Raw genomic sequence first — 230,686 nt, forward strand, 5'->3', positions numbered from 1 at the left:
CAAAAAACAATTCCTTTATCAGTTTTACTAAATAAAATTAGTAACAAACATAAAATATTTTTTACCTATAATGTAAATTTACTTTCGGGTAAATATATTCAGGAAGAGGGTTTTAAAGACCTTTCTTTAGAAGAGTCTATTTCTTTATTAGAAAAATTAACCCCGTTTGTAATTGATGATTTAGGTAATAATTACTACGTTATTTACAACAAAAAAGATGTCAAAAAGTTAAAAGCTAACAAAAAAAAGACGGATGTTATAAATCCTAAATCTTCTATTAATAACGATTTTAAAGAGCAGAAAATTAGAGTAAAAGGTATTGTTTTAAGTTCAGATAATACACCTCTTACAGGAGCAACTTTGTTAGAGCAAAGCTCTTTAGTTGGTGTTACTACTAATCAAGATGGAATTTTTGAATTCGAAACCCTTAAAAACAATTTGGTTACCGTTAGTTTTTTAGGGCACGAATCTAAAAAGTTAAAACTAATTGCAAATAAATTTCATACCATAACATTGTTAGCGGGGCAAGAGTTAGAAGAAGTTCAGATCGTTGGTTCCAGAAACAAAAATAGAGTGGCTAATGATTCGCCAGTTGCCATAGATTTTATAGATATCGAAAAAACAGCTTCTAAAAATAGTCAAGTAGAAATAAATCAATTTTTGCAATATGTAATTCCGTCATTTAACGCAACAAAACAATCTGGTGCAGATGGCGCAGATCATATAGATCCTGCCACTATTAGAGGTTTAGGACCAGACCAAACCTTAGTTTTAATCAATGGTAAAAGAAGGCATCAAGCATCATTAGTAAATTTATATGGTACAAGAGGTAGAGGAAATTCGGGTACAGATTTAAATACAATTCCTATTTCTGCGATTAAAAGAATAGAACTTTTAAGAGATGGAGCCTCAGCACAATATGGTTCTGATGCAATTGCAGGTGTTTTAAATATTGTTTTAAAAGATTCTGATAACGAATTAAATGTCGGTTCTACAGTTGGTTTTTACAACGCAGATACAGAAAATATATTGCCAAATAAAACAGACGGATTTATCTACAAATTAGCTTTAAATTACGGAACAAAAATAAATAAAGGTGGTTTTGTAAATATTACTGCAGAGGCACTTTCTTCGGATAAAACGTTTAGAAAAGGAACAGAAATTCGAGAGAATTATGGGCAAGCAGGTATAAGTAATGTGAGTCTATTTTTGAATTCGGAAATACCAATTCACAAAAACGCAAAGTTTTATGCAAATGGAGGTTTTAACTACAAAAACACTGAGGCTTTTGCATTTACACGTAAAGCAGAAAGCGAACGAAATGTATTAGAAATTTACCCAGATGGTTTTAATCCATTAATTACTTCACAAATTTTAGACAATTCTTTTTCCTTCGGATTGATTACCAGTTTTAATGATTGGAATATAGATGCTAACAATACTTTTGGTAGAAATAACTTTCATTATAACATTAAAAACACCTTAAATGCAACTTTAGTAGAAAACTCGCCAACAGATTTTGATGCAGGTGGTCATCAACTGATACAAAATACAACAAGTATCGATTTTTCTAAATATTTTTTAAAGGATAAATATGGTTTTAATATTGCTTTAGGATTAGAACATCGGCTTGATAAATATAAAATTTTTGCAGGTGAAGAGGCTTCTTATAAATCTTATGATGTTAATGGAAATAGTATAGATTCTGATACTCAGTTTTCAGAATATCAAATGCTTAATGGTGTAATTAGACCTGGAGGATCGCAAGGTTTTCCTGGTTATGCTATAGAAAATGAGGTAGATAGAGATCGTTCTAATTTTGGAGTTTATGCAGATACAGAAGTAGATTTTTCTAAAAAATTTATGATTGCTGCAGCTTTACGTTACGAGTATTATAGCGATTTTGGTAGTACACTAAATTACAAACTTGCATCAAGAGTTAAAATTACCAATAAATTAAGTGCAAGAACTTCTTTTAGTACAGGTTTTAGAGCGCCATCTTTAGCTCAAATTTATTACAATTTAACCTTTACTAATTTTATTGGTAATGTAGCAACAGAATCTTTATTGGTTGCAAATAATAGTGCCATTGCTAGAAGGTTTAATATTGATAAGCTAAAAGAAGAAAAAGCTAAGAATTTTAGTTTAGGATTTACCTCTAAATTAGGATCAAATTTTAATATGGCTATAGATGCTTACTATGTGGCAATTAAAGATAGAATTATATTAAGTGGTAATTTTGATGCGAGTAGTTTAGGTGTAGATATAGACAATGTTCAGTTTTTTGCTAATGGTGTAAATACTAGAACTACGGGTGTAGATTTAGTTTTAAATTGGCAAAAGAAATTAACAAAAGGAACACTTTCTTTTGATTTTGCTGGTAATATTAATCATATGGTCATAGAAGAGATTAATAACAGAATGTTGGCAGAAGAAATTTTTTTTGGGAAAAGAGAACAGCAATTTTTATTAGCATCAGCACCTAAAAATAAATTCAATTTTGGTGTTAATTATCAACTAAAAAAAATAACTGCAGCTTTAAAAATTACAAGATTTAGTGAGGTTAAGCTCATTGATTGGCAAATAGCAAAAGATTTAGCAAATTATAATAATTCAGTTTCGCAAAGATTAGCTGCTGCTACAGATACTTATAAAGCTAAAGTTATTACAGATTTGCATTTAGGTTATCAACTAAATAAAACATTAAACCTACAAGTGGGTGCTAATAATTTATTTAATGTTTACCCAACAGAACAAGATACTTTTACAGATAGTGGTGGTAAATGGGATGCTACACAAATGGGGTCTAATGGTGCTTTTTACTATCTAAAATTCAACATAAATCTATAAACGTTAAATACTTAACAGAGTTTTATTGTTTTCTTTGAAAAAAAAGTAATTTTTTTAGAGTATATTTTTTTCTTTACTGTCTTCTTATAAAAAACAGCTCGTACTTATATAAACTATGTAGGAGTGTATAAATTTATTTAACAACCAAATAATTTTTTTTATGAAACAAAAGTATTTTTTAAAATTAATCACGATTACTTTTATGTTTATGCTTCCTATTGGATTAATGGCACAAACTGTAAAAGGGAAAGTAACTGATAAATCAGGAGGTGTTTTACCTTATATGAATGTATTAGTAAAGGGAACAACAAATGGAACTGTAACAGACGATAATGGAGAGTTTAGTATTAGCGTTAAAAGTTTACCAATAACATTAGTGGTATCTTCTATGGGTTTTGCAACAAAAGAAGTAAAAGTTGCAACTACAGCGTATTTAACAATTGTTGTTGCAGATGACAATGCTTTAGAAGAAGTTGTTGTAATTGGTTCTAGAAATCCAAATAGAACAGCTATAGACTCACCTGTGCCTATAGATATTGTAAATGTAAAAGAATTAGCATTGAGTTCTCCTCAAGTAAATTTAAATCAACTTTTAAATTTTGTTGCACCATCATTTACATCAAATACACAAACAATTTCTGATGGAACAGATCACATAGATCCGGCATCTTTAAGAGGTTTAGGACCAGATCAAGTTTTGGTTTTAATCAACGGAAAAAGAAGACATACTTCTTCTTTAGTAAATGTAAATGGTACTTTTGGTAGAGGTAGTGTAGGTACAGATTTAAATGCTATACCTTCTGCATCAATTAAAAGAATAGAAGTTTTAAGAGATGGTGCTGCTGCACAATATGGTTCTGATGCTATTGCTGGGGTTATTAATATTGTTTTAAATGAAAGTGTAAATGAGCTTTCTTTAAATGTAACATCTGGAGCTAACTTTAGTAAAAATGCAAACGGACAAACTGGTGGTGTAGATGGTGAAACCATTAATATTAGCGCAAATTATGGTTTACCTATTGGCGAAAATGGAGGGTTTATAAATTTTACTGGAGATTTTGATTTTAGAGAAGATTACAGCAGAATGAAAGAGTGGGAAGGAAATGTTTTTAACCTTTACAATACTGTAGAAAGATTTGCTAGTAATGATGGTTATGATTTAACAAAATTATTAGATGATGATGTAAGCGATGTAATTCAGTATGCAAATGCAGCTGGTATTAATTTAAATGGAGCGTCTACAAAGCCAGAATTACAGACAATTTTATCTGCTGATAATACTACAGCAGAATTGGCTGCAAGAGGTTTAGAAAGAAAAGATTTTAATATGAGAGTTGGGCAATCTAAAGTTCGTGGAGGTAGATTTTTTGCCAACTTTAAATTGCCTTTAGATGATAATGGAACAGAAATCTATTCTTTTGCTGGTTTAGGTTCTAGAAATGGTAATTCAGCTGGTTTTTATAGGCTACCAAACCAAAGTAGAACTTATACACCTGCTTACATTAATGGTTTTTTACCAGAAATTAATTCTACAATTACAGACAAGTCTGTAGCTGTTGGTATTAAGGGTAAAATAGGTGAATGGAATGTAGATTTTTCTAATACTTATGGTAAAAACTCATTCGATTATATGATTGGTAATACTTTTAATGCATCTATGGGAAATTCTTCTCCAACTACTTTTGATGCAGGTGGATTTGCTTTTTCGCAAAACACGGTAAATTTAGATTTAAGTAAATTTTACGAAGATACCTTTCAAGGTTTAGGTGTTGCTTTTGGTGCAGAATATAGATTAGAAAACTACGAGATTATTGCAGGTGAAACAGCTTCTTACTCACAATATACAGCAGCTGGTGAACCGATTACACTTTCTACTCAAGTACCTTTAACAGACTTTTTTGGTGCAGGTAGACCTGGTGGTTCTCAAGTATTTCCTGGTTTTAGTCCAAGTAACGAGTTAAGTAGAGGTAGAAATAGTGTTGCAGGTTATGTAGATTTAGATGCTACTTTATCTGAGCAATTTTCTTTAACTGCAGCTACTCGTTTCGAAAACTATTCAGATTTTGGATCTACAGTTAATTTTAAATTAGCATCAATTTATAAAGTTTCTGATAATTTTAGAATTAGAGCCTCTTTTAATACCGGTTTTAGAGCGCCATCTTTACATCAATTAAATTATAATGCAACTTCTACTATTTTCGATCAAAATGGAGATCCGCAAGAAGTTGGTACTTTTGCAAATGATAGTAGAGCAGCAAAATTATTAGGTATTCCTCAGTTAAAAGAAGAAACTTCTAGTAGTTTTAGTGCAGGTTTTACAGCTAAATTACCAGAATCTAATATTACGTTTACTCTAGATGGTTATGTTGTTAATATAGATGATAGAGTAGTTTATACAGGTCAGTTTCAAGGTCCAGGAACAGGTACAGAATTAGATAATCTTTTAGCGCAAGCAAATGCTTCTGCAGCATCTTTCTTTGCAAATGCAATAGATACGCAGTCTAAAGGTTTAGATTTTGTAATTACGCATAAAGCAGATCTTGGTTCAAATTCTAGATTAACATCAGATTTATCTGCTACCTTATCTAAAACAGAACAAGTTGGAGATATAAAATCATCTGAAGTTTTAAAGAATGCCGGTTTAGAAAGTACTTATTTTCCTGAAGATAGTAGAGTTTATTTAGAAGAAGCTGTACCGAGAACTAAGTTTAATTTAACAAATAGTTTTACTTCTGGTAAGTTTAATATCTTTTTAAGAAATGTATATTTTGGTGAAGTAACAGAAGCAACTACAGTAGTTGCAAATCAGCAAGTATTCAGCTCTAAAGTAGTTACTGATTTATCTTTTGGTTATAAAGCTGCAGATAATTTAACGTTAACTATTGGTGCAAATAACTTATTAGATATTTATCCAGATATGGCAGATGCTGCTTATGGGAACAGAAGTTCTGGACGTTTTGATTGGTCTAGAAGAGCACAGCAATTTGGTATTAGTGGTAGATTCTTATTCGCAAGATTAAGTTTTAACTTAAAATAATTACAAATACTTTTCATAAAAAAGGCGGCTATTTATATGGTCGTCTTTTTTTATTGTTGATATTTTAATAATTTAAAATCGGTACTGAATTCGGCATAAGTAAAATAGTTAATCCAATCTCCAAGATTAATGTATTTACTATTTTCATTTAGTTGAATTTCTAAAGGTAAATGTCTGTGGCCAAACACAAAATAATCGTAATGATTGCTTTCTAATTTGCGTTTGCAATATTGTACCAACCATTCTTTATCTTCACCTAAAAATTTAGAGTCTTCATCGCCAGAAATCATTTTGTTTTTAACAGACATAAATTGACCTAATTTTACACCCAAATCTGGATGAAACCATTTAAACATCCATTTAAATAAAGGAAACGTAAACACTTTTTTCATACGCTTAAAACCTTTATCATCTGGCCCTAAACCATCTCCATGACCAATAAAAACCTTTTTATTGTTAATTAAAAAAACTTGTGGTTTATGATAAACAGGTATGTTTAGTTCTTTTTCAAAATAGTCATTCATCCAAAGATCGTGATTACCTACAAAAAAATAAATTGGTATTCCAGAATCTCTAATTTCTGCTAATTTTCCTAAAACTCTAACAAATCCTTTAGGAACTACAGTTTCGTATTCGAACCAAAAATCGAACAAATCACCAACTAAAAAAATGGCTTCTGCATCATCTTTTATCAAGTTTAACCAAGCTACAAATTTCTTTTCGCGAGGAAAACTTTTTTCAGGAGTAGGTGCACCTAAATGTTGGTCAGAAGCAAAATAGACTTTCTTATTTTTGGTAGTGTTAATTTCAATCATCTTTGCAAAGAAAAGCTATTCCTCTTTACTTTCCAACTCCAAAACTTTTTGCAGCATTTTATCGTCTTTATGAATAATTCTATAAAAACCAACATCACCAAAAAGTACATTTGCAATAGAAGCGTTTAAATATTTTTTTAAGCTTTTTTTGGTTTTAAAAGACGGATTTGCTCTGTCTTTTATTTTTGATAAATAAGCATCAAAAACAGTATCATCTATATCAAATTTATCAACAAAAGTATCTATTGTCCATTTTGATAATAAAGTTCTGTTATTATCAACATAATCGAAAGCAAAATTATTTACAGTGTTATAATAGAAATTAGACATGTAAGAAGTAGTGTCTATGGCTACAAAAACATCAGGAATTATACCTCCACCACCATAAACTATTTTACCTTTTGGTGTTTTAAATTGCAAAGAATCAATTACTTTAATACTGTCTTTACTTAATAATTCTCCGTTTGCAATTCTATTCTGATAATCTTTTCTGTAATTTTTATCTCCATTTTTAGCGTAGGGTTTTTGTATAGAACGCCCTGTTGGTGTGTAATATCTTGCAGTTGTTAAACGCACAGCAGAACCATCTCCTAAATCCATTTCTATTTGTACTAAACCTTTACCAAAAGATCTACGACCTATAATTGTTCCTTTATCATTGTCTTGCAAAGCACCAGCCACAATTTCTGATGCAGAAGCTGAATTTTCATCAATTAAAACATACAAACCACCTTCTTCAAAAGAACCAATAGAGGTTGCAAAAAACTCTTCAATTTGTTCTTTGTTATTTTTTGTGAAGACCATTAATTTATCATCTTCTAAAAACTCATCTATAATTCTGTTGGCAATGTCTATAAAACCACCACCATTTCCACGTAAATCTAAAACAAGATCTGTCATTCCATCATCAATTAAACTATTAAGTGATGATTTAAATTCTCTGTATGTATTTCTAGCAAAACGATCTAGTTTTATATAGCCAATAGAATCGTTAAGCATATAAGCTAAATCTACGCTTTTAATGTTTACTTTTCCGCGAGTAATATCTACTGTAAATAACGAATCGTTACTTTTTCTATAAATCTGAAGAGCTACTTTGGTTTCTGGTTTTCCTTTTAAGTATTTTGGTACAATACCAGTTTTAAACTTTTTGCCATATAAAGTATCGTTATTTGCCATTAAAATTCTGTCTCCAGCTTTTATACCCGCTTTTATGCTTGGGCCTCCTTTAATTGGTTGTACTACAGTTATTGAGTCTTTTATCATTCTAAATTGAACTCCAATACCAACAAAATTACCTTGCATATTTTCTATGTTCGCTTGCTGATTCTCTTTTGGTATGTATATAGAATGCGGATCTAATTTACCCAACATTTGTGTAATTGCACCATCTAAAAGATCGTCTGTATTTACATCATCTACATAATCTTGTTCAATAAAATTAATAAGCTTTTTAATTTTCTGTTCTTGCGATTGGTTTTTAGAAAGCGACAATAAATTGCTAGAATTTCCTCCGAAAAACACGCCAATTAAAATGCCTAAAACCACAGCAATTGCAAAATATATAGGTAAATTATTTTTATTCATAAGGTAAGTACTTAATTTCTACACCAGCTTTTTCTAAAAATTTTAATCCTGCTGGGTCTTTGTATGCATTTGCATAAACAACACGTTTAATTCCTGCTTGATGTATTAATTTGCTGCAATCTGTACAAGGAGATAAAGTAATATATAAAGTAGCATCTTTTGCAGATTGTGTAGAGGATGCCACTTTTAAAATAGCATTTGCTTCTGCGTGTAAAACTTCCCATTTCGTTTTTCCTTCTTCATCTTCGCAGCAATTATCGAAACCAGTTGGGGTTCCGTTAAAACCGTCAGAAATAATCATTCTTTCTTTTACAATTAAAGCACCAACTTGTTTTCTTTTACAATGAGAGAGTTTTCCCCATTCACGAGCCATCTTTAAATAGGCCATATCGTACTTTAGTTGCTTCTTTTCATTCATAAAAAACGAAATTAAAAAGATTTAAAGGATTAAGGCGTTAATAATTAGACAATTTTTTTACCAAAACACTCTGTCAGCCATCATTTGTATTGCAAAACCAATTACAATTGATGAACAGACCAAAACCCAATCTCTTTTTTCTACTTTAAAAGCATTTTGAAATATTGTTCCTAAAATTAAAATACCTAAAACTATTATTATTTGTGCAACTTCAATTCCGAGTGCAAATTCTACTAAAGGCATAAGTTTATTTTCTTCTTGACCAATCATCATTCTAAAATAATTAGAAAAGCCTAAACCGTGAATTAATCCGAAAAATAGGGCAAAAATTAAATTTATATTATTTTTTTTAGAGGATGAATTCTTGGAAGTTATAATATTTACAAAACCAGTAATAAAAATGGTTAACGGAATTAAAAATTCTATTAATTCTATGCTGATGTTTAAAATTTTATAGGCAGATAAGGCTAATGTAACTGAATGACCAAGGGTAAATAAGGTAACTAACCCAATTACTTTTTTTATTTCATAATAAGTAAAAACAACAGCTAAAACAATTAAAAAGATAATATGATCGTAAGCAGAGAAGTCTAAAACGTGATTTAAACCCATTTTAAAGTAAAGAATAAAATCTTCCATTTTTAAAATTTGAATTAATGAAAACCAAAGATATTAAAAACTGTAAGCGATTTAAATCAAAAATTAAGATAAATCTTATAGATATTGTTAAAATTTGATGAAAACAAAAAAACCGTAACAAATAAATGTTACGGTTCTTGTACTGAAGATGGGACTTGAACCCATACGAGCATTACTGCTCACTGGATTTTAAGTCCAGCGTGTCTACCAATTCCACCACTTCAGCATGAAATTTTATAAAAGGTTTAGAGCGAAAGACGGGATTTGAACCCGCGACCCTCACCTTGGCAAGGTGATGCTCTACCCCTGAGCTACTTTCGCAGTCTTGTTTTTTAAAGAACATAAACTCTAAATTATTAGAGCGGTGCAAATATAATAAGTTTTATAGATCTAGCAAATACTTTTTCAGTTTTTTTATAATTTATTTTTAAAATATGGCTTTTCTCATTTTCAGTTCGTTTTTAACAAGGCTTATGTTGAATTTAATGTTAGTTTTACATCAATTAAAATTATATATCTAAATTTGTTATTTGACTTTTTAAAAAAATATTATGAAATTATATCCTTTAAAATTTGCGCCAATCTACAAGTACAGAATTTGGGGTGGAGAAAAATTAAAAACGGAATTAAATAAAAATTATTCTGAAGAGAATATTGGAGAATCTTGGGAAATTTCTGATGTTTCTGGTGACGAAACTGTAGTTGCAGGAGGAGATTTAGAAGGTAAATCTTTAAGAGATTTAACCAATGAGTTTAAAGGTGATTTTGTTGGGAATGCAGTTTATGAAAAATTCGGAGAAGAATTCCCATTATTAATAAAGTTTATTGATGCTAAAACACCTTTATCAATTCAAGTGCATCCTAATAACGAAGTTGCTAAAGAGCGTCATAATTCTTTTGGGAAAAATGAAATGTGGTATGTAATGCAAGCTGATAAAGATGCTGAGTTAATTGTTGGTTTTGATGAAAAAATAGATGCAGAAGGTTACAAAACACATTTGGCAAATAACACGATTTTAGAAGTAATGCATCACGAAATTGTTAATAAAGGTGATACTTTTTATATACCAACTGGTCGTGTGCACGCAATTGGGGCAGGAGTTTTGTTAGCTGAAATTCAGCAGACATCTAATATTACCTATCGTATTTATGATTATGATAGAGTAGATGCTAAAACTGGAGAAAAAAGAGAATTACATAGTGATATGGCTATGGATGTTTTAGATTATGAGGTACACAGTAATTATAAAACTGAATATGATTTAGAAAAGAATGTTTCTAATAAATTAGTTTATTCACCTTACTTTAGAACAAACATTTTAGATATTAATACTACAATTGATAAGGATTACTCAGAAATAGATTCTTTTGTAATTTATATGTGTGTAGAAGGTTCTGTTGATTTAATTTCTAAAGGAAAAACTTATACTATTAATACTGGAGAAACATTATTATTGCCAGCTGCTATAAAAACGATTCAGTTAAAAGCAGCAAATGCAAAGGTTTTAGAAGTATATTATTAAAAATATAATTATTTTTTCGCGCTTTTTATTGAGTTTGATAAACGCGTTAAGGATTGAAGCATTTGTTTAAGCTCTTTTTGTTTTGCTGAATTTTTATTCAGCAAAACAAAAAAGCGAGTGCTGAAAGCCTGACTTTATTGCAGCTTGCTTGCTGCAAAAAGTAACGCCCAAATTGTTTTTTTAAGCAACGTTAATTACTTCTTGTATTTCTGGAGCGTACTTTTTAATAGTAGCTTCTACACCATTTTTTAAGGTCATTTGATTTACAGAGCAACCTGTACAAGCGCCTTCTAATTGTACTTTTACAATGGCATCTTCTATAGAAAGTAATTTAATATTACCACCATCGCTTATTAAAAACGGACGAATTTCGTCTAACGCTTTTTCTACATTATTTTGTGTTTCTTGTGCTGTCATCATCTTATTTTTTAACTGAACTACAACCACTCATTGTTGTAATTCTTACTACTTCTGTTGGTGGTAAATTTGCATTTCTTTTTAATAATTGAGATACCATTTCTTTAGTAATATTGCTAAATGATTTTTCTAAAACAGTATCTTTTTGTAAAGCTACTGGATGCCCAACATCTCCAGCTTCACGAATACTTTGTACTAACGGAATTTCGCCTAAAAAAGTTGTGTTTATATCTTCTGCAAGATTTTTTGCACCATCTTTACCAAAGATATAATATTTATTGTTAGGTAATTCTTCTGGTGTAAAATAAGCCATATTTTCAATGATTCCTAACACAGGTACTTTAATGCTGTCTTGTTGAAACATAGCAACTCCTTTTTTAGCATCTGCCAAAGCAATATTTTGTGGTGTAGAAACTACAACTGCCCCGTTTATTGGTAAGGCTTGTACTATTGATAAATGTACATCTCCTGTACCTGGAGGTAAATCGATTAAAAGAAAATCTAACTCGCCCCAAGCTGCATCAAAAATTAATTGTTTTAATGCTTTAGATGCCATTGGTCCTCGCCAAATTACAGCCTGATCTGGATTTGTAAAGAAACCTAAAGACAATAATTTTACTCCGTAATTTTCGATTGGTTTCATTTTAGAACGCCCATCTACATTTACAGAAAGAGGTTTTTCTTTTTCCACATCAAACATAATGTGTTGTGATGGACCGTAAACATCTGCATCTAAAACACCTACACTAAAGCCCATTTTAGCTAAAGAAACTGCTAAGTTAGAAGTTACTGTAGATTTACCAACACCTCCTTTACCAGAAGCAATTGCTATAATGTTTTTAATATTTGGTATTTCTTTACCACGAATTAAATTCGGGTCTTCTTTTGGTGTAGCTTTTTCTACCTTTAAATTGATTTTTACCTCAATTTTTTCATCAACATTAGTTTTAATGGCTTTGGTAATTTCGGTTTCAATTTTCTTTTTTGCTTGTAAAGTTGGGTTACTGATGGTAACATCAACATTTACTTCATCACCAAAAATAACAACATTTTTTACGTTGTTGTTTTCTATTAAACTTTTACCCTCTCCAGGAGCTGTAATTGTTTCTAATGCGTTGTATATATCTTGTTTTTTAAAACTCATTTCTTCGCTTTTGGCTTGTAGCAATTTGCTATAAGCAACATCTTTAGTTTTTACTTAATCTACCATACAAAGATACGCCTTACAAATCACAAAATAAAGCAAATAAATTGTGATTGTTTATGGATTGATAATTACTGATTATAGATCTCTTCTTGATATAATTTCTCTTATTTAATCGAAAAAAACTACTCGAACTTACAATTGTTTTTTTGTAATTTTTTATAAAATTAGGAAATAATTACAGTTTAGTTTTTGAAACAAGTTTAGAATGATGGATTAAAGTTCATCCATAGGATTCCAAGAAACTTTTTCTAAATCTTGAATTTGATTATCAATAACAACAATGCCTTCGTTTTCTAATAATTGTTGCATTAAATTTGTGCCATCAAAATGATGTTTGCCAGTTAATAATCCTTTTTTATTTACAACTCTGTGTGCAGGAACATCTTCTAAATTATGGGCTTTATTCATAGCCCAACCTACCATTCTTGCAGATTTTGCTGCCCCTAAATAAGTAGCAATTGCTCCATAACTGGTTACTTTACCAAAAGGAATTTGACGAACAACTGTGTATACTTTTTCAAAAAAATTATCTGATTTCTTTGTCATTACAATTCGTTTTTTTGTTGAAGTTTATGAATAATATCTTTAGAAATAGAATCAATTAATTGTTTAGAGCTTTCAATTTCTTGGTTGATTAAGTTATCGTCATTTACCAAATCTAAAGTAGTTGTAAATGATTTTTGATACCAATCTTTCCAAGCATTAATAATTTTTATTTGTGTTGTTAAAGAGTCACCTTTATTAATGGCTAATTTACTTTGTTTTAATTCTTCGTTTAAACGACTTACAGCTGCTTTTTCAAGGTTAGATAAAATGGATTTTGCAGTATTTTCATCAGCATTTAATAAAGTGTATGCAGCAATTAAAGCAGTTGTACCTACATTTTTTAGGGTTGTTTTAGATACTTTGTCTATTCTGTCATTATCTGTATGATAAAACTGATCTGTAAAATGCCAAAACAAAACACTTGGTATATTTTCTCTTAAAAAAGGAACGTGATCACTACCACCTTCAAACGGATTTGTGCTAACAACCCAATTGGCTCTTTTGCCTTGCGCTTTGAATTTATCAATTAAAAAATCGTTTAAATAATGAGGTTTCATTTGATCTAATTTCATTTTAGAACCACCCCATTCTGTGTGTTTGTCATTTCCACGTGTCCAAATTGCACTGGGATCTGGCATTTTTTCAATCAAGAAAGTACCTCCAGTTTTTTTAGTGTCTTCACCAACCATATCTAAAGAAATTCCCCATTTAATATCTTTGGCTCTAATAGAATCTTCTTGTACGTATCTTCTAGTAGACACAATTTCATCTCCCCATAAAAATGTTAATGATCTTTTAGGTTGGTATTGTTTTTGTTGGATAAATTTTGCAGTTAACGATGCCATTTCTAGAGCAACACCAACTCCTGTAGCATTATCATTTGCGCCAGGTTCTTGTACGTGAGCACTAAAAACTAAACGTTCTTTTGGTTTTTCATTTCCTTTAATATCTGCAACAATTGTTAATTCTTCAGAAGGATAAATTTTGGTTTCAACCTTAACGTTTAAGCTAACTTTTCCTTTTTCTAAGGCCTTTTTTAAACGTTCTTTTGCTGCAAAAGACATTGCAATTGCCCAAGGTTTGTTAACAGAATCGTGAGGAATTGAACGAAACTGAATAGAGGTTACATTTTTTTCTGGTTGTAAATAATCAGGATTATTATAAGTCATAATTCCTGCAGCTTTTCCGTTTACAATTGCAGCTTTATAAATTCGATAAGGACTCGTTTCTGCAAAAACAATTTTCCCTTTTACATCGATATTAGCTATGTTTTTAAAGTCTTTTATATGGATTACTTCAGCAGAAAATCCTTCTTTTGGTGTGCTGTAAGAATTTAAAGCAATCATATTTCTGTTTGTAGCATGAGATAAAAGAGGCTCTTCTTTACTGCCTTCAAATTCAACAATTGCATTAACAGATTCCCAAGTAGGTTTTTTAAGCGGTCGTTTTTCAATTCTATAGGTTAAAACATCATTTTCTGTGGCATTTTCTTCTAAAATATAGCCCGCTTTTACAAGTGCTTCTTCAACTTTATAAATACTTTCATTGAAGCCAGAATTACCAACAACTCTCCAATATTTTTCAACAAAAGAAGTGATTTCATAAGCTAAATCTCCAGTAAATTCTTCGTTGATTACATCAGTATAATTTGATGTGTTTAATGGTTTTGGATCATTACTTGTACAGCTGATAAATACTATTGCAATGCATAAAAAGTAACTTAATTTTTTGAACATAACTTGGTTTTAGAAGTTATAAATGTAGTTTTTTTAATTCAAAATTTCGGCAACTCTTTTCTGTAATTCAGGAATCACATTTTTTTCAAACCACGGATTTTTTGTAAACCAAAAACGGTTTCTAGGACTTGGATGAGGCATTGTAAAATAATTGGGTAAATATGCTGGATAGTTGTCTACGGTTTCTGTAAGCGTTCTTTTTGCTTTGTCTTTTAGGTAATAATTTTGCGCATACATTCCTATTAAAATAATCAATTCTATATTGGGCATTTTATCAAATAATTCCTGATGCCATTTAGGAGCGCATTCTTTTTTGGGTGGTTTATCGCCACTTTTTCCTTTTCCTGGATAACAAAAACCCATTGGCACAATTGCAAACTTATTTACATTGTAAAAATCGTCATCAGAAACATTGAGCCATTTTCTGAGTTGTTTTCCACTTGCGTCATCCCAAGGAATACCAGATTTGTGCACTTTTGTTCCTGGAGCTTGACCAATAATTACAATTTTTGAGTTTTGATGTCCAGTAACTACAGGATTTGCACCCAAATCTAAATGAGGTTCACAAATAGTACATTTTTTTATTTCTGATAAAAGGTTTTGCATTAATTACTTTAATTCTAAAGCATCACCATTAAAAGATAAACCACTAAAACCAGTTTTCATAAAGTTTCTAATATTTTGGTGTGATGTTCCATTTTCATCCTCTAGAACATTTTGATAATGTTCTCCAAAACAAGCTAAAGCATCTTCTTTTGTTAATTGCTGATGTGTTGCAAAAGTAAATAATTTACAAGAACCAGAATTTTCTCCAGCTTTATTTTTGATTGTTCCGTTTATAAAAGCTGTTGGTGTAAAATTATAATTGTCTTCTATTACTTGTATGGTATCTGCAAATAAAATTGAGTTTGGATTTTCTTTTAATTTCTTTTTGAATTCTTGGATTGTCATTTATAATTATTTTGATAAGTAAGTTTTAAATTGTTTTACCATAAATTATGCACTTCAGATTTAATAAACGTATCGTATATTGCTTTTGTTTGTTCTATTTCTTGTTTAGAAATTGGATTTGCTTTTAATGTATTTAAGTTAGATAATAATTGTTCTGTATTTGAAGCTCCAGGAATTACACAGCTAATTTCATTAAAAGATAAAATCCATTGTAAAGCTTTATGAACAAGGTTTTTATCTCTATTAAAAACTTTTTTTAATTCTTCTGTAGCTTGTAAACCTAGATGATAATCTATTCCAGAAAAAGTTTCTCCTTTGTCAAAAGCTTCACCATTTCTGTTAAAAAATCGATGATCATTTTTTTCGAAAGTTGTTGTTTTATTAAATTTTCCGGTTAACAAACCACTTGCTAAAGGAACTCTAGCAATAATACCAACATTCTTCTTTTTTGCTTCTTTAAAAAATAATTCATTTGGTTTTTGACGAAACATATTATAAATAATTTGAACTGTACTTACACCTTCAAATTCTATTGCCATTAAAGCTTCTTCTACTTTTTCTACACTAACACCATAGTTTCTAATTTTACCTTCTTTGGTTAAATCGTTGAACAAACCAAAAATTTCTGGACGACTATAAACTTCAGTTGGTGGACAATGTAATTGTATTAAATCTATTCTTTCTAAACCTAAATTAGACAAACTATCTTCAACAAATTTTCTTAGAGAAGTTGTAGTATAAGATGCATTGATATGAGGATTTAGTTGTCGTCCACATTTAGTTGCTACAAAAACTTCTTCAGATCTAGTGCGAATAACTTTACCAACAGCTTTTTCGCTTAAACCTTCGCTATAAACATCTGCTGTATCAATAAAATTAATTCCATTATCTATGGCAGAATTTATTATTTTTTCTGCATTATTAAAACTAAACTCACTTCCCCATTTACCTCCAACTTGCCAAGTACCTAAACTAATTTCTGAGATATTTAAACCTGTTTTACCTAATTTTCTGTAGTTCATTATATTAAAGTAAGTATTGTTTCAATTCAAAAATACTACAATTTCATTTAAAATATATCTGCTTTTTTTTACTTAAGTTGTAGTTTAAATTTTTTGTATTTAATTGTATTAAAATGATTTAAATTATTCATAATAATTCAAGTTTATTTTTTTTTAAAATAATCACATTTCAATGTTATAAGTATATATACTTTTACGTTATATAAATACAGAATGACCAAAATAGATTTTAAGCTTAATGTATTTTCATTATCAGAACGATTGTATCCTATGGTTGCACGTTTGCTTGGCGATTCTAATACTGAAGATGCTATTCAAGAAATAATGATAAAATTATGGCAAAAACGTAAAAAGCTTGAAAATCATCCGAATATAAATGGTTTTGTAATCTTAACTGCTCGTAATTATTGTATTGATTTACTTAGAAAAAAAGCATTGGTTTTAGAAGATTCATCATCAGAATTAAAGGTTTTAAAATCTACAATTAATGCAGAAGATATCGAATGGAAAGAGTTAAATAACATCATTTTTAAAATTTTAGAGCAGTTGCCTCAACAACAAAAAGAGGTTTTTTTAATGAGAGATGTAGATGGTTATGAATTTACTGAAATAGCAGCAGCTTTATCAATTAAAATAGAACATGTAAGAGTTTTACTCTCTAGAGCAAGAAAACAAATTGGTGTAGCATTAGAAAAAAAATACGATTATGAACGAGGAACATATTAATAATTTGATAAAAAAATACAAGGCAGGTGAAAGTTCTTTACAAGAAGAAAAACTTTTGTTTGATACTTTGGATGAGTCAAATCCAGAACTGAAATCAGTGGCTGCTTTTGTTCAAAAAAACAGCATTACTGCTCCAGATCATCTAAATGATAAATTATGGAATTCCTTTGAAAAAAGAAATTCAAAATCTAAAAGACTAAAAATTGGAATATTTTCTGCTGCAGCATCTATTGTATTATTGGTTACGCTTTACATCAATATGAATCATCAAAATAAACTGTCTAACAGCGAAAAACAAGCTTTATTAAATGAAGCGAAAAATATGTTTGCTGATGTAAATTCAGCAGAAAATCAACATCGAATTATAGTAGAAAGTGATTTGGTAGTTGTTTATTCTAAAACTAAATAAAATTTAAATTAAATAAGATTATTAACAATTAAATATAAAAAAATGAAAAAATTATTATTTGCTGCTTTTTTACTAATGTGCTCTATTTCTGTAGTTAATGCGCAAGATAAAGAAGAAAAAGACTCGAAAGGAAATATTTATGTAAAAGTAAAAGATGGCAAAAAACCAGTAATTTTTATTGATGGTAAAAAGTTCGATTTTCCAATGGAACTGATAGATCAAACTAAAATAGCATCTATTAATGTGATAAAAGGTAAAGAAGCAATCAAAAAATATAGTGCGCCAAATGGTGTTATTTTAATAACAACGAAAGCTTCAAAAATTTTAGATTTTTCTGGTGTAAAAATTAGAAAAAATGGAGATTTAAAAGAAGATAAACCAGCACCAATGATTATTATAGATGGTAAAGTTGTTGACCTAAAATCTTTAGAGACCTTAAAGCCTGAGAAAATTGAAAAAATGGAAATTTTTAAAGATAAAAAAGCAATGGAAAAATACAAGGCACCTAATGGCGTAATTGTAATTACTACTAAGAAAATGTAAATAGAATTAATGTAAGATATTTATAACTTATTTTTGCTATAAACCAGCTAAGTAAAATTCATTTTTGGATTTTACTTAGCTGTTTTTTTTGTAAACACCTGTTAATTAGTTGTTTATTTTTTTTAAAAAACTGTCCTATTTTAAATTCTAAGTTTTTGCAACTTTTGTTTAAGAATAATTTTAGAAAAGAGACTTCATGTCTTAAAAATTAAAACTGAAGAAAATAGTTTAGCAAAAAATACACGAATTATGGAGTTTTTAGAAAATCACTTTAAAGAAATAGCAACCTTTGTCATTGCTATAATATGTGTTCTTGGACTCATTTTTCTAGATAAGAAACAAAAGAAAAAAATAAAATACTTGAAAGAAATAATCTTATTATGCTTAGGTTTTTTATTAGCTAGTATTTAGAGTTATTTCCTCCCCTCAACAACAACTACAATCTCACCTTTTGGTGGTTTTTTGGTAAAATGAGCTAAAACTTCTGTTGCAGTTCCTCTTACAGTTTCTTCAAACATTTTTGTGAGTTCTCTAGAAACAGAAACTTTTCTATCGGCACCAAAATATTCAATAAAATTCCCTAAGGTTTTTAAAAGTTTATGAGGTGATTCGTAAAAAATCATAGTTCTTGTTTCTTCTGCTAATAGTAAAAAACGAGTTTGTCTTCCTTTCTTTACAGGTAAAAAACCTTCAAAAACAAATTTATCATTAGGTAAACCAGAATTTACCAATGCAGGTACAAAAGCAGTTGCACCAGGTAAACATTCTACATCAATATTATTTTCTACACAAGCTCTGGTTAATAAAAAACCAGGATCTGAAATTGCAGGAGTTCCAGCATCAGAAATAAGAGCGCAAGTTTCTCCACTTTTTATTCTATTTAAAATTCCTTCAATAGATTTATGCTCATTATGCATATGATGACTGTGCATTTGGGTGGCGATTTCAAAATGTTTTAACAATTTTCCACTTGTTCTAGTGTCTTCAGCTAAAATAAAATCAGCTTCTTTTAAAACACGAATGGCTCTAAAAGTCATGTCCTCTAAATTACCTATTGGTGTTGGTACTAAAAATAGTTTGCTCATCTTTTTGCTTTCAATTTTAAATAATCTAAATGTTCTCGATACAATTTCGATAAAAAATCGAAATCAATCGAACTGCCATTACGATTTCAATTGTGTGTATAATTACATTACGAAATGTCACTTCGAGTGAAATTCTTTTTTCAAGAATTTTGTATCGAGAAGTTTTTGCAATTCTCTAATATTTTAAATTTCTTCATAACTTTCTACAGTAATATCTGCAACAACATCACCTGTATGTTTTGTAGAAAGAGGTTCAAAAAGTAAAATATGTACTTCTTCTTTGGCAACAGGTTTGTGTTCTACACCTTTGGGTACAATGTAAAATTCTCCTTCATTTATCGTGATAACTTCATCTCGTAAATGCATTTCTAAAATACCTTTTTTCACCATAAAGAGTTCATCTTCATTGTCGTGTTTATGAAAAACAAATTCGCCTTTTATTTTTGCCAATAATATTTGTTGTCCATTTAATTCGCCTATTTTCTTTGGTGACCATTGGTCTTCAAATAGTTTGAATTTCTCTTGAATATTAACTACGCTCATAGCTTCAAATTTACAAAGAATATCTAGGAATAAATCAACTTATAAAACTATTCGTATTTCTTTTAATTTGATTAATTTTGCACACTATAAAAGTAAGAAAATGTACAGAAGTCATTCTTGTGGTGAGTTAAGAGCATCACACATAAATACAGAAGTTACGCTTGCAGGTTGGGTGCAAAAATCTAGAGACAAAGGTTTTATGGTTTGGGTAGATTTGCGAGATAGATATGGAATTACTCAGTTAATTTTTGATGAAGAGCGTACTTCTAAAGAGATTATAGAAAAAGCAAAATCTTTAGGTAGAGAATTTGTGATTCAAGTAAAAGGGACTGTTATTGAGCGTGAATCAAAAAACAAAAATATTGCAACTGGTGAGGTTGAGGTTTTAGTTTCTGAATTAGAAATTTTAAACGTTGCAAAATTACCTCCTTTTACCATAGAAGATAAAACTGATGGAGGTGAAGATATCAGAATGAAATATAGATATTTAGATATCCGTAGAAATCCTGTAAAAGACAGTTTGATTTTTCGTCATAAAGTAGCTATGGAAGTTCGTAAATATTTGTCTGATCAAGAATTTATAGAAGTAGAAACTCCGTATTTAATTAAATCTACTCCAGAAGGAGCAAGAGATTTTGTTGTACCTTCTAGAATGAACGAAGGTCAGTTTTATGCTTTACCACAATCGCCTCAAACTTTCAAACAACTATTAATGGTTGGAGGAATGGATAAATATTTTCAAATTGTAAAGTGTTTTAGAGACGAAGATTTACGTGCAGACAGACAGCCAGAATTTACGCAAATAGACTGCGAAATGGCGTTTGTAGAGCAAGAAGATATTCTAAATATTTTTGAAGGATTAACCAGACATTTATTAAAAGAAGTAAATGGAGTAGAGGTAGATAAGTTTCCAAGAATGTTATTTGATGATGCTATGCGTTTGTATGGAAATGACAAACCAGACATCAGGTTTGGAATGGAATTTGGCGAGTTAAATGCAGTTACACAACATAAAGATTTTGGCGTTTTTAATAATGCAGAATTAGTAATTGGTATTGCTGTGCCTGGTGGAAATGCGTACACAAGAAAAGAGATTGATAACATCATTAAATGGGTAAAAAGACCACAAGTTGGTGCTCTTGGAATGATTTATTGTAGAGTTAATGAAGATGGTACTTTTAAAAGTTCTGTTGATAAATTTTACGACCAAGAAGATTTAGCAAAATGGGCTGAGGTTACTGGGGCAAAACCAGGTGATTTAGTTTGTGTTTTATCTGGAGATACCAATAAAGTAAGAGCGCAAATGTCTGCTTTACGTATGGAATTAGCAGAACGTTTAGGATTGAGAGATCCAAAAGTATTTGCGCCACTTTGGGTAATTGATTTCCCATTATTAGAGTTAGATGAAGAAACTGGTCATTATCACGCAATGCACCATCCATTTACCTCTCCAAAACCAGGTCAATTAGAATTGTTAGATGCTAAACCAGGAGAAGTAAAAGCAAATGCATACGATTTAGTTTTAAACGGAAACGAAATTGGTGGAGGTTCTATCAGAATTCACGATAAAGAAATTCAGGCAACTATGTTAAAGCATTTAGGTTTTTCTGAAGAAGAAGCCAAAGCACAATTTGGTTTTTTAATGGATGCTTTTGAGTATGGAGCACCACCTCATGGAGGTTTAGCTTTTGGTTTAGATAGATTGGTTGCTATTTTAGGAGGCCAAGAAACCATTCGTGATTTTATTGCATTTCCAAAAAATAATTCAGGTAGAGATGTTATGATTGATGCACCTGCTTTTATTGATGATGAGCAATTAAAAGAGTTAAGTTTAAAGCTAGATATTCAAGAATAAGAAGTTACTATATAATATTTTTCAGACCCCACAGGTTTTTAAAACCTGTGGGGTCTTTTCGTTTAACTATTTTTATTACTTTTAAAATATGAAAAACCTAACCACACTTCTATTACTATTTATATCAATAACAACATTTTCACAAACAATTACTGGTGATGAATTGTTAGAAAAAGCAATACAATTTCACGATCCAAATGGAAATTGGGAAACCTTTAAAGGAGAATTATTTGTAATTATGGAAACGCCTAAAGGTCTTCCTAGAGAAAGTAAAATTACTATAGATTTACCAAAAGAATATTTTTCTGTTACAGCAAAAAGAGATACTGTAATAAATACATTTACGGTTATAAAAGGCGATTGTAGTATTGCTGAGGTTAAAGATAATCAGACTTTAGAAGACCTTAAAAAAGATGCTAAAGCGAAATGCGAACGAGCTAAATTGTATAAAAATTATTATACGTACCTGTATGGTTTACCAATGAAGTTGAAAGATAAAGGAACTATTATTCACCAAAAAGTAGAAAAAAAATCATTTAAAGGAAAAGAATATTTGGTACTAAAAGCTACTTATAGCAAAGAAGTAGGTAAAGATACTTGGTACTTTTATTTTAATCCTGAGACTTTTACAATGGAAATATATCAGTTTTTTAAAGACACAAAAGATAGTGGCGAATATATTTTACTTTCTGGTTTAGAAACAATTAATCAAGTAAAAATGCCTAAAATTAGAGCTTGGTATTATAACAAAGACAATAAGTATTTAGGCACTGATATTTTATCAACTAAAAAATAAATTAAGTTTTAATAATTTAATTTAAACTTGATATAAGTTATCATTTTGCCAACTTCTAAATATTGATTTTCGTAAAAAGTTTGTGTTTCTGTTACTTCTTTTGGTGCGCCTTCGTTGTTATATACATTATGGTTTGCATATAATATTTCATGACCTTCGCCATGTAATAAACCTAAAGTATAACCGTGCATAAACTCAGAATCTGTTTTTAAATTCATAATACCATCTTCGTTTAAAATAGTATGATATTTCTTTAAAAACTTGGTATTCGTCATTCTATGTTTGGTACGTTGAAATTTTATTTGCGGATCTGGAAAAGTAATCCAAATTTCAGAAATTTCATTTTCAGCAAAAATAAAATCGACCAACTCAATTTGTGTTCTAACAAAAGCTACATTGTCTAAATTTTCTTCTATAGCTGTTTTGGCGCCTCTCCAAAAACGAGCACCCTTAATGTCTATACCAATGTAATTTTTATTCGGATTTTTACGAGCTAAAGCAATAGTGTATTCGCCTTTACCACAACCCATTTCAACAACAATAGGATTGTTGTTTTTAAAAAAAGAATGCCATTTACCTTTATGAGAGAAATTAGTTAAAACCTCGTCTCTAGTTGGCTGAATGACATTTTTGAACGTTTCATTTTCTTTGAAACGTTTTAATTTATTTTTGCTTCCCAAGTTGTAGAATTATGCTCTGTCTTCTGTTCCTTCTTTTAAGAACTTTTTAGATTCATTTAACCAATACCATAATAAAACGATTAGTATTAGGCTAAAAAACCAGTTTACACCATTTGATAACCACCAACCTAAATCAGCAGTAGCTACTTGCAAACGAAGCCAGTTAAAAGGTAAGAATAAAAAATCGGTAAATAAACTACCAATCAATCTAAATATATTGCTTGCTATCATAACTTAATTATCTTTACGCTGCAAAAATAACAAAAGAAACAATGCTAGCCAATTTTTTAAACAAATCTAAACCCATCAATTTTATTGTTTTTTTGATATTCTTTTTTATTGCGTTTATTTTTACGGTTTATAACGCTTTTTTTACTGATAAATTCTTGATAGATAGCCTGTTAAAAAGTGGTGCGATACTGCTTTTGTTTTTATTTATTTTCTTTCTTTTTAATTTTATCAGCACAAAAAATAAATTAACATTCGATAATTCTTACGATTATTTTTTTTACACGATTCTTGTAGTGCTGATTTTACCCAAATTAATTGAATATAATGTTTTAATATTGTCTGTTATTTATCTAGTTTTTTTAAGGAAAATATACAGTTTACATTCTTCTAAAAAAATGTTAGCAAAGCTTTTTGATAGCGGTTTTTGGTTAGGAATATTCTTTATTTTAGAACCAACTTCGGGTTTGCTTTTTCTTTTGATTTATATAGCAGTTTATGTGCACAATAAAATTACCATTCATACAATTTTTGCGCCAATTATTGGTTTTTTAACTCCATTAGTAGTTTATTTTACTTATTATTTTTGGTATGATAGATTAGAGGAATTTACAAGCATTTTTAATTTTGATATTAATTTCGACTTGCAATTCTATGCCCAAACTAAATATCTAATTATTTTAATTAGTGTGTTTGTTTTAACTGTTTTTTCTATGTTTTTTAAGTCGATAAAGGCATTTTCTGTAAATAATACCTTTAAAAAAAGTTGGACATTATTGATCTACAACTTTATTGTATTGCTCTTTTTTGTGTCGTTTTTACCCAACAAAAACGGATCAGAAATTATTTATATTTTCTTTCCTATAGCAATAATCTTAGCAAACGGAATTGAGTTAATCAAGAAAAATGTATTAAAAAATATGGTGCTTTACCTTTTTTTAATTAGTGTTGTAATTCACTTTTTATTATAATTTTTGGCCATAAGCTAAATCTCCAGCATCACCTAAACCAGGTACAATATAGCCTTTGTTGTTTAGCTCATTATCTATTGCAGCAATCCATAAATGTGTGTTTTCTGGAAAATTTTCTGCAATAAAATCTACACCTTCTTTAGCACCAATTACAGCTACAATATGAATTTCTTTAGGTGTTCCGTGTTTTTTAATAGCCTCGTAAACAGCAACTAAAGATTGCCCAGTTGCCAACATTGGATCTGCTAAAATTAAAGTTTTGTTTTCAATTTCTGGCGCTGCAAAATACTCTACAACAATTTCAAAATCAGTATCATTTTTTGGGTGATGTCTGTATGCAGAAATAAAAGCATTTTCGGCATCATCAAAATAATTTAGTAAACCTTGGTGTAGAGGTAAACCCGCTCTTAAAATAGAACAAAGCACAATTTTATTATCACAAAGCTGAATATCCTTATTCCCTAAAGGCGTTTCTATAACTGTATTTGTGTAAGAAAGTGATTTACTTAACTCGTAACTCAAAACTTCTCCTATTCTTTCTATATTTCTTCGAAAACGTAGTGAATCTTTTTGAACGTCAATATTTCTAATTTCTGATATAAATTTATTTAGAATAGAATCTTTTTTTTCAATTTGATGTGTCTTCATAAGAATAGTTGTGTCTAACAAATATAAAGCAAAAATTAGCTTTGTATAAAAAATCAATTATTAATCATTAAAAACAATAAAAATGGGAATATTTTCATTCATTAAAAATGCAGGAGCCAAAGTATTTGGTATAGGAAAAACAACAGAAGAAGAAAACGCAGAAAAGTCTGAGCAACTAAGAGCAGCAATTGTTTCGCATCAGTTAGAAGTTAAAGATTTAGGGATAGAAGTAGAAGATGATGCTGTAAAACTTTGGGGAGAAGCAGTGGATTTAACTATAAAAGAAAAAGTAGTTTTGGTTGTAGGTAATACTAACGGAATAGCTTCTGTAGAAGACAATTTAACTGTAGCTGAGGTAGAAGTTATTAATGAAGCAGAAATTGCACAATTTTATACAGTTATTAGTGGAGATACTTTAGGTAAAATTGCAAAAGATTTTTATGGTAATGCAATGAAATATCCTGTAATATTCGAAGCTAATAAGCCAATGTTAAGTCACCCAGATAAAATTTATCCTGGTCAGGTTTTAAGAATACCACCTTTGGTAGACTAATTAAATAGATAATTTATAATTAAAAGAGTTTCATTTGTTGAAACTCTTTTTTTGTGCTGTAATTCTAAAATTTATCATCAATTTTGTACTATAATTTTTATGTACTTATTTCTTTATTATGGATAAAAGGATTTTAGCACTTATAGCGGTTTCTATAGCTACTTTAATTTATGGTGTAAATTATACAATAGCTAAAGAAGTTATGCCAATTTATATAAAACCTTTTGCATTTATTTTATTAAGAGTTGCTGGTGGTACACTACTTTTTTGGTTTGCAGGTTTGTTTGTTAAATCACAAAAAATAGAAAAAGGAGATTATAAAAAGATATTTTTAGCGGCCTTTTTTGGTACGGCTTTAAATATGTTAGCATTTTTTAAAGGCTTAAGTTTAACAGCACCAATTAGTGCTTCTGTAATAATGGTAACCTCGCCAATTATGGTGCTTATTTTTTCGAGTATTTTAATACGACAAGCAATTAGTATTCGCAGAATTTTAGGAATTTTTATTGGTTTAGCAGGGGCAATTTTATTAATTGCTTATGGTAATTCTAATAATGCAGATGCTGCAAATAGCAATTTTGGTAACTTTTTAGTTTTTATAAATGCCGCTTCTTACGGCTTGTATTTGGTGTTGGCAAAAGATTTAATTTTAAAATATCATCCTATTGTGTTTGTAAAATGGTTGTATTTTTTCGGGTTGTTTTTTGTAATACCTTTTTCTTATAACGAATTAACAGAAGTAGTTTGGCAAGAAATACCTACAAATATTTATTGGAATATTGGTTTTGTAATTGTTTTTACGTCTTGTATTACCTATCTTTTTAACTTGTATGGTTTATCAAAATTAAAACCAACTACAGTTAGTGTTTTTATTTATTTACAGCCAGTTATTGCCACAATTTATGCCTTAATTGTGGGTAGCGATTCTTTAAATTTTGTTAAAGTAATAGCTACAATTATTATCTTTTTGGGTGTATATTTAGTTACAAAACAGGTTGATAAATCAACCAAATAAAAACTTATATTTGCAGTTCATTTAAAATGAAGTTTGTATGATTCAATCTATGACAGGTTATGGTAAATCTGTGTTGCAATTGCCAACCAAAAAAGTAACCATAGAAATAAAATCTTTAAACAGTAAAAACCTAGATTTAAACGTAAGAATACCTTCTTATTATAAAGAGAAAGAACTTGCTGTAAGAAAAAAATTAGCAAAATCGCTAGTAAGAGGTAAAGTAGATTTTTCAATTTTTGTAGAAATGACTGCGGATGAAACTTCTACATCTATAAACAAAGGAGTTGTAAAAGAATACATTCAGCAATTAAGAAACACACTATTTGTAGGTTCTGAAGATGATGTAGAATTGTTAAAAATGGCAGTTACAATGCCAGATGCTTTAAAAACAGAGCGTGAAGAATTAGATGAAAACGAGTGGAATCTTATCAATAAAAATATAGACGAAGCTATTAAAGAAATTGTTCAATACAGAACGGATGAAGCTGCTTCTTTAGAAATAGATTTTAAAGAAAGAATTGCTAACATTAAAAAATATTTAGAAGAAGTTAAAGCTTTAGATTCTGATAGAATAGAAAACGTAAAAACGCGTTTACAAAAAGCAATTAACGATTTAAAAGTAGATACTGATGAAAATCGTTTTGAGCAAGAACTAATTTATTATCTAGAAAAATTAGATATTAATGAAGAAAAAGTGCGTTTGGCAAATCATTTAGATTATTTTTTAGAAACTTTAGCAACACCAGATTCTAATGGAAAAAAATTAGGATTTATTGTGCAAGAAATGGGAAGAGAAATTAATACCACAGGTTCTAAAGCTAATTTTGCACCAATGCAAAAAGCGGTAATTCAAATGAAAAACGAATTAGAGCAGATTAAAGAACAAATTTTAAACGTGCTTTAAGCAAAACTTAAAGCAAGCTGAATTTGCTTCAGCTTCTTAATATTAATAAAAAAGATTCTGAAATAAATTCAGAATGACAAAAATTAAAAATTTATGTCAGATTTTAAAGGAAAATTATTCGTGTTTTCAGCACCATCTGGTTCAGGTAAAACCACTATTGTTCGTCATTTACTAAAACAAGAAAAATTTAATTTAGAGTTTTCTATTTCAGCTACTTCTAGAGCGCCAAGAGGAGAAGAAAAAGACGGTGTAGATTATTATTTTATCGACTTGAAAGAGTTTAAAAGTCATATTAAAAATGATGATTTTTTAGAGTGGGAAGAGGTTTATAGAGATAACTTTTATGGTACTTTAAAAACAGAAGTAGAACGTATTTGGGCATTAAAAAAACACGTTATTTTTGATATTGATGTTGTTGGCGGCTTAAGAATTAAAAAGAAATTTCCAGAAGAAACTTTATCTGTTTTTGTAAAACCACCAAGTGTAGATGAACTTAAAATCCGTTTAAAAAAACGATCTACAGAAAGCGAAGACAAGATTAATATGCGCATTGCAAAGGCTTCAGTAGAATTAGCAACAGCGCCTCAGTTTGATAAAATTATTAAAAATTACGAACTAGATGTTGCTTTAAAAGAAGCAGAAGAATTAGTTGGCGAGTTTTTAAATTTGAAAAAATAAAAAAAGGCTGGAAATTAGAAGTGTGAAGTTGTAAGTTACAAACAAGCTTTTTAAAACTTCAAAAACAGAACTTCATACTTCTAACACCTAACTTCAAACTTTTATAAAATGAAAATCGGTTTATATTTTGGTACTTTTAACCCAATTCACGTTGGTCATTTAATCATTGCGAATTATATGGTAGAATATTCAGATTTAGACGAAATTTGGATGGTAGTTACGCCTCATAATCCGTTTAAAAAGAAGAGTACTTTATTAGAAAATCATCATAGATACGAGTTGGTTTATAGAGCAACAGAAAATTACCCGAAATTAAAGCCTTCAGATATTGAGTTTAAATTGCCACAACCAAATTATACAGTGCATACTTTAGCACATATTTCTGATGTTTATCCTGATAAAGAGTTTTGCTTAATTATGGGCGAAGACAATTTGAATAGTTTTCATAAATGGAAAAATTATGAAGCTATTTTAGAGCATCATGAAATTTATGTATATCCAAGAATTGCTGATGGTACTGTAGATCATCAGTTTAAAAATAATGCTAAAATTCATAAAGTTGATGCGCCAATTATCCAAATTTCATCAACAAGTATTAGAAACGGAATTAAAGACAAAAAGAATATAAAACCAATGTTAACCAATGAAGTTTGGCAATATATAGATGAAATGAATTTTTATAAAAAATAGTTTCGTTATTTTTACGTTTAATTCATAGAACTCAAATATATTTTAGTGGATAATAAAGCCAAAAATAAAGGGAAATTAAAACAAAAACTAACTGATAAGTACAGATTAGTGGTTTTAAATGAAGATACTTTTGAAGAACGTTTTTCTTTAAAATTATCGCGTTTAAATGTGTTTGTTTTAGGTGGCGTTTTGTCTTTTTTATTGATTTTGGTAACTACTTTTTTTATCACTTTTACGCCAATTAAAGAATATATACCAGGTTATTCTTCTACAGAATTAAAAATAAAAGCTGCAAAACTAGCCATACAAACAGATTCTTTAAAAAAGAAATTAGATATAATAACAGATTATACAAAAGGTTTACAACCTATTCTTAATGGAGAAATCGAGCCAGAGTTTGGTGATAGTATTGACATTACTACGGATAAAATTATAATTAACGATAGTTTATTATATGCAACCAAAGAAGATTCTATTTTTAGAGAAAAAATAGAAAGTCAAGATCGTTTTCCTATTCAAACCAATGCAGAAACTAATGTAAAAATTGTGTTTTTTTCGCCTTTAAGCGGCACAATTTCGCAAGAGTTCGATCCCAGAACTAAGCATTTTGCTGTAGATATTGTTGCAAAAAACAATACACCTGTTAAAGCCATTGCAGATGGTACTGTAATTTTTTCTGGTTGGAATACAGAAACAGGTTATGTTATTATTTTAAAACACGCACAAGATTATATTTCTGTATACAAACACAATGGTAATTTACTAAAACAACAAGGAGATTTTGTAAAATCTGGTGAGGTTATTGCAAGTGTAGGTTCTACAGGAGAGTTAACAACTGGACCACATTTACATTTTGAGCTTTGGAGTGGTGGTTATGCAGTAAATCCTACAAATTTGATCGATTTTAAATAATGAGTATAAAATCTGTATTTGCAATTCCGTTTGCTAGAGTTGCTACAAAAAGAGTATTTAAATGGGCAAACAAACCTTATAAAACCCAAGATAAAGTTTTTAAAAAATTGATATCAAAAGCCAAAAACACAGCATTTGGTAAAGATCACGATTTTGAAAATATTAAGTCTTACGATGATTTTAAAAAGCGCGTAAAAGTTACAGATTACGAGGGTTTAAGAACTTATGTAGATCGAATTGTAGCAGGAGAATCTGATGTGCTTTGGCCAGAAAAACCACTTTATTTTGCAAAAACATCGGGTACAACTTCTGGTGCAAAATACATACCAATTACAAAAGATTCTATGCCAACGCATATTAAAGCTGCAAGAAATGCCTTGTTGTTTTATATCGCAGAAAAAAATGATGCTAGTTTTGTAGATGGTAAAATGATTTTTTTACAAGGAAGCCCTGTTTTAACTGATAAAAATGGAGTAAAACTAGGCAGGCTTAGTGGAATTGTAGCTCATTATGTGCCTAAATATTTACTTAAAAATAGATTACCAAGTTGGGAAACCAACTGTATTGAAGATTGGGATACCAAAGTAAATGCAATTGTAGATGAAACCATAAATGAAGATATGTCTGTAATTAGCGGTATACCTTCTTGGGTGCAAATGTATTTCGAAAAACTGATTGAAAAAACAGGTAAAAAGGTTTCTGAAATCTTCCCGAATTTTAATTTCTTTATTTATGGAGGTGTAAATTTTGAACCTTATAAAAACAAGTTCGAAAGTTTAATTGGTAAAAAGATAGATTATATAGAATTGTATCCTGCATCAGAAGGTTTTATTGCATATCAAGATTCGCAAACCGAAAAAGGAATGTTGCTACAATTAAATTCAGGTATGTTTTATGAATTTATACCTGCAACTGAATTTTTTGATGAAAATCCTACAAGAATATCTATCAAAGATGTAAAAATGGGGGTTAATTATGTGATCATTTTAAACACAACTGCCGGTTTATGGGGTTATAATATTGGTGATACTGTAGAATTTACATCACTAAAACCATTTAGAATTAAAGTAACTGGTCGTATAAAACATTTTATATCCGCCTTTGGCGAACATGTTATTGGTAAAGAAGTAGAAAAAGCGTTAAATGATTCTATTTTAGGAACAGATATAAATATTAGTGAGTTTACTGTAGCACCACAAGTAAATCCAGAAAGTGGTTTGCCTTATCACGAATGGTTTATTGAGTTTGAAAATGAGCCAGAAAACTTAGAAAATTTTGCTTTAAAAGTTGATGCTGCTATGCAAGAGCAAAATATTTATTATTTCGATTTAATTGAAGGTAAAGTTTTGCGTCCTTTAATCATCAGAAAAGTAAAAAAAGGAGGTTTTCACGAATATATGAAATCTATTGGTAAATTTGGTGGGCAGAATAAGATTCCGCAATTATCTGATAACAGAAAAATTGCTGATGTTTTACAAGATTTTTTAAAGAATTAATACAATGGGAGGAGATTATTTATTTATAGGATTAGCACTATTTCTAGTTATTACATACTTTTACAATAAATTTAGAAACAGACGTTAATGAGTACAATTAGAATTACAAAACAGTTTAATTTTGAAACAGGGCACGCATTATATGGTTATGATGGAAAGTGTAAAAATGTTCACGGGCATTCTTATAAACTATCTGTAACTGTTTCTGGTAAACCGATTAAAGATAGTACCAATGTAAAATTTGGTATGGTTATCGATTTTGGTGATTTAAAAAAGATTGTAAATGAAGAGGTTGTAGATTTGTTTGATCATGCAACTGTTTTTAATAAAAACACTCCGCACGTAGAATTAGCTAAAGAGTTAAGTGATAGGGGGCATCATGTTATTTTGGTTGATTATCAACCTACAAGTGAAATGATGGTAATTGATTTTGCACAGAAAATTAAGAAAAGATTGCCTGATAATATAAAATTACATTCTATAAAACTGCAAGAAACAGATACGAGCTTTGCAGAATGGTTTTCTAGCGAAAACTAGTTTTAGCATATTAGTAACATTTAAAGGCAATAAAGTAAAGATTTAGAAGTTATATTTGACAAAATTTTATTCTTATGAAAAATCTAAAGTTTATTTTATTATTATTTTTATCAGTAAGTGTTTTAAGTTGTAGTGATGATGAAGATGCACCTCAATTTTTATTATCTAATGCAAACATTGCCGGTACTTACGAAATAGGAAGTTTAACTGGAGAACAAAAGGAAACAGCAACATCATCTCAAGGAGCAGAAGTAGATTTAGCAACTTCATCTATTGTTGGTGCTAATTTTCAAGTTGATCTTATTTTAACAGCAGATGGTACTTTTGATGCAGAAGGATTGTATAGAGAAATTGTAACTTCTACACCTAATGGTGGAGCTACAACCCAAACAGAAGAACTTTTAAGTGTAGATACAGAAGGTACTTATCAAATTAATACGCTTAATAATACTATTAGTTTTAATCCAACTACTGGAGACTTTTTAGCCGGAACTTTTAATATTGAAGCATTTACGCAAACTTTTGTTAGTATTATGCAAGAAAGTGAAACAGCAGAAGGTTCTAATACTATTTACAAAACCTTAAACATAGGTTTTACGAGAGAGTAAAAAAGTTTATTTAAACGATTGAATTTTACGAAATAGTTAAAAAGTAGTTGTACTTATTTTTATAGGATTTGTAATATCATTATAATTTAATTGATACTGCTCTATTGTGTATTCTGAAATTATAAAAGCATTATCATTTCTAATAATAATATCAATAGCATTTTCGGTTTCAATTTCATCTAGAAATTTTGAATCATTTGGGTCAGAAACATCGAAAATTTTGACAGTATCATCACAAACCAAAAGATAATTATTACCATATAGACTTAATCCTTTAGGTTGTGTTAAACCTCTTGTGTTTAAAAGTATAGGGTTTTCGATGTCTTCTATATTGTACGTTTTTAGTTCATTTACAGATCCACCACAAGTTGCATTACTATGTAAAGTTACATAGGCGTTTGTATCATTTGCTACAACAGGATCACAGGCTCTAAAATGATTAGATTGCGATAGTTTTTCTGGCAATTCTGCATTAGTAACATCATAAATATACATTGCATCTTGAGAGCCAATAAAAAGATAATCTTTAAAGCTAAAAAGTGTTTCTATATTAAAACCAACATCAATTGTATTTACTTTTATTGGGTTGTTAATGTCACTGATGTTAAAAACCGATAAATTAAAAAAATCTACCGTATATAAATAATCTCCTTTTAAAGTAAACGTTGCTAAAGATCCACCTTGCCCATCAATAGATAAATCTGAACTTGTGTTACTAGCATCTTGACTGCAAGAGAAAATTAATAAAACAGCTGTAATTAATGAGAATATATTCTTTTTCATAATTTTATTTTTCTACCCATTTAATAACAACTTTGTTTTCTTCAAAAAAATATTCACCATCAGGAGATCTTAATTCTGGAAAAACATTTTTCAGTCTTTTCTTAATTTCAATATCAAAATTAGTATAGTCTAAGTTTAAAACAACTAAATCTGTAGCTTGATTTATATAGAGAGTATTGTTTCTAATTGCAATATCTGTAGCTCCAGGAGCTTTTAAAAATTTCTTTTTAACAGGATTAGAGTTGTCTGTATTATCGAATATATGGAACCCAGATCGTTTATCATTAATAAAAATATAATCTCCTATTATGTATATTTTAGATGATTCTATCATTACTTTTCCCTCTTGAATTTCAATTGAATTTTCAAATTCGGCTGTGGTTAAAGTAATAGGATTATATCTAGACCAAACAGGATCTGTTGTAGTGTTATCTCCCCAATTTCCAAAATTGCAACTGGTTAAGGAGAAACATAAAATGATGAGAACGAGTTTTTTCATAAAGCAATATTATTTTACGTTAAAATAATATAATTACTTTTAAATGAGATAAAGTTATGTCATTTAAATGTTAAGTTTTAGCTATTTGAATAAAAAACTATTTTCCGTTAAAAGTATTCATTGTATTTGCTAAGCCTGCAGTACCAAAAGAAGTAATTACTTTGGCTGATGTTGGTAAACGTTCTATTAATTGGCTAGTTTCTTCTTTATCCCACTCACCAAGTACAAAATCTACTTGTCTGCCTTTAGAATAATTTGCGCCTACACCAAAACGAAATCTTGGGTATTTGTTAGTTCCCAATTTTTCTTGGATGTCTTTAAGGCCATTGTGGCCACCATCACTACCTTTACCTTTAATTCTGATAGTTCCAAAGTCGATATTTAAATCATCAGTAACTACTAAGACATTATCGATTTCAATTTTTTCTTTTTGCATCCAATATTTAAGTGCTTTACCACTTAAATTCATATAGGTACTAGGTTTTAATAAGATAAAAGTTCTACCTTTAAAACGAAATGTAGCAACATCGCCTAATTTTTCGGTTTCGAAAGTAACGTTGTGTTCTTCAGCAACTTCATCAACAATTTTAAAACCAATATTATGACGAGTGTTTGTGTATTTATCACCAATATTTCCTAAACCTACAATTAAAAACTTTTTCATTAATTCTTCTTTAGTTTCTTTTTTAAGGTTTAACAATTTAAAAAAGAAATTTTTAAAATTCATTTTGCAAAAATAGTATAACTTCTTGATATAAGTTTAAGACAAGAAAAAAGCGTTACATTTCTGTAACGCTTTAATTATATTCTATTTACAGAAATTTATTCTGCAGCTGCTTCAGTTTCATCTTCGTCTGCACTAACTGTTGCGTTACGAGAAGTTCTTACTTGCACAACAACTGTATTGTCTGGGTGCATGAAAGTATAATCATCATTAGCTAAAGCTGTAACAAATAATTTATTTCCAATTTTTAATTTAGAAATATCTGCTGTTACAAAGTCTGGTAAGTTTGCAGGTAAAGCTTTTACTTTTAATTTACGGTTTGTAAAACGCAAAGCACCACCATTTAATACACCAGGAGAAGTACCTGTTAATTGTACAGGAATGTTCATTGTAATTTCTTTATCATCAAATAATTGATAAAAATCTATATGTAAGATTTTATCAGTTACAGGGTGAAATTGAATGTCTTGTAAAATTGCGCTAATTTTTTGTCCATCAACATTAATACTTGCAGTGTATACATTTGGAGTATAAACCAAGTTTTTAAACGCTTTTTCTTCTGCTGAAAAGTGTATTGGTGTTTCTCCTCCGTATATAACGCAAGGAACCATACCAGCATTACGTAAGGCTTTAGTAGCTACTTTGCCCACGCTTTCTCTTTTTGATCCTTTAATTGTAATTGATTTCATTACTTTTTTATTAAAAATTTACATTAAAAATTGTCCACTAATTGAGGTGTTATCTTGCACTTTGTGCATAACATTCGCAAATAATGGGGCGCAAGATACTACTTTTATTTTAGATGTAGCTTTTTTTAATGGTATTGTGTCAGAAACAATTAACTCTGTTAAAGCAGAATTTTCAATTTTTTCATATGCTCCTCCAGATAATATTGGGTGAGTACAAATAGCACGTACACTTAAAGCTCCTCTTTCTTTCATTAAATTGGCAGCGTGTGCAAGTGTTCCTCCAGTATCAATCATATCATCAACTAATATTACATTTTTACCTTCTACATCACCAATTAACTCCATATGGCCAATTACGTTTGCTTTTTTACGTTGTTTGTAACAAATTACAACATCAGATAATAAATGTTTAGAATAGGCATAAGCTCTTTTAGAACCTCCCATATCTGGAGATGCAATAACTAGGTTTTCTAATTGTAAGCTTTCTATATAAGGTAGAAAAATTGAAGATGCGAATAAGTGATCTACAGGTTTTTCGAAGAAACCTTGAATTTGATCTGCATGTAAATCCATTGTCATAATTCTTGTTGCTCCTGCAGATTCTAAGAGTTTAGCAACTAATTTAGCACCAATAGCAACTCTAGGTTTGTCTTTTCTGTCTTGTCTTGCCCATCCAAAATAAGGCATTACAGCAGTAATGTGTCTTGCAGAAGCTCTTTTAGCAGCGTCTAACATTAATAACATTTCCATTAAATTGTCTGAGTTAGGAAAAGTAGATCCTATAATAAAGACACGTCTTCCACGAACAGATTCTTCAAAAGCAGGCTGAAATTCTCCATCACTAAAGTGAGTAATGATTACATTTCCTAAATCTGTGTTATATTCCTTTGCTATTTTTTCTGCTAAAACTGTACTTTGTCTGCATCCAAAAAGCTTTGGTGCAAGTTGACTATTTACCATGAAATAAGATTTTTTTGTTGTGTTGTTGTAAGTATACAAAAGTAGATATTATTTGTTGAGTTTGAAATTAAATTTTCTACTTTAAAACTAAAATTTTTATTAGATTTGCAAATTCATTTCAAGCTTTGCTCAAGTGGCGGAATTGGTAGACGCGCTGGATTCAAAATCCAGTTCTTTCGAGAGTGTGGGTTCGATTCCCACCTTGAGTACAAAAATAAAGCCGAAGTTTTATACTTCGGCTTTTGTATTTTAGTAGAATTTTGTTAATTCTAATAGTTTTATCTCTTAAATTTACATAAAACTTTTCTGAAATTTATAAAATTTAATGAGTAAGTAATTTACGTTTAAAACAAGTTTTATCTTTGTTTTTAAATAAGGTTTAAAATACCCATAAATTAAATTTAAAATAATTCGATTAAGATTATATTGCTGTCTATAAATAAGAAAGAGCAAATTCTAAATAGAATTTACTCTTTCTAAAACAATAAACCAATTTTAATTTCCTTTTTTGTAATCTTCTAAAAACTTTGCTAATCCACTGTCAGTTAATGGATGTTTTAATAAACCTGTAATTGAAGACAATGGTCCTGTCATAACATCAGAACCTAATTTAGCACAATTGATAACGTGCATTGTGTTTCTAACAGAAGCTGCTAAAATTTGTGTATTAAAGTTATAATTATCATAAATTAATCTTATTTCTGAGATTAAGTTTAAACCATTTGTAGAAATATCATCTAATCTTCCTAAAAACGGAGATACATATGTTGCACCAGCTTTTGCAGCTAATAATGCTTGACCAGCCGAAAAAACTAAAGTTACATTTGTTTTTATCCCTTTATCTGAAAAATATTTACATGCTTTTACGCCATCTGCAATCATTGGTAATTTAACAACAATTTGTGGATGTAATGCTGCTAATTCTTCTCCTTGTTTAACCATTCCTTCATAATCTGTAGCAATTACTTCTGCAGAAACATCTCCTGTTACTATATCACAAATCTTTTTGTAGTGATTTAAAATATTTTTTGCCCCTGTAATGCCTTCTTTTGCCATTAAAGAAGGGTTTGTGGTTACACCATCTAAAACACCCAAAGCTTCTGCCTCTGCAATATCATTTAAATTTGCTGTGTCAATAAAAAATTTCATATTTCTTGTTTATACTGTTTTTAAATATTCTAATACTTGTAGACTTACTTTTTCGCCTGTAAATCCAAATTTATCATCTAACACTGTTGCTGGAGCAGAATAACCAAAATGCTCTAATCCATACACTTTTCCAGCATCTCCTACTAAACCTTCTAAGTTTACTGGTAATCCTGCAGTTAAACCAAATAATGGTTTGTTTTTTGGGATGATGCTATTTTGATACTCTCTAGATTGTAACCTAAAGACTCCTTCAGATATAACAGATGCAATATTTACTTTTAAATTATGCTCTGCTTCTAAAATTTCTGCTGCTGCTACTAAAGTGGCTACTTCAGATCCGTTTGCAATTAAAACTACATCAGGATTTTCTACTTCTTTTACCAAGTAACCTCCTTTTTCAGCGGCTAATGCTTCTTGATATCTAGATGCTTCTTTTGTTGGTAAATCTTTAATTCCTTGTCTTGATAAAATTAAACCTGTGGGTGTGTTTTTATTTTCTAATGCCATTTTCCAAGCCACACTTGTTTCTGCAGAATCTGCAGGACGTAAGGCTAAGAAACTGGGATTTCCCCTGTGGTTTTTCAATTTTTCTAACAAACGAATTTGTGCTTCTTGTTCTACAGGTTGATGTGTTGGTCCATCTTCACCCACTCTAAAAGCATCATGTGTCCAAACATATTTTACTCCTAACTCTTGAATTCCACTCAAACGAATGGCTGGTTTCATATAATCTGAAAAAACAAAAAATGTAGCCACAACAGGTATAACTCCACCATGTAATGCAATACCATTTGCAATACAAGCCATTGTTAATTCTGCAACTCCTGCTTGTAAAAATGAACCACTAAAATCACCTTTTTTTAGTGCTTGGGTTTTCTTCAAAAATCCATCTGTTTTATCACTGTTAGATAAATCTGCAGAAGAAACAATCATGTTTTCTACATGCTCAGCTAAATATGCTAAAACTCCAGATGAAGCAGCTCTTGACGCTAATCCTGCTTTATGTGCTATTCCTTCAAAATCTAAGGTTGGTAACTCTCCTGATAAAAAGAAATCTAATTTTTCAGCTTTTTTAGGATTCGCTTCTCTCCAAATAGAAATCTCAACCTTTTTATCTCTTGCTTCTAGTGTTTTTCTTTCTAATAAATTCTGATAAAATTCACTTACATCTTCATAAATATCAAAAGGACTTTCTGGGTTTGCTCCTAAATTTATTAAAGTTTTGGTATAATCTGCTCCCGTATGACCAATGGGTTGACCATGTAATTCACACTCACCTTCAAAAGTTTTTCCTTCGGATGTTACACAACCTTTACCCATAATGGTTTTACCAATAATTAAGGTTGGTTTTTCGGTTTGGCTATTGGCTTCTGTTAATGCTTTTCTTATTTCATCGTGATTATGAGCATCAATAGTAATTACTTTCCAACCCCAAGATTCATACTTCATTGCTGTATCTTCTGTAGTAACTTCATCTGTTGGGGTAGATAATTGAATATCATTAGAATCGTAGAACATGATAAAATTATTCAATCCTAAATGACCAGCAATTCTTCCTGCTCCTTGAGAAATTTCTTCTTGAACTCCTCCATCAGAAATAAAACCATACACTTTATGGTTCATCCAATCTCCAAAACGAGCTGCTAAAAATTTTGCTGCAATTGCTGCTCCAACTCCCATAGTATGCCCTTGACCTAATGGCCCAGATGTGTTTTCTATTCCTCTTTGTACATCTACTTCTGGATGACCAGGAGTAATAGAACCCCATTGCCTGAAATTAGCGACATCTTCTTTCTTATAGTTTCCTAAAAGATAGTATTGTGCATACATTAAGGTTGATAAATGACCAGCATCCATAAAGAAACGATCTCTAAAAGGCCAAGTCATATCTGTTGGATCGTAATTAAAGAATTCTGAATATAAGATGTGCATAAAATCTGCACCTCCCATAGGTCCTCCAGGATGACCAGAGTTTGCTTTTTCTACCATTGCAACAGCTAAAGCTCTTATATTATCTGCTGATTGTTGGTCTACTTTTTTATTCATTTTTCAATTTGTTTTAAACAAGCTTATAAATAAATGGTTGTTTAATTTTTTGTTTTTCTAAGGATTTATTTTTTCAATTACCTTAAATAGTTTTTTCATCTTAAAGTTTAAAAAAAACCAAAGTAATTTACTTTGGTTTTTTTAACTGAATTAAATACAGATACTTATTAGGGGAATTAAATGATATTTATAAAAAAATTAACTTATAATTTAATTAATTTTTTTACACTTCTCTTATTTCCTGAAATCATATCTAATATATAAGTACCAGACTGTAAATTACTACCATAAGTATTTTTACCCATATTAAATTTACCTTCCTCAACTTTTGCTCCTAAAATATTAAAGATTTTGTAAGAAGTCGATGTTTCTTGACTATCAATTGTAAATTGATTATTTGTTGGATTAGGATATACTTTTACGCTTTCTAATGCACTAAATTTACTAGTGCTTAGTGTTTTAGCTCCTTCTAATTCACCTACAGTGTACTGAGTACCATTGATACCAAAAACTAATTTGTCAATTCTTAAACCATCTTCTCTAGATCCAATATGATAAGTAACTGTTCGTTCTTCTGGAGTAATTGAATATGACCAACCCGAAGTATTATGTAATGTAGAAACATTTACCCATTTCCATTGTTCTATAATTTCTGGCGTTATTTTATCTCCTGTTACAATATCTGAATTTGCAGTAAAACCTGCTTCATTTAACTGATTTATATTTACCCAATCTCCTGCCGTATTTGCATCTACTACGCCTGTTTCCCTAGCCATAAAAAAACTGTCATCATTGTTTCCTAATTGGCCAATATATAATTTAATATATAAATCATAATTACCACCTTCTGGAAAAGTGATATCGTAAGAAATAACTTTATCGTCACTTCCTGGAAAATTACCATCTATTAAATTTGTTTTAGGAAAAACATAAGTAATAGTTCCTTCGGTTGCGGTATCATAATCAGCCCCTAAAGTACCAGATTCTGCTTCTATAAGAAAAGGTTCTGTACTTTGAGCAAATATTGTAGACACACTTATTAATGCTAAGTAAAGAAATAATGTAATTTTTTTCATAATGTTTTAATTTTAGTTTATAGATAAGTTTATAATAAATGTTAATAAAACAGGTTCTTTTATTTCTGCAGTAACAAAAGAAATGTAAAATTAACACTTGTTTAATTTGTTGTAAAGTAAATTTAAAAGAATGCTAAGTATGGGTTAATATTTAGCTCTAATAAGGGTGTAAAATGATTTAAAATGCAATAACTAGGTAAAATTTATGCTTTGTAGAGTAAACTTTCTCCTATTTTAAAACCTTATTTAACATTACGTTTAATTTTTGATTGCATGATCTATCTTTATATTTTGTCCAGACCATATTTTTTTTTGAGTCCAAGCTTGGTAAGGTGTATTCCAAAACTCATTATTAGAAGGTAAGCCAAGAATTAAAAATACCTCAGAGCATAAATACAAACTTCCTGTAGAAATATAACCTTCTCCAATATTTGGTTGATGGCCATACAAACCTATTTGTAACCATCCATTTTTATCAAAAGTACCTTTTGCATTAATTTGATTATAAACCATAGTATATAATGCCGAACGAACTTGAGCTGGAGCAACTTCTTTAGGTAATTCTTGCCAAAGAGCAATTTGTGATAATGATTGAAAAGCTCCAAAACGATAAGCTAAAGATCTACCAATTGGAGGATAAGTTCCTTCTGGTGAAATTAAACGCTCTTGAATAGCAGCATAACGTTTTGCTCTTTTTAAAGCAGTAGCAAAATCTCTATCTACTTTTTTACCTTTTTCTTTTAAAACTTTTAAAATATCTAAAATCATTGGTTGTATAACAAAACTGTTATAATAATCCCAATGAAAATTTGGACCATCACCATACATACCATCACCTAAATACCATTCTTTATGTTTATTTAAAGGATAATCTAATCGCATCATATCTGCACCTGCATCAAATTTTAACAATGCAGCTTCTATCATTCCAGAAAAAAGCAGCCAATTACTATAATATGGTTTTATTTTTCTGGTAGATTTTAATGCTTTAATTACATTTTCTTTTGTGGTTTTATCTAATGGGTCCCATAGTTGTTTTGGTGCTCTTATAAATGCTTGTGCAAAAAAAGCTGCATCAACTAACGGTTGTCTATCATTGGTGAAATTCATAAAATCTGCAGCCTTTGGATCTGTGGCATTCTGAATGCATTTATGAACTAATTTAATATACTTTGCTCTTAATATACCTTCTGGTGTATTGTCTGAGCCTAACTCTAACCAAGGTGCCATTCCAGAAAGTAATCTTCCAAAACCTTCTAAATAGGTTACGTGCGTTCTATCATCCCAAGCACCAGGAGATTTCTCTACAGGCATTATTTTTTTTAGTTTATTTTTACTTAATGCTTCTAAAACTGGGTCTCCAATTTTAATTAATGATGCTACAAAAAATTCTCTAACTTCTTTTGTTGAATTATTTTGTAATTGGTTTTCTTGAGAAAAAGCCTTAATTGAAATTAAGAATATTCCTATAACTAAAATGCTTTTTAATTGATTACTCATTGTATTTAATTGTTTTTGATTCTCCATTATTAAATTTTACAATAACTTCTTTTAAATTATGAATTGGTTTAATACTTTTAACTGGACATAATTCTTTTTTATTCCATTTTTCTCCAGATTTTTTCCATAGCATTAACGTTGCATAAATTGTAGAATTGGCTTTTTTAGGATTAAAACTACTCGTAACATTAATAACCTTGCTGTTTATACTTTCTGGATGCAATCCTTTTGCACTTACAACTTCAGTTTTATCCCATCCTAATAGGGGTATCATTGCTAATTGATATTTTCCATTATCCATAATAGTTACTTTGTTGCCTTTTATTTTTTTGGTTGATATTTTAATTTCTTTATCGAATTTTGGCAAAGCATAATGTCCTAATCGCATAGCAATAGCTTTATCACTATTATTTTTATCAACTCTTAATATTCCGTTTTTTAAAGGTATTTCTGCAAGATTAAATTTTATATTTTCATCTGTTTCTAAGACAACATCTCTATAATATATTTCATCTTCAAACTTTTTAAAAGTATATAATCTAAAAGCTTCCCAAGCTTCTTTTTTATTTTTAATAACATAATTCATGGCAACCTCTCCGTTTTCTCCATCTGCTTGCCAAGGAAATGCGCTACTGTAAGATAAACGATTGTAATTTTCTGTAGATCTAAACTTTTGCCAATCGTCTTTAACTTTTTCATGACACCAAGAACGTACTTCAGATGCACCAATATTTGGGTAATTAGTTATTAAAAGCTCTGAGTCTTTCATAAAATTATTAAAAACTTTTCCATCTTTTAATTCAGATTCCCAAGCTCCTTCGTTTTCTATGGAAGTCCAAAATGGACTATCATCTGACACTAGAAGCCCCATAAATGCTTTCCCCATCCAATACACACTACCTCTGCAACTATAATTCTGCACTGCAGGTTCAAAAGCTCCATAAAAACCTAGTGTTGGCACATTATCTTCCATAAATTCGGGATGTTGTAAAAACTGTTTTAAAACTCCAGAAGAAATTCTTCGCATCCAACCATAATTTACATTTGCATCATTTTCAAAACCCATTAAAGGCAATGGTACAATAGCACCAATTCTATAGCTAATGCTTCGTCCCCACATAATCATTTGCCCGTTTTTACTAAACATTTTTGGGTATGTGGTTTTTAAATCGTTAAAATTAGATTTAAATTTGAGTGCAATTTCTGGATAGTATTTATTACCAAAATATTGAGACCAAAGAGAACCATACATTTGAAAAGCCCACATGCTGTAGTAATCGTAAGCAGGACTATCGTTATACCAACCATCTCCTCTATAATCCTTTAAAGACTTTTCTAAATAATTTACCAGTAATTTTTCATTAACAGCATAACCTTGTTCTTTAAAAAAACTTAACACAAAAATGTTGAAAAATTTCCAATTAGAGTCTACTGTTGGTCCATCTCCATAACTTAACATTGTTTTAGCTAATGCATTTTTTGTTGCTTGTGGCAATGGTTCCCATAAAGTATCTGGGCTTACTAATAGTGATAAAGCTAAGGCTCCAAATTCTACTAAATTTTGACTTGGCCCACCATTTTTTGCTCTAGGAACAATAAAAGATTTACTTGTAGCATCTACTAATTTACTTATTTGATATCTATAATATTCTGCAACTTTTATTTTGTTAATTGTAAGATTTGGATTGTCTTTTAAAAGTGGAGCTGCAACAAATAAGGTTCTACACAAACCCTCTAATTTTTCTGTAGGTACTTGTTTTTCATTATGAGGATAACTTTTTCCTGATTGCTTAGGAAATTTCATTGCATCATCCATAGTATTTATGTAACTAAAAGCTCCTTTAAGAAGATATGTGGCAGCATCTTTCCAATGCTGTTTTGTCATTCCTGTATGCGGACTCAGTTTGTAATCTGGGTTTACAATATGAAAAATATTATCTTTTTTAGTTTGTTTTTGGGCAAATACAGACAAACTAAAAGCTAAAAATATTATTATTAGAAATTTTAATTTTATCATGAGTTAAAGAAATTTATACTAGTTCATTATAAGTTTTAATAAAAACTAGCATATTAGAGTCATTTTACCACCTATTAATCGCTGATTAATACCTTATATACTTTTTAATATAAGTGTTATTTTTACACTTATAAAATGTAAAAATACAAAACTATGCCAATAATCAATACTTTATAGAAAGTTTGACTATAATTTTTTTGAAATAAAAATCTTACAGAAAACCCACTTACTAAAAAGTTAAAAAATAACTAAACTATATAATTAATTAAAACTACTAAATAAACTATGAACAAAAAATTACTAATTGTAAGTTTCGTACTTATATTGTTTTCATCGAAAATCTATTCTCAAGAGCCTAATTTGGCTAAAAAAGCAGATTTACCAACAACACTTTTATCTAATAAAATTATAAATACTACAAGTACAGTCGATACAGTCTATATACCCATAGATATGTATGAAAATATGTCTATAGAAATTAAAGCCAAAGTGGTTTCTTCTGAAGGTAGAGGACTAGATGTAGATTTAAGAAAAAAAGATTTAACTGGGTTTAGAACATCGCTTAACACAGAAAAACTACAATGGTCTGCCCCTCTATCTAGCAGTTATTTGATGAATTTTTCATCTACAGAAGAACAAACAATTCGTTATGCAGTAGAAGGTAATATGGTTCATATATACCAAAACGGAAGTTATATAGATTCTAAAAATCTCACAACTTTTAATAATATTGTTGATGGAGTAGAAGAAACAGATCCAGATTTTTCTGAAGGAATTACAGGATCAAATATAGCAGAAAACATTTTTGGAAATCTAACAACTGAAACGCCATTAGATGCTGGTTGGAAAAATAACGGTGCAGGCACAGTACCATGGAACACACCAAATACAAATTCTGGTGTAAGATTTACCAATACTTTAAATAATAGATTTACCTATAATGGACAAACATATTCAGAAAACAATCATTTTATGTTAATGCGTTGGGAAAGTGGTGTTACCAACGGTTCTTCTTATTATTATCCATTAACTTTAGAAGCGAATAAAACCTATAATTTAAGTTCATTATATACCTATTGGGGAAATGGTTCTTCTGGTACATTTAAAATTGGTGTAAGTAAAGAAACCACAGGTATCAATATTATTAACCAATCTGAAATTACTATTTCTAACGGAAATGCTAAAGAATTATATGATAATAATTTAACTTTTTCTACTACAGATGCTGGAACTTATTATCTATTAGTTGAAAATGATGGTGCTGGAATCTGGTTTCTAGGAGATATTAAACTTTATGAATTTGAAGCTGAATCTAGAATTATTGTAGGTAAAAATTACTTAGATGGTTCTGCTAATATGCAAATAACTTCTGTAACTTTCGATGATACTGGTTCTTTTGCACCTGTTTCTTCAGGAAACTTTCCTAAAAACCCTGTAAACATTAATAATGAAAATTACTCTATTGGCAGATTTATTAACGCTGAAGTTACTGTTTCTGGTAAATCTGAAATACATATTACAGAAATAGATCCTTTAAGAAATAGTGCTATTAATTTAACTTCTGATGACTCCTGGTTGTATCTAGAAAGAATAAAACCATCTAAATTTTTAGATGACTCAAACCCTTGGTTAGATGCAGTAAAGATTAATGGACAAAAATTTGATATTAATAAAGATAGAATAGGTATTTATGCTTCTGGATGTGTTATTATTCCTAACGGTAAATTAGCAACGCAAGAAGCTTTAACTATATATACAGAAGAGAATTTTGGTGGAAATTTTAAGAAACTTGAAGTTGAAACGTATCATAATAACTTAGATACATATGATAATAATGTAAAATCTTTTAAGCTTAAAAAAGGTTTTGCTGTAACTTTTGCTAATAATAAAGATGGAACTGGATTTAGTAAAATGTTTATTGCAAGTGATGAAGATTTAGAAATACCTGTATTACCAGAAGGTTTTATTGCTACAGCAACAGATAAAAGTAGTTTTATATCTTTTATTAGGGTTTTTAAATGGCATTGGAACTCAAAGAAAGGATTAGCTAATAAATTAGGAGGTGATGCTAATTATCAAGCAAGTCCATCAATATACTACAATTGGTCTGCAGGAGGAGATACAGAAAATGTAGATGTTACTTATGTTCCTATGAGACATAACCTCGGCTGGGATTCTTTTACAAAAATTAACTCTAGTACCAATGTAACGCATGTATTGGGTTATAATGAACCTGCAAGACCAGACCAAGCAGATATGAGTGTGGAATCTGCAATTAATCAATGGCCAGAGTTTTTTAAATCTGGTTTAAGAATAGGTTCTCCTGCACCTGCAGCAATTGGTAGCTCTTGGTTATCAGAGTTTATGAAAATTTGTGATGAGCTAAATTATCGTGTAGATTTTGTTGCTTTTCATGCTTATCAAGATCAGCCTACAAGTTGGTGGAGTTGGAATATTTCTACTGCTGCGATAGGAGGAAGACCTGTATGGATTACAGAATGGAATAATGGTGCAAACTGGACCAATGGTGCAGATGCTGCTAAATGGCCAGATATAAGCGGCCTAAGATTTTATCCGAATGGAGATCCTATTTTAGATGAAAATGGTGTACAAAAAACAGGTTCATTGCCACTTACAGCAGCCAATGCAGAAAGAAATAAGATTAAGTTAGAACAAATATTAAGTTATTTTGAAACTAATGATTTAGTAGAACATCATTTTTTATATCAATGGGTTAATGATGCTAGATCATTAGAATTAGGTGGGCAAATTACACCTGCAGGAGAAATGTTTGGTGAATTTAATTCTAGTAAAGGATTTAAAAAATCTAAAGAATATAATCACACTTGGAAAATTGCACCAGCATGGTTAGAACAAAGTTTATCGAACGATTTTAGTAAAAGTGTAATTTCTTGGTATGATCATAATGGAGAAACTGGTAAAAATTATACTTTAGAAAGAAAAATAAACGATGAAACTAATTTTACACCAATTGCAACATTGGTTTTAGGTGAAGATTATGAAGCAGGAAAAACAATAAGTTTTGAAGATGAATTTACCTATGACATTGCAAAATATAGAGTTAGAGCAGTAAGTTATAAAGATAGTCAATCTATATATTCAAGAGAAATAACTATTACTAGAGATCAACCTGCAGCAGCACCTAATTTAACTGCTAAAGCACTTTCTGGAACTGTAATAGAACTTGATTGGAATAACGCTGCAAATGCAAGTTTGTATAATATTAAAAGGTCTAACACAGTAGATGGAGAGTTTGAATTGATAGCAGAGAACATTAGTGAAATTACCTTTAGAGATACAAATTTAGATGCTAATACAACATATTTTTATAAAGTTGTAGGTGTTAATAGTTTTGGAGAAGGAAATTCGTCTAATACAGTGTCTGTTACAACTCTTGGTATTAGTGCTCCTGAGCAAATAGATAATATTTATATTTCTTCTGGTGATGGCTCAAACATAATTACTTGGAATTTTGTATTTGATACATATTATACAATTTATAGAGCTACAAGTCCTAACGATACTTTTTCAGAAATTGAAAGTAACTTTGAGGGTGTAAAGTATGTAGATAATTCTAATATAGTAAATGGAACTACTTACTATTATAAAGTTGTACCAAAAAATACTGAAGGTACAGGTCCTGAATCTGACGTGTTAGTTGCTACACCAAAAAAAGGACAGCATGCCAAATTTACCTTTAATGAAAATGTAGGAGTTGTAGCTTATGATGAGTGGGGAGGATATCATGGAGAATTAAAAAATAATGCAAATTGGTCTATAGGATCAGAAGGAAGTGCAGTTTCATTATCTGCTACAGACGAGTCATATATACAAGTTGGAAACAATATCATGTCTAACCTAAATGATTTTTCTATTTCAACATGGTTCAAAACGCCTGCAGTTAATAACGATTTTTTACGTTTATTTGATTTTGGTGGTGGAACAGGCAATTTTATGTTATTAATACCAAAAGCTAATGACACCCAATCTAGATTTATAATAGACCCTATAAACGGAACACGTTATAATGTATATATGACATGTGATTTCCCTGTAGATGAATGGGTGCACGTTGCTTTAACTTTAGAAGGTAGTACTTTAAAATATTATATTAATGGAGAATTAGTTTTTACAGATACTAATTGTACACTTACACCTGCAGATGTTGGTGATACTAATCAAAATTACTTAGGTAAATCTCAATATTCTAATGATTTATATACAGATTATAGTTATGATAGTTTTGAAATTTATAATTACGCATTAGTAGATAGTGATGTAATAAAACTTTCTAAAAGAGAAACGTTGCTTATAGAAAATATTAAAGATTTTAATAATTTAAATGTTAGAGTATATCCTAACCCAATAGAAAGAGGACAAAGAATTAACATTGATCTTAGTTCTAAATATAATGTTGATATGAAAGGTACAATAAACGTTTATAATCTATTAGGAGCTCTAGTAAGTAGTAATAAGATTCAAAAAAATGTTATGACTATTAAAGCACCATCTAAAAGTAATATTTATATTGTTGAAATAAGAACAGCAACTATAACAAAGCAATTAAAGATTATTGTTAAATAATAATTAATACAACTTTATAAAAAAAAGGGGAATGACAGAAATTATCATTCCCTTTTTAATTACCCTTAAAATTATAGAGAGTTTAAAATCATTTTAACTTATAAGAGAAATAATAATATAGTTTTTAGCAGGCATAAATTCGTTTTTAGTTATGTTAACATCTAATAAAAGTATGTATTAAACCTAGACAAACTAAATAAAACTTAATTATGTAACCTAATTAACTAGTAGAAGAAAGCTAATAAAAAAAGGGAATGACAACTAAACTAGTTATCATTCCCTTTACTATTTTATTATTTACTTATAACTAATGCCTAACTAAAAGTTTTTTTATAGATATTTTATCATCTTGATTAAGCTTTAGAATATACATACCAGAAGGTAATTTAGAAACATTTAACTGTTTGCTATTCGTAATATTTTTATTTAATAATAACCTTCCATTTACGTCGTATACAAATGCTTTTAATGTTGAATTAGTATTGTTAAAATTAAATTTTAAAACATCATTTGCAGGTATTGGTCCGTATGTTAAGCCATCAATACAATTATTACCACAATCTTCTAAAGAAAGCGTTTTATTATAAAGAGCAGCAATATCGGAAGCAGATAATGCGTAATTATAAATTCTAAAATCATCTACTTTTCCATTTAATAAAGGATCACTAGTAAATTGACTTTTCCCAATATAATTAAACATTGGTTTAAAATCTATTGGTCTTGCTATAATAGAACTAGATTCATCAGCTAAGGCTCCATTTACGTATAAACGTGCAGAATCATTTCCTAAAGTTACTGCAACATGAGACCAAGCTCCTTCAGTTAGTTTTGCACTAGAATTTAAAGTTTCTAATCCGTTACCATTATTAATTCCAAAACGAACTGTACCAGCACCAGAATAAGGAGAAATAAACATAAATTGATCTTGGCTATTTCCAAAATCGAAAACACGTTGCCAAATTTTACCTCCATTCCAATATACCCAACTTGCTACTGTAATTTCTTCTTGATTTGCTATATCTGCAGGCAATTGTAAAAAATTATCTGCACCATTTAATTCTGCAGCATCAGTACCTATTTCACCAGAACCATAAGTAATAGTTCCTGCTGCTGCTGTATGATTTAAGTTTGAAGTTTTATCTAAAAGATTTTGTTCAAATTCATAATGAGCTACTAATGTATTGGCTCCAGTAGTAGTTGCAGAAACCTCATTAGAATAAGAAGAGTAATTTAAAGAATTATCTACTGCTTTAATTTTATAAAAATATTCTCCATTACTAGTTCTTGTATTATCTACAAAATTAGTTGTAGTAACATTTCGTGCAATTGTACTATAACTCCCACCAGCAGATGATGCTCTAAAAATAGTATAACCAGCTACATCATTCTCTGTATTTGCTGTCCAACTTAACTGAATTGCTTCTTCTTTACCTGTTGCAACTAAATTAGTTGGTGCTGCTGGTGCGTTAAATTCTACAGGAGCATCAATTGGTAAAAAACGCCATAATTGGCTATCTTTACTTTGTGCATCCCTTTTTTCCCATTGTCTAATATTGGCATTTTCATTTATAGAAGCAACATCTAGATACTTTCCACTTTGACGGTTACCAATATAAAACCATCCATCTTCATCATACTCAATAAACCAATGCCTATTTAAACTGGTACTATTTTCATAAGTTATAATATTACCGTTATTGTTTAGGTTAGAAGCATCTACAGCTATTTTTTTGTTAGTCGCAGATCCTAAACCTATTTTATAATAGGTAAAATCTCCACCTACATCTTCTGGTACAAGGCTCATTTCCCATTGTTGGTAAGTTTGTTGTGTATCTGAACCTATTTCTAAATTAGCACCGTCGTTAGCAGAACCATTTGCTACTTGCACAACTTTACCACTTGCACGATTTACCAATTTATACATTCCACTAATTGCTGGTTGAATATCTTCACCAGATTGAATGTTAATTACACGTTCTGCATTTGGTTGATTTTGATGATAACCAGTTCCTCCTGGAATATTCATTACAAACTCTCTATGAGGACCATATCCATCGTAAAAAACAGCTTTATCTTTTGATACAAATCTGTAAGATGTTGCTTTTGCTTGTCTTTCGGATGCTCCAATAAAACCTTCTACTTTTCCATCTAAATTTCTATACACAGCTGCAGCAGTCCAATTTGATCTATGTTCGGCATAACCCAATCTAACACCATCTGACGCTTTAACAAATTGACCTCCAGCAAACTCAGGTGTTCCCCACCAAATACCCATTTCCATTCCGTATTCTAAACCAACCATTGCTTCAATAACATTATGCAACTCATCATTACTTGCGTATTTTCCATCACTTTTTACGGTCTCAAAAAAAGAAGCATAATTATTAAAAGAACCCGCTAATTGATGTGTATTTCCTTCATCTAAAGTTTCCTTTAAATAAGTGTACCAAAGCAAAGCTTGGTCTGTATTTAATGTACTAGAAGAAATTCTAATTCCGTCTAATTCATTTAATTTTCGTAGTTCTGTGTTAAGAGCTGCACTAAAAGGCTTATCTCCATTTCCATAATTATTTCCAAGATCACACTCATTACAAGGAGAAATAGAAATTACTTCATGGCCAGCAGCTTCGTAATATTTAATTGTTGCTGCTATATTAGCTGCCCACGTAACTGGATTATAATTACCTGGAGTTCCAAAGCTAGGGTCTACAGAAAAACGAATACTATTCATCGTTAATTTCATAGGTCTATTTAAAAGGGCTATATAACCTAGTCTTTTATCAATAGCTTCTTTAATACGAGGATGAAGTTCTCCATTTACTAAAGGCTCTTCTGTAAAGTAAGAAACCCTTACTACATCTACATTTTCTGGATCCATAAAAGCCATACCTCTTTTAAAGTTTGCTAAATCAGGCCATGCTGTATCTATACCCCAAACTAAATTTTTAGATTCACCTGTAGAGTTTGTATCAAAAAGCAATGTTCTATCTGCTTCTGGCTGCACTATAAAATTTGTGCTTGTACTTGTTTGAGCATTTATTTTAGAAAATGCTAATGCCAATAGGAGAAAGCTTCCTTTTAGCAGCTTATTTGTATTCATATGTTTATTTTTGTTTGTGCTTATAACATTTGTGGGTTGAGATGGTATAACTTTTAGTTTATACTAATTAATGTTTTACTATAATTTTTCTAATGGATATTTGTTGGTTGTTATTTAATTTTAAAATATAAACACCAGAAGGTATATTTGAAACATTCAATTCTGCATTTTTAATATTGATGAATTTTTTACTCAATAGTAGCCTTCCATTAATATTAAATAGCTCAATATTAGCTGAAGTTTTATTATTTTCATTGTTATAATATTTAATATTTAATAGATTATTTACTGGCATTGGCCAAATAGAAAATCTTTCTGTACAATCTCCATTACAGTCTTCTATAGAGATTTTTTTATTTTTGGTAGCATTTCTAGAAGCTACATTATTTAATTGTTCAAGCACTTCAAAAGTGGCATCATTTCTGTACACATTACTATCAGTATAATTAGAAATTCTTAAATTATAATTTTGATGTCTAATGAAATAGTTAGGCCAATCCTTTGATTCAAAAGATACTAAATCACTGTCAGCTAAGCCTTCTCTTGGGTAAAAAGTGGCCGTGTTTTTAAATGCTTCATAATCTTGATCATCACCAGATCTTAATTTCAAAATAAAATTTTGGTGAGAAAGATAATATCCAGGGGCATCTACCGATTCAAATGAAACTCCATTTTCATCTGCCAAACCTTTAACAATATTAAACTGTGCATTTAATTTATTACTTACAAAAGGACTATCTGCATTATATTCAATTTTAGAGCCTCCATTAATACTTGTATGTGTAATATAATAATCAGGAAAATTAAAAGATCTAAAAGCTTTAATTCCTTCAGATACAATTACAGGATTAGAAATATTAGCTATTTCTTCTGGAGCTAAACTATAATTATAAATCTTAAAATCATCAATACGACCATTTAATAATGGATCGTTATAATGGCTTTTACCTATGTAATTTAATGTTGGTTTAAAATCTAGAGGACTTGCAGTTACTGTGGTAGATTCATCTACTAATACACCATTTATATACAAGCTACCTCCAGTAGCTCCTAATGTAACTGCTACATGCGACCATTCTCCAATAGCTAAAGGAGCAGAAGCATTTAAATTCTGCTGTCCATTACCATTATTAATACCAAAACGTAAATTTCCTGTACTTCCGGCCATTGGTGTCATATATATAAATTGACTTTGATTATTACCAAAATCAAAAATACGTTGCCAAGCATTTCCGCCATTCCAATAAATCCAAGTAGAAATTGTAATCTCTTGTAAATTTGCTACATCTGCTGGTAATTGTAAAAAAGTATCTGAACCATTTAATACTATAGAATTTAAATCTGCTTTACCTGTATCAAATGAAATATTTCCAGTGGATGCACTATGGTTTAAGTTTACTGAAGAGTCTAAAGTATTTTGTTCGAATTGAAGGTGTGTAACAAGCCCATTAGCCCCAGTTGCAGTTGCAGAAACTTCGCTTGTATACGAAGAACTATTTAAAGAATTATCTACCGCTTTTATTTTATAAAAATAAGTTGCATCATTTGTTGTATTATCTACAAAAGATGTTGTTGTTATGTACCTAGCAATAGTACTATACTCTCCAGTAGTAGATTCTGCTCTAAAAATAGTATAACCAGCAACGTCAGAGTCTGGACTTGCTGTCCAGTCTAGTTGAATAGATTCTGAATTTGCAGTAGCCACAAGATTAGTTGGAGCGCTTGGTGCATTAAATTCTACAGGAGCATTAGTTGGAAGAAAACGCCATTGTTGATTTGTATTGCCTGTTTTTTCCCATTGACGAATATTTGCACTTTCTGATGTTGAAGCAGCATCTAAATATTTTCCACTCTGACGACTTCCAATATAAAACCATCCATCTTCTGCATATTCGAGATACCATTGTCTGTTAAAACCATCACTATTGGCATAAGAAATTACGTTTCCATCATTCTCAAGAGTAGAACCATCTACCGCTATTTTTTTATCAGTATTGCTACCTAAGCCTATTTTGTAAAAAGTAAAATCTCCTCCAATTGTAGATGGAACACGCGTCATTTCCCATTGTTGATATGTTTGCCCTGCATCTGTACCTAATTCTAGGTTAGCACCATCATTAGCAGATCCATTAGCAACTTGAATAACTTTTCCACTTTCGCGATTTACTAATTTATACATACCACTAATTGCAGGTTGTATATCATCTCCCCATTGAATATTAATTACTCTTTCTGCATTTGGTTGATTCTCTAAATATCCTGTACCTCCAGTTATTTCCATTACATATTCACGTTGAGGTCCATATCCATCATAATAAACAGGTCGATCTTTTGATCTAAACTTATACGTTGTTGTTGTAGCTTGTCTTTCTGAAGCCCCAATAAAAGCTTGTACCTTACCTTCTAAGTTTTTATATACAGCCGCAGATGTCCAATTAGAACGATGTTCTGAATAGCCTAACTTTACACCTTCTGATGCTCTTACAAATTCTCCTCCAGCATATTCTGGTGTTCCCCACCAAATACCCATTTGCATACCATGCTCTAAACCAACTATCGATTCTATTACATTATGTACTTCATCATTACTTGCATAGTTTCCATCTGCTCTAACTGTTTGAAAAAATGTTGCATAGTTATTAAAAGACCCAGCTAATTGATGTGTATTACCTTCATCAAGAGTTGCTTTTAAGTAATTGTACCAAGGTAAAGCCTGATCTGTATTTAGTGTACTTGAAGAAATTCTAATTCCATCAAGTTCAGGTAATGTGCGTAACTCTTGGTTTAAAGCAGCATTAAATGGCATATCTCCATTTCCGTAGTCAGTACCAAGATCACATTCGTTACAAGGAGAAATAGAAATTACTTCATGGCCTGCTGCCTCATAATAGTTTATGGTAGCAGCAATGTTTGCAGCCCATGTTACAGGATTATAATTACCATCTGTGCCATAACTAGGATCAACAGAATTTCTTACACTATTCATTGTAAGTTGCATTGGTCTTCCAAATAAATCTATATATCCTAAACGTTTATCTATTAAAACTTTAATGTCTGGATGAAGTTCTCCATTAACCAAAGGTTGATGTGTAAAATAAGATACACGAACAACATCAACATTGTCTGCTCCCATAAAAGCAATTCCTCTTTTCATATTCTCCAAACTAGCCCAAGCCGTATCTAAACCCCAAACTAGTGTTTTGGTTTCTCCAGTTGCATTTACATCGTAAACAACGGTTCTATTAGTATTGGGTTGTATTACTAGATTATCACTGGTACTAGATTGGGCATTGATATTTGTAAATACAATAAGAATTAAAAAATTTAGAAATAAGATAGATTTTTTCATAATTTAAATATTTGATTTAGTTTTTAGCAGCTATTTTTAAAATAGACTCAACAAATCAACATAAAAAATTTAGTGCCTCTAAGGGAAAAATTGGCTAAAACTAGGTCAAATAATAACTATTTTAATATATTCTTATTTTTTTCTGTTAAAAACCATTGCATTGATATTTTTTTGTGGTATAAAATTGGTTTTTGATAAAAAAAATCAAGCAATACTGATTTTATTAACCAAAAACTAATTCTTACTCTTAAACTATAAAAATGATTGTTCGCAACGTGTTTTTAATTCGTTAATAAAAACTTAGTTTACTGGTTTAATTCCGGTAATAGTTGGTTTTACAGTAATTATACTACCATCTGAATTAAATTCTAATTTATCAATACAAACTTCTCTATTAAAACCTGCTGCAGAACCCATTGTAATACCATTTGGACGATTAAAACGATGATAAACAATATGCCAAACATCTGTATCTGGTGTCTGTATTACACTGTTATGGCCCGTACCGTAAATACCCATTTCTGGTTTCTTTTCTATTACAATGTTGTTTTCAGGAATGTTTAATTTACCTGTTGGTGAGTTTGAAGTAGCATATCTTACTCTATAATTAGGGCTTCTAGTATCGTCTTCAGACCATAAGAAATAGTACTTTCCTTTTCTATAAAAAATTTCTGCTCCTTCTCTAAAAGTTCTATCTGGGGTCATAATTTTTATGGTGTTCTTTTTTATTGAAACCATATCTTTATTTAGCTCTGCACAAGCCATATAACCATTACCCCAGTACAAATAACTTTTTCCAGAAACAGGATCTGTAAATACATCTGGGTCTATTTCTTGTCCTCCTTTAATTCCTTTAGGTCTTTCTGCAATTAATGGTTTCCCTGAATCTACAAAAGGTCCTGTTGGATTGTCTGAAACTGCAACACCTATTTTTTGTGCTGCTGTAAAGTAGTAGAAGTACTTGTACTCTCCATTAATTTTCTTTTCTATTGCAGTTGGTGCCCAAGCATTTCTATTAGCCCAACTAACGTCTTTTTTTAAATCTACAATTACGCCTTCATCTGTCCAGTTTACTAAATCTGGCGAAGAAAATGTTTTAAAATATGTACCAGACCAACCTGTAAAACCATCGCTTGTTGGGTACAAATAGTATTTGTTTGTTTTATGAGAATAAATAATTTCTGGATCTGCGTAAAAACCATTTAAAACAGGATTATTGTCTTGCTGAGCAGATACTTTATAGCTTTTAGTTTTTTCTCCCATACTAAAACTATAGGTTACAGGACCGTTAAAAAAATCTTGCGCACCTTCTGGAGAAGCAGTTATTCCTGGTGTTAATTGAAATTCTGGATTTAAACTTTTTAAATCTGTGTCTAAATTAACAGGAAGATAAATTGTATTATTTTTATCGTCTACAACTACATTATTCTTTTTAATATCTTTTGAATTGTAAGACACAAAAGCACTTTTACCTATATTTCCCCATTTATTAAGAAGTGATAATTCTTCTTCTTTTGTAATTGGAATTACAGTACCATGTCTTGGGTGAAAATTCATTGATATTTTATCATCAACAACAGCAAAACTTTTTAAATCTTTACTTTTTGTAAATTGATATTTTCCTGAAGAATACATATCATACATCAAAATATACTCATCAGAATCTATTAATTTAAAAATACTAGAACCTTCTACTGGTTTTTTGGTAACATTCATAAAACCTTCTAACTCTTCATAACCAGAGGTTAAATTATCAGAAACAGCCTGCATAATTCCTTTTTTAGAGGCATCTTCATTCTTAAAAAATAAATGATATTTACCATCTTTATAAATAATATCTCCATCTATACATGCAGCATTACTTGGACTAAAATACAACTGTTTTGGTGTAGTTGCTAATGCTGTAAAATCTTCATTTGCATAAGCATAATAGATAATATCTGGCCCTTTATCTCCTAACATAGACCAATAAATCATATATTGTTTTGTCTCCTTATCATAAATTGTTTGTGGCGCCCAAACACGTTTTACGTCTCCAAACTCTTCTGGGTATGTTTCTGGAATATTAATAATTGAAGAAGTCCAATTAATTAAATCTGTAGATTTCATTAAAATCATAGCATAATTATTCCAGCCTTGTTCTGTTACATACAAGTCTGTAATTACCATATAAAATGTTTTACCATCTTCACCTCTTAAAATATGAGGATCTCTAACTCCACCAGAAGAGCTAATTTTTTTAGAATCTATAATTGGTTCATTGTTATTTAATGCATAATAGTTATAGCCATCTTTACTTAATGCATATCTTACTGCTTCTTCACCAGGGCCATTCCCTGTAAAATAAGTAAATAAATAACCACTATACTCTTTATTATTAGATGTAGTACTGCAAGCTGCAATAAATAGTATAGCACAACAAACACTTAGTAGTCTAATTTTTTTTATCAGATTTAGTTTCATTTTATTATTTTTTTTTAATTTAATTTTATAGTTATTTTTTTTCCTCTATAATTAACAGTTTTATCAAATATTTCAGGTTTATTATTACCTGTACCTTTTTTATCTGTTACTAAAACTATATTGAATTTCATTTTTTTAAGCATTCCAGAAAAACTACCTTCTCTGCTATGAATAGTTAATTTTTGTTTTTTGTCATTCCAATCTAATTTAATAGTTGCAAAAGACCCTTTTTCATAATTATAATTATCATGCTCATCATCATATAAAGTAAAAGTTGCATCCGCCCCAGGATAAACTCTAAGTGTTATTGGTCCTTTTTTCTCGTCTGCATATTGTACTTTTGGTCCTAAAGGAATTATTGATCCTGCTTTTACGTAAAGTGGTAAAATATCTATTGGTACTTCTCTATTAATCGTTTCTCCTCCTTTTTTTACTTCTCCTGTCCAGAAATCAATCCAGTTTGAACCTTTAGGAAGATAAACTTGAGTTGTTTTAACTTGGCTAAAGTCTTCTCCTTCTCCAAAATATTTATTTCCTTCTTTCTTGTATTTAACATACATTGGTTCTGTTACAGGGCAAACTAAAATATTTTTACCAAACATAAATTGATTGTCTATGTCTAAAACATTTTTATCCTCTGGAAAATCCATTACCAAAGCACGCATAATACTAGAACTGTTTTTTGTAACATCCCATGAATTAGAATATATATAAGGTAAAAACTTATATCTTAATTCTATCATTTTTTTAAGAGCATCATATGTCCAGTCTCCTTCTTTACCATAATTCCATAATTCTCTTGGTGTATCTGTTCCATGAGAACGCATCATAGGAGAAAATGCACCAAATTGCATCCAGCGTACATAAAGTTCGTGATATGCTTTGTTTTTATATCCTCCAGGAAAATTCCATATAAAAAAACCTCCAATATCACTATTCCAATAAGGTATTCCTGCTAAAGAAAAGTTTAATCCGGCAGAAATTTGATTTCTTAAAACATCCCAATCTGCAACAACATCTCCAGACCAAGTATTGGCACCATAACGTTGCTGACCTGTAAACGCAGAACGTGTTAAAATAAATACTCTTTTATCTGATGTTGTTTCTCTTTGATGATCATAAACACCACCAACCGTCATTAAAGGAAAAGCATTTCTAACTTTTCTAAAAGAGCCCAAATGTGTTTTTTCATTAAAATCTGAATCTTTCATTTCTAAGTGATCAGGATCTGTAGAATCCATCCACCAGCCATCCATTCCTAAAGAAAAAATGCCTTCATTTAAGTACTTCCAATAAATATCTCTAGCTTCTTGGTTATATGCGTCGTAAACTCTCACACCTGATGGTAAATTAGGATCTGGTGGCCAACCTTCGTTACCAGATTGTGGCCAAGTTTTAAAGCTTAAAAGCATGTCCTTTTCTTTTAAAACTTTAAATGGTTTTGTTTCTGGACCAAAAGATGCCCAGATAGAAATAATCATATGTGCATTTAAATTGTGCACATCATCTACCATTTTTTGCGGATTTGGAAATGTAGGATTTAAAAACTCCATTGCATTCCATTGGTAATTTGTTCCCCAGTATTGCCAATCTTGAATAATACCATCTAAAGGAATTTCTAATTCGCGATATTTTTTAACAACATTTACGGTTTCATCTTGACTTTTATAACGCTCTTTACTTTGCCAATAACCAAATGTCCAGTAAGGAAACATTGGTGCTTGCCCTGTTAATTTTCGTAATTGACCAATTACTCCATCAGAATTTTTACCATACATAAAGTAATAGTCTATACAATCTCCAACCTCAGATTCAAATGAAGTTTCTGTTGGGTTATCTGTATAATAAGTTGGTGCATAGTTATCCCAAAAAATACCATACCCTTTTACAGATTGTAAAACAGGTGATGTATCTTCTAAATTATCTTGTCTTAAAAGTAGTTTTTGATTACGCTGAGACATTTTTCCGTGCTGAAACTGCCCCAAACCATATACTGTTTCTTCTTTATCTAACAAAAAAGCCTGACGAACAATAAAAGAGTTTCTATCTACATCTTTTATGGGTGTAAATTGAGAACCATAATCTTTTTCTGTAAGTAAGCTATTACCTTCTGTATCAAAAAAAGAAATCTTACCTGTTTTAGTGTTAATATTTAAAATAATAGATGGAGTAGAAGCTGTAATAAGATTGTTTTTTTCAGTTATTATAAGATCTACATTTTCTGGAGTTTTAATAACAGTTAAACTTTCTTTTTCAAATTTACTATTCTCAGGATATTTAAGAATTCTTGCCGTTTTTGATGTAAAAAACTGTACTTCTAAAACCTGATTATTTATTACAGTTTTTAGCCCTTTTTGTGTCTTAGTATATTGCTGAGCATAAGTTACTTGTAACCCTAAGAACAATGCTAAAACAAAACACAATACATTACTAATTATTCTCTTCATTATATTTAATTATTATCTTTAATTTAAGAAACGATACATTTCACTGGCAGCTAATAAAAAAGCCCCCACACCAAAATCTGCTGTAGAATTTACATTAACTACCTGTCCTGGTATTGCTTTTTCTCCAATTGGTTGTACATAACCAACAGCTCCATTTGCTTGTAAAGCAGTATTTATTAAGTAATTCCAAGATTTATTTATTACTGGTGTATACACTTCTTTATCTAAAATATTGTTATTTATTCCCCATAAAAAAGCATAAGTAAAGAAAGCTGTTCCGCTAGTTTCTGGGCCTGGAGCATGTGCAGGATCTAAAATACTTCTGGTCCAATAACCTTCTTTTTGCTGAGATGCTGCTAATGCTTCTGCCATTGCTTTAAATCTCTTAATATATTCTTGTTTATGTTTTGCAGTATCTGGCATGTCCTGAATTATTTTTGCGTAACCTGCAAAAACCCATCCGTCTCCTCTTGCCCAAAAATCTTTTTTACCGTTTGCACTTTTATGTTTTGGATATACATATTTAGCATCTCTATAATAAAGTTGTGCTTCATCATCATACATAATACCATCTGCATACGTTAAATATTCTTCTAATTTCTCTAAATATTTATCGTTACCAGTTGCTTTATAAAGCTTTGTCATCACTGGCATTACCATATACAAACCATCTGCCCACCACCAATAATCATTTGCGCTGGTGCTCATTTGGTATTCCATTACTTCTCTAGCACGAGCCATTTTATAAGCATCTTTTTTTCCTGTAAAATTGTATAAATCTATATACGTTTGAAAACAAATTTGCCAATCTCCAAACAACACATATTTATCATTTTCACCATAATTATATCTCCATTCAGATTTGTCTTGAGATTTTGCTCCCATCCACTGGTTTTTTTCTGCCCAAGCTAAAGAATAATCTAAAAATTGTTTGTTTTTAGTAATCTTATAAGCTTCCATATTACCAGTATGGTATGCTGATACATGCCAAAAAGCATTACCAGGATTTAGGTTGTTTTTCTGCCAATGTGTATTTACTTTATTAATTATTGAAATAACATCTTCTTTTGATTCTTTAATTGAAGATTCTTGATTCGTTGTCTCTTTATTATCTTTTGTTGTTCCACATCCTGTAAAAAGAATAGAGATTAAAATAAAAGATAAGAACCATACTGTTTTTTGATACATAACTATACTAATTTAGTATTTCTGAAAGATTGTTTATTTGTAGCACTTCTACTTTTGATGGCTTTTTATTTGCAACCCCTTCACCATCTACCTGAGTTACATTTTGATAAAATATGTTTAATTTCTGTTGCTTATTCCACAGTGAAATATCATAATTTGGTTCCCATTCACCAACAGCGTTTTCACTTAAATCTATAACTTTCCAAGGTGAATTATTGTCTAAATTAGAGTAGGCTAAAGAAACTTTGTTTCCTCTTTCTAAATCTCTAAAAAGTATATTTATCTTATTTTTTTCACCTGAATTATCAATTAAAATATCTGGTCTAGAAATTGGGATTCTTTTAGTACCACCGCCACCTAATTGAAAAGGTGTTTTTCTAAAACCTGTGTTCTTTTTCTTCCAAATACCATTTTCTAAAAAAACAACTTGATATTGTGTTATTTTATTTTCGTTAAAATAAGTAGCTATGTATGGATTTCCTATATTATCTGTAGCCGTAGCTGTCTGATTAATTAGATTGCTATCTTGTGGAATTCTCCAAGCATATTCTGCAGAAGCCAAAGTTATTGGCAAATTGTATTTCTCTTTTGTAGATTTTTGCCAAGTTTTACCATCGTCTAAAGAACGTGCATAACATAAATCATGATTGGTTTCTACGTTCCAAGTTTCTCTCCAAACCCAAGACATATGAATTATCCCTGTATTATCTACACATATTTGCCAATATGCGCTTCTTATATTTTCTCCATCTATTAAATTCTGATGTAATTGCGTCCATTTTTTATCTTTAACATCATAAGAATTAATAACCAAATTACCTCTTCCAGACTCTCCTGATCTATAAAAAAACAATAAATTTCCGTTAGGTAAATTATAAAACTCTGGATACGTAACTTTATCCTCTTGTTTGCCTGTCATAGCAATTTCTTCTCCTAAATTTAAACTTAGTGGTTCTTTAGAAATTGCATATCTAAGTTTTGTGTTATGATGATCCCAACTAATATGTAAAAACCCATTACCATCTACGGCAATACTTATTGCATTATGTGCATCTTTTACATTTCCTTTATAGCTAGTTTTTACGGTTTGCCATGTGTTGCTATTAATTTTTCTTTTTCCTAAAACTAAATAACCATCACCGTCATAATAACCAACAAATTGATGCCTTTTATAAGTAGTTAAAGCATTTTTTCTAAACTTAACAGTATTTACAGAATTGTTAGACCAACCTTTACCTACCTTTAAATATGTTATACTTTTAGAACAAGACAAACACAAAACATTACATACTAAAATTAGTATGTATTTGTTTAAGTTGAATTTTATTGTCTTGCAATTTATCATTTTAATCTAAATTTTTTTATTATTTCATTATCTGAAGAAATATTATTACCTTTTTTTTCAATTATAAATTATAAGTAATAAAAACAAACAAACATACTTTTTTAAAGTAATTGCTCATTTTATATGTACTTATAGTTTTCTTCATTTTTATTTTTAATTCTGATAAATAAAATTTGAATTATTATTTAGTTTTTTTTTAAACTATTTTTTTAAAACACACGTCACTAACGACCTTTTAGCTAGTGTAAAAGTTTCATTACTATTTATAGTTGAAACCTTTTTTAAATTCTCAGTTACATCTTCTGTTGTTTGGTATAATTCTATAGAACTAAAACCTTCTGGAATTCCAGAAATCTTAATATTTTCTGATTTATTAAGTTGATTTACAAACACTATTACAATTTCATCATTAGACATGTAAGACGATTGTAAAACACCATCTATGTTGTCTTCTTTAAAATTAGTTAGAGTACTAGCTATACGTTTCATTTCTGGTTTTACGAATCTTGAATAATGCCCTAAAGTCCAAAGCATTTTAGATTCGTAATAATTACCATTAAACTTATTGTTATCTATATAAATTAAACCATCTTTATAATTGTACGGACTAATAGCCAACCACCAGTGCCACGCAGAAGCGTTTGCAAAAACTAAATCTGAATGTATAACTCTTGCCATATATAAAGCAGCATCAATGCCTAAATCGCGTTTATTTCCTTTGATTCTTTCGTTATTTTCTAGAATACAATATTCAGTCATCCAATATTCTAAATCAGAATTTACAGCTTGTATCTTTTTATTTAATTGCTTTCTAGTATTTATAGAATTTTTTAAATTCCAAGTAGAAAAATAACTATGTCCTGCAATTTTCTTCGGAATAGAATTTAAATCCCCAACAAAACCATCAGAATTTTTATCAAAAAAATAAGCTATTTGATTTCCTCTATTTGCTTTGTCTGCGTTACTGTACAAAGCATCAATTTTACCAGCTTCAGAAATTTCTATTTTAGATGAAATATTGTTTTTTTTAAATGATTTATCTATTGCATTTACAGCATCAAAAATTTCTTTATTATTCCACGGAGAACCTTCTTGATTACAACATTTCCAATCCCATTGTGGTTCATTAAACGGACTAATATAATTAAAGTTTACACCAGTTTTATTAGCAATTCCTTTAACTACAGAAGATAAGAAATTGGCATATTTTACATAATTATTTTCTGCTAAATTGGATGAAATACCATCAGCAGACCAAGCTTTATTATTTTTAGTGAAATAAACAGGAGGACTATTTACAAAACCAATAAAGGTTTTAACTCCGTAATTTTTAGCTTCTTTTAAAAACCATAATTGTCCAGATTGTTTATTCCAGTCGTAAGTTCCTTTTGCTGTTAAAAATGATTCTGCTCTTCTCCATTCATCTTTAATTTGGCTATTATTACCTTGTTCTATACTTCCAGCTCCAATATTAAATCTCCAAGCTGTTAAACCAATTCCTTCTGGGCTACCATCTGTTTTATTGGTTGTACTAAATAAAAGTTTTGCTATTTTATTTTTTGTTTCTTCAGGCCAATTTTTGCCTACAAATTGTGTAGACCAAGCGTCAGAAGCTCCGAAATTTCTTATTGTTTGAAATGTTTTACTTGTATTTAATTTTACTACTAAAACATCATCATTTATATTCGAAATATTTTTGCAACTAAATAGAAAAATTACTGTTAGCAAAAAGACAAATAGAATTTTAAATGATTTTTTATGAATTACTAAAATTTTCAATCTTTTAGTTTTGGGTATTAGAATTAATATCTACAAAACTAGTAACCCCACCTTGTGGTTCTACAGTTAATAGGTTACCATTTACATCAAAATTTAAACTGTCTATTGCTATTTCTCTTAAAAGAGTGTTATTATTATCTTTAATACGATGATATAAAATATAATCTTGATTGTTTTCGCTAAATACGGTATGATGTCCTGGTCCTAAAGTGGTGCCATCTTTTGATGTTGATAAAACTGGGCTTGTAGCTCCTTCTGTCCATGGACCATAAGGTGTTTTTCCTACAGAATACCTTACCATATATGTACTATCTATACACTTGCCTTCAGAATACATTAAATAATACTTATTATTTTTTTTCATCATAAATGGTGCTTCAAAAAAATGAGGAGGTGTTATGTCTTTGATTTCATTTTCATCAAAAGAAATCATATCATCATTTAAAGGAACTATAAAGCAGTGCCCGTTTTTCCAATTTAATCCAGAACCCCAATATAAATAAGCTTTACCATCATCATCTATAAAAGCTTCAGCGTCTATCATATGGTATTTAGGAAACATATTACCTTTTATTAAAGGAGAATTATCTGCTTTTGCATTTTTCCATGGCCCTAAAGGAGTAGAACTAACACCTGCCCAGATTTCGCTTCCTACTGATACGTACATATAAAATTTACCATCTTTGCCTTTAATAACGCAAGGTGCCCAAACTCTACTATTTGTAGATATTGGAGTTGAACAAGCTTCTCTTGTTGGCCAGTTAATTTTTTTGCGTTGCCAATTTATAAAATCTGATGATTGAAAAACGGCTAATTCATCTCCTCCCCAAGGGTCTATTGTAGCATATACATAATAATTACCTTTATGTTTTACAATAGTAGGATCTGCAAAATGACCTTTAATTACTGGGTTTGTAAGTTTTGCTGTATTATTTTGATTTTTACTTTTCTTTATTTGATTACAACTCAACAAAATGAAGAGAATTAAAAAAGAAAGAAAAAAAATAATTTTGTTATAAATATTTTTCATTCTTATTATTAATTAAAAAATTGGTTCAATTAAAAATGAATACTTATAGGTTTTATCTAATAACTTATATTCTTTGTGAGTTTCTGCTCCCCAACTAGTATCGCCACCAACACCCATTTGTTTAAAGTCGATATTTAAAGATGTTAAATCTCTAACTTTTACATCTATAGTATGCCTGTTTATTACTGTATCTCCTTTACTTTGCCTTCCATCTGTGCGTTCTAAAGATTCAAAATCTTCCATAATAGAGTGGTGTGCGCTAAAGTTTATTGTAGGTAAGCCATATATTTTAAAGCCTTTGCCACTTTTGTCTGTAAGGCTAAACCATCTTACATCTGTCTTGTTTCCGTTTTCTTGCGGACGAATATATGCCCAGTTAAAATCATCTACTAAGCCTTTATAAAGACCAATTTTTGCTCCAGTTTTTCTGTCCCAATAATTTTCAAAAGGACCTCTTCCATAAAAAGAAAGCTGATCAAAATCTTTAAGTAATTGAATATTTAATCCTAATCTTGGTAGATCTGGTAAATCTTTTTGTGTTTTTCTAAAAGTGTTATCTACCAAAATAGCTCCATTTTCTTTAATGGTGTATTTAATTTGAAAAGAGGCAATTTTTTGGTCTTGTTGATTTAATAAATTATACATTACATTAACTACAGCATTTTTGTTTTGCATTGTAGCTTTAATACTTGCTAGTTTTCTGTTTTTAGTTGTGTAACGCCAAATACGACTCTTTTTATGCAAGTTGTTTCCAAAATCATTATCTATTGGTGCTCTCCAAAAATTTGGTGTAAATCCGTTTTTATCTTTTATAATATTCTTACCATTATTAAAACTTAGACTGGTAAGTATTCCTGTAGTTTTATTAAATGTTGCGTTTACATTTTCATTTTTAATTTCAATTGCAGAATTACTGTTTTCTATATGAATATTACTAGTATTTTTTGATGAAAAAATTTGTTTTGGGGTATGTAATATAAACTGTTGCCATGCAACCTCATGATCTTTATCTAATATACCTTTGTCTTTTTTTGCTATTGCAGAAATAGTTAAAATTAACTCTTTTGTAGCATCGAAATTTTTAGGTGTTTCTATTTTTAAAATCCCTTTTTGATGAGGTGCAACATTAATGTTTAAATTGTTTTCTAATATCGTTTTTCCATTTAACTCAAATTTATATTGAAATCTATATTCGTTTAAATTGGAGAAATCGAAATTGTTTTCAACTATATAATTATTATTACTACTCTTTTTAAATTTTATATTTTGATATACTTTTTTTACTTCCCATAAATGAGGTTTTGGAGTTCTATCAGGATTTACTAATCCATTTAAACAAAAATTACCATCAGAAGGCACATCTTTAGGACCAAAATCACCACCATAAGCCCAATACTCTGTTCCGTCTTCTGCTTTTTTTATTAAACCTTGGTCTACCCAATCCCAAATAAAACCACCTTGTAATACTGGGTATTTTTCAATAACATCCCAATAGTCTTGTAAATTTCCTACGCTATTACCCATAGCATGTGCGTATTCGCACATAATATAAGGTCTGTCTGTATTATTTTTGGCATATTTTATTAAACTATTTATACCAGGATACATAGGGCAAACCACATCTGTATTTCGATTTTGACCAGCTTGTTCAAACTGAACTAATCTTGTGTTATCTCTTTGCTTAATCCAATCATAACCATCGTAAAATACTTTTCCATTTCCACATTCATTTCCTAAAGACCAAAGAATTATTGATGGGTTGTTTTTATCGCGTTCTACCATATTTTTAAATCGATCTAAATGTGCAGCTTCCCATTCTGGTAAATAAGCTGGATGTATCGATTTATCGAAAGAACTTTGATTGGTTGCTCCCATTCCATGAGTTTCTATATTAGCTTCATCTACAACATATAAGCCGTATTTGTTGCACAACTTATAGAATACTTCTGGTTGTGGATAATGTGAGGTTCTAACAGCATTGATGTTAAAACTTTTCATTAATTTAATATCTTTTAGTATGGTTTTTTCATCTACAAAATGTCCTGTTTTTTCATGATGTTCATGCAGATTTACACCTTTTACTAAAATAGCCTTTCCGTTTACTAACAATTGACCATTTTGTTGTTCTACTTTTCTAAAACCAACTTGAGTTCCTATACATTCTAAAGTAGTTTCTGCTTTATCTTTTAAAGTAACTACTAGTTGATATAAATAAGGGTTTTCTGCATTCCAAGTATTTACATCTTTTAGGGTCTGTTCAAAATAAATATTAGAATTATTTATCTGTTTTTGTTCATTTAATACTTCATTTCCATCAGTATCAAAAAGTTGAAACTGAACAAAACCATTAGTTTTAGCTTGTTTTGATAAGATAATATCTAAAGAATATTGTCCGTCTTTATAACCATTAGTTAAATCTGCTTTAGACCAAAAATCTTTAATATGTGTTTTATTTCTTGTTAATAAATATACATCTCTAGTTATACCACTTAATCTCCAGAAATCTTGATCTTCGATGTAACTTGCATCTGACCAACGATAAATTTCTACAGATAATTGATTTTCTCCTTTAACTATATATTTTGAAATATTAAACTCTGCAGGAGTTTTACTGTCTTCACTATAACCTACTTTTTTACCATTTACCCAAACATACATTGCAGAATTTACTGCTCCAAAATGTAAAAAAACTTCTCTCTCTAGATCTTCTTTAGTTATGGTAAATGTTTTACGGTAAGAACCAACTGGATTATACTCTTCTTGAATTTTTGGAGGAGTTTTTTCATGTGGATATTTTACGTTTGTGTAAATGGGTATATCAAAACCTTGTGTTTCCCAGTTTCCAGGAACAGTGATGTCTTTCCAATCAGAAATATCATAATCTTGTTTAAAAAAATAAAAAGGTCTTTCTGATGGATTTTGTGCTAAATTAAATTTCCAAGTTCCATTTAAAGAAGTATAAAAAGGTGAGTTAACTGCCTTATCTTCTTTTGCCTGTTTTTCTGTTTGATACGGAATAAAAGAAGCTCTAGCATTTTCTTTATTTATTTTAAATACCTCTGGATTTTCCCAATCTTGTGGAGATTTTTCATCAAAAGCAACGCCTTCGTAAGTGTGTTTAGAAGAACAAGCTATCGTTAAGAATAACGTTAGAATTAAATATTGTACTTTCATTTGTTAGTATTTATTGAGGGTATGATTTCTTTTAAGGTTGATTTTAGGCCTTTAGAAGGCCTAACATTACTATTGAAATGGGTAGAGCAAAAAAGAGAATGGAACTCATTTTTTGCTCTAATACCCATCTTCAAATAATAAACATTACTTTTTAATTAAGGTAGAGTTTGGTCCTAAATAAGATTTTTTCAATCCACCAAAATCAATTATTATTTTCTGAATAATCATACCTGGATCAATCGAAATTATTTTAAGAGTATGTTTTCCTGGTTTATCAATATGAAACTTTGATTTATTGATTGCACTATTTCGAATAATATTACCAGCCCATTCTTTTGAATACTCTTTAACATCATTAGATTGTGTAATTAATTCTGAATCATCAATTTGAATAGCATAACGAGTACTGTGTAATTTATCTTTTGCAAAAAGAGGCAACATATATGTATTTATGTTTACATCACCAGATTCAGAAGCATAAAAATCGTAAGAAATAAATGATCCTTCTCCAGAATCATATGTAGCACTACCTAACTGTACAGATGCATTACTATACCCTAAACCTTCAATTACTTGAAATTGGATATTACCATTTTCTTGCTTTCTATGGAATTTAGAAGGATTAATACTTATTACACCGTTGTTTTCTACATAAACATCTTCTGTGATTTCTTTTTCAGGATTTATAGCTACAACCTTAATACGTTTGGTAACATTTCCGCCTGAAATTACAATTTCACCTTTTGCATATTCTTTTGAAGGAAATTGATTCCAATCAATTGAAACTTGAACTCTTTCTTGTGTCTCTGTTTTTCCTTTAGTAATATTTAACTGGATCCATTTTTCAGAAGTCTTAGCTTTCCATTTAATACACTTTGTTCCTTTATTATAAACTTCAAAAAAATGAGATTGATTAAAATATTTATTAAACTGAGGCAATTCATAATTTTGTGTTATTTCAGAAGTCTGTCCTTCAACAAAAATATTCATTTTAGCCTTTTTTGGTAACTCTATTTCTTTTGTTGGTGGTAATTGTTGTGTTGGTAAAAAACCTGGAGCAGTCATCATACCTTGCCATTTTCCATCTAGTAAATTGTTATATTTAGAAGTAATAGCTGCAATACTATCTTGATACGATACAACATCTTTTACCAAGGTATTTGTAGAAGCTCTATTTTGTTTAGCGTACCATCTGTTTTTTTGTGCAATCAACATTTTGTGATTGTAAAGAGAAGCTCCTTTTACTTGATAATAAACCAATTCATAAAAAGAGGCTTTATATGCTTCTGGTAATTCATTTAAAATAGCTTCTGCTTTATTTGAAATATCGGCATAATCGTTTAGCCTGTTTTCTGCCTCGTTATAATTAATAAAAGATAAATCTGTATCTTTTATTTTAGCATGTGAAAAAATACTACTCCATTTCCAGTCCCAAGTCATGTATTCTGGTTTACGTGTAAATCCGTGATAGTAGTATCGATCAAGAATATAATCAATATCTTTTTTATACTTTTCTCCAAAAATAGATGATAATTGATTTCCTTGATATTCGTTGATGTTTTCATAATTAAATGCATCAAAATCCCAAGCCATATCAAGAAAAAGTTGCATTCCCATTTCACCTGGCTTAATATCTCCAACATTTACAAGCCAATACTTTTTAGCTCCTAAATCGTAAGCTTTTTTCATTTCAGCATACATTAATGCTGGTGCCGTAGTATTTAACCAAAGGTAATCGTTTGGCCAACCTAGGTATGAAATGTGATAATATACACCAGATCCACCAGATCTTTGTTGCTCTTTAGTATTACTAAGTTTTTTAATATACCCATAATTATCATCTGGCCATACAATGGTGATGTCTTCTGCTAATTTCATACCACTTTCATAAATATCTAAAACCTCTTTATAAGGCACAAATATTTGAGGAATTTCATTTTTAGGTTTATTAATATGTTTGTTAAGTATATTTCTTTCTTCATCAATAACCTGTTCTAAAACATTTGCTTTTGTATATCCCTCTGGTACATCACTCATTCCAGTATCATGTATACCACGCATACCAACTGTGTAGATGTTCTCATAAGGAGAAGCTTCTTTTACTCTGTTATCTAATGCTTCAAGTACTCCTTTTTTGTTTTGAACATAATCCCAATTTCCATTAACTAGTTGTTGCCATTCTGTAGTATTATTATACAACAATGGTTCTGCATGACTACTAGTCATCATAATTGCAAACTTGTCTGCAACTATTTTATTTTCTGGATATTTAAAAAAGGCTCCAGTAACCTCATGCATAGCAGGAGCCAGCATGTTAGCTTTTAATCTAAGAAGTAATTCACATACTTTTTCGTATGTATTTGGTCCAATATCATTAATTTTCGGATCCATTAATTTAGAAGCCCAAGGTTTTAACCCCCAATCTTCATCATTTAAAAATACACCTCTGTATTTAACAGAAGGTGCTTTAGATGTATAATCTATAGCGCTTATAATAAGCTTTTCTTTCTTTTTTGTAGGAACATCTGCCCACCAATACCAAGGTGAAACACCAATAGTTTTCGATAATTCAAAAACACCATATGCCGTACCTCTTCTATCACTACCAATTATTACTAAAGCTTCATTTACATTAGGAAATGGATTTTTAATTGTCTTGTATGTAAACCTTTCCCAATTTCCTTTTAAGTCTTTGACATCAATTTTGCCATTACTTATTAATTCATCAATTAACTTATTATTGCCAAGAGTACCAATTATAATTACATTATTAGCCTTAGGTAAACTAGTTGAAACAATAGGCTTTATATTAGTTACACGCTCTATATCTTCAGATAAAAGTTTTGAAGCTATTTTTACAACTTCAAAATCTGACTTATCGTAATAAATAGTAGACGTATTTTTATTATCTACAATAGAGAATGAAGAAGTATTGTTATTCTTATCTTCTAATTTTAACTGTGCTTGTAAAGTATTTAAACCTAATACAATTAAAAGAAATGCAATGATTTTTTGCTTATATACTCTCATTAATAATTAGTTTTTGAATTAGTTAAAATTAAACCTGTTATGCTTAAAGACATAACAGGTTTAAAAAATATTAGTTATAACCTGGGTTTTGAGTTAATTCTCCAGTTCTATTTCTTTCAATTTCACTAAAAGGGATTGGCCATAAATTATATGTCGGTAAAATATCGTCATAATAAGGGTTAAAACGACTAACACGGTCAAAAATTAAGCCTAACCTTCCAAGCGTTAACCTTCTCTTTTCTTCAATCCCTAGCTCTCTCATACGTTCATCTAAAATATAATCGATATCTACATCAGCTGCTAAAACATCGGAAGCGTTAGCTCTTCTTCTAACAACATTTATATCTGCTGCAGCTAAATCTGGTTTACTATCCGCTAAGTATGCTTCTGCTCTTAATAAATAAGTTTCTGCCAATCTTAACTGATACCAATCTGTATAGGTTCCTCCACCAGAATTTGTAAGCGCAAATGGTACAGATGAATTTGTATTATACAAACCATCTGGATGATTAAATGGAGTGGTACATTTTGATTGATACGCATAAAAAGCTCTACTAGGAACAGTTACACCAGCAGGAGGATTTTCTGTTGAATAAACAGTTCCAAAATTTGACGATGATGGATTAGTAGCAGTATATTCTCTTACAAAGTTATGATTAGCATTTCTAATATCATTATCAAAATCACTTTCCCATATTGTATTTGAAAAATGTGTTGTAGATATAGCCCAACCAATACCTCTTCCTCCTGTATAATCTCCTACAGGCCAAGAAAAAGGACGACTTCCGGTAGCTAATTTAAAATCTCTAATTAATGGAGGGAAATGTCTTTCTATTCTATAAGAACCTCCAATAGAAGTAGACTGTATTCCTCCTCCTAAAACATCAAGTTCAAATTGAACAACCCATAATGCTTCTGTATTTCCACCTGCTCTATTTTGATTTCCTCTTCTAAATAAATCCCAATATACATCTCCTGGAGTTTCATTAGCTCTAGAGCCAAACCTGTTTCGCATTAATGCTGTAGCCGGATCATCTATTACTTTGCTTGCAGCAGTTATTGCTTCTTGAGTTCTACCTAAAGCTAAATATACTTCTGCTAAATGATGATAAGCAACTAAATCATTTATTCGTCCATCTTGTGTATTAGCTATTCGAGATAAATTTTGACTCGCATATTCTAGATCTTCTACTGCCTGTAACAAAGTTTCTTCTTTGGTAGCACGAACAAAATCTGTTTTAGGAGAAATAATTTCTTCTGTTACCAAAGGAACACCTCCGAAAAGATATGCTAGGTTACGATAAGTAAAACCTCTAAAGAATCTTGCTTGCGCAGTTATTTCAGTAATCTGATCAGCAGTCATATCTGATCTTTCTGTTCGATCTATAATTGTATTTGCCTCTGCTATTATTTTATAATTATTATTCCAATGTTCTCTAGGAATACTAGATTCTGTTCTAAAAGCTTGCTCGAAATTACTGTGACGATTTCCACTATTTTGCCCATCAAAGACTAAATCTGTACTATACATAAAATCGAATGGTTTATTTTCACCATTAGTATAAAACTCATGTCTAAAAAGACCATAAAGATTACTTACTGATGCATCAAAATCTTCATAAGTTGTAAATGCATTAGCTGAGCTTAAAAAATCTTCTGGTTTTTCGTTTAAATAATCACTACTACAGGAATAAAATAAACATACTATTGCTGTAAAAAAAATTGTTTTTTTCATATTCTTAATTTTAAAAAGATAAATTAACACCAATTGAAACACCTTTCATAACAGGTCTTCCTCCAGCGACTAAGCCAGAACCATATATACCTCTATCAACATCTTGAATTTCAGGATCCCAACCTTTCCAATCTGTCCAAGTGGCTAAATTTTTACCACTCAAGAAAAGACTTAAACTAGACATCCCCAACTTATCTAAAACTGCTTGATTAAAGTTATATCTTAAACTAACGTCTTGTAATCGTACAAAACTACGATCTTGATAAATTCCAGCACCTACACTAGGGTTACTTACTCCATTAGCTGTTAATGGTTGATCTCCTGTAGGATTATTAGGTTGCCAGAAATTAATACCTTCTAAATAATTAAATCTAATAGTATTGTCACTATGACTGATTCCTACATTTGTATTACTTAAATAACTGTCTTTACCTCCCTGAATAGAGTTTAAGAAAAAACTAAAAGAAAATTGTTTATACTTAAATGTATTTAACATACTTATTCTATATGCAGGATCTCTTCTTCCAATTATCTTTCGATCATCTTCATTAATGATACCATCATCATTTTGATCTACAATTCTTAATTGACCTGGACTAAAACCAGCTGGTATGTCATCACCTATTTGATAAATGCCATCTTGTTCATAGGTATATATGACATCTCTAGCTGTTCCTTGTCCAATAAATAAATTACTAGCTATAAGGTCATCTTCTACTCCATCTTGATTTACATCTTCACCAGTTAACTCAAGAATCTTATTTTTATTTGTAGAGAAATTTACAGTTGTACCCCAACTAAAATCTTGTTTTTTTATAATATCTCCTGTTAGAGATATTTCAAGACCTTTATTTTGCATTTTACCAATATTTGTTTGAATCGAAGAGAATCCAGTTATTTGTGGTAAAGCTACAGAAAACAATAAATCATTTGTAGTATTTTGATAAGCATCTATACTACCTGTTAACCTACTATTAAATAATGAAAAATCTAATCCTAAGTTCATACCTGCCGTTCTCTCCCATCTTAAGTTTGGGTTTGCTAATGAACTCAATTGTTGTCCAAAAACAGTAGCTCCTCCATCACCAAACACATATGCTGCTCCTGTACTTAACCTCGCAAGTGAACTATATCTACCTGTAAGGTTACCACTAACACCATAACCTCCTCTTAGTTTTAGATTATTTATCCAGTCTGTATTTTCCATAAAGGATTCATTAGAAATAATCCAACCAAATGCTCCTGAAGGAAAGTATCCATATTTTTCATTTTCTGCAAAACCAGAAAATCCATCTTCTCTTATAGTACCCGTTAATAAATATTTATCATTAAATTTATAATTCAATCGAAACATTTGGTAATTGAACTTTTCTGTAAATGCATACGAACTTACAAACTGATTTTCACCAAGTTGTATTCTATCATAACCTAATTTCAATCTAGAAAACACTGTTGCACTTGCATTAGTTCCTTCTTCTTTTTTCTCGCGAACTCCATACAAATATGTAGCAGAAATATCGTGCTTTCCAAATTTTTTCTTGTACGTTATAATATTATCTAAAGTAAAATCTAATTTAAATCTTGTATTCTTATAAGCTGCTCCATTTTCTGATGCCTCATATTCGCTAGCACCATATCTTAATTCTGTTTTGTAATTATTACCAAAATTTATGCGGTACGACAAACCTGGGATAAAAGGAACATCAATTTGAGAATATAAATTAGCAGAAATATAGTTGTCTCTTTCTTCGTTTAATACATCATAAGTTAAAAATGGATTTCTATCTAGTGTATTAAATGGGCTAGGGTTAAGATCCCCATTTTCTAAATACGGTGTATGAAGAGGAGAAGATCTAACGATAGAACTCAAACTCGGCTCTGCTCCATCTTTATTTGTAAAAGAACCAAACACTTGTGTTCCTACAGTCCACCAATCTGCAGCTTCTGTTTCTAGATTCACCCTTATACTTTTACGTTCAAAATTGTCATTTATAATATATCCATTTTGTTCTGTTAAACCAAGTGAAATTAAATATGTTGTTTTTTCTGAACCACCAGAAACATTAAATAGTGTTTCCTGTATATATCCTCTTTGAGTTGCCTGATCCCACCAATCAAAGTCATTAGGCAAAAGTTCTCCAGTTATTGGATCTAAAACAGAACTATCTACATATTCTAAAACATCATAATCAGGATTTGGAACAGTATATTCCGGAGCTATATATGCATCTCGATAATTTAACATTTTAATATGTTCCAAGTACCCTTCTCTTCCCATAGGTCTTAAACCTACAGACGGAGCTTGTGTAGAAAACTTAGAAGAAAATGAAATAACTGGATTTCTATTTTTTCTCCCTTTTTTGGTAGTAATTAAAATAACCCCATTTGCAGCTTGTGCACCATATACAGCTGTAGAACTAGCATCTTTTAAAACATCAATACTTTCAATATCATCAGGGTTTAAAGATGATAAAGAATTTGTATATTGAATACCATCTAAAATAATTAAAACGCTTTGATTTCCATTTAAAGTACTAGCCCCTCTTATTTGTATTGATGGTGTTGACCCTGCAGATGTTACTTGTCCAATATTTAAACCTGGCACTGTACCTTGTAAACTTTGTCCAATGTTAGCATTTGGAGCATCTCTAAAATCCTCTATATTAGCTCTAGTGACAGCTCCTGTAACATCTATTTTCTTTTGAGTACCATAACCAACTACCACTATTTCATCTAATGAAGTTGCGTCACTTTCTAACTTAACATTAATTGTTGTTTGGTCACTTACAGCCACCTCTTTAGTTGCATAACCAATATAAGAGAATACAAGTATATCAGATTTTGCTACTTTTAATTTGTAAAGCCCATCAAAATCTGTTATTGTACCTGATTGGGTTCCTTTAATAAGGACATTTACCCCAGGTATAGGTTCGTTAGTGTCATCGGTTACTTTTCCTGTAATGGTTACACTTTGCCCAAAGACAGTAAAAATGCCAAGACTAAAAAAGATTAAAAAAAACATTTTTTCTTTTTTAAAACCTGAAAAGCATTTCATTAGTTTTTTCATAAGTTTAAATTATTTTAGTTTGAATATAGTTAAGCAAAATATAATGTTAATAGTCTTTTTATCTTTATAATTACTAAACTTTTTTAACAATTACATATTGCAAGTGTAAAACTAACACTTATAGATGGTTTGTGAAGGTGTAAAAAACAACTAATAATGGGGTACAAAATGACTTCACTTTATACAAATCTTAGCTAAAAGCTTAATTATCCTATAAAAAACGGTACTTTTTAATAAGTAGTTAATTTAAATTATTTTATTTTTTTGCTAAAATTATTCTTAATTTTTAATTAAATATATAATTTTTATAGCGAATATTTTACAGAATTAAATAATAAATGTAAATTACACACTTATTAAAATATAGTTATTCTTATTTATAATACTAAATTTTATGTTTAGTGAACAGTTTTCAATCATATGGGTAAAAAATATACATATACCGTTCTTTTTATTTTGTTTTTTATAAGCATAATACCTGCACAAGAATCTAAATATATTAAAGACATACTTACTTTTCATTTATTGGATGTAGAGTCTGGCTTATCTCATAATTTTGTAAATGATATTGAACAAGACTCTCTTGGTTTTATTTGGATTGCCACTTTAGAGGGTTTAAATAGGTATGATGGTACAAATTTTATTAAGTTTAAAAAAGAGAATACTAAAAATGGTATAATTAATAATCATATAAATACTTTAAGAGTAGATGAAAATGGTAAACTAATAATAGCAACCGATAAAGGTGTAAATATTTATAATCCTAAAAAAGAAACATTTGAGATTTTTAAACATAATAATAAACCACTTAAAACTCATGTTAGTTCTTTAGAAATATCACCAAATAATCAGCTTATTGTTGGATCAGCTAGAAAAAAATGGGGATTATCTTTTAAAGATAAAAATGGAAATTTAAAATTTATTAATCATCAATCTCATAATTTATCTTCTTTATCATCTAATTATGTTTCTAGTTTATGTGTTCAAGGAGATTCTATTTTATGGATTGGTACCAATAATTTTGGATTAAATAAGTACAATTATAAAAATAAAAAAATAACAAGAGTTTCTTTAGGTAATAATCTTAATGATAGTTCTTTAACTATAGAGACTTTTTATCTAGATTCTAAAGGTAATTTATGGATGGGGACATCTAACGGACTTTTTGTAATAACTAAAAACGGTGATACTTTAAAACTAAAAAAATCCTTAATACCAAATAGAGGTTTAAGCGATAATGATATTCTTGCTTTAGAAGAAGATAACCAAAATAAAATGTGGATCGGAACAAGAAACGGAGGACTAAATATACTAGATATATCTTCTTTTTTATTAAATAAAAAACTTAACATAAAATGGTACTTACCTAAAAGCGATGGCTCTAGTGTTTTTAATAGAACTGTATCATCTATAAAAAAAGATAGCGATGGAAATATGTGGTTAGGTACCAGTACAGGAGTAAATTTTGTAAATCCTAGGGGAGAACCTATTAAACTATTTAAAAAAAACATAGACAATCCTCATGGTATTAACCACAATAGGATTGGTGCTTTTGCTCAAAAAAGTGATGGTAAAATATGGGTTGGTACAGATGGTGCAGGTCTAAATTTGTTTGATCCTAATACTGGAAAATTTTTAAGCTATAGACATAATTATAAAAATTCTAAAAGTTTAAGTAACGATTACATAATATCGTTATATGAAGATACTAAAAAAAGAGTTTGGGTTGGTACTTATGGTGGTGGTATAAACAAAATGGATTCAAAAACTGGATTAAATAAGCATTATTTACAGCATTCTATAGAAAATGGAAGTGATGTTAGAAAAATTTTCGAGGATAAAAAAGGTCTAATTTGGGTGGGTACAAATCGTGGTGGATTATATAAATATAGTGAAACAGATGATAAATTTGAATATGTAAAGAGCTTAGGTAAAATAGATATTAGAGATATTATTAATGACAATTCTGATAACTTATGGCTAGCTACATATGGTGATGGTATTTTAAAATACAACCCTGTAAATGACACTTATATTCAGTATAATATGAACAATACAAAAGGAATGACAAGTAATGTTGTTTTTTGCCTTTTACATCTTAATAATGGAGAAATTCTATCAGGATTAAGGTATGGTGGTCTTATTAAAATTAACCCTAAAACTAAAACTGCTATAAGTTTTACAGAAAAAGACGGTCTTAGCAATAATACCGTAAGTAGTATTGTTATGGAAGATGAAACAAATGTTTGGCTTGGTACTTTTAATGGAATTAGTCATTTTAATACAGCAACAAATAAGGTTGAAAATTTAAACACTTTTAATAACATTCAAAGAAGTGAATTTAATATTGGTGCAGTTTTAAAAGACAAAAATGGATATATTTATTTTGGTGGGAATAAAGGTTTTAATATGTTTAACCCAAAAAATTTAAAAAACAATTTTACTAAATCTTACAAAATTGTTTTTGAAAATATACAAGTATTAAATAAAAAAATTAACGTAACCCCTTCTGATAAAAATGCTATTTTAAAAGAAGCAATCTCTTACCAAGACAAAATTACCTTAAAGCATAATCAAAATTTTTTATCAATAGATTTTGCTGTTTTAAAATATCCCGTAGCAAAAAATATACAATATTCTTATATTTTAGAAGGGTATCATAAAAATTGGATAGATAATAAAAGCAGTGGTAAAGCAAATTTAAGCAATATACCTGCTGGTAAATACTACTTAAAAGTTAAAGCAAAACTAGATTCTGGTAAAGAGGTATTTGGTAAGTTGTCTGTAAATATTATTCCTCCTTTTTGGAATACTCCAGTATTTTATACCATATGCATTCTATTATTAATGACTGCCATATATTTTGCTTTAAAATATTATTCTGATCATATTAAACTAAAAAACTCTTTATTATTTGAAAAAAAACAACGTCAGCTAGAACAAGATTTTAATAAAGAAAGAATTCGATTTTTTATCAACTTTTCTCATGAACTAAGAACACCTCTAACTTTAATTTTAGGCCCAATTGATGATTTATTAAATGAGCTTACAAATAAAAGACATTTAGAAAAACTAGATTTAATGAAAAAAAACGGAACTTATCTATCTCAATCTATTAATAAACTTTTAGAATTTAGAAAATCTGAAGTTGGGCTTAGCGATTTAATAATAGGAGAATACAACATATCTGATGTATTAAAAAGAATAGTAGATAATTATTTGTTAATGACCCAAAAACAGGGTATTAATTTAACCTATTCTAGTTCTGACAAAAATTTAATGGTTTGGTTCGATATAGAAAAAATTCAAATAATTATAAATAATTTATTATCAAATGCTATAAAAGCTTGTAAAGAAAAAGATAATATAAATATACATTTAAGTACTGATGAACAGTATTTTAAAATAACAATAAAAGATTCTGGATCTGGAATTCATCCAGAAGATTTTGATCATATATTTGAATGGTACTATCAATCTAAATCTCTACCTAGAAAAAAGGGTTCTGGTATTGGGCTTGCTTTATCTAATAACTTAGCAGTATTACACAAAGGGAAAATTAATGTTGAAAGTAAACTAAATGAAGGAGCTACTTTTACAGTTTATATACCTAGAGATAAATCATTATTTGAAGCAACTACAGTAAAAAAGGTCCAAAAAAACTTAAATCCAGGTTTAGAAACAGCTACCCCAGATGCTTTGAGGTCACCATCACTTTTAATACCAGAAGATAAAAAGAAATTAAATGTTCATTTAGGTGAAGAAATGTTATTAATATTAATTATTGATGACAATCCAGATATTTTAAAATATCTAGAAGGTATATTAGATAAAAATTACGATTTAATTTATGCTGAAAATGGAGAAAAAGGAATTGAAAAAGCTATAAAATATGTCCCAGATTTAATTATTTCTGATATTATGATGCCCGTTAAAAGTGGTATCGACTTATGTAATAATTTAAAAAACAATACAACTACAGCTCACATTCCTATTATATTATTATCTGCCAAAAATAATATAGAAAGTATTAAGGAAGGGTATGAAACTGGAGCAGATGAATATGTTGTAAAACCATTTAACAGCCAACTTCTTTTAACTCGTATAGATAATCTTATCAGTAATAGAAAATCATTGAGTAAATATTTTACAGAACAAAACGAACCTCTTGCCTCTTTTCCTTTAGAACACACTAAATTAATAGAAAAAGAAAAAGAATTCTTAAGAAGATTAGAAACTATAATTCTAAAAAAATTAAAAGAAGGAAAAGCTAACGTAAAAGAAATTACAAATGAAATAGGTATGAGCAGAACACCACTTTTTAGAAAAATAAAAGCAATTACTGGTGGTAATATTAATGATTATATTACTACAGTAAAATTAAAAAAAGCGGCTACCCTTATTAAAAATGAAGAATATTCAATTTCTCAAGCAGCCTTTGAAGTTGGTTACAATAGCCCTAAATATTTTAGAAAATTATTTAAAGAACAATTTGGTATAGTGCCTTCTAAATATAAAAATAATATAGACTAAATAATTTTATTTTAATTTTTGCTCTGTAATAGATGTTTAATTCCTATTTCTAATCCAGATAACTCTGCGAGTCCTTTTAATCTACCTATTAAAGGATAACCAGGATTAGATTTTCTATTAAAATCATCTAACATTTTGTGTCCATGATCTGGTCTAATAGCAATATTATAATCTAATCTACCAGTTTTTTTTCTTCTTAATTGTTCTTCAATAATAACTTGCATTACAGCAGCTAAATTTACATTCTCATCTAAATGTTCTGCTTCGTAAAAATCACCATTATCTAATATTTTGGTACTTCTTAAATGTAAAAAATGAACTCTATCTGCATAATCTTTAAATATTTCTGGAAGATTATTATCTGTTCTAGCACCTAAAGAACCAGTACAAAATGTAATTCCATTATTTAAAGATGGACATGTTCTTGTTAACCACTCAAAATCATCTGGAGTGCTAACAATTCTAGGTAAACCCAATAATGGGTAAGGAGGATCATCTGGGTGAACTGCCAAATTAACACCAAATTCTTCTGCTACAGGTATAACTTTACTTAAGAAATATGAAAAATTATCTCTTAGTTTTTCTTTATCAATTCCATCGTATTCTGCTAGTAATTTTAAGAAAATTTTAATAGGTTCTTTTTCATCTTCACCAACAGCACCATCAATAAAAGATTGTGTAACTACAATAATATTGTAAGCTATTGCTTTAATTTCATCTTTACTTAATTCACTATATAGAGCTTTTGCAGCCGCAATTTGCTTTTCTGTATAATCTTTTAAAGCATTTGGCCTTTCTAAAATATAAATATCAAAAGCAGCAAATAAATCTGCTTCAAAATACATGGCTTCTGTACCATTTTTAAGAGTATATTTTAAATTAGTTCTAGCCCAATCTAAAACTGGCATAAAATTGTAACAGATAGTAGAAATACCACATTTACCTAAATTCTTTACACTTTCTTTATAATTTTCAATAATTTTATATCTGCTCGGTTTTCCTTTTTTAATATCTTCATGTAATGGTAAGCTTTCAACCACATCCCAAGTAAGACCATGAGATTCTATTTTATTTTTAGTTTTTAGGATTTCTTCTACAGACCAAACTTCACCATTTGGAATATGATGAAGTGCTGTAACAATACCTTTTGCGCCAGTTTGTGCTATTTGCGCTAAACTAATGGGGTCTTTTTCACCAAACCACCTTAATGTCTTTTTTAATTCCATATTATTTTAAATTATACTCCACTAAAAGAACTAAAACCACCATCTATAGGAATAATTGTACCTGTTATAAAGCTTGCAGAATCTGAACATAAAAAATGAACCATTCCATTTAATTCGTTAATATCACCAAAACGTTTCATTGGTGTTCTAGCTAAAACTTTTTTACTTCTTTCTGTGTAAGAACCATCATCATTAATTAAAACTTTTCTGTTTTGGTCTCCAATAAAAAATCCTGGTGAAATCGCATTTACACGCACTTTTTCTCCAAATTTAGTACCTAATTCCATCGCTAACCATTTTGTAAAAATGTCTATTCCACTTTTTGCAACAGAATATCCAGGAACACGAGTTATAGCAGATAATGTAGCCATTGAAGATACATTAATAATACTTCCTTTTCCATTATTAGCCATTGCTTCTCCAAAAACCAAACAAGGATAAACAGTACCATTTAAATTAAGGTTTGTAACTTTTTCAAAATCTTCAATTTTCATATCGAAAACTGTTTGCTCTTCTGTTAATGTAGCACCAGGTAAATTACCTCCTGCTGCATTAATTAAGATATCTATACTACCCCAAGCATCCAAAATTTTAGATCTTGTTACTTTCATTTCTTCTACATCTAAAACATTAGAAACAAAACCAATAGCTTCGCCACCAAGTTCTTCTAATTCTTTTACTCTGTTATTTACATTTTCTTCACGAATATCTAAAACAACAACTTTACAACCTGCTTTTACTAAATGTCTAGAAATACTTCCTCCTAAAACACCTCCACCACCAGTAACGATAGCAACTTTACCTTTTATGTCAAAAAAATTATCACTCATTTTATTTATTATTATAGTTTAGTTTTTAAAAATTCTTTTTGTTGATGTTTGTTCTTTATTAAAAATTTTAATAAAATAAACTCCTTTTGAAAGTTTACTAATATTTAAAGAACTATTATTTGAAATTACTTTTTTATTAATTAAAAGTCTACCTGTATTATCATATAAATGTAAAGTATTCTTTTCTGAATAATTTTTATCAATCTCAATATTAATTATATTTAATGCAGGATTTGGATAAATATTAAAGCTTAATTTATTATTGATATTTGTAACTTTTGCTGTTTCTAATTCTCCTAAAAAAGTTAAATCAAATTTATCTAACACTATAAAATACCCATTTGATGCTGGATTTTTACCAACTACTTCAAATTTTAAATTTAAATCTTCAGTACCAACTTCAATATTCCCAAAATCGTTCTTATAATAACCCAAGTCGCTATTATATAAATCTTCTGGCGGACAAGTTGCTTTACCATTAATGTATAGTTGAACAAAACCACGATTAGAAGCTCCTTTAAGAATTGCAGATAAATTATAAATACCTGCCCCTGGAGATGGTATTGTATATTCTATATAATCTCCAACAGAATTTGATTCTAAAGCTACAGAAGAACCATTACTGGCAATTTGTTCATTAAAAATATATGGTTGTTTTCCTGTTGTAAAAGAATTTTTAATAGTTAAATTTTCTGCTTCAAAAGACATTTTATTATTATTACTAGTAGCTGCAGAAATATAGATTGCGTACGAGCTTTTAGGAATCATTCTTGGTAGGTTTAGAGATACAGTGTTATTATTTAATTCATAATCTTGGGCAACAACAACTTCAGGATTTGTGAGTATCATTTCATTTGTTATTTTTTCTACTCTAATGTTTACTTTTTCTTCATATTTTAAATACTCAGGAATATTATTTAAAGTTAAAGTTACATCATGTTCGGTAAAGTAATTTCGTGTTCCAATTAAAATAACAGATCTTTTCATATTACTGTCTAGACTAGCAATTGCATCAGAATTTGCGCCTTCTATATTTACATCAACTTTTCTACCTGTCATGTCTTTATAGGTATTATAATTCCACCACAGACCTCTTGGTAAATTTGCGTTATCTCTATCTGCCATATCTGCAAGAGTTGCTATAAAATCAGGATCATCTCCTACACGTGTCCAACAAGCATGTAAACCAAATTCGAAACCATACTGCACAGCTCTTTCCATAGATGCTAGGTAATATACATTAACACCAGGAATAGAGGTGTTGTCATTAGAATAGGATTCTCCTTGGTATTCTGTAACTGTCATTGGCATTGGTGTAATTTCATTAGCCAACATCCATTCTTTTAATTCTTTACAGTGTGCTTCTATATTTAAAGGGTCATTAGATAATTCATGCCAAGCTAAAATTTCTGGTAAACAATTATTGGTTTTACAGTATAACAAAAACTGTTTCATAAAATCGAAATTATAAGAATGATCTTCTGGAGCTTGAAGTTTAGCTAAAGGGTTTATAGCTTTTATAGCTTTATAAGCTACTTCATGAGCTTTAAAGTATCTATTTCTATTAGAATTGCTGTTTCCCCATTGTAAGCGAGGCTCATTCCAAGTAATCCAAGAATAAATATCTAAATTTTTAGTCTGTGCATCATTGTAAACATTTTTACAAATTTCTTCCCATTTATTAAAATCTCCTCCATCTCCTGGAAAATAAGAATCATTTGCTCTATAATAATATAAGCCAATCATTAATTTAGCTTCTGTTTCTTTTGCTCTTTTATAAGTTGGTTCTTCAAAAAAACTAGGTAAATTAGGATGATAATCTGCACCTCTTATAGATCTAACTTTAATACCATCAATTAAATATTGGGCAGGGTTATTGGCACTAATTCCATGTAAAAGACCACTTGCAACTTGTTTAGATGTTCCTTTATCTATAGTATAATCTATGGATATTTTTGATGAAGTTTGAGCATAGGTTGTTGAAAATATAAAATAGGAAACTACTGTAATTAAAAATTTACCTCTCATAAAAAATAGTGTTCAAGTTGAAGAATGTTTAGTTTATTAATTAATAACAATTCTTAAAAAGAATTTATAAAGTAAAGATTTATAAAAAAATGAAACGAGGTAAAATTTAGCAAAATAGAGGGTAGTTATTGGTTTATTTTATTAAAATTACTCTAGTTTTTAATATTGAATTATTTTAAGGTAATATCTTAATTAATTGTAAATAATTATTGTTTTTAGCAAATACTATTCCTTTTCTATCTCCAGTAAGAGAAATTAAAGCTGTATTTTTTGTATCTCCATTTATGTATAATCCGCTTAAACTAGCAGAAATTTCTTCAAAATTACCTTTTCCATTTCCTTTTAAGAAGACACCTATACTTCCATCATTTCTTGGAGTTTCAACTTCTGATGCATACAAATTTCCTGCCAGTAGCATATCTAAATTTCCATCGTTATCAAAATCATTAATAGTAATTGCATTTACAGAAGATTGTTGTGCAATATTACCAAGTGGCCTAACAGTAAAAGTACCATCTCCATTGTTTTCAAAATAACTAGTTGCAAAGCTTGTAGCCTTATAATGTATGGCATCTTTTAAATTTGTATTCCCATAAACATCTATTAAGGTTGCTTCTCCAAAAGAATCATAATCTTTAAACTTCTCCTTTATAAATGGCATTTGATTTGATGAGCATTGTCGTCCACGAAGTGGATATAAATTACCTAAATCGTAATATCCTAACACAATATCTAATTGTCCATTGTTGTCAAAATCTTTTTGATAGACTTCAAAAGGTTCTTTTTCTGTGGCTTTATACTTATAATTTAGCCCTAAATTTCCTGCCACAAAGTCTTCATCTCCATCACCATCAAAATCTGCAGATTCAATACTAAACCACCAACCAACTTGTTTAGAAAACCCTGATTTTTCTGATACATTTTCAAAAAAACCTTTATTATTTTTTAGTAAAACTGGCGACATCCATTCACCAACAATCATTAAATCTAACCACGAGTTGTTATCTACATCTACCCAAACAGCATCTGTTACCATTCCTATATTTAATAACGGAGTGGCTATCTCATTGGTTACATTTGTAAACTTTATTTTTCCTAGTTCACTATCATTTCTTAATATAAAACTAGTTGTTGGTGCAGGGTAATGACCTGGTTTTTGTCTTCCTCCAACAAAAAGATCTACATCTCCATCTTTATCAAAATCGGCAGCTTTTACTTTTGATCCACTTGTACCTAAAGAAGAAATTGCTTTAGTGATTTCAAAATTACCATTTCCTTTATTTTCATATAATCTATCATTTAAAAATTTAGAACCTTCATCATATTCGTTTCCACCACTTACCACATATAAATCTACATCGCCATCTGAATCTGCATCAAAAAATAGGGCACCTACATCTTCATAATTTTTATCTTTTTTAAATGCTGAAATTTCTTTTTCTTTAAATGTTCCATTATTTAATTGAATAAGTAGTTTTCCACTACTGTCTTTTGCTCCACCAATAAAAATATCATCTAAACCATCTCCATTAACATCACTTGTTGCTAAAGCTGGACCAAATTGAGACATTTTATGAGGTAAAAGAGATTCTCTTTTAAAATCATCAAAATAATTCTCTTTATGTTGATGTATTAGTTTACTACTTTTAGTAATATCTTTAAATAGTTTTTTGCTATTTTTTGATGCAACATCAATTGATTTACTATCATTATAATCTAAAATAAGAGTTTGGTTTGTTTTACTATTTTTATAAGATTTTGTTTTACCATCTCCCCAAATTACAGTGATTTTCTCTATACTTTCTTCACCTCCAACTCCAAAATGTAAATTGGCGCTAGCTGCTGATTGAAATCCTCTTGAAAAGTAATTTTCTTGTATTTGAATTTCATTATTATTTTCTAAAATAACACGAGCTCCAATTCCATTTAGATTCTTTTTTGACCCTTTTAACTTTATTTGAATGTAATTATTAGTGTTTAATTGTCTGGAATTATTTTCATAAATAAGTGCAAAATCATCGGTATTATTAACAATAATATCTACATCTCCATCATTATCTAAATCTGCATATGCAGCACCATTAGAGCTGGTTGGGTAATTTGCAACCCAATCGTTATTTTTCTTTACAAATCCTTTTCCTTTTTTATTTTGAAAAAAGTAATTCGGTTTATTTCGAATAGGCATTTCATTAATCAATTCCATTGTTAAATCTCTTGCTAATTCTTGATTTTTTCTAGTTTTCTGTCCGTGAGTACTAAAAAAAGCATCAAACTTGGCTTTTTTATGTTTTATGAAATCGTTATTTCTAAAATCTCTCTTAATTCCGTTTGAAATAAATATGTCTTTCCAACCATCATTATCCATATCAAACATTAAAGGTCCCCAGCTCCAGTCTGTGCTAGAAACTCCATTCATTTGGGCGACATCAGAAAATAATGGAATTTGATTTTCTATATTAGGAATTCCATTGTTTAACTGTAAAGCATTGTACATATATTGATGATGTAACCCTTTATCTATTAAACCATAAAAACGATCTGGGTTCATACCACTCATAGAAGTTTTTATGTCGTAATTATGTTCAGACATCATATCTACAGATATAAAATCTAACCAACCATCATTATTAAAATCTGAAATATCATTTCCCATAGAAAAATAAGAAATATGATTCGTAGCTTCTTTAATAACCTCTTTAAAAGTTCCGTCTTTCTGATTTAAATATAAATGATCTTTTTCAGAAAAATCATTTCCAACCAATACATCAGGCCAAGTATCATTATTTAAATCACCTATTGCAACTCCCAATCCGAAGCTAATTGCATTATTTATAATATTACTTTCTTCTGAAACATCTTTATAATGCCCTTTATCATTTTGGTAAAGTCTAGAACTTTGTAACGGTGATTGTGTAGCCATTAACCTAGAAATTGCTTCACTTTCATAAGGTCTGGCACCGTGATTTATAAGAAACATATCTAAATCTCCATCTTTATCGTAATCGAAAAAAGTTGCTTGTGTAGAATAGTTAGGTAAGTCTAATCCATATTTTTTTGCATCTTCTTTAAATATAGGATTTCCATTTTTATCATTTCCTAAATTTACATACAACTCATTTCTTCTGTCATCTGAATTTCTATAATTACCAGATTTACAAACATAAATATCTTGTTTCCCATCAGAATTTATATCTACAATAGTTACACCAGTAGGAAAGCCTTTTTTTCCGTTTACTTTAGATACATCTGTAACGTCTTCAAATTTTAATTTCCCTTTATTTAAATACAGTTTATTAGATTCTAGGTTAGAAACAAAATATACGTCTTGTAAATTATCTCCATTAAAATCTGCAACTGCAACACCACCTCCGTTGTAAAAATACTCATATAAAATTCCATTTAAAATTCTATTTTCTACAAGTGAATTTTTAAAATTAATACCTGTGTCACCAGCATTTTTTATGGTAAATAAAGGTTTTTCTTTTTTAGTATTAGTACAAGCAATTATTAAAATTGTTGAAAAAATAAATATCCCTTTTTTCATAATTAAATCTTTAAAATAAAAATTAAGAGCAAAGAAAAGTATTTAATTCTTCTTTGCTCTTTCACTCACATTTAAATAAAACAAATTAACTTTACAAATTATAAGTTTTTATAAGACTACCTACCAGCCATTTATTTGCTTAGCTGCTGGATTTTTTTCTATTTCATTTTGTGGTATTGGCAAAACATACAATTTAGAAGGGAAACTACGTGTTTCAAATTCGTAACGTGTATATGTTATTGTACCATCATTTTCTTTTACCATTTTTACACCTATTAAAGGTCCATTCAATAAACTTTCTGCAATTTTCCATCTTCTAATATCAAAAAATCTATGTTCTTCGAAAGCTAATTCGATACGTCTTTCATTTCTAATTTTCTCACGCATTTCGTCTTTACTTAAACCTGCTGGTAAATCAGGGTTAGTAATACCTGCTCTTTGTCGTATTTCTTTAATTGCTGCATAAACAGAACCATCTGGTCCGCTAGCTTCATTTTTAGCTTCTGCATAATTTAATAACACTTCTGCATATCTCATAAAAATCCAATCTTGATCGCTACTTTTTGTATAGATTGGAAATTGTTCTTCATGAAATTTTCTAAGATTATAACCTGTTTTTGTAAACTCTGGTTGTGTACCTGTATCAAATCCTCCTTCATACATTTCCATTACATGGCCTCGAAATGTAGATCCATTATAAACTACAGTTGCTTCGAATCTAGGATCTAAATTCTCATATGGATTTTCTGCATCAAATAGAGGAGAAGTAGATTGTGGTTCGCCATCTGCCATATCGTAAGCATCTATAAAGTTTTGGGTAGGCACATTTCCTCCCCAACCTGCATCACTAGCTCCTCTAAAAGAACGTGGTGAATTAATTACATCAAAACCATTATTTGTACCAAAATGTATTTTATCTGGTGCTAAAAACTTTTTTGCAAAAATTATCTCATTATTATTTTTAGTTAAAAAGATGTCTTTATAGTTTGGAAATAAAGAATAGCCTGTAACCTTAGTAGCTGCTGTAGCAGCCTCTGCCCATCGTTCTGCATATAATAATACTCTGCTTTTAAGAGCATAAGCAGCTCCAATTGTAGCTCTACCTTCTTCAATTTCTCCTTTTGCAGGCAGCATAGAAGCTGCCATATCTAAATCGTCTATAATAAAATCAATAGTATCATCATAAGTAGCTCTTGGTATTTGAAAATTATCATCTACTGCCAAGGTTCTATCAATAATAGGCACCCCTGTTGGCTCACTGCCACTAGATTTTAATCCGTACAACCTTAATAATTCATGATAAATAAAAGCTCTCAAAAAATGTGTTTCACCCATAAGACGTTTACGTAACACATCATCTTCTAATCTATCTAAATTTTCTAGAGCAGCATTTGTTTTACGAATTAATCTATAATAATCTCCCCATGTTTCTCCCCAAGGAACATTACTTGGTAAAAACTCTCCGTTTTGTAATTGATTTGCATGTACCCAAGGTATAGCAACATCTCCGTCATCTGAAGCACCATCTAATAAATAAAGACCTTTAGCCCAACCACCATAATTGCGATCGAATCCTGAAGGCATACCTCCGTAAACTGCATTTACAAATTGGGTTGCTCCCTGTGGGTCTGTCCAAACAGTTTCTTCTGTGAGGTTGTCTTTTGGTATTTGATCTAAAATATCACTATCACAACTAATTAATGCTGAGATACATAAAGCATAACCAAAGTATAATATGTTTTTAATTTTTTTGTTCATCTTTAATGTTTTTTATAATTTAAAATTTACACCAACATTCCATGTTCTAAACTGTGGATAATCCCAACCTCTTCCACTAGCATTTTCTGGATCGAAGTTTTTTATTTTAGACCATGTAGCCACATTGTTAGCATTTAAATAAATTCTCATACCAGTAATAAATTTAGTGTGTAACTTATCTATTGGTACATTATATGCTAATTCTAAAGTTTTAAGACGTAGGTAAGAAGCGTCTCTTAACCAAAAAGAAGAGGTTTGATGATTTTTATCTGCATCAATTAATACACGTGGTTCGCTTGCATCTGTATTTGTTGGTGTCCAACGATCTAGTGTAGATTTTAATCCTCCAGAACCCACAAAAAATGGCCAAGCTCCTTCACCACTATAATACTGGTTTACATTAGTTGCTCCTTGAAATAAAAATGAAAATTCAAAATCTTTATATTTTACATTTCCATTATACCCAAAAATAATTTCAGGCACATTACTAGGCCCAATAGCTGTTCTGTCGAAGTCGTTTATTTCTCCATCTGGCACACCATCAGGACCACTTATATCTGCATATCTAATGTCTCCAGGTGCTGGGTTTCCTATTTGGGTAGGTGCATTATCTACTTCTTCTTGTGTTTGAAAAATACCTAAAGCACGTAAACCAAATTGAGTACCAATAGGTTGTCCTGTTCTTCTAATGTTAGGATTGTCTGATTCAGCCTCATCAATAAAAACAACTTTATTTTTTGCATACGTAAAATTAGCGTTCATTGAATAAGTTAAATCATCATTCACACGGTTTCTATGTCCTAAAGCAATTTCAATACCGCTGTTATCAACTTTTGCTAAATTTTCTATTGGTAAAGTAGCACCTAAAAGACTTGGTACAGAAAGAATTCTATTTCCTAAAATATCACTTCTTTTATCTGAGAAATAGTCTATAGATGCAGTTAATTTGCCGCTCCATAGAGTTGCATCTACTCCTAAATTTAATTTTTTTACAGTTTCCCAAGTTACATCAGGGTTAGATAAACGTCCTTCTACGATTGCTTGTTGTACGTTTCCATCTCCAAAAACAGCATTACCACTAACGTTATAAGCTTGTAAGTAAAGAAATGAGTTACCTCCTAAACGATCATTTCCTAAGATACCATAAGATGCTCTAAATTTTAAAAAATCGATTGTTTCTGAATTTTCTAAAAAAGATTCTTTAGACATAATATAACCTAATGAAGCCGATGGGAAGTATCCCCATCTTTTACCAGGAGCAAACTGTTCTGATGCATCTGCACGAATACTACCTTCTAAAATATATTTATCATCATAGGTCCAATTAAGCCTACCTACAACACCTTGTCTACCGCTAGTACCAGAATACCCTCTGTTAGTTCTTTCTTCTGCACCACCAAAGTCTAATTCATCAATACCTAAAGTATAACCGATTCTGTTTGCCTCCATTGTATTGGAAGCTTCTTTAGTTTGTGTGTATAATACTAACGCAGTTAAACTACTTTTTTCAAAAGATTTAGTGTAGTTTAAATGAGATTCTAATGTTACAGATTGATAATCTATGTGCCTTTGAAATAAATTTGAAGCTTCTTGTATTCCTTCTTCAAAAACACCTTCGCTTATTCTATTGTAAAAAGGCGTTTTTGTAAATCTCCAAGATTTATAATCTGTAAACCTTTTATCATAAGAAGCAATTCCTTTAATAGACAAACCTTCTATTGGTAATTGTTGTTCTAATTCTATTCTACCTTGAAAAACTTGAATTCTATTTTTTCTATATCCATTGTCTGGTAATGCTAAAAATGATGGACCATTTGAATACGTACCATTAGACCATTGTATAGGAGCTCTATTTGGTGGAATACCAGTCATCCATCTAAAAACCTCTCCAGAAGCTACATTATTTACATCCTCATCTCTACCAGAAACATCAAACGATAATTTAGTGGTGGTGGTAACTTCTGCATCGATATTTGATCTAAAATTATATCGTTTAAATACATTTGATGGAATAATACCTTCTTGTTTTAAGTAACCTAGTGATGTTGCATACTGAAGTTTATCTGTACCACCATTGGCTGTAATGTTATATTTTTGTACAATGGCTGTTTTTTCTAGAACAGAAAACCAATCAGAGTCTGGGTGAGTATCTGGACTACTACCGTCTTTATATTTTTGAATATCATCATCAGAAAATAAAGGTGCGTCTCCTTGATTTGCTAAAGCTTCATTATATAGAGTCGCATATTCATAAGAATTTAAAAACTCCGGAATTCTAGTTCTTTCTTGTACACCTATATTAGAAGTAAAACCTATTTGCATTTTGCCAGATTTACCTCTTTTAGTAGTTACCAAAATAATACCATTTCCTGCACGTACCCCAAAAACAGCAGAACTTGCAGCATCTTTAAGTACAGAAAAAGTTGCTATTTCTTCTGGGCTTATTTGAGCAAAATCTGACGCAGAACGCACAATACCATCTATTACATATAATGGATCTATGTTTCCTGTTGTACCTATACCTCTTATAAAAATGTTAGAACCATCATTTCCTGGCTCACCAGAACGTTGTGTAGCAATAATACCTGTAGTGTTACCAACTAATGAGTTACTTAAGTTTGGTGATGGATTTCTTTCAATTTCTTTTTGATCTACTTGAGATACAGAGCCAGATATGTTACTCTTTTTTTGTGTTCCATAGCCAATAACAACAATTTCATCTAAAGATGAAGCACCTTCAATTAATTTAACTGAAATTGAAGTTTTATCTCCTACTGTTATTTTTTGTGTAGTAAAACCTATATATGAAACAACAAGTATTGCTTCTTTACTTGCTACATTAATAGAAAATTTTCCATTAAAATCTGTCTCAGTTCCATTTGTGGTTCCTTGTTCTAAAATACTTGCTCCTGGTAAAGGACCTAGATTGTCAGACACTGTTCCTGTAATTGTAATGGTTTGATTCTTTTTAACTGTTATTGGTAATTTTAATGCTGGTTTTTCTTTTATAATTATGGTGTTTTGTTTAGAAAACTCAAAATTTAAACCTTTTGTAGATAAGCTTTTTTCTAGTAATTTAGATACTAGAATTTCTCCTTTTTCTAAATGTACTTTTGGTGCATTTAGAAATAAATTTCTAGGATAAATAAAACGATAATTTGTTTGATTTTTAATAATTTTAAAAACTTGATCTACTGTTACAGTTTGCTCTTGTTTAATTAAAACTTTTTCCTGAGAAAATGAATTTTCGGTATTTAAACTGAAAACACTTGTACATAATAAAAAAATGAACGTTTTCATAATTAATAATAATAGCCGTCTTCTTATAATGAATCCGACAGTTGTTAATTTAAATTTCATAAATTTGCATGGTGTTAGTTAAACATTTTGATTAATTAATACTTAGTCTAGGGGTCGAAGTTTAATACACGCCAATGTTTTGCTTCGCCCTTTTTTTTCAAAAAAAAATTATTTTATAATTACTTCTTTATTTTTTATGATATAGTTATTGATTACTTTAAAGTTTTTAATAATATTTAATACTTCTTCTATACTTTGGTTTTTGTCTAATACACCATTAAATTCTATATTCTGGCTATTTTTATTATCAAAAGTTACTCTCATATCATACCATCTTGCTAATACTTTCATAATATCTTTTAACGGTTTGTTTTCAAAACTAAAAACGCCCTCTTTCCAAGAGATTTCATTGTATACATCAACTTTTTTTAATGTTAACGTGTTGGTTTTATAATCTAAATATGATTGTTGATTTGGTATTAAATGCTGTTTTTTACCTTCATAATTTAAAGTTACTTTACCTTCTACTAAGGTTGTTGCTGTATTAAAATCATCTTTATAAGATTTAATATTAAATTCTGTTCCTAAAACTTCAATTTCCTGATTTTTATTTACAACCAGAAATCTAGCTCCATTATGATTAATGCTTGGAGAAACATTAAAGTAGGCTTCACCATATACAAGTTCTACTTTTCTTGTTTGATTTTTTACAAAAGTTACTGGATATTTTAGTTTAGAATCAGAATTTAACCAAACTTTTGTGCCATCTGATAACTTAATAAAAAACTGTCCTCCTCTAGGAATTGTTAAATAATTGTATGCTATTTCTGGTTTTGTTATTTGAGCTGAATTATAAACCAACTCTTCTCCATCACTACTAATATTATTTTTTTGGTATGATTTTCCTTTTTCTAAAGAAACGTTAGTTCCGTCTGCTAAAGTTAATATTGCTTTATCCTTACCAATTTCAATTTTATTTTCTACAATAGTTGTGTTAATATCTTTATTTTCAGAAAAAAAACTAGCTCTAAAAAAATAAACAGTGGTTAGTAAAATTACTATTGATGCTGCAACGGTATATTTCCAATACAATTTTTTAACAGGAATAGTAATTTTATTTTTAACTTTTTCTAAATCGGCCTGTTTATTAATTTGCTTTTTTAATTTTGTTCTTTCTTTAATTAGAGATGGGTCTGTAAGTTGATTTAAGATATATAACTTATCCTTTTTACTAAATAAATCTGAATTTTCAAACTCACTATTAGATTCTTCTTTTAATAAAGATGAGGCGAGTCGTCTAGATATGATTACTATTTTATTAAATAAGAACATTAATTGTGTATTTTTTTAACCTAAAAATATGCTTAATTAACTTTTAGACGACAAAAAAGATAAAGAGGGTTAAATTTTTTTTATATTTATTATTCAATAAATATAAAAGCGATTAAAAAATAGTATTCTTTTAAAATAGGTTTTAGTCTTTTGTAAGCAATTTTCTTTTGTGCTTTAATAGTATTTATAGATAAACTTAGTTCGTTTGCTATTTCAGCATTAGAAAGTTCTTTAATACTCATTCTAATAATTTGTGCACATTTACCAGGTAATGTATTTATTGCGTTTTCTATTATAATAGAAGATTCTGAAACTACTACTTCTCTTAAAAAAAAAGTTTCTGTTTCTATGTGTTCTAATTCTTTTGTTGATAAATGAGAAGTATTTTTATAGCGTTTACTTTTAAGATAATCTAGAGATTTATTTCTAACAGAAGTATATAAATACGATTTAATATTGTTTTTATCTTTAAAGAGAATTTTATGCTCCCATATTTTTACAAAAATATCTTGTACAATATCTTTAGACACCTCTATATCCTCAATATATTTATTAGAAAATAAACATAATGAAGTATATAATTTGTCAAAAAGACTCTTATATTCTTTTAGTGTTAAGTAAGATGAGTTTTTTTTTTGCACTTATTAATAAATAATTTCTAATTAATTATCATTGATTTCTCTTATAAAAAAGAGAAAATCTGATTATATTTTAAGATAAAAGTTTTTTTCTTGTTTAGCATCATATTTTTGCTGATCGAATTGATATAAAAACGAACCTTTTGTAGAAGAAGACATGTCTTTTTCTTTTAATTTTACTAATATATCCATAGAATTTATTTTATTAATAAAATTTCTCTTATCCAATTTTTTATCTAAAATAGCTTCATACAATTTTTGTAATTGACGCATTGTAAATTTTTCGGGTAATAGTTCAAAACCTATAGGATTAATTGAGGTTCTTCTCCTTAATCGTCTTACAGCTTTCTTTAAGATAATGTTATGATCAAAAATTAAATCGGGTACTTTAGAAAGGCTAAACCACTTGGCATTATAATTTTGAATTAACTCTTTATTATGTTTTTCTATGTTTACAATTGCATAATATGATGTAGAAATGGTTCTATCTACAGGGTCTCTGTCAACCTCACTAAAAGAATAGAGTTGTTCCATATAAATATTATGCATACCTGTTAATTTAAATAAAACTCTTGAGGCAGCATCATCTAGCGTTTCTTCTTTTTTTAAAAAACCACCCATTAAAGACCATTTCCCTTTTTCAGGTTCAAAATCTCTTCGAATTAGAAGAACTTTTAAATCTTCATCATCAAAACCAAAGATGATACAGTCTACTGCTAAAAAAACTTTATATTCAGAATAATAACCTTTATGCATAGTTAAATTTTTAAGCTAAATTATATTTTTTTTTCGAAAAACACCAAAGATAATTGATGTATAAGTGTAAAAATAACATTTATATTCTTATTTCCTTGTAAATATAAAATTTTTGTGCTTATTTTACAAATGTAAAATTTACACTTACTAAATAATGTTGTATTATTTAGAACCACAAATTAGTATTCAATGAAAAGTTATGTAATAGGTTTAGACTATGGTTCAGATTCTGTAAGAGCTATTTTAATAGATGCCCTAAATGGAAATGAGATTGCATCTGAGGTATTTTGGTACCCAAGATGGAAAAAACAACAATACTGTAATTCTAGAATTAATCAGTTTAGACAACATCCACTAGATCATATAGAAGGTTTAGAACAAACAATTAAATCTGTAATTTATCAAGGTAAAATAAATCCAGAACTAATTGTAAGCATCTGTATAGATACAACAGGTTCTTCTCCTTTACCTGTAAATATAAATGGAATTCCTTTAGCTTTATTAGATGAATTTAAAGAAAATCCAAATGCTTTAATGGTACTTTGGAAAGATCATACAGCTGTTAAAGAGGCTAACGAAATAAATGATCTAGCTAAAACTTGGGGAGGTAAAGATTTTACAAAATTTGAAGGTGGTATTTATTCTTCTGAATGGTTTTGGGCTAAAATTTTACATATTATAAGAGAAGATAAAGATGTAAAAGATGCTGCTTACACATGGATGGAACATTGTGATTATATGACATATATGTTGGCAGACAATAAAGATTTAAATACTTTTAAAAGAAGTAGGTGTGCTGCAGGGCATAAAGCAATGTGGCATAAAAGCTGGAATGGTTTACCCGATGAACAATTTTTAAATCAATTAGATCCATATTTAGCAGGTTTAAAAGATAATCTTTACGAAGCAACTTATACTTCAGATGAAATTGCGGGTCATTTAAATGAAGAATGGGCTGATAAATTGGGCTTAACTACTAAAACAGTTATAGCAGTTGGTACTTTTGATGCACATTCTGGTGCAGTAGGTGCTAAAGTAGATCAACATACATTGGTAAGAGTTATGGGTACTTCTACTTGTGATGTTATGATTGCAAATGATGAATTAATAGGAGATAAATGCGTTCGTGGAATTTGCGGACAAGTAGATGGTTCTGTGATTCCTGGTTTTATAGGTTTAGAAGCAGGTCAATCTGCATTTGGAGATGTTTTGGCATGGTTTAAAAATTTATTATCATGGCCAATTGATAATTTAGTATTAACTTCAAAAATACTAACCAAAGAACAAAAAGAAAAACTTCAAGAAGAAATAGATGCTAATTTTATTAAAACATTAGCAGAACAAGCAGAAAAAATTCCTTTAGAAGAAGCGGTACCAATTGCGTTAGATTGGGTTAATGGTAGAAGAACACCAGACGCAAACCAAGAATTAAAAGCTGCTTTTACAAGTATTTCTTTAGGTACAAAAGCACCTCATATTTTTAAAGCATTGGTAAATGCAATTTGTTTTGGTTCTAAGATGATTGTAGATCGTTTTGAAAGCGAAGGTGTAGAAATAAAATCGGTTATTGGTATTGGTGGTGTTGCACGTAAATCTCCATTTATTATGCAAACTTTAGCCAATGTCTTAAATATGCCAATTAAAGTAGCAGAATCTGACCAAGCACCAGCTTTAGGAGCTGCAATTTATGCTGCAGTTGCTGCAGGCGTTTACAGTAATGTAATTGAAGCTAGTAAAGTAATGGGAAGTGATTATGAAGCAGAATATTTCCCAGAAGAAAATCACATAAAAACATACGCAAACTTAATGGAATCTTATAAAACATTAGGCGAATTTGTAGAAGAGACTATAAAAACTAAATAAAATGAGTTCTAAATATAAATCTCTAAAAGAAGAGTGTTACGAGGCCAATATGCAACTAAATGCATTAGATCTTGTGGTCTATACTTTTGGTAACGTTAGTGCTGTAGATAGAGAAAACGGAGTGTTTGCCATAAAACCAAGTGGTGTTGCTTACGAAAACCTTAGACCAGAAGATATTGTTATTTTAGATTATGATAATAATATAGTTGAAGGTAAAATGAGACCGTCATCTGACACAAAAACACATTCTTACTTATATAAAAACTGGGACGACATTGGCGGAATTGCGCATACACATGCTAAATTTTCTTGTGCTTGGGCACAAGCGCAACAAGATGTACCTATTTTTGGAACAACTCACGCAGATCATTTAACAGCAGATATTCCTTGTGCACCACCAATGAGTGATGAACTTATAAAAGGAAACTACGAGCACAATACCGGAATTCAAATTTTAGATTGTTTTAAAGATAAAAACCTATCTCATAATGAAGTAGAAATGATTTTAATAGGAAATCATGGGCCGTTTGCTTGGGGTAAAAATGCAGCAAAAGCTGTTTATAATAGTAAAGTATTAGAAGTGGTTGCTGAAATGGCATATTTAACACTTCAAATTAACCCTAATGCACAGAGGTTAAAAAATTCATTAATTAAAAAACATTACGAACGTAAGCATGGTAAAAATGCTTATTACGGACAATAACCAACTATAATATGATTGATATATCTAACAAAGAAATTTGGTTTGTAACAGGTAGCCAGCACCTTTATGGTGAAGAAACTTTAAATCAAGTAGCAAAAAATTCGCAAGAAATAGCAAAAGGTCTAGACGATTCTAAAAATATTCCTGTAAAAATTATCTTTAAACCAACTGTAAAAACCCCCTCAGAAATTACAGCAATTTGTGAAGCTGCAAATGCTTCTAAAGCTTGTATTGGTATAATTACTTGGATGCATACTTTTTCTCCTGCAAAAATGTGGATTGCTGGTTTAAATCTTTTAAATAAACCTTTGTGTCATTTACACACCCAGTTTAATGCAGAAATTCCTTGGAAAGATATTAATATGGACTTCATGAATTTAAATCAATCTGCTCATGGAGATAGAGAATTTGGTTACATCATGTCTCGTATGCGTATTAAACGTAAAGTTGTTGTTGGTCATTGGCAAGAAGAAAAAGTACAAAATAAAATAGGTATTTGGTCTAGAGTTGCTTTAGGTTGTGATGAAATGAAGAACTTAAAAGTTGCTCGTTTTGGAGACAATATGCGTGAAGTTGCAGTAACAGATGGAGATAAAGTAGAAGCGCAAATACGTTTTGGAATGTCTGTAAATGGTTATGATTCTTCAGATATTACTAAAAAAATAGAAGATGTAACCTCAGAGCAAGTAGATGATTTAGTAAAAGTTTACGAAAAAGAATATAACTTATCTGATAATTTAAAATTAGGTGGTAAAATGAGAGACTCTCTTATTGAATCTGCCAAAATAGAAATTGGATTACGTACATTTTTAGATGAAGGTGGTTTTAGAGCTTTTACAGATACTTTCGAAAACTTAGGAAGTTTAAAACAATTACCAGGTTTAGCGGTACAACGTTTAATGGCAGATGGTTATGGTTTTGGAGGAGAAGGAGATTGGAAAACAGCTGCTATGCTTAGAGTTATGAAGGTAATGGCTTATGGTTTAGAAGGTGGAACTTCTTTTATGGAAGATTATACGTATCACTTTACGCCTCAAAAATCTTATGTCTTAGGATCACATATGCTAGAAATTTGTCCTACTATTGCAGATGCAAAACCTTCTTGTGAAGTTCATCCTTTAGGAATTGGCGGAAAAGAAGACCCTGTACGTTTGGTATTTAATTCTCCTGAAGGTGATGCAATAAATGCATCTTTAGTAGATATGGGTAATCGTTTTAGGTTAATTGTTAATGAAGTAGAAGCTGTAAAACCAATGGAAGATTTACCAAATTTACCTGTAGCACGCGTACTTTGGGATGCAAAACCAAATTTAGATATTGCTGCAACTACTTGGATTCTGGCTGGTGGAGCACATCATACTGTATATTCTCAAGCAATTACAACAGAATATATGGAAGATTTTGCAGATATCTTTGGCATTGAATTACTTGTTATAGATAATGATACTAAAGTTAGAAGCTTTAAAAACACAATGAATGCAAACGAAGCTTATTACAATACGTTTCAACATGGATTATAATATTAACTAAAAACTTTTTAAAGATGAAAATTTTAAAACCTCTTTCTTATCTTTTTATATTTATTCTTGTTTTAGGGCTTTTTACAGATTGTAAAGGCAATAAAAAAGAAGCTATAAAAAAACAAGATGAAACTTTGGGTAAATTAGCAATTAACATTTCTGATTTTGGTAAAACAAAAGAAGGAAAACCAGTTGAAAAATTTACGCTAAAAAACACCAATGGTGTAGAAGTAGATATTATTACTTACGGAGGAAGAATTACATCTTTAAAAGTACCAAATAGTAAAGGTGTTTTAGAAAATGTAGTTTTAGGATTTGATAATATTGAAGATTATGAAAATGATAATCCTTTCTTTGGAGCTTTAATTGGCCGTTACGGAAACAGAATTGCAAAAGGTAAATTTAATTTAGAAGGAAAAGAATATACTTTAGCAAAAAACAATGACGAGAATCATTTACATGGTGGAGTTATTGGTTTTGATAGAGTTATTTGGACGGCTACACCAATAGAAGGAACTGAAGATTCGTCTTTAAAGTTAACCTACTTAAGTAAAGATGGTGAAGAAGGATATCCTGGAAACTTAAAGGTAACCGTTGTTTATACACTAACAAAAGACAATGCAATTGAAGTTTCTTACGAAGCGACTTCAGACAAAACAACCGTTGTTAATTTAACTCAACATGCTTATTTTAATTTATCCGCAGATTTTTCTAAAGAAATTTTAGATCATGAAATTGTTTTAAATGCAGACGCTTTTATACCTGTAGATGCGACTTTAATTCCTACAGGAGAAATTAGAAAAGTTACAGGAACACCTTTCGATTTTACATCAGCCAAAAAAATAGCTAAAGAAATAAATTCTAACAATAAACAATTAAAATTAGGTTTGGGTTACGATCATTGTTGGGTTTTAAATGGTGCAAAAGGAGATATGCGTTTTGCTGCTTCTGCTTATAATGAAGAAAGCGGACGTTTCATGGAAATTTTCACAGAAGAGCCAGGTATACAATTGTACACAGGTAACTTTTTAGACGGAACTTTACCAATGCTAAATGGCGGAACTTATGCTCATAGAACAGGGTTTTGTTTAGAAACACAACATTTTCCAGATTCCCCAAACCAAAAAGACTTTCCTTCTACAGTTTTAAAGCCAGGACAAGTATATACAACCAAAACAACTTTTAAATTTTCAACTAAATAACAATCAACTAACTAAAAATATTAATTATGGGAATATTATCATTTGTTGCATTTACTTTACTTGTAGCAGTTATAGCTTGGTGGTCTACACGAAAAACTAATGAAAAATCATCTGATGGTTATTTTTTAGGTGGAAGAAGTTTAACGGGCCCAGTGATTGCGGGATCTTTACTATTAACTAATTTATCTACGGAACAAATTGTTGGAATGAATGGAGTTTCTTTTAGGGATGGTTTACCAATTATGGCATACGAAGTTGTAGCAGCTATTGCAATGGTTTTTACAGCTTTTATTTTATTGCCAAAATATCTTAAAAGTGGTATTGCAACGATTCCTCAATTTTTAGAAAAAAGATATGGTAAAAGTACAAAAACAATAGTTTCTTTATTATTTTTATTAGGCTATGCAATTTCTATGTTGCCTACTGTACTATATTCTGGTGCATTAGCAATTAACACAATGTTTGATATTCCTCAGTCATTAGGAATGGAGCCAGAACCAGCTCTTTGGGTAACAGTTTGGGCTATTGGTATTATTGGTAGTATTTATGCCATTTTTGGAGGATTAAAAGCAGTAGCAGTTTCAGACTCTATTAATGCCGTAGGATTAATTATCGGAGGGTCTTTAATACCTATTTTTGGTTTGATGAAGATTGGTGATGGTAACATAATAACAGGATTACAAAAGCTTACAACAGCATTACCAGAAAAGTTCGATATTATAGGTGGACCTGATTCTGATGTACCTTTTTGGACCCTTTTTACAGGAATGATAATCGTTAATTTCTATTATTGGGGAACAAATCAAGCAATTATACAAAGAGCTCTTGGTGCTAAAAACTTAAAAGAAGGTCAAAAAGGACTTTTATTAGCTGCTTTTATAAAAATATTAGGTCCGTTTATTGTTGTTTTACCAGGTATTATTGCTTTTTATATTTTTAATGGAGATATTGCAAATGCAGATGAAGCTTATCCAATGGTTGTAAAAGCTGTTTTACCAGTTGCTTTTATTGGATTTTTTGCTGCTGTTCTTTTCGGAGCAATTTTAAGCTCTTTTAATAGTGCTTTAAATAGTTCTGTAACTTTATTTGGTTTAGATTTTTATAAAGAATATTTTAACCATAATGCTTCTGAAAAACAAATAGTAAGAGCCGGAAAAACATTTGGAATTGTTTTAGCACTATTTTCTATGGCAATTGCACCTTTATTATATGGTGTAGAAGGTGGGATTTTTACATATTTACAAGAACTAAATGGAACACACAGTGTACCAATTTTAGCTATAATACTTGTTGGTATATTTTCTAAGAAAGTTTCAGGAAAAGCGGCAAATATTGCTATTTTATTTAGTGTGGTTACATACTTAACTACGCTTTATGTAATTAAGCCAGATATTAGTTTTTTACATCTAATGGGAATACTTTTTGTGTTAACTGTTATTATAATGTTTGTGGTTAGTAAATTTGTTCCAAGAGAAACCGAATATGTTCAGGAGTATACAAAGCAAGTAGATATTACCTCTTGGAAATACTTAAAACCTGTTGGTTATACAATAGTTGCTATTGTTGTAGGGGTTTATATTTATCTATCTTAAAACAATAAGAAACCAAAAAGTTATCCTGATTTTTACAGATTAACTACTTATAATTTAAACCAGTGAATTTATTTTCACTGGTTTTTTTTGTTGGATAACATTTTAGGTAACAATTAAGTTGAATTCAATTATATTATTTAAATGAATATAAAATGTGCTTTAACTACACAAACTTTTTATTATGAATATTCTTTTTTTACAGCTTTAAAGCATACATTAAAATTGATGTAGGTAAACTTTGTAAACTTTATCTAGAAGTTAAAAGCTCTTTAAATTCCTTAATTTATTGAATTTCATTAGCTAACTATTCAAAAATGAGACTTATAATGTTAGTATTTAAAAGACTGTTGAATATTTACAATCAGTAACTTTTAAAACAAAAAAATAGCCTATTAAGAATTTACTTAATAGGCTATTTATATATTTAGAAATCTACTATACTATGCTTTAGAAAGATTTAAATTTTCGTCTAGTGGAATCATTTTTGGCATTAATAAATGAACCAAACCAAGAATAATTAAATAACAAGAACCTGCTAGTAAAAACGCCCAGAAATAACCTGTATTACCTGCAGAATCTAAAACAGATCCTAATGCCATATCTGCAACAATACCAGAAACTGCTCCAATCATACCACCAATACCAACAACAGATGCTGTAGCTTTTCTTGGAAATACATCAGAAACCAATGTAAAGATGTTTGCAGACCAAGCTTGATGACCAGCTGCTCCTAAACCAATTAAGAAAACAGCAATCCATTTGTTATCTGTAATGGCAACAAAACTTACTGGTAGAATTATTAATGCACAAATTAATAACGTAACTTTTCTAGCTTTGTTAACGGTCCAACCTCTGTGCATTAACGCTCCAGAAAGATAACCTCCAAAAATACTACCTCCATCTGCTAAAAGATAAATTACAAAGAATGGTAAAGCTATATTTTTAATATTTACATCAAAAGTATCTGCTAAAAACTTTGCTCCCCAGAATAAATAGAACCACCACACTGCATCTGTAACTTTTGCTAAACCAAAAGCCCAAGTTTGACGCTTTTTTAAAACACTTTTCCAAGGTAATTTATCTTCATTTTCTACTACAGAATCACTTTGAATATAGGCTAATTCTTCTTTTGTTACTTTTGGATGTACTTGTGGTTTTTTATACATCTTTAACCATAAAAAGATCCAAATTGTGCTTAAAACACCTGTAATTAAAAATGGAATTTGCCAATTTTTACCATTTTCATGCACAATCCAACCAATTACAAATGGTGCTGAGATTGCACCAATACTTGTAGCTGCATTAAATAAGCCAGTAGCAAAAGCTCTATCTTTTTTTGGAAACCATTCTGCAGTTGTTTTTATAGCTGCCGGAAAATTTCCTGCTTCACCAAACCCCAAACCAAATCTTGCAGCAGCAAAACCAATAATACTAAATCCTGGTCTTACTAATGCGTGTAACATTCCAAAAAAACTCCATATTGCAATAGATAATGTGTATCCTTTTTTTGTTCCTAAACGATCTATTAATCCTCCCATAGAAAGCATACCTAGTGCATAAGCTACTTTAAAAGAAATCATAATATTTGCATAATCACTATTTGTCCATCCAAACATTTTTTCTAGAGTAGGTGCTATTACTCCAATAATACTTCTGTCAAAATAATTAATTGTTGTAGCAAACATTAGTAATGCTAAAATTCGATAACGATAGTTTGCTATCTTTTTTGTTTTATCCATAATTAAATTATATAAGTGTCAAATATACACTTATAAATAATACATCTAAAATTTTATACATAAAACCTTATAATTTTTATTATTTTGTTAAGTAGAATAAAGTATTAATAGTACGAATAGCCTAGGTATATATAAATTTGATATTGAATTTAGGGTTTTTATAAGAATAGGAGTTTAATTAACTCTTTAAATGTATAAACCTCAACTTCTAAAGTTGAGGTTTATACTTGCTGTAAAATAATTATTATATATGTTGAAATCTGATGCTTACTTTTAAATTGTTAATCTACATTTAAAAAAGTTTCTTGACTAAATGTAAATACTTCAGAAGGTGTTCTTGCTTCTTTAAAATGATGGAAAGATCTTAATAATATCTTAAAAAAAATATTTTTATTTATAAGTTTTTTCAACCTTGCTTTTCTTTAAAATTATAATTCAAATAAATTTGGTAAAAACATAGAGATTTCTGGAATAAAACTAATTAGCATAAGCACAGCTATCATAATTGCTAAAAAAGGCAATAAAGATTTTATAACCTTTGTTACAGAAACATTGGCAACACCACTACCTACAAAGAGTAAAGTTCCTACTGGTGGTGTACAAATTCCGATACATAAATTTAGAACTATTACAATTCCAAAATGTACTGGATGCATACCCAAAGTAGTTACAACTGGTAAAAAAATTGGAGTAAATATTAATACAGCAGGTGTCATATCCATAAAAGTACCAATTATTAGTAAAATAATATTAATTGCTAAAAAGATGGCAAATTTATTGTTTAAAGATTCTAATAAAAATGTACTTATCATTTCTGGTATTCCCTCGAAAGAGAACAACCAAGACATCGCCATAGATGTGCATATTAAAAACATTACAACAGAAGTTGTTTTTCCACTTGTTAATAATATACTTGGAAAGTCTTTAACTTTCATATCACCATATATTAAAGACAAAATTGCAGCATATAAAACTGCAATTACAGAGGCTTCTGTTGCTGTAAAAATACCTGCTACAATACCACCAACTACAACAACTAATAGTAATAAGCTAAAAAATGCTTTTCTAAAATAGGTCCATACTTCTTTTAAAGTAGATCGTTTTCCTTTTGAATATCCTTTGCTAATTGCAATAAATGCAATGTAACCCATAATAGCAAAACCAAGTAAAATTCCGGGTAAATAACCAGCAATAAATAAAGCAGCAACAGAAGCAGTACCACCACTAGCTAATGCATAAACAATTAAAATATTACTTGGCGGAATTAATAAACCTGTAGTAGAAGAAGTAATATTTACAGAGGCACTTAGCGCTCTTGGGTAACCTTCTTTTTCCATTCTGTCTGTCATAATAGAGCCAATTGCAGAAGCTGCAGCAACAGCAGAACCAGAAATGGCACCAAATAACATAGAAGCCAATACGTTTACATAAGCTAATCCTCCAGGTAAACTTGCAACTAAAGATTTTGCAAAATTAATTAGTCTGTTTGCAATTCCTCCTTGCTTCATAATTTCACCAGCTAAGACAAAAAACGGAATTGCTAATAGAGCAAAACTATCTATACCAGTTGTCATACGTTGTGCAATGGTGGTTAAACCAGGCATTTTATCAATATTCAATAATAAACTTAAGGTTGTTGATATACCTATGCTATATGCAACAGGCACTTTCATTAACAATAGAGTAAAGAAACTTGCAAATAAAACGATAATACTTATAACCTCTATACTCATAATTAAACGATGTTTTTATTAGAATAAAAATTTGAAATGTGATAAATTGAAAAGTACATAATTAAGATGCCACTTAAAGGCAAAATAGCATATACATAACCTAAAGGAATACGTAAAGTACCAGATAATTGATTTAAATGTAATGTTGTGTAAACCAAATTAAATCCTCCAATTACCATTATTATTAAAGCAAAAAGAAATATAAATATCTCAATAATTATAGAAGCTTTTCTTTTATTTTTAATTGATAATTTTTGATATAAAAAATCCATTGATAAATGTTCTTTTTTTGCATTAAGATAGGCAGCACCAATAATGGTCATCCATATTAATGAGAAACGTGCAAACTCTTCTGTCCAAGTAAAAGAAGTACCTAAAAGGTATCTTGAAATAACTTGAAATAAAACATCTAGAACTAATAAAGCAAAAATGATAATGATAAACCATTCAAGTGTTTTATTAATCTTGTTAAAAATATATTCAGCTTTACTCATACCAACTATTTTTTTATTTGGTTTACTATATCAGCCATTTCAGGAAATTTTTTCACAAACTCTATAACAACATTTTTAGACTCTTCAGCAAATAATGATTTTTCAGGTATAATTACTTCAACACCCCAATCTTTAACAATTTTCATAGATGCTTCTACAGATTCTCTCCAAAAAACCTTTTGTGCTTGTGCAGATTCATCAGCTGCAGCTTGTACCCAAACTTTTTCTTGTTCAGATAATTTATTCCAAAACTTTGTACCAATTAACAATACATCTGGTACAGAAGAATGTTGATCAAGCGTATAATATTTACTAATTTCGTAATGATTTGAAGAGACAAATGAAGGAGGATTGTTTTCTGCTCCATCTACAACTCCTTGTTGAATTGCAGCATATAATTCGCCATACGCCAAAGGTGTTGCAGCTCCTCCCATAGAATTTACCATATTAATTGCCATTTGATTGTTTTGAACTCTAATTTTAAGACCTTTTAAATCTTCTGGAGTTCTTATGGCTTTTTTACTAGTATAAAAACTTCTACTTCCAGCATCATAATAACAAAGACCTCTTAACCAAAATTTAGATCCTTTTTCTAAAATAGTTTTTCCTACTTTTCCTTCTAAAACACTAAATTGATGTTCTTTGTTTCTAAACAAATACGGAATGCCTAAAACATTGTACTCAGGTACAAAATTAGATAATGTAGCAGCACTTACTTTAGTTGCAGCAACACTACCAATTTGCAATAATTCTAAAGTTTCTCTTTCAGATCCTAATTGACCATCAGGAAAAACTTTTACTTTTAATGTGCCATTAGATTTTAATTCTAATGCTTTTTTAAACTCTATAATTCCTTTATGAACAGGATGAGTTTGTGGTAAAGTATGGCCTAAATATAAAACTTTAGTCTCGCTAGCTTTTTTGCAAGAACTAATACTTATACATAGAATTACCAATAAAATTATTTTAAACCGCATTATAAGTGTTGTTATTAGGTTTATATTTTAAAATATTCTTTTGCGTTATTATAGCTAATATCTGCAACCATTTTACCTATCCATTCCATTTCTTCTTTTGGTAATTCTCCTCTTTTAATTTCATCTCCTAAAAGATTACAAAGAATTCGTCTAAAATATTCGTGTCTTGGAAAAGATAAAAAGCTTCTAGAGTCTGTTAACATCCCTATAAAGCAACTAATTAATCCCATATTAGAAAGTGCATTTAATTGTTTTGTCATACCATCTTTTTGGTCTAAAAACCACCAACCAGAACCAAACTGAACTTTACCACGTACGCTACCATCATTAAAGTTACCAATCATTGTAGCCATAACTTCATTATCAGCAGGATTTAAGTTGTAAATAATAGTTTTTGCTAATTTATCTTTACTATCTAATGCATTTAAAAATGCTGATAATTTTTGAGCTTGTGAATAATCTCCAATTGAATCCCAACCTGTATCTGGCCCTAAAACTTTTAACATTCTTTTGTTATTATTTCTTAAAGCACCTAAATGATATTGTTGTACCCAGCCATATTTATGGTAAGTTTCTGCTAAGAATAATAAGATGGCACTTTTAAATTTTAATGTTTCAGAAGTAGATAATTTCTTGTTTTCTCTTTTCTTTTTAAAGATTTCTTTTACTTCATTTTCTGTAAAATTTTCAAAATAAATTTGAGCTAAGCCATGATCGCAAACATTACATCCATTTTTATTAAAAAACTCTATTCTACTGGTTAAAGCATCACATAAATCATTATAATTATTAATCGGTTTATTAGTGGCTTGTGCTAGAGAGTCTATATAATCATTATAATTATTATCACAAATTAAGATTGCTTTATCTGGTCTAAAAGAGGTGCCAACTTTAATTTCGAAATTGCTTTTTGCTATTTGTTGATGATAAATTAAAGTATCTACAGGATCTTCTGTTGTGCATACATATGCTGTGTTTACTTTGCGTAGTAAGTTTTTAGTACTGTATGCTTTGGTATTTATCTTTGCTGTTATTTCTTCATAAATTTTTTCTGCAGACTTTTCATTTAATAAATCATAGACATCAAAATAACGAGCTAATTCTAAATGTGTCCAATGATATAGAGGGTTACGCATGGTGTGGGGTACTGTTTTAGCCCAGTTTAAAAATTTGCTTTTGTCAGAACCTTTACCTGTAATAAACTCTTCTTGTATTCCTAAAGTTCGCATTGCACGCCATTTGTAATGATCTCCATCAATCCAAACATTGGTAATGTTCTTAAATATATGATCTTCTGCAATTAATTGAGGAGATAAATGATTATGGTAATCAATAATAGGTTGTTTTTTTGAGTAATTATGATACAACTCTTCAGCATATTTATTTTCCAACAGAAAATTATCGTGTATAAAACTCATGCTTATATATTATTTAAAAATTATTTTTTTTATCTGCGTTTTACATCTTAATCAATCTCATAATTTAGCATAAACCAAACCATTTTTTAATTGAAAAGTAATAATGTAATCGATTGTACAAATATAGAGTATTGATATTAATTAACAATAATTTGTACATGTTTTAATTAAAAATGTCTTGTGTATTTTTAAAAAAAAGAATTAGTTATTTTATTTTTATTTATTCTAAATAAATACTTAGTTTTGCTGCGTGAGTATTTTTACAGACATACAATTCAATGTTCAATTACAGCAGATAACTTTTTGTAACTATCAATTAGTGATAGATGATAAAAGTATGCAACTCACTTTTCCTCAGTTATTACAATTGCGTAATAAAATAAACGAAATTACTTTACCAGAAAATCTAGAGCATATTATTCAAAATGAAAATTTTGTTTTATTGTTTATTGCAGATAGAAAGCATTTGGTTTTTTTAGAAATTCCTAAGTTATTAGATCTACAACAAGAAATTTCAATTTGTTTTAATAGTTATTAATTTCAGTTTCCTTTTTATTTAGATTACTTTTAAATTCGACTACTGAGTTTAAAAATCTTTGTTTTTATTGTACCTTTGATTATCAATACAGAATTTATGAAAACAGCAATAAGAAGACAAATGACTATTAATCCAGAAGTTATGGATGCTTTAAATGGTCAAATCGCATTAGAAATGCACGCTTCAGCTTCATATTTAGCAATGGCTTCTTGGTGTGATCAAAGAGAGTTACTAAATAGTAAAGCCTTTTTTTACAAGCAAGCTGAAGAGGAAAGAGCACATGGAATGAAAATTTTCAATTTTATTAACGAAACTGGTGGTGCAGCAATTTCGCCTGCGATACCAGAAGTAAATAACGATTTTGAAAGTTTAAGAGAAATTTACGAAAAATCTTTAGATCAAGAAATAGCAGTAACACAATCTATTTATAAATGTTTTAAAGCCGCTAGAAATGTAGATGATTTTGCATCTGAGGTTTTTTTACAATGGTTTGTTAATGAGCAAATTGAAGAAGAAGATACAGTAAGAAGTATTATAGATATATTCGATTTAATGGAAGGTATGCCGTTAAAAATGATTGACGAAAGATTACCAACAGAATAATAACACTTCTAATGTAAAACCAAAAGCCGAAACATATTATTTGTTTCGGCTTTATTATTTTAGAATAGTTTTAAGAATAAAAATTATGAATCGATTTTTGTATCTTTGTTTTATTACGAAATCGATTGAAATGTTTAAAGACTTATTATCCTTTTTAAAATTCTTAATAAAACGCAATCCAGAATGATAGGATTAATGTATCAGTTTTGCAATATAAAAATGTAACAATTATTCAGTAATTTAAGTATTGTTACATTGTTTTATTAACTCATTAATACATTAACAATATGCCTTTTTATCACAAATTAGGAAAAATTCCACCCAAAAGACATACACAGTTTCGTAAAAAAGACGGTAGTTTATATTACGAGCAATTGTTTGGTACTATTGGTTTCGACGGAATGTCTACCAATTCATATCACGAATACAGACCAACAATGGTCAAAGAAATTAGAAAACAATATTCAGTTAAACCAAAAATTGCCAAAGCCAATAATATTCAATCGTATCGCTTTCGCGGATTTCAAGTTCCGCCAGAAAACGACTATTTAGAAAGCAGAAAAGTAATTTTAACCAATTCGGATTGTAATATTATTTTATCAGCACCAAAACAATCTACCACAGATTATTTCTATAAAAATACAGATGCAGACGAGGTAATTTTCATCCATAAAGGATCAGGAAAATTAAGAACACATTTAGGTAATCTCGATTTTAAATACGGAGATTATTTAGTAATTCCACGTGGAATTATCTACAAATTAGATTTCGATGATGAAAACAATAGACTTTTTATCGTAGAATCTTATTCGCCTGTGTACACACCAAAACGTTATAGAAACTGGTTTGGTCAATTATTAGAACATTCGCCATTTTGTGAGCGAGATTTAAGGAGACCTTACGAATTAGAAACCAATAATGAGTTAGGTGATTTCTTAATCAAAGTAAAAAAACAAGGCGAAATTTTTGAAATGATTTACGCTTCACATCCTTTTGATGTTGTTGGTTACGACGGTTATAATTTTCCGTATGCATTTTCAATTCACGATTTCGAACCAATTACTGGGCGCATTCATCAACCACCACCAGTGCATCAAACTTTTGAAACCAATGCCTTTGTAATTTGCAGTTTTGTACCACGTTTGTACGATTATCATCCTAACTCAATTCCAGCGCCATACAATCATAGTAACATAGATTCAGACGAAGTTTTATATTATGTAGATGGCGATTTTATGAGTAGAAATGATATCGATCAAGGTCATATTTCTCTGCATCCAGCAGGAATTCCTCATGGTCCACATCCAGGAACTACAGAAAAAAGTATCGGAAAAACAAAAACGGAAGAATTAGCAGTTATGGTAGATACTTTTAAACCTTTAATGGTTACAGAAGAAGCCATGAAAATTGCCGATGAAGAGTATTATAAATCTTGGTTAAATCCATCTTAATCTTCCAAAAAGGAAGAAGACTCTTGTGTTAAATACGTTCATTAAAACAATAATTATTAGAAGCTATTTCCAGCTTTTCTCACTCGCTTTTTTTGTCGAGAAAGACAAAAAAGAGCTCAAACAATTGCTTCAATCTGGGCTAAACTTGTTTGCAAACGGATTGCTTTCAATAAAGTAATAGCAAATTTATAAACAATAAAGACCTCACAGGTTTCAAAAACCTGTGAGGTCTAAAAAAGATAAAATCATCAAAAGATGGCAAAAGAAATAAAATCAGTAACCTACGGTTTAGAAAAAATATTTGAAGGAGCACAAGATTTCCTTCCTCTTTTAGGAACAGATTATGTAGAGTTTTACGTAGGTAATGCAAAACAAGCTGCCCATTTCTACAAAACTGCTTTTGGTTTCCAATCGCATGCTTATCGAGGTTTAGAAACAGGATCAACAGATTCTGTGAGTTATGTACTTACTCAAGATAAAATTAAGTTGATGCTAACAACGCCATTAAATAGCAAATCACCAATAAACGATCATATTGTAAAACATGGCGATGGAGTAAAAATTGTAGCGCTTTGGGTAGAAGATGCAAGAAAAGCTTATGAAGAAACTACATCTAGAGGTGCAAAATCTTATATGGAACCAACTGTAGAAACGGATGAAAATGGAGAAGTTGTAAGAGCAGGAATCTACACCTATGGAGAAACCGTACATATGTTTGTAGAACGTAAAAATTATAACGGCGCATTTTTACCAGGTTTTCAAAAATGGGAATCAGATTACAATCCGCCAATTGCAGGTTTAAAATATATAGATCACATGGTCGGTAATGTTGGTTGGAATCAAATGGATGTTTGGGTAAAATGGTACGAAGATGTTATGGGTTTCGAAAACTTTTTATCATTTGATGACAAACAAATTCATACAGAATACTCTGCATTAATGAGTAAAGTAATGTCTAATGGAAATGGACGTATTAAATTCCCGATAAACGAGCCAGCAGAAGGTAAAAAAAGATCTCAAATAGAAGAATATTTAGACTTTTACGAAGGTGCAGGAGTCCAACATATTGCTGTAGCTACAGATGATATTGTTGCAACAGTAACTCAATTACGTTTAAACGGAGTAGAATTTTTATCAACACCACCAGAAGAATATTACAGAGCAGTTCCTGGACGATTAGAAGAATTTAGCCACGAATTAAGAGAAGATATCGAAAGTTTAAAAGCTTTAGGAATTATGATAGATGCCGATGAAGAAGGCTATTTATTACAAATTTTTACAAAACCAGTAGAAGATAGGCCAACTTTGTTTTTCGAAATTATACAAAGAATGGGCGCAAAAGGTTTTGGAGCAGGTAATTTTAAAGCACTTTTTGAATCTATAGAAAGAGAACAAGCCAAAAGAGGAACACTTTAAAAATAGAATCTAGACAAAAAGAACCAAGAATCAAGATAATAACGCTTAATTCTTGGTTTTATTATTACCAAATTTCAAAAGTATTTTGTTATAATAAAAAATACTTCATCTGGAAAGATAAAACAACTTTCAATTTTTATATTAAATTGCAATCTCAAAGTCCCAAAAATCAAAATCATCTTGTTTCTTGGTTCTAATAAATCTTGAATTTTTAAAAAATGAACAGAGACGAAATTTTAAAAGCAATAGAAGAAAAATACAATAAATTAGGTGTTCCTGTAGATGCAATGTTAGAGGGGTTGTTGCATAGTACGCCAATTACTTATTGGGATTATATTCAAACAGATGCTTTGTTGGGTTTGCAAACTCCAAGAACAAATCAACCAGATGAAATGGTGTTTATTATGTACCATCAAGTAAATGAGTTGTTGTTTAAAATGATTTTGTGGGAAATAGAACAAGTTGCAAAACCAATTGAAATATCCACAGAAAAATTCTCAATGCATTTAAACAGAGTTAGTCGTTATTTTGATATGCTTTGCAACTCTTTTAATGTGATGACAGATGGAATGGAAAGAGAACAGTATCTTAAATTTAGAAATACGCTAACACCTGCAAGTGGTTTTCAATCAGCACAATATCGTAAAATTGAATTTGCATCCACAGAATTGATCAACCTAATTGATGCAAATTACAGAGAAACCATCAATAGGCATTCTTCGTTTAGAAATGCATATAATCATTTGTATTGGCAAGCAGCAGGTAAAAATTATACTACAGGTCAAAAATCTACTTTATTAAATCTTTTCGAGAAAAAATACAAAGGAGAATTCATTGATTTTATGGAAGATTATAATGATATAAATCTTTCGTTAAAGTTTAAACAATTGCCAATAGAAGATCAGCAAAATGAAGCTTTAATAAAAGCAATGCGTCATTACGATTATACTGTAAATGTAAAATGGGTAATGGCTCATTACAACGCAGCAAGTAAATATATTGGTGGTAGCGATTCTGAGCTAAAAGCTACAGGAGGAAGTAATTGGCGTAAATATATGCACCCTAAATATCAACGAAGAATCTTTTATCCGTATTTATGGAGTAAAGAAGAGTTAGAAAATTGGGGAACTTTTTAAAAAGAGATTTATTTTAATTTTGTTGGTAATCAGTAATCTAAAGAAATCGTTAAAAACGCATTTACAAATTGTTAGTAATTTGCTTTTTTTAATTTTGGAACGGTAATTGTCATTACTTTTTTATATGTTTGATTTATATGAAAAAGTATATTCTTTTATTATTCGTTTTATTTTTTACCTCAATAGCTTTTTGTCAACAAAAACCGGTCGCTTTTAAAAGTGGAGAATGGTTGCGTTATAAAATGAGTTATAGTGGGTTTCTAAGAGCAGGGTCGGCAATTTTAGAAGTTAAAGAAACAGATTATAATGGTAAAAAAGTATTTCATACTAAAGGTACAGGTTGGACTTCTGGAATGATTAAATGGTTTTTTGAAGTAGATGATAAGTACGAATCTTATTTTGATAAAGATTCTGTAAAACCTTATTTATTTAAAAGAAAAATAAACGAAGGAGGTTATAAAAAACATAGAATAACAGCATTTAACTACGATTATAATACAGCATACATTCAAGATTTTACTTTGCAAACAGATACGTCTGTTGTTTTTTCTAAAGTACAAGATATGTTGTCTTCGTTTTATTTTTTGAGAAACCAAGATGTGTCAAAATTAAAAAAAGGAGATGAAATTAAGTTGGATATGTTTATGGATTCGCAAATCTATCCTTTTAAACTTCGATTTTTAGGTAAAGAAACTTTAAGAACAAAATTCGGAAAGGTAAAAACATTAATTTTTAGACCATTAGTACAATCTGGTAGGGTTTTTAAAGCGCAAGAAAGTGTAACTATTTGGATTACTGATGATTTTAATAAAATACCTATTAAAATGAAAGCAGATTTGGCTGTAGGATCTTTAAGGGCAGAATTAGAACAATATAAAGGTTTGGCAAATACTTTTGGAAAATCGGAATAGAAAAGTTACCTTATTTTAATTAGCAAACCATTCTTTTTCCATTTTCTTTTTTCTCTTTTTGTCATTTCTAATTCAATAATTGAATCGTCAAAACCACCAGAATAAAAAGTGTTTGGTTCAAGTTTTGTACTATTACCATCTAAAATTTGAAAGTGAGGATTTATGTAAGAATACAAATGTGTTTTATTTTGTAAATTTTCGTTTTCCCTTTGGTTAAAATCATAATTCAATATTTTTTTATCTAAATAGTAAATTGATAATCTAACTTGACTATTTTCTTCAGAATCGTAAGAACCAGCAAGTGCAATAGGAGCAGAAGGGTAAACAATGTCGCCAACTTTAACCATAATGCTATTTTCTTTTAAGACACTGTAATTAGCTATAGTGCCATCTTTATGCTCAATTTTAATAGAATTAGAATTAGATCTGTAGCCATATTTTTTTGTTTTGTCTGATTTTGCTTCATCAGAAACACTAATTACAATTCCTTTTCTTATTGCAAGAATAGTATCATTAGGTTTCATTAAAAATTGCCAGGATTTCCAGTTTTTGGGTGCTGCATTACCGAATTTTTTTCCTAAAAAATTTAGATTACGAACTTTAACTTTTTTGTTTTTTTTAAAAGGTAAAATATATTTGAAAGTTTCGTCTGGTTTTGCTTTTACATTACCATAAAACATTCTAGATCTATAAGAAAAACTAATACCTCCACTACTATTTAATGGTTTAAGCGTGTATATTTGACCACCATAACCTTCTACAGTTCTCTTAATTACATTTGCAGAAGCATTCTCTAAACGTGTAAAAGTTAATATTACTAAAACACTGCCAGGAATATCAGAAGAATAATTAAATGTTATGGATTTATCATCGTTTCTTTTGTAGTTAATACTTCTCTTATAATTTTGAGAAAAAATTAAATTAACACATAAAAAACAAAGAATACTAAAGCTTATTTTTCTTGATATCATTTTTAACAATTTTTTTACTAAAATAATAAAAATCGTTTTCGGAAGTTATCATTTTAGATTGAAAAGAAATCATTTTTATTTGTACTTTTGATTCCTATCTAAAACAGCACATTTTTCTTGAAAAAAGTATTTATCCTTTTCGCCCTTATTATAGCATTTTTATCTTGTAAAAAAGAGGAAGTAAAACCAGTTCTAATTGTAAAAGAAGAACCAAAACCAGATATTAAATTTGGTTATAATGTAGATGATTATAAGGTGATTCATGATACGATTAAAAGTGGAGAAAGTTTTGGGATAATTTTAGACAGGCACCATGTAATGTATCCTAAAATTAATCAAATTGCTGCTGTTGTTAAAGATACTTTCGATGTAAGAAGAGTAAGAGCGGGTAAACCATATACAATTTTAGCAAGTAAGGATTCTACAGAAAAAGCACAAGTTTTTATTTATAAGCACGATAAAATAAATGCTACAATTCTAGATTTTAAAGATTCTTTAATTACTGCAAAACAATATCAAAAGCCAATTAAAATAGTAGAAAAAGTAGCTAATGGTGTAATCAATGCTAATTTTACTTATTCTATGGATAGTTTAGGGTTAAAACCTAATTTAACTTATAAAGTTGCAGATATTTACGCTTGGACCTTAGATTTCTTACGTCTTCAAAAAGGGGATAAATTCAAAATAGTTTACGAAGAAAAATTTATTGATGATACTACTTTTGCGGGTTATGGTAAAGTAAAATCAGCAGTTTTTAATCATAATGGAAGAGATTTATATGCTTTTCGTTTTTTGGCAGATTCTACTTTAAATATTCATGAATACTATGATGAAAATGCTAAGATGTTAAGGAGTCAGTTTTTAAAATCTCCAATCAAATTTCAGTACAGAATATCATCAAGATATAATTTAAGACGAAGAATTGCATATTATGGCAACAAGATTAAACCTCATAAAGGTACAGATTTTGCTGCAAAAATAGGTACGCCAATTATTGCTACAGCCAGTGGTACAGTTGTAGAATCTACAAGAAGAGGTGGTAATGGAAAGTTTGTAAAAATAAAACATAACAGTACATATTCTACTCAATATTTACATATGAGCAGGCAAGCTGTAAAAAAAGGACAATATGTAAAACAAGGAGATGTAATTGGTTATGTGGGTATGACAGGAAATACTGGTGGCCCTCACGTTTGCTACCGTTTTTGGAAATTTGGTAAACAAGTTGATCCTTTAAGAGAAAAATTACCAGCAGCAGAACCTATGAAAAAAGAGGTAAAACCTGCCTTTTTTGATTACATAAAAACATTAAAATATCAATTAGATTATCAAAGGGTTCCTGCAGAAGAACCAGAAGTAGTTAAAGAAATAATAGCACAAAATTAAAAAAATGGCTTTACCAAACAATAATCCAACAAAAACAGCTGCGTGGCAAAAACTTACAAATCATTTTAATGATATTAATAACATCACCATAAAAGATTTGTATAAAGATGAAAATAGAGTTTCAGATTTTACTTTAGAATTTAATGATTTATGTGTAGATTTTTCTAAGAATCGAATTACTAAAGAAACTATTGATTTATTAGTAGAATTGGCAAAAGAAGTTGGTTTAAAAGAAGCAATTGAATGTCAGTTTAATGGTGAGGTAATTAATGTTACAGAAGGTAGAGCTGTTATGCACACTGCATTAAGAAGTACTTCTGATGAACCAGTTTTGGTTGATGGTAAAAATATTAAACCTCAAATACAAACCGCTTTAAGAAAAATTAAAAGTTTTTCTAACAAAGTAATTTCTGGAAAATGGAAAGGTTATACAGGTAAATCAATTACAGATGTTGTAAATATTGGTATTGGAGGTTCTGATTTAGGTCCAGATATGATTGTAGAGTCTTTAAAATTCTATAAAAATCAATTAAATACACATTTTGTATCGAATGTAGATGGAGATCACGTATCAGAAATTATAAAAAACTTAAATCCAGAAACTACGCTGTTTGTTATTGTATCTAAAACATTTACAACACAAGAAACAATATCAAACGCAGAAACCATTAAAAACTGGTTTTTAAAATCTGCTACTATTTTTGATATTCCTAAACATTTCGTAGCAGTTTCTACAAATTTAGAAGCTGTAGATAGTTTTGGAATCGATAAAAATAATGTTTTCCCAATGTGGAACTGGGTTGGTGGTCGTTTTTCTTTATGGTCTGCAGTAGGTTTATCAATTAGTTTATCAGTCGGTTTTGATAATTATAGAGCTTTATTAGATGGTGCAGAAGAAATGGATATTCATTTTAGAAATGAAGAATTTGAGAATAATATTCCTGTAATTTTAGCATTAATCAGCATTTGGTATAACAACTTTTACTTAGCAGAAACTGAAGCTGTTTTACCTTATTCACAATATTTAAAGAAACTTCCAGATTATTTACAACAAGCAATTATGGAAAGTAATGGTAAAGGTGTAGATAGAAATGGAGATAAAATAGATTACCAAACAGGTACAATTGTTTGGGGTAGTACAGGTACAAATATGCAACACGCATTTATGCAATTGGTACATCAAGGAACAAAGTTAATTCCTGCAGATTTTATCGGTTATAAAGAATCATTATATGGTTTAAAAGATCATCATAAAAAATTAATGGCAAATTATTATGGACAAATGGAAGCTTTGGCTTTTGGTAAAACAAAAGAAGAAGTTCATTTAGAATTGCAATTTTCTGGTGATGAAGATAAAATTAATACATTACTACCTTTTAAAGTTTTTGAAGGTAACAGACCAAGTAACGCAATACTTTTTGATAAACTTACACCAAAATCTTTAGGAAAGTTAGTTGCGCTTTATGAACACAAAATTTACACCCAAGGAATTTTATGGAATATCTATAGTTATGACCAGTTTGGAGTTGAATTGGGTAAGGAATTAGCTAAAAAACTTTTATCTAAACAATAATTGGGGTTATTTTTAAGATTTTAGTATTTTTTTAACATAAAAAAATAACAATCCTTAATAATTATAAAAACGATTAAGATGCTAAATATTAGTGTCTTAATCGTTTTTTTGTGATGAAATAATACCTTAAATTTGTGTTAAATGTTAATATTAATTTAACATTAGACTGCAAAGAAAAACACAATTTTGCAAAACATTTAATAAACAAATTAAACAATGAGAAATTTTAAAAACTTATTATTTGTAGCTTTACTTTTGGTGTCGGCTACAGTTTTAGGACAAACTAAAATTACAGGGGTAATTGTGGATGAAACAAATCAACCTTTACCTGGAGCAAGTGTCTTAGAGAAAGGCACAACTAATGGAGTATCTACAGATTTTGATGGTAATTTTACATTAAATACTAAATCTGATGCTGGTACTCTAGTAATCTCTTTTATAGGTTACAAAACTAAAGAAGTTCCTTTTACTTCAGCTAAAACTCAGTTAGGTAATATTAAATTAGCAGAAGATGCTGTTTTAGATGAAATTGTTTTAACAGCTACATCTTTTGCAATAGACAGAAAAACACCAGTTGCTGTTTCTACTATTAAAGCAGCTGATATTGAAAGAAAGTTAGGGTCTCAAGAATTTCCAGAGGTTTTAAAATCTACTCCAGGGGTTTATGCTACTAAATCTGGTGGTGGTTTTGGAGATGGTCGTATTAACTTACGTGGTTTTAATTCTGTAAACGTTGCTGTAATGATTAACGGAGTTCCTGTAAATGATATGGAAAACGGAGCTGTTTATTGGTCTAACTGGGCTGGGTTATCAGATGTAACTTCTGCAATGCAAGTTCAAAGGGGTTTAGGAGCATCTAAAGTTGCTGTGCCATCTATTGGAGGTACAATTAATATTTTATCTAAAACTTCTGATGTAGAAAAAGGTGGTAGTATTATTGCTTCTACAGGTAATGATGGTTATCAAAAATCTGGATTTACTTTATCTACAGGTTTAATGGATAATGGATTAGCTGCAACTGTATCTTTTGCAAAAATTGAAGGAGAAGGTTATATTGATGGTACTGAATTTAAAGGATACAATTACTTTGTAAATTTATCTAAAGAATTAAATGAAAATCATAAATTATCATTAACTTCTGCACCACAAAGACATGGTCAAAGACAAAACAGAAGTACTATAGAAACTTATAGAAATGCTGAGTCTGGTAATAAATTTAATCCAGATTGGGGTTACAAAAATGGTCAAGTAACTCATATAGAAGATAACTTCTACCACAAATCTCAAACTTCTTTAAACCACTATTGGACGATTAGTGATAAAACTTCTTTATCAACAGCAGCTTACGTTTCTTTCGGTTCAGGAGGAGGTGGTGGTACTGCTGGAGATAACACTAGTTTATTTAATGTAAGACTAGGAGGAGATGATCAACCAGTAGATTTAGATAATATTGTAGAAATAAACCAAGCTAACGGAGCTAATGGTTCTGAAGCTATTTTAAGAGCTTCTTATAACGATCACGAATGGTATGGTGTTTTATCTACATTTAAAACAGAACTTTCAGATAGATTTAACTTAGTAGCAGGTTTAGATTGGAGAACTTATACAGGTAAACATTATAGAAAAGTAACTGATTTATTAGGAGGACAATACTTTTTAGATGATTCAAATATTAATAATTCTAATGCTGCATTACAAGTAGGTGATAAATTTTCTTACAATAATGATGGTAATGTTGGTTGGTTAGGTTTCTTTGGTCAATTAGAATATGATGCAGATAGCTTTAATGCTTTTGTTTCTACATCTTTCCAAAATACTTCTTACCAAAGAGTAGATTATTTTCAATATACTCCAGACAGTGATTTAAGAACTTCAGATAAGTATAATTTTCAAGGCTACAGTATTAAAGGTGGGGCTAATTACAACTTAGATGACCAGAATAATGTTTTTGTAAACGTAGGTTATTTTGAAAGACCTGCAGATTTTGATGCAGTTTTCACAAATTTTAATAATGTAGATATTAACGAAAATGCAGAAAATCAAAAGATTTTTAGTGTAGAATTAGGCTATGGTTTAAGAAGTGAAAAATTTGCTGCAAACGTAAACTTATATAGAACGAAATGGAGTGATAGAACTTTTACAGAAACTGTACCTAGTTTTGTTGCTGGTCAAGATGATTTTACAGCAAATATTTTAGGGGTAGATGCAATACACCAAGGTGTTGAGTTTGATTTTAATTATAGACCTTCTGATAAATTAAGTATTACAGGTATGTTATCTTTAGGAGATTGGAAATGGGATAATGACATCTTAGATACTGCGATATTTGATGGAGACCAAAATCAAGTTGCAACTGTAGATTTATTAATTAAAGACTTAAAAGTTGCAGATGCTGCACAAACTACAGCAGCATTAGGATTATTATATAAATTTTGGGATAAAACAAGTATAACTGTAGATTATAACTATTTTGCTAATCTTTATGCAGATTTTAATGTTTTAGGAAGTGCAAACTTTACTGAAACAGGAGATGTTAAAGAAGAAAGTGAAAGAATCGATAATACTTGGAAAGCACCAAATTATAGTACTTTTGATGCAAGTTTACGTCATGGTTTTAAACTAGGTAACTTCGATACTACAGTAACTGTTCGTGTTAATAATATTTTTGACACAGAATATATTGCTGATGCTACAGATGGAGATGATCCATTAGTGTACTTTGGTTTTGGAAGAACTTATAATTTAGGTCTTAAAATTAATTTTTAAAAATTAAAAAAATGAAAAAAATATTTTATTCTATAGCAATACTTTCATTGTTATTTACAGGGTGTGAAAACCCAATGGAAGACATTTATGAAGAAATAGATGCCAACCCAACAGCAATTGTAGGAGACGTAACTTATACGGTTACTGATGAAGATTATGAAGCTTTCGAATTAACTTATGGAAGCTTTAACTCAGAAGATGAAGCAAAAGAATTATTACCAGATTTTTTAGCAGAAAAATACCCAGTTTGGGGAAAAGGTTCCTCTGCATTAGTTGAGTATAAATTATACATAGGTAATGCTGAAGGTATTAGCGATTATACATATTCTGATGAATACTCTTTAGAACTTACAGATTATCCATCATTTACAACAGACAATGCAGTAGCTTTTTATGAAAGCGAAAATGCTGGAGATTTTATACCTACTACTTTAGAAGATAACTTTACAACTGCTGAAGAAGGAGATGTTGTATTAGCTAAATATAGCCAATATGTTGGTGAAACTGTAATTGGAATTACAGAATTCTATACTGCAGATTTTGCAGGTGAAAAATCTTTGTTAGATTATGAAGCTGTTAGTGTTAGTGGAGATCAAACATGGGTGGCTACTCAATATGGGATAGAAGTAACAGGTTATGATAGTGGAGAACGATATGAAAATGAAGATTGGTTAATTTCAACAGGTATTGATTTATCTAGTTTCCCAAATTCAACTTTGCAAGTTAATCAAACTTTTAATTATGGAGATCCTTCAGGGTTTAGTGTTTTAATCTCAACGGATTATACAGACAATATTTCAACGGCAACTTGGGATGTTATTGATTTAGTTAACGTGCCAGACGGAAGTACTTGGGATGATATAGTATCTGAAGAGTATAGTTTAGCTGCATATAATGGAGAAACTATCAATATTGCATTTAAATATACATCTACAGGTTCTGAAACTGAAACAGGTACTTATCAATTAAATTATGTTTCTTTAAAAGCTTCAGGTGTAGAAGGAAAAATAGAAAGTGTATCAGAATTCTATACCTTTGATGGTTCTTCTTGGGAATTATCTGAAGGTGTTTACTATTTAAGCGATGCTGATTTTGATTCTATGGGAGAAGGTGACGATCAACCAGGTGAATACAATAACTTTGGTAGTTCTATTTCTCCAGATGATTATTTACCAACTTTCTTAGGTATCAAATACCCTTATGCTAAAGAAGGTGATGTTTTAGATGTAATTTATAAGTATTACTCAAGTTCATCAGGTGCTCAATTAAGAGGTAATCTTTATACCTATACTTCTGGTGTTTGGACAGGTTATGAATCTACAATAGTAACTACTTTACAATTAGGTCATGATGGTACAACTTGGGTGCCAGATAATACTATTAAATATGAGTTAACAGGTGCAGATTATACGCTAATTGCAGACACTTATAGAGATGTTGCAGGTTATTCTAGTGCTGTCGGTAACTTAGAAAACTATGGTAATATCAGTACATTTAATTGGGATGATGATCAAATTGATGCAGCTATTAACACGGTTATAGAAGCACGTTACCCAGGTTTAGCAGAAGATCAAAAATTTGCGATAACTATTTATGTATATGATGGTTCTTCTCATAACATTACAATCAATTATATTTTAAAAGATGGTGTTTACGTAAGAAACGACTAATTCTTTAATTATAAATATTTTAAAACCACCTCATCAGAGGTGGTTTTTTTATACATAAAATTGTAACTTTACGGCATCAAACGATACTTATTATGATGAAAAATGTTCACTCTTATTGGGCTTATTTAGTGTTACTTATTTTAATTTTTGCGGTTGTAAACGCAATAATTGGTTTAGTACAAAAAAAACAATTTACAGATAAAGATTTACGAATTGGGTTATTTGGCTTAATTGTTTCTCATATTCAATTACTAATAGGTTTAGGTTGGTATTTTATGTCTCCTTGGTATATCGCTTTAAAAGATAATGCAAGTGAGGTTATGGCAGACAAAGCAGTAAGATTACTAGCTGTAGAACACCCTATAATGATGATTATTGCAATTGTTTTAATTACTATTGGTTGGTCTAAACACAAGAAAAAAACAGAAGATTCTGCAAAATTTAAAACATTTGCCATTTTTTATGGTTTGGCATTATTACTAATCCTTTCAAGAATTCCTTGGAGTAACTGGATATAATTAATGAAAATTTTAAGTTATTTTCTATCATCAATATTTGCTGCAGTATTCTTTTTACTATTGCTTATTTTTCATCCTATACAATGGTTAGGTTTAAAATTAGGTGGATCTAATGGCCATCAAAGTGTAGTAGATATTATGAACTGGTTTTTAGTAAAAAGTTTACTAATATTAGGAGTGCCAGTAAAAATTAAGAATGATTATGATATACCTGTTGGTAAAACCATCATTTTTGTATCTAATCATCAAAGTATGTTTGATATTTCGCCAATAATTTGGTATTTTAGAAAACATATTCCAAAATTTGTATCAAAAAAGGAACTAAGCAAAGGCATACCAAGTATTTCATTTAATTTAAGAAATGGTGGTGCAGCGTTAATTGATAGAAAAGATCCGAAACAAGCGATTACAGAATTGATTAATTTTTCAAAAAAAATCAATAAAAATAAATGGTCTGCAACAATTTTTCCAGAAGGTACAAGAAGTAAAACAGGCAAGCCTAAAAAGTTTGCACCAAATGGCTTAAATATACTTACAAAGTATAACAAAGAAGGCTATGTTGTACCATTAACAATTAATAATTCTTGGAAAGTTTTTAAGTACGGAAAATTTCCATTAGGTATAGGAAGCCCGATTATAATTACAGTGCACGAGCCTATAAAAATAGATGCAATGCCATTTAAAGAATTATTAGAAAAAACTGAAGCTGTTATTACAGCTCATATAAAATAAAATTATGTCTATAAAAAACGTAAGAAAAGAAGTGATGCTAACTTTAGAACAAAAGATGCAGAGCTTTATGGAAACCTATTTAATACCTGCCGAAAAAATTTGGCAGCCTACAGATTTTTTACCTAATTCTCAGAGCGATTCTTTTATAACAGAAGTAGAAGAAATTAGAGAAATATCTAAAGAATTACATGACGATTTTTGGGTAGTTTTAGTAGGTGATACTATTACAGAAGAAGCGTTGCCAACCTACGAATCTTGGTTATTAGATTTAGATGGCGTTTGTCAAGACCCAGATAATAGCTGGGCAAAATGGGTTAGAACTTGGACCGCAGAAGAAAACAGACATGGAGATGTTTTAAATAAATATCTGTATTTATCAGGACGTGTAAATATGCGCGAAGTAGAAATTTCTACACAGCATTTAATTGCAGATGGTTTTGATATTGGTACATCTACAGATCCATATAAAAACTTTGTGTACACTACATTTCAAGAATTAGCAACCTATGTTTCTCACAACAATGTAGCTAAAATTGCACGTAAAAAAGGACACAAAGCATTGGCTAAAATGTCCAAAATTATTGCTGGAGACGAAATGCGTCATCACCAAGCCTATGCACATTTTGTAAAAGAAATTTTTCAAATAGATGCCAGTGAAATGATGTTGGCTTTTCAGCACATGATGAAACATAAAATTGTGATGCCAGCAATGCATTTAAGAGAATCTTTTGGCGAAAAAGGAAGTTTATTCGACGATTTCTCTACAGTTGCACAAAGAATTGGTGTTTACACAGGTTTCGATTATGTAGATATTTTAAAGAAATTGAACACAATGTGGGAGATTGATAAAATAACAAACCTAACACCAGAAGCAGAAAAAGCACGCGACTATTTAATGAAGCTTCCAGACAGAATGTACAGAATTACAGAAAGAATAAAAGTGCCAGACACAGATTTTCAGTTTAAATGGATGTTACAACCTAGTTAGTTTTAGAAGCTATTTCCTGCTTTCCACTATATCTTTTTTGTGAAAAACAAAAAAGGATGTCGTTCTAATCAGGGCTAAGCTTGTTTGCTAATTTTAATTAGTTTCAGAAAACAATATTTATTTTTTTAGTTTGTATTAGAATTAAAAAACAAAAATTTAAAGACCCTTCAGGTTTTCAAAACCTGAAGGGTCTATTTTTTATAAAATATTTAAGTTATTCTATTACTTAGAGAAGAATATTAAAATCATCTTTATCATTCAAAAAGCCCAATTGTTTTCTAACTTTTTGTTGACTGTTTTTTATTAAAGTAGCTTCAATAATTCCGATTTCATTTTTAGGTAAATTCGAAATTTCATCACCTAAATAATCAACTATAACAGAACCTCCAGAATAGGCATAATTATTGGCATCTGTACCTGTTCTATTTACGCCAATAGTATAACTCATATTTTCTATTGCACGTGCTTTTAAAAGCGTATCCCAAGCTTTTATTCTTTTAATTGGCCAATTTGCCATATAAATTAAAAGATCGTAATTTTCTGTGTTTCTTGTCCAAACAGGAAAACGCAAATCGTAACAAATTAAAGGGCAAATCTTCCATCCTTTATAGTCTACAATTAACTTTTTATTTCCAGAAGTGTATTCTTTATCTTCACCAGCCAAAGAAAAAGAATGTCTCTTATCATACGTTTCTATTTTACCAGAATCATGTACAAAAACTAAACGATTGTAATAATTTAAATCATCTTCAATTACCAGACTTCCAGTAATTGCTATATCATTTTCTTTTGCCATTTTTATTATCCAAGAAACAGCAATTCCATTCATTTTTTCAGCTACATTTTTGGGTTTCATTGTAAAACCTGTGCTAAACATTTCTGGCAAAACCACTAAATCTGTATTTTTAGATAAACTTTTAATTTTTTCTTCAAAAAAGGCAAGATTTTTAGCAGGTTTTTCCCAAACCAAATCCGCTTGAATACCTACAACTCGTAATTCGTTTTTCATCAAAATAAAATTAAAGATTAAAGAGGTATAAATGTAAGTTTTTGTAATTTAGAAAACCAAAAATTAACGATGCAATCTTTTATTTCAGAAACTTTAGATGATATTTTACAAACCACAAAATCATTTGAAAATGTGATTTTTATACTGCCTTCGCAAAGAGCAAAGGTTTTTGTAAAGCAAGAGTTTAAAGATAAAATTAGTATTGGGTTTTTACCAGAAATGCTAAATATAGAGCAATTTATTCAGCGAATTTCTGGAGTACAAAAAGCAGAAAGCATTCAGCTTTTGTTTCATTTTTACGGAATTTATAAAAGCATAGAAAAAAATCCAGATTCTTTTGATGTTTTTTCTTCTTGGGCAATAACAGTGTTACAAGATTTTAATGAAATTGATCAACATTTGGTAAATACCAAAGACATTTTTATTTATTTAAGAGATATAGAGCGATTAAGAAAATGGTCTGTAAAAGGTACTTTTAAAGAAACTGAATTAATTAAAGATCATAATTCGTTTTTAGAAAAACTAAATAATTATTACGATGCTTTTTATCAATTTTTATTGAATAAAAACATTGGTTATCAGGGTTTAATGTATAAAGAAGCTTCTAAAAAAGTAGATATTTTTTTAGATGAAAATACTAATAAAAAGTTCTTTTTTATTGGTTTTAATGCGTTAAACAACGCAGAAGAATTATTGTTTCAAAAAACTTTAGAAAGAGGTAATGCCGAAATTTATTGGGATGTTGATGAGGCATTTTACAACTCAAATCATCAAGCAGGTAAATTTATAAGAAGGTATAAAAGCGAATGGAAATATTACGAAAAACATCAATTGAAATCATTATCAAATACGTTTACCCAACCCAAAAAGATTGAAGTAATTGGTGCTGCAAAAAATACAACTCAAATAAAATATATTGGCGAAGTTTTAGAGAAATCTACTAATTTTAAAAATACAGCTTTAGTTTTAGCAGACGAAACTTTGTTGCCAATTACTTTAAATTCTTTGCCTAATAACATCAATGCAATTAATATAACAATGGGTTATCCTTTAAAAGATGTGCCTACTACAAGTTTGTTATTTGCAGTTTTTCAATTGTATATTTCTCAAGAAAAATTACAGAAAAACATTGTTAATGAGTTTTATTATAAAGATGTTATTCGCTTTTTAAAGCATCAAAATATTTATGGTTTATTAGATAATATTGATGTTTTTACAACTCAGATTGCTAAAGAAAATCAGATGTTTATATCAGAAGGTCTTATTCAAGAATTTATAAAAGAAGAAAAAGAGGAAATTAAAACAGTAATCTTAAATTTCTTTAAACCTTTTAGTTCTGTAGCTGTTTTTATCGATTATATTTTAGACTTAATTAATCTTTTAAAAGAAGAAGTAAACACATTAGAAAAAGAATATTTATTCCGTTTTTATACCGCTTTTACACAATTAAAAACATTGCAGAATGAGTTTGAATATTTTACAGATTTAAAAACTTTAGCACAGTTTTTTAGACAATTAATTGGTTCTGAAAGTTTGTCTTTTCAAGGTGAACCTTTAAAAGGCTTACAATTAATGGGTATGTTAGAAACGCGTGTTTTAGATTTTGAAAACATTATTTTAGCTTCTGCAAACGAAGGTGTTTTGCCTGCCAGTAGCCAACTAAATTCTTTTATTCCTTTTGATGTAAAAGTTGAATTCGGTTTGCCAACTTACAGAGAAAAAGATGCTATTTTTTCTTATCACTTTTTTAGATTATTACAAAGAGCAAAAAACGTTTATATTTTATATAATACAGAACACGATGTTTTTGGAAGTGGAGAAAAAAGCCGATTTGTAACGCAATTAGAAATGATGAGAACAGATATTGTGCAGAAATTAGTATCGCCAAAAATCGTTTCTCAAAAAGTAGAATTAAAAGAAATTGAAAAAAATGATTTGGTTTTTGATCGATTAAAAGAGTTAGCAAAACAAGGTTTTTCTCCATCATCATTAACTAATTATTTGCACAATCCTGTTTCTTTTTATAAACAGAAAATTTTAAGAATAAAAGAATTCGATGATGTAGAAGAAACAGTTGCTTACAATACTTTGGGTACTGTTGTTCACGAAACTTTAGATGAGTTGTATAAACCATTTATGGGTAAATTTTTAAAGTTTGATGATGTTGTAACAATGGAAAAATCTGCCAAAGATTTGGTGGTAAAACATTTTAAAATCTATTTTAAAAATGGAGATATTTCTACTGGTAAAAACCGTTTAATTTTTGAAGTTGCCAATCGTTTTGTGGTTAATTTTTTAGCATCAGAAAAAAGAATTTTAAAGGATGAAAATAATCAACTGAAAATTATTGCTACAGAAGAAAATTTATCTGCAGAAATAGAAATTAACGGAATTGATTTCTCCATAAAATTGCACGGAAATGTAGATAGAGTAGATGAATTAAATGGAGAAATTAGAATTATTGACTACAAATCTGGAATGGTGAAATCTTCTGAATTAAAAGTTTTAGATTTTGAAGAATTAAGAGCTAAAGAACAATACAAAGCCATTCAGGTTTTATTGTATGGTTATTTATTTACGAAAAGTAAAAAGTTCGATTTTTCTAAGAATTTAAAAGCTGGAATTTATTCTTTTAAGAACCTAAACTCAGGTTTTTTAACTATCAATTTTTCATCAAACTATAGAAATCCTGATACCAATATTACCGAAGAAAAATTAGATGAATTTATAGAGCAATTAAAAAGCTACATTTTAGAGATTTACAATCCAGAAGTCGATTTTATAGAACCTGCTGATTTGAAATATTAGGTTTTATGTAATTTCAACAGAAATAAATTGAGTTGAAAAATCTTTAAAATTATTTTTTATCTTTATAAAATGGAGCACAAACACGACCAAATTAAAATTGAATATTCAATAACAGACAAAGAACCTAACAGTGTTAGAATAATGTGTGTTTTCCTTATTTTAATTTTTGCTTTAGTTCCTTTAGCAGAAATAGTTGTAGGTTTAGAATATCACTCAATAGAGAGTTATCCATCTTATTTTTGTGCAATGGATTTTTCTTCTGAACCTTTATCTTTTAAAGAAATAAGATAAACTACTTTCCTTTTAAAATCAACAAAGGTAAACTTGTATGAAACTCTTGTTTAAGTACAGTGTTCTTTTCCCAAAGTTTCTTAAAAAAACCACGTTTACGTCTAAAAACACATAACATATCTGGGTTGTGTGTCTGAAAATGTTCTAAAACACCTTGAAACGTAGTCGCATTTTCGGTTACAGTTAAAGTACCTTGTAGTTTTTCTAAATCTTTATTTATTATTAAGTCTTCTTCAGAATAACTAGGTGTTTTTACTAAAAGTAAATTTACAGTTGTTTCAAATTTATCAACAATAAATTCTAAAGGTTTTAAAGCGGTTTTACTTTTTACATTTCCAGATTTAAAAGCCATTAAAATACTTTTAACCGGTTTGTATTTGTAGTTTTCTGGTACTGTTAAAATAGTAATGTCTGTTTGTTTTACTAAGCTACCAGCAGTTTTTCCTAAAAAAACTTCTTCTTTAATAGAGTTACTTTTAGCACCAACAATAATTAAATCTATACCTAATTCTTCGTCAATTGCCAAAACACTATCAACAACAGTACCTTTAGCAGAAATTAAATTTACATCTACTTCTTTTTTATCTACAGATTTAACAATAGTTCGTAAATATAAATTTGTTTCACGTTCAATTATCCTATTAACATTTATCATTGTTCCTGCTTTAGATTGAGCGCTGTAAGCTCTAAAAACAAAAACTTTAGCATTAATTTCATCAGCAAAATCAATAGCATATTGTAATGTTTTTTGTGCACTTTCTGTAGATCCAATAGGTACTAAAATATGTTTCATAATAGGTTTAATTTAGGTTGCAAAGTTACTATTTTTTAATAAAGTAAAAATTGTTCTGCTTCTTAAGATACTTACCTTTGTAAAAAAAGAAGATTCATTGAAAAATGACATTAGTTTTAAGCATATTAATAAATTAGCAATACCTGCTTTAATTGCTGGTATTGCAGAACCTTTGTTATCTATAACAGACACAGCAATTATTGGTAATATAAACGAAAATGCAACAGAAAGTTTGGCTGCAGTTGGTATTGTTGGTGCATTTATTTCTATGTTAATTTGGGTTTTTGGGCAAATAAGAAGTGCAATTTCTTCTATTGTTTCTCAATATGTGGGTGCAAATAAAATAGACGAAATTAAATCTTTACCAGCACAAGCTATTGCAATTGTTGTTGGTGGTAGTTTTTTAGTTTTGGCAATTTCTTATCCGTTTGCAAAACAGATTTTTCAATTTTATAATGCATCTGGTAGTGTTTTAGAATACTGTATTACCTATTTTAAAATTAGGATTTTTGGTTTTCCGTTTTCACTTTTTGTTTTTGCTATTTTTGGAGTTTTCAGAGGTTTGCAAAATACTTATTATCCAATGATAATTGCTATAATTGGAGCTTTATTAAACATTGTTTTAGATTATATTTTTGTTTACGGAGTTGATGGTTATATACCAGCAATGCATATAGAAGGTGCTGCTTATGCAAGTGTAATTGCGCAATTTACAATGGCAATAATTGCTTTATTTCTATTGATAAAAAAAACAGATATCTCACTAAAAATAAGTTTTCCATTTCATCCAGAAATACCAAAATTATTGGGTATGATTGGCAATCTATTTATTAGAACTATTGCTTTAAATACAGCTTTATATTTTGCTACTTCTTATGCTACAGATTACGGAGCAGCTTATATTGCTGCCTATACAATTTGTTTAAATATTTGGTTGTTAGGTGCATTTATGGTTGATGGTTACTCTAGTGCAGGTAATATTTTGGCTGGTAAATTATTAGGTGCAAAAGACTATAAAAAGCTAATAATTTTAAGTAATAAATTAACCAAATATGGTTTATTTACAGGTGTTGTAATTGCAGCTGTTGGCTTTCTTTTTTACAATGCAATTGGCACAGTTTTTACAAAAGAAACTTTGGTTTTAGAAAAATTTTATCAAGTATTTTGGATTGTTATCATCACGCAACCTATAAATGCGATTACTTTTATTTTTGATGGTATGTTTAAAGGTATGGGTTTTATGAAATATTTGCGTAATGTTTTAATTCTATCTACAGGATTAGTTTTTATACCAACTTTATTGTTTTTTGATTGGCTAGATTACAAATTAACTGCCATTTGGATTGCTTTTACACTTTGGATTTTAGCCAGAGGAATTCCATTAATTATGAAGTTTAGAAATCAGTTTTTGCCACTTACTAATTCTTAGTATCTCTTTTGTAGACGCTTTATTATTTACTTATCTTGTAAATCTTAAATCACCTAAAAAATGAAATTAAAAAATATATTTTTTATTAGCTGTTTTGGAATACTTATTGTTGCTTGTACAAAAGAAAAATCTTTACAAGAATATATGACAGATTCTTGGCAAACTACGTATTTAAAAATAGAAATGCCAACGTATGAAAAATCTGATTCTTTAGAGGTTTATGAAGATAAATTTGATAATAATCCTGAGTTAATTGCACAATCTAAATACAATGCAGATGGTACTTTTAATGCTTGGTTTATCAATAATAAAAATGAAAGAATTTCTGATTCTGATGGAAAATGGAGTGTAGAAAATGATTCTCTTTTTGTAGAATTCTTTTATGATGGTAGAAATATGAAAGTAAGTTATCATATTACAAAAACTAACGAAGGTTTTATTGGTAAAAGTATTTTTGATTGGGATAATGATGGCAATTTTGACGACTTTTTAACTATGAAAACAAAACGTATAAAAACAGATTAAAATTTGTTCAACTTTAAAAAAATATCCTTAAGAATACGCATCTTTTTATCTATGATTGTGTTGGTGATTTTAGCATCAATATTAATCTTAGTAGTTACTGTTTATCAATATGATGAGCAAACTAAAGATTATAATATTCAGCGTTTTGAGCGTAAAGAAGCTACCACTCGATTAACGATAGAGTTAGAGCTTAATATTAAAACAACCTATCCTGTAAAATCAGAAAATTTATCAAAAATCTTTCAAGAACGTATTTACGAAATATCATCAATCAATAAATTAAATATTTCAATTTTCGATTTGCATGGTAATTTACTAGTATCATCAAAAACAAATGCTTTCGAATCTACAGAAATAGAACCTTTACCTTATGATATTTTAAATGATTTGGCTCAAAATTCGAATCATAGAATTTTAATTCCGGTTGTAAAAAATGGTATGGGTTACCAAACTTCATATACGTATATAAACGATCCTAAATTTAAACGAATTGGTATTTTAGAATTGCAGTTTACACAAGACAATTCAGAAGTAGAACACGAGTTAAAAGAATTTATTTCTAGATTAGGTTTAGTGTATTTATTAATGCTGTTTATTGCAATTGCAATGGCATATTTTTTATCGAGTTATATTACAAGATCTATAAAAACAATTTCTGATAAAATGCAGCAAACAAGAATTAACGAGCGTAATGAAAAAATTATGCTAAATTCTGCAAGTTCTGAAATCGAAATTCTGGTTGAAGCCTACAATAGTATGATAGATCAGCTAGAAGAAAGTGCTGTGAAATTGGCGAAAAGCGAACGTGAACAAGCTTGGCGAGAAATGGCAAAACAAGTGGCGCATGAAATTAAAAACCCTTTAACACCAATGCGTTTAACAGTACAAAGTTTTGAACGTAAATTTAATCCTGAAGATGAAAAAATTAAAGAAAAATTGGCAGAATACAGTCAAACTTTAATTCAGCAAATAGATGTTATGAGTTCTATTGCTTCTGCTTTTTCTGATTTTGCAAAAATGCCAACCCAGAAAAGAGAAAAAATAGATGTAATTAGTGTAGTAAAATTAGCGTTAGATATTTTTAATGAAGATTTTATTTCTTACAATACAGAGTCTGCAGAACTATTTGCAACTTTAGATAAAACACAATTGATTAGAATTGTAACCAATCTGGTAAAAAATGCATTACAAGCAACAGAAAAAGAAGAAAATCCTGTAATTGATGTAAAAGTTGTATCAGAAAAAAATAATATAAAAATTACAGTTTCTGATAATGGAAAAGGAATACCTACAGAAGTAAAAGATTTAATTTTTGAACCAAAATTTACCACAAAATCTAGTGGAATGGGCTTAGGTTTACCAATGATAAAAAACATTATAGAAGCTTATGATGGTATGATAACTTTTAACTCAAAAGAAGGTGTAGGTACTGTTTTTACTGTAATTTTACCAAAAGAATAGAACACTATTATTCTTGTTTTATGCTGATATTTTATCAGTAAAAAACAAGAAATTAAAATCATAAAAAATGAAGTTTAATAACATATTAGTAGAAAAAAGTGCTGCTTTAGCACAAATTACCATTAACAGACCTAAAAAATTAAATGCATTAAATAAAGAAACCATTGCAGAATTAAGTGATGCTTTTAAAATTTTAGAAGAAGACGATGCTGTTAAAGTAATTATTTTAACAGGTTCTGGAGAAAAAGCTTTTGTTGCAGGTGCAGATATTTCTGAATTTGCTGATTTTTCTATTGAAGAAGGGCAAACTTTGGCTAAAAAAGGTCATGAAATACTTTTTGACTTAGTAGAAAATTTATCTACTCCTGTAATTGCAGCCGTAAATGGTTTTGCTTTAGGTGGTGGTTTAGAATTGGCAATGTCTTGCCATTTTAGAATTGCATCTACTAACGCAAAAATGGGATTACCAGAAGTTTCTTTAGGTGTAATACCTGGTTATGGAGGTACACAACGTTTGCCTCAATTGGTAGGTAAAGGTAAAGCTATGGAAATGATTATGACTGCTGGAATGATTTCTGCCGATGAAGCTAAAAGCGTTGGTTTAGTAAATCACGTAACAGAACAGGAAGAGTTATTGCCTTTAGCAGAGAAATTAGCAAGTAAAATTATGCGTAATTCATCTGTAGCTATTGCTACTGCAATAAAAGCTGTAAATGCTGGTTTTAAAGATGGTGTAGATGGTTTTGGTATAGAAATTACTGGTTTTGGAGACTGTTTTGGTACAGATGATTTTGCAGAAGGTACAACTGCATTCTTAGAAAAAAGAAGACCAGATTTTCCTGGTAAGTAAAAATATTTATAAAATAAAAACGAGCCTATTAAGGCTCGTTTTCTTTTTAGATTTATGTTTTAAATCTAATAGGGTTAAACTTTTTTAAATTTCAAAATCATTACTAAAGCTTCTACCATTGCTACGTATAACAACAGTGTAACTTCCTTTTACATCTTCATCTAAGCTGTAAATTCTATTTAAAATAGCATCGCTTTTTACAGTTTCTGAAAAAATAACTTCATCATTGTAATAGATGTAAATTTCTGATGGTTTCTTATCGAAAGCAATTTTAGAAATCATTAACTTGTTTTCTTTGTTTCTAATTACTGGCTTAAAGATTATTTTCTTAGAATCTTCATTAAAAACCACATTATCGCCTTTAACCATAATAGATTTAATTACAATTTCGAAATCTTTTTCTAATTCTAAAGTGTAATTACCATCTTTTAATTTAGAAAAGTCAAAAAACTTTACAAGGTTTCCTGCTTTGCTAACGTTTTCGAAATGAAGAACAACTCCATTACCATCTTTTATTGTTAATTGTTGTCCTTTCTTTGTTCCTTTAAATACTACTTTTGTTTTTGTAGCATCTAATACATTTTTCAATTCTGAATTGTTTGCGTAGTTTACTAATGTTCCCAACATTAAAACTACTACTAATACTGTTCTTTTAATTGTTTTCATAATATAAATTTTTTAAGATTTATACTGCAAAGTTATGGTAGAAGTCTAGTTTATAAAACAACACAATTGGCAAATATATGTTCTATATTATCAGTTTAAAATATTTTGAATTCTTAATGGGTTAATATAGTGTATATTGTTACTAATTTTATATACTTTGTTAAAATGATAATTTCTAAGGATTTTAGTTTTTTGCACAAAAAAAACGAACCGTTTAAGGTTCGTTTTCTAGATTTATTTCTAAATCTGATAATTAACTAAAAACTATCTTTTATATTTTAAACTCGTTACTGTACCTTCTACCATTGTTTTGAATAACAACTTTGTAATCACCTTTTAGAGCTTCATCTAATTTATAAACTCTATTTAAAATTGAATCTCCTTCAACAGTTTCAGAATAGATGATTTCGTTGTTGTAATATAAAGCAACATCTAAAGGCTGTTTATCGAAAGCAATTTTAGTAATCATTAATAAATTGTCTTCATTTCTAACAACTGGTTTTAAAATCACTTTTTCAGAAGCATCATTTAAAATTACTTTTCCTTCTTCAATTTTTATTGATTTTACAATAATCTGAAAATCTTTTTCTAATTCTAAAGTATAACTACCATCTATAAGCTGAGAGAAATCGAATGTTTTAATAAGTTTACCTTCTTTAGCTACATTTTCTGTATAAAGTACAACTCCATGAACATCTTTAATAGTTAACTGTTGTCCTTTTTTAACTTCGTTAAATACTACCTTTACACTTTTAGTATTTACTACATTTTTACCATCTGCATTGTTAGCATAGTTTAATACAGTTGCTAACATAAAAACCGCTACTAATACTTTTCTTTTAATCGTCATCATAATATAATCTCTTTAAGATTTATGCTGCAAAGGTATATTAGAAGTTTAGTTCTGAAAACAACACAATTGGCAACTTTATATGTTATTTTAACTGTTTTGCAATAAGGTTAAAATATAGATGTTAATTTAGCATATATTGAGAGCAATTTTACATACTTCGTAAAAAGAGAATTTTACCATTATTTAAAATTAGGGCAAAAAAAAACGAGTCTTTTTAAGACTCGTTTTATATAGATTTAAACATAAAATCTATTAATTAACTATAAACAATATTTTACTATATTTTAAAATCGTTACTATAATTTCTACCATTATTTTTTACAACAGCTTTATAGTTTCCTTTTACTTTTTTATCTAATTTATAAACTCTGTTTAAAACTGAATCTCCTTCAATAGTTTCAGAATAAATTATTTCGTTATTATAATACAATACAACCTCTAATGGTTTTTCATCAAAAGCAAAACTTGTAATCATTAATAAATTATTTTCAGTTCTAATTACTGGCTTAAGAATAACTTTTTTAGTGTCTTCGTAAAAAACAACTTTATTGTTTTCTATCTTTAATGATTTTACAACAATTTGAAAATCTTTTTCTAATTCTAAAAAATAGTCACCATCATTTAATTGAGAGAAATCGAAAGTTTTTATTAGCTTACCTGTTTCTGCAACATTTTCAGTATAAAGTACAACACCATTCATATCTAAAATAGTTAATTGTTGTCCTTTTTTAACTTCGTTAAATACTACTTTTACTTTGCTAGCATTTAATGTGTTATCAGATTTTGTGTTGTTTGCAAAGTTTGTAAATGCTCCTAACATTAAACTTGCTACTAATATTGTTTTTTTAAGTGTATTCATTACTCTTTATCTATTCTATTTTTATATAATGATAAGATTCTAATTATTTGTTTATCATTATTTAAATAGGACACTGCAAAATTAGAGGAGAAAAGGAGTTTTAAAAACAACAGAATTGGTTAATTTCTGTGCTAAATTAACAGCTTGTGTTATGTAGTGTTAAGTAGGTGTTAATTTTGTACATAAAAATGATAATTCTATATAGGTAGTATTATTTGTATGTCGTATTTTTGCAGCATTATGCAGAAAAAACCGACATTAGAAAAAATAACCCCCAATTTTGGAAGCTCTTTATTGGTAAAGAAGCACGTAGAGTTTTTAAAGACGAATAGGCCATTTTGGCATTTTCATCCAGAAATAGAACTTGTATACGTTAATAAGGGGAAAGGGAAGAGACATATTGGTAATCATATTAGTTATTTTAACAATAGTCAATTGGTATTAATTGGTTCTAATTTACCACATATTGGTTATTTAGATCGTTTAACTACTAATGGTTCAGAAACATTAATTCAGTTTTTACCTGAATTTTTAGGTAAAGAGTTTTTTAAAATACCAGAAATGATTGCTATTGATGCACTTTTTGAACGTGCAAAAAAAGGAATTCGTTTTAATATAGAAATTAAACAAAGAATAGGTGCTAAAATAGAACGTTTGGTAGATTTAGATGGTCCACATAGAATTACATCTTTTATAGAAATTCTTCACGATTTAGCAACTACGGATGATTATACCTTATTAAATGCAAATGGTTTTGCTTTTGAAAGCTCACATCAAGATAGTAATAAGATAGAAGTAATCTACAAACATATTAATGATAATTTTAAAGATCATATAAGTTTAGACGAAGTTTCTGAGTTAGTAAGTATGACTGTGCCTGCTTTTTGTAGATACTTTAAAAAATCTACAGGAAAAACTTTTACAAAATTAGTAAATGAATATAGAGTTGTACACGCAACAAAATTATTAGCCGAAAGTAATATGAGTATTGCAGAGATTAGTTTTGAATGTGGTTTCAACAATTTTTCACACTTTAATAAATTATTTAAAGAATTTACAGGTAAAAGTGCTTCTATATATAGGAGTGAGCTAAGAGATTTAATACAATAATTAATTATTTTAAAGAATAAAAATAAGATTCTTTAAAAACTTAAAATTCCTTAGCAAATTAAATTTGTTAAGGAATTTTTGTTTTGTATTATTAATAAATTAGAAAATATTATAAATTTCCATTCCATTCATCATAAAACTGTTTTAAATAAGTTTCCATAAATTGATGTCTGCTTTCTGCAATTTTTTTACCAGCATCTGTATTCATTTTATCTTTTAATAACAAAAGTTTTTCATAAAAGTGATTAATAGTTGGAGCATTAGAATTTTTATATTCTTCTTTGGTCATATTTAAATTAGGTAAAACTTCAGGATTATACAAAGCTCTGTTTTTAAAACCACCATAATTAAAACAACGCGCAATACCAATAGCGCCAATTGCGTCTAAACGATCTGCATCTTGCACAACCTCTAGTTCTTTAGATGTAAATTTTTTCCCATCTTTATCCAAAGAATTTTTAAAAGAAAGATATTTAATAATATTTACAACATGTACGCCTATTTCTTTAGATACTTTTTGAGCAATTAAAAAATCTTTAGCTTTTTTAGGGCCTAACTTTTCATCTCCATTATTAAACTTAGGATCTGCTATATCATGTAATAAGGCTGCTAAAGAAACTACAAAAACATCAACTTTTTCATCTCTAGATATTAATAATGTATTCTTAAAAACACGTTCTATATGAAACCAATCGTGGCCACCTTCTGCATCTTTTAATTCTTCTTTTACAAAAGCAATTGTATTCTGAATAATTTTTTCTTGATTCATAATTATTTTCTAGAAGCGATTTCTTTTTTTAATTTTTTTATATCCAAAGTAAAAAAAATCTGCATTGGTATAAAAAATAAGGGTAAAAAAGAGCTGAAAGAAATACCTTCTTTATATGTTTTATAGATAGCAACTAAAAATAGTAAAACTATAATACAAAAATGAAATATAGAAAGCCTTTTTTGAGTTTTCAATTTTTTTGTCAATTCTTCAGTAGTATAAGTAGAAAATTGTGATGCCATTTTTATATATAAATAATTCTTAAATTCTTTATGTTGTAATGCATAGTAAACAAAAGTAATCTAAATAAAAAAATCCACTTAAAAAAAGTGGATTTTAAAAGTCTTTTCTTTAAAAAGATTTATGATTTAATTTTAACAGTGCTCATCGTAAGCAGCAGCCAAATTCTGTGCAATCATTTGTGCAGAACGACCCTCAATATGATGACGTTCTAACATGTGTACTAAATTACCATCTTTAAATAAAGCTATTGCTGGAGATGAAGGTGGAAAAGGAATCATAAATTCTCTTGCTTTTTGTGTAGATTCTTTTTCTACACCTGCAAAAACAGTGGTTAAGTTTGTAGGTGTTTTTTCTGCACCTAAAGAAGCAATTGCTCCTGGTCTTGCAGTACCTGCAGCACAACCACATACTGAATTTACCATTACTAAAGTTGTGCCTTCTTTAGCCATTGCTTTTTCTACATCTTCTGCAGTATATAATGCTTCAAAACCAGCATCAATTAACTGATTACGCATTGGTTTTACTAGTTCTTCTGGATACATATTTCTTAATTATTTACATTTTTGTAATGTGCAAATTTAATTAAATTAACTGTAACTATAAATAATAAACGCATAACTCTATAGATAGTACTATAAGGTTTTATTATTATTTTAATTCTAGTTCAAATGTTTTAGAAACTGTTTTAACGTGGCATTCATCTGCAATTACAATAATAGGCTCACTTACAAATGTTTTGTAATTGTTAGATGTTATAGTTAAAGTATAAGTCCCTTTACGTTCTCCTGCACCATAAAATGAATTGTTTGGTTCAGAACTTTCTAAAATTTCTTCATAATCATCATCTTCAATAATTATTTTAACATAACCATTAACTGAGTTAGTGGTGCCTTTTTCAATAAGATTTATTTCTAAACCATGTATAAAAACGTGTGTACAAATTATAGATTCATTGTCATTTTCATCGCAACTATTTATTAGAAGAATGAGGCTAAAAAGAGTAATTATTATTTTTGATTTCATAATGAATAGGTTTTGTACTTTTAAGATGCGTATTTTTCTATTTAGTTGCGTTTAAAAACAAAATATTTTAATCTAAAGAATCAACAGATATTCTTGATTTCTTATCTTTGAAGCTTAAATTATATATTTTATATGGGAAGTTTTACCAAATGGTTAGGCGCAGGTTTAGGGTTTACATTCGGAGGTCCAATAGGTGCTGCAATAGGTTTTGCCATTGGAAGTTTTGTAGATGGATTTGAGGCAGATGTTTTTAAACAAGAGCAAATAGACTATAATAGAGAGAGAACTACTGGTAATTCAGACGAATATTCGAACACACAATCTGGTGATTTTGAAATGAGTTTGTTGGTTTTAGCCTCAATTGTTATTAAATCTGATGGTAAAATTGACCAACGTGAATTAAACTTTGTTCGTTCACAATTTTTGGGTATGTATGGCAAAGAGCGTGCTAATACTGCTTTTAAATTATTTAAAGGTATTGTAAAAAAAGACGTTTCTGCACGCCAAGTTTGTATTCAGATTAGAGAACATATGTCTCACGCTTCTAGATTACAATTATTACATTTTTTGTTTGGTATTGCAAAAGCAGATGAGTTTGTGTCTAAAAGCGAAGTAGATGAAATTAAAAAAATTGCGGGTTATTTATACATCAATCAAAATGATTATGAGTCAATAAAAGCAATGTTTTATGATGAATCTGGCAATGCATATAAAATTTTAGAAATAGATAAATCTGCTTCTAATGATGATGTAAAATCAGCATATAGAAAAATGGTGAAAAAATACCATCCAGATAAATTGAGAGATTTGGGCCCAGAGCACTTACAGGGCGCAAAAGAAAAATTTCAAAGTATTCAAGATGCTTATCAAAAAATTAAAAATGAAAGAGATTTTTAGCAATACTAATAATTTATTTTATCTCTTATAAAATTTTTCTGTTTTAACACTTCCATCAGTTTTATTTTTAATCAAAGCGATATAGTACCCTTTTTTTAAAAGATTAAATTTAGGTCCTTCAAATATTTTAAAAGAGCTTTCATCCGATATTTCTGATATTTTTGACATTACTTTTTTTCCATAAAAATCAAAAACTTCGATTTCGTATTCATCATTTGAATTGTCTGACTTTATACTATCTTCTTTAATTAATGGCTGTATTGTTGAGCTTACTTTTTTGTTATTGGTTTTAGAAGCTGTATTAGAGTAACCAAATACTATAATTTCATTAACTGCTGCATATACATTTTCATACATAGATAGTCTTAAGTATCTGGTATCAACATCAGTAATATGTGTTTTCCAAGTATTAAAGTTTGAACATGGATCAACAAATAACTCAGTCCAATTATTTTCGCTACCATATTCAACAGTAAATTCATAGGTATTATGCATATCATGTAAATAAACTTCTGTGATATGATATTCTTTACCCAAATCAATAACTATATGGTAAGGTGCAGTTTCTTGATTCCAATACCAAAATGGTTTCCAAGAATTACTTGTAGGGTGTTGATTGGCTAATACGTCTGTTTGTTGTTCATCAAAAAGAAATAATGGTGAAACTACGCTACCATCAATTACTTGATCAGTAACCATAGTACTATCTATAATAATTTGCTGTGGAGTTGGCAAAATGTTAAAAAATTCTGGTCCACTAGTTGCCCCTAATCCTTTTAATTCTTGTGGAGTATTATCTGATAAACTGTAGTTATTTTGCAATGTATCTTTAAATGTAATTTCATAAATAGTCGAAAAAGTATTGTTGCTAAGACTAAAATTATTCAAGTTGCCAGAATCATTGTTATAAAAAGGAATATTAGAATCGTAAGTATTATTGTTTATACTTAATGGATTAAGTTCATTCATATTTCTAACTACTTGATTACCATTTATATTTATAAAATAATTAGTATTAATTGTAATAGGTTTTATGGTGTCAGTAAATATTCTGTTATCAATAAACATTCCTTGAGAGTTGGCAATGTAGTTATTACTAAAAGTAGAACCCCCTTTTCCAAACGAAATAATTCCAAAAGCAGGCGCTTCTAAGATGATGTTATTATAGGCATTAACAACACTATTATCACCTATTTGTAAATTATTAGTGTGAAAGTCGATGTTTTCTAACCCAGCATTAACCATAGTGTTATTGTAAATTTCAACATTTTCAACAGCATTGGCAACCTGTATAGATTCTCTTTTTGTGTTTCTTATAATATTATTGTAAATTTTTAAATTTTTAAATTCCATTCCTGGCGATTTCGTTTCGCCTATATACATTCCTTCACTTACGTTTTCAATAAAGCAATCATGAATAATTAAGTTGTTAAAGACTGGGTAAGGTACTGGTGGATTGCCACCAAAATCTTTTTTTGCAAAAATCCCGAAAAAGCCATCATGAGCAATTTTTATATTCTCTGCCTCACAATCTGAACTCAATTCTGAAAATGCTAAACCGCAATTATAGCCTCCTAATTCAAAGCCATATCTAAAATTAGGATGACCAGCACCAGATATTTTTATATACTGGCAGTTTTCAAAAGTAATGCCTCCCCAAGATTCAGGGTTATTAATCTTGACTTGCCCATTTAAATTTATAACTACAATAGGCGCTCCAGCATCCCCAACTAATTGTTGAAACTTAATAGCTTTTGTTCTTGAAGATGCAACAAATAGGGTATCTCCACCACTAAATGTTCTACCCATTGTATTAGTATTTATAAGATATGGCGCTGAGTTATCTATGATGAGATTACTATGTTGTTGGGCATTAATTTGAATAGTAATAAAAAGAAAAAAGTATAAAATTTTCTTTGAAGTAAAGAATCTTTTGTTGATAAATTGATTTTTAAGATCTTGGAGTTGAAATACTATTTCAGAAGAATATTTCTTCATGGCTTTATAATTTTGGGGGTAAATATAAGTGTCTAAAGGTAGTCTTTAATTTTTAGAATTAATAATCTTGGTAAGATTTTTATTGATTTCAATAAATAATAGCTAATAACTTGATTTAGATTAGTCGAATTCAGATTAATAATGAATAACAATCAATTTGTAACTTCCTTTTTTATACTTAACACCCTCCATTTTATAGAAATTCCTTAATTTCGCATCCTTATCAGAAAACTGATAAAATGAAAGCGAAAACTTTAATTTTTAGAGGATTATAAATCAGAAAAAATAATCTACGAAAAACTTAAAGTTTACATCTGACTATTAATTTAAATTAAAAAAATCCAGATGAAATTTCCTGAATATAAAGGACTTGACTTACCAAAAGTAGCAGAAGAGATTCTAAATTATTGGCAAGAAAATAACATTTTCGAAAAAAGTGTAACTTCTAGAGAAGGGGCTAAACCTTTTGTATTTTTCGAAGGCCCACCTTCTGCAAACGGACTTCCAGGAGTTCATCACGTTTTAGCAAGAGCTATTAAAGATATTTTTCCTCGTTATAAAACGATGAAAGGTTACCAAGTAAAACGTAAAGCTGGTTGGGATACACACGGATTACCAATAGAATTAGGTGTAGAGAAAGAATTAGGTATTACCAAAGAAGATATTGGTAAAACCATTTCTGTAGAAGATTATAATGCAGCTTGTAGAAAAGCGGTAATGCGTTACACAGATATTTGGAACGATTTAACCAATAAAATGGGGTATTGGGTAGATATGGATGACCCGTATATTACCTATGAGCCAAAATATATGGAATCTGTTTGGTGGTTACTAAAGCAGATTTATAACAAAGAGTTAATTTATAAAGGCTATACAATTCAACCATATTCGCCAAAAGCAGGTACAGGTTTAAGTTCTCACGAGTTAAATCAGCCAGGTACGTATCAAGATGTAACAGATACAACAGTTGTTGCTCAGTTTAAGGCGATAAATGAAACTTTACCAGATTTCTTAAAGAATGAAGGCGATGTTCATTTTATAGCTTGGACAACAACACCTTGGACCTTGCCAAGTAATACCGCTTTAACAGTTGGTCCAAAAATTGAATATGTTTTAGTTGATACTTTTAATCAATATACATTTGAACCTATTAAAGTTGTTTTAGCTAAAAACTTGGTTGGTAAACAATTTGGTGGTAAAAATACTTTAAAAGTAGAATCATTAGAAGAATTAAGTGCTTATAATTCAGGTGATAAAAAAATACCATATTTCATTGTAAAAGAATTTATTGGTAAAGATTTAGTTGGCATTAAATACGAACAGTTATTAGATTTCAATTTAGATTTTGATAATAAACAAGATGCTTTTAGAGTAATTTCTGGAGATTTTGTTACCACAGAAGATGGTACAGGAATTGTGCACACAGCACCAACTTTTGGAGCAGATGATGCTTTGGTTGCCAAACAAGCAAGTCCAGAAATTCCGCCACTTTTAATTAAAGACGAAAACGATAATTTAGTTCCTTTGGTAGATTTACAAGGTAAATTTAGAAAAGAAATTAAAGATGATATTTATGGTTTTGCATCAGAATATGTAAAATCAGAATATTTAAAAGACGATGAATTTGAAACTGAGCTTAAGGTTCAACAAGAAAAAATGTCAACGGTTCTTAAAAACCAGAAGCAATATTTATCTGTTGATGAACGATTAGGCTTAAAGCTTAAAAATGAAAACAAGGCTTTTAAAGTAGAAAAATACAAGCACAGTTACCCAAATTGTTGGCGAACAGATAAACCAATTCTATATTATCCATTAGATTCTTGGTTTATAAAAGTAACTGATGTTAAAGAAAAAATGCATTCTTTAAACAAAACTATTAACTGGAAACCAGAATCTACAGGTACTGGTCGTTTTGGAAATTGGTTAGCAAATGCAAACGATTGGAATTTATCTCGTTCTCGTTATTGGGGAATTCCGTTACCAATCTGGAGAACAGAAGATGGTAAAGAAGAAATCTGTATTGGTTCTGTAAAAGAATTAAAATCAGAAATGGCAAAAGCTGTAGAAGCTGGAGTTTTAGCAAAAGATATTTTTGAAGATTTTGAGGTTGATAACAATTCTGATGAAAACTATGCAAAATTAGATTTACATAAGAATATTGTTGATGAAATTACATTAGTTTCATCTACAGGTCAGCCAATGAAACGTGAATCAGATTTAATTGATGTTTGGTTTGATTCTGGTTCTATGCCTTATGCACAATGGCATTATCCTTTTGAAAACAAACAAAAAATTGATGGAAATGAATCTTTTCCAGCAGATTTTATTGCAGAAGGTGTAGATCAAACGCGTGGTTGGTTTTATACTTTACACGCAATTGGTACAATGGTTTTTGATTCTGTTGCGTATAAAAACGTAGTTTCTAATGGTTTAGTTTTAGATAAAAACGGACATAAAATGTCTAAACGTTTAGGTAATGCAGTAGATCCGTTTACAACTTTATCTAAATATGGTGCAGATGCCACACGTTGGTATATGATTTCTAATGCCAATCCTTGGGATAATTTAAAATTCGATTTAGAAGGTATTGAAGAAGTAAAACGTAAGTTTTTCGGAACGTTATATAACACGTATTCATTCTTCTCTTTATATACAAATATTGATGGTTTTTCTTATGCTGAAGCAGATATTCCTCAAAACGAAAGACCAGAATTAGACAGATGGATTTTATCAGAATTACATACTTTAATTAACAAAGTAGATAAATTTTATGAAGAATACGAACCAACAAGAGCTGCAAGAGCCATATCAGATTTTACACAAGAATACTTAAGTAACTGGTATGTACGTTTAAGTAGAAGACGTTTTTGGAAAGGAGATTATCAAACAGATAAAATTTCTGCTTACCAAACATTATATACGTGTATGGTTACAATCGCAAAATTAGCATCGCCAATAGCGCCATTTTTTATGGACAGATTGTACCAAGATTTAAACTCGGTAACTGGTAAAGAAACATCAGAAAGTATTCATTTATCAGAATTCCCAAAATTTGATAAAAGTTTTGTTGATAAGAGTTTAGAACGTAAAATGGAAAATGCACAAACTATATCATCTTTAGTATTATCATTAAGAGCTAAAGAAAAGATAAAAGTACGTCAACCACTACAAAAAATTATGATACCTGTTGATAATCCTCAGCAAAAAGAAGAAATTTTAGCAGTATCAGATTTAATAAAGCACGAAGTAAATATTAAAGAAATCCAATTAATGGAAGATGCTTCAGATATTTTAATCAAACAAATTAAACCTAATTTTAAAGCTTTAGGGCCTAAGTTTGGTAAAGATATGCGTTTTATTGCAGCTGCTGTTAAGGGGTTTAATCAAGAAGATATTAACAAAATAGAAAAAGATAAAAACATTTCTGTTGAAATTAATGGAAAAAATATTATTTTGGAGCTCTCAGATGTAGAAATATCATCTAAGGACATAGAAGGTTGGTTAGTTGCCAATGAAGGAACTTTAACAGTTGCTTTAGATGTTACAATAACTGAAGATTTACAAAAAGAAGGTGTTGCCAGAGAATTGGTAAACAGAATTCAGAATGCACGTAAAGACACAGGTTTAGAAGTAACAGATAGAATTAAGTTAACAGTTTTAAATTTTGAAAACTTACAACAGTCTATAACTGATAATAAAGACTACATAATGAGTGAAACATTAACCAAAGAATTGGTTTTTGTAGATGAATTAACCAATGGAACAGAAATTGAATTCGACACCATTAAAAGTAGAATATTTATAGAAAAAGTGTAGTATTATGTCAGAAGTTAAGGTAAAATATACAGAAGAAGATTTACAAGAGTTTAAAGCGATAATCGAAAAAAAAATAGCAAGAGCTAAAGAAGATTTAGCTTTATTGGAAGCATCTTATAAAAACGATGCCAATAATGGTACAGATGATACTTTGTCATCTTTTAAATCTTTTGATGAAGGTTCTGAAGTAATGAGCAAAGAAGCAAATGTTCAATTAGCAATAAGACAAGAAAAATTTATTAGAGACCTTAAAAATGCTTTAATGCGTATAGAAAATGGTACGTATGGTGTTTGTAGAGTTACAGGTAAATTAATTCAAAAAGAGCGTTTAAAATTAGTGCCTCATGCTACTTTAAGTATAGAAGCAAAGCGTAAGCAATAAACTTCTGCTTAAATAAAATAAAGAGTCCGAATTTTAATATTTCTAGTATTAAAATTCGGACTTTCTTTTTGTGCAAAAACTACTTTACAACCAGCATATAATATTATTATCTTATTTTTGATTTTATGAAAAAGATAATTTATTTGTTGGTTTTTTTATGTTGCATTGCATTAATTTACAATTGTTTTGTAAAAGTGTCTCAAATAGAAAAACGCAAAGAAAAGCATTCTCATCAAAAAAAAATACAGCTATTTAATGCTAAAAACAACCTTTCTAAAAAAGAAAGAATATTTTTAGGAGTGCCACCAAACGAATATTTAGCAGATCAATATTTGTTAACTATGAATCCTTATACAGGTAGAACTCATCCTGAAAATTTATACAATCTTCAAGAAAAATTAAAAAAGGAAAGCGTAAATCAGCAAAGAACTCCTGGTGATGCTATAGATAATCAATGGACGGAAAGAGGACCAAATAATGTTGGTGGTAGAACAAGAATGGTAATGTTCGACCCAAATGATGTTACCAACAAACGTGTTTTTGCAGGTGGTGTAAGTGGAGGTCTTTGGGTAAATGATGATATAACTGATGAAAATTCATCTTGGCTTCAAGTGGGTATTGCAGATAATCTTGCAGTAACTTGTATGGCTGTAGATCCTAACAATTCGCAAATTATGTATTTAGGTACAGGAGAATTGTATAGCCCACAACAAGCTTTAGGAAATGGAATCTGGAAATCTACAGATGGTGGAGCAACTTGGAACAATGTGTATCAAATAAGAGGTGCAACTTCTGAGACTAGTTATATTAATGTGCCAGGGACTTATTTTATGACGGATATTATAGTTAGAGATAAGGATGGAAATTCTGCAACAACTGATGATTCTGAGGTTTTTGCCGCAATTGGTGGTAGTTTTTACAGTTCTAATCCATTAAGTACTTGGGTTGGATTAAATGATTATGGAATATACAAATCTACAGATGATGGTTCTAACTGGTCTAAATTAACTTTAGATGTTGATGGAAATTCGATTTCTCCAAACGATTTTGAATTAGGTATAGACAATACACTTTGGTTAAGTACAACAAGAAACCCTTATACTAAAGGAGGTGGAAGAATTTATAGCAGTTCAGATGGAACATCATTTACATTAAAACACACGATTACAAATGGCAGAAGAACAGAAATTGCTTTGTCTAAAACAAATGCAAATACAGTTTATGTTTTGGGAGAAATTGGTACATTAAGTGGAGATGATTTAATTGCTCCCTTTATATCGATTTTAAAAACTGATGATGCTTTTGCTACATCACCAACAGTACTTTCTTTACCAAATGATGCAACAAGTAATATATCTGCGAACGATTTTACAAGAGGTCAGGCATTTTATGATTTAGTAGTAGAAGTAGACCCTACAAACGATGCAATTGCTTATGTTGGTGGTATAAATTTATTTAGAACAACAGATAGTGGCGTTTCTTGGCAGCAAATTTCAAAAAATTCACCTACAGGAAGTTTACCAGGAATTACTGTTTCTTATGTACATTCAGATCAGCAGAGTTGGGCTTTTCATCCAACAGATGCAAATATTGCAGTTTTAGGTTGTGATGGTGGTGTGTTTTATGCCAATTCACTTTCAGCTGCTTCCTCAAGTGCATCAGCAATAGAAGAAAGAAATAAAGATTATAATACCATTCAATTTTACAATGCTGCAATTAGCCAAACTATAGATCCAGAATATATTATTGGTGGTACACAAGATAATGGAAATCTATTTTTTGATGATGCAACAAGTGGAATTAATTCAGCAATAAAAACCAATAGAGGAGATGGAACACATTGTTTTATTGACAAAGATGGTTCTTATATGGTTATTTCAAATCTCTACAATAACATCACTAGGTATAATTTGCCTTACACAGGTACTGGTGTTACAATTTCATCTGATAGCGATTCAGGAATTTTTGTAAACCCTATGGCTTTAGATGATAATTTAGATATTTTATATACAAATGGTTACGATGCTGAAAATGAGGTTGGCTATTTAACAAGATTTACAAATATAACAACAGCTTCATCAACAAGAACAGATTTTTCAGACCCTTTGATAACCAATATTTCTGCTTTAAAAGTATCACCATTTACAACAACATCCTCTAAAGTTTTTTTAGGAACAAGAGCTGGTAAATTGATAAAAGTTGAGAACGCAAATACTGCAACCCCAACAATTACAGATATTTCTTCTAATGATTTTTTTGGTAATATTTCTTCAGTAGAATTTGGTGCATCAGAAAATGAAATTATGGTTACTTTTTATAATTTTGGGGTAGAAAGTATTTGGTTTACAGAAGATGGAGGTACAACTTGGGCAAATAAAGAAGGAGATTTTCCTGATATAAATGTAAGGTGTATTTTAATGAATCCATTAAATAATGATGAGGTTATTGTTGGCTCAGAATTAGGGGTTTGGAATACCAATAACTTTAAAGATGCATCACCAATTTGGAATCAATCTTACAATGGAATGTCTAATGTAGCAGTAACTTCTTTTAGTTTAAGAACTACAGACAATACCATTTTAGCAAGTTCTTATGGTAGAGGTTTTTATACAGGTAAATTTACTGGAAACGATTTAACAACTTGGTTAGGAACCGTAGATTCAGATTTTACAAATACCAACAATTGGTCTAATGGTTTACCATCAAATACTGTTGATGTTAAAATATCTACAACTTCAAATAATCCAATTATTAACTCAGCCATTTCTGTGGCAAATATTTCTATTGATGAAAATGCGGCTTTAACAATTACAGAATCTGGTGCTTTAACAATCGAAGAAAATTGTACTAACCAAGGTAGTTTAACAATAAATTCAACTTTGGCAAACTCAGGAAGTTTAATTGTAAAAGGGACATCCACAGGAAAAATAACTTATAACAGATATGCTTCTAATAATTGGCATTTAATAAGTGCACCTTTGTTAAATGATGTTTATGATAATGATTGGGTTACTGCGAATTCCATTCAATCTGGTTCAGTAAATACAAATTCAAGAGCAATTGGTACTTATAATAACAATTCTGGTAATTGGGAATATATGCAGGTAAATGATTCAGAAAATTTTACTGCAGGTAGAGGTTTTTCAATAAAAAGAACCACAGCAGGTAATCATATTTTTTTAGGTGATGTTGCAACAGAAACCGTAAATATTGGGATTAATAAAGGAACTACAACTTCTTATAATTTATTAGGAAACCCATTTTCATCGTATTTAGCAATAAATGAAACTGCAGATTTTACAAATAACTTTTTAAATGCAAATGAAACTGTTTTAGAAGAAAAGACCATTTATGTTTGGAATGGAAGTGCTTATGAAACCAAAAATCAAGCATCGTCTGCCGTAAATTTAGCTCCAGGTCAAGCATTTTTTGTAATTTCTAAATCAGAAGGAGGTACAGCAACTTTTGCAGAAATTTTACAACAACATCAATCAGAAACTTTTTTAAAGCAGCAATCAAGACCAGAAATAAGAATTTTTTGTAAAAACGATACACAAGAAAAATACACAGATATTTTTTATATAGCTTCTGCCACCAATGATTTTGATAATGGTTACGACAGTTCTTTATACGCAGATACTGCATCCAATTTTGAAGTTTTTACAGAGCTCATAAATGGAAATGATACTAGAAAATTAGCCATACAATCTATACCAATAGAATTTTCTACAATTATACCAATAGGCATTATTGCTGATAAAAACTCAGATTTAGAAATTAGTGTAAATGCAAAAAATATAAATGCAGATTTAAACGTTTATTTAGAGGATAAAAAGTTAGGTACATTTACACTTTTAAACAATTCAGAAAACAAATATCAATTTAAAACAAAAGAAGCTTTAAATGGTTCTGGTCGATTTTATTTACATACAACATCAGAAGTATTAAGTGTTTTAAATCCTGTTTTTAATGATGTCGATTTATTTGTTTCTGGTGATAAAATTCAGATTCAAAATTTGAATTCAGAAGCTAGTTTCATCAAAATTTATGATACAAAAGGCAAATTAATATTGATGCAAAAGTTAAAACAAAATCAAGATGAAGTTGCTGTAAATAATTTTTCTAAAGGAATTTATGTGGTTGTTATAGAGCAAGATAATAGTACTTTTACAAAGAAAATAATTATTCAGTAATAAGAACAATGAAGTATAAATTTGTTTTATTTTTTTTGATAAATTCAGTAGTTCTTTTTGCTCAGAAAAAGGTGTCAAAGCAATTTCAAACACTTGCTAATGAGGTTAATATTTATACAGCTGGTTTAGATAATTTAGTTGTAGAAAACTCAGATTCAGACTTTATAGAAGTGTATTTGTATGCAGAAAGTTACGATGACCAACTGATTAAAGTTGATGAGAATAGCAAAGAAGTAAATGTAAAATTTGCTTTTGAGGGTACCCAAACCAGAGAAGTTATTTTTAGAAAATTTATTACCAAAAGATTACAAAGAGCAAATGTTATTGTAAAAATACCAAAAGGTAAAAAGGTATTTGTTTTTGGTGAAAATGTAGATTTAGAATCTAAAAATCTTAAAAATGAGTTGGCAATCTATATAGAAAACGGAATTGTAAAACTGAATAAAATACAAGCAAATACAATATTAAAATTATATTCTGGTAATGTGTATGCATCTGTAAATAATACAAATTTAGATTTAGTTTCTAAAAAAGGTAAAATTAAAATCGATGATATTTTTTATAAAGAAAAATATAAAAAAGACTTAGAAAATTCAAATAAAAAACTCTCAACAAACTCCATAAAAGCTAATATTTATTTATCAAGTAATTAAACACAATAATATTCTTATTTTTGTGACTTCAAAATTTAAAAAATGTCAAAAAAGAACATTGCAATTCTTACTATTTTAATAGCAATTATTTTAGATCAAGTAATTAAAATCTACGTAAAAACTAATTTTGTTTTAGGTGAAGAAGTAGAAGTTTTTAGTTGGTTTAAAATTCACTTTGTAGAAAACAACGGAATGGCAATGGGTTTTGAATTTGGTGGAAAAGGAGGTAAGCTTTTTCTAACATTATTTAGAATTGTTGCTGTTGGTGCTATTATTTATTGGTTGGCAGGTAATATAAAACGTAAAGTGCACAATGCAGTAATTATTGGTATTTCTTTAATTTTTTCAGGTGCAGTAGGTAATATTATAGATTCAATTTTTTACGGAGTTATTTTTGATTCTTCAGAGCATAAAGTGGCAACATTATTTGCAGATAAACCTTATGGTGAGTTGTTTCATGGTAAAGTTGTAGATATGTTTTATTTTCCTATTTGGTCTGGTAATTTACCAGAATGGATTCCTTTTGTTGGTGGCGATTTGTTTACTTTTTTTCAGTACATATTTAATCCTGCAGATTCATACATAACCATAGGTGTAGCTATTCTTTTTATTTTTAGCAAGCAAGCTTTTCCTAAAGAAGATAAAAAATCTGAGAAAAAGATTACAGAAACTTCATCAGAAATTTAAAAATTTATTAAAATAAACTATTGTAATTTTTACTAACTTGTGTAGGGTTTAGATTTAAATTTATAACCTACTTAAGTATGAAGATTTCAAGATATATTCTCATTTTTTTTATTGGTTTTTTTATTGCCAAATTTTGGTATCAAAAAGACGATAGACATCAACAAAAAGAAGAAATAAAAGTTGTTGTAAATTCCATTAAGAATATGAGTAAATTGGTTGTTTCTAGTGCCAGTTTCTCTGAAGTGTACAATTTTAAAGACTCAAAAAAATATTTTTACGATTATTTATCTTTTGATAAAGAAGCCATTGTTACAGTAAATGCTGATGTAGAAGTGGGTTATGATTTATCTAAATTAGAAATACAGATAGATTCTGTTGGTAAAAAAATCATCATTAATCAAATACCAAAAGAAACCATTACTATTGCACCAGATGTAAAGTATTTCGATTTAAAACAAAGTCAGTTTAATGCTTTTTCTAAAGAAGAATTAAATAAGATTAATCAAAAAAGTATCGATAAAATTAAAGAAACCATTGGTGTTACCAACTTAAAAAAAGAAGCGAAAACACGTTTCTTTGAAGAGATTTCTAAGATTTATCAATTATCAGCCATTTATGGTTGGCAAGTTGTAGATAATACAAAATCAGAATTTTTAATTGATTTTCAAAAAGTTATGGATAAATAAAAAGACTGTCAATTTTTTTGACAGTCTTTTAGCTACATTTAATAAAATCCCCCGATTTTTATTAAATCTTTTTTATTTCGAATTAGTTTACATTTTAATGAACATAGTGTCTTCTAAATTTTCATAGCAACTTTTTTTGTAAATAACAATTTTAAATTTATTGATTGTTAAACTACAATGTAAAACTAAAAATAAATAGTGAAATAAATACAGGTATTTATACCTGTTTTTATAATTCAGTAGTTTTCATTGGATAGTCTTTAAACCATAAATAATAGATTATAAATATTAATATATGAACTTTTAAAAATGTGTTATTGCTTTTATTTTGCTAAAATCCAGTGCCAGGTTCTATAATACTTGCAGCTTGAGCTTTTTTAGGATGGAGAATTAAATATGTTCCTAAAGCGGTTAAGGCTGCATATTTACCATAATTTCCTATTTTTTTAATTGCATCTTTTCTTGAGATGTCCTGTTTGTGTTTTGTATTTTTTTTCATAATTATTTGTCTTTTAAAATGTTATGTTATTCTAAAATTATTTTTTTAGTAAAGTTAACAGAGTTGTTTTTTAGTTGAACAAGATAAACACCTTTAGATAAGTTTGGTAAATCAATATCTTTACTGGTGTTTGATGTAAAAGAAGTATTTAATACTTGTTTACCTAGTAAATTAAATATAGAAACCGTTGTTTTTTCGTTTGATAATCCAGTAATTCTTAAAGTAGATTTGTCTAATTTATAAATGCTAACATTATTTAAAGATATGTTTGTATCAACATTTAAAGTACTAGTAGTTGTATGTAAATAAAATCTTCCAATTCCGTTTAAATTTTCATTTAATGTGATTTTATAATTGCTATTAGCTTCATCTAAACGAGAAAAAGTATTTGTGATTTTATCCTCTAAAAATATTTTAATACCAGAAGGTAAATTTACTGCTTCTGCAGTAAAAGAAATTTCTTTACCAGCAATAGCAGTAACACCAATAGGTACAATCATATTTTCATAATTATTATTAGGTAGTGCTTGTCTTTTAAAATCTATACCATTACTACTGTTAACTAAATGAGTGTAGATATTTAAGTTAGATGATTGACCTGTAAAGGTACCAATGTCAAAACCTGGGTCTAAACCTGTAGTTTTACCTTCTAAATAATTAATTTCTGTAGATTTTGTTTTGGTATCATCAGCCATTAATAAAGTTAATTTTGGGTTTGATGTAGTTTTGTAAAATGTAATACCATTTTGATGACTTTGCATTGCTTTGGTAAAAGTTACACTAGTAGAAGCTACATTAGAACTAACAAAGAATCCTTGCCCTGGATGAATATGACCCGTTTGTAAATCTTGATACTCATCTGCACTAGCATTCCAAACATAAACACTTTCGTGAGTATCGGTTAAAGGAGTTGAATTTACAGATAAAAAAGTAGCAATGTTAATATATGCAGGATATGGATTACCAATTAAAGTCCATCTATTTTCACCACTACCACCAATATCATTTGCAGTAATTGTTGGATTAACAGGCGGTGTAGGAAAAGTACCTGTAAAGGTATAATTACCACCACTAGTTCTTTTTAATGAATAACCAGATCCAGAACCAAACGTAGTTGCTGTGCCAGAATCTTGAAAATAGGTCCAATCACCATTAGCGTTTGATGTATTAATGTATGTGGCAACAGCTTCATTATTACCAGTACCAGATGTGTTAATTCCATTAGCATCATTCCATATGTCATCAAATTGTTCATTAACAACAGGAGATGAAACTAAATGCCAATTAGTATCACTTACATTAACGTTATAATTAAAATCTCCATTTACAGTTGCTGTACCCTCGATAATTAAAGAACCTCCACTATTTATTGTTAAAGAAGAGCTTGCATCAATAGTTAAATTATTTGCAACAGCCCCTGTACTAGAACTTATAATAGGTTTGTTAGTAACATTTGGTATTTTTATATGATCTGTAGTAATTGGAATACTGTTATATCCCCAGTTACCTGTTGTATTCCAATCTGTATTAGTAGAACCAAAAAATTTATTTGGTAATGTAGCACCTTTAAAAGCAGTTTTAACACCAGTTGCCCAGGTAAAAGAACCACTTGTTATTGTTCCTCCATTTATCATAGCAGCACACTCATCTATAGTACCATTACAATCAGTAGATCCATTATAAAATCCTAAATCTGAAGTGACTCTAGCTGTAGTACCATTTGTTAAATCAGTAGAGCCTGTTAATTTTGTACCTGTTAAAACAGCAGGTTCTGAAGCATTTATTGTATTTGTTTCTCCCCAGAATGAAAGAAAAACAGTTGGAGCTCTTTCTGCTCCTAAATAAGCATAAAGCTGATCTCCTGCTGCTAAGTTGAAACCTGAGTTTACTTCTTTTACTTCACCTAAATTAACTGTGGGATTATCATTACCACTATTTACTAATATTACAGTTCCTGCACCTAAAGTTTTACCTGTATTATTAGTCCATTCGTTTGTTCCTTCTCCTGTTGTAGAACTAAACCCTGAACCTGTCCATTCATCATCGTCAAAGATTATTTTTGTGCCTGTTAAACAATCATCTAGTAATACAAAAGCATAATCGGATGTTGAAGGTGAAAGAGTTTTATTCATAGCAATAATGGCTATATCACCCATAGCATCAATAGTTCCATTATTATTTTGAGAAATACTTGTTTGTAGAATACAAAAGAAAAGTATTACTGTAATAAAGTTTCTTTTTAAAAGAGTATAATTTCTCATAGTTTGTTTTTTTAAAATTTTAGAATAAGTATAATTTAACTTCTAGAAGGGTAAATACCATATAAACAAATAATATAATTTACACCTAAAGAAGGAGGAATGTTATTAAAAGGATAATTATTTCCTGTCATTGAAGCTGTAGCAGTTGAGTTAATTCTAACGGGTAAACTTTGTCCACCGTACTTTTGTATAGTAGCTCCAGTAAATTCACTAGAATAATTATCTGTTCCAGTGTTTGCTAATATACCTGCTCCTGGGTTGGTTTCATCTGCGCTACCATCTTCAGAATTAACGGGTATGTCAATTGTACCAGCAGTTTCGCTTACAGTAATAATATGATTGTGAGAAGGTAAATTAAGGTTATTTAAGATGGTAGTTTCAGTACCAAATTTAGACCCTAAAGGGATATTACTTAATCCTTGGTTAGCCCCATTTCCTGCTCCTACAATTGCTCTACCACAAAGGTTTGGCAAACCAAAAGTAGTTCTACCATCTCCACCATAAGTGGTTCCTAAAATTGAAAATAATGCTGTGTTTGATGAAATTGCTAATAATTGACCGCTACAAAAAGCCCAACCTCTTGGGGCAAAATTTCCTGCGAATATTGATATTTCTCCTATATATGCATCTTGTGCCATAATAATATTTTTTTAAGTTATGAATTAGTTTATAATAAGTTCTGGTAATCTAATGGCTATCATTGTACCATTTGTTGTGGAAAGATGTAAAGTTCCATAACTATCTAGAGTTGCAGTTAATTCTCCGCCACCTTCATATCTATAATATGCTTCTGTAGTCTGAGCTCTTATTAAAACTCCCCAAGTTTCTTTAGGTATAGGGTAACCTTCAATTTTTTTATCACCTAAGTCTATAAAACTAATTTCTCCAATGCCAGGAATTGTAAAATAGATAGATCCTCGATTGTTAAAGACATGGTTTCCTGATTTTGCTATAGTTACTCCATTTGAAGAACCAATGTCGTAGACATAGTTGTTTTTTACTGTAAGTGTGTACATAGATTTTAGTTTTTAGTTAAACTTATTTCAAATGTATACTTATTGTTTAATTGGTTTTAGAGCTTAAATAACCAAAAATAAAAACAGGTATAAATACCTAAATGACCAGTATTTATACCTGTTTTTTGAAGTTAATGTGATTTTACAGATTAAAATCTGGTGTAATTTCAATTATTTTTTTTTGAATACCGTAAATAACTAAACCTGCTACGTTTTTAGATTGTGTTTTTAATAGTAAATTATTTCTATGTCCCTCTACAGTTCTAGGACTTATAAAAAGTTTTTCTGCAATTTCTGAAGTTGTATTTTGTTCGCATATAAGTTCTAATACATCAATTTCTCTTTTAGAAAGTAGTTTTTTATCTAAATCACTTTTAATACGTTTTCCACTAGATGATATAATGTTTTTATGAATAATGTTAAGTACTTTTTCATCATAATAAAATCCTTTTTCATATACCTGATCTATGGTAAAAATCATCATTTTAGGACTAGTGTTTTTAAGTAGGTAAGAAGAGGCACCAACATCAATCATATTAGTAATAAACGATTTACCACCATAACTGGTTAATGCAATTATTTTAATGTCTGGATTTTTTTTATGTATAACCTTTGTGGCTTCAACGCCATTAATTTCTGGCATATTTAAATCCATTAGAATAACATCAATAACTATTTTAGTATTAACTATAAAGTTTATTAAGTCTTTACCATTTTCTGCTTCATAGATAATGTTAAAATTAAATTCTTTTTCTAGTAAAAAACGAATTCCTTTTCTAAATAATTCTTCATCATCAGCTATTACTATATTTATTATTTTCATAATCAGAAGATTTTATATTATAATTTCAATTTTAAAACCTTTACCTATTTTACTATCAATATTGTATTTTCCGTTTAATAAAGTAACCCTACTTTCTATATTTTTTATGCCAAGGCCTTTTTTGTTATCGATATTAGCTACATTAAAACCTACGCCATTGTCTGTATAACTATAAATTAGTTCATTGTTTTTGTATGAAATATTTATTTTACTATTATTTGCTTTTCCATGTTTTATAGAGTTGTTAATTAACTCTTGGGTAATTCTAAATAGATGTAATTCATTTTGCGGAACTAAAAGTTTTTTTGGATAGTTTATTGTGTATTCTATATTAATTTTTCTACTATTATTAAAAGTGTCTGCTAATTCTTCTACAGCATCTTTAAATCCAAATTCTTCTAGAATAGGAGGTAGTAGATTGTGAGCAATTTTTCTGGCACTTTTTAAGGTTCTATCTGTTACTTCTAATATAAGTTTATTAACAAAGGTGTATTCGTCTGGAGTTAATTCTCCATCTAGTAATAGGTTCGCATTTAAATTAATTACATTAAGTTTAGAGCTAATATCGTCATGGAGATCTTGTGCAATTCTTTTACGTTCTTCTTCTTGCGTAATAATTATAGATTGTATAATCTCTTTTTGATAGGTGATTTCTAAAATGTTTTTTTCAATCTCTTTTTCTACTATTTTCTTTCTAGAAAAAAAGAAAAATAATAAAAGAGAAACTCCCATAAGTAGGAGGAATAAAACACCTGTTAACACTATAATTATCACTTGATCTTCTTGTACAAAGAATTCTTCCATTTGGTTTTTTAGATAGGTATAATCAAAACTACGGAAAAATATTTTTATACCAAGATACGAGTAATTGAGTGAAATAAAAAGGCTGAAGTAAAAATCAGGGGTTTATACCTAGTTCAAAATAATAGATATAAACCCTTGATTACTTTTTATTAAAAAGCGTGTTTTTTCTAAAATTTTTAAACCACTCTACAAAAATTAAGATTTGAAAAAGTAAATATAGAAATTGATTTGCATCCCAAACAAAAAGTTTAAGTTCTCTACCACCAATATTTCCTAAAATAAAAATTAGTGTGCTGCAAAGCGTATAAACAAAGAAACCAGAATTAAAATAAATATATTTTTTGTTTTTACTGTTATCTATCTTTTTGATAAAAAATAAAAAACTATAAATTAATAGTGGTAAAGATGTTATTACAATTTCAATTTCATTCCATTTTACATAAGAACTAGGGTTTAATACAAAATACAAAATAATAGAAAATGTTATAATAAAACTAAAGTACCTGATTGGTTTTTTAATTTTTTGGTATTCTGATAATTCTGAGAAAAAAAAACTCAACAAAAGAAATTGTCCTGTAAAAAAATAATGACTTAAAAATAAATTGTACTCCCCTAATTTATGAAGATGACTAGAATATAGTTGTACAAAAGAACAAAGCACTAAATACAAAATAAAGTATTTTAATGCTTTGTTTTTTTTATGAACACTGAGAATAAAAAATAAAGTGTTTAATGTTAAAATAATTATTCCCAGTTTTGTGATCAACTCATCAATTCCCATTTAACTTGGGCCATTTAAAGGGCTATTTGGATCACAGTTTTCTGGACATGGTTGAGTAAAATCAAAGATTTCACCACTCTCTGAGTCCAATGTTTCTCCATCTTCAGAAGAAATCATGTCTTTGCCATTTTTGTCTACACCAACAATCATTAATTTTTCGATGTAAACATTTTCACCTTCAACCATCATTTTTTCAACACCAATATAGGCTCTTACACTTGCAGCCCCTTCAGCTATTGCTTCTTGTAGGTCTAATAAAGGAATATTAAAAGCTCTACAGTCGTTATATTTGTTATAACTACTCTCCATTTTGCGCCATCTTTTTGCCCAGTTTTTTGCTGTTTTTAAAGGTATAGTATTTTTCTTGTTTTTTTTTGGTACATCGTTTGGTTGTTTTTCCATATTTAATAGTTTTTAGATTAAGATATTACTTTGATTAGCTTATAAAACTAACTAAAAAAAACGCAAAAGAAAGTATTAATACTTGTAAAATAATTTAAAACACGTGTTTATACGTGTTTTTTTTACACTTGTGTTTTACTTGTTTTTAGAACTTGGGTGTTTAAAAAATTGGTATTTTCGTATTATGTCTACAACTTCTTTAGAACTTCAAATAAAAACCTTACCTAATGCTCCAGGAGTTTATCAATATTTTGATAAAGAGGATGTAATTATTTACGTTGGTAAAGCTAAAAATTTAAAAAAAAGAGTTGCTTCTTACTTTACAAAAACTCACGAAAATGGCAAAACACGTGTTTTAGTTAAAAAAATTGTTCGTATAAAACACATTGTTGTAAATACAGAAACAGATGCGTTATTATTAGAAAACAACCTTATTAAAAAATACAAACCACGCTATAATGTATTGCTAAAAGACGATAAAAGTTACCCATGGTTGTGTATAAAAAAAGAGCGTTTTCCAAGAATTTTTATGACACGTAGAGTTATTAAAGATGGCTCAGAATATTTTGGGCCTTACACTTCGGTAAGAACAGTAAGAGTTTTATTAGATTTAATTAAAGAACTTTATCAATTAAGAACTTGCAATTACGATTTAAGTGCCCAAAACATTAGCGAAGGCAAATATAAAGTCTGTTTAGAATATCATTTAAAAAATTGTAAAGGACCTTGTGAAGGTTTAGAAACTGAAGCACATTACAATGAATCTATCAAAGAAATTAGAAATATTATTAAAGGAAACTTTAAAGAAAGTTTAGAGAAATTTAATAAAATGATGCTAGATTTTGCCCAAAAAATGGAGTTTGAAGAGGCGCAAAAAATCAAAGAAAAATTAGATTTACTGAGTAATTATCAATCAAAATCTACTATTATAAATCCGTCTATTAATAATGTAGATGTGTTTACTATTATTTCTGATGAAACTCATGGATATGCAAATTTCTTAAAGATATCTAACGGATCTATTATACAATCGCACACCACAGAAATTAAGAAAAAGTTAGATGAAACTGATAAGGAATTACTAGAACTTTTTATTGTTGAAATTAGACAACGTTTCAATTCGCAATCACCAGAAATTTATGTACCTTTTAAAGTAGATATTGGCGAGAATATAAAAGTAACAATACCAAAATTAGGTGATAAAAAACGAATTGTAGAACTTTCAGAAAGAAATGCTAAATATTACAGACAAGAACAATTTAAGCAAATAAAAATTGTTGATCCAGATAGGCACGTAAAACGAATTATGGCGCAAATGCAAAAAGATTTGCGTTTAAAAGAAGAACCAAGACATATTGAGTGTTTTGATAACTCTAACATTCAAGGTACAAATCCTGTGGCTGCTTGTGTGGTTTTTAGAGATGGTAAGCCTAGTAAAAAAGAATATAGACACTACAATATAAAAACTGTAGAAGGACCAGATGATTTTGCATCTATGGAAGAAGTAGTTTATAGAAGATACAAACGCTTATTATCAGAAGGCCAATCTTTGCCTCAATTAATAATTATTGATGGTGGTAAAGGGCAATTATCATCCGCGTTAAAAAGTTTAGATATTTTAGGTTTGCGAGGTAAAATTGCAATAATTGGTATTGCAAAACGTTTAGAAGAAATCTATTATCCAGACGATCCTATTCCTTTGTATTTAGATAAAAAGTCAGAAACTTTAAAAATTACGCAGTATTTAAGAAACGAAGCACATAGATTTGGAATTACTTTTCATAGAAATAAACGTAGTAAAAGTGCTATACAAAGTGAATTAGAGCAAATTCCAGATGTTGGTAAACAAACAATTACAACTTTATTACGTAAATTTAAATCGGCAAAACGAGTTAAAGAAGCCTCTTTAGCAGATTTAAAAGAAGCAATTGGCCATGCAAGAGCTGTAAAAGTGCATCAATATTTTCATAAAGAAATAGAAAATGAAAAGTAAAATATTCTTTTTGGTTTTTATGTTACCAATACTTGTGTTGGGGCAACAAGAACAGCCCAAAATAGGACTTATCTTAAGTGGTGGTGGTGCTAAAGGTTTTGCGCATATTGGTATTTTAAAAGAAATAGATAATGCTGGTATTCAGTTAGATTATATTGGTGGTACAAGTATGGGGGCAATAATAGGTGGTTTGTATGCTGCTGGTTTTTCTGCTGTAGAAATAGAAAAAATTGCTAAAAAAACAGATTTTGTAAATTTATTAAGAGATGTAATACCTAGAAGTTCATCTCCTTTTTTTGAAAAAGAATACGCAGAAAAAACCAAAATAACATTGCCAGTTTCTAAAGGTAAAATAGGCTTGCCAAGAGGGGTTTCTAGAGGGCAAAATATATTAAACTTACTTTGTGAACTTTTAGGTTCTACAGAAGAAATTGATGATTTTTCTAAATTAGAAATTCCGTTTTTTTGTATTGCTACAGATGTAGAAACAGGTAAAGGTGTCGTTTTAGAAAAAGGCTCATTACCAATGGCTTTAAGAGCAAGCGGTTCTTTCCCTACGTTATTAAATCCTGTTGTAGTTAACGATAAATTATTAGTTGATGGTGGTATCGCAAATAATTTTCCGGTTTCAATAATGAAATCTAAAGGCATAGATGTTGTAATTGGTGTTGATGTAGAAGGTAAATTGATAAAAAAAGAGAATTTAACATCAGCAATTGCTATTATCAATCAGATTGTGAGTTATCAAATGTATGATAAAAGTGAAACTGAAAGAGAAAAGTTAGACGTTTACATTCATCCAGATATCTTTGAATATAATGTTGTAGACTTTGAGAAAAAGGATGAAATCATTAAAAAAGGAGAAACTGAAGCAAAGAAATTTAAAGAAGTTTTTAAAGAGTTAGCCGCAAAACAAATTAATAAAAAAGAACGAAACTATTTAAAGATTAATACGGATAAAAATTACATATCTAAGGTAGAAATTATAAGGTCTGAGAATTATACGTATCGTTATGTAATTGGAAAATTAGGGATTGTAGCAGGAGATAGTATTTCTAGACAAGAAATAACAAAAAGGATAGATTTATTATCGGCAACTAAAAATTACGATAAAATAAATTACAATCTAATTAAACAAAAAGACAATTCGTATCATTTAAAATTAAATTTAGTAGAAACTAATGAGAATGCAACCATAAGTTTGGGTGCGCATTACGATGATTTATACAAATCTAGTGTCTTGCTAAATTACAGTCAAAAACACGCTTTTATTAAGAATGATTTACTTTCCTTAGATTTAGTTTTAGGCGATAACTTAAGGTATAATTTAAATTATTTTGTTGATAATGGTTTTTATTTAAGTGTTGGGTTTAGATCGAGATACAATCATTTTAGAGCTAATTCTAAGTATGCACCTTTAATTTCTGAATATCCAAGTATAAATAGCGTTAACATAAAGTACACAGATATAACAAATCAACTCTATGTGCAAACCACCTTCGATAGAAAATTTGCGATAGGTTTTGGTGCAGAGCATAAATATTTAAAGGCAAGTACAGAAACCATAACTAATAATGGAGACGAAACACATTTAGATAATAGTGAATATTACAATGCATTTGCATTTATTAAATTAGATACATACGATAAAAGATATTTTGTAACAAAAGGATATTATGCCGATTTAAATTTGAAATGGTTTTTAAATTCAACCGATTACAACAACGATTTTAAAAGTTTTGCGCAAGCCTATGGTACTTTAGGTTTCGCAACTCCTCTTACAGATAAAATAACTTTTCAGAATACTAATGATGCAGGTTTTACCTTTAATACCTCTAATTCAACTGTTTTTGATTTTTATTTAGGAGGCTATAATCAGAATTACATAAATAACTTTGTGTCTTTTTATGGTTATGATTTTGCTGAGTTGTCTGATGATTCTTTTCTAAAAACAGAAGTACTTTTAAGATACGAATTTGCAGAGAAACATTATGCTAGTTTTATTGCAAATTTTGGTCGTTTAGATAAAAATGTTTTTAAAGATATAGATATTTTTAAAGATATAAAAACAGGTTATGCTTTAGGTTATAGTTACGATAGCATTCTAGGACCAATTGAATTTAAATACAGTTGGTCACCAAATCATGGAGAAAGCTATTTTCTTTTTAACCTCGGATTTTGGTTCTAAAATTATAAAATCTTTTTAATGCTGTTTTTTTATTTAGTACTTAAATAAAACTCCTCATAAATTTCTAACAAGTTCATTAAAGCTTTCATTAAATCTTTAGTTTCTAGTAAGATACTAAAGTATAATGTAGAGTTTTTAGGACTCGTTTCATCTGTTCTAATTCTACTAACTTGTTTCTCTACGGATAAAGAAACGTTCTTTAAAAGCTCACGTTTTTCAATTAAAATAGGGTTTAAGCTATCAAAATCTCTAGATTTAAAAACATCGCTAACGTTTTGTAAAATTTCTGTTAGTTGATTGTTAATTCCTTTTAAATCTTTTAACTGACCCTTTTTTAAGTTTTTATGATTGTTATTTACGTGTTTAAAACTAGCTCTAGAAATGTAACTTATAGATTGAGCAGAATCTTGTAAATACCCTAAAACAGAAATATAAAATTTACTTGCTTGTACAGAAGTTTCATCTAAAGATTTAATAAAATAAAAAACATTGTCTTTCAATTCATCAATCTCATGGTTTAGCTTTTCTACGTGTTTATCTGTTTTGCGTAGTTTATTTAAATCATGGTTAGCTAAATCATCTACAACATTTGTATATAATTTATTTATTCTATCGGCAACACCAGAAATATGATCAGAACTTTCTTCAATTACACCATTAATGGTAATTAACTCAGATCGTTCTATATGTGTTTTTCTTTTTATTTCTTTAGCTCTTTTTCTATGTGCCATAGAATTTTTAGTAATTAAAAAAGCAACTAAGAATAATAGAACAGGTATAAAAGCAATATGTAAATTAATAAAATAAGTTACAATACCAGCTGCAACAAAAGCAATAATTGCTGTTAAAAACCAGCCACCAATTACATTTAAAACTCCAGCCACTCTATATACAGCACTTTCACGCCCCCAGGCTCTATCTGCTAAAGAAGTACCCATAGCTACCATAAAAGTTACGTAAGTCGTAGACAATGGTAGTTTCATAGATGTTGCTATAGAAATTAATACACTTGCCATGATAAGATTTACAGAAGCACGTACTAAATCGAAAGCAGGCATTTCAAAAGTTTTATCTTTTGGTAATTTTATAATGGGTTTTTCAAATTTAGCATTAATATATTTTTGTGCTTTTTGTGGTAGTAAATAATTGATACCTATATTTAAAACCATAGCAAAACGTACTACAACTCTAGATAAATTATTAGGTTGAAATTTTTCATGACCTTCTCCTTGTCTAGATAAATTAATACCTGTTTCTATTACAGATTTTGCTTTAGAAGATGTCCATAAAGTAATTACCATAATTCCACCAGCTAATAATAAAAGCCAAATGTTAGAGGGTACTTTTTTCGCTAAACTACCCATAGAAAACAACTCTGGGTTAGTGCCAGAAACTGTCCAGGCTTCATAAGAGTTTAAAGCCGCAATTGGCACGCCAATAAAGTTTACTAAATCGTTACCAGCAAAAGCCATAGCTAAAGAAAACGTACCTACACCAATAATAATAACTAAAATGCTTTGTTTAAGTATTTTAATAATTAAATGAGAAATAATGGTCCAAACTACAAAGCTAATAGCAATAATTTGTATGGTATTACCTTCTAAATAACCTTTTAAACTACCATAGAATTGAGTTCCTTTAAGCCCTTTAATAATTATAAAATAAGTAATAGCTGTAATAGCAAAACCACCAAATAAAGAATTTATATAGGCAGGTCTACTTTCAAAATTAAAAGAATAAATAACTCTAGAAAAATATTGTACAATTGCTCCAACTGTAAATGCAACAATAACAGAGAGTAATATACCTAAAATAATATCTGTAGCAGTATTGTAATTAATGTAGTTCCATATTGCAGACATGCTTTCAGTATCATTTTGCGAAATTTTAATAATAGCAATTACTACAGCAGAACCTAATAATTCAAATACAATAGAAACAGTTGTGGAGGTTGGCATACCTAAAGAGTTAAAGACATCTAATAATAGAATATCAGTAATCATAACAGCCATAAAGATGTACATTACATCTTGAAACACAAACATATCTGGGTTAAAGATTCCTTTACGCGCAACTTCCATCATTCCACTAGAGGAAACTGCTCCAAAAAATACTCCAACACTAGCAATAATCATAATGTTTCTAATAGAAATAGCTTTAGAACCAATTGCTGAATTCAAGAAATTAACAGCATCGTTACTAACACCTACAACTAAATCAACAATAGCTAAAACAGCTAAAGCTATCAACATTAAAATATAAGGATCTTCCATTTTATATTATAAATTTAAGAAAGCAAAGTTAATTACACTAAATTTTGGTAATGTTATCTAAATGTTATGAAATTCTCATTCATTTTTCGCCTCTAAAGTAATCTATTTTATAGATATACACTCTTAGTTTTTAATATTAGATAGTTACCAATTCATAATTTTTAAGTTAACAAAATTAACAATTAATTAACCAGTTTTTAACTCAAGCATAATTTACAACTAACACTGAGTTTACAAAAGGAGTTGACTTTTGCATTAGCAAATTAAACACATAAAATGAGAAAATTTTTACTAATTACCTTGTTAGCAATGAGTCAGTTTTTAGCAGCTCAAGAAAGAGGTAAGTTAACAGGTTTATTAACAGATAAAGAATCTAATAATGAACCTTTGCCATTTGCAAACGTACTTATAAAAGGTACTGATATTGGTGCAACAACAGATTTTGATGGTAATTATAGTATTCAGGTTCCTGCAGGAACTCATACTGTTCAATTTAGTTTTTTAGGTTATAAAACAATCGAAAAATCATTTACCATAAAAGCAGGTGGTACAGTTACAATAAACCAATTAATGTCTGCAGAAGAAGGTGTTGCTTTAGATGATGTTGTTATTAAAACAAGTTCTACTAAAGAAAAAGAGTCAGCATTGCTATTAAAGCAAAAAAATGCCACTGTAATTGTAGAAAGTATTGGAGCAGAAAGATTATCTAAAATTGGAGTTTCTGATGCTGCTGCTGCAACAACTAAAATTTCTGGGGTAACAAAAAGTGAAGGTTCAGGAGATATTTATATTAGAGGTTTAGGAGATAGATATTTATCTACAACAATGAATGGTTTACCTATTCCTTCTGATGATGTAGCAAATAAAAATATAGATTTAGGTCTTTTTTCTACCAACATTATTAATAATATAGGGATTTCTAAAACCTATAATACAGTCGGATATTCTGATCAAGCATCAGGGACAGTAGATATCACCACAAAAAAATATACAAAAAAGGGTTTTTCTATAGGTGTAAGCGGAGGTTTTAATACTGCAGTAATGGGTTTAAGTTCAGACTTTAGAAATACACTAAATATGAGTGATGTTACTTTTGGGTATCACAAAAAACCTTTTTTACTTACTGATGCTATTAAATATCAAGGTTGGGATCCATCAACATCAGATAATTCAACAAATTATGGGGTATCTTTTAATGCAGCTTATAAGTTCGATATTTTTGGTAAAGAATTAGCAATATTTGCTACTGCATCTCACAGTAAATCTTTTGAGTATCAAGAAGGAGAATTTAGAACTTATCGTGCTAATATTTTAGACAATGCGTTTCCTAATTTATCTTACGACCCTGCAACAGCTTTAAATGATTCTCCATCCGTAGAACAGTATATTACAAAGATAAATACAACTGGTTATATTAGAGGAGATATAAAATTAAACGATAATCATAAAATTGGTTACAATACCTTATTTGTAAATACTGGTAGAGATAATTTATATGAGCAAGGAAGAAATGGTTTAGGTTATGTTTTTGATCAACAGCCACAAGAAAGAGGCGCTTTTGTAAGAGATCAAAACTACAAACAAACAATTATGTTTGTAAATCAATTAAATGGAGAGCACAAACTTTCTGAAAACAATAAATTAACTTGGGCAGGTGGTTATAACTTTGTTTTAGCAGAAGAGCCTAATCGTATTAGAAACGAAGCTATTATTTTTAGTGATAGTGAAGTAACTTATGCAGATGTATCAGATTTTTCTCAAAGAAAATCTACACAAAGAATTGAGGATAATGAGTTTAATGCGTATATAGTTGATGAGTATTCTTTTGGAATAACAGAAAGTGAGTATGATGATAAGCCAATGAAATTAAATTTTGGTTTAAATTTCAGAAATAAAGAAAGAGCTTTTAGTTCTCAGTTTGTTGGTGTTTCTACACCAGGTTATACACCAGGTTTTCCTGATTCTGGATTTTTAGTTCCAACAGTAGATAATATTTCAAATACTTTTACAGATCTTTCTAATTACAATCAAGCTGCTAACCCAATGTTAAGAGTAATAGAGCAATTACCAGACGCTTATTCTGCTGATATGACAAATATGGCAGCATTTACAAATTTAAGTTTTGGTTTAGATAATAAACTTTCTGGAAATTTCGGATTAAGATTTGAAAGAAATGAAGTTAATATTGCTTGGAATGTAAAGAATTATCAAGGGCCAAATGGACAAGCAAGAGCAGGTTCTTTAAGCAGAGAATATAATTCTGTTTACCCTAGTTTAAATCTTAAATACCAATTAAATGATAGAAATTCTGTTCGTTTTGCCTCTAGTTTAACGCAAACACTTCCAGAATTTAAAGAATTTGCTCCTTTTCAATATGAAGAACCTACAGGACGTGTAATTCAAGGTAATCCAGATTTAGAAAGATCTAAAGTGATAAACTTAGATGCAAAATGGGAATTTTTTCCAAGTAGAGATGAGTTAGTTTCTGGAACTGTATTTTATAAAAATATTAAAGACCCTATAAATTTAGCTTTAACAAGAGGTTCTTCTGGTAACTTCGAGTTTAACAATACAGGAGAAAAAGCAACTGTTTTCGGAATTGAATTAGAAAGCAGATTAAACATCATAGAAAATGAAGATGAAAAAAGTTTATTGAGCGCCAATTTCAATATTACTAAAATGTGGTTTAATCAAGATTTGTACACAAACTTTCAATACTCAGATGTAGAGGAGTCAGGTTTACAAGGAGCTTCTGATTTTATTACAAATGCATCTTTAAGTTTTAATAGCAGATCAGAAAAAGAATTTACAGCAACAGTGTCTGGTAACTATGCATCAGATAAAATATTTGCATTAGGTTCTCCAGAAGATTTAGTAAATAGTGCAACTTTATTTAACGATGAAATTATTGAAAAAGGTTTTGTGTCTTTAGACTTAGTTTTAAGCAAAGAAATTACTGAAGATTTTATAATTAAAATAGTAGGTAGAAACTTACTAAATCCAGATATACAACAAACTCAAAAAGTTACTGAGTTTGATAATTCTGGATCTGGTGCAATAAATGGTGTTACAGATATGGTGGTTCAGTCTTATAAAAGAGGAAGCCAATTGAGTGTTAACTTTACTTATAAGTTCTAGTTAACATTATCGTAACAAATAGAGGTTTTTTATAAATTTTCGTAACCTATTATTAATAGTTAGTTAATAAAAATGAAATAATTCTGAGGTTACTTTGCAGAAACAAATAAAAAATATAATTCAAAAAAAATGAAAAATTTAGTTGTAAAATTATTAGCAATTATTACAATTGTTACTTCTGTATCAAGTTGTGGAAGTGATGATCCAATTGCAGTTGTTCCACCAGTGAGCGATGTAATTGAAAATTTACAAAACGGAATCTTAAATGGAGCATTAACAGAGAGCGCTACTTTAGAAGCTTCTACACAGTATAGCTTAACAGGTCAATTTACAGTTGTAGAAGGAGCTAGTTTAACAATACCAGCAGGTACAAGAATTATTGCAGATGCAGGTGGTTCTGAGGTTTATATTGCAGTTTTAAGAGGAGCTCAAATTTTTATTAATGGTAATCCTTCTAATCCAGTTGTAATGTCTTCTGCTAGTGGAAATCCTGGAGATTGGGGTGGTTTAACACTTTGTGGTAATGCTACAACATCAGCAGGTGTGGATGCAGTTGCAGAAGTTGGAGATTTTGTTTACGGTGGTACTGTAGATAACGATAGCTCAGGTAACATTAACTATTTACAAATTGTTGGTACTGGTGCTCAGATTACTACAGAATCTCAATACAATGGTGTTTCTTTTTACGCAGTTGGTTCTGGTACAGTTGTAAATAATGTAGCAGTAATTAATGGTAAAGATGATGGTGTTGAGTTTTTTGGAGGTACAGTATCTGTATCTAATCTTTATTTAGAAAATAATGATGATGATTCTATAGACTGGACAGAAGGATGGAATGGTACAGTTTCTAACGCTTATATTTCTCATACTGTTCCAGGTTTCTCTACAGTTTTTGAAGGAGATAAAGTTAACGGAAATCCAAAATTTAATAACATAACAGCTGTTTCAACAGTTGGTGGTACAGCTTTACAATTTAAATTACAATCTGGAGGTACAATTACAGGTTTATCTTTATCTGGTTATGATATAGATTTAGATATGAAAGACGGTGGTGCTACTAGTAATGTAGTTTTAGAAGCAGGTTTAGAAGCTGTTGCTTTAACAGATCCTACAGAGCCAGATACTATCGATGAATATTTTTATACTATTAATGGTGCAAATGTAGCTCCAACAGTTACTAAGTCAGATTTTCCTTGGGTAGATTCAGATTTATCTTTTGAGAGTTCAGTATTACAAGGTACAATCTCTGGTACAGTTACTTTAGACGCTTCAATTTCTTATATGTTAAATTCAGCATATATAGTTCCTAGTGATGCAAAATTAGTAATTCCTGCAGGTACAAAAATTACTGCTAGAGATGGTGGTACAGGAGTTTATATTGCTGTTTTAAAAGGAGGTCAAATAGAAATTGATGGTACAGCTGCTAATCCAGTAGTAATTTCTTCTGCTGCTGCTAACCCTGGAGATTGGGGAGGTTTAACAATTTGTGGAGATGCACCAACATCAGCAGGTGTAGATGCAGTTGCAGAAGTTGGAGGTTTTATTTATGGTGGTACAACTGAAGATGATGATTCAGGTCACGTAAAATATTTAGTAATTAAAGGTACAGGAGCACAGATTAATTCTGAATCTCAATACAATGGTGTTTCTTTATATGGTGTTGGTAACAAAACTGAATTAGAAAACATTGCTGTAATAAATGGTGCAGATGATGGTGTTGAGTTTTTTGGAGGTACTGCAACTGCTAGTAACTTATACTTAAAAGATAACGATGATGATTCTATAGATTGGACAGAAGAATGGAATGGTTCTGTAACTAATGCTTACATTACAAATACAGTTCCTGGTTTTTCTACAGTTTTTGAAGGTGATAAAGATAATGCAAACCCAACATTTACTAATATAACTGCAGTTTCTACAGTAGGTGGTACAGCTTTACAGTTTAAGAAAACTTCTGGAGGTACTATTACAGGTTTAAACTTAATTGGGTACGATTTTGATTTAGATATGAAAGATGGTGGTGCATTATCTAATGTAATGATTGATGGTGCTGCTGCTGATGCAACTTTAGTTAGTGGAGAAACTACTAAATACACTTTAAATTCAGGTAAAGCTTCTACTGCTGTAGATATTTCTACTTGGACTTGGATTAACGCTAGCTTATAGTCGATTAAGGATTAAAACAAATTTTTATATAGAAAGAAAGCAGGCTTTAAGCCTGCTTTCTTGGTTTTATAAATAGATTCTTATTCGTGTTTTAATCTATGCTGATTAAAATCTATGTTGTAACATTTATTTTTTCTTAGAAATTATATTAGAGCTGTTTATTTACCTAGAAAAGCATTCTAAATCAATAGTTTTAATATATTTAAAGATACTTTCATATAAAGTATGAGATTGGTTACAGTCATAAAAAAAAGCAGGCTTTTAGCCTGCTTTTTGTCTTATAAGTTAAAATGATTGTTAAGCTTTTTTATCTGCACAACAAGCCATTGTACAATCCTCTTTACATTCTTTTTTATCTGCTGTCATTTCACATTTTTCTTTACAATCTTCTGTACAAGTATGTGCTTTTTTATGTGAAGCTTCACTAGCCTTATATAATTCGCCACCAGCAATTCCATCAACAAAAGCAATTAAGTCTTTTTTAGAAGTTGTATTAGCATCATATTCTATGTTTGCAATACTATCATTAAAAATAACTTTTGCGTCTAAAACACCTTCTTTTTTAGATAATTTAGATTGTATTGTTTTTGCACATCCAATTTCGCAAGTCATTCCAGAAATGGCTAAAGATACGTTTTCAGTTTTAACTTCTTTTTTTTCAGTTTTACATCCTGTAAGTATAAAACAAGCAATTGCGATTGCAGTAAATATTTTTTGAGTTTTCATTTTGAGTATAGTATTGAATTATTTTACAAATTTATTAATAATATGACTTGTATTTTAAAAAGTTGAGGTTTTTTACCTCAATTTTAACTGAAAAAGAACTCAATAGAGTAAAAAATACATCAAAAAAAGAAAAATTGGAATTTTTAAAATCAAAAAAAAGAGCCAAAACAGAACTTTTGACTCTCTTATTAAATTTATTTTAAAAAGTGTTTATTTAAAATCTTCATCAGAAACACCTTCGTTTACTTTTATTTCTTTTACTTCAAATTTTAAATCCATAGGACCAGATTTAATGCCAATTGAATATGGAAATAATACACCATTTACAGTTTTGTAATTGCTAAAAGTGGTTGGTACTTTCATTTCTCCTGTTGGTCCTTTTACAGTTTTTACTTCTTTGATTTTTAAACCTGTTTTTAGATCATAGAAAGCTTCAGTGTCATTGAATTTTATAACGTAATAATTTATACCATCAATAGGTTCAATTCTATCTAATTTACCAGCTTTATAAGCTAAATCTGAAAAAGGAACTAAATTGGCTTTTGCTTCTTCGATCTGTTCAGCTTTCATTTCCATTTTTTGACCTCTTACTTCTTGATAACCAGTAGTACCATCAAAAACAGATTTTTGCATAACATTACCAGCTACAGCAATCTCTTGCGATGTTTTATTTGGTGCAGCAGTTTTAGAAGTCATTGCCAAAGCCATACCTTGTACAGTAGCATTTGCAACCATCATTGTGGTTTTTACAGCCATTACCTTTTCTGTTCCTCCAATAGCATCTATGTATTTATCTACAACAGTTGTTGCTGTAACTCCTGCAGGAATTGGCATTGTCATTGGTGGTTTTACAGTTGGGTTACCTTCAGAATCGAAATATTTAATTACATAATCTGTTTTTTCAAGGTTTTTAAGTACATCAATACCTTTACCAGTTATTACAATTCTAGTTTTATTGCCTTTAAAATATTTAATGGCTGCATTTTGTACATCATCAATAGTAACAGCATTTATATTTTTTAGGTAATTTTCGTAAAAATCGTCTGGTAAATTATACAATTCTCTATTTAAAGCATAGCCTGCAACAGTTGCTGGTTTTTGTACGTTAATTACAAAACTACCCACATATTGCGCTTTTGCGTTTTTAAGTTCTGCTTCTGTAATTTTATCGTAACGAATTCTGTTTACTTCTTTCATCATTTCTACAACAGAACTGTCTGTAACCATATTACGTACACTTGCAGTTGCTCTAAATGTAGCTGCATATCTGCTCTGTCTTACACTAGAATAAGAACCGTAAGTGTATCCTTTATCTTCTCTTAAATTAGAATATAAACGCGCAGTACCTCCACCTCCTAAAATTCTGTTGGCTAATAGTGCAGCATAATAATCTTTATCTCCTAATTTTAGGTTGATGTTGTTGATAATAGCAATCTCAGACTGAACTGCATTATCCATATTAATGAAGTTAATTTCTGTAGTTTCTACATTTTTAGGCTCTGGAATGTTGGTTGTAGGTATTGTGCCTGCTTCCCAATCAGAAAATAATTTAGTAACTAACTTTTTAATTTCCTTCGGATTTATATCGCCCTGAACAATTAAATAAGCATTATTAGGTTTGTAGTACGTATTATAATTTGCCTTTACATCTGCTAAAGTGATGTTGTTTACAGTTTCTTTTGATATGAACTCTCCATAAGGATGTTCTGCTCCATAAGTCAATAAATCTTCAACTCTTCTAGCAATTGTAGTAACACTTTTCTCGTTACTTTTTATATTGTCTAAAGTTACCTTTTGTTCTTTATTAAACTCCTCTTGTGTAAATTGTGAGTTTTTTACACCATCTGCCATTAAGCCTAAAACTTCTTCAAAATATCTTTTTAAAGAAGATGCATAAGCAGATGAGCTACCAAAACTAATATTAGCGCCTAAAAAGTCTACTCTTTCATTAAAAGCATCTTTAGTCATTGTTGGTGTTCCTCTACCTAAAAGGCTACCCATCATAGAAGAAACCCCAGCTTTATCACCTTCAAAATAAGGTTTATTATCAATATTTAAACTGGCAGAAGCTCTTGGTAATTTATGGTTTTCTACAACAATTACAGTTAAACCATTTTTTAATTTAAACTTATCTGCTTTACCAAATTTTACTTGTGGAGCAGGACCTGAAGCAGGTTTTTTTGTTCTGTCTACTTGTGCATTTAACGAAAAACAGATGGTTAATATGGCTACAAGCGATGCTATTTTTGTTTTCATAATATTCATATCTTATATTATTTCTTTTGTGATTCTGGTAAATACTCTAAAACTAATCTTTGATTTGGATTTAAGTATTTTTTTGCAACTTCTCTAATATCTTCTCTGCTGATAGACCTAAAAATATCAATCTCTGTGTTAATTAAATTAGTATCACCAAACATCACATAATACTCAGCTAAAGAACCTGCAATTCCTTGTACTGTAGAATTTGAGTTTACAAATCTATTTTCGAATTGATTTTGTAATTTCTGATAATCGTTTTCAGAAATTAAATTGGTTTGTAGTTTTACAATTTCTTCGTCAATACCTTCTAGTAAATCATCTAAAGAAGTTTCACCTTGTGGCAAACCAAATAAAATATACGTTCCATAATCTTCTTGACTAAAGTTGATGGCACCTGTTTGTAACGCCATTTTTTTAGTATCAACTAATTTTTTATACAAAACAGAGCTTCTACCAGTACTAAAGTACGATGATATCATATCTAAAACTCTAGAATCTTTTGTTGTCATTGCAGGTGTTCTATAAGCAGCCATAATTGCAGGAATACTAATATTAGCATCGTAAGCTTTTGCTTTAATAGTTTCTGTAATTGGGTCTTCTTTTGGAAAATTTCTCTCAATTTCTGCACCTCTAGGAATCGATCCAAAATAATCTTGAATCATTTTTTTTACTTCGGCTTTATCAATATCACCAGCAACTACTAAAGTTCCGTTATTTGGTACATAAAACTTTTTGTTAAACGCTTTAAACTCTTCTAAAGTTGCAGCATCTAAATGCTCCATTTTACCAATTGTTGTTCCTTTATAAGGATGTTTTTTAAAGATGTTTTTCTTAACATTCTCTAAGAATTTTCCATATGGCTGATTGTCTACTCTTAATCTTTTTTCTTCTTTAACAACCTCATTTTGTGTATCTACACCAACTTGTTCTATAACTGGGTGCAATAGTCTTTCAGACTCTAACCACAAACCTGTAGCAACTTCATTAGATGGGAATTGTTCATAATAATAAGTTCTATCATCATCTGTAGTTGCATTTCCATTACCACCCGCAGAAGAAACTATTTTATCCCATTCACCTCTTTTTATGTTTTTAGTTCCTTCAAAAAGTAAATGCTCAAAAAAGTGCGCCATTCCTGTTCTATCAGGTTGTTCGTCTTTAGCACCTACATGATAGTAAGTAGCAATAAATGCAACAGGTGCAGAGTTGTCTTGATGCAGTATTACATGCATCCCATTACTTAAATCATACTCTTCAAATTCTACTTTTTGTGCATTTGTTGTAAAAACAAATAACACCAAAGCAGTAAAAGATAAAATACTTTTCTTCATTGGTTTAATTTTGATTATTAATAAGTGTTTTGGTTTGACGCAATTTTTTAAGTTTTGTAACAGAAAACAAACAAAAAAGTCAATATTCAAAAATAATAAAGCTTTTGATATAATAAAGGATTGCTTAAATAATTATTTAATTTTAAAATATTATAATTGATGTTGTTAAGTATTAAAAAACATGTATATTTGCATCCGCATTTTCAGGAAGTTAAATGCATTAATTTAGTATAAATACGCAAAACAATTAGTATGTACGCAATCGTAGAGATAGCAGGGCAGCAATTTAAAGTAGCAAAAGACCAAAAAGTATACGTTCATCGTTTACAAGGAGAAGAAGGATCAAAAGTAACTTTTGATAACGTTCTTTTACTTGATGATGCAGGTAACGTAACTTTAGGCGCCCCAGCTATAGAAGGAGCTTCAGTAACAGCTCAGATTTTAAGTCACTTAAAAGGTGATAAAGTAATCGTCTTTAAAAAGAAAAGAAGAAAAGGTTACAGAAAGAAAAACGGTCATAGACAGTCTTTAAGCGAGATTCAAATTGAATCTATTGCTGCTTCTGGTGCAAAAAAAGCAACTAAAAAAGCTGCTCCAAAAAAAGCAACAAAAGCTAAAGCAGATGATTTAAAGAAAATTGAAGGTGCAGGACCTAAAGCTGCAGAAGCTTTAGTAAATGCAGGTTTAGATACTTTTGCTAAAGTTGCAAAAGCAGATCCAGCTAAATTGAGTGAAATCTTAACAGAAGCAAGTTCTAGATTATCTCATTTAGTAACTACAACTTGGCCAAAGCAAGCTGGTTTAGCTGCAGAAGGTAAGTGGGATGAATTAAAAGAATTACAAGATAGATTAGATGGTGGTATTGAAAAATAACCATTTATAATTTACTTTAACCTATAAAAACTCAACAAAATGGCACATAAAAAAGGTGTAGGAAGTTCGAAGAATGGTAGAGAATCAGAATCGAAAAGACTAGGTGTTAAAATATTTGGAGGACAAGCTGCAATTGCAGGTAATATTATTGTTCGTCAAAGAGGAACTACTCACAATCCAGGAGAAAACGTTTACATGGGTAAAGATCATACTTTACATGCAAAAGTTGATGGAATTGTAGAATTTCAAAAGAAAAGAGATAACAGATCTTATGTTTCTGTAACTCCTTTTGAGGCTTAAGAAATTAAGTTTATAAAATTATAAAACGCTTAAACAAATATTTGTTTAAGCGTTTTTCTTTTTTGTAATATATTTGTGTATAAACACATATAAATCTAACCACCCCCAAGTTCTAAGAAATGAAACTACTTCTTAATTTTACTTTGTTACTTTTTTCTATAGTAACAATTGCTCAAAATACATTAACTAATATAAAAGACACATATAAGGTAGAAGATTTTATTTTACATAAAAAATTAGATTCTGCTAAGCATTACTTGGCAAAACTAGAGCAAGACAGCTATTACAATATATTAGAAAAGTTAGTAAAAAAACAAGAGTTAACGTATAGAGAGTATTACATTTTTACATCAAAATTAAGCAATAGACAGTCAGTTAAATATCAAGAAGTTTCAGAGTATATTAATGAAAATGTTCTAAAACCAGCAGATAAGAATATAAATTTAGATTATTTCGAAATTATTTGGATTCAAGTTTATAAGCTAAGAGATGAAATATCTATAGACGAAGCTGCAGAAAAACAGAAAGAATTAGAGGCGTATATTTATAGTTTTAATCAATCTGATAGAAATGTAATTAAGGCAAAATTAAAATCAACAACACATCCTATAGTTATGTATCAAATTCAAGGAGATGTTGAAAATGGAAAAAAACTTTGTTTAGATGGTTTACAAAAATCTGAAGAATTAGAAGACAAAGAATTACAAATTATATTTCTATACTATTTGTCAGATTTTTTAATTTTAGAGGGTAAACTACAAGAATATATAGATGTTTGTAAAAAAAGTTTATTACTCGAAAATCAATTGCAGCATACATCTTCATATTATTTTTCTACAATAGAAAATTTAATTAATGCGTATGTATACAAAAGAGGGCATAATGATGAAGTAATTGAATTAATAAATATTTTATACGAAGAAGAAGATAGAAGAATTCATACCTACTCTTTATATGCTCAATTAATAGCTTCTTTAGACAAAAACTCTAGTTTAAAAAAACAAATACTTCAAAAATTTGATGTAACCAATGTAAAAGATTTAGTAGCAAAATTTAGAGGTTTAGGTAAAGATCTAAACTCTAACGATACTTATAGTCTACTAAATTTTAGTTCTTATGCTTTATCAGCTCACGATTATAAAGATTTGGCATTAAGTTATAAAGACCTGGCTTTACAGACTATAAAAAAAACCTACTCTAAAGAATTGTCAGAGTCGCTTGCTAATTTTAAAACTGATATTGCTATAAAAGAAAAGCAAAAAGAAGTAGAATTAGAAAAAGTAAAAACAAAATTGTATGCTATTATTGCAATTTTAGCCTTTGTTTTATTTATAATAACATTATTAGTTTTAAGAAAAATTAAAAAGCAGTCTAAAGAACTAAAAGATAAAAATGTTTTAATAGAAAAAACGCTGCAAGAAAAAGAATTGCTAGTAAAAGAAGTACATCATAGAGTAAAAAATAACTTTCAAATTGTATCGAGTTTGTTAGAATTACAAACAAAAGGGATAGAAGATGAAAGAGCTTTAGAATTAGCAAATGAAGGGCAGAATAGAGTAAAATCGATGGCTTTAATCCATCAAAAGTTGTATCAGAATGAAAGCGGATTAATAGATTTTGATGAATATATTAGAGTTTTAATTAAAGAATTATCATCTATGTATGCTTCAAAAACAAACGTAGAAACATTAATTTCATCTAAAAATGTAATGTTCGATGTAGATACAGCAATTCCTTTAGGCTTAATCATCAACGAAATTATTACAAACTCTTATAAGTATGCGTTTAAAAGTGATAAAAAGAATAGCTTATTAATTTCTTTAGAAAAAGAAGAGAATAAAGATTATAAGTTAATTATAGAAGATAATGGTCCTGGTTTATCTACAGATATCAATGTGAAAAAAGCAAAGAGTTTAGGTTTACGTTTGGTAAATAGGCTTGTAAAACAATTGCATGGAACTTTAAAACAAACAAACTCTAAAGGTGCAAAATTTGAAATTTACTTTAAGGATATTCATCAAAGACAATTAGTAAATTAATTTAAGAACATTATATAAGACGTTTAGAACTTTTTAAAGTGTATTAATATCAAATGAAAAGAAAAGTTTTAATTTAGTTTTTAATATAAGAGTATGAATAAGATAAAAATTCTGGTTGTAGAAGATGAGCTAATTATCGCAGATAATATTTGTGATACTCTAGAAGATTTGGGTTATGAAGCCTTAGAACCAGCAATTAATTATACAGAAGCTTTAATTAGAATTGAAGAAGAAAAACCAGATATTGCTATTTTAGACATTCAGTTGTCTGGTAGAAAAACCGGAATTGATATTGCCAAAAAAATAAGAGAATCGTACAATTTTCCTTTTATATTTTTAACTTCTAACTCAGATGCATTTACTCTAAATCAGGCAAAAGAAGTTATGCCACCTGCGTATTTGGTAAAACCTTTTTCTAAAGACGAGTTATATACATCCATAGAAATTGCTTTATTTAATTTTTCTAATAAAATAGGTAAGATTGATAAGGAAAATCTGATTATTAAAAATTCGATTTTTATTAAAGAAAAAGGATCTTATCATAAAGTTAATTTTGATGATATTCTTTACTTAAAAAGTGCACATGTTTACATAGAAATCATTTTAAAAAAGCATCAAAAAATAGTTGTTAGAACTAGTTTAAATGATATTATAGAAAAGTTAAATGATGATTTTATCAGAATTCATAGAGGGTATATTGTTAATACACAGTATTTAACCCAAATATCTCAAAACTATGTAAAAATTAATTCTGATGAGATTCCTATTGGTAAAAAATATAAAGAAGACATTCTAGATAAAATTAATATGATTTAATTACTTATTAGAATTTTAGAACAAAATAACGATGTTTTAGAACATTTTAACTTTAATAAACATCGATTAATTGTAGATTTGAGTATGATTTTTAATTATTAATGGCTTTTTTTCGGGGGATTAATAGGTTTTTTAAAAAGTTAAAAATCATATAAGATAAATAAAGCTATTCAATTTTGAGTAGCTTTTTTTATGTCTTAATGATTTAAACAAACATAGTTCGTACTTTTGCAGCTATGAAAGTTTTATACGACTTCTTAATATTTTTTACCTCACCAATATTGCAAATTATTGCGCTATTTAATAGTAAAATAAAGCTTTTTGTAGATGGAAGAAAGGAAACATTTTTAAAAATTGACACCCTAAAGAATCAGAATACGATTTGGTTTCACGCAGCTTCTTTGGGCGAATTTGAACAAGCAAGGCCAATAATAGAAGAATTAAAAAAAGACAATAAGCAATATAAAATTTTAGTTACTTTTTTTTCGCCTTCTGGTTACGAAATTAGAAAGAATTATAATTTAGCAGATGTAATTTGTTATTTGCCTTTAGATTCAAAATCAAATGCAAAAAAGTTTTTAGAAATTGTAAGCCCTAAAATGGTAATTTTTATAAAATATGAATTTTGGCCAAACTTTTTAAATGAACTAAAATCAAAAGAAATTCCTACGATTTTAGTTTCAGGTATTTTAAGAGAAAAGCAATTGTTCTTTAAAAGTTATGGCGGTTTTATGAGAGATTCTTTACAAGCCTTTCATTACTTTTTTGTGCAGAATAAAGTTTCTAAAGACTTATTGAATTCCATTAATTTTAAAAACGTAACAGTTGCTGGTGATACACGTTTTGATCGTGTTTCTAAAATTCTAGAACAAGACAACTCACTCGAGTTTATTAACGAATTTAAAAATGATAAATACACTGTTGTTGCAGGAAGTACTTGGAGTGAAGGAGAAGAATTTCTGGTGAATTACATCAACAATAATGCATCCAAAGATGAAAAATTTATCATAGCACCACATAATATTAAAGCAGATGCAATTTTGGAATTACAGAAATCCATCAATAAAAAAACAGTTTTATTTTCTGATAAATCTGATAAAAATCTAGCAAAATATCAAGTTTTTATAATTGATACGATTGGGATTTTAACCAAAATTTATGCTGCTGCAGATTTGGCGTATGTTGGTGGAGGTTTAAAAACCGGTTTACATAATATATTAGAACCAGCAACTTTCGGAATTCCTGTAGTGATTGGAGATAAATACGACAAATTTAAAGAAGCTGTAGATTTGGTTAAAATTGGCGGATGTATTTCTATTAAAAATCAAGAAGAATTTACTGAAGCTTTTATCAATTTTAAAAATGATGAAAATTTTAGAAAACTAACTGGTGCAATCAATAAAAAATACATTGCGACTAATTTAGGAGCAACAAAACTAATTATGAATTATTTAAAAGATAAAATTTAAAATGGATTTTATATTTCAACCTTGGGCTTGGTATATTGGTGGTCCACTCATAGCGTTATCGCTATTTTTATATTTCTATTTTGGACGAGATTTTGGAGCCTCAACAAATTTTGAAACCTTATGTACAATGGCTGGTGCAGGCAAAGTTTCTGATTATTTTAAAAAAGATTGGAAACAGCGCGATTTTGCATTAATGTTTGTGGTTGGTTTAATAATTGGTGGTTTTATTTCATCAAGTTATTTAATTCCGAATCAAACAATAGATTTAAACCCAAAAACTGTTCAAGAATTAACAGATTTAGGTTTTGCTAATGTGGGGAATCAATATTTCCCTAATGAAATTTTTGGAGATGATATTTATACATCTTTAAAAGGATTTTTAATTTTGATAATTTCTGGAGTGCTCATTGGTTTTGGAACACGTTATGCAGGTGGTTGTACTTCTGGACACGCAATTACGGGTTTAAGTAGTTTACAATTACCTTCTTTATTGGCAGTAATTGGCTTTTTTATTGGTGGTATTATTGCTACTTGGTTAATAATTCCTTTAATTTTTTAGATGATGAAGAATATCAAATTTTTAATATTAGGCATCTTTTTCGCAATTGTTTTAAGTAAATCTCAGGCAATTTCTTGGTATCGATTTTACGAAATGTTCAAGTTTCAATCATTTCATATGTTTGGAATTATTGGTGGAGCAGTCGTTATATCAGCAATTATTATGCAACTGTTTAAAAGCGGAAAAATTAAAGATATTAATGGTAATAAAATTGTACCAAAACCAAAGAAAAAAGGATTTGTTAGCACCATTTTTGGTGGAACGCTTTTTGGTTTAGGTTGGGGGGTTTCTGGAGCTTGTGCAGCACCAGTTTTTGTGATTATTGGGTTTAAATTAGTGCCTGCCCTTATAATTTTAGCAGGTGCACTTTTAGGTGCATTTATATACGGTTTAATTAGTAAGAAACTACCAAATTAATGGAACGTCATTGGAAAATATCTGATACTGAATTTGAAGAACAATTCTCCAATAATACTTTTAAACCCTTATGGTTTTCACACGAAGCACATTTGCGCTTAGCTTGGATTTATGTTACCAAATATGGTAAAGAAATAGCTTTTGATAAGTACAGCAAGCAATTAAAAACATTTGCTGATAAATACAATGCAGAGGGTAAATATAATGCAACTGTAACGTTTGCTTCTATTCAAATTATGAGCCATTATATTGAAAATTCTGATGCGTATGATTTTCAAGATTTTATCAATGAATTCTCGCAATTAAAAACTAATTTTAAAGAAATTATTTCAAAGTATTATTCTGATGATATTTTTACATCAGAAGAAGCAAAACAACATCTTTTACAACCAGATTTAAAACCATTTCATGAGTAAATTAGTAGACAATTTTGGACGACAAATGGAATATGTGCGATTAGCAGTTACTGATCGTTGTAATTTGCGTTGCCAATATTGTATGCCTGCTCACGGAATTGATATTGTACCTAGACAAGAGTTGCTTACATTTAAAGAAATGTATCGTTTAATTCGTGTTTTAACAGAATTAGGCGTTAACAAAGTACGTTTAACAGGTGGCGAACCTTTTGTGCGTAAAGATTTTGTAGGTTTTTTAGAAATGTTGTCTTATAACGATTTGTTAGATGCCATAAATATTACCACAAATGGCGCGTTAATTTCTCATCATATTGATAAAATTGAAAAGCTAGAAAAAGTAAAAAACATCAATTTAAGTATAGATAGTTTACAAAGAGAAAAGTTTGCAAAAATTACAAGAAGAGATGTTTTTCCAGAAGTTTATAAAACTTTCGAATTATTAGAAAAAAGCAATTTAAATCTAAAACTTAACGTAGTTGTACAATCGGGTTTTAATACTGATGAAATTGTAGATTTTGTAAGATTAACTAAAGATAAAAATGTAGCTGTTCGTTTTATCGAAGAAATGCCTTTTAACGGAAAAGGGCAAAGAGATATGCAAGAAAACTGGACATTTAAAAAGATTTTAAATGAAGTAAAAACAGCGTTTACTGTGGATGAAATTCAGTCTGAAAAATCATCAACTTCTAGAAATTATAAAGTAGAAAATCATTTAGGAACTTTTGGAATTATACCTGCGTTTACAAGAACTATTTGTAACGATTGTAATAGAATTAGAATTACAAGTACAGGAACTTTTAAAAATTGTTTGTTTGATGATGGCGTTTTTAATCTACGAGATTTTATAAGAAAAGGAGCATCTAATGACGATTTAAAAGAACTTTTCTTAGGATTAGTAAAAGACAAACCAGAAAATGGTTTTATTGCAGAAGCAAACCGTAAAAAAGGAAATGTTTCTGAAAGTATGTCAACCATAGGTGGATAAAAAGTGTAATTGTTTAAATGTTGAAAACAATTACACAAATTAACAATTACACATTATTAATGATTTCAGTAAGAGAAGCAAATAATATCATATTAAATTCAACTCAAGATTTTGGTGTTGAAGAAATTCCGTTTATAAAATCTGTTGGCAGAATTTTAAAAGAAGTAATTACTGCAGACAGAGATTTTCCGCCATTTAATAGAGTCTCTATGGATGGAATTTGTATAGATTTTGATGCATTTAAAAACGGACAAAGAGATTTTAAGGTAGAAGGAATTCAAGCTGCAGGAAGTGAGCAATTATCAATGCAAAATGCTAAAAATTGTATTGAAGTTATGACAGGTGCAGTTTTACCAAACAACGCAAACACTGTTATTCGTTATGAAGATGTCACTATCAAAAACGGAATTGCAACTATCAATATAGATTTAATTAATGAGAATCAAAACGTACACCCAAAAGGAAAAGATGGTAAAGTTGGAGATGTTTTAATATCTGAAAATAAAATTATTTCTGCTGCAGAAATTGGAGTTTTAGCAACTGTGGGTAAATCGTTAGTAAAAGTAGCAAAACTACCCAAAGTAATGATTGTTTCCACTGGTGATGAATTGGTTGGTGTAGATGAAATTCCGTTAGAACATCAAATAAGAAGAAGTAATGTTTTTACGTTGGTTTCTTTGTTAGAAAGGTTAAATATTTCATCAGAAACAGCACATATTATAGATGATAAATCAGTTTTAAAACAGAAGATAAAAAGATTTTTAAAAGAGTTTGATGTTTTGCTTTTTAGTGGGGCAGTAAGTAAAGGTAAATTCGATTTTTTACCAGAAGTTTTAGAAGAATTAGAAGTAGAAAAACGATTCCATAAAGTAGCACAAAGACCAGGAAAACCATTTTGGTTTGGTGAAAATAAAGATTGTAAAGTTTTTGCTTTTCCTGGAAATCCAATATCAACATTTGTAAATTGTTTGGCTTATTTTTATCCTTGGTATTCTAAATCAGTAGGATTAGAAATTGAGGAAGAAACAGCAATTTTAGGAGAAGATGTTTCGTTTAAACCCAATTTAGAATATTTTTTACAAGTAAAATTAGAAAGTAAATACGGACATTTAGTTGCTTTTCCTATCAAAGGAAATGGTTCTGGAGATTTAGCAAGTTTGGTAAAAACGGATGCTTTTATTCAGTTACCAAATGATAAAACTGAGTTTAAAAAAGGAGAAGTTTTTTCGATAATAAGATACAGATAAACAATTTTTCGTACTGTAGTTTTTCAGACTCTGTCAGTTCGAGTGAATTTTGAGGTACGAAAAATTAGTATCGAGAACATTTTTAATATCGAAAAAGAAAACTTCTCGATACAAAATTTCTGAAAAAGAAATTTCACTCGAAGTGACAGTTATTTAACTTTATCTTATAACAGTAAAAAGACAATGTCAGTTCAAGTGATTTCGATTTTTTATGGTAATTTTATCGAGAACTTTTAAATAGGAAACAAAGTTTCTCGATACAAACTTTTTGAAAAAGGAATTCATTCGAAGTTACAATTATTAAGCATTATCTTATTACAGTAAAAGCACGATGTCAGTTCGAGTGATTTTGCCTTTTTCAGGCAAAATTGTATCGAGAACAATCTAAAAATAAAACTATGAAAATCTATTACGTTTACATCTTAAAATGTGCTGATAAAACGTATTACACAGGTATAACTTCTAATTTAGAAAATAGGTTTTTTGAGCATCAACAAGGAAAACATCAAGAAAGCTATACTTATAAAAGAAGACCTTTAGAATTGGTTTTTTATGCAGAGTTTTCTGAAGTTGGTTTTGCGATTGATACAGAAAAGAGAATAAAAAAATGGTCTAGAGTTAAAAAAGAAGCTTTGATTAATGATGAGTATGAAAAACTTCCTAATTTAGCAAAGAAGAAATTTAAAAAGTAAAAAAAAATTCTCGATACAAAATTCTTGAAAAAAGAATTTCACTCGAAGTGACATTGTGTTATCTAGTTTGAGTATAGCAGTTGTCAGTTCAAGTGATTTCGATTTTTCATCGAAATTGTATCGAGAACATTTAGAACTAAAAATGAACAATTTTTCACACATAAATAAAAAAGGAAATCCTAAAATGGTAAATGTTTCTGAGAAGAAAATTACCAAAAGAACTGCTATTGCAAAAGCAACGATGTTTTTAGGCAAAGAAGTAATTGCTCATTTTACAAATGATGAATTATTTACTAAAAAAGGACCAGTTTTTCAAACTGCAATTATTGCAGGAATTCAAGGTGTAAAAAAAACATCAGAATTAATACCAATGTGTCATCCATTGTTAATAAATGGAGTAGATGTAGATATTAATATTATAGATACTGAAAATATAGAAGTGCTTTGTAAAGTAACAATTACTGGTAAAACAGGAGTAGAAATGGAAGCATTAACAGGAGCAAATATTACTTGTTTAACTATTTATGATATGTGTAAAAGCATCAGTCAGAAAATGGTAATAAAAGAAGTGAAATTATTAGAAAAAACAGGTGGAAAATCTGATATTAAAAATGGCTAAACACAAAAAACATACAAATTTAGAAAGAAGAAATAACGATGATTTTGCGCCAAATGAAATTGCAATTTTGGGTACAAATTGTGGTGTAATTTCTGATTTAGTTCACAAGGTCTCTCAAAAATTATCAAACTATAAATTGGCTTATTTTGATGCTTCTCACGCAAAAAATGTGGAAGAAAATAAATTATCAGAATATGTTTTTCATCACCAAGGGAATTTACAAATTACAACATCAGGAAAAATTAATAAATTTCAGCAACGATTAGGTTTTGCTCAGTTTGATTATGTTTTTATAAATGGAAATCATTATCAAGGTGCAAAACAAATTCTGATTTTAGACGAAGCTAAAGACGCATCCGTTTTAAAAAGATTAGATCAAATACAGAATATTCAATTTATAGTAAAATTGAAACCTGAAACTGAATATTTTCCTTTTTTAGAAGAGAAATATCCGCAGATAAAAAATATTACTTGTTATACTATTGATGAGATTGATGCAATTTCAAATCACATTAATAATTTAATTCAAGAAAAAATAGCCCCAGTAAAAGGCTTGGTTTTAGTTGGCGGGAAAAGTACAAGAATGGGTAAAGATAAATCTGAACTCAATTATTTTGGAAAACCTCAAAAGGAGTTTGCCAAAGAATTATTAGAGAATAATAATTTAGAAACATTTTATTCTGTTCAGAATTCATCTGAAAAAGAAAATGAAATTTCTGATAAGTTTTTAAATTTAGGGCCTTTTGGAGGTATTTGTTCTGCATTTCAAAAAGAGCCAAATTCGGCTTGGTTTGTGTTAGCTACAGATGTTCCTTTTGTAAGTGATGAGATTATTCAACTGGTTTTACAACATAGAAATCCAAGTAAAGCTGCAACTGCAATAAAGGGAAAAGGCAAGCAATTTGTTGAGCCTTTGATTACCATTTACGAGCCAAAGGCGTATCCTATTTTGTTGCAATATTTGGCACAAGGTTATTCTTGTCCGCGTAAAATGTTAATCAATTCTGATGTAGAAATTGTAGAAATTGATGATGCTTTTATTAGAAATATAAATACTCCTGAGGAATTTGAAGCTGCTAAAAGTGAGATAAGCAATTAAAAGTGTTTTCGACACAAAATTTCTGAAAACGATATTTCACTTGAACTGACAGAAAGTTTGTCAGTTTGAGTGATTTCGATTTTTTTCGAAATTGTATCAAGAACATTTTGAAATACTATTAAATAATGAAAAACCCATTAGAATTTTATAATCAACGAAAAGAAGAGCTAGCAAGTAAATCTGCAAAGTTGAAAACAAAATTGATCAATTTAGCAGTTTTTAGATTAATCGTTTTTTTAATCACAGCCTTTTTGGTATATCTAACTTTTGGTAAATATCCAGATGTTTTTATTATCGCTTTTTTGGGTATTTCACTCTTTTCTTTTTTAGTGATAAAAAATATCAACTTAAAAAGAGAAAAGGCAATTCTCGATAAAAAATATGCCATTAATACTACAGAAATTAAAGTTCTAAATGGCGACTTTTATCAACTAGAAACTGGTAAAGAATTTATAAATCCCACTCATTTTTATAGTAATGATATTGATTTATTTGGGAAAGGTTCTTTTTTTCAATACACAAACAGAACAGCTACTTTTGATGGTAAAAAAGCTTTGGCAAATCTGTTTACAGATAATAATATTGATGCTATTCTAGCCAAGCAAAATGCAATTAAAGAGCTTTCTGACAAAGTAAATTGGAGGCAACATTTTTCTGCTTTAGCAAGTTTGGTAACCGTTAAAAGTACCTCTAGATCAATTGTTAGTTGGTTAGGAGATTACACTTCAGTTTTTCCAAAATATTTAGCTAACATTCAAATAGGGTTTTCTGTAATTTCTTTATTGTTAATAGGTTTCGTTTCTTTTGGTTTTTTATCATTTTCGTTTTTAACAGCTTGGTTTTTTATAGGACTTTTTGTTACAGGAAGATTTCTGAAAAAAACTAGTAATTTATATGCAGAAACAGACAAAGCAAGAGAAACTTTTAAGCAATATCATCAATTACTAAATGAAATTGAGACAGAATCTTTTACAGCTAAAAACTTATTAGAGAAACAAATAGTTATTCAATCTGAAAACAAAAAAGCATCAAAAATATTTAAAGAATTTGCTAAGATTTTAGATGCTTTTGATAATAGAAACAACATTGTTATTGCTGTTTTAGGAAACGGACTTTTTCTTTGGGATATTTTAAATGCTTGTAAAGTAGAAAAGTGGATTGCCAATTACAAACACACAGTAGAAAATTGGTTTGAGGTTGTTGCTTATTTTGATGCGCAAAACTCAATGGCAAATTTTAAATTCAATCATCCAAAATTTGTGTTTCCAGAAATTTCATCAGAAAAAGAAATTATAAAATCTACTAATTTAGGGCATCCATTATTAAATGTAGATAAAAGAGTTGATAATGATTTTATAATTGATGATGAGCAGTTTTTTATTGTAACTGGAGCAAATATGGCTGGTAAAAGTACTTTTTTAAGAACGGTTTCTTTATCAATAGTTATGGCAAATTGTGGCTTACCTGTTTGTGCAGAAAAGTTTAAATATCATCCTATAAAATTGATTACAAGTATGCGCACTTCTGATTCTTTAACAGATGATGAATCTTATTTTTATTCAGAATTAAAGCGTTTAAAGTTTATTGTAGATCAAATTAAAACAGAAAAATATTTTATCATTTTAGATGAAATTTTAAAAGGTACAAATAGTAAAGACAAGGCTACAGGTTCTAAAAAGTTTGTTGAGAAATTAACAAAATCTAAATCAACAGGAATTATAGCAACTCACGATGTTAGTTTGTGCGAATTAGAAAATGAGTTTTCGGGAATCAAAAATTACTATTTTGATGCAGAAATAATCAATGATGAATTGCATTTTGATTATACTATAAAAAATGGTGTTTGTAAAAATATGAACGCCTCTTTTTTATTGCAAAAAATGGAAATTGTTTAGTTTTTTTAGAAACAGAAGAAAAAAGAGGCAAGAACCTAGACTAAAAATAAGATAGAGTTGAGTAATAAGTTAAATAGGCTTTTCCCACTCTAAACTTTCTACCAATTTTAAGATGTCTTCTTTAATATAAGCAACTGCTGGTAAAATGGAATCGTAATTTGGTTTTGCGTAGAAATATAAAGATCCTTTTATAAAGTTATTAGTACTATCTGTTACGTGAAATTGTAGGTGAGAAGCTGCGTTTCCTGTAATCTCATACAAACTACCAAAAGTTCTTTTTTCTGTGTTTACAAAGTCTTTAGGTATAATTTGTTCTGCTTTAACAGCATGCTTAAAAACTAGTTTTTCAGCTTCTGTAAGTAATTCTTTTAAATTATTTTTTACAGGTCTGTAAGTAATATCTATGGAAGCTTTTAAATTTGGATATTTAATTTTTAACCAATTATTTTTATCATCAATTATGGTTGTGCTTTTTAAAATATCAAAAGAATAAGGTCTAGAAATAGATAGTTTTTCATACTTTTTTGCAGGATATTCTAAACTCAAGTAAGCCTTAGGCTTTGGCAAAACATCATCGTTACAAGAAATGAAAAAAAGTAAAGTTAAAAGTAGAAAAATATTACGCATTTCTAGTTGCTTTTATTTGTTTGATGCGTTTTTTGTCTAACGCTTCTATGGTAAACGTATAATTCTTGAAGTTTATTTTCTCTCCTTTTTTAGGAAATTTTCCAGAAACTTCTAAAATAAAACCAGCCAATGTTTCACTTTCACCCTTTTCTTCTTCAAAAATAGCTTCGTCTTCATCATCTAAAACTCTACAAAAATCTTTAATTGTGGTTTTACCTTCAAAGATATAGTTGTTTTCATCGATCTTAGAATATTGTAAATCATCGTCATCAAATTCATCATTTATATCACCTACAATTTCTTCAATAACATCTTCTAAAGTAACCAAACCACTAGTTCCTCCATATTCATCAACCACAATTGCTAAGTGATTTTTACGATCTCTAAAATCATCTAGCAAGTCATCTAATTTTTTGTTTTCTGGCACAAAAAAAGCTTCACGTACTAAATCTTGCCATTTAAAAGTTTTCTTATTTAAGTGCGCTAATAAATCTTTTGCATACAAAACACCAACTATATTATCGATGTTTTCTTTATAAACAGGATTTCTAGAATAACCGTTTTCGAGAATCTTATTTAAAACAACTTCGTAAGATTCATCATCAGAAAGTGCAAAAATATCTATTCTAGGTTTCATAATTTGCACAGTTTCTGTGTTCCCAAAATTTACGATTCCCTCTAAAATTTTTTGTTCATCTTTTGTGGTTGCACCATCAGAAGTAAGTTCTAAAGCTTGCGATAAAGTTTCTACAGAAAAATTAGAATTTTTATTACCTAATTTCTTTTCAATAAACTTAGTTAATGTAATTAACGGTAAGCTAAAAGGAGTTAAAATAACATTTACTCCGTTAATAAATTTTGCCATTAATTTAGAAAATTTTAATGCATTTCTAGAAGCGTAAACTTTTGGTAAAACCTCACCAAATAAGAGTATTAAAAAAGTTACTAAAACAATTTCTATTAAAAAACGAACAGGAATTTCAAATAAAATTAGGTTTAATTGATAATCAAAATCAGCAAATATTGTTTCTGCTAAAGAGGCAAATAAGAGTACAATTAAAATATTTATAAAATTATTGGTAATTAAAATTGTTGCCAATAATTTTCTCGGTTTTTCTAATAAATCTACAATAATGTTTTGCTCTTTGCCTTCGTTAGAAAGCGAATCTAAATCCGTTTGAGAAAGCGAAAAGAAGGCAACTTCTGTACCCGAAATTAATGCGGAACTAATAAAAAGAAAGATTAATGCAAGAATATTTAGACCTACAATAAAATCTATAGAAGTAAATAATAAGAGTAATAAAGGTTCAGGATCTGGGTCCAAATTTAAATATTTTGGTTAATTAAAAAGGTAAATCATCATTTTCTTCTGGTGCAACTGTTTTAGTTTCTGGAGAAGAAGTTGGTTGGTTTTGCTGAAGATTATTAGGGTTTACAGTATTCTTTTTGGTAGACAACATCGTCATTTCATTTACATGTACTTCTGTAGAGTAGCGTTTTACACCATCTTGTTCCCATTGTCGGTTTTTTAATTTACCCTCAACATAAACTTTATCTCCTTTACCAATGTATTTTTCACAAACTTTAGCCAAGCCATTTCTAACAACAATATTATGCCAATCTGTATTTGTAATTTTTTCTCCAGTTTGTTTATTGGTGTAACTTTCTGATGTTGCAATAGGAAAACGACCTACACAATTTTGATCATCGAAATAATGCATTTTTACTTCATCACCTAAATTACCAATTAAAATTACCTTATTTATTGTACCTGCTGCCATAACTTGTTTCTATCTATATCAAAAATACTAAAAATATCAATACTTTTTAGGTTGATACTCTTTTAAAAAATTTGCAATTAAAACAGGAACAGGATATTTTTCTATATCAGACCAATTTATTTTTGCTTCGGATGAATATTCTGTTTCCACAATCCAGAATTGCGTGTATAAATGCTGATGAGATAATTTATGAACAATCTCTTTTTTATTAAAAAGTGAAATTGTGGTTTCATCAGGAAAAAGTGCTATAAATTCATCAGAAGAAATTAACTCATTTTTATTGATGTTTTTATCGCTCTCAATTAATGGGAATTGATACAAGCCTTGCCAAATTCCTTTTCCTTTTCTTTCGGATAAAATGGTTTTATTATCCTTAGTTTTTATCACCAGAAAATTAAAATAACGATTCCTAACTTTTATTTTTTTCTCTTTTACAGGTAAAGTTTCTATTAAGTTTTTTTGAAGTGCAACACAACTATCAGTAAAAGGACAAAACATACACAATGGTTTTTTAGGTTTACATTGTATTGCCCCAAAATCCATAATAGCTTGATTAAAAGTGCCAGGTTGTGATTCGTCTATTAAAGTTTGCGCTAATTTTTTAAACTCTTTTATACCTGCAGATGAATTAATAGGAGTATCTATACCAAAATATCTAGATAAAACACGATACACATTACCATCTACAACTGCTGTGGGTTCATCAAAACAAATGGAAGCAATTGCAGAAGCAGTGTAATCTCCAATTCCTTTTAATTTTATAATTTCTTTAAATGTTGATGGAAACTCGCCATTAAATTCATTTGCAATTTGTTTTGCAGTAAAATGTAAATTTCGAGCTCTTGAATAATAACCTAAACCTTGCCACATTTTTAAAACGGTACTTTCATCTGCTTTTGCAAGGTCGAAAACAGTAGGAAAAGTTGAGGTAAATTTTAAGTAATAAGACAAACCTTGAGCAACTCTTGTTTGTTGTAGCATAATTTCTGATAACCAAATATAATATGGATTTTTAGTTTTGCGCCAGGGCAATTCTCTGCTGTTTTGTAAGTACCAGTAAATTAAAGTGTTAGAAAAATTCATGAATTAAAAATAGAAATGCAATATTACATTTTAAAATTCACATAATTTTAGGTGTTTAAATTTTTGGAATTGATTAATTATCATATATTTGCATCCGCATTTTTGAAAGTAAATTAATAAAAATATAATAAAAGTAGAGACATGACGAAAGCAGATATCGTATCAAAAATTTCAGATAAATCAGGAATTGAAAAGACAGATGTTTTAGCAACTGTAGAGGCATTTATGACTGAGGTTAAAGACGCTTTAGAAAACGGAGATAATGTATATTTAAGAGGTTTTGGTAGTTTTATTATCAAAACAAGAGCAGAAAAAACTGGTAGAAATATTTCTAAAAATACAACTATTAAGATTCCAGCTCACAACATTCCAGCTTTTAAACCAGCAAAAACTTTTACTGAAGGAGTAAAAAATAAAGTAGCTGTTAAATAACAAAATACTAATCTAAACCTTAATTGGTTTATAAACATCAGAACATTATGCCAAGTGGTAAAAAAAGAAAGAGAGCAAAAATCTCTACACACAAAAGAAAGAAAAGAGCTAGAGCAAATAGACACAAGAAAAAGTAAGCGTATGCTTACTTTTTCGTTTATAGTTTAGCGAAAATAATTACAAGTTCATTGACATCGAGGTTACACAAACCTCAAATGGTATTACAAATACCTGACAATATTAATCCATCTGCACAATGATGTGCAGTGTTAAAACCAGTTCAGTATGAAAACAGAATTAATAATTCGTTCAAATTCATCTGATATTGATTTTGCCTTATTAAGAGATGGAAAACTTATTGAATTAAATAATGAAACAACTGATAATAAATTTTCTGTTGGCGATATCTTTTTGGCCAAAATAGGAAAAGTGTTAACAGGTTTAAATGCATCGTTTGTAAATGTTGGCTATCCAAAAGATGGTTTTTTACATTATCATGATTTGGGTGCACAAGTAAACTCATTAAATTCGTTCATTAAGAAAGTAAGCACAGGTAAGTATAAAGATTTCACTTTAAAAAACTTTCGAAAGGAAGTTGACATTAACAAAGACGGTAGTATTAAAGATGTACTTAAAACAGGGCAAAATCTGTTAGTACAAATAGTAAAAGAACCAATTTCAACAAAAGGACCTAGATTAAGTTCAGAGCTTTCTATAGCTGGTAGATTCTTAGTTTTAGTCCCTTTTTCTAATAGAGTTTCTGTATCTCAAAAAATAGCAGATCCTAAAGAAAAAGAACGTTTAAAAAGGTTGGCAAAAAGTATTAAGCCTAAAGGTTTTGGAGTAATTTTAAGAACTGTAGCCGAAGGTAAAATGGTTGCAGAATTAGATAAAGACTTGCAAAACTCTTTAGAGCGTTGGAAAACAATGTGTAAAAGAATACCTAACACAAACACACCAACAAAAATTTTAAGTGAGTTAAACAGAGCATCTTCTATTTTAAGAGATGTTATGAATGAAACCTTTACAAACATTGTAACAAATGATGAAACTTTGAAAGTAGAAATTAAGGAGTATTTACAAGAAATTTATCCTGAAAAGGAAAAAATTGTAAAACTACATAGATCTACAACTCCTATTTTTGAAAAATACGGAATTGAAAGACAAATTAAAACATCGTTTGGAAAAACTGTTTCTATGAGTAAAGGTGCTTATTTAGTTATAGAGCACACAGAGGCTTTACACGTTATTGATGTAAATAGCGGAAATCGTTCTAATAAAGCTGGTTCTCAAGAAGATACTGCATTAGAAGTAAATTTAATTTCAGCCACAGAAATTGCACGTCAATTACAATTGCGTGATATGGGTGGTATTATTGTTGTTGATTTTATTGATATGCACAAAGCTGAAAACAGAAATAAGCTGTATCAGCACTTAAAAGAGCAAATGGCTTTAGATAGAACAAAACACAAAATTTTACCTCCAAGTAAATTTGGGTTAGTGCAAATTACAAGACAAAGGGTTAGACCTGAGTTAAGTATAAAAACTACCGAAGACAATCCTAATTTAGATGGACAAGTAGAAGCTCCTATTGTTTTGTTAGACAAAATTGAGGCTGATTTAGAAAAACTTATCTTTAAACTAGAAAGTAATAAATCAACAAATAAAAAGATACAATTACATATTCATCCTTTTATTGCTGCTTATTTAACAAAAGGAGTAAATTCAATTCGTTTTAAATGGTATTTAAAACACAAAAAGTGGATTACAATTATACCTAGAGATGCTTACACATATTTATATTATAGATTTACAACTGTAAAAGAGTAAACTATATATATTAAGGCAATAATTTTTTATCAAAAAACCCCGCAATTTTTAATTGCGGGGTTTTTCTATTTTATAGATTAAGCAAAGTTTAAGACCAAGGTTCTTTGTTAACTTCTAATTGTTTTTGGCTTGTTAAAATAGCTTTCTGGTTTTGCTCAGTTTCGCCAATTTTTAAACAAGAATAAAGTAAAAAACAAATTTCTAAATCTTTTTTATCTAATAATAAGAGTTTTATGGTGTCTTTGTAATCTGAATCAGAAAAAGATGCATCGAATTCTGCAATTTTAATTTCGTTTTTATAAATAGAAATTTTCTTTTTAAAATGTATATCTAGCTCATATGTAATCTGATTTATAGATATCGAATAAACCGTTTTTCTATTGTTTTGAGAGATTAGTTTGGTAATTATTTCATCATTATTTTTAATGGTGTATACCATTTTCCATTTCCAGAATTGAAATTGTTTTGTAATTTTATAAATAATGTTTTCTTCTTTATTAAAGACTTCACAACCAAATTTACCAAAATCCATAAACCAACTAGAACTGTATTGTTTTTCTGTTGATGAGTAAATACTTAAAGTATTGTTATTGTGTTTTATTGTGTATAAATGTAGTTGCATAGAAAACAATATTAGTCCACAAAAATAGAATAACTTAAGTAAAATTGAATTATTTATATGATTAAAATAACCCCTTTATTTTCCTAAAAATGCAATAACTTTATCTGGAAAATCTGTAAAAGCGCCATCTACATTGGCATCAATTAAAAGTGTTTGCATCATTTCTTCAAAAGTTGTAAACTCTGCCAAAGCATCTGCTCTAAATGTATAAGGATGTACTTTTAAACCTAATTTATGGGCATCAGAAACCAAAGATGTAAAGGTGAATTTACCATCTACTTTTTCGCTTAAAATTTGTCTGTACCAAGGGCCAATTCCATCAGCATAAGTAGCAAAATGAGCAAGTTGTTTTGTTTCTTCTTTAAATTCCATTAACTGAACTAAAAATAATTCAGATTTTAATTCTTTACGAATTCTCTCTAATTCTTTGGCGTTAAAACACTGTAAAATACAGTTATCTTTTTTAGTTTTATAACCATAATCAGAGAGGACATTTAAAACAATTTCAGTTAAATTTTTATTTTCTTTTTGATGAAATTCGGGTGCTTTTATTTCTGGATAAATTCCAATATCTTTTCCTGTAGATGTGTTTAAACCTTGTATGAATTCGATTTCTTCTTGTAAAGAATGTAGTTTAAAATTTCCTTGCCAAATAGGAAAACGATTTGAATATACTTGTTTGCCATTTTTAGGATTAAATCGTTCTGAAACTTGTAAGGTTTTTAGTTCATCAAAAGTAAAATCGATTACATAATAACGTTGATCTTCTCTTTTTCTATCTGGGAATTTTTTGGCTACATCTGTTACATCATCTAAATAAATATCGTGAATTACAATAGGTACATCATCTTTACTTAAAACCAAATCTTGTTCTATAAAATCTACATGCATTGCATAAGCCATTGCTTTTGCTTGCAAAGTGTGTTCTGGTAAATAACCAGAAGCGCCTCTGTGTGCTATGACTATTTTTTTGTTCATTGGTTTTAATTTTTGATGAGATTTCTTACATCCAAAGATAATTATTAGTAAAAGTATTATTTTCTTCATTCTTTAAAAGTATAACTTTTGTAGTTTTGCAATATGAAGTTAGCGTTAAAAATAATGTTTATTGTCTTTTTACTTTGGATGATAATTGGAATATATCTTATTAATACAGAACATGAAAAAGCCCAAGTTGTAATGGGGTTAGGTGTTTTGTTTTTGTCCTTTTTATTTATGCCATTGTTTATTTATTATAGATATAGAGATGGCAAATACAAGAAATATATTTTAAATGATGAGAAATTATTAAGTGCTTTTAAGAATAGAGATAAAAATTAATCTTCTTTTTTTAAGAAAGCGTATACAGGAAAATGATCTGAAAATCCACCTTTATACCAAGGGCCAATATAAGTTCTAAAAGGACTTCCTTTGTATTTACCTTTGTAAATTTTCATCCATTTTTTATTAAAAACTTCAGCGTGTTTAAAGTAAAGTTTGTCTTTTTCTTTTTCTAAAAAGTTATTAGAAAATATAATCTGGTCGAATAAATTCCAGCTGCCATTAAAAGTTAAACTACCCGATTTTTCTCTGTCTAACATACTTTCCATTGGGTTGTAAAAATCATCTTGAATTAAATGTTTTTTTACACTTTTACTAGTTGGATCATCATTAAAATCGCCCATAATTATAATTTTTGGGTTCATTTCTTTGTTTTTAATTTCCTCGATAATATTTCTAGCTGTTTCAGCAGCAATAATTCTTTTGGGTTCAGTTTCAGGAATACCTTCTCTTCTAGAAGACCAATGATTTACCAAAATATGAACCAATTCTCCTTTTAAATTTCCACTAACTTTTAAAATATCTCTGGTGTAATCTCTGTCTCCATCTTCATCTAATAGATAAACAGGATGAGTTTCAGATTCAATCAATTCAAAATCAATTTTATTGTATAATAAGGCAACATCAATTCCACGTTCATCTGGCGAATTATGATGCACATAACCATAGTGATGTTTTCTTAAGTAGGATGAGTTTGCTAAATCTGCAACTACTTTGGCGTTTTCAACTTCTACCAAACCGACTATTGCAGGTGGGTGTTTAGATCTGTTTAAACCTAATTGAGCTATTACAGAACTTAGTTTTTTAATTTTAGAGTTGTATCGCTTGTAAGTCCATTTCTTTTTTCCATTTGGTGTAAAATCATCATCAGCAGTATTTGGGTTATCATTTGTGTCAAACAAATTTTCTACGTTATAAAACGCAATTGTTGAGATGTTTTTTTTCTGTTTAGAAAATGAATTAAATGGAAACATGTTTTTTTACTTTTTCGTAAAAATAGTGAAATATTTAAGGGAATTCATAACTTAAAAGGCGAGTTTTATTAACTTTCTAATAACTCTTTTTACATTTTACCCTCATAAATTTGTTATGATTAAAATTTGAATTTAGCTATAGAAAGAATTAACTGAATAAGTACGAAATTTAATTTAGCTGTAAAATCCTCAATTTATTGAGGATTTTTTGTGAAAAGTAAAATATTGCAACTTTATATTATTGTTTTTGTAATTTTAACTTTAAATATATGTTTTATTAACATTTAATTTTTCTCTATTAATTGGAAACAAATTAAATTTGTAGCCACAAAAATAACTATTAAAAAGAGAGGGTATAAGAGTAGAAAAAAAGTGTAAAAAATTTGAATTAATTAGTTAAAACCTCATCTGTTGAGGTTTTTTCTTTTTTATAATATTTTCACCTTTTATTTTTAATGAATTTTCTACCAAACAAGATAAAATCTTTAATAAAAACAGATTTTATAATATTTATTATTTGTTCTCTTAATATTAAATTAATCTAGAATTTTATGTTGTTTTTAGTAGAAAAATAGAATTACTTTAATTATTCTTATGTTCTTTATTTTTCATTATTAAAATAGCTGTGTTTTAATAATTATTAACACTTTTTTGTTAGTTTATCTTTAATGTTAACACATTTAAAAATGTCAAAAACTAACTAAAATTACACCTTTTTATAACGTTTATTTTCACTTTTTAAATTACACTTCTACTAGTTTTGTGGTGTTAATTAATAACAACTAAAAATTAAAAAACATTAAAAAATGAAAAAGCTATCCATTGTATTTTTATTAACTTTTATGACCGTATTTTCTACTTTTTCCAATAATGATGATAAAACCAAAGAAGAAGTAAATAGTAAACTAAGAAATAAGATTGAACACTTATTAGGAGATTACCAAGATGTGTTAAGCAAAAATGTAGAAAAAGCATCTATAAAGTTTATCATTAACAGACAAGGAGAAATTATTGTTTTATCAGTAAACACAAGTAAAGATAATTTAGCAAGTTTTATTAAAAGTAAATTAAACTATAAAGTTGCTTCTATTAAAAATGTAAAATTTTTAAAAACCTATACGCTACCTGTAAAGTTTGTAAAAGAGTAATTTTTTTGAAAAATATTTGAATTTGAATTGGTTAATTAGAGCTTTTAGCTTAGCCTCAACAATAGTTGGGGCTTTTTTGGGTTTTAAAATAAAGAATAGTTTGTATTTTTGTATTATATGATAGATCAAAAAGAAGCCATTTCTGAAAAAGCCGTTTTAATAGGCGTTATTACACAACAACAAGACGAAGCAAAATCTACAGAGTATTTAGATGAGTTAGAGTTTTTAACATCAACTGCAGGCGGAGTTGCTGTAAAACGCTTTGTGCAAAAAATGGAAAGACCTAATCCTAAAACATTTTTAGGCGCTGGTAAATTAGAAGATGTAAGAGCTTACATTCACTCTAATGATATTGGTACTGCCATTTTTGACGATGAATTATCGCCAGCACAATTACGAAATATAGAGAAAATTTTAGATTGCAAAATTTTAGACAGAACCAATTTAATCTTAGATATTTTTGCACAAAGAGCTCAAACAAGTTCTGCAAAAACGCAAGTAGAATTAGCACAAAGCGAATATTTATTGCCTCGTTTAACAAGACTTTGGACTCACCTTGACAAACAAAAAGGGGGAATTGGAATGCGTGGACCTGGGGAAACAGAAATAGAAACAGATAGACGTATTATTCGTGATAAAATATCTTTACTAAAGAAAAGATTAAAAGTCATTGACAAACAAATGGCAGTTCAGCGTAAGAATCGTGGTAAAATGGTTCGTGTTGCTTTAGTAGGTTATACCAATGTTGGTAAATCTACTTTAATGAATGTTATTAGTAAAAGTGATGTTTTTGCAGAAAACAAACTTTTTGCAACCTTAGATACCACAGTGCGTAAAGTGGTTATTAAGAATATTCCGTTTTTAATGACAGATACAGTTGGGTTTATTAGAAAATTACCAACACAATTGGTAGAATCTTTTAAATCTACTTTAGATGAAGTTCGTGAAGCTGATTTGTTATTACATGTGGTAGATATTTCTCATCCTAATTTTGAAGACCATATTGCTTCTGTAAATGATATTTTAAGAGATATTAAGAGTGATGATAAACCTACTTTAATGGTTTTTAATAAGATTGATGCTTATGAACACGAAACTATTGATGAAGATGATTTAGATACCGAAAAAGGTAAAGAGCATTACACTTTAAAAGACTGGAAAAAAACTTGGATGAATAAAAATGAGGTTGAATCTATTTTTATTTCTGCTTTAAACAAAGAAAATCTAGACGATTTTAAAGACAAAACTTACGAAGAAGTAAAGAAAATACACATTCAACGTTTTCCTTATAACGACTTTTTATATTATGAATATAAAGAGGAGGAATAGTTACTTTAGTATTAAAAGTTTTAAACACTTAGTAACCTTATTTGTAATAATATTCTTGGTTTCTGGTTTTTCTAAAAACCAATCTTCTAGAAAAACACAGAAACCATCTGTTTTAGTTTTGCCTTCTTATGATTTAAATGCTAATGGAGGTTTTTCTCCAGAAATACAAGAGATCTTGGAGGAGAATTTTAAAAATAATTTAGAAATAAATTTGATAAAATTCCCTTTTAAAAAACTAATACATATTCCTTATCAAAATGTTTATGATAAGAAATATTGTAAATTACTTTTAGAAAAGTTAGATGTTGATTTTATATTAATGTCAAAAATTGATTTAAAAGATATTCTAGAACAAAATAAAAAATGGGACTTAAGTTTTAGAGTTTATAATGTTAAAGCAAATCAACAATTCGATTCTAAGTTAAAAGGAAAAGACTTGTCTTATGCTGAAATAGAAGAAAAAGTTCAAAATAATCATCAAATTTTGGTTGATGAGATATCAGATTTCAAAAATTAATTATTTTGAATCCTTTTTATCTTCTTCAATAATGCCCATTCTTTTTGCACGGTTTTCCCAAGATTTTCTTGCGTGTGCTTGTAAATCAGCAACATTATCAGTTTCGTCCATAATCTCTAAACCTAATAAGGTTTCAATAACATCTTCTTGAGAAACTAATCCACTAACAGAACCATATTCATCTACAACTAGAGCAATGTGTTCTTTTTCTTTAATTAATTTATCAAACAAATCTGGGATAGATAATTCTCTATTAGTAATTAAAATATCTCTTTTTATAGTTGCTAAAGTATCTGTTCCTTTACCACTTATAATTGCTTCTAATAAATTATCTTTTAAAAAGTAGCCCGTAATTTCATCAGGGTTTTCTTTAAAAACCGGAATTCTAGAAAAACGTAAATTTTTATGATCGTTGTAAAAAGCTTGTATAGTTTGGCTTTCATCCGCAGTTTCTAAAACTGTTCTTGGCGTCATTACATCATTTACTTTAATCTCTTTAAAACCTAAAAGATTTCTAATCACTTTACTTTCATTCTTTTGAAAAACACCGTCTTTTTCAGCCATTTCTGTCATTACTAAAAAGCCTTCTCTACTTAAAATACTTCCATGACCTTTGCCACCAATTAACTTTGTAGTAAGTTGTAGAACCCAAAGAATACCTGTCCATTTTAACGGAAAAATCATAATATTCAGTGCTTTAGAAGTAAAGTTAGATAACTGTTTCCAGTAAGTTGCACCAATAGTTTTTGGTATAATTTCTGAAGCCACTAAAATTAAAATTGTCATTATTGTAGAAACAACACCAACCATAACATCTTCAGTAAACTCAAAACCTAGAATACTACTTGTGTTAGTTCCGTACATTTCTGCATAAGCAACTTTTGCTTGTACACCCACTAAAATAGCACCAACAGTGTGTGCAATTGTGTTTATGGTTAAAATAGCAATTAAAGGCTTGTCTACATCTTTCTTTAAAGTTTCTAGTTCTGTTGCGTAACTTTCTCCTTCACTCTTTTTTAGGTTGATAAAAGTAGGAGTTATACTCAATAAAACTGCTTCTAAAATAGAACACAGAAATGAAAAGAAAATTGATATTGTTGCGTAAATTATTAATAAAGTCATCTACAGGATTTTAAGATACAAAAGTAATTAAAATATAAAACCTCAAGAATTTCTTGAGGTTTTAAATATGTTATTTTTTTATTTGCTTAAAAAGCGTAGCTTAAACCAAATAACCAATAAGATTGTAATTTGTTATCTACAGTTGCAAAAGTCTCTGCAGGATTATCGATTAAAGCATTATTTAAAGCTTCTTGTTTGTTATTTCTTAAACCAAGTTCAAAACCTAAACCTATACCTTTCCAGATTGTGTAACCAAAAGAGTTGGTCCATGTCCAGTTAGATAAATCACCATCTTTATAGCTTTGAAACATAGATAAGTTAGACTTTACACTTAAACCTTTGTATTTGTTTGTGTAATCTGCAACAATTTTTGCACCTAAAGAAGATTCAAAAACAGATTCTCCACTACTAAATACAAAATTGTAGTTTCCTGGGTGTATCACTACTACTAAATGGCTTGTTGGTGTCCAAGTTGCACCAGCACCAAAATCTAAGTAACCTGGGTCGTTAAAGTTGTCTAACAATGTTGTTCTGTATTCACCTAAAGCAGAAATTGCCCATTTTTTGTTTAATCTTCTACCATATAAAGAAGAAATTGTAAAAACGTCTGTTGCAGTTTCAAATTTATCAGAATCACTAGGGTCATCTTTATCATCAAACTTAACCCAACCTAAATTAATTGTACCAGAGTTTCTCCAGAAAAAATCTTCTTCTATTAAGTTTGCAAAACCATTAACAGTAATTCCAATATTACCAGCAGCAGTATTTGGTGCTGTTCTTGCATACCAATTGTTAAAGCCAGATAAGCTAGCACCAATAGTACCAAATGCACCTTTTCTCCAGCCAGGTAAAGCATCAATTTTAGCTTGTAACGCTTTTACTTCTCCTTGTAATTTAGCAATTTGAGCTTTTTTAGGAGCTTGTTCTTTTTTTAATTCTTCAGCAGTTTGTGCATTTGCAGAAAAGCTAATGCATACTAATAATAGTAGAATAGAAAGTTTTTTCATTTGTTTGTTTTTATTTTTAAAAAATAAGCGTGCAAAAGTACACTTTATAATTTAGACCATAAATTTACTAATAAGTCACTTTATCATGGAAATTATAATTAACACCCAAGCCAAATAATTGTTTAAATTGAATTCTACTAGACGCATTATCATCAATAATAGTGTGGAAAGTCATTAACATTTTAATAGATTTGTTTACCTGAAAACGGATATTTGTTTGATAATCAGTATCAATATTCCCTACATTAGCTAAATAATCAGAATAAAGGGTTAAGATGTTTTCCATTTGTATGTTTTCCATCAATTTAAATTTGTAATAACCAGATAAGTTAAAACCTAAACTAAAAGCTGTATTTCTGCCTTCGTCTACACCAAATTTACCAGAAAATTCATCGTTTACGAATGTGTATCTAGCAGTTCCTGGTGCAATATTAACATTTAAATTATCCGATTTTTTCCATAACATTCCTGGTCCAAAAGTTAAATATGCAGGCGATAAAAAGTCTGAAACAGAAGTTTTAGGTTCTACATTATAATTAAAACCTTCTGAATATTGTGATTTAAAATTGCTTATAAAAGAAAAAAACCAATAGGTAGTTGTTTTAATACCAAGTACAGAGTTTAATTCGAAACGGTCGTCTGTCTTTCTCCAGCCTTTATCACTAAAATGACTTAAACCATAGCTAGTAATTAATCTTGTATCCCAGTTTACGTTGTTTTTTTTGTAATTAAAATCATAATTAATATTAAAATTACCTGCTACAGTATTTTCTCCTCCAGAAGACCAATTTGTAAAGGAAGATTGATTGAAAATAAACGCAAATTTTCCGTTTATTTTCCATTTGGGTTGTGGTTCATCTTTTTTCTTTTTTTGAGATGAAAGGCTTAGAGAGCATAAAGAGAAAAGTAATAACAATAAATTTTTCACGATATAAAACTTTGAATTACACAAAAATAACTTAAATTTTAGATTTATAAAGAGGCACAGTTGAGCAAGCTTCTCCAAACATTATAGACTTAGCAACTGGCTGTAATTTTTCTATTAAAAAAGCAAATGCAGAAGCAGGTATGGGTTTGTCTGCGCAACCTTTTATAATTACTGGCTTATCAGAAAAATCTCTTAAATCTAAAAAACCAATTAATTCTTGATATATAACAGTTTCTAGCAATTCTAAATCGCCAATAACTACTTTATTAGCAAATGGCATTAATTCTGAAGCAACTAACATAAAAGCCCAAGAAGGTATAATGGCATCTACAGAGCAAGTTACAGCTACAAAAGAATTTTTGTACTGTTCCCAATTATGGTTTTTAACTGAATCTCTAAAGTCTTTTTCTTTTAGAATAAGCTCTTCATATAGCCAATCTTTAATATCAAACACAACTCTTTTACCCTCTGGATAAATTTCTTCTAAGTCGAATGTTTTTAGTTTGCTATTGGCAACTCTATTTATAATTTCTTCCATTTTTCTTTAAGTTTCAAAGTTTCAAAGTTTCAAAGTTTCAAAGTTTTTTAGTTTTGAACACTGAACACTGAACACTGAACACTGAACACTGAACACTGAACACTGAAATACTACAGCATTCCTAATTCTAACTTTGCTTCTTCACTCATCATTTCTTGAGTCCAAGTTGGGTCGAAAGTAATTTCTACTTCACACTCGTTTATTTCTTTTAATGTTTTTACTTTATCTTCTACTTCTACAGGTAAACTTTCTGCAACTGGGCAGTTAGGCGATGTTAAGGTCATTAAAATTTTTGCATTGTTTTCATCCGAAACAAAAACATCGTAAATTAAACCTAACTCGTAAATATCTACTGGTATTTCTGGATCAAAAATGGTTTTTAGAACTCTTATAATTTTATCTCCTATTTCTTCTAATTCTTTGTCTGTCATTGTTGTTTTATTTGTCCTTTAAGGAAAACTAATTTATTTTAGTTTGTTGCGCAATTGCGTACATTTTTATCTGTTTTACCATAGAAACTAAGCCATTTGCTCTTGTTGGCGATAAATGTTCTTTTAAACCAATTTCATCAATAAAATTTGTGTCAGCATTTAAAATATCTGCTGGTTTTTGTTCAGAAAAAACGCGCAATAATAATGCCACAATTCCTTTTGTTAAAATTGCATCACTGTCTGCTGTATATTTTATGGTATCGTTTTCTAATTCAGAGTAAAGCCAAACTTTAGATTGGCATCCTTTTATTAAGTTTTCATCTAATTTGTACTGAGCATCAATAATTGGTAACGATTTACCTAATTCTATAATGTATTCATAACGCTCCATCCAATCATCGAACATAGAAAACTCATCAATAATTTCTTCTTGTATTTCTTTGATAGTCATTTTTAAAACTTATTTTTGCCATTTGTAATTTATTGCACAATAATCGTGCAAAATTAGGCATAAAAAGGCATTTTATGTCTTAATAATATAAAAGAAAGATTTTTTATTAACAAACTATAGAGAGATTAATATTTCTCTTAAATTAAAAACCCCTTCTTTTTTAGAAGGTTTAGAGGCACTTATGAGCAAATTATTGGCAGTTGGTACTGTAGCATTTGATGCAATTGAAACACCATTTGGTAAAACAGATAAAATTTTAGGAGGTTCAGGAACTTTTGTAGGTTTAGCTGCAAGCACTTTTGGTATAGAAACTGGTGTAGTTTCTGTGGTTGGTGGAGATTTCCCTGACAATTATCTTACTATGATGAACAGTAAAGGTATTAATACTGATGGTGTAGAGGTAATTAAAGAAGGTAAAACGTTTTTTTGGAGTGGTAAATATCATAATGATATGAATTCTAGAGACACTTTAGTTACAGAATTAAATGTGTTAGAGAACTTTAAACCAGTTGTGCCAGAAAGTTTTAAAGATGCAGGTATTGTAATGTTAGGTAATTTACATCCTTTAACACAAGCTTCTGTATTAGATCAAATGACAGAAAGACCAAAATTAGTTGTTTTAGACACAATGAATTTTTGGATGGATATTGCTTTAGAAGATTTGCATACTGTTTTAAAAAGAGTAGATGTAATTACGATTAATGATGAAGAAGCACGCCAGCTTTCAGGAGAATATTCTTTGGTAAATGCTGCAAAGAAAATTCACGAAATGGGACCAAAATATGTGGTTATTAAAAAAGGAGAACATGGAGCTTTATTATTTAGTGAAGGAAAAATGTTTTTTGCACCAGCTTTACCTTTAGCAGAAGTTTTTGATCCAACAGGAGCAGGAGATACTTTTGCAGGTGGTTTTTGTGGCTATTTAGCAAAAACAGAAAATATTTCTTTCGAGAATATGAAAAACGCCATTATTTACGGTTCTAATTTAGCTTCTTTCTGTGTAGAGAAATTTGGTACAGAGCGTATGCAAGAGTTAACAGAAGATGAAATAAGAGTTCGATTACAGGCTTTTAGAGAATTAACACAATTTGATATAAACATTTCATAATTTAATCCGCGGTTTTTGCTGCGGATTTTTTATTTCAATAACATAAAATATTACAACTAATGAGTGATGCTATTAAACACGAATGTGGAATTGCACTTGTTCGATTAAAGAAGCCTTTACAGTTTTATAAAGACAAATACGGTTCTGCTTTTTACGGAATTAATAAAATGTATTTGTTAATGGAAAAGCAACACAATCGTGGCCAAGATGGTGCTGGTTTTGCAAGTGTTAAGTTTAATATAACTCCAGGAACCAGATATATTAGTAGAGTTCGTTCTAACAAAACGCAACCTATTCAAGATATTTTTGCGCAAATTAATGATCGTATTAATGGTGTTTTAGAAAAAAATCCAGATAAGAAAGATGATGTAAAGTGGCAAGAAGAAAATATGCCTTACGTTGGTAATCTTTTCTTAGGGCACGTTCGTTATGGAACTTTTGGTAAAAATTCTATAGAAAGTGTACATCCATTTTTACGCCAAAGTAACTGGAAACACAAAAATTTAATTGTGGCTGGTAATTTTAATATGACAAATTCTAATCAAATATTAGAAGAGTTAATAGAATTAGGTCAGCATCCAAAAGAGTTTACAGATACTGTAACTGTAATGGAAAAAATTGGTCATTTCTTAGAAGATGAAGTTGGTAAATTATACCAAGAAGCCAAGAAAAAAGGTTTTAATAAAAGAGACGCATCACCTTATATAGAAGAAAATTTAAAACTAAGAAAAGTATTAAAAAGATCTTCTAAAAACTGGGATGGTGGTTATGCAATGGCTGGTTTAGTGGGGCATGGAGATGCTTTTGTTTTAAGAGATCCAAATGGAATAAGACCTACTTATTTTTATGAAGATGATGAGGTTGTTGTTGTAGCATCAGAAAGACCAGTAATACAAACTGTGTTTAATGTTAAGATCGATAAAGTACAAGAATTAGAAAGAGGTCATGCATTAATTATTAAAAAAAGTGGTAAAGTTTCTATAAAGAAAGTTTTAGAACCTAGAGAAAAGAAATCTTGTTCTTTTGAGCGTATTTATTTTTCTAGAGGTAGTGATGCTTCTATTTATGAAGAACGTAAAAATTTAGGGAAATATGTTTTTCCTAAAATCTTAAAAGCTATAGATTCTGATGTTTCTAATACTGTATTTTCGTTTATTCCAAATACAGCAGAAACTTCCTTTTATGGAATGACAGAAGCTGCAGAAGATTTGTTAAACGAACAAAAAACAGCAAAGATTTTAGCTGGAGGTAAAAATTTATCCGCAGAAAAAGTAACAGAAATTTTATCAGAAAGACCACGTTTTGAGAAAATTGCCATAAAAGATGCCAAATTAAGAACTTTTATTGCTGATGATAATTCACGTGATGATTTAGTAGAACACGTTTACGATATTACTTATGGTGTTGTAAAACCTACAGATAATTTGGTAATTATAGACGATAGTATTGTTCGTGGTACAACACTTAAAAAGAGTATTATTAGAATTTTAGATCGTTTAAACCCTAAGAAAATTGTAGTGGTTTCTTCTGCTCCGCAAATTCGTTACCCAGATTGTTACGGAATTGATATGGCAAGAATTGAAGCATTTATTGCTTTTAAAGCTGCTTTGGCTTTGTTAAAAGATCATAATAAATATCATATTGTAGATGATGTTTATAAAAAATGTAAAGCACAACAATCTAAAAACGATGACCAAATTGTAAATCACGTTAAAGAAATTTATAGTTCATTTACACCAGAAGAAATTTCTTCTAAAATTGCTGAAATGTTAAAAACAGAAGATATTAATGCAGAGGTAGAAGTTATTTATCAAACTATAGAAGGCTTGCACAAAGCTTGTCCAGATAATTTAGGAGATTGGTATTTTACAGGAGATTACCCTACTCCTGGAGGAATGAGAGTTGTAAATCAGGCTTTTATTAATTTCTATGAAGGTAATGACGAAAGAGCATATTAAAATGATATTTAATTTTTAATTGATAAAAGGCTTCTATATTTTAGAAGTCTTTTTTTTGTTACTTATTGATACATAAAACATTACTAACTTTTTGTAAAGCTGTTAATTTTTTTCATTTTTGTTAAAATTAAAAGCTATGAAAGTAAAAATTGCAATTTTCTTCCTTTTTTTTACAATTTTCGCATTAGAATCGCAAAATATTAGAAAAAAAATTGATAGTCTTAAACAGGAGGTAAAATTTCTTAGAGACACTTCATTAATAAAATCTTTAGATAAAATATCTGGTTTATATAAAAGAATAGATATTGATAGTTCCTTAATATTTGCGAAGAAATCTTTAGAAGGTGCTGTTGCAATTAAAAATGATAAATTTACTGCATTAGCGTATAATAATTTAGGAACAATATATGAATCTAAATCTTTGTTAGATAGTGCTTTGTATTGTCATAAAAGAAGTTTACAAATAAAAACTAAAATAAAGGATACTATTGGTATTGCAGATACGTATAATAATTTTGGAATTATTTATGATTTAAGAGGAGAATACTTAAAATCATTACAAAACTATTTTAAAGCTCTAGAAGTTTATGAAAGTACAAATGTTACTTTTAATAAAGTACCTATGGTACTTGTAAATATTGGAATTGTTTATAAAAAACAGAAAAACTATAAAAAAGTTTTAGAATTTTATACCAAAGCAATAAAAATATATAAAGACAACAATCATAAACTTGGCACAGTAATAACAACGGGTAACATAGCAAGTGTTTATTTAGAATTGAAAGATTATAAACAAGCAATAATAAACTCTTTAGAAGCTAAGAAGGGATTTAAAGAATTATCTTATGAAGTTTATCTGCCTTTTATGGATCATAATATTGCAATTGCAAAAGATGGTTTAGAAGAATACTTGGAGGCTAGAAAAATATATAATTCAATAATTATTGAATTTGAAAATCAAAATGCACTTTTTGAACTTTCGGATGCAAAAATAAATTTAGCTAAGAACTATACAAAAACTAATAATTTACATTTTGCTATAAAAGAATTAAAAGAAGCATTAATTATTATAAAAAAAAATAAATTTAAAGAAAAGGAATTAACGGTTTTAAAGTTATTATCTAAAAATCAAGGTAATTTAAATAGTTTTAAAGAAGCGTATAATAACCTTATAACTTATGATATAAAGAAAGATTCTGTTTTTGAGCAAGAAAAAACAAAAGCTATTTTAGAGTTAGAAACTAAATATCAAACAGAAAAAAAGGAGAAAGAACTTTTAGAAACTAGAACAGAAAAAGCAGAAACAGAATTGGCTTTATCTAAAACCATAACCTGGGTTTATATTTTAATAGGTGGTTTAGCATTGGCAATCATGTTATTTTTTAATATTAGCCAAAGAAATAAAAGAAAAAATCAGGAAGAAATTTTAGCTCAAAAAGAACGCGGTTTAAAAGCTATTATAGATGCACAAGAAGAAGAGCGTAGTAAAATTGCAAGAGAATTGCATGATGGAGTTGTACAACAAATAGGGAGTGTTATTTTAAAATCTAGAAATATGCTTTCCAAGATGGATTTATTACGATCTAAAGAGTCTCAAGAATTACTAGAAAGTTTAGAAAACTCAAACCAAGATTTAAGAAATATCTCACATCAAATGATGCCAAGAACATTAAAAGAATTAGGTATTATACCTGCTTTAAACGATTTGCTAGAAGGTAGTTTAGCTTTATCAAATATAAAATTTAGTTTAGAGCATTTTAATATTGAAGAAAGATTACCACAAAAAATAGAAGTTACAATTTATAGAATAATTCAAGAGCTTATTAACAATATTATAAAACATAGTAAAGCAGATGAAGTTAGTGTGCAATTATTTAATACTAATAATACAGCTATTTTAATTGTAGAAGATAATGGAGTGGGTTTTTCATCTAAAGAAAGTAAAAAAGGAATTGGTTTACTTAATATTTCTAGCAGATTAGATTTGGTAAAAGGAGAGGTTAATTATGCCCCAAGCCCTAAAAGTGGTACTTTAGTAACTATAAAAATTCCGCTAGAAAATGCCTATTAAAATTTTAATTGCAGACGATCATCCTTTAATAGCAGAAGGTATTAAAAATACGTTCGAAAACTTAGTAGATTTTAATGTAGTTGCAACTGTAAATAATGGAGCAGAAGCTATAGGTTACATAGAAAAACATTTAGTAGATGTTGCTTTGTTAGATATAAATATGCCAATAATGGATGGTGTAGAATGTGCAAAAGAAATTGTAAAAAACCACAAACATATTAAAGTTGCTATACTTTCTATGCTACAAGAATCATCAATTATAAAAAGTTTGCTAGAAATTGGTGTAAAAGGGTATATGTTAAAAACAATACCAAGTGATGAGTTATTGCTGGCTATAAAAAACATTTATCAAGGTAAAGAATACTTTAATTCAGATGTTACAAAAGCTTTAATTTCTGATGATAAGTCAAAATCTTTTCATCAATATTCAAAAAAATCACCTCTTTTAGAAGAACTTACATCAAGAGAAAAAGAAGTTATAAAATACATTTCTCAAGGATTAACTAACGCTCAAGTTGGCGAAAAACTCTTTATTAGTCATAGAACTGTAGATACTCACAGAACTAATATTATGAGAAAATTAAACATTAATAATGTGGCGTCTTTAATACGTTTTGCTTTTCAAAACGGACTTGCTTCTTAAAAATAAGGTAAATACCTTAGTTAAATACGTAAAATACTCTATTTACTTTCTTTCTTTTCGAAACTACTTTTGGATTGTTAATTTACTGTATCCTAAAAAATTATAAAATACATAACACTATCCATCTCATATTCTTTTTTTAGGATGAATTAACCATTGAGCAATGGATGTTGTTTTATATCTAAAAATAAATCAAAAATGAAAAAAGCAGTTTTATTATTAATGGTTTTTGCATTTTATGCAAACATAACTATAGGTCAAGAATGGACTAAAGATTTTCCTGGAAAAATTAATCTAGTAAAAATGTCTGATGCAGGTATAGCAATTGTAGGAACAAATGATGCGCTTTATGGAGTTAATGATAAGGGAGAAATACTTTGGGAAAATGAAAAACTAAGAAAAGTAGAAGAAGAAAGAGTTCAAATTTTATCGGGTACAGAATTAGTATTTATAAGTGATAAAGGAATGTTATCTAGAAATAGAGTTTTAAATGCAAATACAGGTAAAGAATATGCAAATTCTGGTAAAAAAGGAGATAATATTATTGGTGTAAGAGTTATACATGGTACAAATCAGTTATGGACATTAAAAGGTACTAGAGGTATAAATACGTGGAGTTTAGATACAAATACTTTGCAATATGGTTGGGGCAGAAATGAAATAAAAAGTGATATTGCTGTTGATAAAATGGCTAGTTTAACTTGGTCTTTTAGAGGGGCTCAACCACTTTTGTATACAGGGAAAAACAGCGCAATTGTTCATTTAGGTTTATCTCATTTAGCAAATGTAGATTTAACTACGGGTAAAGATATTTGGCGTTTTAATTGGAAACCATATAAAATGAAAGACGCAAAATCTAGTACGCTTTCTAATGGTTTTTCTGCAATGAAATTAGATGAAGAAACAAATACTCTTTATTTTCCATTTAAATCTCAACTAATAGCTCTAGATGTTAATTCTGGAACTCCAAAATGGAATCCTAAAAAAGGAGGTAAAACTGGCAAAGTACTAAGTATGTTTGTTACTAAAGAAGGAGTTTTAGTATTAACACCTAAAGGGTTGCAATTATTAGATAAAGCAACAGGAAATTTAGTGTGGAAAAAACCAATTAAAATTAAAAATGCTATAGAAAGTATTCTTTTACAAGATAATCATGATTTTTTTGCTATTTCTAAAGGAAGCATCATTAAAATTGATGTTGCTAATAAAAGCACAAAAGTACTAACGGAGAAAATTAAATTTTCTGGAAAAGAAAGTTTCCAGAGCTTAGAAATAGTTGATGATTTAATTATTCTTTCTGCGTCTCAAAACGTAGCGGCTTTTAATAAAAATACAGGAGAAAAAGTGCACCACACATATTTAAAAGCGCCTGGTTCTAGTCTTTTGGCTATTACTCAAAATTTAGTTTTAGCAACTGTTGCTGTTGCAGCAACTGCAAATAGTCAAAATATTAATTCTCAAAATTCAACTTCTGGTACTTACACTTATCATAAATATACACCAGCTGTAATGAAATCTGGTGGTTCTGCTTCAGAAACAAAAGGAGATATTATTTATATCAGTACAAAATTTAAAGATGCAGATGCGAAAGGTTTTGGTGTAGCAAAAGTGAATAAAAAAACAGGCGAAATTATAGAGAAAATAGTTATAGGAGATAGAGATCCTTTATATGCAATTAACCATAATAAAGGAAATTTTTTTTATAAATCAGATCATAAAACACTTGCAATGAAAAGTTTAAAATAAGAATTAGTATTTAAAAATAAATATTATGAAAAAAATTACTTTACTTATAATTACTTGTTTGTTATCAATATCTACAAATGCACAAACTTGGACCAAATTAACGTTGCCAGAAACAGGTAAAGCTGTAAAAGATTTATATGAAGATGTTAACGGTAATTTAATAACATTAACTGCTCAAGGTATATTTAAGAGTGATGATAATGCAGAAACTTGGACTCTTTTAGATAGAAATATGGAGGGAGAAAATATATTACTTGCTACCAATAGTGGTAATATTTGGGTTGCAGGAGATGGAATTATTAAATACAATGGCGCTACTTCAGATCAACAAGACAATGTTGGTAGCTCAACAGCAATGATAGAATTAAGTAGTGGTAAAATTTTAAGTATTGTAAAAGAAGGTACAACTATTTGGAATTCAAAACACTATTTATCAATCTCTACAGATAATGGAGAAACTTTCAATAAAAATAACAATGTTACAAATGTTTATTTAAAAGCAAATGTGAAAGGTGAGTTAATGGCTAAGAAAAACGATGACGTATTTTATTTAGGCTCAGATAAAAACTTATACAAATCTACAGATAAAGGAGAAACTTTTTCAGCAATGGGAGCTCCAATAACTTATACAGATAAAGATAATGGATTGTGTTTAGACAGAGAAACAGGTGTTTTTTATGCTTTATGGGGTTCTAGCAACGCTAAAGATTTAATGAAATCTACAGATGATGGAGCAACTTGGTCTAAAGTAAATTCAAGTAAATTGTATGGTGTAGATAAAGTTATTGCAAATAATAATATAGTTATTATTCATGGTTCGTGGATGTTTTTGTATTCTTCTGATGGTGGTACAACTTTTATGAACAAGAGTAGTATGTTCGAGTCTGGTAGTTTTCCAGAAAAAGTAGTAATAACATCAAAAGGAAAAGTTTTTGGTACAAATATTAAAGAGAATGCTATTGTAGAATTAGAGGTAGAAAATGAAACAAAAGCGTTAAAAACACAAGGATTAGATTATGCAAATGTTAAAGGGGTTTCTTATAATGGTACACGTATTGCAGCTTGTTTAGATGGCTATGTACATTATACAGATGATTATGGAACAACTTGGAAACAACTAAAAGGAGCAGGAGCTTTGGCAGGAAATACATACGTTGCTAAAAACGGAAAAGTATATACTGCAAGTTACAAAAGTGGTACTTGGAATGGAGTATTTGTAAAAAATGAAGCAGATGATACAATGATTTCTGTAAATGCAGACGTTAGTAGTGTGTGGAATATGAAAAGTATGTTTGAAGATGATAACGGAAACATTTATTGTCTTAGTAATTTATATGGCTTATACAAATCTGCAGATGGAATAAATTTTACTCAAATAACAAATGCACCTTATGATAATTTAAACGATATGTCTATGTGGTTTGATGCTAGCCTAAAAAGAATATATGCAATTGTACCTGGAGAAGTTTTTTATTCAGATGATTATGCTGAAACTTGGACAAAAGGAACACCACCTTCAGCATTTCAAAATAATTTCTTTAAAGGTAATGGAGGTATCTGGACATTTGCCAATTATGGAACAGGAGCTGCAACTGGTTTCTATTTTTCTACTGATTTAACACAATGGACTGGGCCAAATAAACCAAATATAAGTTTTGATAATAGATGGGATGAACCTGTGCAAGGAAACTTAGGGTTTTTGTATAGAGCACACAAAGACAATGCTTATAAAGGAGGTACAGTATTAGAATCTAAAGACAATGGTTTAACTTGGAGTTCTTATGCAGATGGACTAGATTCTGTAAAAGGGTATGGTTTTAATGGAGGTGATAAAGGTGTGCCTTATAATCAAATATTGGCTTCTAATGATAAACTTCTTTTAGCAACCATTGGCTCTATTTATATATCAAATCAAGGAGTAAGTTTGTCTGTTGAAGACAATAATGCTAAAGAAGAAATAAGTTTGTACCCAAATCCAGCCGCTAATTTTCTAAATTTAAAAGTTGATAATCAACAAATAAAAGAAGTGAAAATTTATAATTTATTAGGTAAAGAAGTTTTAAAAACTTTATTAAAAGGTGATGAAAAAAAACAAATTAACATATCTAATTTATCAAAAGGAATGTATGTTATTCAAATAAAAACGGATGTAAATACTTTTGCTAAAAAAATTATTAAACAATAGAAAAAAATAATTACAATAAAAAAAGCATCCATTTCTGGATGCTTTTTTAATATAATAGAGAATCTAATTACTTAGCTTCAGCATATCTTTTTTCAACTTCATTCCAGTTGATAACTTTAAAGAAAGCATCAATATAATCTGGTCTTCTGTTTTGGTAATTTAAGTAGTATGCATGTTCCCAAACATCTAATCCTAAAATAGGAGTTCCTCCACAAGTTACACCTGGCATTAATGGATTGTCTTGGTTTGGAGTAGAACAAACTTCTACTTTACCACCTGGAAGCACACATAACCAAGCCCAACCAGAACCAAACTGAGTTGCTGCAGCTTTAGAAAAAGCATCTATAAAAGCTTCTTTAGAACCAAAAGCAGCTTCAATTGCATCTTTTAATTCACCAGATAAATAACCTTTACCTTCAGGATTCATAACAGACCAAAATAAAGAGTGGTTGTAAAATCCACCACCATTATTTCTAACAGCACCATTACTCATATCTAAGTTAGTTAAAATATCTTCGATAGATTTTCCTTCTAAATCAGTTCCTTCAATTGCTGCGTTTAATTTTGTTGTATATCCATTATGATGTTTTGTATGGTGTATTTCCATTGTTCTAGCATCAATATTTGGTTCTAATGCATCGTAAGCATATCCTAATTCTGGTAATTCAAAAGCCATAATTCTTTATATTAAATTGATTAAATTAATTTTTGTTGTACAAACTTAACTATAAATAGATGGTTTTACAAGAAGTTTACGATTTGATAATTTATTGCAGTATAAAAAACATTTATTCGCCAAATGTTTGCATAAACTTATGTACTTTTTTAACCATATTTTTACTGCCACAAACAAAAGGAACTCTTTGGTGTAGCTCTGTTGGTTCTATTTCCATAATTCTATTATATCCATCAGAAGCCAAACCACCAGCCTGTTCTGCTAAAAAAGCCATAGGACTACATTCATACAACAAACGTAATTTTCCCTTCGGATTTTTAGATCCTTTTGGGTACATATAAATCCCTCCTTTTATCATATTTCTATGAAAATCAGAAACTAAAGAACCAATATATCTACTAGTGTAAGGTCTGTCTCCTTCTTCAGCTTGGCAATACTTAATATACATTTTAATTCCGGCAGGAAAATCTAAATAATTCCCTTCGTTTACTGAATAAATTTTTCCATCATCAGGAAATTTCATATCAGGATGTGATAAATACCAACTTCCTAAAGCAGGATTTAATGTAAAACCATTTACACCATTTCCTGTAGTATAAACCAACATTGTAGAAGTACCATAAACAATATAACCAGCAGCAACTTGTTTGTCTCCAGTTTGTAAAAAATCTTGTAATTCAACAGGTGTTCCAACAGGAGTAACCCTTCTGAAAATAGAGAAAATAGTTCCTACAGAAACATTAACATCTATATTAGATGAACCATCTAAAGGGTCCATTAATACAACATATTTGTTTTGATGGTTTTCATCTTTACTGTTAATAATGATAAAATCGTCTTCTTCTTCACTAGCAATTCCACAAACAATGTTTCTGTCTGTAAGTGTTTGAATAAAAATTTCATTGGCATAAACATCCAACTTTTGTTGATCTTCACCCTGAATATTAGTGTCTCCAGCAGCTCCAGTGATGTCTACAAGACCGGCTTTATTTACTTCGTGATTTACAACCTTCCCTGCTAATCTTAATGAATTTAGTAATCGAGATAATTCTCCTGATGAATACTTAAAATCGTTCTGATTTTCAATGATAAATTCTCCTAAAGTTTGATTTTTTTTTGCCATTATTATAGTTGATATTTAAATATTTAACAAATATCCAAACTTTTTTATTTTACTACAACGTTTTCGAAATATATTTTTGTCAGAATTTGAGTGTTTTCAAGAATCTTTAAAAAATTGAACAAAATAACTTTTATTGTCAAAAATCATCATTAATTTTTAGCGATTACAAAATCAAGTATCTTTGAGCAAAATTTTTAAAAAATGAGTTTCAATATAAGGTTAGGAGAAGAAAGAGATATGCAGTCTGTATTAGATTTAATTACGGAATTAGCAGTTTTTGAAAAAGAGCCAGAAGCTGTAGAGATTACTGTAGAAGATTTAATTAGTGATGGATTTTCTAAACACCCAAAGTTTAAGGTTTTTGTAGCAGAACAAGAAAATAAAATTATAGGAATTGCACTTTTTTATGAACGTTTTTCTACTTGGAAAGGAAGAACAATTCATTTAGAAGACTTAATTGTTACCAAAGAAAAACAAAAAATAGGAGCAGGGAAGGCCTTATATACAGCTGTTTTAAAATACGCTTACGATAATAACTTTAACAGAGTTGCTTGGGAGGTAATCGATTGGAACACAAATGCTATTGAATTTTATAAAAGTACAGGTGCAACTTATTTAAACGATTGGTCTGTAGTGCAGATGAATAAAGAGAATTTAGCAAAATTTATAGAAAATAATTAAGATGAAGATTTTTAAGTTTGGTGGTGCGTCTGTAAAAGATGCAGAGAGTGTAAAAAACGTTGCAAGTATCATAAAAAACGAAGGTGCTAAAGATACCTTAGTTGTAATTTCTGCAATGGGAAAAATGACAAACGCTTTTGAAGATGTAATTGATTCTTATTATAACAAGAAAGAAGATTTACCTAATAAACTGAATTTTATAGAAGAATATCATAAAAATATTATGAGTTCTTTATTTGATAAAAGTGATGAGGTTTACAAAGAAATAGATGTGCTTTTTGGTGAATTAGGTTGGTTCTTGGCCAGAAATACATCTCAAAGATTTAATTATGTTTACGATCAAATTATTTGTTTTGGTGAATTGTTATCAACAAGAATTGTAAGTGCTTATTTGGAAAAATTAGGGCAAGAAAATGTTTGGTTCGATGTTAGAAATTATGTAAAAACCGATTCTAATTATAGAGATGCAAAAGTTGATTGGCAATTAACAGAAGAGCTAATTACTAAAAAAGTAGATGCCTCTAAAATAAATATTACTCAAGGTTTTATTGCTGCTAACGATACTGAAAATACAACTACTTTAGGTAGAGAAGGTTCAGATTATACAGCAGGTATTTTTGCTTATTGTTTAAGTGCAGAAAGCGTAACTATTTGGAAAGATGTTCCTGGAGTTTTAAATGCAGATCCAAGAGTTTTTTCTGATACTACTTTATTAGAGCAAATTTCTTACGAAGAAGCAATAGAAATGGCTTTTTATGGAGCTTCTGTAATTCACCCAAAAACCTTACAACCGTTAGAAAGAAAAGAAATTCCGTTATTGGTTCGTTCTTTTGTAAACCCTAAAGAAACAGGAACAAAGGTTAGTAAAGGTACAAGATTGGTACCTTATATACCTTGTTTTATTGTTAAGAAAGATCAGGTTTTAGTATCTATTTCTGCTTTAGATTTCTCTTTTATGGTAGAAAATAACATTAGTTTTATCTTTCAAAAATTACACGATTATCAATTGAAAGTAAATTTAATTCAGAACTCAGCCATTAGTTTTTCTGTTTGTATTGATAATAAGTTTAATAAATTCGATGCTTTTTACGAGGAATTAAAAAATCAATTTAAGATAGAAGTGCAAAAAGGAGTCGATTTATATACAGTTCGTCATTTTGATGATAATGCAATAGAATTGATAGAAAGCAAAGGAAAATCTCTGCTAACACAGGTTAATAAAGAAACATCACAAATAGTTGTTAATCCTAATTAAAACAAATTAGAACTTCGTTTTTTTTACTATGTTTGCATTTAGTTCTAACTAAACTTTATGGCATTAGTAACTTCTAAAGAAATATCGCAAGTAATTGGTTTACAGAAACTTGGTTTTGTTGGTGAATTTATAGGTTGGTTACTTATAAAGGTATTAAGGATATCTAAAGTAAATAAGATTTATGATAAAAATAAAAATAAATCTGATTTAGAGTTTTTAAACTCGGTTTTAGAAGACTGTAATGTTCAATTCGAAATACCAGAAGAAGATTTAAAAAGAATTCCAAAAGATGGTCCTTTTATAACTATTTCTAATCATCCTTTAGGAGGTATAGATGGTATTTTGTTACTAAAACTTTTAACTGAAAAAAGAAAAGATTATAAAATAATTGCCAACTTTTTACTGCATAGAATAGAGCCATTAAAACCTTATGTAATGCCTGTAAATCCTTTTGAGGATAGAAAGGATGCAAAATCTAGTGTTGCAGGTATTAAAAGTGCTTTGTTGCATTTAAAAGAAGGTAAACCTTTGGGTATTTTTCCTGCAGGTGAAGTTTCTACATATACAGAAGGCAAATTAAAAGTAGATAAACCTTGGGAAGAAGGTGCTGTACGTTTAATAAAAAAAGCACAAGTACCAGTAATTCCTATTTATTTTCACGCTAAAAATAGTCGTTTTTTCTATTTTTTATCTAAAATATCGGGCACTTTAAGAACTGCTAAATTACCATCAGAAGCGGTTTCTCAAGATGATAAATTAGTAAAAGTTAGGATAGGAAAACCCATTGCAGTTAGAGATCAAAATGAATTTAAAGACATACCTACTTTTTCCGAATTTATTCGAAAGAAGACTTATATGTTGGCAAATCCTTATGATAAGAAAAGTAAGATTTTATCAACAGAAAAAATTAAAATTAAGAAATCTGTCAAGAAAATTACACCTCAAAAAAGTGTAGATTCATTTATTAAAGAGGTTGATGCTTTAAGAGAAAATAATGGTAGATTATTAGAAAGTAAAAATTACGAAGTCTTTTTTGCTAATGCAAAAGATATTCCTAATTTATTACACGAAATTGGTAGATTACGAGAAATTACGTTCAGAGATGTTGGTGAAGGAACCAATAAAGCTATAGATTTAGATAAATATGATAAATACTATTACCATATGTTTTTATGGGATAGAGAAGCAAATTGTTTGGCTGGTGCATATAGAATGGGATTAGGAAACGAAATCTATAAAAAATATGGTATTAATGGTTTTTATGTACAAACTCTGTTTAGAATTGAGCCAGAACTGCATCAAATGATGGAAAATACCATAGAAATGGGACGTGCTTTTATCATTGGCGAATACCAACAAAAACCTATGCCATTGTTTTTATTATGGAAAGGAATTGTGCACGTTACTTTACGTTATCCAGAGCATAAATATTTAATGGGTGGTGTTTCTATTAGCAATCAATTTTCTGACTTTTCTAAATCGCTAATGATTGAGTTTATGAAATCTCATTATTACGATCCTTATATTGCACAATACATTTATCCGAAAAAAGAATACAAGGTAAAATTAAAAGATGGTGATAAAGATTTTGTGTTTGATGCTACAAAAGCAGATATGCAAAAGTTTGATAAAATTATTGATGAAATTGAACCTGGTGCACTTCGAATTCCGGTTTTAATTAAAAAATATGTAAAACAAAACGCACGTTTAGTAGCGTTTAACGTAGACCCAAAATTTAACAATGCAGTTGATGGTTTAATGTATATTAAAGTGGCAGACATACCAGAAAGCACTGTAAAACCTGTTATGGAAGAGTTTCAGGCAGAGTTAGAAAAGAAAGCTTCTGAATTGCAGAAGAAGTAGGTTTTTTTAACTTACTTACAAAATCTGCCAAAACTTCCGATTTTAAAATTGGTACAATTTTGGCAATCAGTAGGTTAAATTTATACTTATGAAAACTTTTTTAAAAATTTTATTAACGGCTTTAGCTGTAATTATTTTGGCTAATATTTTACCTGGAGTTGCTGTAACAGGTTATCTTTCTGCAATTATTGTAGCTGTTGTAATTGCAATTTTAAATATGATTGTTAGGCCACTTTTAATCTTTTTTACATTACCTGCAACTATTGTAACTTTTGGGCTATTTATTTTTGTAATAAATGCTTGTATTATTTTATTGGCAGACAGTTTAATAGACGGTTTTAAAGTTTCTGGATTTTGGGCAGCACTCTTTTTTAGCATTTTGTTATCGATCTTTAGATCTTTTTTATTCTCTTTATTAAAAGAGGAAAAACATAAATAAAGTCGTATAAATACGAGAGAATTTTATGCTTGAAATGCTTTGGATATTGTATTAAGAATTAGAATTCAAAAACTTGTTCTTGATACAATTTTAATACAAAATTGAAATAAGACGAACTGAAAAAAATCTAAGGTGTTTATTTAAAAGATGCTCTTTGCAAACGATCGTTCATCGATTTTCCTAAACCGAAATCTGGCATTTTTTCTACCAGAATTACATCTAAATTTTGATGGTCTAATTGATGTAAAGCATCATATAATTTTGCTGCAGCTTCTTCTAAATTTGATGTAGTTGATAAAATAATTTCAGCACTAATTTTATCACTTTTAAAAGAAGAATTGAATGTTAACACACCAATTTTTTTATGTTGATGTTGTTTAATTTCATTAACAATAGAAGTCGTTAAAATAGTCGTGGTTAAAGGCGAATAATGTTTGTCTAACATTCCTGGAGCATCTGGGTTTACTTCCTTTTTATTTTTGATTTCAACTCTACCAACAACAGCTTCAATTTCTTCTAAAGCCAAAGCACCTAATCTGTAAATAATAGGTTCATTATTCTCAAAACCAATAATGGTAGATTCAATTCCGTTTTTACAAGTGCCACCATCTAAAACCATTTTAATATCATTTTTAAAATAACGTTCTACGTGTTCTGGTTTTGTAGGACTAATGTTGTTAAACGGATTTGCACTTGGTGCAGCCAAAGGAAAAGGTAATTGCTCTAAAAGGCTTATTGTTGTTGCGTGATTTGGTACTCTAACAGCAACTGTATTTTTACCAGCAGTAATTAAATCAGGAATTGATTCGTGCTTTTTTAAAACCAATGTCATAGATCCTGGCCAGAATTTATCTGCCAAAATCTTTGCTTTTTCAGGTACTTCAGAAACAATAGTTTCTAATTGATCAGCAGAAGGAATATGAACAATTAAAGGATTAAAAAAAGGACGTTTTTTAGTTTCGAAAATACTTTTTATGGCTTTTTCACTAAAGATATTACCTGCTAAACCATAAACGGTTTCAGTTGGTATTGCAACCAATTCTTCGTTGGCTAAAAGTGCAATTGCTTTTTGTATGTCTTTAGAAATAATGCTCATAATTTTCGGATACAAAATTACATATAAAAATGCTTTTTTAATTTAAAAATCAGCATCAACCTTAAAACTCATTTTTTTCTGAGTTGATGGATGCAAAAATTCAATAAATTCAGCGTGTAAATGCAATCTGTTTGTTTTTTTACCATATAAATCATCACCCAAAATAGGCGTGTTTAATCCGTTTTTATGCGCAGCATGTATTCTTAATTGATGAGTTCTGCCAGTAATAGGATAAAAATAGACACGAGTTTTACCATTTTCTATGTTGATGATTTCCCAATTTGTTTCTGCATTTTTGCCATATTTAAAATCAACCAACTGTTTAGGTCTGTCATCTAAATCTACACGTAAAGGAAGTTTAATTGTTCCTTTTTTTTCTGATAAAAGTCCGTCTAATAAAGCAACATAACGTTTTTTTACTGTTCTATTTATAAACTGACTTTGCAAAATTTTATTGGCTTCTTTAGTTTTGGTAAGCACTAAAATACCAGAAGTAGACATATCTAAACGATGCACAATTAAAGGTCCAGTAGCTGTTGGGTATTGCTCTTTGATTCTTGTATATACAGAGTCTTTAATTTCCTTACCTGGAACTGATAAAAATTCTGAAGGTTTATTTACAACAATTAAAACATCGTCCTCAAAAACAATTTTTAACTGTTCTTTTTTTGATAGGCTTTCTAACAACAAATTATCATCCATTTTAATACCTTTTAGCATGTGTCCTAAAATAGGTTTGCATCTGCTTTGGCAAGCAGGATAATAGTTTTTGTGTTTTCTAATGGCTGAGTTTGGCGAAATCCCCCACCAGAATTCTGCCATACAAATGGGTTGTAAGTCATTTGCAAAAGCGTATTGTAATAATTTAGGAGCAGCACATTCTCCAGAACCTGCAGGTGGTTTTACTGTTGGTTCATCAAAAATATCTAACAAACTTTTTAGTTCTTTTTGCTGATTTAAAAAAGCGTATTTGCTAAATAAAGTTTGCTGTAAATAATTCGATTTTTCTTTTCTTCGGATTTTTAGAGCATCAATTTTATCTTGAAAAATATTGAGTTCTTTGGCTATTTTATCAATTTTAGCATTGTAATATTCTTGTAATTCTTTGTAGAAAAACTGATCGTTATAACTTTCTTGTTGCAGTATTTGAGTAAGTTTTTTAAACTCAACATCGTTTAAAACTGAAATTCCTTTTTGCTTTCTGGCTTTTCTATCAGCTTTAGAAAGTTTCATTTTTTTTCTTTGCAGTTCTAAATCTGTTTCAATATTTAAAACAAGTTTTTTATGCTGATTTTTAAGGGTTAAGTAATTTTTATCTTTTAGTAAAAAGCCTAATTGAGCATTTATTTCCTCTATTTCAGATTCTCCTTTTGTGTAAAAACTACCTTCTGTCCTCATATTAAAAACAGGTGGTACAAATGTTTTTGGTAAACTGTTATCATCTAATTTACCAGAAAAAGCAGCTAAATAACCCAATTGGTTTTTATCATCTTTAACTACTAAAACTCCAAACATTTTACCAATAGCATTTTCAGAATTTTTATCATCTAAACCAAAATTGTGGGTAAAATCAGTTTGATTTTCTAAATACACCTGAATTTCATCTACAGCAATTTTTGCCAATAAATGTGGTTCGTAATAGAAAGGAAATGTAAACTTTTCTGGAAGTTTAATTTCTGAAATATTAGTTTTAAAATGATGGAAATGTTTCAATTTTATACGAATAATTGTCAAAGATAGGTTGTTTCGTTATAAAATACTACTTATTAAAGTTACTGTAGCTAAAATATCTAAAGAGCAAAGAATTACATTATTTGCGTTAAAGTTGTGTTCTGTTATCCTTTAGTTTTGTATCGAACTTAAAATAGAAAATATTATGAAAATTATGAATATGAATTCAGTAAGGGTAGCAGCTATCGTTTTAACATTATCTAACTTTATGTTGATTTCTTGTGATAATCCAAAGAAAAATAACAACAATATAATGGAGGAAGGCAAAGAAGAAATTGCAGAAGTTATAAATAAGGATAAAGATAATTTAGACGTGGAAATGGAAAGTGATTTGGCTGAAGATGAGGTAAAAACACGTACCTATAAAATGAAAGAAAAAGAAACACCAATTGTATATGACTTAGATGCTAGAGGAATAGCTGGTTTTAATGATTGGGCAGATTATACAGTTGTAAACTACGAATTAACTAACTTAAGAAAAGTTGATTTTGTTACAACTAGAGAAAGAATTCAGAATATGAATTATAGAATTGCAAACTTAGGAAATACAATTCCTACTTGGTTAAAAACTGAAGAAGTTATGGAAGATGTAGAAGATATTCAAGATGAATATTTAGAACTTATAGAAGACCAAGATGCCTCTGGAGATGAAATGAAAGAGAATTTAGAAGAGCTTTCAGAAAAATTTGATGATTTAAAAGAAGAGTTAGACGAAACTGTAAATCAATATATAAAAATTCACGAAGAAGCAATTGAAGAGTTTAACGAAGAAATTAAAAAAGGGAAAATTGATGCTGCTATTGAGGAGTACAATGAAGAAATTAAAAAGTTAGATAAAATTGTAAAAGAAAAACAATAATAAATTGAACTCTTTAAAAGAAAAAGTTTTTAAACTAAGGTAGATTTTAAATCTACCTTTTTTTGTGTATTTTATTTTGATGTTTCTTGATATTGAAAAGCATCAAAAAGCACATTATTTTCTGTGGATGTTGGTAAATCTCCCATAAAATGTAAATTTTCTAAACTACAATGTGCTCTAAATTTAATGTTACTCTTTACTTCTGCTTGTAGGGTTTTAACCAAGTTATTGTTGATGAACCACTTTACCAAATAAAAACCATCAACATCAATTAATTTCATTTTAAAAGTAGCGTATTCTTCTATTTTTTTTTTTGAATGATTCTTGATTGTTAAAGTTTTCTGCAAAAGAAGATTATTGTTTCATAAACAAACGATTAGAATTACAATTGATAAATGCAATTAGAATAAAAAGAAAGTATTTAAGTCTTGGGCACATTTTTTTATGGTAAAAAAAATAATATAAATTTAGTTTATTGATAAGGTAATTTATCGAAGTTTATCTTCGGTTATACACTTAGTTTAAAAGCTTAAACTTATAAAGTTCTAAAATACAAAAGTTAAAATATGGCAGACTTTACAAATAAATGCTAACCTTTCTCTTGTAATTTTTTCCTTAATTTTTATATTATTAATACCCTTAGACTTTTTCTTTACTTAATAGCAAGACATTTCCTGTAGCGTCTTTGCACAAGTATTTGTCTCCTTTTTCCTCATAAGATGAAAGTTTATTCAATGCGTTTTTCAATCTTTCTTCACTATTAAATTTAATATGAAAATGACGCATACCAGCACTAGAATTAGGTGCTAAAGGCTTATTAATTCCATGCCAACAATTTAATGCAATTCTATGTTTATAGTCTCCACCAGCTCCTAAATCCGCATACATAAATTGATGCAAATAATTAAAAGTGTTAAAACCAATATCTTTATAAAATAGATGAGAATTTTCTAGATTATTGGCGTAAAGATGTAAGTGTCCTAAATAAGCGTTTTCATCTATTGGTAAGTTTGCTGCTGTATCTGTAACATCTTTTAGAATCGATTTTACATCAAGGTATTCTGAAGCACTTTTAATGTTACCAAAACTATCTTCTATTGCAATACTTCTATCTGAAACTACACGTAAAAAGCGTTCAGGTGTCTCTAAGGTAAGTTCTATCGTAATTCCATCAGGGTCTTCTAAGTATATAGATTTTGACATTGTATGATCTATAGGAGAATATGGATAATTGTATACAAGTAAGCGTTGTAACATATTTGCAAAAGCAATTTGGGTTGGAACATGTATTGCAAAATGGTATAAACCACTATAACCTTTTAGAAATCGAGTTTTGGCACTTTGATGCACGACCACTAGTGTTTTTTTAGTGGTACCAAATTCAGCATATAAATCATTACTTACTCTAAGTTTCATACCTACTATTTTGGTCCAAAAATGGGTTGAACGAGTTAGACTTGTATTATTTAAATGTATAGCACCAAACGATGCAAATTTCTTTTGATATTTTGGTTTTTCTGTCATAATATAAAAGTAAATGCTATATTAGAAAAGGAATCTATATGAATCATTGTAAAGACTTTTAATAAACAATCTATCAGCAAACTCTCTTGTATTTGCATAAGTATATCGTAGTTTACGTTTCCTCTTCACTAATTCATAGTAATTAATATTTATGGAATACTTAAAATAAATCATAAAATATACTTTGATGTTATTCATTAATAGTATTTATATTTTAGGTAAAATAGGAGCTTTTTTAGTTCTTCCCCAAGCAACGAATAATGCGATAAGAAATATAATAATATTTATAGCTATAGCTTCATATTCTCCTCTTGAAATGTGAAATATTGCAGCAGCAACCATAAGTGTCATTGTACCATAAGCAGCATAAACAGTAAATTGTGGTTTTATTTTTAATAATGAGGGTAATAACAAGCCTAAACCACCTAATACATCAATGATGCCTGTAAATGTAAGTAATGATTGGTTTTCTGCTGCCCAAGGCATCATTTTAGAAAGTTCTTCTAAAGGTGTTGCTAATTTAGCATAACCACCCCAAAGTAGCATTAATGCAACTAATACTTGTGCTATCCATAATACAATGTTTAATACTTTGTTTGTTTTTTGAGTTGTCATATTTTTCTAATTAAAAACTTATGACCACAAAGTTGAGTTATAACAAAAAGAATAAAAATAAGATACCTTAAGAAATGAATTAAAAGCTACTTTTTAGATAGTTTACGTCTTATTTCGCTCAAGTATTCTGGAGTAACACCTAAATAGGAAGCTATTAGTTTAAGCGGAAGGCGTTTTACAAGTGTAGGATAGGTTAGTGTAAAATCAGTATAACGTTCTTCTGTGTTTGCGCTTAAAAGACCTATTATACGTTTATTAGTGGCAATTAAATTATTTCTGAATTTTATAGCAATTTCTATGAGTTCTGGTTTTTCTAATCGAGAAATATCATTAAAATCCGATTTAGAAATTAATGATATTTCACTATCTTCTATGGCCTCTATCCATATCATAGAAGGCTTTTTGTGTGTAAAACTTTCTAAATCAGAAATCATCCAGTTTTCGGGTGCAAATTGTAAAACATGTTGTTTACCTTTTTTATCTATTGTGTAGCTTTTAAGACATCCAACTTTTACGAAATAACCATAAGTTGCTATTTTACCTGGCTTAAGAAGAGTTTCACCTTTTAGAACCTTTTTTGTTTGTTTTGTTGGTAATATATTCATTTCGAAATGGTTTTTTATAATTTACTATTTCTGCTTAAAAGGTACTTCTATTTGCATACGCAGAATTTTAATTCTGTTAAATCTACAGATAGCTAAGTTCGTTTTTTAAATTTTAGAAACAAACAAAATTAGGAATGAGTTATATATTATACCAAACTAGCAGAGGGTGAAAATAACAAATCAGTAGGATTGTCTATATCATACAAATATTGGTATCCTCTAGATTCTCTTTTACAAAAAGGTTCTATCAATTTTATCATATTTTCAAAACCTTTTAACGTTAAAATACAGAAAAAATTATAATCGTCTTTTGTTAAAATTCCTTCGTCAGTTTTAAATAAACCCAAAATTAAATTGCAATTTCTAGGTTCAATAAAGTCAACTTGAGCTAAATCTAACTTTTGTTTTTTAAGAATAACAACTTCAATTAATAAGTCTCTAAATTTTATAGCTTCTGCTTTATTAAAATTATACAAACGAACCAAGTTTTCATTAAGTTCGTTATAGTTTTCTATGTAATCTAGTTTCATTTTTTGTTTACTTTATTCATCAAGGTTTTTTCTCTCCATTTTTTCTCTAGCATTCAATAGAGCTTGATGCAATTTTTTCTCTAGTTGCTTTTTTGGTAAAACTTCAGTCCAATATTCTGCGACCATAATACCATCTTTATGCATTTCTAAAAGTTCTATTTGTTCTTTGCTTGCTTCTGTACATAAGATAATTCCAATTGGTGATTTTTCTCCTTTTTGCTTTTCATGTTTTTCTAGCCATTTTAAATACAATTCCATTTGCCCTTTGTATTTGGCTTTAAACTTATCTATTTTAAGTTCAATTGCAACTAATCTTTGTAATTTTCTGTGATAGAATAATAAATCTAAATAATAGTCATCATCATCAATTATCATTCTTTTTTGGCGTTCAACAAAAGTAAACCCGTTTCCTAACTCTAATAAAAAGAGTTCTAATTCTTTTAAAATTGCATGTTCCAAATCATTTTCTAAATAGCCGTCTTTTAATCCTAAAAAATCAAGTAAATAAGGGTCTTTAAAAATTCCTTTTTCTATTTGTTTACTTTCATAAATTTGAACATCTGCTTTTTCAGTTCTTTCGTAAACTTTTTTTGATATTTGATTTCTTAATTCCCTAACACTTGTTAAATTATCAAATACATTTTTTGAATAGAAGTTTCTTTCTTCTGATGTTTTTAATGGAATTAATACTAAAAAATGAGACCAAGATAAATGTCGTGACAATGTAACGACTTTTTCAAAATCTGGAAATTTCTCGAAAAACTGAATCATTCTTCGCAAATTTTTCTCTTTAAAACTAGTTCCAAAACTAGTTGTTAATTCTCGTGACAAAGAAACGACAATCTGTTTTCCATATTCGGCTCTACTATTTTCTAAAATTTCAGATCTAATTCGTTTCCCAACTTGCCAAAACATAATTGTTAGAGAACTATTGGCTTGAACAACTACTTGCGTTTGCGTTTTTTTAATTATCAAAATTAAATCTTCAAGTATATTTTGATAATTTGCTTTTTCTACAGACATTGTTTTTAATTCTAAAATCAAAGATAATATTATTAGTTGAGTTCTTTAATTTCTATACTTGATGAGTATCAAGCTCTAAATTTTAGTAACTTTACTAAAAAAGAAAAATGTCTAAACTGCTATCAAATTTACCAATTGAAGATTTAACTCCAGAAAATGATTACATAGGAATCATAGAAAAAGGAACACTTCTAAAATCATTCTTTTTAAATAATAAACACGAGTATTCTAAAATTAAAATATTCTCAATTTATGGTGATTGGGGAAGTGGAAAAAGTACTTTAATGAAGTATTTACAGAAAGAGTTAAAAGGCTCTTTTAATACTTTTTTCTTTGAATCTTGGGAGTTTGAAAGTGATAATAATTTAGCCCTATCATTATTAGAATTTTTAGTTAGCAAAACTGATTCAAAAACTGACAAACTTCTTAAAAATGGGAAAAATCTATTAGATGGATTTTCAAAAGCTGTTACACTAAAAACACCTATTGCAAATTTGAAT

The 230,686-nt window shown here is 29.2% G+C and carries 188 protein-coding genes, 3 tRNA genes and 1 pseudogene (2 of these 192 only partly in view); 91 read left to right on the forward strand and 101 right to left on the reverse strand.

Going from position 1 to position 230,686, the window contains the following annotated elements; genetic code table 11:
* Nucleotides 1-2,850: the 3' portion of a TonB-dependent receptor gene (locus tag BW723_RS06030; RefSeq protein WP_068360813.1), read on the forward strand. It extends 87 nt beyond the left edge of the window; the window shows 2,850 of its 2,937 coding nt (coding positions 88-2,937); its start codon lies off the left edge, out of view; the stop codon is at nt 2,848-2,850.
* A gap of 160 nt (nt 2,851-3,010) precedes the next feature.
* On the forward strand, nt 3,011-5,887 hold the full coding sequence (locus BW723_RS06035; protein ID WP_068360810.1) for a TonB-dependent receptor: 2,877 nt from the start codon (nt 3,011-3,013) through the stop codon (nt 5,885-5,887).
* Between the two features lie 50 nt (nt 5,888-5,937).
* Here the strand turns inward: BW723_RS06035 and BW723_RS06040 are convergent, their stop codons facing one another.
* The 6 genes from BW723_RS06040 to BW723_RS06065 form a co-directional block, all read right to left on the reverse strand.
* Complete coding sequence (locus tag BW723_RS06040; RefSeq protein WP_068360806.1) at nt 5,938-6,702, reverse strand: UDP-2,3-diacylglucosamine diphosphatase; 765 nt, start codon at nt 6,700-6,702, stop codon at nt 5,938-5,940.
* Nucleotides 6,703-6,717: 15 nt separating this feature from the next.
* Nucleotides 6,718-8,289, reverse strand: a complete 1,572-nt coding sequence (locus tag BW723_RS06045) for a S41 family peptidase (protein WP_068360803.1) — start codon at nt 8,287-8,289, stop codon at nt 6,718-6,720.
* Complete coding sequence (locus BW723_RS06050; RefSeq protein WP_068360801.1) at nt 8,282-8,707, reverse strand: deoxycytidylate deaminase; 426 nt, start codon at nt 8,705-8,707, stop codon at nt 8,282-8,284. Before BW723_RS06050 ends, BW723_RS06045 begins: the two co-directional genes overlap by 8 nt.
* Nucleotides 8,708-8,764: 57 nt before the next feature.
* Nucleotides 8,765-9,346 (reverse strand): HupE/UreJ family protein, encoded by a 582-nt coding sequence (locus tag BW723_RS06055; protein ID WP_068360799.1) that lies wholly within the window; start codon nt 9,344-9,346, stop codon nt 8,765-8,767.
* A 140-nt stretch (nt 9,347-9,486) separates the two neighbouring features.
* Nucleotides 9,487-9,572 (reverse strand) — tRNA-Leu (locus tag BW723_RS06060).
* A 23-nt stretch (nt 9,573-9,595) separates the two neighbouring features.
* Nucleotides 9,596-9,667, reverse strand: a tRNA-Gly gene (locus BW723_RS06065).
* A 230-nt stretch (nt 9,668-9,897) separates the two neighbouring features.
* Here BW723_RS06065 and BW723_RS06070 point away from each other — a divergent pair.
* Entirely contained in the window at nt 9,898-10,869 is a 972-nt protein-coding gene (locus BW723_RS06070) for a type I phosphomannose isomerase catalytic subunit (RefSeq protein ID WP_068360796.1), read from the forward strand.
* A gap of 180 nt (nt 10,870-11,049) precedes the next feature.
* Here BW723_RS06070 and BW723_RS06075 read toward each other — a convergent pair whose 3' ends face one another.
* The 7 genes from BW723_RS06075 to BW723_RS06105 form a co-directional block, all read right to left on the reverse strand.
* Nucleotides 11,050-11,286: a NifU family protein gene (locus BW723_RS06075; RefSeq protein WP_068361035.1), complete on the reverse strand. Its 237-nt coding sequence runs from the start codon at nt 11,284-11,286 to the stop codon at nt 11,050-11,052.
* Between the two features lie 4 nt (nt 11,287-11,290).
* The gene (locus BW723_RS06080; RefSeq protein ID WP_068361032.1) at nt 11,291-12,430 is read right to left on the reverse strand and encodes an Mrp/NBP35 family ATP-binding protein; all 1,140 of its coding nucleotides are present in this window, start codon (nt 12,428-12,430) and stop codon (nt 11,291-11,293) included.
* Nucleotides 12,431-12,706: 276 nt separating this feature from the next.
* Nucleotides 12,707-13,039 (reverse strand): MGMT family protein, encoded by a 333-nt coding sequence (locus tag BW723_RS06085; RefSeq protein ID WP_068360793.1) that lies wholly within the window; start codon nt 13,037-13,039, stop codon nt 12,707-12,709.
* A complete protein-coding gene (locus BW723_RS06090) occupies nt 13,039-14,775 on the reverse strand; it encodes a M28 family peptidase (RefSeq protein WP_068360789.1) in 1,737 nt (578 codons plus the stop codon). Before BW723_RS06090 ends, BW723_RS06085 begins: the two co-directional genes overlap by 1 nt.
* A 33-nt stretch (nt 14,776-14,808) precedes the next feature.
* A complete protein-coding gene (locus BW723_RS06095) occupies nt 14,809-15,381 on the reverse strand; it encodes a uracil-DNA glycosylase family protein (RefSeq protein WP_068360786.1) in 573 nt (190 codons plus the stop codon).
* A 3-nt stretch (nt 15,382-15,384) separates the two neighbouring features.
* Entirely contained in the window at nt 15,385-15,726 is a 342-nt protein-coding gene (locus BW723_RS06100; RefSeq protein ID WP_068360783.1) for a HopJ type III effector protein, read from the reverse strand.
* A gap of 35 nt (nt 15,727-15,761) precedes the next feature.
* Nucleotides 15,762-16,748 (reverse strand): aldo/keto reductase, encoded by a 987-nt coding sequence (locus BW723_RS06105; RefSeq protein ID WP_068360779.1) that lies wholly within the window; start codon nt 16,746-16,748, stop codon nt 15,762-15,764.
* A gap of 213 nt (nt 16,749-16,961) precedes the next feature.
* On the opposite strand from BW723_RS06105, the gene BW723_RS06110 reads away from it, so the two are divergent.
* The 4 genes from BW723_RS06110 (at nt 16,962) to BW723_RS17685 (ending at nt 18,837) form a co-directional block, all read left to right on the forward strand.
* Nucleotides 16,962-17,474, forward strand: a complete 513-nt coding sequence (locus tag BW723_RS06110) for an RNA polymerase sigma factor (RefSeq protein WP_068360776.1) — start codon at nt 16,962-16,964, stop codon at nt 17,472-17,474.
* A complete protein-coding gene (locus tag BW723_RS06115) occupies nt 17,455-17,883 on the forward strand; it encodes a hypothetical protein (RefSeq protein WP_068360772.1) in 429 nt (142 codons plus the stop codon). Before BW723_RS06110 ends, BW723_RS06115 begins: the two co-directional genes overlap by 20 nt.
* 42 nt (nt 17,884-17,925) lie before the next feature.
* Entirely contained in the window at nt 17,926-18,426 is a 501-nt protein-coding gene (locus BW723_RS06120) for a hypothetical protein (RefSeq protein WP_068360769.1), read from the forward strand.
* A 249-nt stretch (nt 18,427-18,675) separates the two neighbouring features.
* The gene (locus tag BW723_RS17685) at nt 18,676-18,837 is read left to right on the forward strand and encodes a hypothetical protein (RefSeq protein WP_157578332.1); all 162 of its coding nucleotides are present in this window, start codon (nt 18,676-18,678) and stop codon (nt 18,835-18,837) included.
* Between the two features lie 2 nt (nt 18,838-18,839).
* Here the strand turns inward: BW723_RS17685 and rsmI are convergent, their stop codons facing one another.
* Nucleotides 18,840-19,511: a 16S rRNA (cytidine(1402)-2'-O)-methyltransferase gene (gene rsmI / locus BW723_RS06125; RefSeq protein WP_068360766.1), complete on the reverse strand. Its 672-nt coding sequence runs from the start codon at nt 19,509-19,511 to the stop codon at nt 18,840-18,842.
* A gap of 183 nt (nt 19,512-19,694) precedes the next feature.
* On the reverse strand, nt 19,695-20,054 hold the full coding sequence (locus tag BW723_RS06130; protein ID WP_068360763.1) for a cupin domain-containing protein: 360 nt from the start codon (nt 20,052-20,054) through the stop codon (nt 19,695-19,697).
* 100 nt (nt 20,055-20,154) lie between these two features.
* Here BW723_RS06130 and aspS point away from each other — a divergent pair, with 100 nt between their 5' ends.
* Together aspS and BW723_RS06140 are read left to right on the forward strand one after the other, a co-directional pair.
* Nucleotides 20,155-21,909, forward strand: a complete 1,755-nt coding sequence (gene aspS / locus BW723_RS06135; protein ID WP_068360760.1) for an aspartate--tRNA ligase — start codon at nt 20,155-20,157, stop codon at nt 21,907-21,909.
* An 88-nt stretch (nt 21,910-21,997) separates the two neighbouring features.
* The gene (locus BW723_RS06140) at nt 21,998-22,705 is read left to right on the forward strand and encodes a DUF6503 family protein (RefSeq protein ID WP_068360757.1); all 708 of its coding nucleotides are present in this window, start codon (nt 21,998-22,000) and stop codon (nt 22,703-22,705) included.
* Between the two features lie 8 nt (nt 22,706-22,713).
* Here BW723_RS06140 and trmB read toward each other — a convergent pair whose 3' ends face one another.
* Both trmB and BW723_RS06150 read right to left on the reverse strand, forming a co-directional pair.
* Entirely contained in the window at nt 22,714-23,385 is a 672-nt protein-coding gene (trmB, locus tag BW723_RS06145; protein WP_068360754.1) for a tRNA (guanosine(46)-N7)-methyltransferase TrmB, read from the reverse strand.
* Nucleotides 23,386-23,394: 9 nt separating this feature from the next.
* A complete protein-coding gene (locus tag BW723_RS06150) occupies nt 23,395-23,616 on the reverse strand; it encodes a DUF6341 family protein (protein ID WP_068360751.1) in 222 nt (73 codons plus the stop codon).
* A gap of 41 nt (nt 23,617-23,657) precedes the next feature.
* Between BW723_RS06150 and BW723_RS17960 the strand changes: the two genes are divergently transcribed.
* Nucleotides 23,658-24,584: a DUF6427 family protein gene (locus BW723_RS17960; RefSeq protein ID WP_068360748.1), complete on the forward strand. Its 927-nt coding sequence runs from the start codon at nt 23,658-23,660 to the stop codon at nt 24,582-24,584.
* Here BW723_RS17960 and upp read toward each other — a convergent pair.
* Nucleotides 24,579-25,232, reverse strand: coding sequence for a uracil phosphoribosyltransferase (upp, locus tag BW723_RS06160; RefSeq protein ID WP_068360746.1), 654 nt, complete (start codon nt 25,230-25,232; stop codon nt 24,579-24,581). The genes BW723_RS17960 and upp overlap by 6 nt on opposite strands.
* Before the next feature lie 82 nt (nt 25,233-25,314).
* On the opposite strand from upp, the gene lysM reads away from it, so the two are divergent.
* From lysM to BW723_RS06205, 9 genes are all read left to right on the forward strand, one after another.
* Nucleotides 25,315-25,785 (forward strand): peptidoglycan-binding protein LysM, encoded by a 471-nt coding sequence (lysM, locus tag BW723_RS06165; RefSeq protein WP_068360743.1) that lies wholly within the window; start codon nt 25,315-25,317, stop codon nt 25,783-25,785.
* Between the two features lie 118 nt (nt 25,786-25,903).
* The gene (locus BW723_RS06170) at nt 25,904-26,800 is read left to right on the forward strand and encodes a DMT family transporter (protein ID WP_068360740.1); all 897 of its coding nucleotides are present in this window, start codon (nt 25,904-25,906) and stop codon (nt 26,798-26,800) included.
* 49 nt (nt 26,801-26,849) lie between these two features.
* Complete coding sequence (locus BW723_RS06175; protein ID WP_068361029.1) at nt 26,850-27,704, forward strand: YicC family protein; 855 nt, start codon at nt 26,850-26,852, stop codon at nt 27,702-27,704.
* A 93-nt stretch (nt 27,705-27,797) separates the two neighbouring features.
* Nucleotides 27,798-28,382 carry a guanylate kinase gene (gene gmk, locus BW723_RS06180; RefSeq protein ID WP_068360737.1) on the forward strand — a complete coding sequence of 195 codons (585 nt, stop codon included), beginning with the start codon at nt 27,798-27,800 and terminating at the stop codon, nt 28,380-28,382.
* 108 nt (nt 28,383-28,490) lie between these two features.
* Nucleotides 28,491-29,072 (forward strand): nicotinate (nicotinamide) nucleotide adenylyltransferase, encoded by a 582-nt coding sequence (gene nadD / locus BW723_RS06185; protein ID WP_068360735.1) that lies wholly within the window; start codon nt 28,491-28,493, stop codon nt 29,070-29,072.
* Nucleotides 29,073-29,117: 45 nt separating this feature from the next.
* The gene (locus BW723_RS06190) at nt 29,118-29,984 is read left to right on the forward strand and encodes a M23 family metallopeptidase (protein ID WP_068360732.1); all 867 of its coding nucleotides are present in this window, start codon (nt 29,118-29,120) and stop codon (nt 29,982-29,984) included.
* Nucleotides 29,984-31,480 carry a GH3 auxin-responsive promoter family protein gene (locus BW723_RS06195; RefSeq protein WP_068360729.1) on the forward strand — a complete coding sequence of 499 codons (1,497 nt, stop codon included), beginning with the start codon at nt 29,984-29,986 and terminating at the stop codon, nt 31,478-31,480. The genes BW723_RS06190 and BW723_RS06195 overlap by 1 nt, the downstream gene beginning before the upstream one ends.
* Before the next feature lie 87 nt (nt 31,481-31,567).
* Nucleotides 31,568-32,017, forward strand: a complete 450-nt coding sequence (locus BW723_RS06200) for a 6-pyruvoyl trahydropterin synthase family protein (RefSeq protein ID WP_068360726.1) — start codon at nt 31,568-31,570, stop codon at nt 32,015-32,017.
* A gap of 74 nt (nt 32,018-32,091) precedes the next feature.
* Nucleotides 32,092-32,625 (forward strand): hypothetical protein, encoded by a 534-nt coding sequence (locus tag BW723_RS06205; protein ID WP_068360723.1) that lies wholly within the window; start codon nt 32,092-32,094, stop codon nt 32,623-32,625.
* A 36-nt stretch (nt 32,626-32,661) separates the two neighbouring features.
* Here the strand turns inward: BW723_RS06205 and BW723_RS06210 are convergent, their stop codons facing one another.
* From BW723_RS06210 to BW723_RS06230, 5 genes are all read right to left on the reverse strand, one after another.
* Nucleotides 32,662-33,408 carry an LVIVD repeat-containing protein gene (locus BW723_RS06210; RefSeq protein ID WP_068360720.1) on the reverse strand — a complete coding sequence of 249 codons (747 nt, stop codon included), beginning with the start codon at nt 33,406-33,408 and terminating at the stop codon, nt 32,662-32,664.
* 4 nt (nt 33,409-33,412) lie between these two features.
* Nucleotides 33,413-33,907: a hypothetical protein gene (locus tag BW723_RS06215; protein ID WP_068360717.1), complete on the reverse strand. Its 495-nt coding sequence runs from the start codon at nt 33,905-33,907 to the stop codon at nt 33,413-33,415.
* Between the two features lie 97 nt (nt 33,908-34,004).
* Nucleotides 34,005-34,634 (reverse strand): aminoacyl-tRNA hydrolase, encoded by a 630-nt coding sequence (gene pth / locus BW723_RS06220; RefSeq protein ID WP_068360714.1) that lies wholly within the window; start codon nt 34,632-34,634, stop codon nt 34,005-34,007.
* Nucleotides 34,635-34,729: 95 nt separating this feature from the next.
* Entirely contained in the window at nt 34,730-35,320 is a 591-nt protein-coding gene (locus BW723_RS06225) for a 50S ribosomal protein L25/general stress protein Ctc (RefSeq protein WP_068360711.1), read from the reverse strand.
* Nucleotides 35,321-35,338: 18 nt separating this feature from the next.
* Nucleotides 35,339-36,280 (reverse strand): ribose-phosphate pyrophosphokinase, encoded by a 942-nt coding sequence (locus BW723_RS06230; protein WP_068360708.1) that lies wholly within the window; start codon nt 36,278-36,280, stop codon nt 35,339-35,341.
* A gap of 127 nt (nt 36,281-36,407) precedes the next feature.
* Here BW723_RS06230 and BW723_RS06235 point away from each other — a divergent pair.
* A tRNA-Leu gene (locus BW723_RS06235) sits at nt 36,408-36,489 on the forward strand.
* Between the two features lie 286 nt (nt 36,490-36,775).
* Here the strand turns inward: BW723_RS06235 and fsa are convergent.
* The 5 genes from fsa to BW723_RS06260 all read right to left on the reverse strand — a co-directional run bounded on the left by fsa (nt 36,776) and on the right by BW723_RS06260 (nt 44,023).
* Nucleotides 36,776-37,429, reverse strand: coding sequence for a fructose-6-phosphate aldolase (fsa, locus tag BW723_RS06240; protein WP_076686341.1), 654 nt, complete (start codon nt 37,427-37,429; stop codon nt 36,776-36,778).
* Between the two features lie 9 nt (nt 37,430-37,438).
* Nucleotides 37,439-39,475: a transketolase family protein gene (locus BW723_RS06245; RefSeq protein ID WP_068357379.1), complete on the reverse strand. Its 2,037-nt coding sequence runs from the start codon at nt 39,473-39,475 to the stop codon at nt 37,439-37,441.
* 203 nt (nt 39,476-39,678) lie between these two features.
* On the reverse strand, nt 39,679-40,551 hold the full coding sequence (locus BW723_RS06250) for a T9SS type A sorting domain-containing protein (protein ID WP_068357376.1): 873 nt from the start codon (nt 40,549-40,551) through the stop codon (nt 39,679-39,681).
* 258 nt (nt 40,552-40,809) lie between these two features.
* Complete coding sequence (locus tag BW723_RS06255; protein WP_226789243.1) at nt 40,810-42,078, reverse strand: DUF2264 domain-containing protein; 1,269 nt, start codon at nt 42,076-42,078, stop codon at nt 40,810-40,812.
* Nucleotides 42,044-44,023, reverse strand: coding sequence for a DUF2264 domain-containing protein (locus BW723_RS06260; protein ID WP_226789244.1), 1,980 nt, complete (start codon nt 44,021-44,023; stop codon nt 42,044-42,046). Before BW723_RS06260 ends, BW723_RS06255 begins: the two co-directional genes overlap by 35 nt.
* A gap of 330 nt (nt 44,024-44,353) precedes the next feature.
* Here BW723_RS06260 and BW723_RS06265 point away from each other — a divergent pair, with 330 nt between their 5' ends.
* Nucleotides 44,354-48,673 (forward strand): glycosyl hydrolase, encoded by a 4,320-nt coding sequence (locus BW723_RS06265; protein WP_083139583.1) that lies wholly within the window; start codon nt 44,354-44,356, stop codon nt 48,671-48,673.
* A 307-nt stretch (nt 48,674-48,980) separates the two neighbouring features.
* Here the strand turns inward: BW723_RS06265 and BW723_RS06270 are convergent, their stop codons facing one another.
* The 12 genes from BW723_RS06270 to BW723_RS06325 form a co-directional block, all read right to left on the reverse strand.
* Nucleotides 48,981-51,773, reverse strand: a complete 2,793-nt coding sequence (locus BW723_RS06270) for a LamG-like jellyroll fold domain-containing protein (RefSeq protein ID WP_068357370.1) — start codon at nt 51,771-51,773, stop codon at nt 48,981-48,983.
* 67 nt (nt 51,774-51,840) lie between these two features.
* Nucleotides 51,841-55,122 (reverse strand): AbfB domain-containing protein, encoded by a 3,282-nt coding sequence (locus tag BW723_RS06275; protein ID WP_068357368.1) that lies wholly within the window; start codon nt 55,120-55,122, stop codon nt 51,841-51,843.
* Between the two features lie 300 nt (nt 55,123-55,422).
* Nucleotides 55,423-57,585 (reverse strand): glycoside hydrolase family 43 protein, encoded by a 2,163-nt coding sequence (locus tag BW723_RS06280; RefSeq protein ID WP_068357365.1) that lies wholly within the window; start codon nt 57,583-57,585, stop codon nt 55,423-55,425.
* A 14-nt stretch (nt 57,586-57,599) separates the two neighbouring features.
* Complete coding sequence (locus BW723_RS06285) at nt 57,600-60,032, reverse strand: glycoside hydrolase family 31 protein (RefSeq protein WP_068357362.1); 2,433 nt, start codon at nt 60,030-60,032, stop codon at nt 57,600-57,602.
* An 18-nt stretch (nt 60,033-60,050) separates the two neighbouring features.
* The gene (locus BW723_RS06290) at nt 60,051-61,220 is read right to left on the reverse strand and encodes a glycoside hydrolase family 88/105 protein (protein WP_068357359.1); all 1,170 of its coding nucleotides are present in this window, start codon (nt 61,218-61,220) and stop codon (nt 60,051-60,053) included.
* A 7-nt stretch (nt 61,221-61,227) separates the two neighbouring features.
* Nucleotides 61,228-62,565: a BNR repeat-containing protein gene (locus BW723_RS06295; RefSeq protein WP_068357356.1), complete on the reverse strand. Its 1,338-nt coding sequence runs from the start codon at nt 62,563-62,565 to the stop codon at nt 61,228-61,230.
* Nucleotides 62,566-62,766: 201 nt separating this feature from the next.
* Nucleotides 62,767-64,344 carry a glycoside hydrolase gene (locus BW723_RS06300; protein WP_226789245.1) on the reverse strand — a complete coding sequence of 526 codons (1,578 nt, stop codon included), beginning with the start codon at nt 64,342-64,344 and terminating at the stop codon, nt 62,767-62,769.
* Between the two features lie 4 nt (nt 64,345-64,348).
* The gene (locus tag BW723_RS06305; protein ID WP_226789246.1) at nt 64,349-65,314 is read right to left on the reverse strand and encodes a family 43 glycosylhydrolase; all 966 of its coding nucleotides are present in this window, start codon (nt 65,312-65,314) and stop codon (nt 64,349-64,351) included.
* Between the two features lie 72 nt (nt 65,315-65,386).
* Complete coding sequence (gene lacZ, locus BW723_RS06310; protein WP_068357348.1) at nt 65,387-68,548, reverse strand: beta-galactosidase, LacZ type; 3,162 nt, start codon at nt 68,546-68,548, stop codon at nt 65,387-65,389.
* Nucleotides 68,549-68,692: 144 nt separating this feature from the next.
* The gene (locus BW723_RS06315; protein WP_068357346.1) at nt 68,693-71,578 is read right to left on the reverse strand and encodes a glycosyl hydrolase 115 family protein; all 2,886 of its coding nucleotides are present in this window, start codon (nt 71,576-71,578) and stop codon (nt 68,693-68,695) included.
* Nucleotides 71,579-71,648: 70 nt separating this feature from the next.
* Complete coding sequence (locus BW723_RS06320; protein WP_083139585.1) at nt 71,649-73,313, reverse strand: RagB/SusD family nutrient uptake outer membrane protein; 1,665 nt, start codon at nt 73,311-73,313, stop codon at nt 71,649-71,651.
* A gap of 10 nt (nt 73,314-73,323) precedes the next feature.
* Nucleotides 73,324-76,368 carry a SusC/RagA family TonB-linked outer membrane protein gene (locus BW723_RS06325; RefSeq protein ID WP_226789247.1) on the reverse strand — a complete coding sequence of 1,015 codons (3,045 nt, stop codon included), beginning with the start codon at nt 76,366-76,368 and terminating at the stop codon, nt 73,324-73,326.
* A 432-nt stretch (nt 76,369-76,800) separates the two neighbouring features.
* On the opposite strand from BW723_RS06325, the gene BW723_RS06330 reads away from it, so the two are divergent.
* Nucleotides 76,801-80,913, forward strand: coding sequence for a hybrid sensor histidine kinase/response regulator transcription factor (locus BW723_RS06330; RefSeq protein WP_068357344.1), 4,113 nt, complete (start codon nt 76,801-76,803; stop codon nt 80,911-80,913).
* 11 nt (nt 80,914-80,924) lie between these two features.
* Here the strand turns inward: BW723_RS06330 and uxuA are convergent, their stop codons facing one another.
* The 9 genes from uxuA to BW723_RS06375 all read right to left on the reverse strand — a co-directional run bounded on the left by uxuA (nt 80,925) and on the right by BW723_RS06375 (nt 96,325).
* Nucleotides 80,925-82,139 carry a mannonate dehydratase gene (uxuA, locus tag BW723_RS06335; RefSeq protein ID WP_068357341.1) on the reverse strand — a complete coding sequence of 405 codons (1,215 nt, stop codon included), beginning with the start codon at nt 82,137-82,139 and terminating at the stop codon, nt 80,925-80,927.
* Between the two features lie 11 nt (nt 82,140-82,150).
* Complete coding sequence (locus BW723_RS06340; RefSeq protein WP_068357339.1) at nt 82,151-82,969, reverse strand: SDR family oxidoreductase; 819 nt, start codon at nt 82,967-82,969, stop codon at nt 82,151-82,153.
* Nucleotides 82,970-82,987: 18 nt separating this feature from the next.
* Nucleotides 82,988-84,997: a T9SS type A sorting domain-containing protein gene (locus tag BW723_RS06345; RefSeq protein ID WP_068357336.1), complete on the reverse strand. Its 2,010-nt coding sequence runs from the start codon at nt 84,995-84,997 to the stop codon at nt 82,988-82,990.
* A gap of 175 nt (nt 84,998-85,172) precedes the next feature.
* Complete coding sequence (locus tag BW723_RS06350; protein WP_068357333.1) at nt 85,173-88,541, reverse strand: VCBS repeat-containing protein; 3,369 nt, start codon at nt 88,539-88,541, stop codon at nt 85,173-85,175.
* A 120-nt stretch (nt 88,542-88,661) separates the two neighbouring features.
* The gene (locus BW723_RS06355) at nt 88,662-90,299 is read right to left on the reverse strand and encodes a RagB/SusD family nutrient uptake outer membrane protein (RefSeq protein ID WP_083139580.1); all 1,638 of its coding nucleotides are present in this window, start codon (nt 90,297-90,299) and stop codon (nt 88,662-88,664) included.
* A gap of 12 nt (nt 90,300-90,311) precedes the next feature.
* Nucleotides 90,312-93,599, reverse strand: coding sequence for a SusC/RagA family TonB-linked outer membrane protein (locus tag BW723_RS06360; protein WP_068357330.1), 3,288 nt, complete (start codon nt 93,597-93,599; stop codon nt 90,312-90,314).
* 168 nt (nt 93,600-93,767) lie between these two features.
* Complete coding sequence (locus tag BW723_RS06365; protein ID WP_068357325.1) at nt 93,768-94,931, reverse strand: FecR family protein; 1,164 nt, start codon at nt 94,929-94,931, stop codon at nt 93,768-93,770.
* Nucleotides 94,932-95,020: 89 nt separating this feature from the next.
* Nucleotides 95,021-95,572 (reverse strand): RNA polymerase sigma-70 factor, encoded by a 552-nt coding sequence (locus BW723_RS06370; protein WP_068357322.1) that lies wholly within the window; start codon nt 95,570-95,572, stop codon nt 95,021-95,023.
* Nucleotides 95,573-95,635: 63 nt separating this feature from the next.
* A complete protein-coding gene (locus BW723_RS06375) occupies nt 95,636-96,325 on the reverse strand; it encodes an NUDIX hydrolase (protein WP_068357319.1) in 690 nt (229 codons plus the stop codon).
* Between the two features lie 189 nt (nt 96,326-96,514).
* Here BW723_RS06375 and BW723_RS06380 point away from each other — a divergent pair, with 189 nt between their 5' ends.
* The 5 genes from BW723_RS06380 to BW723_RS06400 are packed head-to-tail and all read left to right on the forward strand — an operon-like array spanning nt 96,515 to nt 103,205.
* A complete protein-coding gene (locus BW723_RS06380) occupies nt 96,515-98,188 on the forward strand; it encodes a ribulokinase (RefSeq protein ID WP_068357316.1) in 1,674 nt (557 codons plus the stop codon).
* Nucleotide 98,189: 1 nt separating this feature from the next.
* Nucleotides 98,190-98,891, forward strand: coding sequence for an L-ribulose-5-phosphate 4-epimerase (locus BW723_RS06385; protein WP_068357314.1), 702 nt, complete (start codon nt 98,190-98,192; stop codon nt 98,889-98,891).
* A gap of 11 nt (nt 98,892-98,902) precedes the next feature.
* Nucleotides 98,903-100,411, forward strand: a complete 1,509-nt coding sequence (araA, locus tag BW723_RS06390) for an L-arabinose isomerase (RefSeq protein WP_068357311.1) — start codon at nt 98,903-98,905, stop codon at nt 100,409-100,411.
* Nucleotides 100,412-100,434: 23 nt separating this feature from the next.
* Nucleotides 100,435-101,613: an aldose epimerase family protein gene (locus tag BW723_RS06395; protein WP_068357300.1), complete on the forward strand. Its 1,179-nt coding sequence runs from the start codon at nt 100,435-100,437 to the stop codon at nt 101,611-101,613.
* Nucleotides 101,614-101,639: 26 nt separating this feature from the next.
* A complete protein-coding gene (locus BW723_RS06400; protein WP_068357298.1) occupies nt 101,640-103,205 on the forward strand; it encodes a solute:sodium symporter family transporter in 1,566 nt (521 codons plus the stop codon).
* Between the two features lie 440 nt (nt 103,206-103,645).
* Here BW723_RS06400 and BW723_RS06405 read toward each other — a convergent pair whose 3' ends face one another.
* The 6 genes from BW723_RS06405 to uxaC form a co-directional block, all read right to left on the reverse strand.
* Nucleotides 103,646-104,944 carry an MFS transporter gene (locus BW723_RS06405; protein ID WP_068357295.1) on the reverse strand — a complete coding sequence of 433 codons (1,299 nt, stop codon included), beginning with the start codon at nt 104,942-104,944 and terminating at the stop codon, nt 103,646-103,648.
* A 281-nt stretch (nt 104,945-105,225) separates the two neighbouring features.
* Nucleotides 105,226-105,354: a hypothetical protein gene (locus BW723_RS18080; protein WP_257787033.1), complete on the reverse strand. Its 129-nt coding sequence runs from the start codon at nt 105,352-105,354 to the stop codon at nt 105,226-105,228.
* A gap of 18 nt (nt 105,355-105,372) precedes the next feature.
* The gene (locus BW723_RS06410; RefSeq protein WP_175335388.1) at nt 105,373-106,677 is read right to left on the reverse strand and encodes a TRAP transporter large permease; all 1,305 of its coding nucleotides are present in this window, start codon (nt 106,675-106,677) and stop codon (nt 105,373-105,375) included.
* Nucleotides 106,678-106,679: 2 nt separating this feature from the next.
* Complete coding sequence (locus BW723_RS06415; RefSeq protein ID WP_068357292.1) at nt 106,680-107,171, reverse strand: TRAP transporter small permease; 492 nt, start codon at nt 107,169-107,171, stop codon at nt 106,680-106,682.
* Between the two features lie 5 nt (nt 107,172-107,176).
* Nucleotides 107,177-108,148, reverse strand: coding sequence for a TRAP transporter substrate-binding protein (locus BW723_RS06420; RefSeq protein ID WP_068357289.1), 972 nt, complete (start codon nt 108,146-108,148; stop codon nt 107,177-107,179).
* A 20-nt stretch (nt 108,149-108,168) separates the two neighbouring features.
* A complete protein-coding gene (gene uxaC / locus BW723_RS06425) occupies nt 108,169-109,566 on the reverse strand; it encodes a glucuronate isomerase (protein ID WP_068357287.1) in 1,398 nt (465 codons plus the stop codon).
* A 250-nt stretch (nt 109,567-109,816) separates the two neighbouring features.
* On the opposite strand from uxaC, the gene BW723_RS06430 reads away from it, so the two are divergent.
* The 6 genes from BW723_RS06430 to BW723_RS06455 all read left to right on the forward strand — a co-directional run bounded on the left by BW723_RS06430 (nt 109,817) and on the right by BW723_RS06455 (nt 115,621).
* The gene (locus tag BW723_RS06430; protein WP_068357284.1) at nt 109,817-110,104 is read left to right on the forward strand and encodes a hypothetical protein; all 288 of its coding nucleotides are present in this window, start codon (nt 109,817-109,819) and stop codon (nt 110,102-110,104) included.
* Between the two features lie 96 nt (nt 110,105-110,200).
* The gene (locus tag BW723_RS06435; RefSeq protein ID WP_068357282.1) at nt 110,201-110,707 is read left to right on the forward strand and encodes a ferritin; all 507 of its coding nucleotides are present in this window, start codon (nt 110,201-110,203) and stop codon (nt 110,705-110,707) included.
* A gap of 287 nt (nt 110,708-110,994) precedes the next feature.
* Entirely contained in the window at nt 110,995-112,158 is a 1,164-nt protein-coding gene (locus BW723_RS06440; protein ID WP_068357279.1) for a homogentisate 1,2-dioxygenase, read from the forward strand.
* Nucleotides 112,159-112,413: 255 nt separating this feature from the next.
* Nucleotides 112,414-113,574 carry a 4-hydroxyphenylpyruvate dioxygenase gene (hppD, locus tag BW723_RS06445; RefSeq protein ID WP_068357276.1) on the forward strand — a complete coding sequence of 387 codons (1,161 nt, stop codon included), beginning with the start codon at nt 112,414-112,416 and terminating at the stop codon, nt 113,572-113,574.
* A 218-nt stretch (nt 113,575-113,792) separates the two neighbouring features.
* Nucleotides 113,793-114,710 carry a tryptophan 2,3-dioxygenase family protein gene (locus BW723_RS06450; RefSeq protein ID WP_068357273.1) on the forward strand — a complete coding sequence of 306 codons (918 nt, stop codon included), beginning with the start codon at nt 113,793-113,795 and terminating at the stop codon, nt 114,708-114,710.
* 137 nt (nt 114,711-114,847) lie between these two features.
* On the forward strand, nt 114,848-115,621 hold the full coding sequence (locus BW723_RS06455; RefSeq protein WP_068357270.1) for a DUF3108 domain-containing protein: 774 nt from the start codon (nt 114,848-114,850) through the stop codon (nt 115,619-115,621).
* A 5-nt stretch (nt 115,622-115,626) separates the two neighbouring features.
* On the opposite strand, the gene BW723_RS06460 is transcribed toward BW723_RS06455, so the two are convergent.
* Nucleotides 115,627-116,592, reverse strand: a complete 966-nt coding sequence (locus BW723_RS06460) for a M23 family metallopeptidase (protein WP_068357263.1) — start codon at nt 116,590-116,592, stop codon at nt 115,627-115,629.
* Nucleotides 116,593-116,709: 117 nt separating this feature from the next.
* Here BW723_RS06460 and BW723_RS06465 point away from each other — a divergent pair, with 117 nt between their 5' ends.
* The 7 genes from BW723_RS06465 (at nt 116,710) to BW723_RS06495 (ending at nt 126,225) form a co-directional block, all read left to right on the forward strand.
* The gene (locus BW723_RS06465; RefSeq protein WP_068357260.1) at nt 116,710-117,978 is read left to right on the forward strand and encodes a peptidoglycan DD-metalloendopeptidase family protein; all 1,269 of its coding nucleotides are present in this window, start codon (nt 116,710-116,712) and stop codon (nt 117,976-117,978) included.
* A 4-nt stretch (nt 117,979-117,982) separates the two neighbouring features.
* Nucleotides 117,983-119,551 carry a glucose-6-phosphate isomerase gene (gene pgi, locus BW723_RS06470; RefSeq protein ID WP_068357258.1) on the forward strand — a complete coding sequence of 523 codons (1,569 nt, stop codon included), beginning with the start codon at nt 117,983-117,985 and terminating at the stop codon, nt 119,549-119,551.
* Nucleotides 119,552-119,767: 216 nt separating this feature from the next.
* Entirely contained in the window at nt 119,768-122,317 is a 2,550-nt protein-coding gene (locus BW723_RS06475) for a TonB-dependent receptor (RefSeq protein WP_076686344.1), read from the forward strand.
* Nucleotides 122,318-122,328: 11 nt separating this feature from the next.
* Nucleotides 122,329-123,987 carry a choice-of-anchor J domain-containing protein gene (locus BW723_RS06480; RefSeq protein ID WP_068357251.1) on the forward strand — a complete coding sequence of 553 codons (1,659 nt, stop codon included), beginning with the start codon at nt 122,329-122,331 and terminating at the stop codon, nt 123,985-123,987.
* A 95-nt stretch (nt 123,988-124,082) separates the two neighbouring features.
* Entirely contained in the window at nt 124,083-124,505 is a 423-nt protein-coding gene (locus BW723_RS06485; RefSeq protein WP_068357248.1) for a hypothetical protein, read from the forward strand.
* Between the two features lie 3 nt (nt 124,506-124,508).
* Nucleotides 124,509-125,237, forward strand: a complete 729-nt coding sequence (locus BW723_RS06490; RefSeq protein WP_068357243.1) for a lysophospholipid acyltransferase family protein — start codon at nt 124,509-124,511, stop codon at nt 125,235-125,237.
* Between the two features lie 4 nt (nt 125,238-125,241).
* Nucleotides 125,242-126,225: an acyl-ACP desaturase gene (locus tag BW723_RS06495; RefSeq protein WP_068357240.1), complete on the forward strand. Its 984-nt coding sequence runs from the start codon at nt 125,242-125,244 to the stop codon at nt 126,223-126,225.
* Between the two features lie 226 nt (nt 126,226-126,451).
* Here the strand turns inward: BW723_RS06495 and BW723_RS06500 are convergent, their stop codons facing one another.
* Nucleotides 126,452-127,234 carry an amidohydrolase gene (locus BW723_RS06500; RefSeq protein ID WP_068357237.1) on the reverse strand — a complete coding sequence of 261 codons (783 nt, stop codon included), beginning with the start codon at nt 127,232-127,234 and terminating at the stop codon, nt 126,452-126,454.
* Nucleotides 127,235-127,303: 69 nt separating this feature from the next.
* Between BW723_RS06500 and BW723_RS06505 the strand changes: the two genes are divergently transcribed.
* On the forward strand, nt 127,304-130,042 hold the full coding sequence (locus BW723_RS06505; RefSeq protein WP_068357234.1) for a PD-(D/E)XK nuclease family protein: 2,739 nt from the start codon (nt 127,304-127,306) through the stop codon (nt 130,040-130,042).
* A gap of 69 nt (nt 130,043-130,111) precedes the next feature.
* Nucleotides 130,112-130,333, forward strand: a complete 222-nt coding sequence (locus BW723_RS06510; RefSeq protein ID WP_068357231.1) for a hypothetical protein — start codon at nt 130,112-130,114, stop codon at nt 130,331-130,333.
* Nucleotide 130,334: 1 nt separating this feature from the next.
* Here BW723_RS06510 and BW723_RS06515 read toward each other — a convergent pair whose 3' ends face one another.
* Nucleotides 130,335-131,126 carry a universal stress protein gene (locus BW723_RS06515; RefSeq protein WP_068357228.1) on the reverse strand — a complete coding sequence of 264 codons (792 nt, stop codon included), beginning with the start codon at nt 131,124-131,126 and terminating at the stop codon, nt 130,335-130,337.
* 97 nt (nt 131,127-131,223) lie between these two features.
* Between BW723_RS06515 and BW723_RS06520 the strand changes: the two genes are divergently transcribed.
* The 4 genes from BW723_RS06520 (at nt 131,224) to BW723_RS06535 (ending at nt 135,391) form a co-directional block, all read left to right on the forward strand.
* Nucleotides 131,224-132,555 carry an MATE family efflux transporter gene (locus tag BW723_RS06520; protein WP_068357225.1) on the forward strand — a complete coding sequence of 444 codons (1,332 nt, stop codon included), beginning with the start codon at nt 131,224-131,226 and terminating at the stop codon, nt 132,553-132,555.
* 60 nt (nt 132,556-132,615) lie between these two features.
* The gene (locus tag BW723_RS06525) at nt 132,616-133,080 is read left to right on the forward strand and encodes a hypothetical protein (protein ID WP_068357223.1); all 465 of its coding nucleotides are present in this window, start codon (nt 132,616-132,618) and stop codon (nt 133,078-133,080) included.
* A 51-nt stretch (nt 133,081-133,131) separates the two neighbouring features.
* The gene (locus tag BW723_RS06530) at nt 133,132-134,541 is read left to right on the forward strand and encodes a sensor histidine kinase (RefSeq protein ID WP_068357222.1); all 1,410 of its coding nucleotides are present in this window, start codon (nt 133,132-133,134) and stop codon (nt 134,539-134,541) included.
* A 67-nt stretch (nt 134,542-134,608) separates the two neighbouring features.
* Nucleotides 134,609-135,391 carry an enoyl-CoA hydratase-related protein gene (locus tag BW723_RS06535; RefSeq protein ID WP_068357220.1) on the forward strand — a complete coding sequence of 261 codons (783 nt, stop codon included), beginning with the start codon at nt 134,609-134,611 and terminating at the stop codon, nt 135,389-135,391.
* A gap of 84 nt (nt 135,392-135,475) precedes the next feature.
* On the opposite strand, the gene BW723_RS06540 is transcribed toward BW723_RS06535, so the two are convergent.
* The 3 genes from BW723_RS06540 to BW723_RS06550 form a co-directional block, all read right to left on the reverse strand.
* Nucleotides 135,476-136,057: a hypothetical protein gene (locus BW723_RS06540; RefSeq protein WP_068357218.1), complete on the reverse strand. Its 582-nt coding sequence runs from the start codon at nt 136,055-136,057 to the stop codon at nt 135,476-135,478.
* A gap of 271 nt (nt 136,058-136,328) precedes the next feature.
* On the reverse strand, nt 136,329-136,910 hold the full coding sequence (locus BW723_RS06545) for a hypothetical protein (RefSeq protein WP_068357216.1): 582 nt from the start codon (nt 136,908-136,910) through the stop codon (nt 136,329-136,331).
* A 277-nt stretch (nt 136,911-137,187) separates the two neighbouring features.
* Nucleotides 137,188-137,769 (reverse strand): hypothetical protein, encoded by a 582-nt coding sequence (locus BW723_RS06550; RefSeq protein ID WP_068357214.1) that lies wholly within the window; start codon nt 137,767-137,769, stop codon nt 137,188-137,190.
* A gap of 237 nt (nt 137,770-138,006) precedes the next feature.
* Between BW723_RS06550 and BW723_RS06555 the strand changes: the two genes are divergently transcribed.
* Nucleotides 138,007-138,879 carry an AraC family transcriptional regulator gene (locus BW723_RS06555; RefSeq protein WP_068357397.1) on the forward strand — a complete coding sequence of 291 codons (873 nt, stop codon included), beginning with the start codon at nt 138,007-138,009 and terminating at the stop codon, nt 138,877-138,879.
* 109 nt (nt 138,880-138,988) lie between these two features.
* On the opposite strand, the gene BW723_RS06560 is transcribed toward BW723_RS06555, so the two are convergent.
* From BW723_RS06560 to BW723_RS06575, 4 genes are all read right to left on the reverse strand, one after another.
* Nucleotides 138,989-139,648, reverse strand: coding sequence for an HD domain-containing protein (locus BW723_RS06560; protein WP_068357212.1), 660 nt, complete (start codon nt 139,646-139,648; stop codon nt 138,989-138,991).
* 2 nt (nt 139,649-139,650) lie between these two features.
* A complete protein-coding gene (locus BW723_RS06565; RefSeq protein WP_068357208.1) occupies nt 139,651-139,890 on the reverse strand; it encodes a hypothetical protein in 240 nt (79 codons plus the stop codon).
* Between the two features lie 132 nt (nt 139,891-140,022).
* The gene (locus BW723_RS06570; protein WP_068357205.1) at nt 140,023-140,433 is read right to left on the reverse strand and encodes a BrxA/BrxB family bacilliredoxin; all 411 of its coding nucleotides are present in this window, start codon (nt 140,431-140,433) and stop codon (nt 140,023-140,025) included.
* Between the two features lie 106 nt (nt 140,434-140,539).
* On the reverse strand, nt 140,540-140,914 hold the full coding sequence (locus tag BW723_RS06575; protein WP_068357203.1) for a hypothetical protein: 375 nt from the start codon (nt 140,912-140,914) through the stop codon (nt 140,540-140,542).
* A gap of 132 nt (nt 140,915-141,046) precedes the next feature.
* Here BW723_RS06575 and BW723_RS06580 point away from each other — a divergent pair, with 132 nt between their 5' ends.
* Nucleotides 141,047-141,811, forward strand: coding sequence for a TerB family tellurite resistance protein (locus BW723_RS06580; protein WP_068357199.1), 765 nt, complete (start codon nt 141,047-141,049; stop codon nt 141,809-141,811).
* 18 nt (nt 141,812-141,829) lie between these two features.
* Here the strand turns inward: BW723_RS06580 and BW723_RS06585 are convergent, their stop codons facing one another.
* Entirely contained in the window at nt 141,830-143,620 is a 1,791-nt protein-coding gene (locus tag BW723_RS06585; protein ID WP_068357196.1) for a discoidin domain-containing protein, read from the reverse strand.
* 528 nt (nt 143,621-144,148) lie between these two features.
* Between BW723_RS06585 and ileS the strand changes: the two genes are divergently transcribed.
* The 6 genes from ileS to BW723_RS06615 all read left to right on the forward strand — a co-directional run bounded on the left by ileS (nt 144,149) and on the right by BW723_RS06615 (nt 154,226).
* Nucleotides 144,149-147,625 (forward strand): isoleucine--tRNA ligase, encoded by a 3,477-nt coding sequence (ileS, locus tag BW723_RS06590; RefSeq protein WP_139059060.1) that lies wholly within the window; start codon nt 144,149-144,151, stop codon nt 147,623-147,625.
* Between the two features lie 4 nt (nt 147,626-147,629).
* Nucleotides 147,630-148,007 (forward strand): TraR/DksA family transcriptional regulator, encoded by a 378-nt coding sequence (locus tag BW723_RS06595; RefSeq protein WP_068357189.1) that lies wholly within the window; start codon nt 147,630-147,632, stop codon nt 148,005-148,007.
* A gap of 125 nt (nt 148,008-148,132) precedes the next feature.
* Entirely contained in the window at nt 148,133-152,200 is a 4,068-nt protein-coding gene (locus BW723_RS06600; protein ID WP_068357187.1) for a T9SS type A sorting domain-containing protein, read from the forward strand.
* Between the two features lie 8 nt (nt 152,201-152,208).
* Nucleotides 152,209-152,853: a hypothetical protein gene (locus BW723_RS06605; RefSeq protein ID WP_068357185.1), complete on the forward strand. Its 645-nt coding sequence runs from the start codon at nt 152,209-152,211 to the stop codon at nt 152,851-152,853.
* Between the two features lie 42 nt (nt 152,854-152,895).
* Complete coding sequence (locus BW723_RS06610) at nt 152,896-153,540, forward strand: lipoprotein signal peptidase (RefSeq protein WP_068357183.1); 645 nt, start codon at nt 152,896-152,898, stop codon at nt 153,538-153,540.
* Between the two features lie 77 nt (nt 153,541-153,617).
* Nucleotides 153,618-154,226 carry a DUF4230 domain-containing protein gene (locus tag BW723_RS06615; RefSeq protein ID WP_068357181.1) on the forward strand — a complete coding sequence of 203 codons (609 nt, stop codon included), beginning with the start codon at nt 153,618-153,620 and terminating at the stop codon, nt 154,224-154,226.
* 331 nt (nt 154,227-154,557) lie between these two features.
* Here BW723_RS06615 and BW723_RS17840 read toward each other — a convergent pair whose 3' ends face one another.
* The 8 genes from BW723_RS17840 to BW723_RS06650 all read right to left on the reverse strand — a co-directional run bounded on the left by BW723_RS17840 (nt 154,558) and on the right by BW723_RS06650 (nt 160,812).
* Complete coding sequence (locus BW723_RS17840; RefSeq protein WP_169835734.1) at nt 154,558-154,725, reverse strand: hypothetical protein; 168 nt, start codon at nt 154,723-154,725, stop codon at nt 154,558-154,560.
* A gap of 26 nt (nt 154,726-154,751) precedes the next feature.
* Nucleotides 154,752-156,986 carry a T9SS type A sorting domain-containing protein gene (locus tag BW723_RS06620; RefSeq protein ID WP_068357178.1) on the reverse strand — a complete coding sequence of 745 codons (2,235 nt, stop codon included), beginning with the start codon at nt 156,984-156,986 and terminating at the stop codon, nt 154,752-154,754.
* Between the two features lie 35 nt (nt 156,987-157,021).
* A complete protein-coding gene (locus BW723_RS06625; RefSeq protein WP_068357170.1) occupies nt 157,022-157,624 on the reverse strand; it encodes a phage tail protein in 603 nt (200 codons plus the stop codon).
* Between the two features lie 24 nt (nt 157,625-157,648).
* Nucleotides 157,649-158,002 carry a hypothetical protein gene (locus BW723_RS06630; RefSeq protein WP_068357162.1) on the reverse strand — a complete coding sequence of 118 codons (354 nt, stop codon included), beginning with the start codon at nt 158,000-158,002 and terminating at the stop codon, nt 157,649-157,651.
* Between the two features lie 142 nt (nt 158,003-158,144).
* Nucleotides 158,145-158,825 carry a response regulator transcription factor gene (locus BW723_RS06635; RefSeq protein ID WP_068357159.1) on the reverse strand — a complete coding sequence of 227 codons (681 nt, stop codon included), beginning with the start codon at nt 158,823-158,825 and terminating at the stop codon, nt 158,145-158,147.
* A 12-nt stretch (nt 158,826-158,837) separates the two neighbouring features.
* Entirely contained in the window at nt 158,838-159,629 is a 792-nt protein-coding gene (locus tag BW723_RS06640; protein ID WP_068357156.1) for a sensor histidine kinase, read from the reverse strand.
* A gap of 139 nt (nt 159,630-159,768) precedes the next feature.
* Nucleotides 159,769-160,098, reverse strand: coding sequence for a hypothetical protein (locus BW723_RS17695; RefSeq protein WP_157578333.1), 330 nt, complete (start codon nt 160,096-160,098; stop codon nt 159,769-159,771).
* 312 nt (nt 160,099-160,410) lie between these two features.
* On the reverse strand, nt 160,411-160,812 hold the full coding sequence (locus BW723_RS06650; RefSeq protein WP_068357150.1) for a hypothetical protein: 402 nt from the start codon (nt 160,810-160,812) through the stop codon (nt 160,411-160,413).
* Nucleotides 160,813-160,996: 184 nt separating this feature from the next.
* Between BW723_RS06650 and uvrC the strand changes: the two genes are divergently transcribed.
* Complete coding sequence (gene uvrC, locus BW723_RS06655; protein ID WP_068357148.1) at nt 160,997-162,805, forward strand: excinuclease ABC subunit UvrC; 1,809 nt, start codon at nt 160,997-160,999, stop codon at nt 162,803-162,805.
* Nucleotides 162,795-164,993 carry a patatin-like phospholipase family protein gene (locus tag BW723_RS06660; protein WP_068357146.1) on the forward strand — a complete coding sequence of 733 codons (2,199 nt, stop codon included), beginning with the start codon at nt 162,795-162,797 and terminating at the stop codon, nt 164,991-164,993. The genes uvrC and BW723_RS06660 overlap by 11 nt, the downstream gene beginning before the upstream one ends.
* Nucleotides 164,994-165,022: 29 nt before the next feature.
* Here the strand turns inward: BW723_RS06660 and BW723_RS06665 are convergent, their stop codons facing one another.
* On the reverse strand, nt 165,023-167,266 hold the full coding sequence (locus BW723_RS06665) for an inorganic phosphate transporter (RefSeq protein ID WP_068357143.1): 2,244 nt from the start codon (nt 167,264-167,266) through the stop codon (nt 165,023-165,025).
* Between the two features lie 276 nt (nt 167,267-167,542).
* Here BW723_RS06665 and BW723_RS06670 point away from each other — a divergent pair, with 276 nt between their 5' ends.
* Both BW723_RS06670 and BW723_RS06675 read left to right on the forward strand, forming a co-directional pair.
* Entirely contained in the window at nt 167,543-170,404 is a 2,862-nt protein-coding gene (locus BW723_RS06670; protein ID WP_068357136.1) for a TonB-dependent receptor, read from the forward strand.
* Nucleotides 170,405-170,533: 129 nt separating this feature from the next.
* Nucleotides 170,534-172,570, forward strand: coding sequence for a hypothetical protein (locus BW723_RS06675; RefSeq protein ID WP_068357134.1), 2,037 nt, complete (start codon nt 170,534-170,536; stop codon nt 172,568-172,570).
* A gap of 297 nt (nt 172,571-172,867) precedes the next feature.
* On the opposite strand, the gene BW723_RS06680 is transcribed toward BW723_RS06675, so the two are convergent.
* The 3 genes from BW723_RS06680 to BW723_RS06690 form a co-directional block, all read right to left on the reverse strand.
* Nucleotides 172,868-173,296 carry a cation transporter gene (locus BW723_RS06680; protein WP_068357130.1) on the reverse strand — a complete coding sequence of 143 codons (429 nt, stop codon included), beginning with the start codon at nt 173,294-173,296 and terminating at the stop codon, nt 172,868-172,870.
* A 210-nt stretch (nt 173,297-173,506) separates the two neighbouring features.
* Nucleotides 173,507-175,552, reverse strand: coding sequence for a M16 family metallopeptidase (locus tag BW723_RS06685; protein ID WP_068357395.1), 2,046 nt, complete (start codon nt 175,550-175,552; stop codon nt 173,507-173,509).
* Between the two features lie 17 nt (nt 175,553-175,569).
* Nucleotides 175,570-176,889: a M16 family metallopeptidase gene (locus BW723_RS06690; RefSeq protein WP_068357128.1), complete on the reverse strand. Its 1,320-nt coding sequence runs from the start codon at nt 176,887-176,889 to the stop codon at nt 175,570-175,572.
* A 252-nt stretch (nt 176,890-177,141) separates the two neighbouring features.
* Between BW723_RS06690 and rplU the strand changes: the two are divergent.
* The 15 genes and pseudogenes from rplU to BW723_RS06760 form a co-directional block, all read left to right on the forward strand.
* A pseudogene (gene rplU, locus BW723_RS18140) lies at nt 177,142-177,384 on the forward strand (50S ribosomal protein L21); the annotation flags it as partial.
* A 141-nt stretch (nt 177,385-177,525) separates the two neighbouring features.
* Complete coding sequence (locus BW723_RS18145; protein WP_394372179.1) at nt 177,526-177,762, forward strand: helix-hairpin-helix domain-containing protein; 237 nt, start codon at nt 177,526-177,528, stop codon at nt 177,760-177,762.
* Nucleotides 177,763-177,801: 39 nt separating this feature from the next.
* The gene (gene rpmA / locus BW723_RS06700) at nt 177,802-178,062 is read left to right on the forward strand and encodes a 50S ribosomal protein L27 (RefSeq protein WP_015481656.1); all 261 of its coding nucleotides are present in this window, start codon (nt 177,802-177,804) and stop codon (nt 178,060-178,062) included.
* 119 nt (nt 178,063-178,181) lie between these two features.
* Nucleotides 178,182-180,101 carry a sensor histidine kinase gene (locus tag BW723_RS06705; protein WP_083139575.1) on the forward strand — a complete coding sequence of 640 codons (1,920 nt, stop codon included), beginning with the start codon at nt 178,182-178,184 and terminating at the stop codon, nt 180,099-180,101.
* Nucleotides 180,102-180,194: 93 nt separating this feature from the next.
* Complete coding sequence (locus BW723_RS06710) at nt 180,195-180,917, forward strand: LytR/AlgR family response regulator transcription factor (RefSeq protein WP_068357118.1); 723 nt, start codon at nt 180,195-180,197, stop codon at nt 180,915-180,917.
* Nucleotides 180,918-181,153: 236 nt separating this feature from the next.
* Nucleotides 181,154-182,386: a 3-deoxy-D-manno-octulosonic acid transferase gene (locus tag BW723_RS06715; protein ID WP_068357115.1), complete on the forward strand. Its 1,233-nt coding sequence runs from the start codon at nt 181,154-181,156 to the stop codon at nt 182,384-182,386.
* A gap of 1 nt (nt 182,387) precedes the next feature.
* Entirely contained in the window at nt 182,388-182,945 is a 558-nt protein-coding gene (locus BW723_RS06720) for a YeeE/YedE family protein (protein WP_068357112.1), read from the forward strand.
* A gap of 3 nt (nt 182,946-182,948) precedes the next feature.
* Complete coding sequence (locus tag BW723_RS06725; protein ID WP_068357390.1) at nt 182,949-183,362, forward strand: YeeE/YedE thiosulfate transporter family protein; 414 nt, start codon at nt 182,949-182,951, stop codon at nt 183,360-183,362.
* A complete protein-coding gene (locus BW723_RS06730; RefSeq protein ID WP_068357110.1) occupies nt 183,362-183,778 on the forward strand; it encodes a hypothetical protein in 417 nt (138 codons plus the stop codon). Before BW723_RS06725 ends, BW723_RS06730 begins: the two co-directional genes overlap by 1 nt.
* Complete coding sequence (gene moaA / locus BW723_RS06735; RefSeq protein ID WP_076686346.1) at nt 183,771-184,763, forward strand: GTP 3',8-cyclase MoaA; 993 nt, start codon at nt 183,771-183,773, stop codon at nt 184,761-184,763. The genes BW723_RS06730 and moaA overlap by 8 nt, the downstream gene beginning before the upstream one ends.
* 17 nt (nt 184,764-184,780) lie before the next feature.
* Nucleotides 184,781-186,010 (forward strand): molybdopterin molybdotransferase MoeA, encoded by a 1,230-nt coding sequence (locus BW723_RS06740; RefSeq protein ID WP_317197678.1) that lies wholly within the window; start codon nt 184,781-184,783, stop codon nt 186,008-186,010.
* A 398-nt stretch (nt 186,011-186,408) separates the two neighbouring features.
* Complete coding sequence (locus BW723_RS06745; RefSeq protein ID WP_068357385.1) at nt 186,409-186,702, forward strand: GIY-YIG nuclease family protein; 294 nt, start codon at nt 186,409-186,411, stop codon at nt 186,700-186,702.
* Nucleotides 186,703-186,844: 142 nt separating this feature from the next.
* Nucleotides 186,845-187,321 carry a cyclic pyranopterin monophosphate synthase MoaC gene (gene moaC / locus BW723_RS06750; protein WP_068357104.1) on the forward strand — a complete coding sequence of 159 codons (477 nt, stop codon included), beginning with the start codon at nt 186,845-186,847 and terminating at the stop codon, nt 187,319-187,321.
* Nucleotides 187,314-188,420, forward strand: coding sequence for an NTP transferase domain-containing protein (locus BW723_RS06755; protein ID WP_068357102.1), 1,107 nt, complete (start codon nt 187,314-187,316; stop codon nt 188,418-188,420). The genes moaC and BW723_RS06755 overlap by 8 nt, the downstream gene beginning before the upstream one ends.
* 125 nt (nt 188,421-188,545) lie before the next feature.
* On the forward strand, nt 188,546-190,315 hold the full coding sequence (locus tag BW723_RS06760; RefSeq protein WP_068357099.1) for a MutS-related protein: 1,770 nt from the start codon (nt 188,546-188,548) through the stop codon (nt 190,313-190,315).
* Nucleotides 190,316-190,384: 69 nt separating this feature from the next.
* Here the strand turns inward: BW723_RS06760 and gldD are convergent, their stop codons facing one another.
* From gldD to mutY, 4 genes are read right to left on the reverse strand one after another with little or no spacing between them, the layout of a single operon-like run.
* Nucleotides 190,385-190,942 (reverse strand): gliding motility lipoprotein GldD, encoded by a 558-nt coding sequence (gene gldD, locus BW723_RS06765; protein ID WP_068357097.1) that lies wholly within the window; start codon nt 190,940-190,942, stop codon nt 190,385-190,387.
* Entirely contained in the window at nt 190,935-192,266 is a 1,332-nt protein-coding gene (gene gldE, locus BW723_RS06770) for a gliding motility-associated protein GldE (protein WP_068357094.1), read from the reverse strand. The genes gldD and gldE overlap by 8 nt, the downstream gene beginning before the upstream one ends.
* A gap of 19 nt (nt 192,267-192,285) precedes the next feature.
* A complete protein-coding gene (locus BW723_RS06775; RefSeq protein WP_068357091.1) occupies nt 192,286-192,723 on the reverse strand; it encodes a single-stranded DNA-binding protein in 438 nt (145 codons plus the stop codon).
* 36 nt (nt 192,724-192,759) lie between these two features.
* Entirely contained in the window at nt 192,760-193,806 is a 1,047-nt protein-coding gene (mutY, locus tag BW723_RS06780) for an A/G-specific adenine glycosylase (protein ID WP_068357088.1), read from the reverse strand.
* Between the two features lie 141 nt (nt 193,807-193,947).
* Here mutY and BW723_RS06785 point away from each other — a divergent pair, with 141 nt between their 5' ends.
* Both BW723_RS06785 and BW723_RS06790 read left to right on the forward strand, forming a co-directional pair.
* On the forward strand, nt 193,948-194,238 hold the full coding sequence (locus BW723_RS06785) for an HU family DNA-binding protein (protein ID WP_015481675.1): 291 nt from the start codon (nt 193,948-193,950) through the stop codon (nt 194,236-194,238).
* A gap of 285 nt (nt 194,239-194,523) precedes the next feature.
* Complete coding sequence (locus tag BW723_RS06790; protein WP_068357085.1) at nt 194,524-196,068, forward strand: Rne/Rng family ribonuclease; 1,545 nt, start codon at nt 194,524-194,526, stop codon at nt 196,066-196,068.
* A gap of 88 nt (nt 196,069-196,156) precedes the next feature.
* Here BW723_RS06790 and BW723_RS06795 read toward each other — a convergent pair whose 3' ends face one another.
* Both BW723_RS06795 and glpQ read right to left on the reverse strand, forming a co-directional pair.
* Nucleotides 196,157-196,690 (reverse strand): tubby C-terminal domain-like protein, encoded by a 534-nt coding sequence (locus BW723_RS06795; RefSeq protein WP_068357082.1) that lies wholly within the window; start codon nt 196,688-196,690, stop codon nt 196,157-196,159.
* Between the two features lie 75 nt (nt 196,691-196,765).
* The gene (gene glpQ / locus BW723_RS06800; protein ID WP_068357080.1) at nt 196,766-197,737 is read right to left on the reverse strand and encodes a glycerophosphodiester phosphodiesterase; all 972 of its coding nucleotides are present in this window, start codon (nt 197,735-197,737) and stop codon (nt 196,766-196,768) included.
* Between the two features lie 33 nt (nt 197,738-197,770).
* Here glpQ and BW723_RS06805 point away from each other — a divergent pair, with 33 nt between their 5' ends.
* Entirely contained in the window at nt 197,771-198,010 is a 240-nt protein-coding gene (locus BW723_RS06805; protein ID WP_068357077.1) for a hypothetical protein, read from the forward strand.
* Here BW723_RS06805 and BW723_RS06810 read toward each other — a convergent pair.
* Nucleotides 198,007-198,984 (reverse strand): endonuclease/exonuclease/phosphatase family protein, encoded by a 978-nt coding sequence (locus tag BW723_RS06810; protein WP_068357074.1) that lies wholly within the window; start codon nt 198,982-198,984, stop codon nt 198,007-198,009. The genes BW723_RS06805 and BW723_RS06810 overlap by 4 nt on opposite strands.
* A gap of 806 nt (nt 198,985-199,790) precedes the next feature.
* Here BW723_RS06810 and BW723_RS06815 point away from each other — a divergent pair.
* The 3 genes from BW723_RS06815 (at nt 199,791) to BW723_RS06825 (ending at nt 201,978) form a co-directional block, all read left to right on the forward strand.
* The gene (locus tag BW723_RS06815) at nt 199,791-200,132 is read left to right on the forward strand and encodes a hypothetical protein (protein ID WP_139059059.1); all 342 of its coding nucleotides are present in this window, start codon (nt 199,791-199,793) and stop codon (nt 200,130-200,132) included.
* Nucleotides 200,133-200,249: 117 nt separating this feature from the next.
* Nucleotides 200,250-201,461 carry a GTPase HflX gene (gene hflX, locus BW723_RS06820; RefSeq protein WP_068357068.1) on the forward strand — a complete coding sequence of 404 codons (1,212 nt, stop codon included), beginning with the start codon at nt 200,250-200,252 and terminating at the stop codon, nt 201,459-201,461.
* Nucleotides 201,439-201,978 carry a hypothetical protein gene (locus BW723_RS06825; protein WP_139059058.1) on the forward strand — a complete coding sequence of 180 codons (540 nt, stop codon included), beginning with the start codon at nt 201,439-201,441 and terminating at the stop codon, nt 201,976-201,978. The genes hflX and BW723_RS06825 overlap by 23 nt, the downstream gene beginning before the upstream one ends.
* Here BW723_RS06825 and BW723_RS06830 read toward each other — a convergent pair whose 3' ends face one another.
* The 6 genes from BW723_RS06830 to BW723_RS06855 all read right to left on the reverse strand — a co-directional run bounded on the left by BW723_RS06830 (nt 201,979) and on the right by BW723_RS06855 (nt 206,455).
* Nucleotides 201,979-203,100, reverse strand: a complete 1,122-nt coding sequence (locus tag BW723_RS06830) for a CNNM domain-containing protein (RefSeq protein WP_068357062.1) — start codon at nt 203,098-203,100, stop codon at nt 201,979-201,981.
* Between the two features lie 86 nt (nt 203,101-203,186).
* The gene (locus BW723_RS06835) at nt 203,187-204,107 is read right to left on the reverse strand and encodes a DUF3078 domain-containing protein (RefSeq protein ID WP_068357059.1); all 921 of its coding nucleotides are present in this window, start codon (nt 204,105-204,107) and stop codon (nt 203,187-203,189) included.
* 67 nt (nt 204,108-204,174) lie between these two features.
* Complete coding sequence (locus BW723_RS06840) at nt 204,175-205,035, reverse strand: DUF3078 domain-containing protein (protein WP_068357055.1); 861 nt, start codon at nt 205,033-205,035, stop codon at nt 204,175-204,177.
* 31 nt (nt 205,036-205,066) lie between these two features.
* Nucleotides 205,067-205,573: a DUF2480 family protein gene (locus BW723_RS06845; RefSeq protein ID WP_068357052.1), complete on the reverse strand. Its 507-nt coding sequence runs from the start codon at nt 205,571-205,573 to the stop codon at nt 205,067-205,069.
* Between the two features lie 110 nt (nt 205,574-205,683).
* On the reverse strand, nt 205,684-206,004 hold the full coding sequence (locus BW723_RS06850) for a DUF59 domain-containing protein (RefSeq protein ID WP_068357051.1): 321 nt from the start codon (nt 206,002-206,004) through the stop codon (nt 205,684-205,686).
* 28 nt (nt 206,005-206,032) lie between these two features.
* Nucleotides 206,033-206,455: a SufE family protein gene (locus tag BW723_RS06855; RefSeq protein ID WP_068357050.1), complete on the reverse strand. Its 423-nt coding sequence runs from the start codon at nt 206,453-206,455 to the stop codon at nt 206,033-206,035.
* Nucleotides 206,456-206,636: 181 nt separating this feature from the next.
* Between BW723_RS06855 and BW723_RS06860 the strand changes: the two genes are divergently transcribed.
* From BW723_RS06860 to BW723_RS06885, 6 genes are all read left to right on the forward strand, one after another.
* Nucleotides 206,637-207,563 carry a PfkB family carbohydrate kinase gene (locus BW723_RS06860; protein WP_068357047.1) on the forward strand — a complete coding sequence of 309 codons (927 nt, stop codon included), beginning with the start codon at nt 206,637-206,639 and terminating at the stop codon, nt 207,561-207,563.
* Between the two features lie 59 nt (nt 207,564-207,622).
* A complete protein-coding gene (locus tag BW723_RS06865; RefSeq protein ID WP_068357044.1) occupies nt 207,623-209,521 on the forward strand; it encodes an amidophosphoribosyltransferase in 1,899 nt (632 codons plus the stop codon).
* 136 nt (nt 209,522-209,657) lie between these two features.
* Nucleotides 209,658-211,592 (forward strand): tetratricopeptide repeat-containing sensor histidine kinase, encoded by a 1,935-nt coding sequence (locus tag BW723_RS06870; protein WP_139059057.1) that lies wholly within the window; start codon nt 209,658-209,660, stop codon nt 211,590-211,592.
* Complete coding sequence (locus tag BW723_RS06875; protein ID WP_068357038.1) at nt 211,582-212,235, forward strand: response regulator transcription factor; 654 nt, start codon at nt 211,582-211,584, stop codon at nt 212,233-212,235. Before BW723_RS06870 ends, BW723_RS06875 begins: the two co-directional genes overlap by 11 nt.
* A 198-nt stretch (nt 212,236-212,433) precedes the next feature.
* Entirely contained in the window at nt 212,434-213,981 is a 1,548-nt protein-coding gene (locus BW723_RS06880) for an outer membrane protein assembly factor BamB family protein (protein ID WP_068357034.1), read from the forward strand.
* A 25-nt stretch (nt 213,982-214,006) separates the two neighbouring features.
* Nucleotides 214,007-216,166 (forward strand): T9SS type A sorting domain-containing protein, encoded by a 2,160-nt coding sequence (locus tag BW723_RS06885; RefSeq protein ID WP_068357031.1) that lies wholly within the window; start codon nt 214,007-214,009, stop codon nt 216,164-216,166.
* Nucleotides 216,167-216,233: 67 nt separating this feature from the next.
* Here BW723_RS06885 and BW723_RS06890 read toward each other — a convergent pair whose 3' ends face one another.
* Together BW723_RS06890 and fbp are read right to left on the reverse strand one after the other, a co-directional pair.
* A complete protein-coding gene (locus BW723_RS06890) occupies nt 216,234-216,842 on the reverse strand; it encodes a superoxide dismutase (RefSeq protein WP_068357028.1) in 609 nt (202 codons plus the stop codon).
* Nucleotides 216,843-216,954: 112 nt separating this feature from the next.
* Nucleotides 216,955-217,965: a class 1 fructose-bisphosphatase gene (fbp, locus tag BW723_RS06895; protein ID WP_068357026.1), complete on the reverse strand. Its 1,011-nt coding sequence runs from the start codon at nt 217,963-217,965 to the stop codon at nt 216,955-216,957.
* Between the two features lie 201 nt (nt 217,966-218,166).
* Between fbp and BW723_RS06900 the strand changes: the two genes are divergently transcribed.
* From BW723_RS06900 to BW723_RS06915, 4 genes are all read left to right on the forward strand, one after another.
* Nucleotides 218,167-218,646, forward strand: a complete 480-nt coding sequence (locus BW723_RS06900; RefSeq protein WP_068357024.1) for a GNAT family N-acetyltransferase — start codon at nt 218,167-218,169, stop codon at nt 218,644-218,646.
* Nucleotide 218,647: 1 nt separating this feature from the next.
* Nucleotides 218,648-219,901 carry an aspartate kinase gene (locus BW723_RS06905; protein WP_068357021.1) on the forward strand — a complete coding sequence of 418 codons (1,254 nt, stop codon included), beginning with the start codon at nt 218,648-218,650 and terminating at the stop codon, nt 219,899-219,901.
* A gap of 57 nt (nt 219,902-219,958) precedes the next feature.
* Nucleotides 219,959-221,764, forward strand: a complete 1,806-nt coding sequence (locus tag BW723_RS06910; protein ID WP_068357016.1) for a GNAT family N-acyltransferase — start codon at nt 219,959-219,961, stop codon at nt 221,762-221,764.
* A gap of 88 nt (nt 221,765-221,852) precedes the next feature.
* Nucleotides 221,853-222,203, forward strand: a complete 351-nt coding sequence (locus BW723_RS06915; RefSeq protein WP_068357012.1) for a phage holin family protein — start codon at nt 221,853-221,855, stop codon at nt 222,201-222,203.
* 136 nt (nt 222,204-222,339) lie between these two features.
* On the opposite strand, the gene BW723_RS06920 is transcribed toward BW723_RS06915, so the two are convergent.
* Both BW723_RS06920 and BW723_RS06925 read right to left on the reverse strand, forming a co-directional pair.
* Nucleotides 222,340-223,299 carry an L-threonylcarbamoyladenylate synthase gene (locus BW723_RS06920; protein WP_068357010.1) on the reverse strand — a complete coding sequence of 320 codons (960 nt, stop codon included), beginning with the start codon at nt 223,297-223,299 and terminating at the stop codon, nt 222,340-222,342.
* A gap of 42 nt (nt 223,300-223,341) precedes the next feature.
* A complete protein-coding gene (locus BW723_RS06925) occupies nt 223,342-225,012 on the reverse strand; it encodes an RluA family pseudouridine synthase (RefSeq protein ID WP_068357008.1) in 1,671 nt (556 codons plus the stop codon).
* Nucleotides 225,013-225,190: 178 nt separating this feature from the next.
* On the opposite strand from BW723_RS06925, the gene BW723_RS06930 reads away from it, so the two are divergent.
* The gene (locus BW723_RS06930; protein WP_139059056.1) at nt 225,191-225,889 is read left to right on the forward strand and encodes a hypothetical protein; all 699 of its coding nucleotides are present in this window, start codon (nt 225,191-225,193) and stop codon (nt 225,887-225,889) included.
* Nucleotides 225,890-225,960: 71 nt separating this feature from the next.
* Here the strand turns inward: BW723_RS06930 and BW723_RS06935 are convergent, their stop codons facing one another.
* The 6 genes from BW723_RS06935 to BW723_RS06960 all read right to left on the reverse strand — a co-directional run bounded on the left by BW723_RS06935 (nt 225,961) and on the right by BW723_RS06960 (nt 230,186).
* A complete protein-coding gene (locus BW723_RS06935) occupies nt 225,961-226,170 on the reverse strand; it encodes a hypothetical protein (RefSeq protein WP_139059055.1) in 210 nt (69 codons plus the stop codon).
* Between the two features lie 358 nt (nt 226,171-226,528).
* Nucleotides 226,529-227,413 (reverse strand): VOC family protein, encoded by an 885-nt coding sequence (locus BW723_RS06940; protein WP_068356998.1) that lies wholly within the window; start codon nt 227,411-227,413, stop codon nt 226,529-226,531.
* Nucleotides 227,414-227,620: 207 nt separating this feature from the next.
* Entirely contained in the window at nt 227,621-228,028 is a 408-nt protein-coding gene (locus BW723_RS06945) for a DoxX family protein (RefSeq protein WP_068356995.1), read from the reverse strand.
* Between the two features lie 86 nt (nt 228,029-228,114).
* Nucleotides 228,115-228,633, reverse strand: coding sequence for a Crp/Fnr family transcriptional regulator (locus BW723_RS06950; protein ID WP_083139573.1), 519 nt, complete (start codon nt 228,631-228,633; stop codon nt 228,115-228,117).
* A gap of 146 nt (nt 228,634-228,779) precedes the next feature.
* Complete coding sequence (locus BW723_RS06955; protein WP_068356989.1) at nt 228,780-229,163, reverse strand: hypothetical protein; 384 nt, start codon at nt 229,161-229,163, stop codon at nt 228,780-228,782.
* A gap of 12 nt (nt 229,164-229,175) precedes the next feature.
* Nucleotides 229,176-230,186: a PDDEXK nuclease domain-containing protein gene (locus BW723_RS06960; RefSeq protein ID WP_068356986.1), complete on the reverse strand. Its 1,011-nt coding sequence runs from the start codon at nt 230,184-230,186 to the stop codon at nt 229,176-229,178.
* 107 nt (nt 230,187-230,293) lie between these two features.
* Between BW723_RS06960 and BW723_RS06965 the strand changes: the two genes are divergently transcribed.
* Nucleotides 230,294-230,686: the 5' portion of a KAP family P-loop NTPase fold protein gene (locus BW723_RS06965; protein WP_068356983.1), read on the forward strand. The gene runs 1,032 nt beyond the window's last position; only the first 393 of its 1,425 coding nucleotides appear in the window; its start codon is at nt 230,294-230,296; its stop codon lies off the right edge, out of view.

This window comes from Polaribacter reichenbachii (genome assembly GCF_001975665.1).
Classification (GTDB): domain Bacteria; phylum Bacteroidota; class Bacteroidia; order Flavobacteriales; family Flavobacteriaceae; genus Polaribacter; species Polaribacter reichenbachii.

Coding starts and splice junctions, on each gene's coding strand:
- BW723_RS06610 (WP_068357183.1), top strand. CDS start 152,896: ATGTCAAAAAAGAACATTGCAATTCTTACTATTTTAATAGCAATTATT.
- BW723_RS06175 (WP_068361029.1), top strand. CDS start 26,850: ATGACAGGTTATGGTAAATCTGTGTTGCAATTGCCAACCAAAAAAGTA.
- BW723_RS06380 (WP_068357316.1), top strand. CDS start 96,515: ATGAAAAGTTATGTAATAGGTTTAGACTATGGTTCAGATTCTGTAAGA.
- BW723_RS06455 (WP_068357270.1), top strand. CDS start 114,848: ATGAAAAAGTATATTCTTTTATTATTCGTTTTATTTTTTACCTCAATA.
- BW723_RS06225 (WP_068360711.1), bottom strand. CDS start 35,320: ATGAAATCAATTACAATTAAAGGATCAAAAAGAGAAAGCGTGGGCAAA.
- BW723_RS06490 (WP_068357243.1), top strand. CDS start 124,509: ATGAAAATTTTAAGTTATTTTCTATCATCAATATTTGCTGCAGTATTC.
- BW723_RS06790 (WP_068357085.1), top strand. CDS start 194,524: ATGAAAACAGAATTAATAATTCGTTCAAATTCATCTGATATTGATTTT.
- BW723_RS06740 (WP_317197678.1), top strand. CDS start 184,781: ATGTTGAAAACAATTACACAAATTAACAATTACACATTATTAATGATT.
- BW723_RS06105 (WP_068360779.1), bottom strand. CDS start 16,748: ATGAACTACAGAAAATTAGGTAAAACAGGTTTAAATATCTCAGAAATT.
- BW723_RS06540 (WP_068357218.1), bottom strand. CDS start 136,057: ATGAAAACAATTAAAAGAACAGTATTAGTAGTAGTTTTAATGTTGGGA.
- BW723_RS06265 (WP_083139583.1), top strand. CDS start 44,354: ATGAACAAAAAATTACTAATTGTAAGTTTCGTACTTATATTGTTTTCA.
- BW723_RS06720 (WP_068357112.1), top strand. CDS start 182,388: ATGGATTTTATATTTCAACCTTGGGCTTGGTATATTGGTGGTCCACTC.
- BW723_RS06250 (WP_068357376.1), bottom strand. CDS start 40,551: ATGAAAAAAATTACATTATTTCTTTACTTAGCATTAATAAGTGTGTCT.
- fbp (WP_068357026.1), bottom strand. CDS start 217,965: ATGGCAAAAAAAAATCAAACTTTAGGAGAATTTATCATTGAAAATCAG.
- BW723_RS06290 (WP_068357359.1), bottom strand. CDS start 61,220: ATGTATCAAAAAACAGTATGGTTCTTATCTTTTATTTTAATCTCTATT.
- BW723_RS06875 (WP_068357038.1), top strand. CDS start 211,582: ATGCCTATTAAAATTTTAATTGCAGACGATCATCCTTTAATAGCAGAA.
- BW723_RS06825 (WP_139059058.1), top strand. CDS start 201,439: ATGAATATAAAGAGGAGGAATAGTTACTTTAGTATTAAAAGTTTTAAA.
- BW723_RS06055 (WP_068360799.1), bottom strand. CDS start 9,346: ATGGAAGATTTTATTCTTTACTTTAAAATGGGTTTAAATCACGTTTTA.
- BW723_RS06635 (WP_068357159.1), bottom strand. CDS start 158,825: ATGAAAATAATAAATATAGTAATAGCTGATGATGAAGAATTATTTAGA.
- BW723_RS06120 (WP_068360769.1), top strand. CDS start 17,926: ATGAAAAAATTATTATTTGCTGCTTTTTTACTAATGTGCTCTATTTCT.
- BW723_RS06715 (WP_068357115.1), top strand. CDS start 181,154: ATGAAAGTTTTATACGACTTCTTAATATTTTTTACCTCACCAATATTG.
- BW723_RS06915 (WP_068357012.1), top strand. CDS start 221,853: ATGAAAACTTTTTTAAAAATTTTATTAACGGCTTTAGCTGTAATTATT.
- BW723_RS06450 (WP_068357273.1), top strand. CDS start 113,793: ATGAACAGAGACGAAATTTTAAAAGCAATAGAAGAAAAATACAATAAA.
- BW723_RS06670 (WP_068357136.1), top strand. CDS start 167,543: ATGAGAAAATTTTTACTAATTACCTTGTTAGCAATGAGTCAGTTTTTA.
- BW723_RS06500 (WP_068357237.1), bottom strand. CDS start 127,234: ATGAAAAACGAATTACGAGTTGTAGGTATTCAAGCGGATTTGGTTTGG.
- BW723_RS06110 (WP_068360776.1), top strand. CDS start 16,962: ATGACCAAAATAGATTTTAAGCTTAATGTATTTTCATTATCAGAACGA.
- lacZ (WP_068357348.1), bottom strand. CDS start 68,548: ATGAAAGTACAATATTTAATTCTAACGTTATTCTTAACGATAGCTTGT.
- BW723_RS06830 (WP_068357062.1), bottom strand. CDS start 203,100: ATGACTTTATTAATAATTTACGCAACAATATCAATTTTCTTTTCATTT.
- BW723_RS06230 (WP_068360708.1), bottom strand. CDS start 36,280: ATGGTAAATAGTCAACTTGCACCAAAGCTTTTTGGATGCAGACAAAGT.
- BW723_RS06940 (WP_068356998.1), bottom strand. CDS start 227,413: ATGACAGAAAAACCAAAATATCAAAAGAAATTTGCATCGTTTGGTGCT.
- BW723_RS06650 (WP_068357150.1), bottom strand. CDS start 160,812: ATGGAAAAACAACCAAACGATGTACCAAAAAAAAACAAGAAAAATACT.
- BW723_RS06935 (WP_139059055.1), bottom strand. CDS start 226,170: ATGAAATTAATTGATGTTGATGGTTTTTATTTGGTAAAGTGGTTCATC.
- BW723_RS06675 (WP_068357134.1), top strand. CDS start 170,534: ATGAAAAATTTAGTTGTAAAATTATTAGCAATTATTACAATTGTTACT.
- uxuA (WP_068357341.1), bottom strand. CDS start 82,139: ATGGAATTAAAAAAGACATTAAGGTGGTTTGGTGAAAAAGACCCCATT.
- BW723_RS06270 (WP_068357370.1), bottom strand. CDS start 51,773: ATGAATACAAATAAGCTGCTAAAAGGAAGCTTTCTCCTATTGGCATTA.
- BW723_RS06320 (WP_083139585.1), bottom strand. CDS start 73,313: ATGAAAAAAACAATTTTTTTTACAGCAATAGTATGTTTATTTTATTCC.
- mutY (WP_068357088.1), bottom strand. CDS start 193,806: ATGAATTTTTCTAACACTTTAATTTACTGGTACTTACAAAACAGCAGA.
- BW723_RS06170 (WP_068360740.1), top strand. CDS start 25,904: ATGGATAAAAGGATTTTAGCACTTATAGCGGTTTCTATAGCTACTTTA.
- BW723_RS06280 (WP_068357365.1), bottom strand. CDS start 57,585: ATGAAACTAAATCTGATAAAAAAAATTAGACTACTAAGTGTTTGTTGT.
- BW723_RS06035 (WP_068360810.1), top strand. CDS start 3,011: ATGAAACAAAAGTATTTTTTAAAATTAATCACGATTACTTTTATGTTT.
- moaA (WP_076686346.1), top strand. CDS start 183,771: ATGAGTAAATTAGTAGACAATTTTGGACGACAAATGGAATATGTGCGA.
- BW723_RS06070 (WP_068360796.1), top strand. CDS start 9,898: ATGAAATTATATCCTTTAAAATTTGCGCCAATCTACAAGTACAGAATT.
- BW723_RS06100 (WP_068360783.1), bottom strand. CDS start 15,726: ATGACAATCCAAGAATTCAAAAAGAAATTAAAAGAAAATCCAAACTCA.
- BW723_RS06205 (WP_068360723.1), top strand. CDS start 32,092: ATGAAAAATCTAAAGTTTATTTTATTATTATTTTTATCAGTAAGTGTT.
- BW723_RS06195 (WP_068360729.1), top strand. CDS start 29,984: ATGAGTATAAAATCTGTATTTGCAATTCCGTTTGCTAGAGTTGCTACA.
- BW723_RS06775 (WP_068357091.1), bottom strand. CDS start 192,723: ATGGCAGCAGGTACAATAAATAAGGTAATTTTAATTGGTAATTTAGGT.
- hppD (WP_068357276.1), top strand. CDS start 112,414: ATGGCAAAAGAAATAAAATCAGTAACCTACGGTTTAGAAAAAATATTT.
- BW723_RS06760 (WP_068357099.1), top strand. CDS start 188,546: ATGAAAAACCCATTAGAATTTTATAATCAACGAAAAGAAGAGCTAGCA.
- BW723_RS06685 (WP_068357395.1), bottom strand. CDS start 175,552: ATGAAAACAAAAATAGCATCGCTTGTAGCCATATTAACCATCTGTTTT.
- BW723_RS06870 (WP_139059057.1), top strand. CDS start 209,658: ATGAAAGTAAAAATTGCAATTTTCTTCCTTTTTTTTACAATTTTCGCA.
- BW723_RS06815 (WP_139059059.1), top strand. CDS start 199,791: ATGAAAAAGCTATCCATTGTATTTTTATTAACTTTTATGACCGTATTT.
- BW723_RS06440 (WP_068357279.1), top strand. CDS start 110,995: ATGCCTTTTTATCACAAATTAGGAAAAATTCCACCCAAAAGACATACA.
- BW723_RS06200 (WP_068360726.1), top strand. CDS start 31,568: ATGAGTACAATTAGAATTACAAAACAGTTTAATTTTGAAACAGGGCAC.
- BW723_RS06620 (WP_068357178.1), bottom strand. CDS start 156,986: ATGAGAAATTATACTCTTTTAAAAAGAAACTTTATTACAGTAATACTT.
- BW723_RS06040 (WP_068360806.1), bottom strand. CDS start 6,702: ATGATTGAAATTAACACTACCAAAAATAAGAAAGTCTATTTTGCTTCT.
- BW723_RS06510 (WP_068357231.1), top strand. CDS start 130,112: ATGGAGCACAAACACGACCAAATTAAAATTGAATATTCAATAACAGAC.
- pth (WP_068360714.1), bottom strand. CDS start 34,634: ATGAATTTTAAAAATTTCTTTTTTAAATTGTTAAACCTTAAAAAAGAA.
- BW723_RS06255 (WP_226789243.1), bottom strand. CDS start 42,078: ATGGAGAATCAAAAACAATTAAATACAATGAGTAATCAATTAAAAAGC.
- BW723_RS06150 (WP_068360751.1), bottom strand. CDS start 23,616: ATGATAGCAAGCAATATATTTAGATTGATTGGTAGTTTATTTACCGAT.
- BW723_RS17840 (WP_169835734.1), bottom strand. CDS start 154,725: ATGAAAAAAAATACAAAACACAAACAGGACATCTCAAGAAAAGATGCA.
- BW723_RS06340 (WP_068357339.1), bottom strand. CDS start 82,969: ATGAGTGATAATTTTTTTGACATAAAAGGTAAAGTTGCTATCGTTACT.
- BW723_RS06515 (WP_068357228.1), bottom strand. CDS start 131,126: ATGAAACATATTTTAGTACCTATTGGATCTACAGAAAGTGCACAAAAA.
- BW723_RS06545 (WP_068357216.1), bottom strand. CDS start 136,910: ATGATGACGATTAAAAGAAAAGTATTAGTAGCGGTTTTTATGTTAGCA.
- BW723_RS06420 (WP_068357289.1), bottom strand. CDS start 108,148: ATGCGGTTTAAAATAATTTTATTGGTAATTCTATGTATAAGTATTAGT.
- BW723_RS06665 (WP_068357143.1), bottom strand. CDS start 167,266: ATGGAAGATCCTTATATTTTAATGTTGATAGCTTTAGCTGTTTTAGCT.
- BW723_RS06210 (WP_068360720.1), bottom strand. CDS start 33,408: ATGAAAAAGAATATATTCTCATTAATTACAGCTGTTTTATTAATTTTC.
- aspS (WP_068360760.1), top strand. CDS start 20,155: ATGTACAGAAGTCATTCTTGTGGTGAGTTAAGAGCATCACACATAAAT.
- BW723_RS06580 (WP_068357199.1), top strand. CDS start 141,047: ATGGGAAGTTTTACCAAATGGTTAGGCGCAGGTTTAGGGTTTACATTC.
- BW723_RS06835 (WP_068357059.1), bottom strand. CDS start 204,107: ATGAAAAAACTTTCTATTCTACTATTATTAGTATGCATTAGCTTTTCT.
- BW723_RS06900 (WP_068357024.1), top strand. CDS start 218,167: ATGAGTTTCAATATAAGGTTAGGAGAAGAAAGAGATATGCAGTCTGTA.
- BW723_RS06295 (WP_068357356.1), bottom strand. CDS start 62,565: ATGATAAATTGCAAGACAATAAAATTCAACTTAAACAAATACATACTA.
- BW723_RS06630 (WP_068357162.1), bottom strand. CDS start 158,002: ATGTACACACTTACAGTAAAAAACAACTATGTCTACGACATTGGTTCT.
- BW723_RS06845 (WP_068357052.1), bottom strand. CDS start 205,573: ATGGAAGAAATTATAAATAGAGTTGCCAATAGCAAACTAAAAACATTC.
- BW723_RS06330 (WP_068357344.1), top strand. CDS start 76,801: ATGGGTAAAAAATATACATATACCGTTCTTTTTATTTTGTTTTTTATA.
- BW723_RS06860 (WP_068357047.1), top strand. CDS start 206,637: ATGAGCAAATTATTGGCAGTTGGTACTGTAGCATTTGATGCAATTGAA.
- BW723_RS06805 (WP_068357077.1), top strand. CDS start 197,771: ATGAAGTTAGCGTTAAAAATAATGTTTATTGTCTTTTTACTTTGGATG.
- uxaC (WP_068357287.1), bottom strand. CDS start 109,566: ATGAGTTTTATACACGATAATTTTCTGTTGGAAAATAAATATGCTGAA.
- BW723_RS06360 (WP_068357330.1), bottom strand. CDS start 93,599: ATGAAAACGTTCATTTTTTTATTATGTACAAGTGTTTTCAGTTTAAAT.
- BW723_RS06795 (WP_068357082.1), bottom strand. CDS start 196,690: ATGCAACTACATTTATACACAATAAAACACAATAACAATACTTTAAGT.
- upp (WP_068360746.1), bottom strand. CDS start 25,232: ATGAAGACACATCAAATTGAAAAAAAAGATTCTATTCTAAATAAATTT.
- BW723_RS06885 (WP_068357031.1), top strand. CDS start 214,007: ATGAAAAAAATTACTTTACTTATAATTACTTGTTTGTTATCAATATCT.
- BW723_RS06385 (WP_068357314.1), top strand. CDS start 98,190: ATGAGTTCTAAATATAAATCTCTAAAAGAAGAGTGTTACGAGGCCAAT.
- BW723_RS06075 (WP_068361035.1), bottom strand. CDS start 11,286: ATGACAGCACAAGAAACACAAAATAATGTAGAAAAAGCGTTAGACGAA.
- BW723_RS06955 (WP_068356989.1), bottom strand. CDS start 229,163: ATGAAACTAGATTACATAGAAAACTATAACGAACTTAATGAAAACTTG.
- BW723_RS06095 (WP_068360786.1), bottom strand. CDS start 15,381: ATGCAAAACCTTTTATCAGAAATAAAAAAATGTACTATTTGTGAACCT.
- lysM (WP_068360743.1), top strand. CDS start 25,315: ATGGGAATATTTTCATTCATTAAAAATGCAGGAGCCAAAGTATTTGGT.
- BW723_RS06855 (WP_068357050.1), bottom strand. CDS start 206,455: ATGACTATCAAAGAAATACAAGAAGAAATTATTGATGAGTTTTCTATG.
- araA (WP_068357311.1), top strand. CDS start 98,903: ATGATTGATATATCTAACAAAGAAATTTGGTTTGTAACAGGTAGCCAG.
- rsmI (WP_068360766.1), bottom strand. CDS start 19,511: ATGAGCAAACTATTTTTAGTACCAACACCAATAGGTAATTTAGAGGAC.
- BW723_RS06130 (WP_068360763.1), bottom strand. CDS start 20,054: ATGAGCGTAGTTAATATTCAAGAGAAATTCAAACTATTTGAAGACCAA.
- BW723_RS06485 (WP_068357248.1), top strand. CDS start 124,083: ATGAAAAATGTTCACTCTTATTGGGCTTATTTAGTGTTACTTATTTTA.
- BW723_RS06560 (WP_068357212.1), bottom strand. CDS start 139,648: ATGAATCAAGAAAAAATTATTCAGAATACAATTGCTTTTGTAAAAGAA.
- BW723_RS06745 (WP_068357385.1), top strand. CDS start 186,409: ATGAAAATCTATTACGTTTACATCTTAAAATGTGCTGATAAAACGTAT.
- BW723_RS06535 (WP_068357220.1), top strand. CDS start 134,609: ATGAAGTTTAATAACATATTAGTAGAAAAAAGTGCTGCTTTAGCACAA.
- BW723_RS06880 (WP_068357034.1), top strand. CDS start 212,434: ATGAAAAAAGCAGTTTTATTATTAATGGTTTTTGCATTTTATGCAAAC.
- BW723_RS06850 (WP_068357051.1), bottom strand. CDS start 206,004: ATGACAGACAAAGAATTAGAAGAAATAGGAGATAAAATTATAAGAGTT.
- BW723_RS06625 (WP_068357170.1), bottom strand. CDS start 157,624: ATGGCACAAGATGCATATATAGGAGAAATATCAATATTCGCAGGAAAT.
- BW723_RS06550 (WP_068357214.1), bottom strand. CDS start 137,769: ATGAATACACTTAAAAAAACAATATTAGTAGCAAGTTTAATGTTAGGA.
- BW723_RS06725 (WP_068357390.1), top strand. CDS start 182,949: ATGAAGAATATCAAATTTTTAATATTAGGCATCTTTTTCGCAATTGTT.
- hflX (WP_068357068.1), top strand. CDS start 200,250: ATGATAGATCAAAAAGAAGCCATTTCTGAAAAAGCCGTTTTAATAGGC.
- BW723_RS06460 (WP_068357263.1), bottom strand. CDS start 116,592: ATGATATCAAGAAAAATAAGCTTTAGTATTCTTTGTTTTTTATGTGTT.
- BW723_RS06705 (WP_083139575.1), top strand. CDS start 178,182: ATGAAACTACTTCTTAATTTTACTTTGTTACTTTTTTCTATAGTAACA.
- gldD (WP_068357097.1), bottom strand. CDS start 190,942: ATGCGTAATATTTTTCTACTTTTAACTTTACTTTTTTTCATTTCTTGT.
- BW723_RS06710 (WP_068357118.1), top strand. CDS start 180,195: ATGAATAAGATAAAAATTCTGGTTGTAGAAGATGAGCTAATTATCGCA.
- BW723_RS06085 (WP_068360793.1), bottom strand. CDS start 13,039: ATGACAAAGAAATCAGATAATTTTTTTGAAAAAGTATACACAGTTGTT.
- BW723_RS06755 (WP_068357102.1), top strand. CDS start 187,314: ATGGCTAAACACAAAAAACATACAAATTTAGAAAGAAGAAATAACGAT.
- BW723_RS06890 (WP_068357028.1), bottom strand. CDS start 216,842: ATGGCTTTTGAATTACCAGAATTAGGATATGCTTACGATGCATTAGAA.
- BW723_RS06530 (WP_068357222.1), top strand. CDS start 133,132: ATGATTGTGTTGGTGATTTTAGCATCAATATTAATCTTAGTAGTTACT.
- BW723_RS06905 (WP_068357021.1), top strand. CDS start 218,648: ATGAAGATTTTTAAGTTTGGTGGTGCGTCTGTAAAAGATGCAGAGAGT.
- BW723_RS06400 (WP_068357298.1), top strand. CDS start 101,640: ATGGGAATATTATCATTTGTTGCATTTACTTTACTTGTAGCAGTTATA.
- BW723_RS06930 (WP_139059056.1), top strand. CDS start 225,191: ATGAATTCAGTAAGGGTAGCAGCTATCGTTTTAACATTATCTAACTTT.
- BW723_RS06525 (WP_068357223.1), top strand. CDS start 132,616: ATGAAATTAAAAAATATATTTTTTATTAGCTGTTTTGGAATACTTATT.
- BW723_RS06910 (WP_068357016.1), top strand. CDS start 219,959: ATGGCATTAGTAACTTCTAAAGAAATATCGCAAGTAATTGGTTTACAG.
- BW723_RS06785 (WP_015481675.1), top strand. CDS start 193,948: ATGACGAAAGCAGATATCGTATCAAAAATTTCAGATAAATCAGGAATT.
- BW723_RS17960 (WP_068360748.1), top strand. CDS start 23,658: ATGCTAGCCAATTTTTTAAACAAATCTAAACCCATCAATTTTATTGTT.
- BW723_RS06410 (WP_175335388.1), bottom strand. CDS start 106,677: ATGAGTATAGAGGTTATAAGTATTATCGTTTTATTTGCAAGTTTCTTT.
- BW723_RS06660 (WP_068357146.1), top strand. CDS start 162,795: ATGAAAAGTAAAATATTCTTTTTGGTTTTTATGTTACCAATACTTGTG.
- BW723_RS06475 (WP_076686344.1), top strand. CDS start 119,768: ATGAGAAATTTTAAAAACTTATTATTTGTAGCTTTACTTTTGGTGTCG.
- BW723_RS06495 (WP_068357240.1), top strand. CDS start 125,242: ATGTCTATAAAAAACGTAAGAAAAGAAGTGATGCTAACTTTAGAACAA.
- BW723_RS06960 (WP_068356986.1), bottom strand. CDS start 230,186: ATGTCTGTAGAAAAAGCAAATTATCAAAATATACTTGAAGATTTAATT.
- BW723_RS06575 (WP_068357203.1), bottom strand. CDS start 140,914: ATGAAATCAAAAATAATAATTACTCTTTTTAGCCTCATTCTTCTAATA.
- BW723_RS06285 (WP_068357362.1), bottom strand. CDS start 60,032: ATGAAGAGAATAATTAGTAATGTATTGTGTTTTGTTTTAGCATTGTTC.
- BW723_RS06605 (WP_068357185.1), top strand. CDS start 152,209: ATGAAGTATAAATTTGTTTTATTTTTTTTGATAAATTCAGTAGTTCTT.
- rpmA (WP_015481656.1), top strand. CDS start 177,802: ATGGCACATAAAAAAGGTGTAGGAAGTTCGAAGAATGGTAGAGAATCA.
- fsa (WP_076686341.1), bottom strand. CDS start 37,429: ATGAAATTTTTTATTGACACAGCAAATTTAAATGATATTGCAGAGGCA.
- BW723_RS06730 (WP_068357110.1), top strand. CDS start 183,362: ATGGAACGTCATTGGAAAATATCTGATACTGAATTTGAAGAACAATTC.
- moaC (WP_068357104.1), top strand. CDS start 186,845: ATGAACAATTTTTCACACATAAATAAAAAAGGAAATCCTAAAATGGTA.
- BW723_RS06045 (WP_068360803.1), bottom strand. CDS start 8,289: ATGAATAAAAATAATTTACCTATATATTTTGCAATTGCTGTGGTTTTA.
- BW723_RS06405 (WP_068357295.1), bottom strand. CDS start 104,944: ATGGATAAAACAAAAAAGATAGCAAACTATCGTTATCGAATTTTAGCA.
- BW723_RS06365 (WP_068357325.1), bottom strand. CDS start 94,931: ATGTTCTTATTTAATAAAATAGTAATCATATCTAGACGACTCGCCTCA.
- BW723_RS06480 (WP_068357251.1), top strand. CDS start 122,329: ATGAAAAAAATATTTTATTCTATAGCAATACTTTCATTGTTATTTACA.
- BW723_RS06950 (WP_083139573.1), bottom strand. CDS start 228,633: ATGAATATATTACCAACAAAACAAACAAAAAAGGTTCTAAAAGGTGAA.
- BW723_RS06350 (WP_068357333.1), bottom strand. CDS start 88,541: ATGAAAAAAGGGATATTTATTTTTTCAACAATTTTAATAATTGCTTGT.
- BW723_RS06345 (WP_068357336.1), bottom strand. CDS start 84,997: ATGAGAGGTAAATTTTTAATTACAGTAGTTTCCTATTTTATATTTTCA.
- BW723_RS06600 (WP_068357187.1), top strand. CDS start 148,133: ATGAAAAAGATAATTTATTTGTTGGTTTTTTTATGTTGCATTGCATTA.
- uvrC (WP_068357148.1), top strand. CDS start 160,997: ATGTCTACAACTTCTTTAGAACTTCAAATAAAAACCTTACCTAATGCT.
- BW723_RS06275 (WP_068357368.1), bottom strand. CDS start 55,122: ATGAAAAAATCTATCTTATTTCTAAATTTTTTAATTCTTATTGTATTT.
- BW723_RS06570 (WP_068357205.1), bottom strand. CDS start 140,433: ATGTATCCAGAAGAACTAGTAAAACCAATGCGTAATCAGTTAATTGAT.
- nadD (WP_068360735.1), top strand. CDS start 28,491: ATGAAAATCGGTTTATATTTTGGTACTTTTAACCCAATTCACGTTGGT.
- BW723_RS06395 (WP_068357300.1), top strand. CDS start 100,435: ATGAAAATTTTAAAACCTCTTTCTTATCTTTTTATATTTATTCTTGTT.
- BW723_RS06115 (WP_068360772.1), top strand. CDS start 17,455: ATGAACGAGGAACATATTAATAATTTGATAAAAAAATACAAGGCAGGT.
- BW723_RS06505 (WP_068357234.1), top strand. CDS start 127,304: ATGCAATCTTTTATTTCAGAAACTTTAGATGATATTTTACAAACCACA.
- BW723_RS06565 (WP_068357208.1), bottom strand. CDS start 139,890: ATGGCATCACAATTTTCTACTTATACTACTGAAGAATTGACAAAAAAA.
- BW723_RS06080 (WP_068361032.1), bottom strand. CDS start 12,430: ATGAGTTTTAAAAAACAAGATATATACAACGCATTAGAAACAATTACA.
- BW723_RS06585 (WP_068357196.1), bottom strand. CDS start 143,620: ATGGGTAGAACATTTAGTGGTGGAGATACCCTATTTGTTGCATCTTCA.
- glpQ (WP_068357080.1), bottom strand. CDS start 197,737: ATGAAGAAAATAATACTTTTACTAATAATTATCTTTGGATGTAAGAAA.
- BW723_RS17685 (WP_157578332.1), top strand. CDS start 18,676: ATGGAGTTTTTAGAAAATCACTTTAAAGAAATAGCAACCTTTGTCATT.
- BW723_RS06315 (WP_068357346.1), bottom strand. CDS start 71,578: ATGAGAGTATATAAGCAAAAAATCATTGCATTTCTTTTAATTGTATTA.
- BW723_RS06640 (WP_068357156.1), bottom strand. CDS start 159,629: ATGGAAGAATTCTTTGTACAAGAAGATCAAGTGATAATTATAGTGTTA.
- BW723_RS06690 (WP_068357128.1), bottom strand. CDS start 176,889: ATGAAGAAAAGTATTTTATCTTTTACTGCTTTGGTGTTATTTGTTTTT.
- BW723_RS06680 (WP_068357130.1), bottom strand. CDS start 173,296: ATGAAAACTCAAAAAATATTTACTGCAATCGCAATTGCTTGTTTTATA.
- BW723_RS06245 (WP_068357379.1), bottom strand. CDS start 39,475: ATGAATAAAAAAGTAGACCAACAATCAGCAGATAATATAAGAGCTTTA.
- gmk (WP_068360737.1), top strand. CDS start 27,798: ATGTCAGATTTTAAAGGAAAATTATTCGTGTTTTCAGCACCATCTGGT.
- BW723_RS06325 (WP_226789247.1), bottom strand. CDS start 76,368: ATGAAATGCTTTTCAGGTTTTAAAAAAGAAAAAATGTTTTTTTTAATC.
- BW723_RS06595 (WP_068357189.1), top strand. CDS start 147,630: ATGTCAGAAGTTAAGGTAAAATATACAGAAGAAGATTTACAAGAGTTT.
- pgi (WP_068357258.1), top strand. CDS start 117,983: ATGGCTTTACCAAACAATAATCCAACAAAAACAGCTGCGTGGCAAAAA.
- BW723_RS06435 (WP_068357282.1), top strand. CDS start 110,201: ATGAAAACAGCAATAAGAAGACAAATGACTATTAATCCAGAAGTTATG.
- BW723_RS06375 (WP_068357319.1), bottom strand. CDS start 96,325: ATGCATAAAGGTTATTATTCTGAATATAAAGTTTTTTTAGCAGTAGAC.
- BW723_RS06810 (WP_068357074.1), bottom strand. CDS start 198,984: ATGTTTCCATTTAATTCATTTTCTAAACAGAAAAAAAACATCTCAACA.
- BW723_RS06215 (WP_068360717.1), bottom strand. CDS start 33,907: ATGAAAAAACTCGTTCTCATCATTTTATGTTTCTCCTTAACCAGTTGC.
- BW723_RS06865 (WP_068357044.1), top strand. CDS start 207,623: ATGAGTGATGCTATTAAACACGAATGTGGAATTGCACTTGTTCGATTA.
- BW723_RS06050 (WP_068360801.1), bottom strand. CDS start 8,707: ATGAATGAAAAGAAGCAACTAAAGTACGATATGGCCTATTTAAAGATG.
- BW723_RS06945 (WP_068356995.1), bottom strand. CDS start 228,028: ATGACAACTCAAAAAACAAACAAAGTATTAAACATTGTATTATGGATA.
- BW723_RS06140 (WP_068360757.1), top strand. CDS start 21,998: ATGAAAAACCTAACCACACTTCTATTACTATTTATATCAATAACAACA.
- BW723_RS06920 (WP_068357010.1), bottom strand. CDS start 223,299: ATGAGCATTATTTCTAAAGACATACAAAAAGCAATTGCACTTTTAGCC.
- BW723_RS06090 (WP_068360789.1), bottom strand. CDS start 14,775: ATGTTCAAAAAATTAAGTTACTTTTTATGCATTGCAATAGTATTTATC.
- BW723_RS06355 (WP_083139580.1), bottom strand. CDS start 90,299: ATGAACAAAAAAATTAAAAACATATTATACTTTGGTTATGCTTTATGT.
- BW723_RS06415 (WP_068357292.1), bottom strand. CDS start 107,171: ATGAGTAAAGCTGAATATATTTTTAACAAGATTAATAAAACACTTGAA.
- BW723_RS06615 (WP_068357181.1), top strand. CDS start 153,618: ATGAAGATTTCAAGATATATTCTCATTTTTTTTATTGGTTTTTTTATT.